Below are 230,686 nucleotides of genomic sequence, written 5' to 3'. Positions count from 1 at the left end.
GCCTCTATACGCTGGAAAGGTCTCGTTGGATGCTTATTGCAACCGCGTACGCGATATGATTGTTGCCGTGCCTTACAACATGTTTGTGTGGACCTGCATCAATGTGGAGCATGTACGCTCTTTAGGCGCAGAGCTGTCGGCTTCGGAAGAGTTCGGTCTCGGCGGTTTTCAGGTATTGAAGCTCCAAGGGACTTACAGTTTTCAGAGGGTCACTGACCGCACAGCTTCCTCTTCACCATATTATGATTACCAAATTGCTTATATTCCTCTTCACAGCGGTTCGATGAGCTTGGCGTGGGAGAATCCTTGGATCAATCTGAGTTTGCATGGTTCTGGCGTAAGCAGTCGATGGCCTAATAACTCCCATTATGCAGGGACGAAAGTGCCTGGCTATTGGATTATGGGACTGACAGCATGGCGTGGCTTCCGGCTTGTGGGCTGCAAATGGATGGTCCGCGTCGATGTGAAAAATGTTTTCGACAAACAATATAGCATTGTCAGCCATTATCCCATGCCGGGGAGAAGTTGGATGGCTACGGTGAAATGTGAAATATAAAAATGTGGCGTATTGGCAGTAGACGAGTAAAGAAATGAAAATGAAATAATAAAGATTTAAGAGAAAAAGAAAAATGACAATGAACAAGAATGTAATGAGATGGAGCTTTGTAGCTCTGGCGGTTTTGTCGATGACGGCTTGCAAGGATGAGCCTGACCATATCTTTGAGCCGACCGACCTGGTCTCTACGAGCAACGGGTTGTTTGTCGTAGGCAGTGGAAACAACTACAGTGGTATCAGTGGTGATCTTACTTATTATGATTATCAGACCGGCAAGTCGTCGCCGAAGGTCTTTCAGGCTGCCAATGGCCGTGCTTTGGGCACTAATCCCAATGCCGGAATCACCTATGGCAGTAAGGTCTATCTCACAGTGACAGAAGAGAATGTTATTGAAGTGCTTGACAAGAATACGCTGAAAGAGGTCAGGCAAATCAGGACAACAGACCAGTTAGGCGACAAGCAGGGCATTAAACCCCGCCAGCTCTTTGCCATGAACGGGCATGTCTACTACACCACCTATGGCGGTGAGAACGGCTCAGTAGCAGAGATTGATACGACGGCGTTTAAGCTGACGCGTAGTTGGAAGGTGGGTTCGTATCCCGAAGGTATCACGGGGACGCCGGTGGAAGGTGGTCATCTGTTTGTGGCCAACAGTAATTATGGTAGAGGCAAAGGCACGATCTCTTTTATTGACCTGAACAAACAGGACGTCTCACAGTCGGTCAACACGACGTCGGTGGATGGCATCAAGAACCCGATGCAGGTGTTTGTCTCCGGTGGTGAATACTATGTCGTTGACTTGGGCCATTATGACGAGAAGCCGCCTTATGCACAGTCAGGCAACGGCCTGAAAAAAATCGTGCGGGGAAATGACAAGTACAGTTCTGAGACAGTTGCACCAGCGACGATGGCTGCGCTTCACAATAATACATTCTTCACGGTCGATGCCCCTTACGGAGCCGGCGCAGTCACTTATTATAAATATGTGTCAGGTAAGGCTACACAGCTCCAGGGCATGAAGGTTGACAGCCCCTGTGCCATCAATGTAGACCCTCTTTCCGGTCACCTTTTCATAGCATCCAATTCGCTTGTAGGCGGCTATGCCAGCTACAATACGAATGGATATGTGCGTGAGTTCAGCGAGGATGGCAAGCAGGTGGCCGAGTTCTCCTGCGGTGTGGGCCCATCGTGCATCTTCTTCAACACCAGTCTGTTGTGGCGATAAGAAAGTTTTGGATCGGATTATTAGCGCTGCCGCTGCTTCTCCTCTTCGCCTGTGAGGGTCGGACTACCGCGCTGCGGCAACCTGAAGAAAAGCAATTCCGCTATGCACGGTTGGTGAGTTATCGTCTGGTCGACAGTAGTTTTGTTGTCGCAGACCCTTGGCGACAGGGTAGGGCGCTACAGACGCTGAAGATGAGGAAAGCCTTTGGGCGCGTGGTGGTCTTCACCACCGCCCACTGTCAGTTGATGGAGTATCTCGGTGTAGCAAACAAGATTATCGGTGTTTGCGACTCGAAATATATTCTCATTCCCGACATCCAGCGCAGGCTGCGTCTTGCCGAAGGCACGAAAGGTAAAATAGAGGATTGTGGCAGCTCTTTGAATCCCAATGTAGAGCGTATTGTCTCGCTCAAACCTGACGCTATTATTCTGAGTCCTTACGAGGGCATGAACCTTGGGCGGTTAGAGCGGTTAGGCATCCCCGTCATTCTTGCGGCAGACTATATGGAGACTTCCTCGTTAGGTCGTGCAGAATGGATGCGCTATTACGGACGGCTCCTCGGATGTGCCGGCACAGCGGACTCACTTTTCCATGTTATCGATTCAAGCTATCAAAGTTTGAAGGCTTTTGCTGCGCGGTTGCCGAAGGGTCGGAGTGTGCTGACCGAACGCAAGACGGGTGCAGTGTGGTACACCCCTGGTGGCAGGAGTACTGTTGCCGTGACCATTCACGATGCTAACGGTGGCTACGCTTTTGCTGACGACCGCCACAGCGGAAGCCTGGCCTTGAGCTTTGAGCAGATTCTCGCCAAAGCGGGTCAGAGTGACGTGTGGGCATTCAAGTTCAACGGTATGCGACCGCTCACCAGGCCCGACCTCTTGCGTGAGTTTCAGGGCTACGAGTCTTTAAAGGCCTTCCGGACGGGTGAAATCTATGAGTGTAACTGTTCAAAAACACCTTATTTTGAAGAGGTGAGCTGGCGCCCGGATTATCTTCTGCGTGAGATGATCATGTTGTTGCATCCCAGTGCGAGACTTGGAAAGTTGAGGTATTATCAGAAACTGAAATAAGCCGTACATCTGCGGTTCCGCTATCAGGCCATTGTGGTGTTATCGTTTTGACAATTGCCGCACGGTCGTTCCACAATTGCCGCACAATCGTTCCACAATTGCCGCACGATCGTTCCACAATTGCCGCACGATCGTTCCACAATTGTCGCACGATGGCATAAGAATGTTATCGCATGGACTTGCTTTCATTTTGCTTCGGAAAAGATGGAGACAATCGCCGATAAATGTTGCGTGTTGCTTCCGCTCTGTATTTGCAGAAGATGGAGATCTGCTCTCAAAAAGATTAAATTTTTCTGAATGATGATAAAACGTCTTGTGTTGATTTTTGTGTGTCTGCTACTTTTTCTTGCCTCGCTGTTCCATGGCAGTGTGGAGATCTCTGTTGCTGAGGTATTTCGCGCATTGGTAGGTCACGGCACCGGCACCGATAGTTATATCATCGTCTACTCCCGTCTTCCTCAAGCGCTTACGGCGCTCCTGGCGGGAAGTGCACTGGCTGTCAGCGGCTTATTGCTGCAGACGGCCTTCCGCAACCCTTTGGCAGCTCCTGATATATTTGGCGTGACGGGTGGCGCCTCGCTGGCTGTGGCGTTGCTCACACTGGCACCGGGGGCTGTGTTTGGAGGGATTTTGGGCTATTTGTCATCGGTGGTTGCGGCCTTTGTGGGGGCCCTGTCGGTCACGGCTCTGATATGGTCGTTCAGTCGGAAAGTGCGCAGCTCGGTGCTGCTTATCATTATTGGTATGATGGTAGGCTATCTGTGTTCCAGTCTCATCACGTTGCTCAACGCTTCCGCAACAGAAGAGGGCATTCGTAATTTTGTAGTTTGGGGAATGGGAAGCTTCTCAAGTGTCAGTCTGTCAGAACTGCCCCTGTTCGCGTTGCTGACGACAGGAGCCTTGTGCGCGACTTTATTGCTTGTCAAACCACTCAATGCCTTGCTTTTAGGACCACAGTACGCTGAGAGCTTAGGCATTAATGTGCGGCGAGTGCGCAATGAGCTTTTAATGCTTACAGGCCTTCTCACAGCTGTCGTGACGGCGTTCTGCGGTCCCGTGGCGTTCATAGCCCTTGCCGTGCCCCACATGGCCCGCCTCTATTCAGGTTCCGGCGATCATCGTGTGCTCTTGCCTGTGACTCTTGTAATGGGCTCGGCTGTAGCCCTGCTCTGCAATTTCGTCAGCACGTTGCCGTCAGGAGGTACGGTGCTGCCTCTCAATGCCGTCACCCCTCTCATTGGGGTGCCAGTTATTGTGTATGTGTTGGTGAGAAGAAAATAATAAAGGCAGTCGCAATGACTGCCTTTATCATTTATCCTTGACTAAACAATTGCTTTATCAATACGCGCTCTTGAACTCTTCGAGGAAGCGTGTGTCATTCTCGGAGAAGAGCCGGAGGTCGTTGACACCGTATTTAAGGTTGGCGATGCGCTCCACACCCATGCCAAAGGCATAGCCAGTATAAACCTCGGGATCGATGTTGCAGGCTGCGAGGTCGTGGGGATCGACCATCCCACAGCCAAGAATTTCGACCCATCCCGTGTTTTTACAGAAGCCACAACCCTTTCCTCCGCAGATAGTGCAGGAGATATCCATCTCCGCGCTGGGCTCAGTAAAGGGGAAGAAAGACGGGCGAAGGCGTATCTTTGTCTCGGGTCCGAACATCTCACGGGCAAAGGTGAGGAGTACTTGCTTGAGGTCGGTAAAGCTCACACCCTTGTCCACATAGAGCCCTTCCACTTGGTGGAAGAAGCAGTGCGCACGGGCGGAGATGGCCTCGTTGCGGTAGACCCGCCCTGGGCAGAGCACGCGAATGGGCGGTTCGTGCTTTTCCATGTAATGCGCCTCGTCGCCGGATGTATGCGAGCGCAGGAGCACATTTTTGGTGACATCGTTGGGATTTTGCGAGATAAAGAAGGTGTCCTGCATGTCTCGTGCAGGATGATCAGCGGCAAAGTTAAGCATGGTGAAGACATGTTGGTCGTCATCGATCTCCGGTCCATGGAAAAGCGTAAAGCCCATGCGCTGGAAAATCTCGATAATCTCGTTCTTGACGATGGACAGCGGGTGCCGTGTCCCTAAGTCAATGGGGTAGGCTGTGCGGGTGAGATCAAGGCTTTCATTACCGGTTTCTGTAGTCTCTACAGCCTGGCGAAGCTGGTTAATTTTCCCCGTTGCGGTCTTCTTGAGCTCGTTGATCTTGATGCCGAACTCCTTCTTCTTGTCTTTAGCAACGTTGCGGAACTCGTCCATGAGCTCGTTTATCTCACCTTTCTTGCTCAGATACTTTATTCTGAGCTGTTCCACGTCGTCCGCATTCTTGGCGGAGAGCTGTGACACTTCTTTGAGAAGGTCGTCTATCTTGTCTAACAACATGATTGTAATATTTTCTAACTCATTCAACGCTATTCCATCGTTGATAATGCAAAGTTACTAATTTTATCCCATAAAGGATATGGTATCTTAAAAATAATGTGTAATTTTGCGCTTGTTAAATCGTGTGTTATGAGAAAAGTATTATTTGCGATCTTATTGTCTCTCCTCATCTCGCTGCTGTTGGTCCCCACTGGCTGCACGGATAAGAAACCACGCCCAGAACAGGACATGGCCGCGGATTCAATCTTGCCCGACACCTCAAAGGTGGATTCCACAGAGGCTTTGATAGAGGATACGCCAATGCCCAAGGCAGCTGATGAGCTTTTTGACGACTTCATCTTCAACTTTGCAGGCAATCGTAAGCTCCAGAGAAAACGTATTGTATTTCCCCTAAAAGTGTACAGAAATGGAAAACTTGCGGAGGAAATCCCTATGAACCGATGGAAAATGGAGCATTTCTTCATGCGCCAGCAGTACTACACACTCATCTTCGATAATAGAAAACAGATGGATCTGGTGAAGGATACGGCGGTGAATCATGTGGTGATAGAGAAAATCTTTTTCCGTAAGAAGCTCGTCCAGCAGTTCCTGTTCAATCGCATCAATGGGCAGTTCATGATGACTTCGATGAATTACAAGCCGATGTATACCAACAAGAATGCTGATTTCCTGAGGTTCTATGACCATTTCTCGCGTGATTCTGCTTATCAGGTAGCGTCTATGGCCGATGAAGTTGAGTTCGCAGCTCCAGATCCGCAAAACGATTTCTCCAATATCAATGGTGTCATTATGCCGCAGCAATGGCCCGACTTCAAGCCTGCGCTGATTCCAAAAGACAAGATTTATAATATCATCTATGGGCAACAATACATCGAGTCGAAGCGTAAACTGTTTGTAATCAGAGGAATCTCTAACTCGCTGGAAATTGAAATGTCATTCAGAAAGATTGGCAATCACTGGAAATTGGTCAAGTTTAACACTTAATTTCTCAAGAATGCTGGTAAAACACAATTATTCCCTGTTGCATGACAATACGTTTGGCATTGATCAGGCCTGTGATGAATATATAGTCTATGCCAATGAGCAGGATGCTGTTCGGGTGGCAAAAAGTGTGAAGTCGCCCTTTCTTCTGTTGGGTGGTGGCAGCAATCTTCTGCTGACCGACGATTTTCACGGGCAGGTAGTGACGCCAGAGCGGCGCTTCGACATCTCTGTCATACTGAATCACGGGAGCAATGAGCCTTGTCTCAGATGCTGGGCGGGCACCACGTTTGATGATGTGGTCGACTATGCGGTACGTCACGGTTATCATGGCTTGGAGAATCTCAGTCTGATTCCGGGGCAGTGTGGGGCCTCTGCTGTTCAGAATATTGGCGCCTATGGCGCTGAGATACAGGATGTGCTGACTACTGTCGAGGCCGTGGAGATGGGTAGCGGTAAATTGGTGACGATCCCTGCTGCAGATTGTGGTTACAGTTATCGGCAAAGCAAGTTTAAGCATGAATGGAAAAACAGATATCTGATGCTCTATGTGACCTATCAGCTCTCTCGAACTTTCAATCCGGTGCTTGACTATGGTAATGTACGCAGGCAGCTTGAGATCAGGGGCATTGATGAGAGTCGGCTTACTGGAGAATCGTTGCGGGATACTATCATTGAGATCAGGCAGTCGAAGTTGCCAGATCCTGCCGTGATGGGCAACGCTGGGAGTTTTTTCATGAACCCCATTGTAGATGCGACAACCTTTGAGCATATACGGGCGACACATGCTGGTCTCCGCTTCTTTGAAATGCCACAGCCCGATGGGACCCTGAGATACAAGATTCCTGCCGGCTGGATGATTGAGCAATGCGGTTGGAAGGGACGTTCTTTGGGTCGTGCTGGTGTATACAATAAACAGGCATTGATCCTTGTCAATCATGGCGGGGCTACCGGCAAGGAGGTCGTGGATCTTATGCATTCCATTCAGAAAGATGTGAAAGACAAGTTTGGTCTCGACATCAAACCTGAGGTCAATATCATTTAGACGAGGGAAATGGGTTTAAGTCGACATAATATTAATAGATAGTTCTTTTCATGAAACTGACCTTTCTCGGTACGGGCACCTCTACGGGCGTACCGGTAATTGGCTGTCAGTGTGCGGTCTGTAAGAGTATGGATCCTCGCGATCATCGCTTCCGGACGGCGGCATTGCTGGAATCGGACACCACGCGAATTCTTATTGACTGTGGTCCTGACATTCGTATGCAGTTACTTCGTGAGCCGTTCAAGAAGATTGACGGTGTGTTGTTGACGCATGAACATTATGATCATACGGGAGGTCTTGATGACCTTCGGCCTTTCTGTTATGCGTTTGGAGACTTGGACATCTATGCTAACCGCCAGACAGTTGAGACGGTGAGGCATAATTTCCCCTATTGCTTCACGTCACATCCCTACCCAGGAGTGCCTATGTTCAACTTGAGGGAAATAGTGAAGCATGAACCTTTCATGGTAGGTGATGTCAAGGTCCTGCCGATTGAGATTCAGCACGACAAACTTGCCATTCTTGGCTATCGCTTTGGATCCCTGGCTTATATTACCGACATGAAAACCATTTCTGATGAGGAAATGAACTTTCTAAGGGGAGTGAAGACATTGGTTGTCAATGCCTTGCGGTGGGAGAAACCTCATCATAGCCACATGCTTGTGGGAGACGCAATAGCCTTCTCAAAGCGTGTCGGTGCAGAGAAAACTTACTTAATACATGTCACGCATCAGATAGGACTTTATGCAGAAGCAAATATGCGGCTACCCGAAGGTTTCCTGATACCTTATGATGGGATGAAAATTACCTTTTAAACTTGCGGTAGAGTTTCCACACAAGCATCAGGCCGTCAAGTACACCGGCACCTGTATTCATGATGCTTACAAAGCGTTGTGAAGGCTTAGCTGAACGGTTGAGCGCCGCAGGACTCTTGAAAAGTGAATGCCATTTTTCGTCAATACGTTTGCTGTCAGCTTGTATATCTTTGAGCAACAAGGCTTTTCTTGAGCATATCTCTTCTATCGACTTATAAGATGTCGTCGTATTGTAGCTTTCTTTCATGATTGTAAATGTGCAGTTAACTCAACAAAAGCTTGGAAAGGAAGCGCACAAGCGGTCGCTCGATCCATTGCTTTCTAAAGACGATGAATAGGAGAAAAATCAGAAAATGAAATCCTGATACAATGGAGAATGCTGCTACCTGCCCTAAAGTGGGTCCTAATGCAAAAGCTATGGCAAAGCTAAGAAAAACGAGAACGAACACTAAGAGTAAACCAAGAATGACAGTCATGGCGATGGCTGTGAGAATTCTCACCGTCTTCTCCACGGTACCAAGCTTGATATACTCTTTCTGTAGGCCAGCGTAGTGTTTAAGTACATCTACAAGCTGGCCTATAGTCTCAATGTTTTGGTCGTTGGAAAACATCAACGCACTCCTTTCGTCTGATTATGCTTTGTCGGCGTCGACAGCTTCTTTGATGTCGTCAACCAAGTTATCGGCATCACTTCTGTTGAGCTTGATGTCGTGCTTCTTGCAGAAATCATCCACGGTATCAGCAATTTTTGAGCGCGTATCAGCACCTTTCTCTGGAGCAAGCAATAAGCCTATGGCTGCTCCCGCAATGGCGCCACCAAGAAAAGTGGCAATGTAACCGAATGTCTTCATAATTCTTACCTTTCTTTTTATGGGTTTGTATGTAAAAGAGTTGTTAAAGGGATAACTGGTCAAAGTACCCCATGAATACTAATTGCAAACTTAGCCATTTCTTTTGATATTAAGGCAAATTAGAGAGTTTTTTTGCTTCTGAGAGTTATAAATAATATTAACAGCCTCCAAAAACCTTTATATCAAACGCGTTTAACAAACTTTATGTAGAGAAGGATTTATTGTTTGGCAATATTTTTGTAATTTCGCAGATAAAAAGGTTGTGACATTTGAAGAGGAAGTAACATCAATAATCTCTTAATAAGAAGTATGAAAAAATATTTGGTTTTGAGCGCTGCTCTTTGCGTGGCACTCGCTTTCACAAGTTGTAAGTCTCAAGAAAGTGCATACAAGAAAGCATACGAGAAGGCAAAAGCACAGGAAGAGCAGCAAACTGCCGTAGCCCAGACCGAGGATCAGGCATCGGTAACTCCCTTGGTGACCAAGCAGGCAGACCAGACTGCAGTTAGCAATGTTGATAATACGCCTGTACGTTCAGAAGACGTGACCCTTATTAGTGGCTCAGGTCTCAAGCAGTTCAGCGTCGTGGTAGGTAGCTTCGGCCTTAAGTCTAACGCGGAAGGTTTCCAGAGCCTTTTAAAACAGGATGGATACGATGCGCAGATTGTGTTCAACTCTGAGAGAAACATGTATCGTGTTGTATCGGGGACTTTCGATAGTAAGACCCAGGCCGTGCAGAGCAGAGATGCCATTCGTGGGAGTAAATTCAATCAGAATAGTGACGCATGGCTGTTGTATAAGAAATAAATGCCGAGAATTCTCTCCATTGACTATGGCAAGAAGCGTACGGGATTAGCAGTTAGTGATCCTCTACAGCTTATTGCCAACGGGTTGAAGACTGTAGACACAAAAGATTTGTTCAACTTCCTTTGCCAATATGTACAGGAGGAGGAAGTGGAACAGATCGTTATCGGAAAGCCATTGCAGCCGAATGGGCAACCATCGGAAAACCTTGCAAGGGTTGAAAACTTTGTCAACCGGTGGCGTAAGTTTTGCCCTTCGGTTCCGATAGACTATTACGATGAGAGATTCACGTCTGTGTTGGCTCATCGAGCGATGATTGAAGGTGGCGTGAAAAAGAAGGTACGGAAGGAAAACAAAGGTCTTGTAGATGAAGTTAGCGCGACGATTATCCTGCAAGACTATATGAACTCAAAAAGATGATATTACCGATTTATACTTATGGGCAACCTGTCTTAAGGAAAGTTGCTCAGGATATTACTGTGGATTACCCGGGCTTGAAGCAACTCTTGGTGGATATGTTTGAGACCCTTGATGCTTCTTCAGGGGTGGGTCTTGCCGCTCCACAGGTAGGCAAGAGTATTCGTGTTGTGGTGATCGACTTGGATGTTTTGAAAGAGGAATACCCTGAATATGCTGGTTTTCACCATGCTTTCATTAATGGCCATATCCTTGAGGCAGATGAAAAGGCAGGTAAAGTCTCAATGGAGGAAGGCTGCCTCTCAATACCAGGACTTAGTGAAGAAGTGAGTCGGCCTAAACGTATCCATGCCACATGGCTTGACGAGGATCTTCAACCACACGACGAGTGGGTGGATGGATATCAGGCACGAGTGATGCAGCATGAGTTTGATCATTTGGAAGGTGTGCTGTATGTGGATAAAATCTCAGCTTTTCGCAAGCAGATTGACCGTAACAAACTTAAGGCTATGGCACAGGGAAAGTTTAATGCAGCCTACCGCACAAAGCCTTTTCATAAGTAATCTTTTAGGAAACTTGGGCGCATGAGGCACAGATTCATCCTCGTCTTTGTGGTATTATTCTCCTTTATAAAGGTAAATGCCCAATATAATGTAGACCGCTTGATCACCAATGGTGAGGTGGCGCTGCATTATGATGATTATGTGCTATCTATTCAATATTTCAATAAAGTACTGGCATTGAAGCCGTATCTTTGGCTTCCATGGTATGACCGATCCGTGGCCAAGTTCTATCTTGACGATTATATTGGTTCGGAAAGTGATGCTTCAAAGGCTATCGGACTCAATCCTTATATCGAACAAATCTTCGACTTGAGGGCAATCTCGCGCATCCGGCAGGAGAAATATAAAGATGCCATTGATGATTATGACCATGCCATACGCCTTAATCCGTCGGTTTCAAGCTTTTGGGTCAATAGGGCAATATGTCGCATGAATGTGCAGGATTATGACCAGGCATTGCTTGATGCAGACACGATTATCAAGCGTTGGTCGAAGATAGCTACGGCTTATTCGCTCAAAGCGGAAATATACCTTGATAAAAGAGACACGACGCAGGCCGACCGATGGCTTTCTCAAAGTCTGGAAATAGACCCTTATAACGCTGATGCCTGGACTACAAGAGCATACATTGCCTTAAATCGTAAGCAGTGGAGAACAGCGGAGAGCTGTCTTTCAAAGGCAATTCATCTGAGACCAAAGGTAGTTAATAATTATGTCAATCGTGCCCTGACAAGACTCAATATCAATAATCTCAGTGGAGCACTTGCTGATTATGATATAGCTATCGATCTCGATCCCAAGAACTTTCTTGCACATTATAACCGTGGATTGTTGCGGGTACAATTGGGGGACGATAACCGTGCGGTGGAGGATTTTGACTTTGTCGTAATGATGGAGCCGCAAAACTTTATGGCTATCTACAATCGTGCATTGCTCAATGACAAGATAGGAAGTCTGCGGGCGGCGATCCGTGACTATTCTAAGGTAATTGCGCAGTTCCCTAATTTCTGGGCAGGTCTTGCTGCCCGGGCCAACTGTTATCGGCGGCTCGGTATGACGAATCAAGCAGAACTTGACGAGTTCCGCATCTTTAAGGCCCAGATGAACAAGCACATCGGTATCCAACAACGTTGGAGTAAGTCCAAGTTGCGCGAAGTTCGCAAGCGTTCTGAAATTGACATTTCCAAGTACAACGAGGTGGTTGTGGAAGATGAGCCGAAGGTAGAGCACACCTATTCGAGTGGCATCCGTGGCACGATCCAAGACCGTGATGTCGAAATAGCTCTCCTTCCCATGTTCCAGTTGTCATATTTCGCTTATGCCAATGCTGTCGAGGGCTATCAGGCTTACGATACGGAGGTGGATCGTTTCAATACAGAGAAAGAGCCTCTTAAGAAGTTGTTGTTGGCTTGTAATGTCAAGCGGGAACGATTGACGGATGTACAGTCGAAGCAGATATTCCAGCTTATTGATGCGCTTACTGCCGGTATCAACGAAGAGAAGGATGTCCGTCAGCGTGCTCCATTGTTACTTCAGCGTGCCGTGGCATATTCAGAGGCGCAAAACTATAGTGATGCCATTTCCGACTTAGATGATTACCTTTCGGTGGATACAGCTTCTTCCTTGGGGCGTTGGGAGCGTGCTGTCTGTCAACAGTTGCTTAACGACTATGAGGCTTCTAAAGGTACGAAAACAGGTATTAAGCTCTCTCAGGTGGAAGGTGACTTTGCGGTTTCTATTCAATTGCAGCCAAAGAATGCCTATATCTACTATAATAGAGGCAATTTGTTTGCCAGTGAGAAAAATTATGCAAGGGCGATAGATGATTATAGTCATGCTATCAGACTTGAATCACGTCTCGCACAGGCTTATTACAATCGTGCGGTGGCTTTTTATTATGTTGGAAACGTAAAGGCTGCACAAGGCGATCTTAGTCGTGCAGGAGAGCTCGGACTTTATGACGCCTATGCTTTAAGTAAGAAAATGGGCGAAACTGTAAGGAGAAAAAAATAGCTCCCAAAACAATATGGAATGTATAGGGTGCGTCTATTTCTTATAATAAGCGGAAGCAAAGGCTTATTGTTTTTCCAGAAGATCAGGGCGTAAGCGTTTAGTACGCTCAAGGGCTTGGTCCATTTCCCATTGCTTAATCTTCGCCTCATTTCCTGAAAGCAGGATCTCTGGTACCTTCCATCCCTTGTAGTCAGCGGGTCTTGTATAGATGGGAGCGGCAAGGAGGTCGTCCTGAAAACAGTCGGACAGGGCGCTCTGATCATCGCTGATCACGCCAGGTACCAGTCTCACCACAGCATCGGCAATGACTGCTGCTGCCAGTTCTCCGCCTGTGAGTACGAAGTCACCTATACTGATTTCACGAGTGATAAGATGGTCGCGTACACGCTGGTCTATGCCTTTGTAATGTCCGCACAGAATAATAAGGTTCTGTTGAAGACTCATGTCGTTGGCCATTTTTTGATCAAACTGTTCACCATCTGGTGACACATATATGATATCATCGTAGTCCCGCTCCTTCTTTAGGGCTGAGATGGCGTTGTCGATAGGTTCGCATTGCATCACCATCCCTGCGAAACCGCCATAAGGATAGTCGTCAATACGGCGCCATTTATCTTTGGTGTAGTCACGCAGGTTGTGAAGGTGAATTTCTGCGAGGCTTTTTTTTTGGGCACGGGAAAGAATGCTCTCGTTGACAAAGCCCTCTATCATCTCGGGCAATACAGTGATAATATCTATTCGCATAAAACTATTCTTCTGATGAAAATCTGTCTATAAACTCATTCTCAGAGATAATGGGGACATTGAGTTGGTGTGCTTTCTGACTTTTGCTGCTGGTGGAGTTGGCATCATTATTGATGAGGAACGATGTCGACTTGCTCACGCTTCCTGTCACTTTTCCGCCTTGGCTCTCGATATAAGTCTTCAGCTCGTTGCGATTTTTGTAGTGTTGCACATCTCCGGTAATGACAAAGGTGAGTCCCTTACATTTCGCTCCGGTAGCAGTGTTAGATGTCTGTTGAATCTTTAGTTCCAGCATGAGCTTGTCGTATGCCGTTTGGTTTTCTTCTTTGCTGAACCACTGTACAAACGACTTAGCTTTCTCTGGTCCTATGCCGGGGATAAGGGATATCTGCTCTTCAGCCTTAGGAGTGAAGAGGCTGCCTTGTATTGTTGCTTTGCCTTTTGCGAGATTTGTCAATTCCCCGAGTGGCCATGCGGATAGCAAACGGTTGCATACGTCTTGTCCACAGAGTGGGATATTGAGGGCATAGAGTAGACGACGTGCCTCCACGGTGCGTGCTTTCTCGATGGACTTTACGATATTTGAGGCTGACTTTTCTCCGAAACCATCAAGGTGCGCAATCTCTGATACATGAGTAGGTAGATGGAAAATGTCGGCGTATTCCTTGATCCACCCCAAATTGATAAAACGTTGTAATGTTTGCTCTGAGATGCCATCAATGTTGACGCCTTGCTTGGAGACGAATCTTGCGAACTTCTTTAATTGCTTAGCCGGACATGCAGGGTTGGAGCAGTGCAGTGTTTTCGTCCCGCTTGCCTCGCTTTCCGTAACCTCAGTGGGTGCTCTGCATACTGGGCAGTTGGTGGGTATGTCAAGACTCCCTACCTTTTTCCTGATATTAATGACCTTGGGTATGATCTTGTTGGCCTTGATGACTTCTATCTCTGTTCCTTTTCCGCCGATATTAAGCCGTTCACACTCACTGATGTTGCATAGTGAGGCTCGTTTGACAGTGGTACCTTCCAGTTCCACGGGCTTGAATACTGCAATGGGTGATATGGTTGAAGCTGCACAACTCCATTCTATGTGATCAAGTTCGGTCACAGCACTTTCGTCTGCCCATTTGAAGGCAAAGCCTGCACGTGTAGCATGGTGGCCGGTGATCGAACCGGTGGCGGCATAATTGGTATCATCGTAGGTGATGACAAGTCCGTCGACGGGGTAGGGGTTCTCACGTCGTGTTACCCTACGTGTCCAGCGGTCGATAGCTTTATTGATGGTGTTGATGTCGGGTTGCTGGATCAGTTCATGGTCCACACATCCAAGGCCAACAGACTTGAGCCAGTCCATGCGTTCTCCCCATGAGACGATTTCCTCGTCGGTATGGACGAGGGTGAACGGAATCCAATGGATGTGTCGTTGAGCCACTTCGTAGGGATCCTTCAGCGTCAGAGAGCCAGAGGCGAGGTTGCGGGGATTGGCATATTCTTCATCGCTCTCAAGATTAAATCTATCAAAATCCTCGTATGAGATGACAGCTTCGCCACGCACTACCACGTGTCCTTTGGCATGGATCGTCTTGGGGATTCCCTCAATGGCACGGGCGAGATGCGTGATATTAGTTCCCACATGACCGTCTCCTCGTGTCACTACCTTGGTCAGCGTACCGTCATCATAGGTTACCACGAGTGTCAGCCCATCGAGTTTCCATGATATCCAGACTGGCCTGCCCTCTGCCCATTTCACGAGGTCCTCTCGTCTCTTGGTCTTTGCCAGGGAGAGAGCAGGGTATTCGTGCGTCTCTTTCTGTCCGGCCATGGTGTCTGCCGAGACTTTATGGGTTGGTGAGTCTGGCAGCACGATACCTGTTTCCTGCTCCAGTTGGCGCAGTCGGTCAAACTTGGCGTCCCATTCGAAGTCGGTCATCAGCTCTCCCCGCCCATTGTAATAGGCGTCGGAGGCGGTGTTGAGCTCTTTGACGAGCTGCTTCATCAAGTTGGTGTTGCTCATGATATGTCGTGTTTCATTCGTCGTTTTTCCGTGCGTTGATGCGTGAGATCCATTCCTGTCGGCGGATTTTGCGACGGCGGTTATGTCGCCTAATGTCCATGATCATCTTTACGCCAAGCCATACAAGGACGACCATGAGCACTGCAAATACGGCAATGAGCATATATAGATCTTGTTTCATGTCTCAGTTTCAGTTAGAAAGGGGGATGCCTCGTCGACGGACGCATCCCCCCTCATCATTTATCTTGATAGGCTTTTGATCCTCTTTCAGCGATTACTCGTCGAGAACCTTAAGCTGATCTTTCACTTCGTCGTTTACACGCTGTGCAAACTCTTCCATCTTCATCTGGGCTTGCTCACCGCCACCCTGCTTGCGCATTGAGACGAGACCGGCGGCAGCCTCTTTTTCTCCGACCACCAGCATATAGGGCACACGCTTGAGCTCATTGTCACGAATCTTGCGGCCGATCTTCTCGTTGCGGTCATCGATATAGCCGCGCACATTCTGCGAGTCAAGATATTCCTGAACCTTTTGGGCGTAGTCGTTGAATTTCTCCGAGATTGGCAGAATAGCCACTTGATCGGGTGCAAGCCATAAGGGGAAGTGTCCGGCGGTGTGCTCAATAAGCACGGCAGTGAAGCGCTCCAGCGAGCCGAAGGGCGCACGATGAATCATCACAGGAGTCTTCTTCGAGTTGTCTTCGGCCGTATATTCCAGTTTAAAGCGCTCAGGAAGGTTGTAGTCTACTTGTATGGTGCCGAGCTGCCATTTACGACCGATGGCATCCTTAACCATAAAGTCGAGCTTTGGACCGTAGAAAGCTGCCTCGCCGGTCTCTTCGTGTGCATGGAGCCCTTTCTCCTTGCAGGCCTCACGGATAGCATTTTCACTTTCCTCCCAAATCTCATCTGATCCGATATATTTGTCGGTGTCCTTCGGGTCGCGGAGAGATATCTGGGCATCGTAGTTGTTGAAGCCGAAGATCTTGAACACCTTGAGGATGATGTCGATAATACTCTCAAACTCGGACTTCACTTGATCGGGTTGCACAAAGATGTGGGCATCGTCCTGTGTGAAATTACGCACGCGAGTCAGACCGTGCAGCTCACCACTCTTCTCGTAGCGGAACACGGTTCCGAATTCAGCCACGCGAAGGGGCAGATCCTTATAGGAACGCGGCTTGCGAGCATACACCTCGCAGTGGTGGGGACAGTTCATTGGCTTGAGCATATACTCTTCATCGGGCTCCGGGGTATGAATAGGCTGGAAAGAGTCTTTGCCGTAGTGAGCATAGTGACCGGAGGTGACATAGAGGTTCTTTGAGCCAATACCCGGCGTGATCACTTCTTGATAGTGATAGGGCTTGAGCACGTGGCGCAGCACTTCCTGCAGGCGCAGGCGCAGCTGTGTGCCTTTCGGAAGCCAGATAGGCAGACCTTTACCCACACGCTCAGAGAACATGAAGAGCTCCATCTCCTTGCCAATCTTGCGGTGGTCGCGGCGCTTGGCCTCTTCCAGCATGACGAGATACTCGTCAAGCATCTTCTTCTTAGGGAAGGTCACACCGTAGATGCGGGTCATCTGCTCGCGCTTAGCATCCCCACGCCAGAAAGCTCCGGCGACACTCGTGATCTTGATGGCCTTGATGGCACCTGTCGACAGCAAGTGCGGACCTTTACAAAGGTCGGTGAAGTTGCCCTGTGTATATGTGGTGATGGTACCGTCCTCTAAGTCCTGGCTGATGTGCTCCACTTTATATTGTTGCCCCATTGCCTCGAACTCTTTCACGGCTTCGGCTTTGGAAACTTCACGGCGGATGACCGACTCGTTTTTCTTGGCAAGCTCTTTCATCTTAGCCTCGATCTTCGGGAAGTCATTTTCAGAGATCGTTGTGCCCTTAGGAGGCATTACGTCGTAGAAGAAACCGGTTTCGATGGCAGGGCCGAAGCCGAATTGAATACCGGGGTAGAGTTCCTGCAGTGCCTCTGCAAGCAAGTGCGCAGAAGTATGCCAAAAAGTATGCTTGCCCTCGTCATCATCAAACTTATACAACTCGATGGTGGCATCATTGTTGATGGGGCGGTTGAGCTCTGTGGTCTCACCATTGATCCCGCAAGATACAACGTCACGGGCGAGAGCAGGTGAGATGCTCTCTGCGATTTGAAGTCCTGTCACTCCGTTCTCGTATTCACGCACAGAGCTGTCAGGAAATGTGATTTTAACCATGCTACAAATTAGTTTATCTAAATCGCGTGCAAAAGTACGATATATTTCTGTAATACAGGCCCTTCAGGTTGGTTTTTTATATAATATTTAATCTGATGGCTGAAACGTCATTATTTTATTAGTATAATATTTCGGGATGTTTTTCAGGATAGATAATGCGTTCTCCGTTCTATAATGATTGTCATGCGATCGTTAAGCAGCTGTCGCACGATCGTCAAGCAGCTGTCGTACAATCGTCAAGCAATTGTCGCACAATCGTCAAGCAGTTGTCGCACGACGGAAGCAGCAACGATTGCGCCGCCATTACAGTGAGATGGCCGTCCCATTACAGTGAGATCGCATCGCGATTACGGTTTAATCGCATCACCATTTCATTGTAATGGCAGTGCCCGTTCAGCATTGTGCCTTCTTCTTTTTTCCCCAGAATATTCCCATCAATCCCATTAATCCCATTAACCCCATTAATCCCATTAACCCCATTAATCCCATTAACCCCATTAACCCCATCCCCCTTTCAAAGCCATCTCTATCCTTGATATAAATCAATTATCTAACAATTTTGCAAAAAAAGTTGGAGAAATATTTGGCAGGTATTGTAAAAGTCTATACCTTTGCACTCGCTTTCCGGAAATACGCCGGTTGGCAACAAAAGATAAGAGTTCTTTGAGAAGATTTACATAGACAGAGAAGTAGTACAAGAAGCGAGTTGTACACATTATTATATATAGCTATATAGCAATATAGAAGGTGTTGTGTATGACTTGGGTAAAAGAAACGAACCGATCAATTTTGATTAGTTACTTCCGACTTCAATAAAGGATAAGCGTCCTGAGCAGACTAACGGTAGTGTGTTTTCGATCACATTACACATTATAGACAATTTTACAATGGAGAGTTTGATCCTGGCTCAGGATGAACGCTAGCTACAGGCCTAACACATGCAAGTCGAGGGGAAACGAAGCGGGAGCTTGCTTCTGCTGTCGTCGACCGGCGCACGGGTGAGTAACGCGTATCCAACCTGGCCTGAGGTAAGGGATAATCCGCAGAAATGTGGTCTAATACCTTATGTGCTCCTATGAGGTCATCTGAAGAGGAGCAAAGATTTATCGCCTTAGGATGGGGATGCGTCTGATTAGATAGTTGGCGGGGCAACGGCCCACCAAGTCATCGATCAGTAGGGGTTCTGAGAGGAAAGTCCCCCACATTGGAACTGAGACACGGTCCAGACTCCTACGGGAGGCAGCAGTGAGGAATATTGGTCAATGGGCGAGAGCCTGAACCAGCCAAGTAGCGTGCAGGATGACGGCCCTATGGGTTGTAAACTGCTTTTATGCGGGTATAAAGGAGCATACGTGTATGTTTTTGCAGTTACCGCATGAATAAGGACCGGCTAATTCCGTGCCAGCAGCCGCGGTAATACGGAAGGTTCTGGTGTTATCCGGATTTATTGGGTTTAAAGGGAGCGCAGGCTGTCAGATAAGCGTGTTGTGAAATGCGGTTGCTCAACATCCGCACTGCAGCGCGAACTGTTTGACTTGAGTACGCACGACGTTGGTGGAATTTGCCGTGTAGCGGTGAAATGCTTAGATATGGCGAAGAACTCCGATTGCGAAGGCAGCTGACGGGAGCGCTACTGACGCTCATGCTCGAAAGTGCGGGTATCGAACAGGATTAGATACCCTGGTAGTCCGCACGGTAAACGCTGGATGCCCGCTATATGCCCCTTTAGGGTATGTGGCCAAGTGAAAACGTTAAGCATCCCACCTGGGGAGTACGCCGGCAACGGTGAAACTCAAAGGAATTGACGGGGGCCCGCACAAGCGGAGGAACATGTGGTTTAATTCGATGATACGCGAGGAACCTTACCCGGGCTTGAATTGCTGAGGAAGGCTTCAGAGATGGAGCTGCCCTTCGGGGCTTCAGTGAAGGTGCTGCATGGTTGTCGTCAGCTCGTGCCGTGAGGTGTCGGCTTAAGTGCCATAACGAGCGCAACCCTTTTCTTCAGTTGCCATCAGGTAGTGCTGGGCCCTCTGGAGATACTGCCGCCGTAAGGTGTGAGGAAGGTGGGGATGACGTCAAATCAGCACGGCCCTTACGTCCGGGGCTACACACGTGTTACAATGGGTGGTACAGCGAGCAGGGTTACCGCAAGGTATCCCGAATCATTAAATCCGCCCTCAGTTCGGACTGGGGTCTGCAACCCGACCCCACGAAGCTGGATTCGCTAGTAATCGCGCATCAGCCATGGCGCGGTGAATACGTTCCCGGGCCTTGTACACACCGCCCGTCAAGCCATGAAAGCCGGGGGGTGCCTGAAGTCCGTGACCGCAAGGATCGGCCTAGGGCAAAAACTTGGGTAATTGGGGGCTAAGTCGTAACAAGGTAGCCGTACCGGAAGGTGCGGCTGGAACACCTCCTTTCTGGAGCGACGCTTTTTTTTTGAAGCAGGAATGTTTCCTTTCCCTGGAGCTTCTTGTCTACGTTATCTGTTTTAAATGATTTAGAAGAGCGGCAATGCGAATTGCATGACAGTCCTATAGCTCAGTTGGTTAGAGCGCCACACTGATAATGTGGAGGTCGGCAGTTCAAGTCTGCCTGGGACTACTCTTTATTTCATTCCCTACGGGGGATTAGCTCAGCTGGCTAGAGCACCTGCTTTGCAAGCAGGGGGTCAACGGTTCGAATCCGTTATTCTCCACGTTGAGGGAGAGTGAGAGCAGTGAGGACGTGAGTTCTTTTGTGCCTTGCTTTTACCTTGAGACAGATCTTTGACATATTGACACAAGCAAAACTGTAGTAGTTGTGTACGCAGTTACATTGTAACTGCCTGCATGAATAAAAAGTTTCACAGAGACTTAATCTGTAGACAATACAGCTGAAAGTATGAGCGGCATCTGGAAAGTCTCAGCAAATGGGACGGAAGATGACTCGGAAAGTAAGAAAGGGCGGATGGTGGATGCCTAGGCTCATTCAGGCGAAGAAGGACGTGATAAGCTGCGATAAGCCGCGGTGAGGTGCAAATGACCATTGACCCGCGGATATCCGAATGGGACAACCCAAGTTTTCGGACTTACCGGTCGTTATAGGACCGGGGCTAACGGAGGGAACTGAAACATCTTAGTACCTCCAGGAAGAGAAAATAAGTTAATGATTCCCCCAGTAGTGGCGAGCGAGCGGGGAAGAGCCCAAACCGGTGATGTGTCACCGCATCATTGGGGGTAGTAGGACCGCGCCATTGTACTCTAAGGGTGAGGAGAAGCTGCTGGAAAGCGGCGTCATAGAAGGTGATAATCCTGTATCCGAAGCTTAAGGGAGGCATAGCGGTATCCTGAGTAACGCGGAGCACGAGGAATTCTGCGTGAATCTGCCGGGACCATCCGGCAAGGCTAAATACTCGAATGAGACCGATAGTGAACCAGTACCGTGAGGGAAAGGTGAAAAGCGCTTCGATGAAGAAGGTTGAAAGAGATCCTGAACCCATCCGCCTACAAGCGGTCGGAGCTGCATTAGCAGTGACGGCGTGCCTTTTGCATAATGAACCTACGAGTTACCGTCTCCAGCGAGGATAAGTGTCATGAGACACGCATCCGTAGTGAAAGCGAGCCTGAAGAGGGCGGTTTTGGCTTATTTTTAGCCAGGGCGCACCTATCGTGCGTTAAGTTGGAGGTGGTAGACGCGAAACCAAGTGATCTACACATGTCCAGGATGAAGTCAGGGTAACACCTGATGGAGGTCCGCACCAATAAGCGTTGAAAAGCTTCTGGATGAGGTGTGTGTAGGAGTGAAAGGCCAATCAAACTTGGAGATAGCTCGTACTCCCCGAAAGGCATTTAGGTGCCGCGTGTGGAGATAAGACAAAGAGGTAGAGCGACCGATAGGACGCGAGGGCTTCACCGCCTGTCAAGTCCTTCCGAACTCCGAATGCTTTGTTTCTGCATCCATGCAGTAAGGGGGCGGGTGCTAAGGTCCGTCCCCGAGAGGAGAAGAATCCGGACCGCCGTCTAAGGCCCCGAAGTTTCCGCCGAGTCAGTCTAACGAAGTCCAGTCCCGGTGACAGCCAGGAAGTTGGCTTGGAAGCAGCCATTCCTTCAAGGAGTGCGTAACAGCTCACTGGTCGAGGGTCAGGGCATGGATAATAATCGGGTGTAAGCGGGACGCCGAAGGCGCGGGATAGCAAATAATAAAAGTATCGGTAGGGGAGCATTCCAATGTTGTCGAATGGTGTGCGTGAGCGATCCTGGAGACATTGGAAACGCAAATGTAGGTATAAGTAACGCTAAGGGGCGTGAGATTCGCCCCCGCCGCAAGTCTAAGGTTTCCCGGGCAATGCTGGTCATCCCGGGGTAAGTCGGGTCCTAAGGATAAGCCTAAGGGCGCATCCGATGGCAGAGACGGTTAATATTCCGTCACTTGTCTTACGGGCGAAGTGGAGACGGAGCAGTCGGCACGGCCGCGGGGCGACGGAAGTCCCCGTTGAAGAGTGTAGGTGATGAGAGGTCCAGGCAAATCCGGACTTTGAGCCGAACTTGATAGTATGGATTCCTCTTCGGTGGAATCCAATAGCGCCGGTAATCAGACTCCCGAGAAAATCCGCTAAGCTTAACCGTAGGACAACCCGTACCGCAAACCGACACAGGTAGACGGGTAGAGCATACTGAGGCGTTGAGAGATTCATGGTTAAGGAACTAGGCAAACTGACCCTGTAACTTCGGGATAAAGGGTCCTCATAGCGATATGAGGCGCAGAGAATAGGTCCAGGCAACTGTTTACCAAAACACAGGGCTGTGCGAACTCGTAAGATGAAGTATACAGCCTGACACCTGCCCGGTGCCGGAAGGTTAAGAGGAGAGCTCATCCTGCTTTGTCAGGTGAAGGTTTGAATTGAAGCCCCGGTAAACGGCGGCCGTAACTATAACGGTCCTAAGGTAGCGAAATTCCTCGTCGGGTAAGTTCCGACCTGCACGAATGGTGTAATGATCCGGACGCTGTCTCAACCATGATCTCAGTGAAATTGTAGTATCGGTGAAGATGCCGATTACCCGCGATGGGACGAAAAGACCCCGTGAACCTTTACTATAGCTTAGCACTGACCTTGGTCATCCGATGTGTAGGATAGGCCGGAGGCTGAGAAAGAGCCACGCGAGTGGTTTTGGAGCCATCCTTGAAATACGGCCCTTTGGCTGTCTGAGGTCTAACGCGCTTGAAGTGCGGACACTGCTTGGTGGGTAGTTTGACTGGGGTGGTCGCCTCCAAAAGCGTAACGGAGGCTTCCAAAGGTGCCCTCAGACCGATTGGTAACCGGTTTTAAGGAGTGTAATGGCATAAGGGCGCCTGACTGGGAGGCAGACGAGCCGATCAGGCAGGAAACTGGGGCATAGTGATCCGGCGGACGTGTATGGAAACTCCGTCGCTCAAAGGATAAAAGGTACTCCGGGGATAACAGGCTGATCCCCCCCAAGAGCTCATATCGACGGGGTGGTTTGGCACCTCGATGTCGGCTCGTCACATCCTGGGGCTGGGAGAAGGTCCCAAGGGTTGGGCTGTTCGCCCATTAAAGTGGCACGCGAGCTGGGTTCAGAACGTCGTGAGACAGTTCGGTCTCTATCTATCGTGGGCGCAGGAGTTTTGAGTGGTTCCGTCACTAGTACGAGAGGACCGTGACGGACGGACCTCCGGTTTTACTTGTTGTGCCGCCAAGGGGGCATGGCAGGGTATCTGCGTCCGGATGGGATAAGCGCTGAAAGCATCTAAGCGCGAAGCCCACCGCGAGATGAGAGCTCCATAGAGGGTCGTCGCAGACGACGACGTTGATAGGCGGCAGGTGTAAAGACAGCGATGTCAAAGCCGAGCCGTACTAATAGCCCGATGTCTTTCGAATCGGGCTCATGTTTTCAACTGTATGTTTGTATGTTTCCGTGGGCGCAGAGTCCCGGTATACGGAGCGGCCTTCAGGCCGCATCCCTGTGTGACGGTACAGTTTTGCTTGCCGATTATGTCACCTTACACACGTCAGCGATGGCGTAAGACACATCAGGTGGTTATTGCGGCGGTGTCCCACCTCTTCCCATTCCGAACAGAGAAGTTAAGCCCGCTTGCGCCGATGGTACTGCAATGCAATGCGGGAGAGTAGGCAGCCGCCTCCTTTCATAAGAGCCCAGAGGACAGAAATGTTCACTGGGCTCTTTTCGTACGAAACTCATTCTCTTTTTTCCTAATTATCGTAAAAGGAGTGGCAGTTTGTTCTTGTCTCTCATATTTTTTTATTACCTTTGCAAATGCGAAAATGAAGGACTGTCACATCACTGGTTTTGATTTGACGAATAATCCTTATAATCAATTTGTAATGAAGATATTTATTAGATTCTTTTTTTCTATTGTTTTCAGTTTAGTTGTTTTACCCTCCCATGCGGGAAATACTTCGGAGAATGTTTCCTTGCCAGATTCAGATGATGAATGGAAGCCTGTTATAGAGGCGCTTATTAAGGTTGAGAGTAATGGCAATTCCAATGCCACATATGGTGCTTCGGTGGGCGTATTACAGATAACTCCAGTTCTTGTTGCTGAATGCAATAATATCCTTAGACGTAGGAAGTTAAAGAGACGATATAAGCTTTCAGACAGGTTTAGTAGGCAGAAATCTATTGAGATGTTCCTTTTAATCCAATCTTGGTTTAATCCAATGCATGATATAGAGCAGGCTATTCGCTCTTGGAATGGCGGTATGCATTACAGTATGGAACGAACGCAACGTTATTTTGACAAGGTAATGTCTTTACTTAAAGGTACAAGATAATCTAGCGCTTAATGAAATTAAGTTCTTTAGGCATTTTTACCCATTTCCTATTTCTCGCGATTTTTATCGTACTTCCGTTAATTTGTTTTAGGATGTAAGTGGAATCATTTATGGCAGTGAGCGTTGCGGTTAGGTCCTCACTGCCATAATCGTTTATAATTTGTAATTCTGCGGTTTTGCCTTTTATGGTTGCATTGGTAAAAAGCCATTTCCTTCCATCTTGCTTGTCGCCGAAATAGCCTGGTAATACTCCATATATTTCTTGTTGTGGAACTGTAACATTCTTATGATATAAGTCTAAGATTATGTAGACATTATATTTTTGATTGTAAAGATAGCCTTTAAACATTGTTGAATCTTTTGCCAAGGAATTCTCTTGTGCACTGATACTCATTGAGAAAAGTGCAATAATTAAAAAGAAAAGAGTTTTTTTCATTATCATCTTATATATTTTCTGCAAAGGTAAACGTTTGCATCAAGAAAAGCGTGTTTTTCCACAAATAATGTTTGATTGAGTTTGTATTTTATCTTTTTTATAGTAACTTTGGCGGGAATATACAATAGATATGACAAGTAAAGGATTGTTTCCCGATTATATTCTTGAGTCAAGTTGGGAAGTCTGTAATAAAGTTGGAGGTATTTATGCAGTTTTATCCACTCGTGCCCGGACATTGGTAAAAATGCTTGGTGATAATCTAATCTTTATTGGTCCTGACTGTTGGCGTGACCGTGTGTGCCCCTATTTTAGGGAGGATGAGACATTGTTTTCTGATTGGCATGCAAAAGCATCATCAGAAGGTTTGTCCCTGAAGATTGGGCGTTGGAATATACCAGGATCCCCTATAGCTATCTTAGTGGACTTTGATTCCTATTATAAGATCAAAAACACAATATACGGTCAGTTGTGGGAAGATTTTGGCGTGGATAGTCTTCATGCGTATGGGGATTATGACGAAGCTTCAATGTTCTCCTATGCAGCGGCTCTCGTTGTTCAGAGTTTCTATTATTATAATATTGCTCCAGAAAAGAAAGTCGTCTACCATGGAAATGAATGGATGACCGGTTTAGGACTTCTATACATTCATAAGCATGTTCCTGAGATAGCCACGATTTTCACCACTCACGCCACGAGTATTGGAAGGAGCATAGCTGGGAACAACAAGCCTCTATACGATTATTTATCGGGCTATAACGGTACACAGATGGCAGCGGAGCTCAACATGCAAAGCAAGCATTCCATTGAGCATCAAACAGCCAAATATGTAGATTGCTTTACAACAGTCAGTGAGATCACGGCCAGGGAGTGCAAGCAGTTATTGGATAAACCTGTGGATGTGGTTTTACCTAATGGCTTTGAAAATGATTTTGTCTCTAAAGGAGTGACTTTCAAACGGAAGCGGAAGGCTGCGCGTGAGAAACTTATCTCAATCGCCAATGCATTGACAGGTGAGCGATTTGATGACAATACACTTATCGTTTCTACAAGCGGGAGGTATGAATTTCGTAATAAAGGTATCGATGTTTTTATTGATGCCATAAACATCTTACGTCATGATTCGAGGTTGAAGAAGAATGTAGTTGCTTTTATAGATGTCCCAGCATGGGTGTCTGAACCTCGAAAAGACCTTCAGCAACGTCTGAAGCAGACATTTAATGATAGTACTCCACTTGAAGATCCGGTTGTGACTCATTGGCTTCATAATATGGATACAGACAATGCACTTTGCAAGTTCCATAGCTTGGGCATGGCTAATGGTTTGGGTGAAAAAGTGAAAATCTTCTTTATTCCTTGCTATTTGACAGGCAATGATGGTATTGTCAATCTCAGCTATTATGATGTCCTCCTTGGTAACGATCTGTGTGTGTTTCCATCTTACTATGAGCCCTGGGGATATACTCCTTTGGAGTCCATCGCCTTTAAGGTACCTTGCGTGACTACTGACCTTGCCGGCTTTGGTCTTTGGGCAAACTCAGAACTTGGCCATTATGGCGAGCTTGTAGACGGCGTAAAGGTTGTTCATAGGACTGATGCCAACTATGCTGATGTGGCCAATGCCATTGAAGAGACGATCCTTGAGTTTTCCCAGATGGACGCGGCTGGCATAAAGTCAGCATGTTCCAATGCCGAGAAGCTCTCCCGTAAAGCATTGTGGCCTCATTTTATTAAATACTATAAGGAAGCTTATGACTTTGCTTTGCATAAGGTTTCAGAGCGTATATCCAAAGATTGATATTCTTTTGAAATTACATTCAATTGATTAATAGTTTAAATATTCACAATATGAAAATCAAAGCTGATTACACCAATGCCCCTCAGTGGAAAGAGCTCAATATCAAGTCGAGCCTTCCAGAGCAACTTGAGTGCCTTAACGAGCTTGCCCACAATATGTGGTGGGCGTGGAACTATGAGGCCCGTAAAGTCTTTAAGAGTCTTGACGAAGATCTCTATGAGGAAGTGGGACATAATCCCGTTCTGCTTCTTGATAGGCTGGGATATGACCGCAAGGAGGCTATTGTTAAGGACAAGACAATAATGAAGAAAGTAAAGGACATCTATGCCAAGTTCCGCAAATACATGGATGTCAAGCCAGACAGCAGCCGCCCTTCTGTGGCTTACTTCTCGATGGAATATGGCTTGGATCAAGTGCTGAAAATTTACTCTGGTGGTCTTGGTATGCTTGCCGGAGACTATATGAAAGAAGCATCAGACAGCAATGTCGATATGTGTGGTATTGGCTTTCTTTATCGTTTTGGCTACTTTACGCAGAGTCTTAATATGGACGGCCAGCAGATTGCCAAATACGACGCTCAAGATTTCAACTCTTTGCCGATAGAGCGTGTTCTTGATGAGAACGGCAATCAGGTAGTTGTCGACGTACCTTATATGAACTATCAGGTTCATGCCCTCGTCTGGCAGGTCAATGTGGGTCGTATTAAGTTGTATCTCCTTGATACCGATAACGATATGAACTCTCAGTTTGACAAGCCCATTACTCACAGCCTGTATGGTGGTGACTGGGAGAACCGTCTCAAGCAGGAGATCCTTCTTGGAATGGGCGGCGTGTTGATGCTTAAGAAGCTCGGTATCAAGAAGCGGCTCTATCACTGCAATGAAGGTCATGCTGCTCTTTGTAATCTACAGCGTCTGGTCGACTATGTGGATAGTGGCCTTACGTTCAATCAGGCTTTGGAGCTCGTTCGTGCCTCTTCACTCTACACGGTTCATACTCCGGTTCCTGCAGGTCATGACTACTTCGACGAGGGTCTGTTTGGCAAATATATGGGAGGCTATCCTGCACGTCTTGGCATTAGCTGGGACGAGTTCATCGGTATGGGCCGTGAGAATCCCGATGACCACAATGAGCGTTTCTGTATGAGTATCTTTGCGTGTAACACTTGCCAGGAGGTCAATGGCGTGTCTAAGCTTCATGGCTGGGTGAGCCAGAAAATGTTTGCCCCCATTTGGAAGGGTTATTATCCAGAGGAGAATCATGTGGGCTATGTAACCAATGGCGTGCATTTCCCGACATGGTGCGCAACTGAGTGGCGTAAGGTTTATGACAAATATTTTGATCCTTCTTTCTTGAGTGATCAAAGTAATGAGCAGATCTGGCACGCTATCTACAATGTCCCTGATGATGAGATTTGGGCAACTCGCATGACTCTAAAGGAAAAGCTCATCAAGTATATCCGCGACAAGTTCACCAAACAGTGGCTTCGTAATCAAGGTGATCCCGCACGTGTCGTATCTCTTTTAGAGCGTATTAATCCCAATGCGTTGATGATTGGTTTCTGCCGTCGTTTTGCTACCTATAAGCGTGCACACCTACTATTCACCGATCTTGATCGTCTGAGTAAGATCGTTAATGATCCAGAGCATCCCGTGCTTTTCTTCTTCTCAGGTAAGGCGCATCCGGCTGATGGAGCAGGGCAGGGGCTAATCAAGAGAATTTTCGAGATCAGTCAGCGGCCGGAGTTCCTTGGAAAGATTATTTTTCTCGAGGACTACGACATGCAGCTTGCGCGTCGTCTCGTCTCAGGCGTGGACATCTGGATGAATACTCCGACACGTCCGCTGGAAGCATCTGGTACTTCTGGTGAGAAGGCTGAGATGAATGGTGTTGTCAATCTTTCTGTTCTTGATGGCTGGTGGGTTGAGGGCTATCGACAGGGTGCCGGCTGGGCTCTTCCCCAGGAGCGCACTTATCAGAATCAAGGTTACCAGGATTCCCTTGACGCTGCTACTATTTATTCCCTTTTAGAGAATGAGATTGTGCCTCTTTACTATGCTAAAAATAAGAAGGGCTATAGTGAGAATTGGATCAAAGTCATCAAGAACTCTATTGCAACTATCGCTCCTCACTATACAATGAAGCGTCAGCTTGACGATTACTACAGCAAGTTCTACGATAAGGAAGCAGCGCGTAGCGCCAAATTGCAGGCTCACGACAACCGTCTTGCTAAAGAGATTGCCCAATGGAAAGAAAATGTGGCAGAGCGTTGGGATAGCATCCGTGTGGTGAGCAAGGATGAGGCACCGCTCTATGAGGAGAGGCAGACCGGTAAGAAGTATAAGCTGAGCTATGTCATCGACGAGCAGGGGTTGAGTAATGCTGTCGGCCTTGAGCTTGTCATTCTGAAGCCCGACACCGATCCCAGCGACCGTAGAATCTATAGGGTTGACGAGTTCAAGATGGTGGGACATGAAGGCAACAACTTCAGGTTCGAATTAGAGGTGGAGCCTGAGCATGCTGGTACCTTTAAGACTTGTGTCCGCATGTTCCCAAAGAACACGAACTTGCCTCATCGGCAGGACTTCTGCTATGTGAAGTGGCTCGACTAAGCGTGTTTTATGCTCATAAAAATAGGGTAGTTCTTGTGGCTGCCCTTATTTTTTACCTGAGAATACAGCCGCTTAGTAACTATTCAGCTGGGCGAGATCCAGTTGCATAATAATGATGATAGCTGTCCAATCTTACGCAGAGCCGCTAAGATTGTTGAGTCGCTGAGGTGGTGCTTTTGAACCGCAGAGTGTTTTGGAGAGGCCTTCGGAGAGCGCATAGGTATAGCATCTCTGCGAAAGGCCTTTAGTCTCTCATTCTCATTCTTAAGGCGCTTGTTCTCAGTCTTCAAGTCGTGTATATCCTTCGCCTGACACTCTTCGTTGCGTTTCCTGTGGCTATTCTCATCCGTCCGTAAGGTCCTGAACTCGCTTCTCTATAGATTGCAACTTGGAGAGGATTGTATTTCAATTTAACAGATAGCGAGGAAGTATAGAGAGACCACACTCCCGCCAGCTGAATAGTTACTCTTCCTCAAATGTGTTGAATTCGCCATTTCAAAGTTAAAAGCATTAAAAAACTTGCTATCATACTATTTTTTCATCAGAAAAGTTTGCGGTTTCAGATGAAATGACTAATTTTGCAACAAATATATAAAAAAAGTGTCTAAATCATGATGAATCATGTATCTGCATATTGGTGGTGGCGTAACTCAGGATTTCAGAAGTCGTGAGAGGTTGAGCCGTATGGATACTTCAGAGATATAGAAAAAACGAAGAGGCCTGCCGTGAATCACGACAGGCCTCTTTGCTTTTATTTGCACTTAACGAGCATACACATATAATAAATAGGGGATATGAATATTACAGCCATTTTCAACCAGCTTCTCAATCATGAGGAGTTGAAAAGGGAGGAAACCAAAGAATTGCTCATCGCTATTACACGTGGCGAACTCAATGATGCAGAGATAGCTGCGTTGCTGACAGCTATCCAGATGCGTGGCATCACGGTGGATGAGCTTCTCGGATTCCGTGATGGTATTCTGGAGACCGGCGTACCAGTACCACTCGATTGTGACCGCTACATTGACGTAGTGGGTACCGGAGGCGACCGTAAGAACACGTTTAATATTTCCACGACAGCATGTTTTGTCATTGCGGGTGCCGGATATAAGGTGGCTAAGCACGGCAATTATGCCGCAACGAGTGTGAGTGGAGCGTCAAATGTCATCAAGAATCATGGCGTTAACTTCACGGACGATATCGACCAGCTCAACCGCTCCATCAATGAGTGCGGCATTGTCTACCTTCATGCACAGCTCTTCGCTAAGGCCATGAAGTTTGTGGGTGCCATTCGCAAGGCGCTGCCTTTCCCCACTTTCTTCAATCTTCTCGGTCCTATTATTAACCCTTCTAAACCCCAGTGCCAGTTGCTGGGCACTGCGACGCTTGGCCAGATGAGGCTCTATCAGCAGGTGTATCAAAAGATAGGTATCGACTACGGCATCGTAAACAGTATAGATGGTTACGATGAGATCTCGCTCACGGCTGACTTTAAAGTGATTACAAACACTTATGAACGCGTCTTTAAACCGGAAGACTTGGGATTTGGTATTGCCAGGCCTGAGGAAATAGTAGGTGGTGCCACAGAAGAAGAGGCAAAGCAGATTTTTGATAATGTGCTGACTAATACTGCATTGCCCGCCCAGAAGAATATCGTTTTGGCGAATGCCGCTTTCGGAATCCAGGTGTTGGAGAAAGGAAAGAAGGGTATTGCAGAGTGCATTGACATTGCTAAGGAGAGCATTGATAGCGGCAGGGCACTTGCTACTTTCCGGAAGTTCGTCGAGCTTAACAAATAAGGTTTCTATCGATGGACATCTTAGAGGAAATAGTTGCACATAAGCGCGAGGAAATAGATGAGCGCAAGCGATATGTGCCTCTTCAGCAGTTTGCTGTCGACATACAGAGAATGATGGATGACGGGAAGCCTGTTTCTATGCGGAAGGCACTGACGGATTCACCGACGGGTATCATCGCGGAGTTTAAACGCAAAAGTCCTTCAAAGGGCTGGATTCATAAGGAAGCCCGCCCCGAAGACGTTACACTGCTCTACGAACACTATGGTGCAACGGCCTTGAGCATTCTGACCGATACCGAATATTTTGGTGGCTACGACGAGTTTATTCAGCGGACGCGCGAAGCCGGTGTCAAGCTGCCCATTCTCTATAAAAACTTCGTCATCGATGATTATCAGCTTTATCAGGCCCGCTATTGTGGTGCCTCGGCGGTGTTGCTCATTGCCGCTTGTCTCACTATGGACGAGTGCCGGCATTTGCAGCGTCTTGCTCACGAGCTAGGGCTGGAGACATTGCTGGAGATGCACGGTGAGCGTGACTTCGACTATTGTGAGCTTGAGCCTGACATGTATGGCATCAACAACCGCAACTTGGGGACCTTTATGACAGATGTAAGCAATAGTTTCCGTTTAGCAGAGCGGTTGCCTCAGGGCACTTGTTGTGTCAGTGAGAGCGGCATCAGCAGACCAGAGACGGTGCTAAAGCTAAGACAGGCAGGTTTCAAAGGTTTCCTTATGGGTGAACATTTCATGAAAGAAGACAATCCGGGCCTTGCCCTCAAACAATTCATTGACAACCTATGATCATCAAAGTATGTGGGATGCGGGATGCCCAAAACATCCGCGATGTAGCAGGACTTGACATTGATATGATGGGCTTCAACTTCTGGCCTGGGAGTAAGCGTTTTGTCAAGATGATTAGTTCTCAAGCAGGTATTCTACCCGATTACAGTCCTGAGCGTCTCGACTATGCCGTCAACGCTGATGGAACTCGCCATTATATTTTTCCGAAAAGTATTAAAAGGGTAGGCGTTTTCGTTGATGAGATGCCGCAGACTATTGTGACTTATGTCTACAATTATTCACTCGACTACATCCAGCTTCATGGCAACGAGGCTCCTGTGCTTATTGATAATCTCCGGCGTACGCTGGTCCCTGATATCGTTCGTAACATCAAGTTTATCAAAGCATTTGGTATTTCCTCAGCCGCTGATTTTGTAGAGTGTGAGGCTTTCGAGGGCGTTGCAGACCTCTTTCTCTTTGATTACAAAACTCCGGAGAAAGGTGGAAGTGGAAAGCATTTCGACTGGTCAGCGCTTGACGCCTACAAGGGGAATACTCCCTTTTTGTTGAGTGGAGGCATTGGACCGGAAGATGTCGATGATCTGTTGAGAGTTCATCACCCGATGTTTGCAGGCGTGGATGTCAACAGTCGTTTTGAGACAGAGCCAGCCTTAAAAGACGTGGTGAAACTACAAGAATTCGTAAATAAACTGAAGGAGCAATGAATAAGATCAATCAACTGTTTGCCAATCGTGGCAATAAGAAGTTGCTGAGCCTGTATTTCTGTGCAGGCTGTCCGTCACTGGACGGTACCGGCGACGTCATTAAAGCCATGGAGCGTCATGGCATCGATTTCGTAGAGGTGGGCATGCCGTTCAGTGATCCGTTAGCTGACGGGCCAGTCATTCAATCGGCGGGTGCTGTCGCTCTCAGAAACGGCATGACGACAAAGCGGCTGCTCTCGCAACTCAAGACCATTAAGGATGGAATCTCTATCCCGCTTGTCTTCATGGGCTATCTCAACCCTATTATGCATTATGGATATGAGCTGTTCTTCGCCGACCTGGCTGACAGTGGCGTGTCAGCAGTTATTATCCCCGACCTGCCTTTCGACGACTATCAGCACATCGTCAAGCCTATTGCCGACCGCTACGACATACGTGTCATTATGATGATTACGCCGGAAACGAGCGATGAGCGTATTCATTTTATCGACGACAATACAGACGGTTTCATTTACATGGTGTCTTCGGCGAGTGTCACTGGTGCCCAGAAAGAGTTTAATACCAAGAAGGTGGCTTATTTCAATCATATCAACTCTATGAGCCTCCACAACCCGCGTATGATAGGCTTTGGCATCAGTAATAAGCAGACACTGGAGAGTGCACAGCAGAATTCTGCCGGTGCCATCATCGGTAGTAAGTTCGTTACCCTCTTAAGAGAAACACAAGACCCCGACAAGGCACTCGATAAACTTATGGAGGCACTCAGTAATAGATGAGGATAATATAAATCAACAAAGACATGGAACCAGATAAAAATGGATTTTTTGGTCAGTACGGTGGGGCATATATTCCTGAGATACTATATAAGGTGGTGCATGACCTGCAGAATCAATATAAGCAAATACTTGAGTCAAAAGAGTTTCAAGATGAGTATTATTCCTTGCTGAAGGACTATGTCGGCCGGCCTTCGCCACTCTACTACGCCAGCCGTATGAGCAAGAAATACGGCTGTAAGATCTATCTTAAGCGTGAAGATCTCAACCATACCGGCGCTCATAAGATCAACAACACCATCGGCCAGATTCTGATGGCGCGTAAAATGGGTAAAACGCGCATTATCGCAGAGACGGGGGCAGGGCAGCATGGCGTAGCGACAGCGACGGTATGTGCCTTGTTCAATATGGAGTGTGAGATTTTTATGGGTAAGACCGATGTGGAGCGACAGCACACCAACGTTGAGCGTATGCGCATGTTAGGGGCGAAGGTGCATCCGGTGACCACTGGTAATATGACGTTGAGCGATGCCTGTACAGCTGCTATACGCGACTGGTGTTGTCATCCTGAGACAACATTCTATATTGTAGGCTCTACTATGGGGCCACATCCTTATCCCGATATTGTAGCGCGGCTTCAGAGTGTCATCTCCAAAGAGCTGAAATGGCAGTTGAAAGAGAAAACTGGCAAGGATTATCCTGATTATCTTGTCGCCTGTGTGGGTGGAGGTAGTAATGCTGCAGGAACAGTTTACCACTATCTTAACGACAGTCGTGTGAAGATTGTGCTGGCTGAAGCTGGTGGACACGGTGTTGATACCGATTATACTGCCGCAACCATCCATTGCGGTACGGAAGGTATCGTTCATGGCTCACGTACTTTGGTGATGCAGACCGACGATGGACAAATCAAGGAGGCGTTCACCATCTCGGCAGGTCTCGATTATCCTGGAATTGGTCCGATGCATGCATATCTTGCCAAGACGGGACGCGAGAAGGTCGTTGCTATCAATGATGATGAGGCTATACGTGCAGGCTATGAACTGACGCGAATGGAGGGTATCATACCTGCCATAGAGAGTGCACATGCTGTAGCTGCTCTCAGCAAGGTGCAGTTAAAACCCGACGATGTGGTGGTACTTACCGTATCCGGTCGTGGTGACAAGGACATAGAGACCTATCTTAAAAACAAAGAAATGGCAGGAGATTATGGTAAGTTTTAACTATCATACAACGGCGAAGAGGCTGTTGGGAGACCTCTACACACCAGTGAGCCTTTATATGCGGCTGCGTGATCTTTATCCGCAGTCTATGCTCATGGAGAGTTCTGATTATCATGGTAACGACAATGCTAAAAGTTTCATAGGGATTCACCCTATGGCAAGCATTCAAGTGGCGCATGGCATCATAACAATGCTGTTTCCAGATGGATCATCTATAAAGCGTGAAGTGTCGAGTGAGAATAGTGATGCGCCGAAGCTGGCAGTGGCAAAAGCGATAAATGGATTTCTCAACAGTTTCCATGTGGAGGGTAGAGGAAGCCAATACTATGGGATATTTGGCTTTACTTCCGCTAATGCGGTGCGATATTTTGAAAACATACCTGTTAAGGATACCACGATGGAGCGCAATGACGCCCCAGATATTCTCTACATTCTCTTCAAGGATCTCATTGTATTCGACCATTTCAATAATATGATTGACTTTGTGACCTTGGGAACTGAGAAAGATTTGGATGCCTTGTTGACTTCTGCCAACAAATCGAGTATCAAGCCGTTCGACTTCCATCCCATTGGTGAGGTGACATCTACGCTTACAGATGAGGAGCATAAGGCGAATGTGAGGCGCTGTGTGAAGCATTGTATGAGGGGGGATGTTTTTCAGATCGTCATCAGCCGGCGGTTTATCCAGCGTTATGAAGGTGACGACTTTAAGCTATACAGGGCCTTACGTTCTATCAATCCGAGTCCCTATCTCTTCTATTTTGATTTTGGAGGATACCGCATTTTTGGTTCTTCACCGGAGACTCACAATCGCATTGTTGGAAACAAAGCGTATATAGACCCTATTGCCGGCACGACGAAGCGGACGGGAAACGGTGAGCAGGACCGGCGAAACGCTGAGTTCTTGCGCAATGATCCTAAGGAGAATGCCGAGCATGTTATGCTTGTGGATTTGGCACGCAACGATCTGAGCCGAAACTGCTACAACGTTAAGGTGGATTTTTATAAGGATATGCAATATTACAGTCACGTGATTCATTTGGTGAGCCGTGTGAGTGGTGAGCTCAATGAAGGTGCAGATCATATACTTGAATTTATTGATACTTTTCCTGCTGGTACACTAAGCGGGGCACCCAAAGTGCGCGCACTACAGTTGATCAATGGGATGGAGCCTCATAATCGGGGGGCTTATGGGGGCTGTATTGGTTCTATCAGTCTTAATGGAGATCTTAACCAGGCTATCGTTATCCGTACATTCATCAGTCGTAATGGTGAGTTGTGGTTTCAGGCAGGCTCAGGAGTTACGGCAAAGAGCAATGATGAATACGAGTTGCAGGAGTGTAACAATAAGCTTGGGGCATTGGTAAAAGCAATAAAAGAAGCAGAGAAACTATGAGAATAATTATCATTGACAACTATGATTCTTTCACATATAATCTGGCTCACCTTGTTAAAGAATTAGGTGCAGAGGCTGATGTGGTTCGTAATGATCAGTTTGAATTGCCGTTGTTGGAGAAGTACGACAAAGTTATACTGTCTCCTGGACCTGGCATTCCTTCTGAGGCCGGGTTGTTGCTTGATGTCATCCGTTCTTATGCAGGCAGAAAGCCAATGCTTGGAGTCTGTCTCGGTCATCAGGCAATCGGAGAAGTGTTTGGCGCTAAATTAGAAAACCTATCGGAAGTCTACCATGGGGTTGCGACCGATTGTGAACATTTCTCCAACGATCCTATTTTTCAGGGACTTCCTACACATTTTAAGGTGGGACGTTATCACAGTTGGGTGGTCAGTAAAGATAGTCTCCCAGATTGTCTTGAAGTGACTGCAGTCAGTCCTGATGGGAATATTATGGCTCTACGCCATCGAGAATATTCTATCCATGGCATCCAGTTTCATCCTGAGAGCGTACTTACACCACTTGGACATCAAATTGTGAGAAACTGGTTGGAAGAATAATCATTTTTGGTATTATGTTTGTAAAACTAATCGATGTTTCGATTTATTTAGTGTTTGCTGAATAATTATAACTTACTAATTGTTAGATAAATATTTGCTATTTGATTCATCTTTTTCACATAAAATTAGTACCTTTGTGGTGTTAAAGGAGTACACATGAAGTATACATCGTAGAATAAGAACAAGCAATTGACCCCGGATATGTTCCAATCTTCGTTTGAAGATTTGGATAAGCATAACCGTTGGGTCGTTCTCGGCGATATGCTTCCCTGGGCAGCGTTGGAGAAGGTTTACAACTCCAAACTGCATAACGATGAGCGGGGGGCTGGCAACAAGCCGGCACGCATGGTTATAGGCGCCATGGTCATCAAACACAAGCTTAATCTGTCTGATGAGGAGACTATACAGATAATACGTGAGAATCCGTATATGCAATATATGTGTGGTCTCTCGGAATTGACCGACAAGCCTATATTCGATCCCTCTCTTTTCGTTACTGTGCGTAAGCGCATAAGTGAGGAAGAAATCAACGAAATGACTACGAAGCTTCTTAAGGATGAACAGCGCAGGAAAGCGGAAGCCGAGAAGAACAAGAAGACAGGTCAGGACCGGAACACCCCCGGCGACAAGTTATAAAGATGCCCGCCGTGTATACCTCTATTTGGTAAAATTATGATAACAATGTATGCCATGAAGACTTGCCCATACTGCGAGTATGTGGAAGCACAGATAGAGCAAAGTGAAGAACTAAAGAAGAAGTTCAAGATTGTTGACATTGGTGAGCATATCTTGAACCTGAAACGTTTTCTGAAACTGCGCGACAACAATCCTGCATTTGAGGAGTCGAGGCGAATTGGAGATGTGGGTGTGCCCTGTTATGTGTTGGAGGATGGGAGCATAACACTCAAATCCACAGATGTTGGACTTGTCCCGCTTTCGGAAGGCGAAACGGAAGGAAATGCCTGCCGGATTGACGGAACAGGGTGTTAGAACACTAAAATAGAAAAGACGCAGACTTATCTGTATTATACACAGTGAAAAGTCTGCGTTTTTTAGAATATGAATGGAATTGATCAGATCCTTTCAAGTACAAGGGTGACAAGTTCATCAATATCTCCCTTATAGTCAGTATCCATCTTCTTTGCTCGGCGGTTGGCAATAACCATACAGCAGGTCATTGCGTGATGCCCCATCAGTGTAGCCAGTCCGGCAAGAGCTGACGACTCCATCTCAAAGTTATCGACATGCAATCCATTATATTCAAAGCTCTCTATCTTTTCGTTGAGATCCGGATCCATGAGCGGCAGACGTAGTTTCCTTCCCTGAGGTCCAAAGAAACCTCCACATGCGATGGTTATACCACGAACCATGTCATCGCCTGCAATTTGGTCAATCAAGTTGTTGTCAGCACAGGCCACATAGGGGTTTCCCATCTTGAGATTCCATCCGACATGCTTTTTGAAGGCTGCTTCAAGCTGAAGGTCGGATGCCTTATCCCTGCCTGCGTAGAAATTGAGCAAGCCATCAAATCCAATGCTCCTCAGGCTGGCGATGAAAGTTCCCGTAGGAGTATTGGGCTGTAGCCCTCCGCAGGTGCCAATGCGTACAAGAGTAAGGGAGTGGTGTGCAGTTTTCTCTGTTCTTGTTTTGAAGTCAATATTTGCCAGAGCGTCAAGCTCATTCATGACGATATCAATATTATCGCAACCTATTCCTGTACTGAGGGCAGTGATCCGTTTTCCATGATAGTGTCCGGTGATAGTGTGGAACTCACGATTGTTGACCTCGCATTCTTGCTTGTCGAAGTGGGAGGCTACAAGGCTTACTCGATCAGGATCTCCCACGAGTATAACCTTGTCCGCCAGTTGTTCAGGTTTGAGATGCAAATGGAAAATGGAACCATCACCGTTGATGACTAGTTCCGATTCGGGGTAGAATGTGTTGTTTGTTAATGTGTTCATTGTTGTTCTGTCTTTCGTATTAGTCTTTCAGTTTCCCGTATTTCTTTTTGATACTGCTCTAATAGTTTTTCCGACTTGAGAATATCTATAGCAAGGTTCTTGTTTCCGTTATGATAATCCTTACGCATGGAATCAAGTTTTGAGGCTTCTGTTGTTCTCATCTGGTGCAGTTCTGTGAGTTGTTGATAAAGCTGTCGACTCTTTTCCTTCTTGAATTGTGTGATTGAAGTGATAATGGTATGGTCGTCTACGATAAATGCCATTGAGCTTGCATTTGATGAACTCTTCCTATTTCTTTTTAGAAGACTTGTCAATCTTTTCATGGCGGCATCACGATTTCCAAAACGCCAGGTCGCCTTCAAATCCAATAGTCGTGCATAAGGCATTAACTTTTCATCGTCAAGATCATCGCCATTGAAGTTCTGTCTTGTTTCAGTGGGAACAAAAGTATAGATGCAGACTTTGTCTTTAGGCTGGCGGCGGTCGGTGACAAGCCATCCAAGGGAATCAAGGTCATCAATGGCAAGCAGGTAATCATTAGCTGTGGAGTTGAACGGCAAACCAACGTTTTGAGGTTTATACCAGGAAGCCTTGTCAGAGTCAAATGTACTCATGAAAATATCTCTTCCTCCTATGCTCTCACTGCCTTCAGCGGAAAAGAAGAGTGTTATGCCATCGGAAGAAAGAAATGGGTAATTCTGTCTCCAGTATTGCTGATGATTAAAGTCTGTGAGTTGCGTGCCCTTGCTCCATTCGTTTCCTAACTTTGTCTGAGCAAACAGCTCTGAATGAGTAGAATCGCCTTTGGCACTGATCTTTTGTAATCCCAATTCGTTCTCATAAGCTCCCATCTGGTTTAGGAAGTCTGCTTGCGGGTTTGATATCGAGATTGTTCCGGCTTCTTTACCCAATGGTACATGTTTGAGAAAGTCGTTTTTATCCACGACTATACTGTCAATAAACATTACCTTGGCAGTAGCTGGCAGCATGCTTTTAAACAGCTTGATTCCAGCAGTTGGCATGTTTTCCTGTACTTTAGATTTGGCTGGCACAGTTTTCTTCTTCTGTGCAGTCAATGGTAAGGTAAGCGTTATGGACAGTAAAAGAAATAAAATCTTTCTCATGATAAAATGGTTACTTCTATTATTTTGTCAGGAGTTGTTCTGCCATATTGGCTGCTGCACGTCTGCCATCGCCCATAGCAAGAATTACAGTGGCTCCACCACGAACGATATCCCCTCCTGCATAAATGTTCTGTCGTGAGGACTGCATGTCGTCACCCACGACAATCGTATTCTTTCTGCCCAATTCCAATCCGGGGATTGATTTGGGGACAAGAGGATTGGGGGATACTCCAACTGCTACAATCACTTGGTCACAATCGACATTCAAGGTCTCTCCTGTAGGAATAGGTCTGCGTCTCCCAGAATTGTCGGGTTCACCAAGTTTCATGACATCAAGTACGGCTGCACATACACGTCCTTGCTCATCAGCGATATACTCTTTGGGGTTATGAAGTGTGAGGAAGTGAATTCTTTCCTCTTTAGCATGTTTTACTTCTTCGAGGCGTGCAGGCATCTCCACTTCTGAGCGCCGGTAGACGAGTGTAACATCAGCACCAAGTCGTTTAGCAGTACGACATGAGTCCATGGCTGTATTCCCTCCACCCACTACAATAACTTTCTTGCCAATGTTGATAGGAGTATCGGTATCAGGATTGGCAGCATCCATAAGGTTGACACGGGTAAGATACTCGTTGGAAGACATCACGTTGATAAGATTTTCTCCGGGGATGCCCATGAAGTTTGGCAATCCGGCTCCCGAGCCAACAAAGAATCCCTTGAAACCATTATTTTCAAGTTCGTCTATTGTAATGGTTTTGCCGACAATGGTATCGGTTTGGAAATGCACGCCCTCACGTCTGAGAGTATCAATCTCGGAGTCAACGATTTTGTTGGGCAGTCTAAATTCGGGAATGCCATATTTCAAAACGCCGCCAATTTCGTGTAGAGCTTCAAAGACATAGACTTCAAATCCTCTCTTTACCATATCACCTGCGAAACTCAATCCTGCGGGCCCACTACCAATTACTGCCACTTTGATTCCATTTCCAGGAGCCATGACCGGCAGTTTTCCGTTGCCATGCTCACGTTCATAGTCAGCGGCAAAGCGTTCGAGATAGCCAATAGCCACAGCGGGCTCATTCATCTTGACATGAACACACTTACTCTCACACTGCTTTTCTTGCGGACAGACACGACCGCACACAGCAGGTAGTGCTGAAGTCTGTCTGAGCACGGTGGCTGCACCAAGGAAATTGCCACGCTCAATGTTCTTGATGAAATCGGGAATCTTGATATGGACAGGGCACCCTTCTACACAAGAAGGTTTTCCGCAGTCAAGGCAGCGTTGTGCTTCTTGTTGTGCCATTTCGGCAGTCAGCCCTTTATTTACCTCTTCCAAACGTGTGGTAGCTCTATAGGACGGATCAAGCTCAGGCATCTTGACCCGTGGGATAGCCATGCGCTCCTTTGGTTTCTTTGTCTTCCGGAGACTTTCACGCCAGGCGGCAGTACGGTCGGTGAGCTCATCATTACTGTCAGCCTCGGACGAGGAGGTCTCACATTCGACTTGATAGGCCTGCACAGCGTTATCAGGAACAACACCAATTTCAGGTTCTCCACTATCATGCCAGTGCTGCATTTCTTCATGCTCGACCCCTTTGAATGTATTCATTCGGTTCAGCATCTCGTTCCAGTCCACTTCATCTCCGTTGAATTCAGGACCATCTATACAGACAAAACGTGTCTTGCCCCCAATAGTAAGACGGCATGCGCCGCACATCCCTGTACCGTCAACCATAATGGTATTGAGAGACACATCATTAGGGATATTATAGCTCTTAGCCAGCAAGGATGTGAACTTCATCATCATAGGAGGACCGATAGCTAACACTTTATCGACATGCTCGCGCTTAATGACCTTTTCGACACCAACAGTCACAACGCCTTTCTCTCCATATGAGCCGTCATCGGTCATGATGATGACTTCGTCGCTGTTCGCCCTGACATCATCTTCAAGGATGATAAGATTCTTTGTCCTACCTGCGAGAACAGAAACCACTTTGTTACCTGCATTATGCAGTGCAGTGAGAATCGGGAGGATGGCAGCTATTCCTATACCGCCTCCTGCACACACTACAGTGCCGTATTTCTCTATCCTTGAGGGTGTGCCCAGTGGTCCGACGATGTCCTGTACATAAGCCCCTTCGGGTAGTTGGCACAATTTGGTGGACGAGAGGCCGACCTCTTGTACGACAAGCGATAGTGTACCTTTAATGGGATCGCTCTTGGCAATCGTATAGGGCACACGCTCAGAGAGGTTGTCTACCCGAATAATGATAAAGTTGCCCGGTTTGCAGCTCCGCGCAATCAGCGGTGCCTCTACTTCGAGGTAATAAACCTTTTCCGAGAATTGGGCTTTTTTCAGGATCTTATTCATAATGCTTTCTTGGTTTTGTTAGTTCCTTTCATAATCGGGCAGCGAGGACGTTGGCAGGAGGTTATATTTTCGTTTCTGCAAGGATTGTGTTGTTAAGGTCTCGAATAGTGATGACGCCATTGTCCATGATGCCGAATGTAGGTACCCGCCCTCCTTTGGGGAATGTAATGGATCCTATGTTGCAGCATATGAGTTCACTGTTGTCAAGGCTATTTGTTAATTTTGATAATTCCCACAGATGGGAGTGGCCATAGATTATCGCATCAAAACGACCGTGCGGCAGCGTCTGTTTGTTGTAAACGTGACCATGGGTAAGCAGAACAACACGGCCTTCGTCAACGAGGATAGAGTATGTACTTGTAATAGGAAACTGGAGCAACATCTGATCCACTTCTGAGTCACAGTTACCACGTACCGCTACAATTCTGTCCGCCAGTACATTCAGTTCATTAGCTACCCCACGGGCATCAAGTCCCTCCGGCAGTCCATTTCGAGGGCCATAGTTGAGAATGTCACCCAGGAGTAGGAGCATGTCGCACTTCTCTTTATGGTAAATGTCGAGGGCAATTTTCAGGCGGGAAAGTGAGCCATGGATGTCAGAAAGAAGGAAATACTTCATGTTGTGTTCAGTTTTTCAAATAGTCTTTTAGCCTTGCGTTATGGGTAGCCTTCAGGATCTGCCTGACAGCATGGTCACGTATTTGTCTGACGCGTTCTCGTTTGATTCCCATCTCCTGGGCAATCTCTGCCATGGTTCTTACTTCCATACCGATGCCGTAGAAACGCCGTATGACATGCTGGTCTCTTGGTTGCAAGTTTTTCACGATAATAGTTAGCTCCTTGCCTAAGATGTTGTTTTGTAGTACCTTTTCTGGGTCATCGGCGTTCTTGTCGGGTATGACTCTGGCCAGGCTCAGCTCTGTGCTGCCACCTACGGGCGCATCTATCGACAAGGCGCGTGAGCGTTTCTTCTCTATAATGGGGTTGCTTACATCTCTCGGCACCCTGTACAGTCCAGACTGCTGTTCGATGGCTTTCCCGATAGCATTACGGATAAAGGGTGCAGCATAAGATACAAAGCTCTTACCCTGAGCAGGGTCAAAAGCGCGTGCGGCTGCCAACATCCCTATGTTCCCCTCACTGATGAGGTCGTCCATGTCGAGACCGCGGTGCTTGTAGTGTGAAGCTATGCTGACGACAAAACCTTGGTTGGAACTGATGAGCTGATCAATAGTCTTCCGGTCTTTCATAGTTAAATATAGCTAATCATTATAGCCCTGACTCAAGGAGCATATCGGCAACTTCTTCTGGTGTATTGAAGTCCATGCCATCCATGAGTTCCTGATCACTGAACTCATTGGCAAGACTTTGGGCTTCCTGCTCTGTCAGCCGATTATTGCCGTTGGAATCCTGCGCCTTGAGTAGGATTTCGAGAATTTTGTTGCGATATTGGTCTATATTCATATCATCCAAGTATCTTCTTAATGAGCTCGCCGACAGTGACCAGTTGTTGTTCTCCTGTTGACATATTCTTGAGCGTTACCTTCCCCTGTTCTATTTCGTTATCACCTGCGAGAGCCACGTAGGCGATGCCTTTCGCATTGGCATAGCTCATCTGTTTTTTCATTTTTGCCTTGTCAGGGTAGACCTCAGTACGTATTCCGGCCCTGCGTGCTTCTGTTGCCATAGGCAAGCAGTAAGCTGTCTCTTTCTCACCAAAGTTGATGAAAAGCAGTTGTGTTGCTGTCGTTGCTTCCTTCGGATAGAGATCCAAGGCATTGAGCACGTCATAGATCCGGTCGGCACCAAAGCTGATACCAACGCCGGAGAGGCCTGGCATACCAAAGATTCCTGTCAGGTTATCATAGCGTCCGCCGCCCGTAATGCTACCCATGGGCGTGTCGAGGGCTTTTACCTCGAAGATAGCACCGGTGTAATAGTTGAGTCCTCGTGCTAATGTCAGGTTCAAATCTACCTCATTCTTGAGTTTTGAGTTTTTCAAAGTGTCAAGGATAAAACGAGTTTCCTCCACGCCTTTCAGTCCAATCTCAGAGCTCTTAAGGAAGTCGGCTACCACGGTGAGTTTTTCATCGTTAGAGCCCTGCAGCTTGATGATAGGCTGCAGTTTCGCGATAGCTTCTTCTGGAAGGCCGTCATTGTGTAGTTCCTCATTCACGTTGTCAATGCCGATCTTCTCAAGCTTGTCAATGGCAACCGTGATATCTACGATCTTGTCGGCTTCACCGATAACCTCTGCTATACCGGCAAGGATCTTTCGATTGTTGATCATAATGTCTACGCGGATGCCGAACTTTGTAAAGACTGTATCGACAATCTGCATCAGCTCTACTTCGTTGAGTAGAGAGTCGCTGCCCACTACATCGGCGTCGCATTGATAGAACTCGCGGTAGCGACCTTTTTGCGGACGGTCAGCGCGCCACACGGGCTGGATCTGGTAACGTTTGAAGGGTAGTTGAAGTTCTTCACGGTGCATGACTACATAGCGGGCAAAAGGCACAGTAAGATCGTAGCGCAGGCCTTTCTCACAGAGCTGGGTCTGCAGCTTCAGTACGTCGCGCTCTCTAAGCTCCTCGTCGTTGATGCCTTTCAGGTAGTCGCCAGAGTTGAGAACCTTGAAAAGGAGCTTGTCGCCTTCATCGCCATACTTGCCCAACAGCGTGTGGAGAGTCTCCATTGCAGGGGTCTCTATCTGCTGGAAACCATAAAGCGCATAGACACTCTTGATGGTATTGAAAATATAGTTTCTCTTTGCCATCTCCTCAGGTCCGAAATCGCGGGTGCCTTTGGGAATGGACGGCTTGTTTGAACTCATTATTCTTTCGATTAAAAGTCATTATAACTGCTTTTGGTGTTGTTTGGACTTGGTGTAGGGATGACAGCTCTGGTCTTACTGCATCTCTTAATTCACCCGCAGCATAAGGTTGCCCTCCGGAGTGCAGACGGGTACAGTATCTGCCTCTCTATCAATATCCGGTATACAGAAAACACAAATTATGCATTGCTATAGTTCAATGGTTTGTTCCCGATCAGGGCCAATGGAGATGATGCCTATCTTGGTTTCCAACTCCTGCTCCAGGAATGTGATGTAGTCCTTGAACTCCTGTGGAAATTGGTCTGGCGACGAGAACCGAGTCATATCCGTCTTCCAGCCTTTGATCTCTTTGTAGACGGGCTTCACATCGTCAATCTCATACGGGAAGTCACGTGTCTCTGTGCCGTCGGGCAAGCGATAAGCCACGCACGCTTTAATGGTGTCAAAGCCATCGAGCACATCGCTCTTCATCATGATGAGTTCTGTCACGCCATTGATCATGATGCTATAACGAAGTTGTACAAGGTCGATCCATCCACACCGGCGCTCTCGTCCTGTTACGGCGCCGTATTCATGACCGAGGTCACGGATCGTTTTCCCTGTCTCGTCGAATAGCTCGGTAGGGAATGGTCCTGCTCCTACGCGGGTACAGTAAGCCTTCATGATGCCATACACGTTGCCGATTTTATTGGGACCGACACCAAGGCCCGTGCAGGCGCCTGCACAGATGGTGTTGCTGGATGTGACGAAGGGATAGCTTCCGAAATCGACGTCGAGCATTGTCCCCTGGGCCCCCTCACAGAGAATGGTCTTCCCCGCACGGAGCAGTTTGTTGATCTCTATCTCGCTGTCCACAATGTGGAATCGACGCAGATACTCTATGCCTTCCATCCATTTCTTCTCTGTTGCCTCAAAGCCCTCGAAGTCTGTCCATCCCAGAGCCTTGAGCATCTGTAAGTGACGTTGCTTGTGTGCTTTGTATTTATCATTGAAGTTTTCAAGGATGTCGCCGACACGCAATCCGTTACGGCTCACTTTGTCGGTATAGGTGGGGCCAATGCCTTTGCCTGTTGTTCCCACTTTATTCTTGCCTTTGGCAGCTTCGAGCGCACGGTCGAGAATACGGTGGGTGGGCATGATGAGATGTGCCTTCTTTGAAATGTGCAGGCGTGAATGCAGCTCATGCCCGCTCTTTTCAAGGTCTTTGGCTTCGTCCATGAAAAGATCGGGAGCCAGCACGACGCCATTGCCGATGAGATTGACCTTGCCTCCCTGGAAGATTCCGGACGGGATGCTGCGGAGCACATATTTCTGTCCCTCAAACTCCAGTGTGTGACCGGCGTTGGGACCGCCTTGGAAGCGTGCCACCACGTCATACCTCGGAGTGAGGACGTCAACGACTTTTCCTTTGCCTTCATCGCCCCACTGCAGACCCAGCAGAACATCTATTTTACCGTTGCTCATTATAATATACGATTATATGATAATAATTGACAATAATAAAGAAATTATTGTGTTAATACACTCTTGGACCGAAGATAGCGGTACCGACCCTGATCATGGTGGAATGACATTGCATGGCTATCTTGTAGTCGTGGCTCATACCCCATGAGCGCTCCTTGAACCAAGGGGCATCGCTGAAGAAATCGTGCTTCACCTCATTGAAGAAGTCCCATGCGGTGTTCATTTCCTTGCGTATCTGCGCCTCGTCGGGTACATTGCTGGCCATCATCATCAGGCCGCAGATGCGGACATGGTGCATACTGCGCCATTCGCCCTCTCTCAGCAAGTCTCGGCAAGCATCAAGTGTCAGACCGTATTTGGTTTCTTCTTCGGCAATGTGCAATTCCAGCAAGATATCGATGATACGGTTGTTCTTAACTGCCTGCTTGTCGATTTCCCGTATGAGCTTCATGGAGTCTACAGCCTCAATCATGGAGATATAGGGTGCAATATACTTCACTTTGTTGGTTTGCAGATGCCCGATGAAATGCCATTCAATATCCTTGGGCAGTTGCCCCACTTTCTCCTTGAGTTCTTGCTCATGACTTTCGCCGAAGATGCGCTGGCCGACTGCGTAAGCGGCCTCCACGTATTCCTTGGGATGGAATTTGCTGATAGCCACAAGTCTCACGCCATCGGGGAGATTTTGCAGTATGTTTTTTATGTTACCGGCAACATCAATATCCATTATTATGCCTCCTTCTGTACGTTAGCTTCCAGTTGTTTGTGTTTTTCCGGATCGGCGTCATGCTCGAAGACATCCATGATCTGTGTCTCGGCAACGCTGGAGATTTCATAGTCGATCATGGTTCCGCCCATGACCTCGGTAATATTTTTCACGGCCCCCGGTAGGGTTGCTGCCTGCACCAGATAGGTGACGGCCGTGTGCTTTTCCTTCTGTGTTTTCTCGTCGATAGTGATGAACATCAATTTGGCCTTGTACCATTTGTCGTCCTTGTCCATGTCGGAGAAGAATATCTCATGAAAGGCGGCTGGCTTGATATCGGTGATTTTATAGTCGCCGGAGATGTACACCTTCATCTCTTCAAGTATGGCGCCTTCGGCCTCAGTAAAGCTCAGTGCGTCGACCACATAGTGCTCGGTGGCATTCTTTTGGGTGCCGTCTTCTTGCGTTTTGGCGTAGCGTATTTTAGTTTCAAACCATTCCGATGTCCTTGATCTCATTTCTATTATAGAATAAAGTTATAATGATATATTTTTTATCAGAAGCCAGAAATTAAAGCACAAGGCTTAAGTCTTCTCAGCTTTTTTTCACGATGCTCACACCTCTGAACAGGTTGTCGAGTGCCGCAAACGTATAGGCTGCTCGGTCGTGCACGGTCAGATCGTGCCCCATGCGTTTTCGCAAGTCCATGAGTTTATTCACGGCGTCGGTATAGTTGTCGGGGGTAATGCGCAGGCTCATGCGGTCGGCCGTGCTTGCGTCGAAGCCAAAGTATCGGGTGAGCATGTCGGCAAACTGGCGCCGTTGCAGGTCGGAGATGTGCTCCAGGCTTGCAATAGCATTCTTCGGACGATAAATGTGGAAGATGAGGTCATCGGGCTCACCGCCTCGCTGACCGTGCTCATAGCGTTTATCGTAGTCGAAGTAGCAATCGCAAAAACCGTTCTCGGCCAGTTCTTGAAGCTCTGTCTTGGCGGGGTCGAGCACGCGGCGGCAGAAGTCGCTGAACTTGCTGTACATGTTCTCCAGACGTAGCATCTTGCGGAACTCCAGGGTCTTCACAACCCAGGTGCCTTTATCGACCCAACTCTTGATGAACATATAGACGCGCTGGGAATAACGGTTGTGGCAGGAGAAGACAATTTGTTTTCCCAGGGTTGAATAGCCAAGCCGAAGGGAGAGTAGTCTCTCTGCGACCTGTCGATCAATCTTCAGAAGCGTGTATTTCTCATAGATGGATTGCTCTTCCGGAATGTAGACATCACAGAGATTGGTTACTTTGAGATAGCTGCGCCCGTCAGAAGTCTTATAAGGTATCTCTACGGGGACGGAGGCGAGAAGCTTAAGGCTGTCCCTGAGCTGCGGATAGTGGTTGGGATCCACGCCTAAGGTCTTGAAATAGAGTTTGATTTCTAATCGCCCGTCTGGGTCCAACTCGGTAGGGAAAATGGTGGGTTCCAACGTCTTTCTGTCAAGCATCTCGCGCAGTTTCTGCTGCATTTTCTCCACGACGCACACCAGAATTCGGATCTGCATGAGTGAGTAGTCGTGCCGCATCATGGTCACGGCAATAGGTTGCAGCAGCCAAGTCTCGTTCTCAAGGGGAATGAGATCAGTGGGAATATTGCGCTTTACATCGCGTTTTTTCCCTTTGCCATATTCGCGCCGTCCGCTCTTCTTTCTTGTGGATGATGCTTTTTTGGTTGCTGTCGATACTGTCATGATGTGGTTCTTCGCCTTCTTCTATGAGTTTTCTGCAAAGTTACGAAAAAGGTTTGAAACGTGCAAGAATTTATGATCCATTACGATTGCAGTAATAGATATAAAAAGTGAAATTGCGTCAACGCCGTAAAGGCAATGCGTCAACGCCGTAAAGACAATGCGTCAACGCCGTAAAGGCAATGCGTCAACGCTGTAAAGGCAATGCGTCAACGCTGTAAAGGCAATGCGTCAGCTATGGAGGCGATTCTTATTCTTTAGCTTCGATATAGCGTCTGAGAATCTGCTATAGTTGTCTGATTCAAGAAGTTGCTTGATGGTAAAGCTCGGATTCTTTTTCATATAGCTATTAATGATCCTGACATAGTCGGTGTCGAATACGTTGGATCTGACGGCTTGGTTGGCCACCCACATCACCATTCCCATGTGAAGGTCCTTTTCCAACTGAGCTCTTGAATCGAAGTTTTTCAGTGGATAGAGGCTTAACAGATAGAAGCTGATACAATCTGGGACGATGTAGCCACGGCTCATGGACTCAAGTTGCTCATTGCTGTATCCGAAGCGCTTATAAAGCGGGTATTTGGATCCCATGTATTTATCAAGCGAGATACCAATCATGCGGTCTCCTACAACGACGCTCTGGTCGAAGGCTCCAATCTGAGTGTAGATGCGGGGCAGGGGCAACTCCGGAACCCAGTCGCGTAAGGTGGAGAAAGCTTTACGGAGATTTTGATTGATGTCGTCCATATTGGCATACTCCAACTCCACGTCACTGACGAGCGTCTGCAGCGTAGAGTCTTGATAGAAACGAAGAAAGCGGTCGCTGATGTCGTGGTCGCTGACATCGCCGATACGTAGCATTTTTTCTACAAGTGTACGGGTCTCTATGGGATATTCGGTATTCATTTGTTGCAGAGCGGAGAAGTCTCCGGTGATGACATAACGGCTTTCCAACCGGTCATAGCGCTCTACCTTTAGGGTAGAGGGGTCATCATCTTCATCGTTTGTCCTTAGTTTAAACTCACATGACGAACAGAGAATACAGAGCAATAATATGTAGAATAATTTATGTAGCAATCTTTATAGCTTTAATCTTGTCCCAATAATACCTATTATAACCCCTGCAAAAGTAAGCATTTTCACGGAAAGCACCAAGTAATAAGCTAAAAAAATGCAAAAAAATTCACATTGATTGTTTTATAATAGCATTTTGTATTAAGAATCTGTAAAAAAGCACTTGGAGCACCGTTCATCTTAGATAGGCCAGGACGAAGTATTGGTTTATCTCATAGGAGACGTATACGGTCTCGTGTTGTCGGAGATTCTCCATCACGAGGACTCCAGAAGGGCTTTGGCAATAGGGTAGGGCACGCATTTCGTTGAAACGCAGGTCTAAATCGCTGTAATATTTGTAAACGGCTTCCTTTGCGCACCAGTTGACCAGACGTTCGCCAAGCGTAGACTGTTGTTCGTCGGGACGGAGAAACCGTGAGGTGATCCGGTCGACTCGGTCGGAAATGTACTCGATGTCAATCCCTACAGAGTGGTCTTCAGACAGCATCATCGCTGCCCAACCTTTTGTGTGCGTGATGCTGACATGATAGCCATTGACAAGCGGAGCGCCATTCGGTCGGTGATTGATAACGAGCCCTTGCTGGCCGGTAAGTTTTTGAAGCAGCAAATACTCTGTAAGTATCTCTTGAAGACGATGCGGAGAGCCATACTTGCCGTAATCAATTTGTGTGGGGCGCGGCAGCGACTCCAACGACTCAGTCATCTGCCAAATGGCTATGCCTGTCTGTCTGTCAGGCTTTTGGATCCGGAACAGTGGCATTGTCAGATGTCTGATTCTTGATGATCACTTTCACGCGGCTGATGCGGCGTTCTTCCACGGCCATCACTTCAAAAGTGTACTGTTTGTAGCTGATGCGTTCGTGGAGGTCTAAGAAATCGCCTTTCAACTCAAGGAGAAGTCCGGCAAGGGAGTCCGCATCGCCGACAACGCCATTGAACTCATCATCGTCAATGCCCAGTATCCTGCAAAAATCGCTCAGCAGCGTCTTTCCTTCAAAAAGGTAGGTATTGCTATTGATCCGGCTGTATTGCTTGTCTTCGTCATCATATTCGTCGTTGATCTCGCCTACAATCTCTTCTAAGATGTCTTCAAGCGTGACAAGGCCACTGGTGCCTCCAAACTCATCGACCACAATGGCGATATGAATCTTGTTCTCCTGAAACTCGCGCAAGAGATCATCAATCTTCTTGGTCTCAGGCACGAAGTATGGTGGGCGGATCAAGCTTTGCCAACGGAAGTTGTCATGCTTGCCCAAGTAAGGAAGTAAGTCTTTGATGTATAGTATTCCGCGGATATTGTCCTCATTGTTTTGGTAGACCGGAATACGACTGTAGTTATTAGCTACAATGAAATTCAGGACTTCCGGATAAGTGGAGTGGATATCAATATCTCCCATATCTTGTCTGGGAGTCATAATTTCTTTTGCCGTTTCGTCGCCAAAGCGAATGATGCCTTTGAGCATATTTTGCTCGTCTTTGATATCTTCTTTGTCGGTCAGCTCAAGTGCTTGCTCGAGGTCGTCGACACTGAGCTGGCGATTTTCCTTGGGTATTGCTTTCTTGGCAATCACTCCGCTTTTGATGAGTACGGTCTCCAACGGCCAAAACAACTTACGGAGGAGGAGAATGCCATTGACAGCTCTTCGACAAAACTTTAATGGAGCAGATCTGCTATAGATTTTTGGCATGATCTCGCCAAAAAGAAGAAGAAGAAACGTAAGCAGGACTGTTATCACCACAAACTCCAGCCACTTCACCTTAAAGCTCACAAGAGAGCCGAAGATGTAGTTGCAGAGCATGATGATCATGACGTTGACAAGGTTGTTGGTGATAAGGATGGTGGCCAGGGTCCGCTCGGAGTCGTCGCGAAGACGTTCTATGCCTGCGTCATTTGGATTGTTTTCGGCGTCAAGATCGTTAAGATCTTGAGGGGAAAGGCTGAAGAACGCAATTTCTGAACCACTGGCGAAGCCAGAAAGCAACAGGAGAACAATCGTCAGGATGATGGCAAAGACTACTCCTGATGTCAATGGATGAAACGTCATCACATCGTTGAGGTGACTAAAAGCAAATATGTCCAATGTCGAAATCTAAATCTTAGACGGATTGATTTTGTCTTGGTGAGAGAAGCTCCATATTATCAACGTAAATTTCCGTGATGAAATGCTTCTTCCCTAATTTGTCTTCGTAGTTGTTATAGTGGAGACGTCCTTCAACGTAGAGCTTGTCACCTTTATGGACATATTGCTCCACGATTTTCGCTAACTGCCGATAGAATATGAGGTTATGCCATTCTGTCCGGTCCGGTATCTTGGTGCCGTCCTTCGTTGTATAGCCTCTCTCTGTTGTAGCCAGCGTGGCTTTAGCTATGGCTTGGTCGGAGTCATAATAATGTACATCGGGATCTTTGCCGACATTGCCAATCAGCATTACCTTGTTCATCTCTTATCCCTTTACAAATTACTCTTTAGCCTCTGCTTCTTTCCACATGCCAAGATATTTATAGTGGAATTTTTTACCCTTAGCCGAGGGGAATTGGCTTCTGCTGTCTACGCGTGTGCGTAGGTATTCAACAATCCGATTGTAGCAATCCAAGGCAGACAGTGCTTTGCAGCGCGCTACAAAGGTAGTATCACGGTATTCATGCTTTCCGGTAGAGGGTATAAGTACGACGCGCTTGAATTCTACTTCTCCTTCGTACCAGCCGTCTTTCCGTGTATTCAGGTGAGCCAGTGGGTTGTCGTTGTGCACGGTTGCAGAGCCTTGCGTGGCTTTCATAGCTTTCTTTTCCTTGAAATCACGCATGTTATCGGCCATTGTCTTGATGATAATAAAATAAACGTGTGCACGAACCTTATAGCGTTTGGGAAACATCACATTGCTTGATGCATATTCCTTTATATCCTCTTCCATATTGCGGGTAACAGTAATCTCACCCAAAGAACGCAGGAAGTCTAATGCCTCTTCTGCGCTGTGCACAAGAGTTTCATTGTCAAAATACCTAATATATAAATTCATGGAAAATAGGTTTCCTTATTAATGTAAAGAAAAAGAGCGGCAAACGGGACTCGGACCCGCGACCTCGACCTTGGCAAGGTCGCGCTCTACCAACTGAGCTATTGCCGCACATACTAAATATTAAACATGTGAAGAGGAGGAGACTCGAACTCCCACGACAAAATAGTCACTACCCCCTCAAAGTAGCGCGTCTACCAATTCCGCCACCCCTCCAAATGTTCGCATATACAAACTTTGTGCCCAGAACAGGACTCGAACCTGCACGTCGTGAAACACACGCACCTGAAACGTGCGCGTCTACCAATTCCGCCACCTGGGCTAAAGGATTTCCTCAAAAGAAGGAATTTGTTCAAAAAGTGAGCGGCAAACGGGACTCGGACCCGCGACCTCGACCTTGGCAAGGTCGCGCTCTACCAACTGAGCTATTGCCGCATCGTTCTCATTGAGAGAAGCATTCCCCTGAATGCGTGTGCAAAGGTACTGCTTTTTTCCCTATCAGCAAACTTTTCGGTCTTTTTTTTCAAAAAAAAACTTCGTTTTTCTTTTTCTACATTATTTATTAGATGAATTGTTATGATTGATGCAGATCTCTCACACCACCGTACGTGCCGTTCGGCATACGGTGGTTCCTCTTTTATGGTAACCATTTGGCATATTCATCAGACAGGCAAGTATACGGCGCATATGCAAAGTTCCGTGGAAGGGCTACCCAAAAATCTTGAATGCCCTATACATGAAAAAAGCAGTATCCTTGGTTCCGTTGCTTTGAGCTAAGAACCTTTTGATTCTTGAGTTTAATGATTCAGATAAGGCATTGGAAGATCTGTCTATAAAATAATTGAGTATATCCTCCTCCCTGGTCTTGATGAGATCTCTTGCTGACTTCATCTCCCGTGATGTACACTTTTTGACCTTGTCATACCACTCATATAATTTAATTCTTGCTGCCTCCCGATCCAGTTTTCTGTTCCTGAATATGCTGCGTATGAAGCTCAGCAGTTCGTAGTCCCTTGCAACCTCAGGGTACTTGTTCTTGATTACATTATATCTCTTCTTTTGATTCTCGTTCCATTTGTCGTCACTTTCCATAAGTTGAGCCCGACTTCTAATCATAACATCCAACAGAGTTTCACCATTGGACATCTTGGGCACCTTGAACTTTCTCGTCGGCTTCCTGCCACGCTTGTGCCCCTTATATCTCTTTGGATGGCCTTTTCTATACTTGGAACGCCGTTCGGATAATTTCTTCAATTTCTTTTTAAAGGCGGCTCTGAGCTTGTTCAGCTCCTTTATGGCTTCACGCTTGCAGCGCAGTCTTCTTTCCTCTACAGCGTCACATATCATCTTCATCACATGGAAGCAGTCAAGGGTTATCCTGGCCTGAGAGAAACACGTCTTGACGATGCCACGCATACTGTCAGAAAAATCCATTGTGACCTCTAACACATTGTCTCTCAGATCCTTGGATATTTTAAGCAGTATATCAGATACCGTTCTTATTTGTGTACTTACGCTATAAGCAATGATGGTTCCCGCATGACCATGCGCGTCCTTGTTGATGAGTATCGTATAGACATTGCACCCGATTTTTGTCTCATCTATGCCAAGGTGAATGCCCATGTTTTTAACGTTGAGAGCCCATTTTATGTACAGTTCCTTATGTTTGTCATCCGCGTAACCGCTCAGATGGTTCTTATAGATCCGCCCGAGATTGTCGCCGTTAACGTAGTACGTTCTCCCCAAGCTTCTCGCCGTGACTGGTGTCGAGTCCATGCGCTTCTTTTAAAAAAGCCGCAAACTCCGGTGAGTAGCGGGAACCGTCTTCTTTAATGCGATATGCGCTTATGATAATACTTTTGCCGTCCTTATCAAGCCATCTTCTGCGGCGTATATGGAGACGAACCTTTCTGTCGCGTATGGGAAAGTCCTCTATTGTTGTGTACTCGGTGTAGCCGTTCATCTGTAAGTCTTGTTGGGACTCGTCACGGTTGTCAAGCTCCTTCAGGTAAATGTCAAGTATGCTGGAATATTCTGCACCCTTAGCAATAGTTTCCCTTGAGGGGGAACTTTCTACCATTCTCTCTAACTCAAAATAATCAAGCATCCCTGCCGGCAAAAAGAAATCGGCAAAGAACTTGTATAGCTTTAACTCCTTATCTTCTGTATATGTCATGACGGTGCAAAGGTACTAAACTTTACCTTTTCATGTACAGGGTATTCAAGATTTTTTAGGTAGCCCTTCCACGGAACTTTGCATATGCGCCGAAAAGTTGTTCCTTCTTTATACTGATGGGTTTCTTTTGGAACTTTCAAGAAAGGGTACATATAAGCGGAAAGGCGATAGTACCCGATGCTCTCCAAATACCGTACCGCTTTGGCTTCATCGGAAATGACAAGTCCGCGACTTTCCAACAGAGCCACCAAGTCTGTCTCTGTCATATAATGTTTCGTGAAATGCGGTAATCTTTCCATTAGCGTATTTTGAGAGTGAATGTATATATACAAAAAAGTCCCACGCATTTGAGCATCGTTGAGAGGTTTGGTGGGAACTGACGCTGCAAAGATACGAATAATCATTGATAATACATTTTTTTTTAGCAAGAAAAATCACGCAAAAGTGGATTTCTTTGACATATTTATATTTAATAATGTTAAATCAGACCTTAAAATAATACTTTGCCAGCCAAACAAAGTGGTTTTCAAGGTAAAAGTGTTATCTTTGTATCGTCTATACCCATACCGGAAGCCCCGATGGGCAGAGGTCGGGCAGACATACATATGGTATAAGGCGTTTTTGTACGCTTTGGTTTTGACGTGTAGGAATCTGGCAGTTCACGACACAATTTGTCAAAAACAAAGCAATGCAGAACGCCTCATGAGGTGTATTATATACAGCTCTCATTGGCTTATCGTTTCGTCGGTTGTTGTCAAGAGAGTTTACTATATACTTACACTGGCGTGGGGCTTTCGGCGTTGCTCGTTTCGACAAATTGGGCGATGCCAGAGCCTCTACACGTGGAACGAGTGACAGAAAATAGGCTCCGCGCTTTTTCGTATGTATAACAATACTTATTAACTCGCTGTAGGAGCGCAGCCAAAAATGAAGTTTAAAATGAAAAAGAGTTTAGTAATTTCTATTTGCTTATTCTGTGCAAGTTCTCTATTTGCGCAATCTAAGCAAGATACTCTTTTCTATGACAAGAATTGGAAAGGAGTTGAGTCAAAATCATTTGCTTCTTATTATCGCATCCTTAGCGGGAATGCCGATTCTAACTTTGGCAAGCGATTTAGAGATTATTATGTTACGGGAGAACTGCAATCTGAAGGTGGTTACATTAGCATTGACAAATATGATGACTCAAAATCTGTAATGGATGGAGAATGGACAAATTATTATAAGTCTGGAATAATTGAACAGAAAGGCTATAGACATAACGGAATAGAAGAGGGAGACTATACAGCATATTATGAAAATGGACTCATAAAACTCCATTGTACAATGAAAAATGGAAAACCCAATGGCATTATTACTCAATTTGACGAAAAGGGTGACATGTGTTCACAAACCGAGATGTTAGATGGTAATCCTCGCTATGACTACTATATTCTTTCAAACAAAGATGGCTTTGGTGGAAAATTCCGTATAAGTGACAACACACCTATATGGGAATCTCCATCTCAGTATGAGAAGAAAACTGAATACAAGGATGGAGCAGCATGGCCATACTATATAAAGAATGGACTGATGGTAGCCATGACCAACACTCAAGTAAAAGATTATGGAAAATGGTATCAAATATCTATAGTTGTGTCTAACAACTCTATTGTCCCCATTGATTTTGACCCAGGCAAGATAACTTCAACGCTCAAAAAAGCAAATGGTCAGGAGGTTGCATTAGAGGTATATTCCTCAGATAAATATATGCGAAAAGTAAGAAGAACTCAGAATTGGAATATGGCATTTGCTGGTATTGCTGAAGGACTTGCGGCTGCAGGTGCTGGTTATTCAAGTTCCACAACACAAACAAACACTTCTTATAATGGCTATTCAAATTCATATGGTAACGCTTATGCTTATGGTTCTGGAGGATATGCCTATGGTAGTTACAATGGGAATAGTTCGTATCATGGTAATTCTTCTACCACCTCTCACACTGTAACATATGATGGGGCAGCAGCATATCAAGCACAAGTTATAGCAAGCAATCGTATGGCGAATTATGAAAATGCTCTTTTACAAGAAAGAGAAATAAAACAAGAAGGGTATTTAAAAAGAACAACAATTTATCCAGGACAAGCCATATCTGGATATATCAACATAAAGCGCAGTAAGGGTGATACTATGGATGTTGTGATAGACATCAATGGAGCAAAATATGTATTCCCTTGGAATATTGCAAAATAAACAGGCAACTAATCGACCAAAGCTAAGCCTGACGTGCAGAGGTCATAAACTCAATTATCAGTATGAAAATGAATAAATTTTTCAGAAAGTAGCTTGAGCCAGAGAAGTGGGCTCAAGCTGCTAAAAAATTGTGGTTAGTATCACAATTAGTGACAAGTTTACTATCCTTGAATAGAGATGCGATGCAGTACTATTAGCAACCGAATATTGCGAATGAGATAAATCTCAACTGCAATCTCTTAGGTGCATACGAAGACATAAAGGAAACATATTCGTATAACCGAAAGTAGGCACTTGATTAACCTTCTCGAAAAAGACTGACTGTAGTAGGTACATTTCTGTTCGGAGAAAAAGAGGTTCGATTCCTCTTGTCAGTCCACCCAGAAAAAACTATTTCATCGGTAGTGTAAATCGAACTGTGTCAAGGCTGTAATCTTTATATCTTTAACCTCAGATGGGAGACACGATTTATAATCGTGTTTTCCAGATGAGGAGCCTTCTTCCGAGCCAAAGTTACATAATTTCAAAACGTTCTCCAAATTTAATTGCTAATTGTTGTGAGATGAGCGCCTAAATAGAAACTAAGGGTGGTGTTGGCTACTGAGTTTATCAGAGCAGATAGCTTGGAGAGTAGGGTGTGGACAAAGATCAGGTTGGGAAGCAAAGGTTCCTGTACCCGCTTTAATTTACCATCCACTTCCTTTTTAACGAAGTGAAGCGGGAGATAGACCTCTATCCCTTGACTTGTCAGCCACTCATATGCTTTTTGTTCACGGTGGTAAGAGACACGGAGAACGTACCAATATGCTTTTTCGTTAGGGGCATTCTCTACCGACACCCCAGAAATGTTGTTACTGGAGATCGTGCAAGTATTTATTCGAGCACAGGGAGATAAATTACCGCTCCGTCGGTTGTCCACATTAGGCAACGTGTCCATATTCATTTTTAGTCCGGCTATGAAAAAAGCGTGGAACTCTTGTTACCCGTTCCACGTCTGAAGGCCTTCGCATTGCCCGATGTCGTCTGAACGAGCAACGCAGAAGCCCACGCCGATATGTACTTCCTCACCTTTGGCATACCTTACTTAGAATAAGGCATACCTCCGGCTTGGTGATTACACACCCATGAGCATCTACCGTTGCTTTGCTTTCGACGACATCTTGAAAGTTTGCGAAGTTTTCAGACGTCAAGAACAAAGCGTCAAGTAAACGCCTTAATCATAAAATGATCCCCATTTGCTAAAACGCTCTTACAGAGCATCTTTCCCCGCCCTTCAGTGGACTTCTGCATTGATTGCAGTTATCCTTTTAGGGCTTTGAGCATGGTTCTCGTTTGCAAATTTAAGAAAAAGAATTGATACTGATTAACTTTTGGATAAAAAAGTATTGAAAAATTTAATTTGCCCTTCTATTTAAGTGAAAGATAGTATGTGATTCAAACAGACTGTCGTGACAGGGTTTATTCTACTATCATTGGTATTTTGAATCAATAATAGCCATATATGGGGCTGTTTTGGCTTAAAGACGTGGGAGAGTGACTGGAATTGATTCTTTTAGCACGGAGCGTGTTCTCACTACGTTCGCGTATCTCAGCGGAATTGCCCTTGATGAGATAGAGTTTGAGAAACTCATAATGGCGTGTGCCGTTACGGTAGATGTCAAGATACAGATTTTGATCGCCGTTCTTGAAAGTCTTGGAGCAAACAGTGTAAAGGCAATGCGATTACAGTGTAAAGGCAATGCGATTACAGTGTAAAGGCAATGCGATTACAGTGTAAAGGCAATGTGATTACAGTGTAAAGGCAATGCGATTACAGTGTAGAGGCAATGCGATTACAGTGTAAAGGCAATGCCTCTACGCCGTTAACGGGATAGCAAGAGCCAAGGAGGTCTAATTCAGGCTACCTACTTCACCCTTGTGGCTTTGATAAAATAGCAGATGAGGCAGACATAGGCAAGGAGAGAGGTCATCTCTGAGAGCGGATTGCTCCACCATTGATCGGCCACGGAGAGCTCAATACCGCCGAACTTTAACAGGGCGGAGACTACGCCCATCAGTGCGCCGCCGGCGATGAAGCCACTGGCTATGAGTGTGCCTTTCTCTCCACGAGCCTTGTTGACGGCTGCGTCTTTTGATCTTGTGGTAACAAACCGATTGATGGCTCCACCTACGACCAGTGGGACGTTGAGTTCCAAGGGAATGAACATGCCCAGTGCGAAGGCCAATGCGGGGATATGGCAACGGTCGAGCACGATGGCGATAACAGCACCGATGGTGTAAAGAATCCATGGGGCCTCTACACCGTTCATGAGCGGGTCGATGACGGCGGCCATGGCGTTAGCCTGCGGAGCGGCGAGCTTGCCACTGGCGAAGCCATAGGTCTTGTTCAACACGATCATCACGCCGACGACGGTTGCTGCGCTGATGATGGTGCCGAGAAACTTCCAGGTCTCCTGCTTGGCTGGTGTCGTGCCAAGCCAGTAGCCAATCTTTAGGTCTGTAATGAAACTGCCGGCCATCGACAGGGCTGTGCAGACCACGCCACCCATGATCAGAGCGGCCAGCATGCCGGAGGGACCGCGCAAACCGACAGCCACCATTACCACGGAGGCGAGAATGAGTGTCATGAGCGTCATGCCCGACACAGGATTGCTGCCCACGATGGCAATGGCATTGGCAGCGACGGTGGTGAAAAGAAAGGCAATGACCGTGACAAGCAGGATGCCGACAACCGCAAAGACAAGGTTACCCTGCATAACTCCAAGCCAAAAGAAGATGAAAGTGATGAGCAAGGTGACCATGGATCCGATGGCGATGACTTTGAAGGGAATGTCACGCTGCGTGCGCTTCACCATTGCGGCTCCGGCACTGTTGTCCTTGAGCTCTTTCGAGGCAAGGCTTACAGCCCCACGAATGATGCCCCAGCTCTTGATGATGCCGATGATACCTGCCATGGCGATGCCGCCGATACCAATTGAACGTGCATAGGCTTTGAAGATTTCCTCAGGGGCCATTGTGCCGACAGTGGCAGTGATGGTGGGATCCCACATATTAAGTACTTGATCGTGGAAGATGAAAGACATTCCAGGTACGATGAGCCACCACACGGTCAATGAGCCTAACGTGATGTAAAGAGCATATTTCAGTCCGACAATATAACCCAGACCGAGCACTGCCGCGCCCGTATTGACTTTGAAAACGAGCTTTGCTTTGTCGGCAAGCTCCTGTCCGAGACCGATAACGCGCGACGTGAAGTTCTCATTCCACCATCCGAAAGTTGAGACAATAAAATCGTAGAGGCCGCCTACAATGCCGGCGACGAGCAAGGGCTTGGCCTGATCGCCGCCTTTCTCGCCCGACACGAGCACCTGTGTAGTGGCTGTAGCTTCAGGAAAGGGGTATTTGCCGTGCATGTCACTGACAAAGTATTTGCGAAAAGGGATAAGGAAAAGGATGCCCAACACGCCGCCTAAGGCAGAGGCGAAAAACATCTTGAGGAAAGAAGACGTCATCTCGGGGTACTTAGCCTGCAATATATAGATGGCCGGAAGCGTGAAGATGGCGCCGGCCACTACGGCTCCCGAGCAGGCCCCGATACTTTGTATGATGACGTTCTCGCCCAATGCGTTGTTGCGCTTGGCTGCAGTGCTCACGCCAACGGCGATGATGGCGATAGGGATGGCAGCCTCAAACACCTGGCCTACCTTCAATCCTAAATACGCAGCAGCGGCAGAAAAGAGCATCGCCATGACGATACCCCACGTCACTGACCACGTGTTGACCTCCGGATAGATCTTATCCGGCCGCATAATGGGTGTGTAGTCTTCTCCCGGTTTCAGTTCGCGAAACGCGTTGTCGGGCAGCTGCACGGCCTCTTTTTCTTTTTCCTTTTCTTGCATAATATTGTTTTAAATGATTGGGTTTTCTTCAGTGTACAGAGGTTGACCGTCATTTCATGGTGATGATGTCCGGCCCCCGTGTAGTGCGGTTCCTGCTTTAGAGTTATCGCTTGATGTTCTCATGGTATTTGGGAATCGGTCTTATTTCACGGTTATGTGCCAGCAACCTTGATTTACTTCGTATTTCACAAAACAGCGGTTCTGACGCCGCATATCGCGCATTACCTCGGCGAGGACCCATTTCAGCGTGTCGTTTCTCACCTCACGACGATGCTCGCCAGGAGCCTCCACCGTCTTATAACGGTTGTAGGCCACGTCGAAAGTCGTACCAAAAAGATGGCAGCTGTTAGATTTGGCGTTTGCATTTTTCTTCTGTAGTTTTGCTACGTCCGCCTTAGTTCTCAGTACACTCGTCACGATGATCTTGTGGAGGGGAATGCGTTTCACCTGCAGAGAGTCGAAGAAATTGCGGCCAATGTCCTGCAATAACACCGCGGCACGGGGTACAAGAAAGGGTGAACTGTCATGGAGATGGTCAATATAAAAATAAGGATTAGAGCCGATATAGACCAACGACGACAGTCGTTTGGACGCATCGGCACTGTCGGCGACCGGCTCTACGCCCCACTTTTGGGCAGCTAAAAGCTGCACATCGTTCTGATCGGGAAAGGAGATTTCGAAACCGGGCACACTGTAGATGCGGCTCTTCACCTCCTTGCCGTCCTTAGTCTTAAACACCGTTTTCATATCTTGACCGTATACGGGCAGTGGTGCCGCCGCTTCGTTTTCGCGACTGCTGTTGGGGAATACAGCCTCTGTAGGTGGGTCTTTTCGGGTAGTCTTGTTGGTCGACACCGAGGGAAAGAGTAGTCTCACGATGGCAAGGAATGCCGTGACAGAGAAAAAATAAATAATGAACTTCCTTCGCGTAATCTTCATCTTCGCATGAAATTGTACTGCAAAAGTAATGATTTCTCTTTGCAAACAGTAGTCAAATGCCTGAAAACATCGATAAAATTAGACATATTGCAACAAGATATCCCACACTGCGATAATATGACAGACACTCCCAAGCAAGACGAAGAAATGAAACACGGTGTGCATGTACTTACGTTTGTGCCGCGTGTAAAACAGCGCGCCTGTGATATAAGCCACGCCTTCAGCAATAATCCAGCTGACAGCTCCTGCAGACACACTGTCAATCAAAGGCTTGAACGCTACAAGCACACAAAGACCCATTCCTATATATGCCGCCGTCTCAATGTTACTGTGTCCCTTCAGTCGATGGAAAGAAAGAACCGTACCAACGATGGCACACAGCCAAACAAAACTGAACAATGTCCATCCCCACAGCCCTTGATGGCGGAGAGCAATGAGCGTGATGGGTGAGTAGGAGCCTGCGATGTGCCAGTAAATGGCAGCATGGTCCCACTTGCGCAACCGCTCCTTCCAGACCGAACGTGCAGAGAGTGCATGGTAAACGGTTGATGCCACATAGCTTGACAGCATTCCAAAGAGATAGAGAATGACACCAGCTGTCGCCCAACCATTGTGATAACGGAAGCACCACTCGAGAAAGATCACGCCGAAGACTACCCCAAGGGCTATCCCTCCAGCGTGGCTCCATGAGTTCCACAGTTCTTCCTTATGGGAGAAGAAGATTTTCCTGTTCATGCAAAAGACATTGCAGTAGGGTGGTTAATCACCAAGAATCTGTTGCGAATGCTCCTTTACTTTAATCTGCCCGGGCTGAAAAATATCTGTGATGACACCATCTTCGTCGGTAATAAACGTAGTGCGGAATGTGCCCATCGTCGTTCGGCCATACATCTTCTTCTCCCCATAGACTCCCAGTTCCGTAACCAGTTTCTTGTCCACATCAGCAATGAGCGGGAAGGGAAGACTGTATTTGGCAATAAACTTCTTGTGGCTCTCCGCACTCTGGATGCTTACACCCACTACGGCGTAGCCTTGGGTGAGAAAGCGTTCATAGTTGTCGCGGAAGTTGCATGCCTCATTGGTACATCCCGGCGTCATGTCGCGTGGATAAATGTAGAGCACCAACTTTTTACCTTTATAGTCACTCAGTTTTATTTCCTTTCCGTCTTGATCCAAGCCAAGAATCTCCGGTAGTTTCTGTCCTATTTCCATGATTCTATATGATTATTTCAACAGACAATCATCAATAGACCGTCCTTAGGCTACAAAGGTAGCTCTATTCATTTAAACCACAAAGGAAAGCACCGACTTTCTTCTGCGAAAAGAAATGGAATTACTATCGGTTCTTAGTTCTTGCCTTTAAATGATGACTTCAAAAGCTATTCGCACGGATAGCTTCCGGGCTTCATGCAGGGTATATAAAAGGGGCCGCATTAGAAACATCTTTATGATATTCTAATGCGGCCCCATTGTTAGTATGCTCGGCATGAGTATTGTCTAACGGGTGCAAGTCCCGAGTAAGCCTTAATAGCGGGAATTACATAGCCAAAGGCAAGGGCGTCCATCGTGAGGTGGAATCTGAAAGAAGCCGGCGGCAAACATCTGACCTAACGAACAGAAACTTCATACAAGGCATATGACCGTGGGTAAGGTTGCTAAACAAATCAAAGCCCTATAGCTATTCGGAACGGTTGGTGTAAATGAAGTGGGTATAAGATGGAAAGACAATGCCCTTATCCGAGGAGGTCTCACGGACACTTCAAATAGTTTTTTTTACGAAAGAAGTGGAGTAAAGCTTGCCGTGAGAAGTCAGCAGACGCCATAGTAGTGCAATACTCGATAACGTTGCATGAAGGGCTGAACCTAACAATCAAGCGATAGTAATTGAAACATACCTCATGAAGGAAAGAATGCAGAAAACATTAATCCCAAGTTAATAGGCTGCCCCCAAAGAGATAGGTCGGAAACCGAATGGTATGGGGGAGTGCAGACCTACATGTGGATGTGTGAAGACAACATCGTGGAAGTACCATTCGACAAGGAACACCTTTTCGAGCAAATCCTTAGCCCTTCAAATCTCAACCGAGCCTACAAGGCAGTTATGAGAAACAAAGGCTGTGGTGGTATCGACAAGATGTCGTGTGAGCAGTTGCTCCCATGGCTATTGACCAATAAGGACTTGCTCATCCGTTCCTTGATAGACGGCTCTTACCGTCCAAACCCAGTGAAAAGGGTAGAAATACCCAAAGACAATGGCAAGATGCGCCTGTTGGGAATACCTACAGTAGTAGACCGTTTGGTGCAACAAGCCATAAACCAAGTATTGACCCCCATCTATGAGAACCAATTTTCCAAGACGAGCTACGGCTTCCGTCCGAGAAGAGGATGCCATGACGCAATACGAGGAGCGCAAAGTATAATTAATGAAGGCTACATATATGTAGTAGACCTTGACCTTGAACGCTTCTTCGATACCGTGAGCCATAGCAAACTCATAGAAATTCTCAGCCGTACGATAAAAAGACGGCAGAGTGGTCAGTCTTATACACAAATATCTCCGAAGTGGTGTAATGAACAAAGGCTTGTTTGAAGCGAGCGAAGAGGGAACTCCCCAAGGAGGACCGCTAAGTCCGTTGTTGAGTAACATCATACTCAACGAATTGGACAAAGAACTTGAACGCAGAGGGCTTCCCTTTGTACGCTATGCCGATGACTCGATGATATTCTGTAAGTCCAAAAGGGCTGCAATGCGAGTGAAGGAGTCTATAACCCGATTTATAGAAAATGTTCTATATCTCAGAGTCAACAAGGAAAAGACCGTAGTGTCGTATGTACGTGGAGTGAAATATCTGGGCTACTCCTTTTATGTGATGAAAGGCAAATGCCAACTCACTGTGCACCCAAAATCCAAAGCCAAGATGAAGTCAAGGTTGAAAGAACTGACAAGTCGCAGCAATGGATGGGGATATGCCAAGAGAAAGCAAAAGCTGAAAGAATACATAAGAGGGTGGGTTGGCTATTATCACCTTGCCAATATGAAGCGTCTCTTGCTTGAAACAGACGAATGGTTAAGACGTAGAATACGCATGTGTATATGGAAAGCTTGGAAGAAAGTCAAGACAAAAGTGGCAAACCTCATTAGATGTGGTATTAATAAATACCAAGCATACGAATGGGGTAATACTCGTAAGGGTTATTGGCATATAGCTAATAGTCCTATTTTAGCAACTGCAATAAGTAACAACAATCTACGTGCAGCAGGGTATGCTACTTTAATGGGGACGTATCTCGAATGGCACCCCAAAATAGGAACCGCCGTATGCGGGACCGCATGTACGGTGGTGTGAGAGGTCGGAAAACGAAAGTAGGAAGAAAACTACTTCGTTTTCCTCCTACTCGATTATACAATCAGTTCTTGAATACCAGCCCCTTGTCGTTGGCATCCACAATGATGGGCTTGTCTCGCATCACCTGTTCAGAGAGTATCTTGCGCGAGAGATCGTTGAGCACGTAGTCCTGTATAGCCCGTTTCACTGGACGCGCACCGAACTCAGGATCATAGCCCACGCCGGCAAGCCAGTCAATGGCACTGGTTGTCCACTTCAGCGTGAAGCCCTGTGGTTCCAACATCTTGGCAACACGGTTCATCTGCAGCGTCACGACTTTGCCAATCTGATCCTTTGTCAGTGGCAGGAACATGATGATGTCGTCTATACGGTTGAGGAACTCAGGGCGAATGGTCTTCTTGAGCATATCCATTACATGGCTGCGCGTATCATTGATGACCGACTCACGATTGTAGTCATTGAGATCGGCAAAGCGCGACTGGATGTACTGTGATCCCAGGTTGGAGGTCATGATAATGATGGTATTCTTGAAGTTCACCGTACGGCCCTTATTGTCCGTAAGCCTTCCGTCGTCGAGCACTTGCAACAGGATATTGAACACGTCAGGGTGTGCTTTCTCTATCTCATCGAAAAGCACGACGCTGTATGGCTTACGGCGTACTGCCTCAGTGAGCTGTCCACCCTCGTCGTAACCAACGTACCCCGGAGGCGCGCCAATGAGTCGTGTCACCGAGAACTTCTCTTGGTACTCGCTCATGTCTATACGTGTCATCATGTTCTCATCGTTGAAGAGGTAGTCGGCCAATGCCTTAGCCAATTCTGTCTTACCTGTACCGGTAGTGCCAAGGAAGATGAACGAGGCAATAGGGCGTTTGGGATCCTGCAATCCTGCGCGTGAGCGGCGCACGGCATCAGCCACGGCATTGATGGCTTCATCCTGACCGACGACCCGCTTGTGCAGTTCATCTTCAAGATGAAGGAGCTTCTCGCGCTCACTCTGCATCATTCGGGTCACCGGAATGCCTGTCCAACGGCTCACGACTTCGGCGATGTCATCCGATGTCACTTCCTCACGCACCATTGCATCGCCGCCCTGTGTGGCATGCAGCTGGAGCTGAATGGCGTTGATGTCGTCCTGCAAACCTTTCAGTTTGCCATAGCGGATCTCCGCCACTTTGGCATAGTTGCCCTCGCGCTCAGCCTTCTCTGCTTCAAATCTCAGGTTCTCTATGGTTTGCTTGTCCTGCTGAATCTTGTTCACCAGTCCTTTTTCAGCTTCCCATTTTGCCCTGTAGGAGTGTTCTTTTTCTTTCAGCTCGGCAATGTCCTTGTCAAGTTGTTTGATTTTGTCTTCATCACCCTCACGCTTAATGGCCTCACGCTCAATCTCAAGCTGCTTGAGCTTACGCGTGATCTCATCAAGCTCCTCGGGCTCTGAATCGCGCTCCATACGCAGTTTGGCAGCAGCCTCATCCATCAGGTCAATGGCCTTGTCAGGAAGGAAGCGGTCAGAGATGTATCGCTCTGAGAGCTTCACGGCAGCGATGCATGCATCGTCAGTGATCCGCACCTTATGGTGGTTCTCATATTTCTCTTTCAGTCCACGGAGGATGCTGATAGCGTCGGCCTCATCGGGCTCATCCACCATAACCGTCTGAAAACGGCGTTCGAGAGCCTTATCTTTCTCAAAATACTTCTGGTATTCGTTGAGTGTGGTGGCACCGATAGCCCTGAGCTCACCACGGGCCAAAGCTGGTTTGAGAATGTTGGCCGCATCCATGGCTCCCTCACCGCCACCGGCACCGACGAGTGTATGAATCTCATCGATAAAGAGAATGATGTTGCCTTCGGCATGAGTCACTTCCTTGATGACGCTCTTCAGACGCTCCTCAAACTCACCTTTGTACTTGGCTCCGGCCACGAGTGCACCCATGTCGAGTGAAAAGAGTTGCTTGTTCTTCAGGTTCTCCGGTACGTCGCCACGGACAATGCGCTCTGCCAATCCCTCCACAATAGCGGTTTTACCCGTGCCTGGCTCACCAATTAGGATAGGGTTGTTCTTCGTCCGACGCGAGAGAATCTGCAGTACGCGGCGTATCTCCTCATCGCGGCCGATAACAGGATCAAGCTTGCCTTTGCGGGCTTCGTCCACGAGATTGCGGGCGTATTTGGACAGAGCCTGATAGTTGTCGTCGGCACTCTGACTTTGGACACTCTGTCCCTGACGGAGCTCCTGAATGGCCTTCACCATCTCCTGCTCAGTGCAACCTGCGTCTTTCAAGATGCGGCTCACGGTGCTATCCACCTGTAACAGTGCCAGCAACATGGGCTCTATTGAGACGAACTCGTCATCCATCTCTTGGGAGTCAGCCACAGCTTTCTCTAAAACCTTGTTGGAGTCGTTGGAGAAGTAGGGTTGTCCACCCTCCACACGAGGCAGATGCTTAAGCTCCTGCTGCACAAGGCTTTCTATCTGCATGGCATTGACACCGAGCTTCTGAAACACGAAGTTGGTCACATCGCGTCCTTTCTGCAAGATACCTTGTAAAAGGTGAACCGGCTCAATAGCCTGCTGGTGAGCCATCTGGGCTGTATTGACAGCCTCCTGGATAGCTTCCTGTGCTTTGATTGTAAATTTGTCGAATGTCATATCTTGTCTCCTTCTTTTATTCTTTTAATGGTTATACCCTCTCTTTATCAAAGGGTGTACCTAATCAAGATAAAGTGACAATGTGGCGATGATTGTTGCCAGAATGACATTTTAATATCATATAGACTTTCGTCTCTTACTTATTACTCAGAATAAGCGTTCTTTTTCCTTCATTGTTCACGACGATGTTGCCTGCTGTGTCCATGACATAGTTGCCATGCAAGCCATTGAAAACGAGATTGCCCGCTCCGTCAACGACAATGCTCTCACCATTTGTATACTGCCTGAAGAGGGCGTCTTGTCCATCGCTGGATACCGTCTTGGTAGTCTCTTTCTGCGCTTTCAGGTTGTCCCACTCCCGGCGAACGTCATTTGAGAGCTCCGTGTATCCTCTGTCTTTCAGTGCTTGAATGAGCCGATCCATGGTCTCATCCATTTTTTTAGAATTGAACGGTTTTATGTCCATCCATCTAAAGGTGTTTGGTATAGACTGCCAAGCTTTTGGTAAATCGCGCATCAAGCTTTTCGTTCTGGGTCTGTCACCATACACTTTAGTCATCCGTCCGGTAATGATTCTCCCTTTTGCCGTTGAGCTCCATTCCAGGGCATAGGCATACCTCTTTAAAGAATCGTCGGGGTCTGCGAAGCATTGCAGGACATAGTTTGGATAGTCCTTCCCGATGATTAAAGAGCCAAGGCGGTAGGTACTTCCTGTGGTATTACCTCTGTAGACATTGTATGCCTTGTTCTCGTCCTTGCCAAAGGCTCCCAATAATGACTGCAGCAGTGTGGAGCTGCGCTTCACGGTGAACTGGTAAGTCTCTATTGACGATTTGGGTTGAAGCGTCTTGGGGTCTTTTTCGGTTTGTACTGTCGATACTACATTCTCCATTCGGCTGACGATTGCTTTTTGCTGTTCAATATGTTCCTGTGCCTGAGTAATTTGTGACAGCGGGATAAGCAGTCCCAGCACAATGATTTTTAATGTCTTCATACTTCAATGGTATTAGTGGGTGAAACTTGTTCTTGACTTTCCTGCTCTTCTATCAGCATTTTTGCCATAACCAGACTCGATCGTGACTGCAAGATGAGTGCTTGGACTTGAGCGACATTTGCATTCGTGATCAACGCTATGGCTTGAAGTTGGAGGGATAATGATTCTTGTATAAGTTGTTGATTCTCAATATTTTTAGTTGTATTTACTGCTTCATGTTCCTGCTTTGTACGGGGCTCCTGATCGGTAGGATTGTCCGTTTTTTGTATGATGCGGGAAGTGCTTTTCGCAGTGGCATTGGGTGATCTCTCTGAATCCTTTTCCCTTAACGCCGTAATGGCATTGCCTTTACGGTGTAATGGCACTGCCTTTACGGCGTAATGGCACTGCGATTGCGGTGTAGACGCAGTCGGTGTCTGCGCTATTTCCGAATGGTGGCCTGTCTCCTGTTGAGGAATAGGCCATAGTTTCCATAAAAGACCTCCGGCGATGCAAGCTGCAGCCATCCATGGAAAGAGACGGCGCATCAGTCTGGGTGCCGGTCGGTTTTGCCGTTGGCGCTGTGGGGCAATGGCGCAGTTTGAATCTTGTGTCGTAAGATACCTTTCATCCATTCCCTGCTCAAGCCATGCAAACATCTCATGGTAGTCGGCCCATTCTTCCGGCAGGTCTGCATCACGGAAATACTCAGAGAGTATCTGCTCTTCTTCCAGCGTCGTCTCTCCTGCCATGTATTTGTCGAGCAGACATTGAATATGCCTCTTTGAACAAGGCTCTTTTTTCATGTTTCGCTTCATCTTCTCATCCTCTTTTGAATTTCTCTCAACAGCCGATGCCGCGCCCGCGAAAGCAGTGAGCTCACGGATGACTCTTCCAGCCCCAACAGCGAAGCAATCTCGCTTAAGGACAACTCTTCGTATTGTCGAAGGTGCAAGATCGTGTATTCAGTCGTCGGGAGTCCTTTCAGCTTGCGTTGCAGCCATTCGGCATCATCCTGCTCCTCCAATATGCGCTCTGGACAGAGACTGCTGTCTGGACTTTCCATGACAGTCTCTTCCAAAGCCGAGATACGCCTTTGCCGGCGCACCCCGTCGATAGTTATATTGCGGGCTATCACCGTAGCCAGCGCTTCGGCTTTCTTTTGGTTGTCGATAGATGAACAGAGTTGCCATAGTCTGACCATCGTGTCCTGCGCAATATCCTCAGCCTCCTCAGCCAGAGCACCGTAGCGTAGGCTTGCAGCTTGTGCTTTTTGACGGAGTTGTTGTGCGCAAGATATGAATTGAGATTTGTCCATCTATTCTTATTTACATCTTCAATAACGTATAAGGAGGTTTAATCTTGATGATGAATAACATCTATTAACGCAGATGTATCATGGTAACCTTAAGTGTGTCAACTCAAAGAGGCTGAATCCCTGACTTGCGGAATTCAGTCTCTTAAGGGGCTGCATGATGATTCTTCCTCTCCGTATATCGCCGTATAATTGGTATAGCGGAAGACTGGCAACCCAATTTTGTTTGATGTGTTTTGGATTTCTTTGATCCAATTTGATATGGTTGGAACAAATTAGAAAAGGGCGCGCCATTAGAAAGCAATGACGCACCCTTTTGATAAGTATTAAGCTGCCTCGTCTTAATGATGAGGCAGACGAGAAGTCAAATTTAGAGCTGGGGACCAGCAGCGACGAGAGCCTTACCAGCTTCGTTGCCTTCGTACTTCTTGAAGTTCTTGATGAAGCGGGCTGCAAGATCCTTAGCCTTAGCATCCCATTCAGAAGCGTTCTTGTAGGTGTCGCGCGGATCCAGAATGTCCTTGTTCACACCCTCAAGCGCTGTAGGCACAACGAAGTTGAAGTAAGGAATGGTCTTCGTAGGAGCCTTGTCGATCTCGTGATCGAGGATACGGTCGATGATACCACGTGTGTCGCGAATAGAGATACGCTTGCCGGTACCGTTCCAACCTGTGTTGACGAGGTAAGCCTTAGCACCGCTCTTCTGCATGTGGCGGACGAGCTCCTCAGCATACTTTGTAGGATGCAGCTCGAGGAATGCCTGGCCGAAGCAAGCAGAGAATGTCGGAGTAGGCTCTGTGATGCCGCGCTCTGTGCCAGCCAGCTTGGCTGTGAAGCCAGAGAGGAAGTAATACTTAGTCTGCTCAGCGTTCAGGACAGAAACAGGAGGCAGCACACCGAAGGCATCAGCGCTCAGGAAAATAACCTGCTTTGCAGCGGGTCCCTGGCTCTCAGGCCGCTGGATGTTCTTGATGTGATAGATAGGATAAGACACACGGGTATTCTCTGTAACGCTCTTATCAGCGAAGTCTACATTGCCATTCTTGTCAACGGTAACGTTCTCAAGCAGAGCGTCACGTGTGATAGCGCCATAGATGTCAGGCTCAGCGTCCTTGTCGAGGTTGATGACCTTGGCGTAGCAGCCACCCTCGAGGTTGAACACGCCCTTGTCATCCCATCCGTGCTCGTCATCACCGATGAGCTTACGCTTAGGATCAGTAGACAGCGTGGTCTTGCCTGTACCGGACAGACCGAAGAAGATAGCAGTATTCTCACCGTTCATGTCCGTGTTGGCAGAGCAGTGCATAGAAGCGATGCCACGAAGCGGGAGGAAGTAGTTCTGCATAGAGAACATACCCTTCTTCATCTCACCGCCGTACCACGTGTTGATGATAACCTGCTCCTTAGAAGTAACGTTGAAGACGACGGCTGTCTCAGAGTGCAGGCCGAGCTCTTTCCAGTTCTCCACCTTTGCCTTGGATGCGTTGTAAACGATGAAGTCAGGCTCCTGCTCGAAGTCAGCCTCGGTCTTCGGACGGATGAACATGTTCGTCACGAAGTGGGCCTGCCAGGCAACTTCCATGATGAAGCGGACCTTCATACGTGTGTCACGGTGTGTGCCGCAATAACCATCAACAACATACAGCTTCTTGTTGGACAGCTCACTTTGAGCGATCTTCTTCACGGCCTTCCAGGCCTCCTTGGTGGCGCGGTGGTTATCGTTGTGGTACTCCTCGGAGTCCCACCATACGGTATCGTGAGAAGTCTCATCGTCAACGATAAACTTATCCTTAGGAGAACGGCCAGTGTAGATGCCGGTCATGCAGTTCACTGCACCCAGCTTTGTCTCTACACACTTGTCGTAGCCTGTAAGACTCTCTTTGGTTTCCTCGTTGAACAGCACCTCATAAGAGGGATTGTACAGAACCTCAGCAGTACCTGTCTGGATTCCGTAACTTGCCAATACTGATTTGTCAAACTTTGCCATTGGTATAAAATGTATTAGTTAGAATATAAGTGTACTTCTTGTTTACGAGGGCAAAGGTAGCAAAAGTTAGATGCACAGCAAAAGGAGTTGTGCTTTTTTTATTGCGTCCTAAAACTTTTTTAGGTTAAAGAAATAAAAATGCCTTTTCATCTTCACTTTTTGCTAAATCAAGTTGGCAATGCCGCAGAGAAACTTTGTAGTTTTTCTTAGACCATCAGTTTTTTTGGGTAACTTTGCATGATGAAACAATAATATCATGATAGAAGTAATAAACATTTCAAAAGAAAACAGCATCATCGGGGAGTATATAGCCGAGATGCGCGACAAGGACTATCAGAAGAACCGTTTGCTTTTTCGCAACAACATTCGCCGTGTGGGTTGGTATGAAGCCTTTGAGGTCTCGAAACGGTTGAATTATGAGACTCGCGACGTGGTTACTCCATTGGGCATCGCGCGGGTCAATGTACCGTCAGACAAGGTGGTGCTTGCCACGATTTTCCGTGCGGGTCTGCCTTTTCATGAGGGTTTTCTTGACGTGTTCGATCAGGCCGGGAATGCGTTTGTGTCAGCTTACCGTGAATATAAAGATGAGGAGCATCACAAAGTAGGCATCCATGTGGAGTATTTGGCTACGCCCTCCATTGATGAGAAGACGCTCATCATCGCAGACCCCATGCTGGCTACAGGCGGCAGTATGGAGTTAGGTTATAAGGCATTTCTGACGAAAGGCACCCCAAGGCGTATTCACGTTTGCTGCGTTATCGCTACCGTAGAGGGTATTGACCATATCAAGAAAGCTTTTCCCGAGGATAGGACGACCATATGGTGCGCGGCTATAGACCCGGGAATGAATGAGCACAAATACATCATCCCAGGCTTCGGTGATGCTGGAGACTTATGTTATGGCGATAAACTGTAGGAAATATTGCCATTGTCTTTACGCCGTAGTGGCAAAGTCCTTACGGTGTAGAGACAATGCCTTTACGCGGTGTAGACGGATTGTAATTTTTTAAAAGGCTATTCAGACAGCATTATGACTGGATAGTCTCCTCCTTGGTAACATACCGCTTCCAGTAGGCGATGATCAGAGTTGTCAGCGGTAAGGCGATGATCAAACCAATGAAACCAAGCAGTGCTCCCCAGACAGAGAGTGAGAGAAGAAGAATGGCGGGATTGAGCCCCATTGCCTTGCCCATGATTTTTGGAGTGACAATCATATCCGTGATTATCTGAACCACGATGAATAATCCTACGGCCATACCAAAGATAATCCAGAAATTCTGACCGGTATCGGCTGCTTTTAGCATGGCGAGAAAAGCCGTGGGAATGAGTGCGAAAGTATGCATATAGGGTATCAGGTCGAGCAGCCCGATAAGAATGCCCAAGCTGATGGCCATGGGAAAGTCCATGATAGTGAAGCCGATACAAAACATCACGCCCATGCAGAATGCCACGGATCCTTGCCCGCGAATATAGTTGTTTAGTTCCCGTTCAACGTCTTTTGCCAGTACATGCCAAAAGGGTCGGTTTTTCTTGGGGAAGATACGAATCCAGTTGTTTGAAAGAAGCTCATAGTCTTGCAGGATAAAAAAGGTGTAGAGCAAGGTAATGAGTGAAGCCACGATGCTGATCACGACATTAGCAGTTTGCCCGAGTACATTGAATAGCTTAGGCATAGCGGTCTTAAGTGCGTCGGCAAAGTCGCGGCTTTTGAAAAAATGTTCTATCTGATGCTGGTTCTCTATAATCTTTTCAGACAGCCAAGCTGACACATTGTTGGCGTGTGTGCTCTCGCGTAGCCAATTGACAAGAATGTCGTAAAGTTTCTGAAACTGCTCGATCATTGGTGGGATAATAAGCCATACCAACCCACCAATGATGGCAGTGACAAAAATGAATGTCAAGATAATTGAGAGGGCCCGCACGCGGATGTGGAGCTTGTTCTCAATGAATTTAACGATAGGATAGAGTAAATAGGCAAAGACCCATGCCACGAAGAAGGGTATGAGGACTTCACTGAGGTATTTGACAAGTAGAATCACGACCAACACCAAGAGGATGATGCCGGTCCAGCGGATGAATTTATCAAAGGTGATCTCTTTCTGCTCCATCATATCATCAGTTTATTGCTGTGGTACTTCAAATTTGTCGCCAGTCTCACGCACGAGTTGCTCTTTGTAAGCCTCTGAATACCCTGGACGTTTCACGGTAGCGCCTAAACCTTCTGGCGTGCGGGTAAACTTGCCGTTTGCCTCAGGTTTCACTGTCATATCGTTGAATTTCACGATCAGATAGTATGCGAGTTGTTGCCAGCGTGCCAGCATTTGCTGTGCCTTCTCGTTGCTGTAATCATTGAGGTATCGGATGGCAGCTGCTTTGTCGGTGCTGTAAAGGGCTGCAGCCTTGCTTTCTACACCTTTTTGATTGGCAAAATAGCTGTTTTCCAAACTGTCTCGAACCGCCTTCAGGCTGGGGAACATCATTGAGTAGCGGGGATAAACCATATTGCTCACCCAGTTACATACCCAATAGGCATTTTTCATGGAGAAGGTTACGGCGTCGGCTCCGGGGGTGTTGTAGCACTCTGGCTGCGTTGTGTTGCCACAGTAGACGGGAGTATAGGCGACCATATTGCCGTCGTCGTTGCCGAACCACAACACACCGCCAATCTCGCGGGGTAGCCATGAGCGCATCTGCGATACATAGGAGAGACCGGTTTGCTGAGTTGAGGTAGGGCGCTCATTGAAGTATTTCTTACCGTTTACCGTATAGAAAAGTGGGGTGGGGCGATAGGGCATTTGCCAAATACCGCCGCCGGTGTCCTTACCGTCGGCAACTGACATCACCGTACCTTCAAAATGGTCGCGCATGTCAGATTCAAGATCCTGCACACTGAGTTTCTTGTCTGGGATGATCCATAGAGGCATATCTTCGGCATTCTTGTCCTTGCCGAGAGCCCAGGGTAACCAGCGGCTCATATTCTTATGGTGGTTGAAGAAGCTCCAAACACGGGCATCGCAGATGCGCCGACCTGAGAAATCGGGGAAGGCATAAGTATTCTTCCAAGAGAAGTCTTTGTCGGCTCCCTTATACCAACCTTTCTGACGGGCAAAGCTAATGACATTTTTACTGTGCAGCACCTCCGTATGATATTGCGTGAAGACACCGATACGACTCTGGTTGGCATGCCCGCTGATAGCATTGTCGGGGATGCGCACGGCAACCCAAACCACTTTTTGCCTCTTATCGCCTCCACAGCCCATCAATTCCATTATCCATGCCTCGTTGGGATCACAGATGGTAAAGGTCTCGCCCTCTGAGTTGTAGCCGTACTTCTCAGCCAGAGAAGTCATCACTTTGACGGCTTCCCTTGCCGTCTTCGACCGCTGCAGGGCAATATAGATGAGTGATCCGTAATCGATAATGCCTGTTGTATCAACCATCTCCTCTCGGCCACCATAGGTGGTTTCACCGATGGTGACCTGAAACTCATTGATATTTCCGATGACGTTGTAGGTAGTGGGAGCTTCAGGTATCTGGCCATGGTATTTTTTTGTATCCCAATCGAAGATCTTCCGCATCTCACCTTTTGGATGGGTGCCGGCGGCATAGTGGGCAAGTCCAATAAACATGCCATAGTCGTCGGCGTTATAGGTACACATGACGGAGCCATCGTTAGAAGCTTCTTTACCGACGATAAAGTTGGTGCATGCCGTTGCAGCAGCGGCAATTACCAAAAAGCAAGCTGTGAGCAATTGTTTTCTCATAGTGTATATCTTGTTGGTCTAATGTGAAATAGCTATAGTTAGCGCATCACTTGTGGTTTCATTCTCTCCGAATCGGGCACATTGGCATTAACCGGAATTCTGCCGTCAACAGGGGCGAGTGGGGCTCGTCCACTGGCAGCTGTGGAAGGATGCACCCTGATGAGCCGAATGTTGTGGATGCTCATCAGTTGTAGTGTCGTGGTAGATGCATTGGCATCACTGCTCTTGGACAACATGAAGAGACCTCGAATCTTCTTGATTCCAAGACTGTCATTGTCAGAGATCTGCAGGGAGGACGGCATGGAAGAGGAAATGTGCGCTACTGTTGACGCCACACTGTCATTACCCAATTCCACAGCAAGCACGACGATGCCATCACGCATGCCATCCTGAAAAATGAAATCGGATTGGAAGTTCAGCATCAAGCGGTCTCCTTTATGGAAAGTGGAGTCAGTGGACAGGCTGAACGAATAAAGGTTGTACGGTTCGTTGGGCATGAGAATCAGCGACCGCTCTCCATTCCATACATCGGCAGAGTCGCCGGTGGCGGTGACTCCGCCTACAGAGCTGGCTCCCAGGCGACTGGCCTCGTTCTGCATGCGGTCAGCGATATGCTGATAGATTGTGTGCAGCTCGTCAGTACGACGCATATAGTAAACCATCGACGAGTCGAAGTCGTCTTGCGAGACACCGTATTTCTTCAATACAGCTGCCCTGTATTCATACGCATTTTTCTCATAGCCACCCTCTGCCTGCTGCGCCATGGCATCGGCGAGATGGTAGTCATAGAGTATGTCTTCCATCTTACCGGCTGGGATAACGTGGCTGTCTTGATTGCAGCTCATCATGAGTGTACTGGCGATTACTGCGGCTATGAAGAAGAGCAATGTCTTTCGCATGGTTATACAGTCTTTGTGGGCTTGTCGGCCTTTTCGTCTTTTCTTGTGTACTTTCCACGCGCCTTGTCAATGGTGGCTCCAATTAAGGCGAGGTCTTTTGAGCAAAACAACAGCAGGCAGATGACCCCCGTTGTAATGGAGGCATCTGCAAAATTGAATACGGGTGAGAAGAAGGTGAAGCTCTCTCCACCCACCAGCGGCATCCACGATGGCCATGTGGAGTGGATGATGGGGAAATAAAACATATCCACCACTTTTCCCATCAGTACACCTGCATAACCGCTGCCAAACGGCACGGCGTAGGAAACGCTGTAGGGAGTGGAGGCCGTGAAGCAGAGTCCGTAAAACAATGAGTCGAGAATGTTTCCCGCCGCGCCTGCCAATACCATGGAAAGAAAGACGATGTACATTGTGCGACCTTTCTGACGGACCACCTGCCAGATGAACCAGCCGATAGCGCTTACGGCTACAAGGCGAAGCAAACTGAGGAATAGCTTATTGACAAACGTCATGCCCCAGGCCATCCCATTATTCTCAATAAACGTGATATAAAACCAATCAGTAATTCTGATTGATTCACCGATGGTCATTGTCGTCTTGACATGTATCTTTATCAATTGATCAATGATGAGGATTGCGATGATAATGATCCACGCCAGAAGTCCTTTTCTTTTCACTTCTTTCTTGCATTTTTGGTCGCTACACTGAGCGTAGCGTGTGGCACCAGACGTAACCGCTCCTTGGGAATCAGCTCTCCCGTGACTCGGTCAATACCGTAAGTTTTGTTTTTAATCCTGATGAGCGCGGCCTCCAGCGACTGGATGAACTTGTATTCGCGCTGTGCTTTCTGTATCAGGTTCTCGCGTTCAATCACCTCGGTTCCCTCCTCAAGGATATGATAGGTTGGTGCGGTGTCGGCGTCGGTGTTGTTGCCTTTGTTTCTCAAAGCTTCCATAGCATCGCTATAGCTCTGCCTGGCCACTTTGAGCTTCTGATTGATAATTTCTCTGAACTCTTCAAGCTCTTCGTCTGAATAACGTTTTACCTGCATGATTTCTGATTAATTATCTTTTTCGACTTTGATGTTCAGCTTAAATCCGTCCATGTCCACCTCGGTGCCATCGTTGTCGGCAATGATAATGGCATTGGCAAGCACCTGCCCTTTGATGAGGTCTCCACAAGCCGCTATGGCCGCATTAGTCTCTGCATGCGGAGCCACGGTCAGACGGATGCGGTCGGTAATCTCCAGGCCGCTGTCTTTACGAATATTCTGGATTCGGTTGATGAGCTCACGAGCCATGCCTTCATTTTTCAGCTCAGGGGTGAGGTTCACCTCAAGAGCCACCGTGAGATTGCCTTCGTTGCTGACAAGCCATCCGGGAATATCCTCAGAGATGATGTCTACATCCGCAGCGTCAATGGTAAGGGGTTGTCCTTCCACCTCAAAGACGAGAGAGCCCTTCGACTCCAATGCCGCTATCTCCTGTTGTGTAAGGCTGTTCATCTTGGCGGCGACGCCTTTCATAAGCTTGCCAAACTTCTTGCCCATGACTCGGAAATTGCACTTGACCCTCTTCACCAGAAAGCTGTCGTCCTCTACGAAATCGAGCTCTTTGACGTTTACCTCGCTTTTGATCAAGTCGGTCACAGCAGCAATGTGCTTTTTCTGCTCATTGCCGGCGGCCGGAATCATAATCTTTGCCAGCGGCTGACGCACTTTGATATTGACCTTTCGACGAAGAGCCAGCACCATTGAGGTAATTTGCTGGGCAATGGTCATGCGGGCTTCAAGGTCGGAATCGATCATGGTCTCGTCTGCTTTGGGGAAGAAATCGAGATGGACACTCTTCAATTGTCCGCCAAGATCATGGTAGAGCTCGTCGGCGAAGAAAGGAGCAAAGGGAGCTAACGTCTTGCTGACGGTCATCAGACAAGTATAGAGCGTTTGGTAAGCGCTGAGTTTGTCCTCGCTCATTTCCTTGCCCCAGAAACGTTTGCGGTTCAAGCGTACATACCAGTTGCTCAAGTCGTCATTGACAAAAGTGTCGATGAGGCGGCCTGCACGTGTGGGGTCGAAACCGTCAAGCTCTTTCTGCACACCCTTGACAAGCGTATTCAGGCACGAAAGAATCCAGCGGTCGATCTCGGTGCGCTTTTCAAGTGCCACCTGCGGTGTGGTGGGATCGAAGTGGTCAACGTTGGCGTAGAGCGCGAAGAAGCTGTATATATTATATAATGTGCCGAAGAACTTGCGGCGGCACTCATCCACACCGCTGGGGTCAAATTTCAGGTTGTCCCAGGGTTCAGAGTTGGTGAGCATATAGAAGCGTACGGGATCGGCGCCGAACTTGTCTATCATTTCAAATGGATTGGTGACATTGCCCACGTGCTTTGACATTTTGTTGCCCTTGGCGTCGAGGACGAGCCCTGAGGAGATCACATTCTTGAATGCCACGGAATCGAATACCATCGTAGCGATGGCGTGTAAGGTAAAGAACCAGCCGCGAGTTTGGTCAACACCTTCATTGATGAAGTCGGCAGGGAAAAATGCCGGTGGCACTGGTGTTCCCGTATAGGTACTGTCAACCAACTGCTTACGATACTCGACCTCATTCATCTCTTTTGCCTTAAGACCCTCCTTGGAAATTTCTCCTTCGAATGGATAATGAAGCTGCGCATAGGGCATGGAACCAGAGTCGAACCAAACGTCGATAAGATCACTTTCGCGCTTCATGGGCTTGCCTTCGTTGCTGACGAGGACGATGCGGTCGATATAAGGACGGTGAAGGTCAATTTTGTCGTAGTTCTCCTGGCTGTAGTCGCCGACAACGAATCCTGCGTCCTTGAGTGGGTTGCTCTTCATGATACCGGCTTTGACGGACTTTTCAATTTCATTGTAGAGCTCTTCAATGGAGCCGATGCACTTCTCATGCCGGTTCTCATCACGCCAAATAGGCAGAGGAGTGCCCCAGAAGCGCGAACGGGAAAGATTCCAGTCGTTGAGATTCTCCAGCCAGTTGCCAAAGCGGCCTGTACCTGTCGATTCGGGTTGCCAGTGGATGGTCTTGTTCAGGGCCACCATCTCTTCTTTCTTGGCAGTATCGCGGATGAACCAGCTGTCGAGAGGATAATAGAGGATAGGCTTGTCGGTACGCCACGAGTGAGGATAGTTGTGCACCATCTTCTGTATCTTAAAGGCTGTACCTTCCTGTTTCATCTCCATGCAGATAACAATGTTGAGGTCCTCGGCCTTCTCTGAAGCTTTGCGATCCCATACGCCGTCGGGATTGAATCTCGGATCATAGGCGTTCTTCACATAGTCGCCCTCATGGTGCCTGTAGGCCTCTACGTTGACGCAGTGCTTAACAAAATTCTCGTCGAGCTCGCTGAGGAGATAATATTTTCCTTGGAGGTCAACCATCGGGCGCGTCTCGCCCTGCTTGTTGATTAGGTAAAGTGCTGGAATCTTTGCATCGATACAGACCTTGGCATCATCAGCGCCAAAGGTGGATGCTGTGTGGACGATGCCGGTACCGTCTTCGGTCGTGACATAATCACCGGGGATAACGCGGAAAGCCTCACTCTCCATCTCCACGAACTTGTCGCGGCCGTCGGCGCTGGCAAAGACTTTATCGGGATATTGCTTAGCATACTCGTTGACAAACCTGTGGCTGTACTGGCTCACCTTCTCGCAAGGCTTCACCCACGGCATGAGTTGCTTGTAGTGGAATCCGACGAGGTCGGAGCCGGTCATGCTGTCAATGACGCGCCAGGGGCATGCTTTCCTGTCTTTATCATAAGCTGGGAGGGCGCCTTCTTTTATCTCTAAGGCAGGATCGAGGTAAGCCTCCACACGGCTCTTAGCGATGATGGCGGTAATAGGCTCGCCGTCGTAAGGGTTGTAAGTCTCCACGGCCACGTAGTCAATCTTTGGGCCGACACAGAGCGCCACGTTGGAAGGCAGAGTCCAGGGTGTTGTAGTCCAGGCAAGGAAGACTGGCTTGCCCCACTGGGTCCACGTCTTACGTGGGTCGGTGATAAGGAACTGCGCGGTGACCGTAGTGTCCTTCACGTCACGGTAACAGCCGGGTTGATTAAGCTCGTGAGAGCTCAGTCCTGTGCCGTCAGCGGGCGAATACGGCTGAATGGTGTAGCCTTTGTACAGCAATCCCTTATTGTAAAGTTGCTTCAAGAGCCACCACAGCGTCTCAATGTATTTGTTGTGGTATGTGACGTAAGGATGCTCAAGATCGACGAAATAGCCCATTTTCTTCGTCAGATCGTCCCATTCCTTCGTGAATTTGAGCACATCCTCATGGCAACGACGATTATATTCCTCCACGGAAATCTTCGTACCGATGTCCTTTTTGGTAATGTGCAGTTCCTTTTCTACGTTGATTTCCACCGGCAGCCCATGAGTATCCCAGCCGGCCTTACGCTTCACCTGGAAGCCCTGCATGGTCTTGTAGCGGTTGAAAGTATCCTTTATGGAGCGTGCCAGTACATGATGAATGCCGGGGTGGCCATTGGCAGAAGGAGGCCCCTCAAAGAAAATGAACTCGGGGCAGCCCTCGCGTTCATTAATGCTTTTATGGAAAATATCGTTTTTCTCCCATTCTGCTAACACCTCTTCGTTGGTCTTGGTGAGGTCAAGACAGTCGTGCTCGGCAAATCTCTTAGCCATCATTTATTCCTTTTTACTTTATCTTGTTTTCTGATACTTGGGCGCAAAGTTAGCAAAAAAAAAGCAGACCGTGCTTTTCCTCAACACTTTTTATGCTACTTTTGCCGCCTCCCGTAAGCTCCCGTAAGTAATTCCAATTCCACATGTGCGTCCCGTTAGACTGTTCTGACTCATCGGATAAAACCTGTGAGCGACGTAGATAAATGTTATCCCTGGTCCATCTGTCGGACTTCATTTTCTGTGGGCATGTAGTTGTCAATCAGACACTTAGTCGATGACTACGGTCGTCCATCCATGCTTGTCCTCGACAGTACCGTATTGGATGCCGCGCAGGGTTTCGTAGAGCTTTGTAGACCAAGGCCCTGGTTTGTCGCCAAAGACATATTTCTTACCGGTGTCGAGATCGTCGAGCTCTGAGATTGGCGAGATGACAGCAGCAGTACCACAAGCTCCAGCCTCCTCGAAGGTAGGCAGCTCTTCCTCGGGTACGGGGCGGCGCTCCACCTTCAGCCCCAGATCTTCAGCAATCTGCATCAGGCTCTTGTTGGTGATGGACGGCAGAATGGAAGTGCTCTTTGGTGTGACGTAGGTATTGTTCTTGATGCCGAAGAAGTTAGCTGCGCCGCACTCGTCTACGTATTTCTTCTCTCTGGCGTCGAGATAGAACTCTGAGCCATAGCCCTTTCCGGCCGCATACATATGCGCGCGCAACGATGCGGCATAGTTACCACCCACCTTGTAGCAGCCTGTACCTAAAGGTGCTGCACGGTCGAAGTCGCGTACAATGGCATATTTATTGCAGGCGAAGCCACCTTTGAAATAGGGGCCTACAGGTGTGACGAAGATGAGGAAGAGGTAATCCTTTGCCGGATGTACGCCAACCTGCGGGCTGATGCCGATGAGCAACGGGCGGATATACAGTGTTGCGCCACTCTCATAGGTAGGGATATAATCCTGATTGAGTCGTACGACTTTCTTGACCATCTCCTCAAACATTTCCGTGGACACCTTCGGCATGACGATGCCGTCGCAAGTTGATTGCAGTCGCTCGGCGTTGTCTTTTACGCGGAAGATGCGTACCTTGCCGTCAGGGCAACGGTATGCCTTCAGTCCTTCGAAGGCTTCCTGCCCATAGTGCAGGCAGGTTGCAGCCATGTGCATGTTAATGTATTCATCAGAGCAGACCTCTATCTCGCCCCATTTGCCGTCACGGTAGTAGCATCGTACATTGTAGTCTGTCTTACGATAGCCAAAAGTCAAATTTCCCCAATCTAAATCTTTCATAAGATACGTGTTTAAAATTACTTGCTAATAATTTAGTGCAAAATTAGCAATAATAATAACAAATCGATAATTTTGGTACGATTATTTATTCGTTATCCAGTATTTTTTTGATTTCTACGTCAGTTTTTGTCAGTTTATCCTTGCAGAGTTTGATCAGTTGTTGCGCTTTTTTCAGCTCTGTGGACAACTCGTCAATGCCGAGCTCATTGTCTTCCAGCTTTTCGACGATGGTCTCTAACTGGTGTACGGCATCTTCGTATTTGAGTTCTTGTTTAGCCATATTGATTGTTATTTATTTATGATGTGAACTATTACCAAGATGTATGATAGAAGTAAGCATTCCTTTTTCTACTTTTGTCTCTATTACATCCCCCTCTCTCACAGCGGATGGGTCGTGAAGCGCCTTCCCGTGAAGAAGAGTAATACTATAGCCCCGCTTGAGCAAGCGCTCCGGATCAAGGGCTTTGGCACGGAGTGTCAACTGTTCCAGGCGGTTGTGCTCGGTGGTCAGTCTTTTCTCGGTGAGCGGTCTGATGGTATTGGTCAGCATTGTGACCTTGTGCTGCTCCCGTGTCAATTGTTCTTTGATGGAGTTGGCAATGTCTGTCATGACGCGTTGCAGCTTCGCGCCTTGTCGCTCCTTCACTAATGAGAAAAGAATGGGAATGCGCTCTGAGACTCTGTCCAGTCTTGCCCACTCTGCCTCCATGCGCTGTTGCACATGGCCGGTGATGCGCTCGAGCAACGATTCAATATGGCTCCAAACGCCTGCAAGGTGATCAACGAGAAGAGCAGCGGCTGCCGTCGGAGTCTTTACACGTGTGTGGGAGACCATGTCAAGGATGCTCTCATCGCGGTCATGACCGATACCGGTAACGATGGGAAGAGGGAAGTTGGCCACATTCTCAGCTAAGGCCAGAGTGTCGAAACCGCTTAAGTCTGCCGTGGCACCTCCACCGCGAATGATGACGACGACATCGTAGTCGTCTACATTATTATAAATATCATTTAGCGCACTAATGACGGTTGGCTCCACTTGATCGCCCTGCATGATGGCAGGGAAGAGCTGAGTTTGGAATACGAAACCGTAGTCATTTTCGTGCAGCTGATGGCAGAAGTCGCCGTAACCGGCCGCGTTCTCGCTTGAAATGACCGCCACGCGCTGCGTGAACATGGGCATGGCAAGTTCTTTCTGCAGATCGAAGACCCCTTCCTCTTTCAGTTGCCGGATAATCTCCATGCGCTTGCGAGCCATGTCGCCTAAGGTGTATGTGGGGTCAATGTCCTGAACAATCCACGAAAAGCCATAGGCCGCATGGAAGTTGGCAGTGACGAGGAGCATTACTTTCATACCGGCATGGAGTTGCTGACCAGTGGTGTGTTCAAACTTAGGCTTGAGTCGCGTCCATGTTGTCTTCCAGCATTTGGCTGACGCACGGGCAACAGGCGTGGCTGAAAAGATGTCTTTCTGGATGAGCTCCATATAGCAATGCCCTCTTACTTCACGCGCTTCCGACAGCTCCGCTTCAACCCAATAGGCATGATCGAATGCTGTGTCAATGACATCACTCACAAGTGAGTTGAGTTCAAAAAGGGTAAGAGCATGCCGATTCATAAAAAAATATTTTTTGCAAAAGTAGCTTGAAAAACGCTAAAGCCCAAATTTATTTGTTACTTTTGCATCATGCATACAGATAATGACAATAAAAAGGCCACGTTGGCATTAGGTACCCAGCCCGTTGGCAAGCTATTGCTTCAATATGCTACGCCTGCTGTCATCGCTATGGTGGCCTCCTCGTTGTATAACATCATCGACCGTGCTTTTATTGGCCAGGTAGTGGGGCCGCTTGCTATTTCTGGTCTTGCCATCACTTTTCCTTTCATGAACCTCTCCAGCGCGTTCGGTGCCGCTGTTGGTGTTGGCGCTTCTACTGCTATATCCGTGAAGCTGGGGCAGAAAGACTACTTGACTGCAGAAGAGCTGCTTGGCAATACGGTAACGCTCAATCTTATTATTGGGTTTAGCTTTGCAGTGTTATGCTTGATTTTTCTTGATCCTATTTTGTATTTCTTCGGTGCGAGCAAGGCTACGATCCCTTACGCGCGGAGCTTCATGCAGATTATCCTTTGCGGAAATATGGTGACGCATATGTATCTCGGCATGAATGCTGTGCTACGCGCTGCCAGCAAGCCGCGCCAGGCTATGATGGCTACCATCTTCACCGTGGTAATGAATATACTGCTTGATGTGGTGTTCATTCCCATTCTCAAGTGGGGCATCCGTGGAGCGGCCTTTGCAACCATCATCTCGCAGTCGCTTGCCTTGGTCTATCAGTTGAGGCTTTTCACGAACAGAAACGAGCTGTTGCATTTGGAAAAAGGCATTTACAGGCTGAAGTCGCACTTGGTGAAAAACATCATCGCCATAGGAATATCGCCGTTTCTGATGAATGTCTGTGCTTGCATCATTGTCATTTTCATCAACAACCAGCTTGTTCACTTTGGCGGAGACCTGATGGTGGGCGCATACGGTATTGCCTCAGCTATCTCCACCGTCTTCGTGATGATTATCATTGGCTTGAACCAAGGCATGCAGCCCATTGCCGGATACAACTACGGCGCACAGAAGATAGACCGTCTGATGAAGGTGTTGCGGCTTGCCATCATCGCTGCCACGGTGATTATGACGACAGGTTGGGCCATCGCCATGTTGCTTCCCGATTACCTTGCGAGAATATTCACTTCCGATCCCACGCTCATAAAGATAGCCAAGCCGGCCATAAGGATCAACATGCTTGCCTTCCTGATAGTGGGCTTCCAGATGGTCGTCACCAACTTCTTCCAGTGTATAGGGAAGGTCAAAATCAGCATTTTCCTTTCCTTGTCGAGGCAGTTGTTGTTTCTTCTGCCGTTGCTTTACGTCTTGCCTTTGTTTTTCGGTGTGAATGGAGTGTGGTACTCGTTGCCGGCCTCCGATTTCACCGCAGCAGTCGTGGCAGCCATCATTATGGCTTTATATATGCGAAAATTCAAGAAGCAAATAATTAGTAAACATCATGAATAGTGATAAGAAAATCATCATCAATGTTGGTAGGCAGATAGGCTCTGGTGGCAGAGTTATCGCCAAGATGCTTGCGGATGAGTTCGGCTGCAAATTCTACGACAAGGAGCTGCTCAACCTTGCAGCGAAGGAGAGTGGCTTCAGCGAGAAGTTCTTTGAACAGAACGATGAGCAGAAGGGCTTTCTCAAGTCGCTTTTTCACGTGCATGTGCCTTTGATGGGCGAGAACAACTTCTATAAAAACAACTTCTCGCAGGATTCACTCTACAAGTTTCAAAGCGATGCCATCAAGAAAGCGGCTGAGGAGGGCAACTGTGTCTTCGTAGGCCGTACGGCCGACTATGTGCTGCGTGATTTCAAAAACACCATGAACATATTCATTACAGCCAACATCGACCAGCGCTTGCAGCGTGTATGCAAGCGTCATGATTTTGACCGTGCGCAGGCGCGAAAGTACATCCGGTCAATGGAAGACGACCGCGCTTCGTATTATAACTATTACACTGGTAAGACCTGGGGACATGCGGAGAGCTATGATCTCTGTATCAACTCAAGTATTTTGGGTCTCCAGGAAACCGAACATTTTATTGCCGAGTTCATCAAAAAACGCTTTTCATTATGAAAACTTATCTTGTCACCGGAGCTGCCGGATTCATTGGCTCCAACTTCATCAAGTATTTGCTTCACAAGAAATATGCCAATGATGACACTAAGGTTATTGTCCTTGATGCACTGACCTATGCTGGCAATTTAGGCACCATCAAGGACGATATCGACAATCAGCGCTGCTTCTTTATCAAGGGCGATATCCGTGACCGCAAGCTCGTGGACCGGTTGTTTGCCGAGAACGACATCGACTTTGTTGTCAACTTTGCAGCCGAGAGCCATGTCGACCGTTCCATTGAGGATCCGCAGCTCTTCTTGAGCGTGAACATTTTAGGTACTCAGAACCTTATGGACGCTGCCCGCCGTGCATGGGTAACGGGCAAGGACGCGCAGGGCTATCCCACCTGGAAGACAGGAAAGCGATACCACCAGGTATCTACCGACGAGGTCTACGGAGCTTTGGGCAACACGGGGTTCTTCACCGAGACAACACCGTTGTGCCCGCACAGCCCTTATTCTGCCAGCAAGGCGAGTGCCGACTTCTTTGTGCAGGCCTACCGCGACACTTACCACATGCCGGTGTCCATCACGCGTTGTTCCAATAACTATGGGCCATACCACTTCCCGGAGAAGCTCATTCCTCTGATTATCAACAATATTCTTGAGGGCAAGAAGCTCCCTGTCTACGGCGCTGGACTCAATGTGCGCGACTGGCTTTATGTGGAAGACCACTGCAAGGCCATTGACCTTGTGGTGCGTGAAGGGCGTGAAGGAGAGATCTACAATGTTGGCGGACACAACGAGATGAAGAATATCGATATCGTGAAGCTCACCATCAAGACCATTCACGACATGATGGAGGCCGACAAAGGACTGCGCCATGTGCTGAAAAAGCAGGTCCGCGATACGAAGGGCGACATCGACATCTCTTGGATTAACGATTCGCTCATTGAGCATGTGGCCGATCGTCTCGGCCACGACGCTCGCTATGCCATTGATCCCACAAAGATTAAGACGGAGTTGGGATGGTATCCTGAGACAAAGTTCGCTGACGGCATCGTGAAGACCATCAAGTGGAATCTCGACAACCAGCAGTGGATCAACGAGGTGACCAGCGGTGACTATCAGAAGTATTACGACATCATGTATGGAAAGGAGCGTCATGGACAACTTGCCTGAGGAGCTTAGACTTGACAGGTTTTCTATCCAGCTGCACCGCTATCTTCAGCTTGCGCAAGGCTCTGCTCTGCTTGTGAGCAATGCCGATAAGGCCAATCTCAACATCCTTTTAACGATGCTCGGGGCCGTTGACAAGGATATCATCGACGCCTACTACGGGCTTTTCGGCGGAAGCCGGAAGCCCGTGGAGCAGCTTGCGCTGAAATACCGTGTGCCCCAGTCGGCTATGCGCGAGATTATAGCAAAAGACCTTCATCGTATAGCCATCTCTCCTGAGTGGCAGATGATGATGAGGCGCATGAAACCCATCGTGCAAAGAAAAATAGGTTTTGTTTAAGCCATTCTAAATCAATGAAAAAGTTTTTGCTTTTAGGCTCAGGTGAACTGGGCAGGGAATTTACGATTGCCGCCAAACGTGCCGGACAATATGTCATCGCCTGCGACAAGTATGACAACGCACCTGCTATGCAGGTAGCCGATGAGTGTGAGGTCTTCTCCATGCTTGACGGCGACGCCCTCTCGGCTGTTGTGGCGCGGCACCGGCCCGACTTGATAGTGCCCGAGATAGAAGCAATCCGTACCGAGCGCCTTTTTGATTTCGAGGAAGAAGGTATCAGGGTGGTGCCCTCGGCGCGTGCCGTCAACTACACCATGAATCGCCGTGCCATTCGTGACCTGGCATCACGGGAACTGGGGCTGCGTACGGCGAGGTATTTCTATGCCAAGACCTTTGACGAGTTCAAGCGTGCTGCCGACGAGATAGGCTTTCCGTGCGTTGTCAAGCCGTTGATGTCTTCTTCCGGCCACGGCCAAAGCTATGTCCACGACGATGACGAACTTCAGGAGGCTTTCCGTGATGCCATGGAGGAAGGACGTGGTGATGTACGGGAGGTCATCATTGAGGAGTTTATCGACTTTGACTCTGAGTTCACGCTGCTCACCGTCACTCAGCAGCATGGCCCCACGCTCTTCTGCCCGCCCATCGGGCATGTGCAGAAAGGCGGTGACTACAGAGAGAGTTGGATGCCCTATGCCATCAGCGAGGATGCACTCAAGGTGGCCCAGCACATGGCCGACGAGGTGACCAGGGCTTTGACAGGCTATGGCATCTGGGGCGTGGAGTTTTTCCTGACCAGGCAGGGCGAGGTCATCTTCTCAGAGCTCTCGCCACGGCCTCACGACACGGGTATGGTGACACTGAGCCACTGCACCAACCTCAGTGAGTTTGAGCTTCACTTCCGTGCCGTCATGGGCCTCAACATCCCCGCCATTCACTTGGAGCACAGCGGCGCCTCTGCTGTAGTCTTATCGCCCGTGGAGAGCAATCAGCCGCTTGACTACAATCTTGCCGACGTTTGCCGTGAGGATCATGCGCGCGTGCGCATCTTTGGAAAGCCCGAAGCGCATGTGGGGCGTCGTATGGGCGTCGTCACTTGCTACGACAAGGTAGGTTGCGATATGACGGCCTTGCGCGATAAGACAAAGCGCCTGGCGAAGACCGTGTTGGGAACTGACCCTTACATGAAGAAATGAGAAAGTAACAGGCATTGCGATTACGGCGTAAAGGCGATGCGATTACGGTGTAGAGGCGATGCGATTACAGTGTAGAGGCGATGCGATTACAGTGTGGAGGCGTTGCGATTACAGTGTAAAGGCGATGCGATTACGGTGTAGACGCAAAATGGTCAGTATTGAGTTATGATGAAACAACGATTGGGCAGATTGATAACGCTGCAGAAAATTGCCGATCCACGCGGCAATCTTACTGTGGCCCAGCAACTTAAGGATGTGCCGTTTGCCATTAGCAGGGTTTACTGGACTTACGACATCCCTGGCGGCGCATGCCGTGGCGGTCATGCGCACAAGCATTGCAGGGAACTCATCGTTGCTGTGTCTGGGTCTTTCACCGTGACACTTGACAACGGCAAGGAACGTGAAAGCTACATGCTCAACCTTCCCAACAAGGGACTTTTTGTCGATACGGGCATCTGGCGGGTATTGGAGGACTTCTCTTCCGGAGCCGTTTGCCTGGTCCTTGCGGAAGATCCATATGACGAAAACGATTATATTTATAACTACGGAGAATTCCTTAAATACAGGTCTTCGGGATGTTCGAGATAAGACGCTATACCGGCAAGGACAGCAATGCGTGGAATGCATTCGTGAGGCAGTCGAAGCAAGGCACTTTCCTCTTCGACCGTCATTACATGGACTATCATCATGACCGCTTCACAGACTGCTCGTTCATGTTTTACCTGAAGGGCAATCCTTATGCACTGTTGCCTGCCAATGTCGACGGCGATACGCTATGGTCTCATCAGGGACTGACCTACGGAGGGCTGATTACCGGTGCGCATGCCACCGCTGCCGAGGTCTGCACGCTGTTTGAAGAGCTTATGGCCGAGCTCAGAAGGTTGGGAATCAAGCGGATGATTTATAAGCCGGTACCCTGGATTTATCAGCAGCTACCCTCGGAAGAAGATCTTTATGCCATCTTCAACCGTTGCCATGCACGGCTCTTAGTGCGTAATGTCTCGTCAGTGATTGACATGGGAAACGCGCTGAAATGGCGGCGTATCAGGCAGTTTGGTGCAGACAAGGCGCGGATGAACGGCCTTGGGGTAACGAGAGATGACAACGCGTATGGCTCCTTTTGGCATGTGTTAGAGGAGAATCTTGCCTCAGCACACCATACCAAGCCTGTTCATACCGTCAACGAGATGCTCCGGCTTCACACTTCTTTCCCTGACAACATCGCCCTCTATGTAGCGCGCTGGGAGGGTAAGGTGGTAGGTGGCGTATTGCTTTACGTATCCGCCAAAGTGGTACATGTACAGTATATCTCCGCCTCTCCGGAAGGCAAGCGCTTGCACGCCATTGATTCCATATTCCATAAAATCATCAAGGAGGACCGTGTGGACTGTCAATATTTTGATTTCGGTACGTCCAACGAAGACAGAGGCCGTTTTCTCAATGAGGGTCTCATCTATCAGAAGGAGGGATTTGGCGGAAGAGCGGTCTGCTACGACTGGTATGAGATAGAAACTAACTGCTAATGATGATTCCTTATCTCTCTTTGAAAAAGATGACAGGGCTGCATCAGGCTGAGATAGAAGCCGCGGTCATGCGTGTTGTTGAGGACGGATGGTATCTTCAGGGTGAGCAGACTCGTCGCTTTGAAGCTGACTATGCCCGCTTTATCGGCACTCGCTGTTGCGTAGGCTGTGGCAACGGGCTTGACGCGCTGACACTTATTTTCCGTGCCTACAGGGAGATGGGGCGTCTGAGCGAGGGTGATGAGGTCATTGTTCCCGCTAACACATATATCGCCTCCATTCTTTCCATTACGGAGAACCGGTTGAAACCCATCCTGATTGAACCCGACATCAATTCCCTCGAAATAGACGATGCCCTGATTGAGAAGGCAATCACGCCAAAGACCAAGGCCATTCTCTTGGTCCATCTTTACGGCCGTTGTGCCATGACGGCAGGCATCTCTGCTCTTTGCCAGCGTTACCACCTCCTGCTGATAGAGGATAATGCGCAGGCGCATGGGTGCAAGTACAATGGCAGGCGGACCGGCTCATTAGGTGACGCAGCCGCACACAGCTTTTATCCAGGCAAGAATCTTGGGGCATTAGGCGATGCGGGAGCCATCACTACCGATGATAAGGCGTTGGCTGACCTTTGCAGGGCTTTAGGCAACTATGGCTCCTCGCAGAAATATGTGTTCCCCTATAAAGGGCTTAACAGCCGCATTGACGAGTTGCAGGCAGCAGTGCTCAGTGTCAAGCTGCGCTATCTGGACGCGGAAAACCGCCGGAGAAAAGAGATTGCCCGACAGTATGCGCTGTATGTAGACAATCCCAAGCTGCGAATACCAGGCATGGAGTCTTGGATCAATGGAGACGTAGACCACGTGTTTCACATCTTTCCCATACTTTGTAGGACGCGGGATGCGCTGCAGCGTTACTTGGCGGAAAACGACGTCGGCACCATGATACACTATCCCATACCGCCTCACCGGCAAGTTTGCTATGCCGAATGGAACCGGTTGTCATTGCCGGTTACGGAGAAGATTCACCGTGAAGAGCTCAGCATACCTTGCAACCCAACGTTGACTGACGGGGAGATATGCCGGATTGTACATGCTCTCAATGCATATCAAGATTGAGAGGAATGGAAGTATTTTGCTTTCAGTTTGTCCCACAGGCGCGTACGCTTGTGCAGCTCTTTCAATGATAAATACAAACTGAGACAGAACAGCCCTGTTCCCGCGAGCCAATAAGTCCAGCTCTCTCCTGTCTTTGTCAAAACATAGGCCACAAGGCCAATAGGCAGCTGTTGGAGCATCAGTTTGACGGCCGAGCGAGAAAGCATGTAGCCATAGCGGAAGCGCATATAAACATTGAGCATGATGAAATCGAAGCAGGCTACTGACACGACGGCTGCGCCCAAACCAAAGAGTCCAAAGGCGTGGAAGCATCCGATGGAAATGAGAATATACACGACTGCATAGATACCCTCCATGAGAAGATACGACCTTGAGTCGCCTCTTGCTAACGGCAGGTAGGCAATGGGGAGCTTGACGGCACGCAGGTATAACGCCAGAGCCATGATTTGCGCCATAGCCGTGGCCGGCGAAAAAGTCCTTGAATAGAGTAGGGGAAGGATAAGAGGCAAGCCAATGATGAGGGCGACAAGCATGGGCGAGATGATGAGCAGCGACACTTCTATCTGCTTGTTCACGGTGGCGTTGAGTGTGGCTCCTGTCTGCTCAATGGCGGAGAGACGGGGGAAATAATCGGTTTCCATCGCTGAAAACACCATCCCGCCGTAGGTCATCGTGATCATGTAACCCGCATTGAAGAGCCCGAGAGTGTCGGGGGAACCGGCATTGTTGACAAACGACCGGATGAGAAAGTCGGAACCACTGCCAAATATCCCTGCAAAGAGAAAGGCAATGCCCAGCTTGATCATGCTCACGCCTCTCTGTAGCGTGGCTTTGTCGAGCCGGAACTGCATAGGGCAACAGTGGAGAGAGAAGGTCAAAGTCACCGCCAACTGTGTTAATGCCACAAGATTAATGGATGGCACGATAGCGCTGATGCCCAGAAAAAAGAAAAGAGGAACGGTCAGAATGAGCGCTAACACGATATTGATCAAGGAGATGTGTGCCAGTGCTCCCAGTTTGCGGACACCTTTGAGAATGGCGGTCTCACCCAGCGTCAAGGTGGTCATGGCGACAGCCGGCGACAACAATAGGAAATGAAGTGTATGCTTTCCCCATCCAAAAGTATAACGGCTCAGGAGTGGACTGAGCAACGCACAGACCAACATGCCGCCCAAGGCCGTTACCGTGGCCCAGGCACGAATGGTCTGAACAGACTGTTGTAGCTTCTGCTTATCGTTCTGTTCGTAGGCTTCGGAAAGATGTTTCACAGCGCTCACACCCACTCCGAGATTGGTGGAATCGCTGATAAACCGGATGGTGGTATTGAAAAGAGACATCAATCCCATGCCCATGGGGCCCAGCAGAATCGCCACAAGCTTGTTGCGCACTAAGGCAACGAGGATGCTCAAGGCCTGTACGCCACCAAAGAGACCTGTATATTTCAGGATATGGGTGTAGACGTTGTTCTGGCGTTTATCTTCCATCTTATGATTGACGTTCACACCTCATACCACACACATTATTTATATTATAATGTCTATATTATAATTGACACAGTAGAGGCATCAGCCGATAATAATCACTGTCACCCCGCGTGCTGCTTGTGCGCCCATGACGAGTGCCTGCTCAATGTCCGCAGTCTTTGAGGGGCCGCTAATAAAGGTGCCAAACTGATATTTCGGGTCAAAGCTGATACGACTGTAAGCTTCGTGCATGTTGTTTACTATGTTTTTCTTGTCAAGAATGATAACAAGATATTCGGAAATAAAGCAAATCGCCTTTTCCTTCATCGTTTGGGGAACCCAGATACAGCCATTTTCAGCTACACCTATCTTGCCTTCGACAATGCCCACGTCAGTACCGTCAAGATCTATCGCTTCAGTCACTGTGTCGGGGTTTTTCTGTGCTATCGTGATGGATGAAAGGTTGCTGGCAAATGTTTTGGCTTTGGGGTATTGTGCTTTGATGATAGCATTGAGATCATCATCCGGACCTGCTTCCACTACTTTCCCACCGACATGTTCGGTCATCTTTACAAACTGGGCGTAAGTGTCGGCATACTGGATGCCGTCAATATGCATGTCCGGCATGTCATATTGCTCATGTGTATTGGCGCGGAGCTTCTTGAATAAGTCTTCTTTATTCATCGATTGTGATTGTTTTCTTTCTTTCTACCACACGTTGCCGGTAATCTTGAAGATATGCCTCATGTTTTTCGGCTGCCACTCTTGCGTATGCGTTGTCCGGATCATTCTCCAAATCGATACGCATAGTGTGAGCATTGTTGACAAGATCCTTGACGACCTCTCCGCCGCAAATCAGTCCGGCCGCAGCAGGTACCCATGCATTGGAGCTTGGGATGGTGTGCCGTTCGGTGCACGCCCGCATATCCTTTGCCGGACAAATGCAGTGGTAGCGGCAACTGATGTCGGGCTGGTCAATGCTCTCAATAGGCAACTCGGGCGAATATACTACTTTTAAGTGCTTGATATCCGTTTTGCGAAGCTTCTTCCGGATGACTTTAGCCAATGGGTCGTTGATGGTCTTCCAGATGTCAGTGACCTGCAACTGTGTGGCATCAAGCTTATAGGCGGCTCCCATACAGGAGATGATAGGAATGTGCAGGTCGTGACAGCGCCGGATCAGGTCCAGTTTGGCTGTGACGGTGTCTATGCAATCAACGACATAATCGTAATGTGAGAAATCAAACTCGTCAGCATTGGATGGCAGATAAAATGTCTGGTACTTTCTTACGTGGCAACGAGGATTGATGTCATGGATGCGGTCCTCAGCCACATCAACCTTGTGACGCCCTACACTGGAGAGTGTCGCAAGGATCTGCCGGTTTACATTGGTCAGGCAAACACGGTCGTCGTCGATGATGTCCACTGCTCCCACGCCACTACGGGCAAGTACTTCTACGACATATCCCCCGACTCCGCCTACGCCGAAGACAGCCACGCGTGAGCCGTTGAGTGTATCAATAGCTGGCTTGCCAAGTAATAACTGTGTGCGTGAAAACTGATTTTGCATGATCTTTTTCTCTTTCTGTTGGCAAAGTTACTCATTTTTTCCTTATCTTTGCCACAGAAATGAAAAGAAAATCATGGCTGAAAACATTTACCCACATGAGTTTGAGACCTATTGGAAGGCCCATGAGGCATCCTTGATTCAGGCTGCGCCAAAGGTGCTGAGAGAAGAGCGCGAAAACAATGGAAAGATGAATACTGCGGGCGACTGGCTGTTGTTTGCCATTCCTATTATGGCGATGATCGGCTTCATGAATACTGATTTCATTGAGAAAGAGTTGCCAAAGTTTCTGGTAGCCCTTGCCATCGGTGTTGTCTGCTATGGTGTTTCCGTATACATTAAACCTTATGTCACGGGAAAACGCAATATTGTGGATATAGACGCCGACATCAAAGCTTACTTCTTTACTGTTTATGAGAAGGAGGGCATAAAGGGCCTTGATGCTGCCAGGGCGTAGGTCATCATACGTCCATCAGATCGCTCATGATGCGGTTGCTGATATTGATTCCCTCTCGTGTGAGATGGAGGTGATGGTCATTCACAGCCATGAGTCCGCGTTGAATATAGTCTTTCGCATTATCCATCAAGAATCTTTGGTGCTTGCCATCCAGTTTGGTTAGGTCGATACCCTCACGTGTTCGCAAGGCTGTGGTGACGATGTCATCGTAGTGTGTATCGCTGTCTATGACCTCTTCCTCATAAGGTAGTTGCCCGCTTTCTATGGAGTTCATGTACCTAAGGATATCATCTGGATTCCAATGTCTGGTGTGCTGATAGTAGGAGTGTGCGCCTGCGCCAATGCCTATGTAGGGGACATCGTGCCAGTAGCATGAATTGTGTTTGCTGCGCCAGGGACTTGTCGTATGGCCATCGAGCCATGCGAAGTTGCTGATTTCATAGTGCTCATAGCCGGCTGCGGCAAGCAGGTCTGTCAGAGCGTCGTACATGCGCAGGCTTAAGTCTTCGTCGGTCTCTTCTGTCAATCCTTGTTCGAGCATTCTGTAGAGCGGGGTGCCTTCCTCATACATCAGTCCATACGCTGAAATATGCTTTGGATGTAGGGCGATGGCATGCTTGACATCGCTTATCCAATCCTCCATGGTCTCTCCGGGAAAGTCGAACATCAAATCAATGCTGATGTTGTCGATGCCATTATGAAGTAGTGTATCAAAAGCCTGATCTACCTCTGACGCTGTATGGCGACGGTGCAGGAATCGAAGTCTCTCGTCGGAAAATGTTTGTGCTCCCATGCTGACGCGGTTCACAGGGAGGTCTTGAAACATTCCGTCTCGTATGTCGTCGGGATTGCACTCCATCGTTATCTCAGCTTGAGGACTGACATCATACTTATTATATATATGTGTGAATAGCCGGTGAAGGTCGCGATGTGCCAACTGGCTTGGTGTGCCTCCGCCAAGATAAATGGTCTTTATCGTTGGATGATATGGCAGTAAACGCATCTCCTCACAGAGAGCATCGACATAGCGCCTTCTAAGAGAAAGGGAGGTGGTGGAATAGAAACCGCAGTAGATGCATCGTGAAGCACAGAAAGGGATATGCAGGTAAAGTGCAGCTTGTGTCGACATATATTTGATTCTCCGAACAATTATCTTTATTTGAACACGAAATTACTAATTTCTTTTAAAATACTGCATATTTCTTGATATTTTCTTTGCCCTTTTCGCATTTCTTCTTAACTTTAGCACTGGTTTGCAATACAGACCCGTTGAAGAAATAAGGACTAACTTTAAAATATTTTTGATATGAGAGTTTATCAAACCAACGAGATTAAAAACATCGCGCTTATTGGCGCCAAAGGTAGCGGCAAGACCACGCTTGCCGAAAGCATGCTGTTCGAGGCAGGAGTCATCAAACGTCGTGGAACTGTGGAGGCTAAGAATACGGTCTCTGACTTTATGCCCGTAGAACTCAACCTTGGTTACTCAGTGTTTCCCACTGTCTTTCATGTAGAGTGGAATAATAAGAAGCTCAATATCATCGACTGTCCGGGATCAGACGACTTTGTCGGAGGCGCCATCACTGCCCTTAATGTCACTGACCAGGCAGTGATTCTCATCAACGGACAATACGGTCCGGAAGTGGGTACGCAGAACAACTTTCGCTATACTGAAAAGTTGAAGAAGCCTGTTATCTTCCTTATCAACCAGCTTGATTCGGAGAAATGTGACTTCGACAACCTCATTTCACAGATGCAAGACATCTATGGCAACAAATGTGTACAAATTCAGTATCCCCTTGAGACGGGTCCTGACTTCCATAGCCTCATTGATGTGCTCATCATGAAGAAACTCTCTTGGGGACCCGATGGCGGTGAGCCAAAGCGTGAAGAGATTCCTGCAGAGGAGAAAGAAAAAGCAGAGGAGTTGCATCGTACCTTGGTGGAAGCCGCCGCTGAGAACGATGATACACTGATGGAGAAGTTCTTTGAGGACGAGAACTCTCTGACCGAAGACGAGTTGCGTCTTGGTATCCGCAAAGGACTGATCAATCGTGACATGTTTCCGATTTTCTGCGTTGACGCTCACAAAGACATGGGAGTGCAGCGCCTGATGGAATTCCTCGGCAATGTTGTACCATTTGTCAGTGATATGCCTGCCTATCGCAACACCCGTGGAGAGGAAGTTGCTGCCGACAGCAACGGTCCGGAGAGCCTTTACTTCTTCAAGACTGGGCTGGAGCCGCATATCGGAGAGGTCAGTTATTTCAAGGTCATGAGCGGAAGAGTAAAGGCAGGAGACGACCTTACTAACGCTGACCGTGGCTCTAAGGAGCGTATTGGGCAAATCTATGCTTGCGCGGGAAGCAACCGTATCCCTGTGGACGAGCTGGAAGCCGGTGACATTGGGTGCACTGTTAAGTTGAAAGACGTGAAGACGGGGAATACACTGGATGGAAAAGACGACGACGGAATGAAGTTTGATTTTGTGAAATATCCGCGTCCTAAATACTCACGTGCCATCAAGGTAAAGAATCCACAGGACTTGGAGAAAGTGATGGCCGCTCTCTTGAAGATGAGGCAGGAAGATCCTACATGGGTCGTTGAGCAGAGCAAAGAGCTTCGTCAGACCATCATTCACGGACAAGGTGAATTTCACTTGCGCGTTTTGAAATGGCGTCTTGAGAACAACGAGAAGCTGCAAGTGGAATACGATGAGCCGCGTGTGCCCTATCGTGAGACCATCACAAAGAAGGCTCAGGCTACCTATCGCCATAAGAAGCAAAGCGGAGGTGCAGGGCAGTTTGGTGAAGTTTCTCTGATAGTGGAGCCCTATGCTGAAGGCATGCCGGACCCCGTTAGCTATAAATTCGGTGGACAGGAATTCAAGATGAATATCAAGTCTAAGGAGGAGAAAGACTTGCCATGGGGCGGTAAATTACAGTTCATCAACAGTGTGGTGGGTGGTGCCATTGACCTTAGGTTCATGCCTGCCATTCTCAAGGGAGTCATGGACTGCATGGAGCGTGGCCCGCTGACAGGCAGCTATGCACGTGATGTTCGTGTGGTGGTCTACGATGGAAAGATGCATCCCGTAGACTCTAATGAGCTCTCGTTCACACTGGCCGCACGTCATGCGTTCTCGGATGCGTTCAGAAATGCAGGGCCGAAGATTCTTGAGCCCATCTATGACCTTGAGGTTTATGTGCCGTCTGACTATATGGGCGACGTGATGAGTGATTTGCAGGGACGTCGTGCCATCATTATGGGCATGGATGCAGAGGCTGGTTACCAGAAGCTTACAGCAAAGATTCCTTTGAAGGAATTGTCCAACTATAGCGTTGCGCTCAGTTCGCTCACAGGTGGAAGGGCTTCATTTAATGCCAAATTCGCAAGTTACGAGCTCGTGCCCAATGATATTCAGACGAAACTCATTGCAAAGCATGAGGAAGAAGTGAAGGAAGAGGAGTAATCTTCACGCCCTTTTATTGTCATCCCAAGTAGTTTGATTTGAGCTACTTGGGATATTGTGTTTATATTGAATACTATATAGTGATTATTTGTTAATTCAAATTAATTAGGTTGATTTTCTTAACATCCAAGTGTTAACCGATTAAGTTAATTGCTATCTTTGCGGCATGAAGAAGAAGACGATATGGACGATAGCCGTCATTATGGGGATTTCCTTCGTAATCCTACTCTTCTTGCAGCTCACATATATCCGTGAGATGGCAAATATGAAAAAGGAGCAGTTTGACGAAAGTGTGAATCGTGCCCTCTATCAGGCTGCCCGTAATTTGGAGCTGAATGAGACGTTGCGGTATCTTGAAAGGGACGTCAGAGAGGCTGAACTGAAGTCGGGACATAAGGACGATAATCCTTTTAGCACTTCGGCAGAAGGCTTTGACAGCAGTTCACATCAGACCACTTCCGCGTTCCGTGGCTCCAGTTACCTTACCTTTCGTATGAAGACAAAAGCAGCCAATCCTGTTAAAATGCCGAAGGCTATGATTTTGATCAACGACCAGAATTCAAATAATGAGGCCAGTCGTTCGCTGCAGGAGATAGTGAAAAACAGGTATGTCTACCAGAAGGCCTTGCTTGATGAGGTAGTAATGAATATGCTTTACTCTGCCTCGGACAAGCCTTTGAAAGAGCGCGTCAACTTTAAGATACTTGACCAGGATATCAAGGCAGAACTCATCAACAATGGCGTGAACATCCCCTACCATTTTACAGTGACTACTCAAGATGGGCGTGAGGTGTACCGTTGTCCAGATTACACGGACGAGGGCTCAGAGTTTACTTACACCCAAGTGCTCTTTCGCAATGACCCCTCGTCGAAGATGGGCGTGGTGAGGGTTCATTTCCCTGACATCAACAGTTATATCTTCTCCAGCATCAAGTTTATGATACCCAGTGTATTCTTTACGCTGATATTGTTGGTGACATTCATTATCACGCTTGCCATTGTTTTTCGACAGAAGCGTTATAATGAGATCAAGAACGATTTTGTCAATAATATGACACATGAGCTCAAGACTCCTATCGCCAGCATATCGCTTGCCACACAGATGCTCAACGATGACACGGTGGCAAAGTCTGAGAAGATGACCAAGCATTTGGTGGGTGTTATCACCGATGAGACAAAGCGGCTCCGCTTCCTTGTAGAGAAGGTACTGCAAATGTCCATGTTCGACCGCAAGAAGTCTTCGTTCAAGAAGAAACATCTTGACCTTAACGAGATGGTTGAGTCCATTGCCAATAGCTTCTCTCTGCGCGTGGAGCATACAGGCGGACAAATCAACGTGGACATTGGCGCCGTTGATTCTACCATTTATGTGGATGAAGTCAACTTCCAGAATGTCATTTTCAATTTGATGGACAACGCTGTGAAATACCGTAAGCCGGATCAACCTGTCAGCATTTTCCTTAAGACGTGGAATGATGACAAGTGGCTTTGCCTCTCGGTGCATGATACCGGCAAAGGCATTAAGAAAGATGATTTGAAGAAGATCTTTGAGAAATTCTATCGTGTAGGGACGGGAAATGTTCATGATGTGAAGGGATTTGGACTCGGTCTGGCTTATGTGAAGAAGGTGGTGGACCTTCATGACGGTGAAATCAAGGTAGAAAGTGAATACGGCAAAGGCTCTACGTTCACCATTAAATTGCCGGTGATCCACGATGAATAGACCGGATTGTTAAAGTTGAACAGATGGATAACAGACAATAAATTATTTAAACTGAATATATTATGGAAGAAAAGACAAAAATTTTGCTTTGTGAAGACGACGAGAACCTCGGAACATTGTTGTGCGAATACCTCATTGCCAAGGGCTTTGACGCTGTGCTTTGCCCTGACGGCGAAGTTGGTTTCCGTGAGTTTCAGAAGGATAAGTACGACATCTGCATCCTTGATGTCATGATGCCAAAGAAGGATGGTTTCACGCTGGCCGGCGAGATTCGTCAGATCAATTCGCAGGTACCTATCATCTTCCTTACAGCCCGTGTGCAGAAGGAGGATGTTTTGGAAGGTTTTGACAAAGGTGCCGATGACTATATCACTAAGCCTTTCTCGATGGAAGAACTTGTGAAGCGTGTCGAGGCAATCCTTCGCCGCGTGAAAGGAAAGAAGAATCGCGAGAGTACGAAATACAAAATTGGTAAGTATACGTTTGATACGCAGAAGCAGCTGCTTACCATCGGCGAGAAACAAACCAAGCTCACTACGAAAGAGAATGAGCTGCTCTCACTGCTCTGCTCACATGCAAACGAGATTCTCAAGCGCAATGACGCCTTGCGCACCATCTGGATCGATGACAACTATTTCAACGCCCGCTCGATGGATGTCTACATCACGAAGCTGCGCAAGCATCTTAAGGACGATGATCAGGTGGAGATCATCAATATCCATGGTCAGGGCTACAAGCTCATTATTCCTGACGAGGAGTAACCTCACCGTTTAGAATCCTACGAAAGGGCTGTATCGGAGGCATGAGTATGCTCCGGTACAGCATTGCCTCTACGCCGTAATCGCATTGCGATTACGGCGTAAAGGCATTGCGATTACGGCGTAAAGGCGATGCGATTACAGTGTAAAGGCATTGCGATTACGGCGTAAAGGCATTGCGATTACGGCGTAAAGGCGACGCGATTACGGCGTAGTCACAGAGTGATGATGATGGAAGAGCACTGAAAGCTTTACCGGTTCATCATGCTTTTCTTTCCGGCGAGCTGTGCGGAAGCGTCAACGGCAAAGGTGCCGTTGGTCACGATGGTTTCGCCTTCGGTCAGTCCGCCGGTGATGACATAGGCGTCGGGAAGACTTGGGCCCAGCGTTACTTCGCGCAGAGAGAAGGTGGGTTGCGACATGCCTTCGTCCTTGACATAGACCACACTGCGCTTGCCCGTCCACAGTACAGCTGACTTCGGTACCACAATGTCGTTTTCATAGCCCTTCATGCGGGCCGCGGCATAGCCGGAGATAATCATTTGTGGCTTGAAGATGCCGTTGGGATTGGCCATCACCACACGTACGCCGGCCGTGCGGCTCTTGTCGTCGATGATTGGGTCGATAAAGCTCACCTTGCCGGTGAATGATCGGCCTGGCATGCTCTCTGTAGTGAATCGCACGGTGGAGCCGACTTTGACGAAGGGCAGATCGCCCTCATAGGCCTGGAAAACAGCCCATACGGTGTTGAGGTTGGCGATTTTCAGGAGAGGCTGTCCTTGCTTGACGTAGTCGCCTTGCTCCACCTGCTTGTCGACAACGGTACCGCTGGTGTTGGCCTTGAGGGTGATATAGGGTGAGGCTTTCTTCGTCCTGATGACGCGGTTGATCTGTGCACGGTCAATCTGTAGCAGTTCAAGCTTCTCCACGGCAGCCTCCACGAGTGCCTTCCGCTGGTCAGCCATCGGGAAGGCCAGGGCTTGTACGAGTTCCTGCTCAGCGGCATAGAGTGCCGGCGAGTAGATGACAGCCAACGTCTGTCCACGGCTCACGCGGTCGCCTATGGCGTTGATGAAAATCCGCTCCACACGACCGTCGACGTAAGCGCTCTGCACCTGCTCCAGCCGCTCATCGGGCTCGATCTTGCCGAAGAGGCGCAACTCCTTGGCCGTGGTGCCGGTGCCCACGGTCTCGGTCTGTACGTTGGCCAGAGCCATTGCCTCATCACTGAGCGTGATGGCGTCGGGATTCATGTTCATGTCTGCCGACTTAGCATGGCTGTCTTTGTTCAGCGGAATCAGATCCATTCCACAGATGGGGCATTTGCCTGGATGGTCCTGCCTGACCTGCGGGTCCATGGAGCAGGTCCAGATGGTCTTTTCCTCCGATGCCTCCGTATGGCTGTGGTTGCCTCCATGGAAGGCCACGTAGCCGATGCCGACTCCTATGGCAACGGCGAGCGCCACCAGCCAGAGCTGGTGATGCCTGATAATGCTTTTTATGTCTTTCATAAACAGATCTTCTCTTTATTGTTTGGTATTCGCGCGGACGGCGTAGTCGTAGCGGCTTGCCATCTTCTCATATTCAGCTACGATGGTGTTGAAGGTGGCATAGGCCTCCGCTTTTTTCAGCGCATAGTCGATATATTGCCGGTTAGTCTCGAGGATATCGGTGAGCGTTGTCGTACCCGTAGCATATTCTGTATTCATCAATTGAAGCGTGTGGTTGAGTATTTCCACCTCCTTGTCATACAGTTCCACCTTGCGCCTGGCGTCAGCAGCACGTTGCTCGATGCTGAGGTATTCGCTCTTGAGGGCGTCCTGGCGGCTGCGGTAAGTCTCATCGGTGCTGAGCTTGTTGAGTTTTGCCGCTTCTTTGCTCATATTGGTCTTCCGGCGATAGATGGGCAACGAGACGGTTACCATCGGCATGATCATGTCCATGCCGTTCATATTCTCCATCACGGGGCGTTTTACCTTTCCGTTGAGCATGTATTGCAGTCCGACGCTGAAGGTAGGTTTCCCCATCTTGTCGGCGAGTCGTTCCTGCGCGTCAAAGGCTTTGCCGTCGGCTATCGACTTCTGCAGCACGGGGTCTGCAGTCTCGATGTCAGTCCATGCGTAGGTGGGCATCTCGCGCAGGATGATGGTGTCGGGGATGACAAGAGGCGCGTCGGCTTCGCGGTGCATCACGATGTTGAACTGCTGGCGCTGTAGGCGCAGCCCGTCGTCAAGGCTTGCTGCCTGCTCTCTGAGGCTTTGCTCCTCCGCATCGAGGCGCAGCTGGTCGCTCATTTTGGCATTGCGTGCCCTCATCTCCGTTTTGTAAGTGAGGAGTGCCAGCTTCTTGATGTCTTCCAGCAAGCCTAACTTGCCTTTCACAGCCTTGATTTTCTCCTGCGTGGCAAGCATGTCGTACCATCGGCGCTGCACTTCATAGGCGAGCGCTATGCCGTCGGCGCGGAACTTCTGGTAAGTGCTCTCAGCCTTGTACTCCATGTTTTCGCGTCCGGTCTTGAGTGTACCAAACCACGGAAACATTTGCATGATGGTGAATATCGCTATCTGCTTGCCGTTGACATGCTGCATGCTCTTTGGGAAAACGCCCACCTGGAGCGTCGGGTCGCCGAGAACGCCGGTTCCACAGGCGCTCATCACCTGTGCCTTGTAGGCTTGATAGCTGCCGATCACTGCCGGATTGTTGCGGATGGCGGCAGCGATGTAGGTCGATAGACTGTCTTGAGCCATCACCTTGGATGCGCCTATTAGGCTTAAGAGGCCTATTAGGACTATTGTGCACAATATTTTATTCTTCATGATTTTTTATCTTTTTACTTTTCCTTAGTGCGCCTTCTCTCCACCAGCATTGCAGTACGGGCACTACAAACATAGTCATGGTCTGGATTAACATGCCGCCGAAGGTAGGGATACTCATTGGCACCATGATGTCGGAGCCCTTTCCGGTGGAGGAGAGTACGGGCAGCAGGGCAATGAGCGTGGTCGCTGCCGTCATGCAGGCCGCGCGCACGCGCTTCTTGCCTGCTTCGACCACGGCTTCGCGGATAGCCTCTTTGCTCTGTGGCTTGCGATGCAGGAAGGTCTGGTGGATATATGTACCCATCAGCACACCGTCGTCGGTAGCCACACCGAAGAGGGCGATAAAGCCAACCCATACGGCCACAGAGAGGTTGATTTGTCCCATGCCGAACATGTCGCGAAGGTTGATACCCGCCACGGAGATGTTGAGAAACCACGGTTGTCCATAGAGCCACATCAGAATGAAACCGCCGGCAAAGGCTACGAACACGCCGGAGAAGTGGATGAGTGAGGCTGTGACGCTCTTGAACTGGAAGTAAAGGATGAGCAGAATGAGCAGCAATGCCACAGGGATGACGACGCTCAGACGCTTGGCTGCGTGCACCTGCTGCTCATAACTGCCCGCAAATCGGTAGCTCACGCCTTTGGGCAGGCTGATCTTGTGTGCAGCCACGAGGGCGTCAATGTGCTTCTTGGCGGCGTTGACCACGTCGACCTCTGCCTCGCTGGCGTTGCTTTTGTCGAAGGTGACGTAGCCTACAAGGAAGGTGTTCTCGGAGGAGATCATCGACGCGCCCGGCACAAACTGGATGCTTGCCACCTGTCCAAGGGGGATCTGCGCACCATTGGCGGCTGGTACGAGAATCGAGGAGAGGGCGTCTGGATGGTCTCTCAGCTCGCGGGCATAGCGCACACGGATGGGGAAACGTTCGCGCCCGTTGACTGTCGTGCCCTCATTCATGCCGCCAATAGCAGTCTCGATGACGCTCTGCACGTCGCCGAGTTGGATGCCGTAGCGCCCTAACTTCTCACGGTCAGGCGTGATTTCGATATAGGGCGCACCCTCAGCGCGGTCGTAATAGACCGAGGAGCGGTTGATCTGCGGCAGGTCTTTCAGGGCCTTCTCCATCTGCAAGCCTACCTTCTCAATGCTCTCAAGGTCGGGACCATAGACTTTCAGACCCATGGCTGCTTTCATACCTGTGGACAACATCACTTGTCGGGTGGCGATGGGCTGCAGTTTCGGCGAGCCCGTCAGGCCGGGGAGGTTGCTCACTTTCTCTATTTCCGCCCAGATATCATCCTCGCTGTGGATGTTGTCGCGCCACTGACGGAGATACTCTCCATGAGAGGAGGGTATGAGTGAATCGCGTGGAATGATGCGGAATCCCTTTGCAGGGTCATAGGTGGAGCCCCCTTTCAGGAGAAAACGCCCATGGATGTCCGTCTTGAAGCGGGCGCGCTGCCCGTCGTCGTCAAGCATGTATTCGGGCCGATAGTTCACGGTCACCTCATACATCTGTATGGGTGCGGGGTCGAGTGCCGACTCTGCGCGGCCCCATTTGCCCACGGCACTCTCCACCTCAGGGATGGCACTGACGCGCATGTCAAGCTGTCGGCAGAGCTGAAGGTTCTGTTCTACGCCGCTGTGGGGCATGCTGGTGGGCATGAGCATGAAGGTACCCTCGTCGAGTGTCGGCATGAATTCGGAGCCGGTGTGCTTCCAGATCAGGGTGCCGGCGGCGAGTGTGAGCAATGGTACCATTATGAACTTCCATCGGTTAGCAAGGCACCACCGCAGAATGCGCTCATAATAGATGACGATCGTCCATAGCAGTCCGAGCACCACACCGATGATCGCGAGCACGAAGCCCACGTTGAGCAGCATGCCATTCTTTGGTCCGAGGGGCATCCAGTGCTCCGTCAGGATGTAGGTGGAAAAGAGCACGATAACAGCCACAACCAGGCTGTTGACCTGAATGTTCCATTTACCGATCTTCACAGTCTTGGGTGCAGGCCGCCCATGGAAGAGGTGCAGGGCCCACCGCTGTGGCATGCGCAGGGAGAAAATCCAATAGGCGAGCGTCGGCAGGATGACGAGACCGAGGATGAGTGCAGAGAGGAGGGCAAAGGTTTTGGTAAAAGCCAAGGGATGAAACATCTTGCCTTCCTGTGCCTGCATGGCAAAAACGGGGAGAAAAGAGATGACGGTGGTTGCCATTCCCGTCATCACAGCCGAGCTGACCTCGCTGATGGCAGAGAGGATGGTGTCTTCCAAGGCCTTGCCACGCGGCCATACCACCTCACCGGTCACAGGGTTGCGGTCGTCGCTTTGCACGTGCCGCACCACGTTTTCCATAAAGACCACACCCACGTCCACCATCACGCCGATGGCGATGGCAATGCCCGACAGGGCTACGACATTGGCTTCCACGCCGCAGAGCTTCATCACAATGAACGTGCAGAGCACCGCCAAGGGCAGCATTGTAGCGATGACAACGGAGGCGCGGAGGTTGAGTACGAGGATGAGCACGACGATGATGCAGATGAGCACCTCGTGGGTGAGCGAGCTCTCCAAGGTGCCTATGGTCTCCTTGATCAGCTGTGTGCGGTCGTAGAAAGGCACGACAGTGACGCGTGAGTGGGTGCCGTCGGGCAGCACTTTCTCCGGCATGCCGCTCTGCATCTCCTTGATTTTATCCTTTACATTATTAATAACCTGCATGGGATTGCTGCCGTTGCGCGCTACGACTACGCCGCCCACGGCTTCCTGCCCTTCTTTATCGAGGCCGCCGCGGCGGTCAGCCGGCCCCCAGCTCACCTTTGCCACATCCTTGATTCGTACGGGCACGCCGTCCGTGGAAGTGATGGGGGCGTTCTCCAGGTCAGCTAATCTCTTCACATAGCCCAGTCCGCGGATGAGGTATTCGGCCTGATTGACCTCCATGGTGCCCGCTCCGACATCGATGTTGGAGTTTTTTACGGCCTTCATCACCTGAATGAGATTCAGGCCGTAAGAGCGCATGGCGTCGGGATCGAGGTCGACTTGGTACTCCTTGACAAAGCCGCCCACCGAGGCTACTTCAGAAACGCCCTCGGCTGAAGAGAGTCCGTAGCGCACGTAATAGTCCTGAATGGTGCGTAACTCCTGCGGATCCCAGCCTCCTGTCGGCTTCCCCGTTTTCGGGTCGCGGCCTTCAAGAGTGTACCAGAATATCTGTCCGAGCGCCGTGGCATCGGGACCAAGGGTGGGCCTGACACCTTCAGGCAGCAGGCCGGCGGGCAGGGAATTGAGCTTCTCAAGGATGCGCGAGCGGCTCCAATAGAACTCTACGTTGTCGGAGAAAATAATATAGATGAACGACATGCCGAACATCGACGATGACCGGATGGTTTTCACGCCCGGGATTCCAAGCAGGGATGTGGTGAGCGGATAGGTGATCTGCTCCTGGATGTCCATGGGCGAGTGCCCCATCCATTCAGTGGAGACAATCTGCTGGTTGTCTCCAATATTGGGTATGGCATCTACGGCAACCGGATCTCGCGGAATGATGCTGTCAGTGCCCCAGTCAAAAGGCATGGTGGTCAGGCCGCCAAGAATGACAGCCAACAGCACGAACAGCGAAATGACGCGGTTGCGCAGAAAATAGCCTATAATCTTATTTACCATGGGATTATAGTTGAAAAACAAAAAAGATGAGTGGGGTGCGGGGTGGGGAAAGTGGCTCACGCCACGGGTGGTGCCCTCATGCCGTGAGGCCCTGTCAACAATCCGGGCGGTGCGGGGGGCACGTAATGATAAGACGCGCGTGAGGAGGTCATTTGAGCATGCCACAGACAGGACGGCCACAAGGTGGCCAAACCGCTGTACAGGCATCCACTGTCAGACAGGCAGGGGTGGAAACTCACCACCTGACCGACGGAGAACGGAGCCCGTATTTTCAGATAGTGGGAATGGTTGTGGCAGCCGGGGCAACGGGTCTTGCCGCCATGACAGCAGTCTCCGCTTTCATGGGAATAATGATGGACAGGCACACCATTGACCGCAACAAACATCTGCTCATTACCACAGTAATGAACGCTGACCTGCAACCCCGAAACCGAGATAAGAAAGAGCAGGATGGTGATGAAAGCGCTGGTGCGGCGACGCATGTAAATAATCCCTCCTATTGCCGCTGACAGGCAGCGGCTAGACTTAATTGTTTGCAAAATTAGCAAAAATCATTGGAATAATTATGGCAGGTTGTCTTTTTTTTATATTTTTGCCGGCGATTTAATGGATAATACAAGATCCAGGTATTTAACGAAAGGAAAATAACGATGAAGAAAATTGCATTGATGTTTGTTGCCGCCATGGCACTATGCGTTTCAGCTCAGGCCAAAACCGTGAAGAAGACTTTCAAGGCTGATGGCAAATGCGAGATGTGCCAGGCGCGCATCCAGAAAGCCGTCAAGACTGTGCCCGGTGTGCTGTCTGCAGTCTGGAATAAGGGTAAGAAGGAGTGCACGGTTGTCTTTGACGACAGCAAGGCCAGTCTCATTAAGATCGAGAAGGCTGTGGCCGCCGCAGGTCACGACACTGACAAGTGCAAGGCCTCCGCCAAGGACTACAACAAGCTTCCGTCCTGCTGCAAATACAAGAAGTAAGTAACCGGTTTCCCTCTACGCCGTAATGGCGTTGCGATTACGGCGTAGACGCGTTGCGATTACGCTGTAGAGGGAGTGCGATTACGGCGTAAAGGCAATGCCTTTGCGCCGTAATGGTTTTTGGACAGAGCGTTTCCAGAAGATTTCTGCGCGAAGCTAACGTCTTGTCAGATTAAATGCTTAATTTTGCCGTATGAAATCATTGAGAGAGATATACCGCATCGGGAAAGGACCCTCGTCGAGTCACACCATGGGTCCGCAAAAGGCTGCGCAGATTTATCTGAAAGCCCATCCGGAGATCACCGACTTTCATGTCACGCTATACGGGAGCCTTGCTGCCACTGGCAAAGGGCACATGACGGACGTGGCTATCGAGGAGGTGCTCCAGCCTGCCGGACATGTAGAAATCGAATGGAGGCCGGAGGAGTTTCTGCCTTTTCATCCCAATGGACTGCAAATCAACGACTGGATTGTTTATTCCGTCGGTGGAGGGGCGCTCTCTGAAGGTGACCACCCCATGGGGTTGCTTCCTGAAAGTCCGGATGTGTACGATCTGCACTATCTCGCCGACATTCGTGACTGGTGTGATGACAACGGTTGCGGTTATTGGGAATATGTGAAACGCTGCGAGAAACCTGATTTCTGGGACGAGCTGCTCACTGTGTGGCATGCCATGGAAGCGAGTGTGGAGCGTGGTATCAACCATGAAGGCCGGCTCCCCGGTCCTCTGAACCTACAGCGCAAGGCCCCAATCTATTATGTGAAGGCCAAGGGCTATAAGCCCACGCTACAGACTCGTGGGCTGGTCTATGCCTATGCACTGGCGGTGAGTGAGGAGAATGCTTCGGGTGGCACGATCGTTACGGCGCCGACTTGCGGCAGTTGTGGCGTCTTGCCGGCAGTGCTCTATCATCTGTCAAAAGGCCACAATTTCTCTGAAGAAAAGATTCTGCATGCCCTTGCCACGGCGGGGCTCATCGGCGACATCGTGAAGGAGAACGCGTCGATTTCAGGTGCCGACGTCGGTTGTCAGGGTGAGGTCGGCGTGGCTTGTGCCATGGCGTCGGCCGCGGCCTGCCAGCTTTTCGGCGGATCGCCCTCGCAGATAGAGTATGCCGCGGAGATGGGCTTGGAGCACCATCTAGGCATGACCTGCGACCCAGTGTGTGGACTGGTGCAGATCCCGTGTATTGAGCGCAATGCCTTTGCCGCGACGCGCGCCCTCGACTGCAATCTCTATGCCTCCTTCTCCGACGGCAAGCACCGCGTGAGTTTCGACCGCGTGGTGGAGGTGATGAAACAGACAGGGCACGACCTTCCCTCGCTCTATAAGGAAACCGGTGAAGGTGGTCTGGCAAAGGTAGCAAGCCCTGTGTTAGATGAAAAAACGGCATTATGATGAGGAAGCTGTTACTTTCATCCTTGTTTCTGTCCATGATGATGGGCGCTGGAGTCTCGTTGTTATCTTCTTGCAGGATGGCACCGAAGCAGGATCCTGGCGATACGGTGGCCGCCTCTGTCTTCGCTCCCGTTGACACGGCCGCGCTCAATCGCAAGGTGCGTGCCAGACACGCATTGTTGATGAATGCCAAGGATAGTACGGATATTTTCTATATAGGGCAGGGCAGTACGGACAAGAGGGTTCAGCTCATCAGCTATCCCTCTCAGCGCGACACCCTTGTCTATGGCAAGACCCGCCATCTGAAGCGTAGCGGGAGTACGGATGTGGGGCACATCGTGCGCGTGAAGTTTCTGGTCTCAGAAGGTGACACCCTGGTGCAAGGATTGGAAGAGGCCCGCCACTAACAATCTATTTCTGATACAATCATTGGGTATCCATCCTGTATCTCTACATTTCCGTTTCAGCTGTTAGCCTTTCTCTTACACATCGATTTAGCCGCATTGCTTGTTTCTGAGGAAGAAAATGCTCTTTACTTTGGATAGATCATTTCAGACATCATCATACTGTATGCAATATTTGAACGATAATATTCTCATTGACCAAATTCGAGAAGGTAACTTGAAGTCTTTCAAGTGGCTTTACAATCATTATTACGAGTTACTGTGTCGTTTTGCATATCAAATTGTTGGCGATCATGGTAAGGTGGAAGAGATAGTAGACGATGTTATGTTTGATTTATGGAATCGCCGCGAAATTGTTGAGATTCATGAGTTGCGTGCATTTTTAATTGGTGCCGTACGTAACCAGTGTCTCAAGTACCTCAAGTCGCTCGCATGGCGTATGCAGAGTCGCAATATAAATATTTCAGCCCAGGAGGACGTCGATTTTCTTGTCTATCTAACAGATGATGAAAGTCACCCGTTGGGGTTACTACTTGAGAAAGAATTCACGGAAAAACTGCACGAAGCTGTTGAGCGTCTGCCAGAAGAGTGCCGTAATGTATTTATGTTAAGTCGTGTTGAAAATAAAAAGTATTCAGAAATAGCTTCGGAACTTGGCATATCCATAGATACAGTTAAATACCACATGAAGAAGGCCTTGCGTCAGTTATCTTCAGATATGGCAAAGTATCTGCTTTTTTGGGTTATGGTTATTGAAGAAATTCTGAATTAATTTTTTTCTTATTTTGGCTACCCTCTCATTCAGAAATTTGTACTTATAACTGAATGGGAACAGGTCTTGACATATACCGGTTGGTAGAAGAATATGTTGAGGGCATCATTAATCATGAAGATTTTGAAACCCTTAGAAACTACGCTAAAGCCTCTTCAGCCCAGCGTGATGAGGTTAGGCGTATAATGGACATTTCACTTTCTACAAATGTTATCAATGATGCAACTTCATACAATGAGAATGCAGCATATTCACGCTTTAAGCAATACGTAGGTGTTGTGAACCCCAAACGGACTCGGCTTTGGTGGTTAGTCGCAGCTGTTGCAATTTTGCTCATTGCAACTCTTCCCACTTTGTTAATGAGACATCGCCAGTCCGCCCAGATGGAACAAGTAATTGTACTCTCAGTACCCGATGGCTCAATGCTTGACTTTACTCTACCTGATGGCACGCAAATAACTTTAAACTCGGCATCTAAATTGTCTTATACCCGTGGTTATGGTGTTACTGACCGTATGATATCTATGATTGGTGAGGGATATATCCGGGTAAAGCACAATGCCAACCTGCCATTTATCATCAACACGAAGCATATGCAGATCACGGATTTGGGTACAAAGTTTACGGTCCGCGATTATCCTGAAGAAAGCTCAATGAATGTTAGGCTCGATGAAGGAGAACTGTCGCTACATAACTATGTCAGAAGTGAGGACGATGTCTTTATGAAGGCAGGTGATGTGGCCTTTATTGATAAGGCAACGGGCAAGGTGATTGTCGACAAGAGTCAGATTTGTACGGGAGGTAAGGCAAGTCTCAATAAAATTATCTTTAATGACATGCCGCTCTCACAGATAGCCTTACAGTTGCAGCGCTATTATGGCGTAAGGATTACCGTAACAGCTAATGCTGCAGAAAGACGTTACTATGGTACTTTTGACCGAAGCGTTAATAGTATTACCGATGTATTGAATAGTCTTGCCACCACAAAATCATTAAAGTATAAACGTACGAAAAAAGGGCTCTTAATTTATTAATATCAACTTACTTATAACTTAAAACAAGACCATTATGAAAAAACTAATTATTTTTAGAGTCGGCCAGTCGTAACTATTCGTAGTCAGGCTGGTGCAGAATGCCTTCATTGGCAAAGAAAGACTTAGATTATCTATAACTTAAAAACAAACTATGAATTTATTCTTAAGCAAAGCGGTCTTTGTGTCTTCATTCCTGTTGAGCATAGCTGTTTCGGTCAGAGCACAGCGTATTACGCTGTCGTTGCGTAATGTATCTGTTACTACAGCCATGAGCCAGCTGCAAAAGAATTCTGGCTATTCTTTTGTGTACAACAGCAAAGATATTAAAGGTAGCAGACTTGTCAGTGTAACTGCTAATAACAAACCTATCAGTGAGGTGGTAGCCCAGATATTGGAGGGACAGGGAGTAGACTACGTTATCCGCAGCAAGTCAATCATTATCAGCCCTAAATCTGCAAAGGAGCAACAGCAGGGGCAAAAAAAAGACAAGGCTACTCGCCGGACACTGAAGGGGAATGTCACAGACGATAATGGTGAACCGATTGTTGGTGCCACGGTTATGGTAAAAGGTTCTGAATCTGGTACTATTACTGACATCAATGGCAACTACATTCTTGATGATGTACCGTCAAATGGTGTCGTTCGCGTGACATATGTCGGATTTCGAACACGTGAGGTCGCCATTCATGGAAATGATAGGTTGGATATCACCTTGACAGATGAAGTGAACGAACTCAATGAGGTGGTAGCTGTCGGCTACGGCACACAACGGAAAGTAACGTTAACAGGCTCTACAACAAGCACCAGTGGTAAAGCATTGGAGGCTAACTCATCTGTCAACCTCTCTCAAGGGCTTGCTGGACGTCTATCTGGTGTCATCATTAATAATCGTTCAGGCGAGCCGGGAAGAGATGATGCCGTCATGTATATTCGTGGTCGTAGTACTCTTGGTGACAATAGTCCGCTGATTATTATTGATGGTATAGCCGGTCGCGGCGATGAGTTCAGTCGGCTCTCAGGTGATGAAATTGAGAGTGTTACGGTATTGAAGGATGCAAGTGCAGCTATTTACGGTTCTCGGTCTGCCAATGGTGTCATACTCGTTACAACTAAGCGCGGCATGAAAAGTGCAAAGCCTACAATTCAGTTCTCATACGATATGGGTATGCAGCAGCCCACCCGTCTGCCGAAAATGGCTGACGCAGTTACTTTTGCTAAGGCGGTCAATGCCGATCAGGCTATTGAGGGAGATCCACAATCATATACTGATGAGATGATACAGAAATATGCTGATGGGTCTGATCCAATTATGTATCCGAATACAGATTGGTATGACGAAGTCATCAAGCCAGTTTCACTACAACATAAGTATGGAGTCACAGCGCGTGGTGGCACAGATCATTTCAAGTACTTTACATCAATAGAAGGACAGTATCAGGACGGAATCTATAGAAAGAGTGCCACAAATTACATCCAATATAATCTGCGCTCCAATATTGATTTTAATGTTACGGACTGGTTACAGATTGGTTTTGATATTTCGGCTCGTGAGCAGAACAAAAACTACTCAGCATTTCCCAGTGATGATTATGGAATCTTCTATGTGACGTATAGGGCAAAGCCAACAGGTGCAGCTTACTTCCCAGACGGACGTTTGCGTGGCGGTCTCAATCCTGTCGTCATGGTTCAGGATCTTACAGGATACGATAGAACAAAGATTCATTCTCTCAATACTACATTAAATGGTAAGATAGATCTCGATAAATGGATTAGCGGTCTCTCATTAGAAGGGCACATGGCTTATGATAAGAATAATTCATTCGAGAAGAGCTGGAAGACACCATGGCAGTACTGGTCATATGATGAGGTGTCTCAGTCGTTTACGGAAATGACTAATTCTTATTGGTCTTCACCTGCTCTTGACGAATACTATCGTGGCTGGCACAGATTGACACTCAATGCTCAGGCCAATTATGATCATATCTTCTCAAAGGCCCATCATATTGCGGTTATGCTCGGTGCGGAGCAGAGCAAGTACCGTATTGACCGCTTTTCTGCCGGACGATCACGTTTCGGATCAGATGCTTTGGATGAGATATTTGCAGGATCCGCTAACCACGAATACTGGAAAAACACCGGAAGTGCTACAGAAACTGCACGCCGTAGCTTTTTTGGTAGGTTCAATTATGATTTCCTTAGCCGTTACATGGTATCGTTTATTTGTCGCTGGGATGGTTCGGAGAACTTTGCAAAAGGTCATAGATGGGGTTTCTTCCCAGGAGTGTCTGCAGGATGGCGACTGTCCGAAGAACCATTTATTAAGAACGCATGTGGCAATTGGCTAACAAACCTCAAGTTGCGTGCCTCTTATGGGGAGCAAGGTAATGATAATATCGCTGCCTTCCAGTATCTGACTACTTATAGCTATACATCTTCAGACTCTTATAAATCACAATTTGGCGGTGCTGATGCTAATATTATTATTCCTGGCATAGTGGGTAACCCTAACGTAACCTGGGAAGTCGCCAAGACTTGGAACATTGGTATTGATGGTGACCTATGGAATAGCAAGCTCTCATGGGAACTTGAATTTTTCCACACTTCTCGCTCCAATATTCTGGTTACACGTAATGCCTCTGTGCCTACCTATACAGGTTTGACAAATCTTCCGGATGAGAATATCGGTAAGGTCAATAATGGAGGATTAGAGCTACAACTCTCTCATCGCAATCGCGTCAACGGTGATTTCTTGTATAGCATTACAGGCAACTTCCTGTATGCAAAGAACAAGATTAAGTTCATGGATGAGACGCCATACGATGAGAAGCATCAATATCTGCAGCAGACAGGTCATCCGATGGGCTCAGGACTCTACTATCATGTCATTGGCATTTATCGTACGGAAGACGATCTTCAGAAATACCCGTCATACAGCGGTGCGACACTCGGACAATTTATTTATGAGGATATCGATGGAAATGGCAAGATAGATACTTACGACCGTACACGTTGTGATCTTACTACAGTACCTCAGATAGTTTTCGGTCTAACGTTTAATGCCCAGTGGAAGAATTTAGATTTTATGATGTTACTTCAAGGGCAGGCTCGTGCTAAGTTTTACTACGCACCCCTTATTGACTACAACTTCAGTAATGTTGATGAGGATGCAGCCAAGAAAGCTTGGACGTTAGATAATCCTGATGCCCAGTGGCCCCGTTTAGGTACTCGTTACGGTGATGCTGACTTTTGGCATAAGAATGCTTCGTTTTTGCGACTAAAAAATATAGAAATTGGTTATACATTGCCAAAGAACTGGCTTGGATCGGTAGGTATCACCAACTGTAGAATCTATGTGGGTGGTTATAATCTTTTTACTATTGATAAATTGAAATATGTAGACCCTGAGACAAATGATACGGATGTGCAGACATATCCTCAAATGAGAATTTTCAACGCTGGCGTTAAAGTAACCTTTTAATAGATGACTATTATGAGAAGATATAATTTTTTGTTCGCCATTGTGATGGCACTGCTGCTTGGTGCTTGTTCCGATGATTTCCTGGATAAGAAGCCTCTTACTACTTTTTCCGAGAATGATGTCTTTGGTAACGCTTCTCTGCTGGAGTCTTATGTTAATAGCTTCTATACAGTTGTTCCGGATCCATTCACTGAAGGCAATATAGCTTGCATTACTGATGAGGCTTACTTTCGTTATGGTGGCAACTCTACTAACTATATAGAGCGTGGACAAATTGACCCTTATAAGTTCATGTATTCGAGCGAAGGTGGCAGTGCGCATAATATACGTACTACATTCTTGAATATTTGGAGTAGTGCCTATACTACCATTAGAAATATAAATGAAGTTATTGAACGTATTGACGAGGTACCCAATTTAAAGAAAGAGCAGCATGACCAGTTGTTAGGTGAAACTTACTTCATCCGTGCGTGGGCGTATGGTAATCTCGTAGAGCGTTTCGGTGGTGTGCCTTTAATTTCAAAACATTATGAGCTGAATGACACTACGAAGGTGCCACGCAGCAAGTTTGACGACTGCATTAATTTCGTTCTAAAGGACTTGCATCAGGCAGAATTACTACTTCCTGATAAAGCAGCGGTACAGGGACGTATAGGCAAGGATGTCTGTCTGGCTTTCGAGTCACGCATTACCCTTATGGCAGCGCGCAAACTGTTTAATGATCCAAGTGATCCTCAAGGATCGATTTTCAAGGGCCAGTATCGCAAAGACAAGTGGACGCGTGCCCTCAATGCCAGCAAAGCTATAGTAGATCGTGCTGACAAGGACGGAGCTTACCAACTGGATGATACCTATGATGGCTATTGGACCGACAAGAATAGCCCTGAGGTAATATGGGCAAAATACTTCTCAACGACAGCGGGCCATAAGGCGCAACTCTTCTATTCACCTACATTCTTTAATGGCTGGGTATCGTGTGCTCCTAGTGAGGCCTTGATGCTCGATTATGAGATGAAGGCTACAGGCTTGAAGCCGTATGAAGAAGGCTCCGGATGGGATCCTGAACACCCTTGGAAAGGACGTGATCCGCGTTTTTATAAGACGATATTATATGGAGACTCATCTTGTGTATTTCGTGATTCTGTATACAATAATCACCTTTATTATGACAGGCCAGGTGCAGATGGGAAATATCAGAAGAGTGGTCTGATGAACTGGAGCCAGTCTCAGGATACGGGCTATGGTCTGCGCAAGTGGCATATAGAGGCCAATCCTATTAGTGAGACTGAAAACGGCACAGTCATGTACCCATGGTTCCGTCTGGCTGAGATGTACCTGAATTACGCCGAGTGCGCTTATGAGTGTGGTGACGAGGCTACCTGTCGCGAGTATATCAATAAGGTTCGTTCACGTGCTGATGTTCAAATGCCGCCAGTCACTGATACTGGCACCAATCTGTTTGACCGTCTTGTCAATGAACGTCGCATTGAACTTGCCTTTGAACCGTTTCGCTACTTTGACCTCCGGCAGTGGGAGCTGGCAGACTTCTATGAGAACATACCCATCATGGGATGTGCTACGATAGAGTTTGCTGACGGCACTCCTATACAGCACCGCACTGCTGTCATCAAGGGAACGAATGCAAAACAGGATGTCGGCAAGAACTGGACACATAGTGACAAGAGAATTTATACTTATACATATCGGGGGAAGAACTATGATATCGACTATGGATATTGTCAGTCGATGCAGGGAACGCAGAAGCGTTTCTCTAACAAGATGTATCTCTGCCCCATCCCACAGAATGAGATAGACAAAAATATTGGCGTCCTCGTACAGAATCCGGATTATTAATCTTACACAAGCCAACAGGAATCGGGGACAGCAATATTGCTTCCCCCGATTTCAAGAATATGAGACTTTCTTTATCATGAGACAAATATCATTATCTATTATTGCAATAGTCCTTCTATGTGCTGTTGCAATGCCTGTCAGTGCTGCCAGGAAGTTCACATGTAATATAGGCATCACTGATATTACACCCAAAGGCCACGTCGTACTTGCAGGATTTGCCGCTCGCAAGGGACTGTCCACGACAGTGCAGACTCCGCTGAGGTCTCACAGTCTGGTCATATGTAGTCCAAAGGGAGAAAAAGTGTGTATCATCACAAATGATATGATGGAGCTTGATATCGAGGAGACGACAGAGATGCGTGACTCCATATCAGCCAGGACAGGTCTGCCGATCGACCATATCTATATACACAACATCCATACTCATTCGGCACCACGCACTGGTGGTAGTAGTACTGTTCCGGGTGGCAGCAACTATGAATATTCATTGACTTATCAAAAGATAATTGTAGACAATGCAGTCAGAACGATACTATCTGACAATGACTTTAAGCCCTTCACCATGCAGTTTGGTGAGACCACATGTGCCATTAACATGAACCGGGGCGAAAAGGACGGCCCTTGTACGCATAAGGTCTATGTCCTGCGTCTCATGGGAAAGGATCACAAGCCCATCGTGTCGCTGGTTAACTATTGCTGTCATCCCGTTTCGCTGGGGCCGGGCAGCCACGTCGTGTCGGCAGACTTTCCTGGATTTGAGACCATGCTTCTCCAAAGAGCTTGGGGTGGGGAGGTATTCCATTTTACATCTGCAGCTGGAAATGTAGACCCGATAGGAGGTCCAAAACGTGATACGCTGAACTCCTATAATAAAGGTAAGCAGATGGCGGATTCCATTCTCATGAAGATAAGATTCCGCGACATAAAGATGAATACAGACTTTGCTGTCTGTTCTGCAGAAGCACACTTGCCTTTCCGTGTGGAACATATCGACAAAGACACCATACTCAATTTCGCACAGTCCATCCTCAACAATCCGGTAGAAGTGTCACCAACTTGGAAGCAGGATGTTCGCGGCTGGTGTAGGCAGATGTTACGGGAATACGACGAAGGTCTGGTCAAGGATTACCTTCCTGTGCGAATCGCTGGGGTTAATATTGGTGGATTTCCTATTCTCTTCACACAGGGTGAGCCTTTCAATGAGTATGACGTACAGTTGCGGAAAAAGGTTGGCAAGCCCATGCTGTTTATAGCATACACTAATGGTCAGAACTCTTATCTACCAAGCGCACATGCGTATGATACGCCGTACTATGCCTATGAGAAAGATCAGATGTTCGTGTATGTAAAATCGCCGTATCCGCTCTCATCCAAGTTCCCCATTGTTTATTCTAAGGCCCTATATGATGTAGTGAAAAGAGCACTTGCCCCTACCTCAAATAGTCTGCGCTACAGCATCATCCCGCAGCCTAAAGAACTGACAGAGACTAAGGGAGATTTCCTACTGAATGGGAAAACCTTAATAATCATCACCGCCGATGACAATGCCTTCCAAGAAGTAGCGGACAACTTTGCGCGTCAATTATGCTTGGTTTCCGGCTTGAAGATAAAGGTAATTCCCGGTATGGTCTTGCAGTCTAATTATATCTGCTTCCAGAAAGTCGATGGAATGAGCAACGAAGCATATGAGCTTTCTGTAGAGCCGAGACGAATCGTTATAAAAGCTACATCTGCTCATGGTGCTTATTATGGGGTACAGACCATCTTCCAACTTCTGCCACCTGAAGTCTATGGTGACAGGCGCACCCAAGGCATCAAGTGGTCACTGCCATGTTGCGAGATAAAGGATGAGCCCCGTTTCCGCTATCGTGGTATGATGCTCGACTGTGCCCGTCATTTCCTGCCTAAAGAATTTGTCAAGAAGTTCATAGATCTTCTTGCCATGCACAAGCAAAACATGTTCCATTGGCATTTAACCGATGACCAGGGCTGGCGCATCGAGATAAAGAAGTATCCACGTCTGACAGAGGTTGGGAGCAGGCGTCTGGAGACAACAGACTATGACGGAAAGAACTCGGACTATACACCTCATGGAGGTTATTACACACAGGAGGATGTGAAGGATATCGTGAATTATGCACGACAACGTTTCGTTACTGTCATTCCCGAGATTGAGATGCCTGGTCACGCTTCTGCTGCCATTGCCGCCTATCCTGAGATTGCCGTTTTCCCTGACAGAACCTATCACGTTGCCACAGGATGGGGTGTGAAGAAAGATGTTATGGCACCCACAGTGAGGACATTCCAATTTCTGGATGATGTATTCTCGGAGTTGTTGCCTCTGTTACCTTCAGTTTATTATAGTTTCGGAGGCGACGAGTGTCCACGTGACCAGTGGAGAGAAAGCTCGTATTGTCGGGACTTGATGAAGATTCTTGGTACCGATGATGCCGGTGACCTTCAGGCGATTTTTGCAACCCATATGGAGCGTTTCCTTAGCAAGAATGGCAAACGTGCCATTGGCTGGGATGAGATATTGGACAATGGTGCCATGAAGTCAACTATTGTTTTGTCTTATCGTGGTCATGCGCCGGCGTATAAGGCAGTATGGAGAAATATGGACGTTGTGATGTGTCCTAACCGTTGGTGTTACTTAGACTACTATCAGGAGGACCCTGACAAGGAGCAGAAGTCTCAGGACCTGTTCCTGCCGCTGAGAAAAGTCTACGACTATTTCCCTATAGGCGATACGCTTTCAGCCAGCCGCCACAAGTATATCATGGGCGTGCAGGGTTGCATTTGGGGTGAATACTGTCAGGACGCGAAACGTGCCGAATACTTGGGGTTCCCTCGTACGGTGGCTCTTTCTGAAGTGGGATGGTGCGACAGGGGTAATAAGAACTTCCAGAACTTCTGCGCCCGTATGCTGAAAGATTTCCGGCGTCTTGATGCCAAGCATGTCGCCTACAGTAAGGCTTTCTTTAATGTCATCTTTAATTTCGACCGCAAGAAGAGAGACTATCCTCAAAAGTTGAAGCTCACCATCGATTATCCTAATGCCGTCATCAGATACACTACTGATGGCAAGGCCGTCACCCCTCATTCTCAGATATATGATGGAATACTGACAGTTGTCAAAGGTACGATAGTGAAGGCCCGTGCCTATTTGGGAGATAGAAGACCGGTAGGAATCGAGGTTAGTAAGACTTTTTGAATCTCTGATTATTTAGAAAAGCATTATGAAGAAACATATTGAGATTTTAATCTTTCTGTTTGCCTTATCTATCACGGCTTGTGCTACAGAGATTGATATTATACCGCAACCTCAGAAGTTGAAAGTCCAAAATGGTATGTTTATCATTGACGAGATGACATGGATTTCCGCACCATCCGACAGGGACTATCAGCGCGTGGCGTCGTTTCTCAAGGACCGTCTAAGCAAGGGGGCGGGTATAAGCGTTCGTATGGTCAATGACAGAGCTAAAGGGAGTGGCATTACTTTCAGCAGGGTTAATGGTTTAGGTAAAGAAGCTTACAGGTTGAAGGTTACGGCAAGCGGAATTGTAATAGAGAGCAGTCAGGCCAACGGTGCTTTCTATGGGTTGCAGACCCTCTATCAGCTTATGTCCCCAGAGATATATGGCAACAAGAGGGCGGCGAAGCCCTGTATGGTGAAGTGTTGTGGGATCGAGGACAGTCCGCGATTCTCATGGCGTGGACTACAACTCGATGTATGCAGTCATTTCTTTGGGCCTGACGGCATCAAGCGATATCTTGACCTCATCGCCATGCATAAGGGGAATGTCTTTCACTGGCATCTCACGGAGGATCAGGGATGGCGCATACAAATTAAGCGCTATCCCCTGCTAACAGAAAAAGGATCAATACGAAAAGAGACAGTCGTCGGTACTTATAAGTCGAAAATTTATGACGGAAAGCCTTACGGAGGTTTTTATACACAGGACGAGATACGTAGCATCGTGAAATATGCGGCCGATCGGTTCATCACCATCATTCCTGAGATAGAAATGCCTGGGCACTCGCTGGCAGCAGTGTCGTGCTATCCGGAATTATCTTGTCAATTGGAAGATAAGTATGAGGTGGGAACGCGGTGGGGCATCTATCGTCAGGTCTATTGCCCCAAAGAGAACACTTTTAAGTTTCTGGAAAATGTATTGGGTGAGATTTTTGCATTGTTTCCGTCCAAGATTATTCACATCGGAGGTGATGAATGTCCTAAATCCAGTTGGAAGAAATGTCCCCATTGCCAGGCTCTGATAAAAAAGCTTGGACTGAAGGATGAATTTGGGTTACAGAGCTATTTCATACAGCGCATTGAAAAATATGCCAACTCCAAGGGACGCACTATCATCGGATGGGATGAGTTACTTCAAGGAGGTTTGGCACCCAACGCCATGGTTATGTCGTGGCTGGGCGAGGAAAGTGGTATCAAGGCTGCTAAAATGCATCATAAGGTCGTCATGACGCCTTACACCAAATATTATCTTGACTACTATCAGGCCAACCCGGCTACAGAGCAATTATGTCAGGACCGTGAGACCAACCTGCGTACGATGTACGACTATAATCCTTTGCCAGATACACTTAGCGAAGAGGAGAGGCAATACATTGTCGGCGTGCAAGGTTGTGTGTGGACGGAGTATATTCCCGATATGAGACGTGTGGAATACATGGCTTTTCCACGTGCCTGTGCCATACTGGAAACAGCATGGACCAAGAGTAGTAAGGACTGGCAGGCTTTTACGCGGCGGTTGGAGTATCACATGAATCGGCTGAACGTCCTGAATGTTAATTACTGCAGAGCGTTCTACGATGTGGAGATTACAGCGCACGATGATGACCGGTGGGATAAAGTCATTACAATGACAGTCGATTGTCCGGATGTCGTCATCCGCTTTACTACCGATGGTTCTGAGCCTTCTATGCAATCTCCTGCCTATGCTATCCCATTCACAATCAATCAGGCACAGGTTGTCAAGGCAAGGGCCTTCCGTAACGGGCAACCACTGGGAAAGACGGTGTCAAAGGGATTTTAGAAAATAACAGTCGAAACAGAAAGTACCATATAAAACTTTTAATAAAATTATTACTATGGCTTTGAGATTAACAGAACAATCCTCCAAATACGATAACTTGGAGAAAAAATCAGTAATGGAGATCATCACTCTTATCAACCAAGAAGATCAAACTGTACCATTGTCTATCAAGAAAGTGCTACCTGATCTGGAACGACTTATCACGGCCATTGAGAAGCAGTTACGTGCTGGTGGACGTATGTTCTATTGTGGATGTGGTACTGGTGGTCGCTTGTCAGTCCTTGACGCCATAGAGTTGCCGAATACATACGGTATTGATCCAAACATGATACAATGTGTGCTGGCCGGGGGAGTTGAAAATCTCGTTCTCGCCCTGGAGGATAGGGAGGATGACATTGAGGAAGGGTGGCGTATGCTGAAAGAAGAACGTCATGTCACACCAAAGGATATTGTCGTGGGTATCTCCGCGAGTGGTACTACTCCATTTGTGTTGGCTACACTGAAGAAATGCCGGGAGAAAGGCATTCCTACTGGCTCATTTGTCAATAATTCCAATTCGCCGATATCCAAGTATAGTGACTATCCTGTTGAAGTTGTTACAGGTCCTGAGTTTGTCACAGGTAGTACCCGTATGAAAGCTGGCACATCCCAGAAACTTATCTGCGATATGATTTCCACAACTGTCCTCATTCGTCTTGGGCGTGTTGAAGGAAACCGTATGGTCAACGTTCGTCTTATCAACGATAAGGTCGTTGATCGCTCTGTTAGAATGTTTATGGAGCGCAATCCTCAGTTCACTGACTATGATTATATCGAAAAAATCATTAAGGAGACTGGAAGCGTGAAGAAAGCCGAGAATTACTTGAAAGAGAAAGATGAATTATGATAATGATTGCTGACAGCGGTTCCACGAAGACTGATTGGGCTTTCTTACATGATGATGGAAGAATTGTCCACTTTACCAGCGCAGGGTACAACCCCAATTATGTCACAGGGGAATACATTTATGCTGACATAAAGCAGAACGTGCCGACAGGCATCAACTTGGACAACATTAATGCCGTCTATTTCTATGGCGCCGGCGTTACCGAATTGCAGTATGGCTTTATCGAGAAGACTATGCGTTGCGTCTTTCCGCAATGTGCTACGGTTGAAGTAGCCATGGATACGTTAGGTGCTGCGCGTGCGTTGCTTGGTGACGATCAGGGGTTGGTTGTCATACTCGGTACAGGGATGAACAGCGCCCTCTACGACGGCAGGTGCATCACTATGAATATAGACTCGCTGGGGTTCATCCTCGGTGATGAAGGCAGTGGTGGCTATATGGGGAAACGTCTGATGATAGATTATTGCAGACACAATATCACGGGGCGAGTCTATGAAATGGTAAAGAATGAGGTGGGGCTCAATAGCGATGAAGTCATTGATCAGATCTACACAAAGCCATTCCCCAATCGCTGGTGCGCAAAGTTCGCAAAATTTATCGGTAAGCATATTGATGATGATCCATACTTTGCTGAACTCGTCAGCTCATCCTTCCGTAACTGTTTTGATAAGATTCTTACGCATTATCCTTCTTATCAAGATTATCCAATCAACTGTGTAGGTTCTGTGGCCTACTACTTCCGTCCCATGTTGGAAGCGGTCTGCCACGAGTATGGTATGACCATTGGGCGCATCATGCAGTATCCCATTGATGGCCTTGTGGAATACCACAAAAACCACTCATAACTGAAATATCAACATGACCGCAGAGAAGGATCGTTTCATTGTACCTTTGATCTATATCGGGGCAATGTATTTCACAGTAGGTTTTACCCTTGGCATCAATTCCTACCTTGTGCCATTGCTGCAGTCGGCAATGCGGATGCCTGCTGGAGCTTCCTATCTCATATTGGCAGCTAACTTTATGGCATTTCTTGTATTGTCCTATCCAGCCTCACTTATCATAAGGCGAATCGGCTATAAGCGCACGATGTCATTCTCTTTTCTGTGTTATGCTGTTGGATTCTTATGTTTTATTTCTTCGGCCTATGCCCGTTCCTTCGAAATGTTCATCTTGGCTTCATTCATCTGTGGTACTGCTAATGCTATCCTGCAATCAGCCATCAATCCCTATGTTACGATCCTCGGGCCGATAAACAGCGCGGCACGCCGTATGAGCATCATGGGCATATGCAATGCTACGGCATGGGCAGTGGCTCCAAATATTCTCTCAATTATCATAGGCAAGTCTATCGATCAGGCAGTCTTGACGGACATCACTTTACCATTCTCCATTATTATCATTGTCTCACTGGTTCTTGCCCTGGTCATGTACAAAGCCCCTTTGGAAGAGATTAAGGCTGTTGGAGAAGGAGAGGACAATGCTATCGACTGTCCGTATGCACAGGGGAAGACGTCAATATGGCAGTTCCCACATCTCATCCTTGGTGCCATCACCCTTTTCTTATATGTCGGAGTCGAGACAGTGGCAGATGCAACGACCGTTGACTATGCTCAGAGTATTGGCTTGGCTGATGCTGCTCATTATGCTGTGTTCCCAAGCCTTGGCATGATTGCAGGTTACATCATGGGCATTATTGCCATACCGAAGTATATTTCACAGTGCAATGCCTTGAGAGTATGCTCTATAGTCGCCATTATCGGCACGTTGATGGTTATCATTGCCCCGCCACGTCTTTCCGTATGTTTTGTGGGATTTATCTCTCTTGGATGCTCGCTTATGTATCCGTCAATATGGCCGCTGGCAATGGTCGATCTTGGGAGGTTTACCAAAACTGGGTCGGCATTGCTGGTGACAAGTATCGTCGGAGGCGCCTTCATACCAACGGCTTTTGGCTACCTCAAAGATGCTTTCGGAAACCAAAATGCTTATTGGATTTGTCTTCCCTGCTTTTTCGCTGTCTTGTTTTATGCTTTATCGGGGTATAGAATTAGGGTTAACTCAAAAATGACATGACATCTGATAATCTTCCCATTGCATACTTGCTAAACATCACTGAGATATCACTGCTGTGTCAACGATATCCCAATAATTTTTCATTGATCGCTGAAATTTTATTGATATTTGTTGGGATTCGGTTGGATTCCAACTATTCTTTTGCCAAACGTGTATTGTTGACGAATGGCAAGACCCGCCATCTGAAGCGTAGCGGGAGTACGGATGTGGGGCACATCGTGCGTGTGAAGTTTCTGGTCTCAGAAGGTGACACCCTGGTGCAAGGATTGGAAGAGACCCGCCACTAACAATCTATTTCTATCAGCCCCATCACAGAGAGCGAAAAGGCAGACGGCAACACCCCTTACTACAACTTGAATGGTATGCGCGTGAGCAAGTCCACGAAGGGAGTGTACCTCCACAATAGCAAAAAGATAATCATCAAGTAAATGGAAAAATGAGGAAAGCAGCATATATAAAACCTTTCACAGAGGTAATCGAAGCGAACAGCAACGCCTTGATGGAGACATAGAGCATCGGCGTTGACAACGATCCCAGCCATGCCATTGGTCCTGGCGATGAGGACGACATCATAAAGATGCAAGAGACCATTCATGATGTCGATGCGTCAACGGTGTAAAGGCAATGCGATTACAGTGTAAAGGCAATGCGATTACAGTGTAAAGGCAATGCGATTACAGTGTAAAGGCAATGCGTCAACGGTGTAAAGGCAATGCGAGACGATTCCGGTTCGTCATCGGATGGTGGGACTTTTGTTTGCCTGTGCTTCTTTATGTGGATATTATACCATGGAGTATAAACAGGAATCTCCCAATCTTCCCGTAATACTGCTGCCGGGAGATATTGTGAGCAGTGGCGAAAAGAAGAGCCCAGTATCTGTATCTATAAGGAAATCACACTCTACATAAAAGGTCTTGCTGCCTCTGAATGATTTTTTCAGAGCCATGAACATTATATTAATTAATGTATTGTCTACAACTCTCTCTGCTTCATGAATATTGCCTGAACCGCCATAATACTGTCTGAAAAGTGTCCCGGATGAAAAAACGAAAAACACTCAGAAGTCGATATTACTGGACTTCTGAGCGTCTGTAGTTGCGGAGGCAGGACTCGAACGTGCGACCTCCAGGTTATGAGCCTGGCGAGCTACCAACTGCTCCACTCCGCGATGTACCAAATATTGTTTTTATCTCATTTCTGATTGTGGATGCAAAAGTACGAAGAAAAACAATACCCGCAAAATATTTACGGGATTATTATGTATATTTAGCAATTTATTGATGTAAATCAATTTGTATAATAAGTGGCTGCCCTATGAGGCAGCCACCTCAAAGCAATTCATTCAATATGAGTTCAGTAAATAGAAGGTGAGCTCATTTCTTCACAGCCGAGAGTACACCTTTACCTACACCTTTCGTTAGGTCGAGTGTGAGTACCCATGTGTCACCCGGAGTGAGTGTTACGTCATTCGGCACATAGATGTTGCCATCATCGTGGCCATCCGACCCCGTACCAATCTTGAACACATTACTTGTGGAGGTAATGCAATGGTCACTTCCTGAACCTTTGAACTCCGTACCCCAGCCTGCCTGACCGAAGAACTTGAAGTTGATAGTTGACGGATCATGATGCAGTTGCTTATCTACGGTCATGGTCACCTTGTAGACTTTATTCTTCACTGGGGCCATACAGACATCATACTTAACGCCAGTCCACCAGCTGATATTGTTCTGATAGAACGGAAGGAAGGCTGGTTTATTAAAGGTGCAAGCACCGATGATCCAGACAGCGCCGGTTCCGTCGTCATTGAGAGAAGCAGGATTAGCGCCATTCATAGCCCAGATACGGAAACATTTGTAGTCGTAGTTGGCCGCAATCGTGTACATGCCCGTGACAGCGTTAAACGTGAACGAGCCGTCGGAATTCTTTGTGAAGAAGTCAGGATCATAATACCAGTCATCACCATCTGCGGCACTGTCTGTGAATTTATACTTTAACCCTTGAATAAGGCCACCGACATAGTAGAGGTTGTTCTTGTCGATGGTGATCTCCACAGGCTTGGCATTTGGATCGAGTATGGGTTTGTACTCATATGTAAGCGTATTGAACGTTACCTTGATGTTGCCGATTGCCGTACTGACGAATGAGAGTGGGGTCGTTACGCCTTGTATGCATCCGTCACTTCCCTCACCAAAGGTGATGATGTTGCCGTTTGAACCCTGAGCAGGAGCTGAGATGTAGCCGGAAAGCAGATTGGTAGCCGACTGTACCGTTGTGGAGAAGAGATAAGGATTGGAGGCGTCAGGCGTCATTTTGTATGTCCGGTCGCCCGTCACAAGATTGATATAGTCGTACTTAGGTCTTGATACAGCGATATCGATGTCTTGCTCCGTAGTTGTGAAGTGGGTATTTTGCAGCACGAGTTTCAGTTTCGCTGTTCCATCAGGAATGTCTTTGAGGAAGGGCACATAGACCTTACCTTTGTAGTTGCCTTCCGTCTTTGTGCGCAACGTGGTTTGCCCGACGGCCTCATCATCGAAATAAAGGTAGGCTTTCAGAGTGGAAAGAGCCACGCCTCCCTCATCCTTACAGTTAGCGGAGAAAGAGAGGCTGTCACCAAAGAGTGCCGACGTGGGTACATCTTGAGAAGTGATCACCGGCTTGCCGTCGCCGCGCGGCAGCGGGTCATCGTCGTTGTTGTTGCAGGCGGAGAGGCAGAGGGCAGCCAGAGACGCCATGCAGAATATCTTGAATGTTTTCATAGCTAATCAATAATTGTCAGTTGAGAATTAAAGTCTGTCCCATTTACATGACACCACCCCTGAAGCCGGTACAGTCACCTTGAAATACTGGTTACCGTCGCTGACAGTCATCGTCTGATTCTCTGAGCTTTCATTCAGCAACAGGAGAGCATAGGAGCCATCGGGGTTAAGGAACTCCGCGTGGCTGATGCCTGGGAGCTTCGGGTCACGGCTTGTGCCGATGCGCTGTGCACCCGTTTCTACTGCAGCTGCCGATTGGGTAATGACATAATAATGAGAGTTGCGCGAGATATGCGTGTAGTTGTTGCTGATGTCCACGGCCCCATAGCACGTTTGGCATCCGCCGTCAAGATTGGGTCCGAGCCTGTCGTCGAGCATGAGATTCCACACGAGCACAGCCTTGCAATGGCGGTTTACAGTGCCGAGCACAATACTCTTCATGTCAGCCACAAGCCGTTTTGAGAGATTACGTCCATCGTTCCATGTACCGATAGAGCTTTCCGAGAAGATGAGATCCTTTGTAGGTGCCTGTTGGTGGATGTCATCCAGCTCTGTGTTGCTGCCTCCGTAGTCGTGATAAGCGGCGCCTACAACGAGCTCAGATCCGTCAAAACTACTTCCGAGCGTATTGTAGACCTTGACAGGATAATCCTGTTGGTCACTGATGCCATCGTAGTTGTAGTTGTGATCGAAAACATAAATCTTCGTCTTGAGATGATTCTTCTCGAAGTCAGCCGCCAGAGCTTTCACGAAAGGCGCCTCTTCTTGCCACGGCATATAGAGCGAAGCGCAATTGCCTTTGTTCAACGGCTCGTTTTGAGGGGTTATGGCATAGATGCTGATGCCCTCAGCTTGCATAGCCTGGATGAAGCGCACGAAATAGTCGGCATAAGTCTCGTAATAGTCGGGATTCAGATGTCCGTCAGTCCAAGCATTGTGTGCCTTTTTCGTAGAGATATCCTTCACCTTCATCCATTTCGGACATGTCCATGGTGATGCGATGATCTTCAAGTTTGGATTAATAGCAAGAATTTCCTTGATGACAGGAATGACATAGTTTTTCTCATCATTCTGCAAGACGAAGTGCTGCAGCAGATCTGTATCAGGACCTTTCGTATCACAGAGCGTGTACTCGGTGCTTGAAAAGTCATTGCAACCGATGGAGATGCGCGCATAGCTCACGCCGTATCCCTCCGTCGTACTGTAAGTCTTCTTAAGGAAAGTCCTGCGGTCGGCTGCGCTCATCTTCAGGAGGTTATAGCACGACGAATAGGTGAGCGCGAATCCAAAGCCATCTATCTTCTGATAAGTTTTCGAAGCATCGAGCCGGAGCACCGTAGCGGCCATCGTGGAGCCCTTCGTGATGTCGGCAGTGGCATTCTTGAGGTCGTAAGCACCATTGGCTGTCGTCATGAGCAGCGAGGCTACTTTCTTGCCTGTGGAAGGCGTGTCGGGGTTGGTGCCGGGTGTCTCCCCGCCATTCTCCGATGAACTGCCACAGGCCATGAGCAGAGCAGTTAGCACAGAAGTTAATATTTCAACTATCATATACTTCTTTTCCATTGTATTTGGCATAAAATCTTTAGTTTAATAACCTGGATTTTGCGTGAGATTCTGATTCTCGTCAAGTGCAGTCTGTGGGATAGGCAGGAGGTAAGAGTTGGCATTGTAACTCTTGGCTAACTTCAGTCTTCCTGAGTCACGGCTATTGAGATTGTTCATCACACTTTCCACCTTTCCGTTACGCACGAGGTCGAACCAACGCTGACCCTCAAGCGCCAACTCAAGGCGGCGCTCATGGAGCACGGCCTCGACCATAGCATCCTTTGAGTTCATTTTAGAACTGTCAAGATCTTTAAGTTTCACACGCTCACGAATGATGTTGACGAGCTTTGCACTGTTCGAGAGATCGCCTTTGTAAGCATAAGCCTCGGCCTCAAGAAGCATGATATCGGCTAAACGAAGGATATATTCATTATTGTACCCGGAACGCAGTTTATACATGAACGGATAATGGTCTGACGGATAATAATTGGACCAACCGCACTGATAGTAGACGATGGTCTGGTTGCGTCGCACCGTATCTCCCTCATTGTTGAAATCGTTGATGAGGTCGCGTGAAGGTGTGGCCCATTTAGCCCACGAGAATGACTGATCATAGTTCTCCAAACAGCGGCCGAACATCCACGACTCCCAGTTGCCTGCACCCGAATACCAGTGCACTTCAAGGATTCCCTCTGAGGTGTTACGTTTCATGCAATCTTTCTTCGAGGAATCCCAGCCCCACAGTGTAGCAAAATCGGGTTCGAGTGTCAGCCCGGGGGTAGCGCGCACTTTCTCTGCATAGCTGATGACCTTGTCATAATCCTGCACGGCTTTCTCCGCATAGACCTTGCAGAGCAGTGCCTGTGCCACAGTCTTTGAGAGCAGAGTGCGGTCAGCATTATCAAAGTCGGGAGCATACTGTTCCGCATCGGTCAAGTCACTGATGATCTGCTTGTAACACTCCTCTGTAGTGGCTCTTGGTGGGAAGTAAGCCGGATAGACGGAGTCGATGTTCTTCGACGTAATGGTTTTTGGAATGGTAGTCACCATAGGCAGCGATCCCCAGATACGCGTCATACGGAACATATTGAGTGCACGGGAAATCTCACCTTCAGCTTTCCACTGATGTCCTTCTGTCTCTGTCACCTTGCCTTCACTCATGAGCTGGTCTACACCATTGATAAGCACATTGGCCGTGGCGATATCCTCGAGGTAACGGCTCCAGTCGCGTGCCATGTCAGGGTTGCTGGCATCAATCGTGTTGGTCTCATAGGGCACGACCTCAGCCCCCACTGTACCTACATAGGCATTGTCAGAGTGGCAATCGCCGAGCAGAACATAGTCAAGGTGCATGTGTTCCTGGCGGTTACGCAGCAGCTCATAGACAGCCTTGCGCTGCGAGACAGCAGCATCCCGGTCAGCGAGCACCGCTTTCGTGGTGTCGGTGAGTTTACCCTCCGTTATCTCCGTTGGGATGGAGACGGGATCATAGTCGAGCGAGCAACCGGCCAGCATTGTCAGGAGAGCAGCAAATATGATATATTTAGTTTTCATGATGATACGATTTTAAGAATTAAAACTCCACTTTCACACCCAGTACGAAAGAGCGGCTGGAAGGATAAGTACCCCAGTCGAGGCCCTGTACGGCACCACTGTCGCCATACTGGTTGACTTCCGGATCGCGGCCTTTGTACTTCGTAAACGTAAGGAGATTGGTGGCCGAAACGTAAGGCTGCAGTTTCGTTAACCCAAATCGGCTGATGATGTTGAGCGGAACGTTGTAAGAAAGTGAGACATCCTTTACGCGCAGGTAACTGCCGTCCTCAATGAAATAAGAGGAGTTCTTGATGTTCCAGTTCACACGCGGCACATCCGTGGCTTGACCAGGAATCTGCCAGCGACGCAGCACGCGAGTCGACTGGTTGCGGCCATCGTACATACCTTCGGTCTCCATACGGGAGACGTTGTAGACATCGTTGCCATAGGTACCCTGGAGAAGGATGCTCAGGTCGAAGCCTTTGTAGGAAAATGTGTTGGTCATGCCATAGGTGAAGTCGGGATTCGGGTCACCGATATAGGTGCGGTCTGAAGCTGAGACGATGCCATCGTCATTCACATCCTTATAAATCATGTCACCGGTCTCGTGATCTACGCCCTCAGCCACGTATCCGTAGAAGCTGCCAAGCGGACGTCCGGGAACATTGCGCACCACATATTCTGCTACGACCTCTGATGTGCCTGCTGCCCACTGGATAGGCACGAACTTCAGACTTTTCAGTTTGTTGCGGTTGAAGGAGATGTTGAAATCAGTGTTCCACTTGAACGCTCCTGTAAAGTTCTTTGAACTGACAGTGAACTCAAATCCTTTGTTCTCCATCTCGCCTCCATTGTAAGTAAGGCTGCGTGCGGCTGCAGAGCCAGCAGGAAGGGTGATACTCATAAGCATGTCCTTTGTACGCTTGTAATAGTAATCGGCATAAAGCGTGAGACGGTTGCCGAGCATTGTTAGATCGAAACCAAAGTCAAACTGATGGGTTGATTCCCAGGTCAGTTCGGGATTGCTTAGCGTCGACTGTGTGCGTGTAGGTACGGCGTTAATGTCGTATCCCTCACCGAACCACTGCACGCGGTTGATGCTGTACTGTGCGAGATAGCCATAGTCGCCCAAGCCACTCTGATTACCGGTCTCACCCCATCCCCCACGGAGTTTGAGGTCGTTGATCCACGAGATATCCTTCATAAACGGTTCGTTAGATATACGCCATGCTGCGGAGAACGATGGGAACCAGCCCCAGCGATGACCAGGGGCAAGCTTGGAACTGCCATCAGCACGCATGTTGGCTGTGACCATGTAGGTGTCGTTCCAGTTGTATTGCAAACGTGCGAAGTAAGACATGATCGCCCACTGCGACTCCCCGGAGCCTGTACCAGTCCATGAGATGCGGTTGGCGGCGTTGAGGGTCTTAATCTTGTCGTCAGCATAGTCGTAACCGTCGATGTAGCTGTGCTTCCAGTCGCTCTTGGTCCAGGAAGATCCGGCCATGGCGTCGAGGCCATGCCTGCCGAAATGGTGTTTCCAGTTGACCACATTATCCCAGATAAGCAACTGATTGGTGTAACGGTTGTCCGATCCCTCACCTTTTGTGTCACGGCCGTCGTGGGTCGAAACCGGATCAAGGAAATTGGTGGTAGTGGTCTGCGTGCGGTCGAGGGTAAAGGTGGATGTCCAGTTGAGTTCTCTGGTGAATTTTACCGTAGCCTTACCTGTAGCAATGAAGCGTGCGTTTTCACTCTTGTTGTCCTTCGTACGGGCAAGGCTTTCTAAGGGCGAATCGATGTTAGCGCCGTAGAACGTAGTGTAGTACTGATTGGGATTGTCGGGGTCCCAGATAGGTGCATAGGTCGGTGTGGCAATGATGGCCGGCACTACACCACCGCGGTTGGCGCCCGTACCACTGATGATGCCCGTACCTTTATAGGTATAATCGGAATAGTTGATATTAGTGCTTAGGTTGAGCCACGGTTTGATGTCGTTGTCGAGCGCCACACGCCCGTTGTATCGCTTGAAGCTTGAGGTGATGATGACTCCTGTCTCACCGGTGTAGCCACCGGAGATGATATAGCGCAGGCGGTCATTGCCGTTGGTCACCTGAAGCTGATAGTCCTGTACGCCACCGGTGCGGTAGACCTCGTCTTTCCAATCGGTCTGGTCAGTGAGTCCGTCGGGCAGTTTGATGAGTCCGATCTCGTCCATCAGTTTCTTATATTGAGCAGTGTTGAGTGATTTCTGGTTGTCGCGTACGGTATTGAAAGCATAGTGTGCGTTGAGTTCTACCTTCGTAACACCTTGCTTACCCTTCTTGGTGTTGATGATGATGACGCCATTTGCGGCACGCGATCCGTAAATAGCTGCGGAGGATGCATCCTTGAGCACCTGCATGTTGTCGATGTCATTGGCTTCAAGGAAGGAGATGTCTGTCATCGGCACACCGTCGACGACGAAGAGTGGGGCGTTGCTTCCGTTAAGAGATGTGGTACCACGCACGCGAATGGTCGGTGTAGCACCCGGCGTACCGCTGGCCTGCGACACTTGCAGCCCGGCTGCCTTACCCTCCATGCCCTGTACGGCAGAGACGATGGGACGCGTGCTGAGGTCTTCAGCTGAGACTGTGGAGACGGCTGTCGTCACATCCTTACGCTTCACGGAGCCGTAACCGATGGCGACAACCTCGTTGAGCGTGTTGCTCTCCTCCTGCAGGATGACATGAACACCCGAACCGCCTTTCACGGTAGCGGCCTTGAATCCCACATAAGTAATCTTTAGAGATGTTCCCGGCTTTACGTTCAAGGAGAAGTGGCCATTGAGGTCGGTAATGGTGCCTGTGTGACCGTCGGTAGCAACGACAGAGGCACCAATGATGGGTTGATTGTCTGCATCGACCACTGTACCCGACACCTTGCCCATTTGGGCAAAGGATGGTGTGGTGAGCAAGACCATGAAGAGCATGGCCAGTAACCGACTGACTGCTGAGGTTTTTCTTTGTTTTTCCATCATGATCTTTAGTTTTATGATATTTATTTTAGATTCATCTGCACTCCCACAAGGGATCGATGCTCTTATCGTTCAACTGATAGTATTATTTTTTGCAAAGGTAAGAAGAAATATGGTACGCTGTTAGCCTTGGGGTGTAAAAAGTGGTAGAAGTGGAAGGAAATAATCATTCAGTGAACTTATAACCAGTGAGTTATATCTTATTCGATTAAATGAATTGGTGGTAACATTTGTATTAAAATTCCATTGTGTTACGCCATAACTTACCATCATATTGCTTTTTTTTCGTAACTTTGCAATCAACAATAAATCTATTAACAGTGAAAATGAGAAACAACTTATTCCGCTTTCTCTGCGTCCTGGCCTTCCTGTTGATGTCAGCCTCTCCCGCTCTGGCTTACCAGCAGTATCACGTACTCGACGAGGCATTGGAGCAGAGCCCTAAATATATCGCGGCTCACGAGCAACAGTTGAACCGCCTAAAGGCTCAGTTGTCCGCAACCCATAGCTTGCCCCAACGTTTCAAGCTCAGCTATCGGCTCTACAAAGGTTACATGTCTTTTCAGACCGATTCAGCCCTGGTGTACCTTGACCGTTGCATCTCGCTGGCTCAGGCATTGGGCCATACGGCTTTTGCAGCGTCGTGCCGTGCGCAGAAAGCCACACAATTCTCTATCGCGGGGTATTATCCTGAGGCGCTGACGACTCTCAGCAAGCTTAACCGCAAGGAGCTTGACAGGACAGGCTGGCAGAACTACTACTACGCGCTGAATCACGTTTATGGGGAGATGGCCTCTTATACGGGCGACAAACTTCTCCGCACGCAGTTCTTTCACAAGGCCGACAGTTACCGCGACTCCATGTATGCTGTCTATCCTGCTTCGAGTGAGGCGGTGCTGATGAAGCGTGAGATAACATGCTCCAGCCGCAAGGATTTCGCCCGTGCGCTACTATACAACGACCTTCGTCTGCGCCTTGCGTCAAAAGGCAGTCACGCTTACGCCATCGTCGCCTATTTCCGCTATGTGGAATTAGAGGGCATGGGGTGTGAGAACGAAGCCCTCTACTGGCTCACGGAGTCGGCGTTGGCTGACGTACGCAATGCCGTGACTAACCAGGCCTCATTGTGGATCCTTGCCGACAAGCTTGACAAGAGTGGTGACATCGACCGCTCCCACCGCTACATCGACTACGCCTGGCAGTTTGCCAACCTCTTCGGGGCACGCGTGCGCAACTGGCAGATATCACCGATATTGCGCAACATCGACAGCAACTTTCAGGAGAAAGAGGCACAGACAAACCGGCAACTCGCCCTCCTCGTTGTACTCGTCAGTATGTTGTCGGTCGTGCTCATCGTCTCCCTGGCTTACATGATGCGGCAACGACAACAACTCGCTAATGCGAACCGTCAGCTTGACGAGAGCAGCCGCGTGAAAGAAGCCTACATCGGACGATTCCTCACCACGTGTTCACTCTACATCGACAAACTCGACAAGCTGAGGCTGTCAGTCAACAGGATGGTGAAAAACCATCAGTACGACAAAGTGTTGGAGCTGACGCGTACGGCTGGTATGAAAAGCAAGGATATGGAGGCTCTCTACCAACATTTCGACGACGCGTTTCTCAATCTGTTCCCTTCCTTTGTTGACCAAATCAACGCACTGTTGCGCCCTGATGCCCAGTTTGTGCTTCCTGATCCCTCACGCCTCAACACCCCACTCCGTGTCTTCGCCCTTATCCGCCTGGGCATGGACGACAGTACGAAAATTGCGGAATGCCTCCACTACTCGGTCAACACAATCTACAACTACCGCGCAAAGGTACGCAACGGTGCCCTCGGCAAACGTGACGAGTTCGAGGAGAAAGTGAAGATGATAGGGACGGCGTGACCGTCTCTGCTCATTTTTGATCTCCCTTGATTCGCTTGAGATAGACGCCGGGTATGTCACCAAATTCCTTGAAATATTCTCTTACGCCTTTATTAATAATTTCGGGAGGAGACTATGGATGTCACCTCCCGAAAATTAATAATATGATTAGTCCTCCCAAGGATTATAATTCTTTAAACTATCTTCCGGTTCCTCGATAAACCAGCCTTTTTTAGCACCGATGTCGCCCTCGTCGCCGGGACCAATGGTATGGTCGTTGTTGACACCGATACTCCATGTTTCCATCAAAGCGTAATTATTCACTGCAATTACCTCTGTGAATGGCTTCGCATATACTGTTTTTTTCATTCTTCGTTCCTCCATTTACTTAATAATTACTTTCTTGCCATTGTGAATGTAAATACCTCTTGTCGGCTTGTTGACTCTCATGCCATCCAGATTGTAATAAGGAGTATCCTCCCCCTCAGTTGCATCTGTCGGGCCATCGATGCCGGTAACAGTCGAACCGTCATTAAAGACAATCATGAATCCCATGGCATGAGAAGGTGTTTGGCCGGCCATGCGGAGGTAAGCCTTGAAATAGGGGAAATTGACACCGGCCTCGAGCTTGACAAACTTGCCCTGGCTCTTGCTGAAGGCATAATACTGGTAGCCGTTCACATTCTGAATAAGGGTATCTTCCACGGCTCCCATCATGCAGTTGTTGCCTGTCTCGTTGTAGCCGAGGTTGGTCAGGGCCGATTTGTCGTGTGCCTGCGTCTCGTCCATCCGGCAGTAGGAGTTTACCGAAGCAGTCTCCTTGCTGCGGATGAGTGCGCCGACAAAGGCCGGAACGTAATAGTTGTCAATGCTGTAAGCCTTTACGAACGGATTGCCTGTGTCGTAGGCATGAGTGTACTCCATCGGAACGTATGGCTTGATGTCATTGTCGCCCAAGTTCTGCGGATAAACCACATCGAAGGGGAAGCACACTGAGCCACCGTTCCTGCTGGTAGTCTGCGGTATCCTGTAGGTAATATTCAGCGTATGGCCCTGTCCCCATACTTTTTTATAGTCATCTACCTTACTCTTCTTGACATAGATACTTTGGTTGTCGTTGAAGGGATAGTCATCAGGCATTTCATAGCCTATGGAATTGAGAGTCGCCGGCGTGTTGCCAACGAAATACAGTCCTTTAAGCTGTGTGCCGGCCCTAAAGGCATCCAGTCCGATGGAACCGATGTCAGCAAGCATGACAATAGCCTTTACCTTGGTATCGTTCTGATAGGCGAAGTCGAGAACTGAGCTGACCGTGTAGGTCTTTTCAGGCCAAGCCTTGCCGTAAACATCAGTGTTTGCACTCTCCTTGGCCTTCTTGTCAATGATGACGGAGGTGCGTGGTGTGTAGAAGCTGATGACGCCTACATTGTCGGTTGATGTCGGGAAGAACTCTGTACCACGGTCGTAGCCGGCTGCGGAGACGAATGACGGATGAACCTCCTTGAACATGTTGTTGTAGTTATCCACGACAGATCTGTTGCTCTCGTACCACTTCTTGCGAACGAAGATCGTGACGTCCTTTGGATTTGTTGACTGGTACAAGATGTCGGCATCCAGCGTGGGAACATTGTCGGTGCCCATGAAGCTAAGCGACTTCAGATTCTTACAGAGCGCAAGGGCACGGGTCTTGATTCCGGTCACACTCTTTGGGAAGGTGATGTTCGTCACCTTGTCGCTGGAATAAAAGGCGTACTGCCCTACAGTCGTAAAGTAAGGAATCAGGGTGTACTTGGTATCTGCCTTACCTGCCGGGAAAGTAACAAGTGTCTTCTTATCCTTGGAACAAAGCATTCCGTCGAGGGAAGAGTAGCTTGAATTGTCTTTATCGACATTGATTGCAGTAAGAGACTCACAGAAGTTGAAAGCACCCGTTTCAATGTTTGATACATTCTTGGGGATGTTGATGGTCTTCAGTTTCTGGCAGTTGTCAAAGGCCTGCTGCTCTATCTTTGTAACGCTCTCGGGCAGTGTGATGTTCGTGATGCCGCTGTAAGCGAAGGCACCTTGTCCGATGGTTGAGATGGATGCCGGAGCCTTGAAAGTAACGGTGGTCAGTGACGGTGTATCGAGGAAAGCACCTTGCTCGATGGAGGTCACGGAAGCGGGCATCTCAAATGATCTCAGTTTTGGATCATGGGCAAACGCTTCCAGCTGAATGGTTTTCAAGCTGCTGTTGCCGGCAAAGACAACATTCTCCAAGTTTTTATTGTTGCTGAAAGAATTTTTAGTAATCTCCTCTAACCGTGAGCCGCCCTCAAATGTTACCGTCTTCAAAGCGTCCATGGAGGTGAACGCTTTGGGCTGTATCGTTGTTACAGATGCAGGAATCGTTATTTTGGTCAGGGAGTTCGCCTGGGAAAAAGCCTCACTCTTGATGGTCTTCAACTTTGAGCCACTCTCAATGTTGATGGCTTTGATAGCACTGCCGGTAAAAGCATTAATCCCAATTTCCTCCACATCTTTCGAAACGGTAATGGTTGTCAAGTCTGTTGTACCGAGGAAAGCATGGTCGTCAATATACTTGACGCCAGCAGGAACCGTGTAGTCGCCGGACTTCTTTGTGGCACACAGCATCAAGTGGTCACCAGCCTTATTGAACAGCACGTCACCAACGGCCTTGTAAGAGGGATTGTTGGTGTCTACATTAATGTGTGTTAGCTTGGCACAGCCTGAGAAAGCTGACTCACCGATGTCCTTCACGTTGGGTCCGATGTTTATGGTTGTCAGTGCATAGGAGTACTGGAAGGCCGTCGGACTGACGGTTTCCACTTTATTCAGGTGCAGCTCACTTACATTGCTTACATAGAAAGCCATTCGCCCAATGGTCTTGATTCTTGAGGGGATGGTATAGGGGTGCGGACTGGCATTGCCTCTATGATGGTGCGGATAACTGATGATGGCGTCCCGGTTCTTGTTGCAGAGCACGCCACCGTCGATGGTGCTGAGTCGGGGATTGGCCTCGCTCACCTCATATTCTCGCCCCGAACACACGAAAGAAGGTCCATAGAATTCTGTTAAGGTAGAAGGAATGTAAATCTTCCCTAACTTGGTGCATTGACCAATTCCCCAAACTTCTACCTTGGTTACGCCCTCTGGAATAAACAGGTCTCCTTCCTTTCCGGGAGGACACATGTGTAGGGTCTTGCCGTCGGCACTGTAGAGTACGCCGTTCTCTGCCTTGTAGTTCGGGTTACCGGGCTTCACTACAAACTCCTTAAAACTGGGATTCACGATGAACACCTCGGGTCCAATGCTGGTGCATGAGGCAGGAATGGTAACCTTGGTAAAGGTCGGGTTGTCACACTGCTTGAAAGAACCGCGCGGGATAGATGTCAAAGTTTCAGGAAACACGATTTCTGTAACTCCGGTCTTGATTTGATTGGGAATCCATGGAATTACCGAGGTAACTTTATAGCTCTCGTGATCCTGCTCGTTGGTAACCGACCCCGGAACATTCACAATGCCGCTGCCTCCAATTTCATAGATGGACACCGTGTTATTGGCAGGATTATTTAAATCCTTGGCGGAAATCTGATAGGTTATATCACCAACCTTGAATCTTGTTCCCACTGTCTGAGCATGTGCTCCTGTCGCCGACATTATCAACGACAACAACAGAAATAAAAGTTTCTTTTTTCTCATTTTCTTGATAAAATAAATATTCTGGTTTATTATTATTTAAACATCATTTATGGTAGAATACCCCCTAATGACCAAGCTTATATCAAATGACAAGCCTTCGCAAAGGGATACAAGAATTCAGGCGAAGGAACCACATATATGTCCTTTGTCTAAAGGGGATGCGCCGTGTCTCACGCGCGCGTATAAGAAGATGTTGTGGAGAAAAGTTACACCAGTAGCGCCTGTGTGTGTGTGTGTGTGTGTGTGTGTGTGTGTGTTAGCAAAATATCTGAGCTAACCAAACATAACGAGTTAAAAAGAGTTAGGATATTTATATTTCCCTGCCCTTTTGCAACTACCATCTTACTATCGTTATAATTACACACTTGCATCAAAAATGGAAATGTATGCAAAGTTAATCATTCTCTCTATAATAGACAACTTTTTCTTATATTTTTTTTCAGATTTTATAGGAAATAGTGTGAATAATAGAGAACTAATTCTCCGTTCCCATACGGCCCGGTTGTCTTAGCATTTCAGTTCGCCGCAAGGTTACTTGAAAAAGGGCTCTCATGGGGGGTGCATATCAGTCGAAGAAGGGACACAAATCGTTCTAACCTTAAAAAATGTCATATATATCGTTATTTTCTGCCCGCATGCTTGCCGGTCTCATCAAAAAATGATAATTTTGCACACAGTATATCAATGTGCAGTACTCGTGCAGTTATATAAAGATAATTCAATGTCGATATCCAAGACACGGCAAAAACTGGTTGACGTGGCGCGCCAGCTTTTTGCCAAGAAGGGTCTTAATGGCACCACGATGAATGATATTGCTGTGGCGTCAGGTAAAGGTCGCCGTACGCTTTACACCTATTTTAGCCGTAAGGAGGATATTTACTACGCGGTCATCGAGTCAGAGTTGGAGCGGTTGAGCGACAAGCTCGACGAAGTGGCTTCCAAGCGGATTCCCCCGCAGGATAAGGTTATAGAGCTGATCTATACCCATCTGACATCTATTAAGGAAACCGTGGTTCGCAATGGAAACCTTCGTGCGGAGTTCTTCAGAAATATCTGGACGGTGGAGAAAGTACGCAAGAACTTCGATGAAGACGAGATGGAACTGTTCCGAAAGGTGTATGCGGAGGGAAAAGCTGACGGCGAGTTTGATATTGAAAATATCGATATGGTGGCCGACATCACACATTATTGTATTAAGGGTCTCGAAGTCCCGTTTATCTACGGACGCCTCGGCCACGGTCTCACGGAAGAGACATCCCGCCCGCTCATCGCCAAGATTGTCTATGGCGCTTTAGGCAAGAAGTCAAGATAGCGTTAAAGTCTCTGTAGATCGGGGATATCTATCTTGGATCTGGAAAGTCTGACGAGCCCTTCTTCTTGCATTTGATTGAGAATGCGCGAGATGTTTTGGCGTCTCTGACCGAGGATATTGCCCAAAGTAGTCATTTTAATGTGGACCACTTTATGTCCTATAGGTGACAGGCACCGCTGTTGTAGGAAGGTCTTGATACGGTGCAGTAGCGTGCTGTTGCCTTTTTCAGCTTGTGTTTGTCCGTGTGGAACGAAAAGCTGTTCCCATAAATCCTGCTCTCTTTTCTGTAGTCGGGTCGAGAGAAAGCCGGCGAGGTTAAGGCGAAAGATAAGTGAGTCGGCCAGCATTTTCTGTATTTCTTCCTTTTCAATGATGATGGCGTTGACAGCCGTCACAGCCTTTATCGTATGCGTATAACGCTGGAATCTGCCGAAAATGCCGTCAGCTTGCAGAATGATGGGTGCCGCAAGCGTCTCCTCAATGCTATAGGCTCCATCGTCGGATCGTGCCTGACACAGGATCGTCCCTTGTGTGACAATGAGCAACCGCCCGCATTTGTCACCTCTCTTGACAAAGACTTCCCCCGTCTTTACTTTCTGGAAGTCGATGCGTGTATGTGTCAAGATGTTTTCCAGCTCGGTTTGGCTCATGCCTATAAAAAGCGGCAATGAGGCTAATAAATCCCACTTCATTGGGCAATGGCTTTTTTCATGGAAGGAGAGAACCACACTGTGTTCTTTCCGTTTTTGTCGCTGTAAATGAAGTAGGCCATCAATTCGGGATGGCGTTGAAGAATGGCTTTGGCCTTATTGAGCCCTAACACCATGAAGGCTGTGGCGTAAGCGTCTGCCGTAGCGCAGTTGTCGGCAATCACCGTGGACGAAAGGATATTGTGCTGCACGGGGTATCCGGTCTTGGGATCGATGGTATGGGCATATTTTCGGCCACCTTTGTAATAGAAATTGCGGTAGTTCCCACTCGTGGCCATGGCTTTATCAGTGACGTTAAGTACCGTCTGCAACTCCCCATTTTGTTGTGTCGGGTTGTCGACGGGTTTGGTCACGCCGATCTTCCATGGCACGCGGTCGGGGTTGACACCTGCTGTGACAATCTCACCACCTATCTCAACCATGAAGTTTTCAATGCCGTGGCGGCGCAGAAGATTGGCTACGCAGTCGGATCCATAACCCTTGGCGATGCCCGAACAGTCCAGATTGATGCGTGGGTCTTTCTTGACGACCTTACCATTGATGAGCGCAACCTTCTGGTAGCCTACGATTTGGCGCAGTGAGTCGATGACGTGTTTAGTCGGGTTCACGCCCTTTCTGAATCCAAATCCCCATTCATTGACCAATGGCGCCACCGTAATGTCGAAAGCGCCATCGGTCTCATGGGATATGTTCTCGGCAAGATTGAACACTTGCATGAACTTTTGGTTGAGTTTTACCTGGTGATTATTGTTGACGGCTGTGATGATACTGCGTTTATTGAAGGGCGACAACGCCGCGTCCACCTCGTTCATCTCTGCTTCTATCTCAGCCTGCAAGTCTTTGTTGTTCTGATAGGTGATGCTGTAAGTCGTGCCGAAGATGAATCCTGTGTTGTGCTGATAAGGTGTGGTTTGCTGGTTCCATATGATGATGACCGAAGCCACGGTGAGCACTGTGAGAAAGAGAATCTTGAATATGTTTTTCTTTTTCATGTGTTGTTGTTTAATAATGATGGGGTTGCCCCCCGAGGCACTGTACTCGAACGTTTGTCACGGCTATCAGGTGGCAGCCTACAGTTCTACCAGGATTTCAAAGGTTCCCCAGACGTGCGAAGAGCCTTGCTTTCCAAATCCGGGCACATACCATGTGTTGCCGATATCACCATCGTCGTGGACCAGACGTCTCAGATAGCGGATGGTCCAGCCAAGGCGTACAGGCCCCACAACCTTGGCATCCGTGCCAAATACGGCTTCCAGCCAGTGGTAATAGGCTTTCACGCCATGCATTGAGAATGGCACCTTGTCGCCCCACACAGGATCGATGACGTCGGGATGGTCGATATCAAACTTGAAATTGGTGTAAGCATAGCGCATACCGGCATAGAGCCGGTAGATATCATGCTTGTTTTTCATGACATTGAAGTCCATTCCTATCTTACCATACGGTGCTGACGTCTTGTAGTGGATGCCGGTAACGGCATTGCTTTCGTCAGCCTCTCCCCATCCAAGTTCTACAACGGGAAAATACTTGTCCTTGAGATTGAGCCTTACGCCAGCTTCGTATTGTCCCGTTGACGATACGCCTCGCTGGATGGGCCCTATGAGATCGGCTTTCACCTCGACGCCTCGCCACCAGGGTATAGAGTCGTCAATGGCTTTCATGCGCAGGCGGAGCTGCTCGTCTTTTGTGAGCCGTTGCTGTCCTGTCTGTGGCCGCTGGGCTTCTGCAGTGAAGGCACACAACAGCAACAGACTACTGGCGATACTCCTTAAAATAAATATAGAAATGTTTTTGAGAAACATCATAGTTGACGCTGTTATGATGGATCACCACCGAGTCGATGGCGTGTCGGGTGAATTTCACACCGGTGATGGTGTGGAAATAGTTGACTCCGCAGTCCACTGATTCGAAATGGGGTATGTTGGTTTTCTCTATACTGATGGTGTCGAGGAGGTGATTGGTTTGGAAGACCAGCACATCCTCGTTTCGGGTATAGCTGACGGGCAAGGAAAAAGAGTCGGTGTTGACTTGCTTGTTGATGAGCACAGAGTCAGCGCCGTTGCCCGTACGCGTGGAAATGGTAAGCGTGTCGGGCAGCGTCCTCACCGGTCCACGGAGGACATAGTAGGTGTAGACGGTGTTGTTGAGCGGGCAGTCCACGGTAGAGCAGGCACCTAAGAGGGCCGCGATGATGAGTAAATACAGGAGCTTCCTCATGTTCAGATGGTCTCTTCTATCTGGTAGTCGTTACGCTGTGGGTTTTGCCGGCTTATCAGGTCGCCAAGGAATCCGGCGACGAAGAATTGGAAGCCGAGAATGAGGGCTGTCAGCGCGATATAGAATGAGGCATGGTCGGCAAGCAGGTCGCCGTAGATGCCGTGGTGAAGAGCGATGGCTTTCTCCACGATGAGCCAAACGAGTGAGATGAAGCCGATGACAAAGATCACAGAGCCGATGAAGCCGAAGACATGCATTGGCTTCTTGCCGAAGTTGGTGAGAAACCATAGCGTCAGCAAGTCGAGATAGCCATTGAAGAAACGGTTGATGCCAAACTTCGAGTGTCCGTATTTACGTGCCTGATGATGCACCACCTTTTCTCCGATGCGGTCGAACCCCGCGTTCTTAGCCAAATAGGGGATGTATCGGTGCATCTCCCCGTACACCTCAATATTCTTCACCACATCCCGGCGATAAGCCTTGAGGCCGCAGTTGAAGTCATGCAGGTTGTGCACTCCGCTGATCCAGCGTGCAGTGGCATTGAAGAGCTTGGTAGGGATGGTCTTCGACAAAGGATCGTAACGTTTCTTTTTATATCCGGAAACGAGGTCGTAATCTTCTTTAGTGATCATTTGATAAAGTGTTGGGATCTCGTCGGGAGAGTCCTGCAAGTCGGCGTCCATGGTGATGACCACATTGCCCTCAGCTTTCTTGAAGCCGCAGTAGAGCGCCGGGCTCTTGCCGTAGTTACGGCGAAACTTGATGGCGTGTATGTTCGGGTCTCTCTCTGCTAAGTGCCTGATAACCTGCCAGGAGTTGTCGGTAGAGCCGTCGTTGACGAAGATGATTTCATACGAGAAGCCGTTGGCCGCCATCACACGCTGGATCCAGGCGTGCAGCTCTGGCAGTGACTCTGCTTCGTTGAAAAGGGGAATAACTACTGATATGTCCATTTCTCTGATTGTTTCTTATGGGTTGATATCCTTTCCCATCTTACCCATTTTTTCCATCGGCTTTTTTCTGCCTATCCATGCAATGGGGAAGCTGAGCAGGAAGCCCAGAAAGACGTTTTGCATCATGAAGACGAAAGCGATCTCTATGGGTGACAGCTGTCCGATCATGGTGAGCGACTGCTCCAACTCTCTCACGGGGACGCCTTGGGCACGGTAGACGGGTTCCAGCGTCTTGACGTTGGTTATGAGCATATTGAGAAAGGTGCCTTTGTCGAGAAAACGGAAGTAGACATACTGTGCCACAGCGAAAAGCATGGACGCGTAGAAGAACGTATAGAGCGAGAAAGCAAGGCCGCGTCGAAATGAAATGGCACCGTCGAGAGCATTATTGCGGAAACGTATGAGCAACCAGCCGACGAGAAAGGGCGTGGCCATGGCAAGCAGTCCGCCCCACGATGAGGCGGGGTTCGTGACAATGACTGCAAACGATGCAATCCACAAAAGGAAAAGCAGGACCCCATCCTGCCGGGCAAAGGCCTTCAGCTGTATAAGAGATGTGACGTTAATCATATTATGCCTGCAAAGGTACGCATTTTAGGAGGTAGATGAGTGAGGGTAGCCGGAAAATTATGTTAAATCTTCTTTTTTTGTCGTGATAATTTTTCTTTATTTCTCAATTTGTCTTACCTTTGCACCTGCATTTGAGGGCAAGGCCTCTCAATGAATACGGGCAAGTCTCTTACGGCCAGCTCCCTCGGAATCCCCCAGGACGGGAACGTAGCAAGGGTACGTGGTTGTAGCGGCGCGATAAGAATCGCTTGCCCACCTGCCTCTTTAGCTCAGTTGGCCAGAGCACGTGATTTGTAATCTCGGGGTCGTTGGTTCGAATCCGACAAGAGGCTCAGCAGACAAGACAACCGTTGTTTTCCGGAAGGAAGACAACGGTTGTCTTGTTAATCCCCGTTTTATCAGTCATAGCAATAGCATGACGAAGAATGCGTCTACACCGTAAAGGCAATGCGTCTACGGTGTAAAGGCAATGCGATTACAGTGTAAAGGCAATGCGATTACAGTGTAACTAATCAATGAAAAAGAAGAAATATCGAAGCTGATGTAAACTAACTGATAATGAGGAGGAAATACATAAATCAGCATAATACTGCTCTATTTGTAAAGGGCAGAAACATGCAGATTTAGGCAGAAGTTCAGTTACCAGAGTGTTACCTTGTTTTGATATAGGTAACGATGGTGCAGTATTCGGTAACTGAATTATTTTCGCTCGTGTGGCTGTTGCTTCGGTCGGCAGTTTTCTGCGTAAGTGAGGAGCGCTTTAATTCGGGTAATTTTACCCACAAATATTAAAGCGTATGAAAACAGAGAAGATGAAGGTGTTGCTCTACCTTAAAAAGAGCGGTATAGGCAAATCAGGTAAAGCCCCGATTATGGGGCGGATAACACTTGGAAGGAGTATTGCACAGTTCAGTTGTAAACTTTCCTGCAACCCCGACTTGTGGAATTCCCGTGAGAGCAGGATGGACGGCAAGAGCCGTGAGGCGGTGGAGATTAACGGAAGGTTGGAGAACTTGTTGCTTTCCATTCAATCTACCTATCAGTCGCTAATTGCCAAAGGACAGCCATTTGATGCAACTGATGTAAAGGAACAGTTTCAAGGCTGTGTGCAGGCACGATGTATGCTCATCGAGAGACTGGAAATGCTCATCAAGGAGAAAGAGAGTCATATCGGTATAGACATCAAGAGGGACTCTATGTCTGCCTATCACTCCACTCGAAAACGATTGCAGGAGTTTATACAGAAGAAGTATCATGTTTCGGATTTGGCATTCTCGCAGTTGACAGAAAACTTCATCTACGAATTGCAAGCATTCTGTCTTAGTGAACTCGGGCATCAGCAAAGCACATTTTTCAGAGCTGCAGCAGATTTGAAGACCGTCTGTAGGCTGGCTTATCGTGAGGGACTGGCTGATACGCTTCTGTTTGACAAAGTCCATATAGAACGGGGAGACAAGAAAGTACCCAAGGCACTTGACCAAGAAGCATTGGACAAGTTGAAGGCACTCCGCTTTGATGAATTGGAAAAAGAAATGGAAACTGCTCGTGATGTGTTTCTCTTCGCCTGTTATACTGGTGCAGCCTATTGTGATTTGATGGAACTAAGCAAGAAGCACCTTGTTCGTGATGATGCAGGCAGTTTGTGGTTGAAGTTCAACAGACAAAAGACGGGCGTGCTTTGTCGTATCAAGTTATTGCCGGAAGCTGTTCGGTTAATAGAGAAAATGCACAGCGATGAAAGGGAAACACTGCTCCCCCATATCAAATATCCCACTTATCAGTCTTGTCTCAAAGCCTTGCGATTACGGGCAGGTATATCTTTTCCCTTTACCTCGCACACGGCAAGACATACCTTTGCCACACTTATCACCTTGGAACAGGGCGTTCCTATTGAAACGGTCAGCAAGATGCTGGGACATACGAATGTAAGTATGACTGAACGTTATGCGAAGGTTACCCCACAGAAACTCTTTGAGGAGTTTAACCGTTTCCTCTCTTTCACTGAGGATTTACGTTTAACCATTTAACCAAGATTTTTTATGAGAAGTACATTCAAGATATTGTTTTACATCAACAGACAGAAAACAAAGGCAGACGGCAAGACTGCTATTCACTGCCGTATCACCATAGATGGTAAGAGCACTGCTATCACCACAGGTGAGCAGTGCAAGTCCTCCGAGTGGAACAGCAGGAAAGGACTGACAACCGACAAGAAAACCAATCAAAGAATCGGCGAGTTCAAAGAACTTGTAGAAAAGACCTATCAGGAGATATTGATAAAGGACGGAGTGGTAAGCGTGGAACTGCTCAAGAACCGTTTGCAGGGGATAGCCACCATGCCGACAACACTCCTTGCCATGAGCAAGGCAGAATTGCTGTCCGTTAAAGTGTGCGTGGGCAAATCAAGAGCTGAGGGAACCTATCAGAATCTTCTCTATTCAGATAAGTTACTTACGGAGTTTGTAAAGGATAAGGGAATGACGGATATAGTCATAGCCACTATACCGGAAGACTTGTTTGAAGAATACCGTTTCTATCTGAAAAAGCGAGGTTTGGCAACAGCAACCATGAATCGCTATCTTTGTTGGCTGAGTAGGCTGATGTATCGTGCGGTCAGTCAAAGGCTCATTCGCTGTAATCCCTTTGAAAATGCCAAGTATGAGAAAGCGGAACAGAAGATACGCTTTCTGCAAAAGAGCGATGTTGCCAAACTCATGGCATTGAGAGTAATAGATAAGGAAGCAGAACAAGCAAGACGGATGTTTATCTTCTCATGCTTTACGGGCTTGGCTATTGCTGATATGGAACATTTGCAATTTGGACACATTCAAACGGCAGCCGACGGACAGAAATATATCCGTAAAGAAAGGCAGAAGACAAAGGTGGAGTTTATTGTGCCACTACACCCCATAGCGGAGGCCATCATCAATCAATGTAAGGAAGAACAACCCAGCATGAAAGAAATGCAGATGGTGAAAGAAAAAGGTGACGACTTTATCTTTCACTGTGCTTGTAGCCGTAGCGTGATGAGTGCAAAGCTGAGCATCGTGGGTAAGGCGTGTGGCATCAGAGAACGGTTGTCCTACCACATGGCAAGGCACACTTTCGGTACAATGAGTTTAAGTGCAGGAATACCCATCGAAAGCATTGCCAAGATGATGGGGCATGCCTCTATATCTAGTACTCAAATCTACGCACAGGTGACAGACAATAAGATTTCGGAGGATATGGACAGGTTGATAAGGAAACATCAGACAAAAGAAACGAAGGAGGAAACCGTATGAATGTCAATCACCATCAAATAAAAAGAGACCGCAGTTATTTCGAGTGGGGCGATAATATGCAAATCACTTGCAAAGGCAAAGGCGAAATAGCCATGACAGAGAGTGAACTAGTGGATTTCTTTAGTGTAACATGGAGGAAGCTCAATTATCGTCTGCAACTTCTACTAAAAGTCTCTCCCCTGCAACCCGACGAAAGGGATACAGGGGAGCAGGAAGTCTACGTGAACGGACGACTGCGAGGATATGCTCCGCTTTATCCACTCACAATCATCATCGCTTTGTCTTATCAATTGGACAGTACGGAAGCACACTTCTTCAGGAAACATGTATGTCAGAGATTGCAGAAACCTACATCCATAATAACACCGATATTCTTAATAGGAAAGACGGATACCTGATGATTATATTTTCTTTTTCTTTCATTGATTATATCTTACTACATAACTACAATAAGGTATAATACGTTGAAAGAAAAAGGATTAAAGATTTTTATTGATATACGAATATTCTTTCAATTATTTACGACGCTACTACAAAAGAAAGATTTTTATTAAAACTGAATTGACAGTGTATAAAAACTAAAAGCACAACCATGAGAATTTATAGTTTATAACACATAAACTAAAAAAGCTGTATCAAACCCTATAATGAGTAACGACACAGCTCTTTTTCTTGTTTTGAGGGAGATTAAAGTTTCTAATCAAGAAGTTCGCATCCTTTCAGATGTTGAGTTTGTATCCAATATATTTTATGGCAACTATTTAAGCTCATGCAACATGTAGGGTGCTCCAGAAACCTTTACCTTCAATTTTTCATAGCTTCCATCATCCATGTGATAGACAGAGTAGCCCATGCCTTGGTCTGTTGACATGCCGAAGATGATATTATTGCCAGACTTGCAGATGGATGTGGCCCAGCCTACAGTTCCAGAAAAATTCATCTTCTTGCAAGTCTTATTGTATAGATTAATTTCAAAGGCTTGAAATGATTTGTCATGAACGTAGTCAGGTGGATTGCTTGCCGCTCCGGGAATGTTAAGGTATCCATAAACCTTTCCGTTTCCACCATACACTTTATTATAAGCATACGATGTTCTGTTCCCCTTTACTCCTTCTAAGTTTACGTCTGCAAGGGTGAAGCAGTATGAGTTGTCAAAGTCTTGCTCCCCTTTCTTAATGCGCAAGAATCCTTCCTTGACCCCAGGCTGGTATCCAAACATAGCTACGCAATAGAAATAGATGTCACCCTTTTCGTCCACGAATGGATCCCCAGCGGGGGTCATAGAGGAGGCCATTGTAGCACGAGGGTCACTAATCATTTTGATGGGCTTATCGGTCTTGGTATCTATTAAGGCTATATGTGCTCCCTTCTCGCATGAGTAGGCAGATTTTAACTGGCAGAGCGTCACGTATAAGATGCCGTCTCTGATGATGGAAGCACATGGTTCAGGATTATTGTCGCCAGCCAACTTCCCCAAGGAATAGCCAGATAAATCTATTTCTCCTGTTTTTGTCATGGAGGACGGATCTATAATCCACACCTTTCCTAATCCAAGACAAGAAACGTAGGCTTTCTTCTCGGATAAGAATGTAATATATGTGGCCTTTGCGCCACTTGGAAATAGCATGGTGTTTCCTTCTTGAACAAGGATTCCACCCTTAGGGATGTACTTGTAGAGGTGTTCTGTATCTGTCACATATATCTTATTTTTATACACGAATGTGAATGCCCCCTTCGGAAGCACTAATGCGTTGTCTGTATTGAGTGAACCAACACTCAAATCCTTGAACAGGCTAATATATGTGTTTTCTCCGATGTTTACGCTGTGTACAAATCCTACTTCAGATTTTGTAGAGGGAGGAAAGTCCGGAGAGTCCTTTCCGCATGAGGTGAGACCTACAAGAGATGGCAACACAAGGGCTGCGATTAAAAAATAATGTTTCATTTTATTTGTTTTTAAATTGGTAATATATTACAAACTCATTGCTCCGCCCGATGTTTTGTCGCGGAACAGATTAAAACGCAATTTTGTTTTAAAAGTGCGTCCTTGCAGTGGCATCTTGAATTCCATATAGTTCTCCTTGTCAAAGATGTTCTCAACTTCGAAACTCAATGAAATGTTGTTGTGCCAAAAGGATTGTTGAAGGCCTATGGTAAACACATCGTTGGAGGGGATAATCCATTTTTTACGCTGGTCGGACAGTGTGCTCATTTGCCATCCCCAATCGAATTCTCCGACATGGGACACATCCATATAAATTCTAGACAGTTCATTTCGCCCCAGTAAATTTTCTGCATGATACTCCAAACCATAGTTGAAATAGAAAGACGGTATGTTGGGTACATGTTTATTATATGTGGGATTATCCGTTCCTTTTGCATCGTTTAACCATTTCTGTCGGTCTCGAATGTCCTGTAGTGTAAGATTGAAATATGTATAGATGTTTGGTGTCACGTCTACTTTCAAATCGGTATCAAATCCCATCGTGCTCGTCTTTCCCAAGTTTGTGTAGATGGAACGGATATCAGCGGGGAAAAGCCTTATCATATTTTGGATATACATGTAATAGAAGTTTGTTTCCCACTGCACGCGGGTAAGTCCCATCACATTTCTTGTATCTATGATGGTTCCAACGTTCAGGTTATCTCCAATTTCAGGCAGTAAGTTCACTGATGGCTTGATGCTCATTCCGTTACCGAAAAGTTCTCCTGTGTCAGGGAGTCTCACATTGTGTGAAAACGAGAACTTTCCCCTCACGCCTTCCCAAAACTCATAGCTCACTCCCTCACTAAATCCGTAGTACGTTTTGTTCACACTTGTCTGTTTGGGAGCTGATGCATCTTTCATTTGGGCTTTCGACAAGGCATCGCTTGTTCTAAAGATTTTTGACTTCAGATAGTAAATGCTTATCGTCAAGGAATTCTGAAAACGATGATTGGAAGAGGCATACAAATGACAGAGTCCGATATTGTTTGAAATCATTTTGCTGGGAAACGAGCTAGGATCGAACCCGAGATAGTCATTCATGCGTTCATCTTTAGGACGGTAGTCCGAAAGAGCAAGTTGATCATTTATGTTGAATGTATGTTGTCCAAATGTATATTTTAAATTAAATTTGTTTCGTAATTCAAATTGCCGGTTATGGGATTCATTAAGAAGATTATCTTCTGTTTCCCCCATTGCCTGAGTGATGGTTCCATCCCATTGTCTTCTTGTTGTTGTCGTGTCTATCAGGCTCGTTTGTATAATAGGAATAACAAGGGATGATTTCATTTCCAAACCTTTAAAGACGAAGTCGTCTTTTTCTATATGCAAAGTGGGCATTATATTAAAGCCTTTCATATAGGCATGCTGCGAATCAAAGTTAAGAGACTGTATACCTTTTTTATTTCTGTAGAAGGCGCATTCCAAATCCAGTTTATCGAAGTATAACTTTCTAAAACCAATGCCGACATGATAGAAGTCTGCGTCATAATAGTCATTATTTCGTCTTACCTTTCTGTATTCTGAGACTGGCAGGTTTGTTTCGAATACTGGCCATGACATCGTGTAGTTGTTCTTGGATTTATTCTTAAAGAAAGCAACATTAAATAATATGCCTGACTTTGCAAAAAGCTTTTGAGCACTTGTAAGTGTCTTGGATGTTCCGAATGATGCCAATTCCTGCGTGAATCCTACTAGGTCGCATTCATCCTCACGTGTCACAATATTGATGGCTCCTCCTAATCCGTCGCCTCCATATTCTGCAGGCACAATACCCTTGTACACCTCTATATATTTGATCACATCTATTGGAATATCGTTGATGTCGAAAGAACCGTCAGGACTGTTGAGTGGAAACCCATTAATATATACGGCGACACGCTTACCTTCTAAACCATGTACAGATATGCGCGACGCACTTCCCAATCCGCCTGTCTTTCTTACTTTGATGCCAGACGTGCGTGTAAGAATTTCTTCTATACCGCTTGAACGTCCCCGCAGCTTGGATCCGTCCACTACGGTTACAGCCATAGGACTTTGCCGAATGCGGTTTATTTCCGCCTGCTGGGAAGATCCCCTCACTACAACTTCGTTAAGGACGTTCGCTGATGATTCTAAGAAAAAGTCTTTTGTGATATTGCCGTTTAATACAATGACTTGCCTTACTCGTTTATATCCAACAAATGAAACCTCAACAATACATGTTCCATTTGAGGGTATGTCAATTTGATAATTGCCTGTCTTGTCAGAAACTGTTTTCTGTTTTGTATTTTTGATTGATATGCATGCCCCAAATATGGGAAGTCCTGTTTCTTTATCTATGATTTTCCCACGTAATATATTTTGGGCAGACAAAACTGTTGTACACAAACACAGTATCGTTACGATGAATAATCTGTTCATAATTTTATGGATTAATGAGTTCTCGCCATCCTGCTGTATTATAGCGTATATATTCAGACAAAACCTGTTTTGCCTCTTCTTTACGGATTTCTGGATTTGAGACAATCTCTCCGACGATTGTTACCCATGTAGAAGAGGAAATCCGAAAGAATAGTGACGAAACTTTTGTTTGTATTTGTGGATAGACTTTTTGCATTTGATCAATATATTCTTTACTTATTGCAACTTGTTCTTCGATAAAATTTTCACGGAAAAATTCTACAGAAGTACCTTTTGATTCAAAGAGCAATAACTTTAATTCTTCTTTATACAAGAAAATTATTTTAAGCGTTTCTCTTAGCAAATCTTTTTGACTTTGTATAGAGAAACGAAGTTTGTCTATTTTGTTGGATTCTATGCGATAGGAGGACAGCCTTCCATCCAAGACAGCAAGTAAAGGCCTAAGGACAGCATAAAAAATATCATCTTTTGTCTTAAAATAATTGTATATATTACCTAAGACAACTCCTGATTTTGCAGAAATTGTTCGCATCGAAGTTTTTCTAAAACCATTTTTAATAAATTCATTGCGGGCAGCTGTGACAATTCTGTTTCTTATATCTTCTTTTAATATTTTCATTACTATTTTATTAACGGACATCGTTCAGTTTTGTTCATAAAAAAAGCGTACTGTTAAAAAACAGTACGCTCCTTTTAGTATGCTCGGCATGAGTATTGTCTAACGGGTGCAAGTCCCGAGTAAGCCTTAATAGCGGGAATTACATAGCCAAAGGCAAGGGCGTCCATCGTGAGGTGGAATCTGAAAGAAGCCGGCGGCAAACATCTGACCTAACGAACAGAAACTTCATACAAGGCATATGACCGTGGGTAAGGTTGCTAAACAAATCAAAGCCCTATAGCTATTCGGAACGGTTGGTGTAAATGAAGTGGGTATAAGATGGAAAGACAATGCCCTTATCCGAGGAGGTCTCACGGACACTTCAAATAGTTTTTTTTACGAAAGAAGTGGAGTAAAGCTTGCCGTGAGAAGTCAGCAGACGCCATAGTAGTGCAATACTCGATAACGTTGCATGAAGGGCTGAACCTAACAATCAAGCGATAGTAATTGAAACATACCTCATGAAGGAAAGAATGCAGAAAACATTATCCCAAGTTAATGGCTGCCCCCAAAGAGATAGGTCGGAAACCGAATGGTATGGGGGAGTGCAGACCTACATGTGGATGTGTGAAGACAACATCGTGGAAGTACCATTCGACAAGGAACACCTTTTCGAGCAAATCCTTAGCCCTTCAAATCTCAACCGAGCCTACAAGGCAGTTATGAGAAACAAAGGCTGTGGTGGTATCGACAAGATGTCGTGTGAGCAGTTGCTCCCATGGCTATTGACCAATAAGGACTTGCTCATCCGTTCCTTGATGGACGGCTCTTACCGTCCAAACCCAGTGAAAAGGGTAGAAATACCCAAAGACAATGGCAAGATGCGCCTGTTGGGAATACCTACAGTAGTAGACCGTTTGGTGCAACAAGCCATAAACCAAGTATTGACCCCCATCTATGAGAACCAATTTTCCAAGACGAGCTACGGCTTCCGTCCGAGAAGAGGATGCCATGACGCAATACGAGGAGCGCAAAGTATAATTAATGAAGGCTACATATATGTAGTAGACCTTGACCTTGAACGCTTCTTCGATACCGTGAGCCATAGCAAACTCATAGAAATTCTCAGCCGTACGATAAAAGACGGCAGAGTGGTCAGTCTTATACACAAATATCTCCGAAGTGGTGTAATGAACAAAGGCTTGTTTGAAGCGAGCGAAGAGGGAACTCCCCAAGGAGGACCGCTAAGTCCGTTGTTGAGTAACATCATACTCAACGAATTGGACAAAGAACTTGAACGCAGAGGGCTTCCCTTTGTACGCTATGCCGATGACTCGATGATATTCTGTAAGTCCAAAAGGGCTGCAATGCGAGTGAAGGAGTCTATAACCCGATTTATAGAAAATGTTCTATATCTCAGAGTCAACAAGGAAAAGACCGTAGTGTCGTATGTACGTGGAGTGAAATATCTGGGCTACTCCTTTTATGTGATGAAAGGCAAATGCCAACTCACTGTGCACCCAAAATCCAAAGCCAAGATGAAGTCAAGGTTGAAAGAACTGACAAGTCGCAGCAATGGATGGGGATATGCCAAGAGAAAGCAAAAGCTGAAAGAATACATAAGAGGGTGGGTTGGCTATTATCACCTTGCCAATATGAAGCGTCTCTTGCTTGAAACAGACGAATGGTTAAGACGTAGAATACGCATGTGTATATGGAAAGCTTGGAAGAAAGTCAAGACAAAAGTGGCAAACCTCATTAGATGTGGTATTAATAAATACCAAGCATACGAATGGGGTAATACTCGTAAGGGTTATTGGCATATAGCTAATAGTCCTATTTTAGCAACTGCAATAAGTAACAACAATCTACGTGCAGCAGGGTATGCTACTTTAATGGGGACGTATCTCGAATGGCACCCCAAAATAGGAACCGCCGTATGCGGGACCGCATGTACGGTGGTGTGAGAGGTCGGAAAACGAAAGTAGGAAGAAAACTACTTCGTTTTCCTCCTACTCGATTTGTTGCCTTTATGCGGCTGTGTGATATTTTCATCATTAATTCAATTTTGGATACAAAGGTATGGGAAGAATTCTATACTGGCAATACTTATTAATAGGTATTTTAATCGAATTATAATACTAAATTCAAATGGACTTAAAATAGTAATTCTCCTCCAACATCCTTTCCAAGTCCGAAGCCTTGTAGAGTATCTTCCCTGCAAACTTCGTGTAGGGTATAATCTTCCTGTCTCGGTAGTCCTGCAAGGTACGGGGACTGATATACAGCCGCTCGCACACTTCCTTTCCTGTGAGGAAAAGTTCGCCTGCAAAGAGTGGCTTGTGTGTCTGTGCCACTTCCACAATCCGTTTTCCTACACCTCTCAACGCTGAGACAACCAGCTGCATCTCGTCCGTCTCCATGTTCAAGTCTCTTGCTGTTTCCATCATATCTGTCTGTTTTTAGGTTTGTTCAATTTCGTAAGAAGCAATGCTTCCACATCCTCGCGCTTGTAATAGCACTTGTGTCCGATTTGCGTAAACGGCAGCACGCCCGTATCACGATAATGCTGCAAGGTGCGTTTGCTGATGTTGAGTAACCTGCACACATCTCCGTTGTGCAGCCAGTCGGTGTGTTTGCTCTTTTCTCCGAATGCTTTGTGGCAGCATTCTGCAAGGCTCAAGATTTCATCTCGCAGCTTTGCCCAATTGGTTTCTGTAATGACGTAATAGTTCATAATCTTATCTTGTTTTATTGTTTGTTGTTTCAGGTCTTTCCTGTTTCCATCGGCAAAGGTAATGACGTGCGTGTGCCTCTCAAAGCCGTGGGGAACAGCAGGGAAGTATCGGGAACTATCGGGAAAAGAGCAATCCGTTTCATCGGTTCACATTTGCGTTTTCCTGCCCCGTCTTTTTTCTTTCATTGCAAAGACAATCCAAGCGAGTGCAGAGGAGAGTTCACTTATCCTTTGCTGAGCGCAGCTTGTCTTATGCAAAATTAATATTGGATATTTCTTATTCCATCACTTTCCATTCAAGTGGCAGCTTGTGGCGTCATAGTGGAATAGGTTGGCACAGTAATCCGATATAAAATATGCTCCAATCAATAGTTTGTAGATAGTTGGAGCAAAAGACTGCATCTGAAAGCAAACAACGACATCCGTATTTCTGCTAACCTATCTTTCCTGTCATCCATTTTTTGCTTAATGAGGCTATAAATACCCTTCTTGACAGCCTGTTCTCCTAAGAATTTTGCAGCGGACGAGCGCAACATTATGCAAGAAGGCTCTGAATGCTTGGAAGTTACGCATTCTCACCCTAACTTCACTCTTGGAAACTAATTCAAGGGAATAATGAAAAAGAACGCAGATGCAGGCAATACAGGCAGCAGGAGAAATCCTCATCGAATGAGGAGTTCCTCCAAGAACGCAGAGATAGAAAACTACCTCTCCACACACTACGAGTTCAGATACAATACCGTGCTGGGCAGAACTGAATATCGTAGTAAAGGTAATAGCGATTTTGTAAAAGTCGGTCGCTATGAAATCAATACGCTTCGCAGGGAACTTGATTGCGATAAAAACATAGCGACTTCTGCCGAGAACCTTTATTCCATCATTGAAAGCAGCTTTTCTCCCCGTATCAATCCTGTGCAGGAGTATTTAAAAGGGTTGCCATTGATAGATATAGGTGATGGTTGTAGCAATGGTGGTAGTTACAGTGGTAGTAGTGTTCTTACTTTCTTTTCACCAAAAGCAATTTCCGATTTGGCAAGTTGCGTTGTTGTCCGTAACAATGAAAAGTGGTTGCCGTATCTTACCAAATGGCTCATGGCGGTGGTCGCCAATGCAATGGACGACCGTGAGTGCCGCAACCACACCTGCCTTGTGCTGACAGGTGAGCAGGGCAAGTTCAAGACAACGTTCCTTGACCTGCTCTGTCCCCCAGCACTGCACGGTTACAGTTACACAGGAAAAATATATCCGCAGGAGAAAGACACACTCACTTATATCGGTCAGAACCTTATCGTAAATATAGACGACCAGCTCAAAGCCCTTAATAAGCGGGACGAGAACGAGCTGAAAAACCTCATCACCTGTCCGATGGTCAAGTACCGTATGCCGTATGACAAGTATGTTGAGGAGCATCCCCACTTGGCAAGCTTTGTGGCATCAGTGAACGGCAACGACTTTCTTACAGACCCGACAGGCAGCAGACGGTTTCTTCCTTTTGAAGTTCTTTCCATAGACATAGAGAAAGCCAAGCGTATTTCAATGGATAATGTCTATGCTGAAGCCAAAGCCCTGTTAAAGTCAGGTTTCCGCTATTGGTTTGACGATGATGAGATAGCCGAACTATACAGAGAGAGTGAGGACTTTCAGGTACAAACCGCTGAGATGGAACTTTTGCTGCGTTGCTTTGAAAAGCCAACGGAGGATGAAAACTATTCGTTAATGACTACTACGGAGATACTCACCTATCTGGGTATTTATACTCACCAACCACTTGTTGCCAAGCGTATGGGCGAAGCCTTGAAGAAAGCAGGATACATAAAGGTGAGCAAGCGAAGAAACGGAGGTAGCCCCATCTATGTCTACAAGATTAGGAAAATCTTGCCATGTCCGCTCCTTCAAACTTGTAGTAGCCAAATGTAGTAGAATGTATAGTATTGTCTTATACTACAAAGTAATACTGATTATCAATCACTTATCACAGAATAGTATGTAGTAAGAAGAAAGATGAAAAAGTTTGGAGGGGAAAAACTTTGGAAACGGTAAAACCATAAAACAGACAAGCATAAATAATTATCATTCAACCTATTAAAGTATCAAAACAATGAAAGAAGAAGATTTATCACTTATCAAGCGATATTCCATCATGGAGTATCTCGAAAGGAAGGGTATCAGACCTGTCCGCAGGACACCTGCCTATGCAATGTACCGTTCACCGCTCAGGGAGGAAACGCGTCCGAGTTTCAAGGTGGACACGGAAAAGAACCTTTGGATAGACTATGCCGAAGGCAGGGGTGGAAGCATCATAGACCTTTGTATGCGCTTGGAGGACTACACGCTCTCGGAAGCCATCTGCCGTTTGGGGCAGAACGCTTCCGATAATACAGCGCACAGCTATTCAAAGACTGAACCCCGTATTGGTCTCAACCAGACAACTACAAGACAAGCAAGCGAAACAAGGAGACTGATAAGCATATCAGACACCTTGCCGCCGCACCTGCAGGAGTATCTCAAAAAGGAACGTTGCATCAATTTGAAAAAGGCAACACCCTTTCTCAAATGTATCAGCTACGAGGTAAGGGGAAAGAGATATGAAGCCATCGGCTTTGCCAATTCTTCGGGTGGTTATGAACTACGGGACAATCATTTGTTTAAGGGAACGATTGCCCCGAAAGACATCACCCCTATATTTGAGGACAAGGCACAACCTGTCTGTCTGTTCGAGGGCTTTATGGATTTTCTTTCTTTCCTTTCAATGAAAGAGGAAGTAACCAACCAATGCCTTGTGATGAATTCTGTGAGCAATGTAGCAAGAAGTATCCACTACCTGAATGAAAGAAATATAACCTCCGTTCGTACTTTTCTTGACAATGACTATGCAGGGCAGAGAGCAGTACAGGAATTTGTAAACGCAGGTTTTAAGGTAGAAGATATGGCAGTGTATTATAGAGACTTCAAAGACCTCAACGATTTTCACGCCAGCCGTGTCCGTGAGCAACAGAAAAAGTTGGAGAAAACTCCAAATACAAGCAACAAAATAAAACAAAGTCAAACTTAAAATAAGATAGAGTGATGAAAAAGGAAAGAAGAAACATGGAAGAAATAGATCGTTTCATAGGAAAAACTTTTGGTATGAGCCAAGCTGAAAATTCAAGTGAACAATCTGTCTCTGAATTCCGGGAAAAGGGAATGAAAACTATTCAAGAGCAAAAACAACAAGAAACAGGACATGCCATAGAGCATGCCACGCCATCCGAGCCTGTACTGCATACAGAGCATGCAACTATTCAACGACGCATCAGTGCCAAGATGAGAAAAGAGACACTTGACGCATACAGGCAGGCGTTCCTTGTTCCAACAAAGCTAAGTGAGAGAAAGGCGGTCTATCTGAGCAGGGAAACACAGGAACGTGCGGACTTCATTGTCCGTAGATTGGGAGATAAAGGAGCCAATGTCTCGAGCTTCATCGAAAACCTTGTGCGTATCCATTTGGAGGAATACGGTGAGGATATAGAAAAATGGAGGAAGCTGTAAACAACAGAAAAACGGTCAAGGACTATCGAGTAAAAGGATGTCCCTTTCACTCAAAATCCTCGACCGTTTTAGGGTAGTACCAACAATAGATTTTTACTGAACACATTGAACGATGGGAATGCCACGAACACAGTTAATCTTCTGAATGCATAGCATTCATTTTTGGACGACAAAACGCTTTATGCGTAAACGTTTCGTTAGCTGACATTGCAAGACGTCAGTTTGTACCCACAAACTGCGCTTGCTCCCCTCGTTCGGTTATCGGGGAGATTAGACCGTAATCACTCCGTTCTCATCGGTCAGCGTTCGGAAATTAAGCAAGATTGAAAACAAAGAAAAGAGGACTTTTATATGAACAGATATGATAGCAGAACTGCCAAATGGCAGCAACGAGGTAAAGAAGAAGCGAGGATGAACAAGACGGAGTTCATCAAGGTAAGATGCACCTTAGAGGAAAAGCAGCGCATCAAGTCAAAGGCGGAAAGCACAAGACGGAAGTTCTCAGACTACTGCCGTGAAATACTCCTTAATGGAGAAGTGGTTGCCATTCCTAAGATGACGGACAATGAGGGAGAAGCCATTGCCATTCTCCAGCATACGGGCAGGTTCTATGGGCAGATTTCCAACCTTATTAAAGTCAAGGATGAGAGATGGGTACATATCACACAGAACCTTTCGCTATGTGCCAAAGAAGCATTTAAGCGATTTTACGACCCGCATTTTCGTGTGGACGATGAGGTATATAAGGTCTTAAATCTAACAAGAAATGATAGGAAAATGTAAGGCAATAGCGCACGGCAGCAATGCGCTGGAGTATATTTTTCGGGAGGGCAAGCTTGGTAGTCGGCTTGCCTTTCACAATCTTTGCAGCAGAGAACCGAAAGCAATCTATGAGGAAATGAAAGTGGTCAGCGATTATAACAGTCGTTGCAGAAACAAGTTCCTCCGCATTGAAATCGGTATAGCACCTCAGGATGAGAAGAAACTACCCGTATCTGAACTCATGCGGATAGCCCATCTGTTTGCCAAACAAATGGGACTTGACAACCACCAATGGGTAGCAGTAACGCACAAGGACACCGATAACAGGCATATCCATATCATTGCCAACCGCATCAGCCTGTATGGGGAGGTCTATGACACCACTTTTGTAAGCAACAGGGCTGCAAGAGTGGCGGAGGAAATAAGTCGCTCTAAAGGCTTGACCATTGCAAAGGAAGTAAAGGCTGAAAGGATGTATCAGAAAGCAAAATCCAATCCTACGAGAGAGCAAACGAAGCAGCAGGTACAAAAGATTTGCTACACCTTGCTTGAAAAGTATAAAGGAAAAGGCATCACAGGGCATTCAATGTTTCTTTACGACCTAAATAAGAACGACATCGCCATAGAGCGCATGAAGAACAAGCAGGGCAAAGTATATGGTTTGAAGTTCTCCTTCAATGGACAAAGCTTCAAGGCTTCCGAAATCGGTAGGGAGTTCGGCTACCGTTCTTTGCAGAAGAACTTTGAGATAGCCAATAAAGCCGAAACAAAGGAGACGATAATAAAAGCTCACACAATAGCAGATAAGACTACAAAGAATAAAGTTCAATCAGACACAGGCTATCAACTTGTTCCTCCCAGTCGTTCATACATACCACCTACAAAAGCAAACGAAAGTTCATCTATTGCACAAGCCGTAGGCAATGTAGCAGGCGCCGCCTTGAATGCCGCCGAAGAAATAATTTTGGGAGCAGGTGGACTTATCAATCCACAGACACATGGTGATGATTATGCCGAGATGGCATGGCAACATAAACTTAGGAACCAAATCAAGAAAAAGAAGAAGCGAGGAAGAAGTATATAACAGCTCCTATCTATTTCCAATCGCTCAAAAACTCAAGGATGAAGTAAAAGAGCGAAAATCTTATCAAAAACGCTTGTTATTCAAAGCAAATGATTATCTTTGCAAACAGAATAACAAGCGTTCTTTGTTGATGTAGAAACATGCGACAGAAAGCACTTCGCTCGTTTCCAAATCGTTACCTGTTTAGTTTGTATCACAAGGTAACTTCTTCTTTCTCAATTAGATATGTTTTAGAAATCATCTTACGATGTAAAGGCAATGCGATTACGGTGTAAAGGCAATGCGATAACAGCGTAGACGTTTGACGGGTATTCACCTGCGGTCGGTGAGTGCTGCCTTGCCGGCCGTAACAGCTGTGGGCGTAGCCTTTCCGAAAGTAAGCGCTGCCTTTGCTGCCCGTGTGGAGACGAGCTTCTTGGCGTCGTTGTTCTGCACACGGTAGAGATCGAACTGGATCATGTCCTTGGTATTGGTGCCGATCATGAAGCCGCTGAACCTGCCGGTTCTCTCATGGAGCGAGAAGCCTCGCTTGGAGGCAGAGGCATCCATGACAAAAGCCGTCTGGTTCTGCGTGAGATACTTTACGTGGATGTTGCCATTATTGCTGATGTACCAGTTGAACTTTAGCGTCTGCCGATCGGTCACTTTACCGTTGTTGTCGGTATGGTAGTCAACTTCTGTCCCCGTGCCCTTAAGCGCGTCGGAGCTGTTGCGAACGAATGTCATATTGGCATTGAAATAATTCACCTCACCGTTGTCGCTGTTGGTGTATGCCATTTTGCCGTCCCATTCGCCTTGCAGCACATCGGCCTCATCATCGAGCGTATTGCCGTTATTCTCGTCATACCAGCTGCTGCTGCCGTCGTAGTAGTCATCGTTCCACCCCCAGTTGTCGTAATAATTGTCGTAAAAGGGATCATCGTCACAGCTTGTGAGCAATGTGGGAGCCGCTATAACCAAGGCAGCTGCCATCAAGGATAACATCTTTTTCATAATATTCTTTTTTTATGTTTTCTACTGCAAAGATAGGCGAAATAAATCATGATTGAAAGATGATTTTCCTATTACTCTTGGGAAAATCCCTAAAAATTATCAAGTCATAATGAAGTTGTGGCATTTTTTTTGTAAGTTTGCAGCCAAGATTATTATCATCAATTATCATTCAAAGTACAAGAATAAGAAAATGAGAACTGTTTATGAATTCTCTGTGAAAGACCGCAAAGGTAAGGATGTATCCCTTCAGGAGTATGCCAATGAGGTGCTGCTCATCGTCAACACGGCCACCAAATGTGGATTCACTCCACAATATGAGGAGCTGGAGAGTCTCTATAAGAAGTATCATGCCCAAGGTTTCGAGATACTTGACTTCCCTTGTAATCAGTTCGGGCAGCAGGCTCCGGGTACTGATGAGAGCATCCACGATTTTTGTAAGCTTACCTATGGCACGGAGTTTCCGCAGTTCAAAAAGCTGAAGGTCAACGGCGAGGAGGCCGATCCGCTCTACAAATTTCTCAAGGAGCAGAAAGGATTCGCCGGCTGGGACGAGACGCATCCCATCTATCCCATACTTGATAAGATGCTCTCGGAAGCCGATCCCGACTACAAGGAAAAGGCTGACATCAAGTGGAATTTCACTAAATTTCTCGTCAACAAGAAGGGACAGGTGGTGAAACGCTATGAGCCCACGGAGAAAATAGAGCACATCGCTGCTGATATTGAGGAATTGCTCAAGTAATTCAATTACATCTATCTCTTATGGAAAAGACAAAATGCCTGATCATTGGCAGTGGCCCTGCGGGCTATACTGCTGCTCTCTATGCTGGGCGGGCCAACCTCAGCCCCATAGAATACACTGGCCTGCAAGTGGGTGGACAGCTCACGCAGACCACTATTGTGGAAAACTTCCCCGGCTATCCCAAGGGTGTGGATGCCAACCAGATGATGATGGATCTGCGCCAGCAGGCCGAGCGATTCGGCGCTGACGTGCGCGATGGCATCGTTACTGATGTGGATCTGTCGAAGAAGCCCTATGTGGTGACTATCGATAGCGGTGGCAAGATTGAGGCCGATACGGTCATTATTGCTACCGGTGCCTCAGCCAAATACCTCGGACTGCCCGATGAACAGAAGTATAACGGACAGGGAGTGTCAGCCTGCGCCACATGCGACGGCTTCTTCTACCGCAAGAAAGTGGTGGCCGTCGTGGGCGGCGGCGACACGGCCTGCGAGGAGGCAACTTATCTTGCCGGACTGGCAAGTAAAGTCTACATGATTGTGCGTAAGCCCTATCTCCGTGCCACTGAGATCATGAAGAAGCGCGTGGAAGACAATCCGAAGATTGAGATTCTCTACGAGACCAATACCCTCGGACTCTATGGAGAGAATGGCGTGGAGGGCGCCCACCTGGTATGGCGCAAGGGTGAGGCCGACGAGAAGAAGTATGACTTGCCCATTGACGGCTTTTTCCTGGCCATCGGGCATAAACCTAACACTGATATCTTCCGTGGGAAACTCGACATGGACAGCGTTGGCTACATCAAGGTAGAGGGCGACACGCCGCGCACGAGCGTGGAGGGCGTCTTTGCTGCCGGCGACTGTGCCGACTCGACCTACCGCCAGGCCATCGTGGCAGCGGGAAGTGGCTGTAAGGCCGCTATCGAGGCAGAGAGGTACCTCTCAAAATAGAACAGGCCACTCAACAGAAGAGAGCCGCACGCCCAATGGTGTGCGGCTCTCTTTTCTTACAGGTTCATCAGGCTTCTCAAAAAAAATGGGATCTTATCCTTGTAGCTCTGAATAAAAATGCTTATTTTTGCCAAATAAACCATAAACGTCATTTCTATGAAAACCCGACGGTTGTCCTTATACATTATTATATGTTGTGCATACACAGCGCATGCACAGAAAGGCAATACTTTCAGCCCCGACAGTCTTAACATCAAAGGCATCGGTATTGAGAACGGATCCGTGGATGTCATCAGCCAGAAGCGCATGAACAAGGGACTCGTCACTAATCCGCTTTCCGCCATCAGCGGACAGATAGCGGGTGTGAATATTTCCAATGGTGAGGATCGGATGGCGCAGCTTTCTTCGGTGCGTGTGCGCGGCACGACTTCACTCACGGGTGGCAACGATCCGCTCATCATTATTGACGGAGTCTATTCCGATCTCTCTACGCTTTCCACTATATATCCTTCCGATATTGAGAGTTTTGCCATCTTGCGAAATGCGGCTGAGACCGCGCAGTATGGTTCACGAGGCGCTTCTGGAGTCATCGAGGTGACAACCAGGAAGGGCACGGGAGCCGCTTTCCATATCTCCTACGATGGTTCATGGGGAATGGAGACTGTCTATAAGAACATTGAGATGCTCTCTGCTGCTGAATATGTAGCGACGGCAAAGAGCCTCGGATTGGCTTACCGCGACGACGGCTACGACACTAACTTCCGAAATTCCATCTTGCGGACGGGTTTTGTGCAGAACCATCATGTTGCTTTCAGTGGTGGGGGCACTGCTTCCAGTTACCGTGCTTCGCTGGCCTTCTCGCAGAATAACACTGTCATTGACGACCGTGGCATGAACAATCTTGTGGCTAAACTTGACATTACACAGAAGGCTTTCAATGATTTTCTGGCCATTAACTTTGGCGTTTTCGGCTCTTCGCAGAAGACTCAAGGCATCTTTGACGAGCAGATGCTGTTCTATTCGGCCGCTGTGCAGAATCCCACGATCGCGCGGGATGCCAGGACAAAGAACGGGCAGGCATCGGAAATCAACCCTCCACGCACCATCCTCTTGCAGAAAAACGACACCAAATACATGACTTTCGACACCCATCTTGACATGACGGCACGGTTTGGCGGTGGTCTGAGCCTGACTTTGCGGGGCTCTTATGGCTACAGTTCTACCGAAGACGCAAAGTTCTGTCCTACCTGGTTATGGGCTCAAGGGCAGGCCTGGAGGGGTGATCACAAGGGCGAGAGCTGGCTTGCAAACGCCACGCTCGACTGGAATCGCAGTTGGGGCATACACATGTTGTCGGCTTCTCTCCTTGGCGAATATCAGAAAGAACGGCGTACCGGCTTTTGGACGTCAGTGAAAGGATTCACTTCTAATGATTTCGGTTATGACAATCTTGCTGCTGGATCGTTGCTGCCTTATGGTGGCACGGGCTCCGATTACACTGATCCTTCACTTGCTTCCGGTATGATGACGGCTACTTACACACTCCTAAAACGCTATGCAGTTTCTGCCACATTGCGCGCGGATGGTTCCTCAATGGTTGCCAAGGACAACCGTTGGGGGCTTTTCCCGTCGGTGTCGGTCAACTGGAATGCCAGCGACGAACCCTTCATGCGCCCATTCAAGCCTGTTGTCTCCATGCTGAAAGTGAGGTCGGGCTACGGTATCACGGGCAATCTTGGAGCCATCACGTCCTATACTACACTTAACACTGTGGGGCCCAAAGGGGTGGTACCTATCAACGGTTCGCCAACAATGACACTTGGCTCCTTGCGTAATGCCAATCCCGACTTGAAATGGGAGAAGAAGTCAACGTGGAATATTGGTGCGGACATGGGATTTCTTAACAACCGCATCATGCTCACAGCCGAATACTATTACGGCAAGACCACCAATATGCTCTATGAATATGACGTGCCCGTCCCGCCCTTCGCCTACGGCAAACTGCTCGCCAATATCGGATCCATGTGTAATAGTGGCGTCGAGATAGGGTTGGGTGTGACGCCCCTGCAGCGCAGAGAAATGGAGCTGAACATCAATGTCAACATGTCATTTCAGCGAAACAAGCTGCTCTCCCTCTCGGGTAACTACGACGGTTACCACCTTACCGCCCCTGATATCACAGCCATTGGAGCGCTCAATGGTGCGGGACAGCATGGCGGCAACGCCAATGTGCTTTACCAGATCGTAGGACAGCCGCTGGGTGTGTTCTATCTACCTCATTGCAAAGGCATTGTAGACCGGGGCAATGGCTCCAAAATGTATGATCTTGAAGACCTTAACCATGATAGGAAGATTGACCTCAGCGACAACGGTGACCGGTATGTGGCAGGGCAGGCAACGCCGAAAATGACACTCGGCTCCAATATCAGTTTCCGATATAAAGCGTTTGATGTGTCGCTGCAGATGAACGGAGCCTTCGGACATAAGATATTCAATGGCACATCCTTGTCATATACCAATATGTCGAGTTTCCCTGATTACAACGTGCTTAAAGGCGCGCCACAGCGCAACATAGTGGACCAGAATGTGTCTGACTATTGGTTGGAGAGCGGCGATTACCTCAACTTTGACTATCTCACTGTGGGTTGGAACGTGCCGGTCAAGAGCCGCTACGTCTCCTCCATGCGCCTCTCCGTGTCGGTCAATAACCTTGCCACCATCACGGGTTATAGCGGGCTCACACCAATGATCAATAATTATATTGTTTCCAGTACCCTTGGCATTGACGACAAACGGTCTTATCCCGTCTTCCGTACCTGGTCGATGGGCGTAAGCATACAGTTCTAATCTGCTTCTATTCTCTAAGGTCTTTAAACATCATCTTTCTGTCATGAAAAACACATTTAATATTATAGCTATATCCATGCTGGCGCTTTTGGGTCTTGCGTCGTGCCTTTCAGAGGATCCCCGCGACCAGATAGACCGTGAAAAGGCTTTCAGTTCGGCCTCGTCGCTCTTCAACAATACCGTGGGATTACTCTACAACTATGTTGGCGGCACGCAGAACTCCCAGGGGCTGCAAGGCACTTACCGTGGTGTGTATGATTATAATTCGCTCACAACCGACGAGTGCATTATCCCCATCCGTGGTGGCGACTGGTACGATGGGGGCTTCTGGCAGGATCTCTACCTGCACACCTGGACTTCTTCCGACCAGGCATTGAATGATACCTGGAACTATCTTTACCATGTCATCGTGCGCTGCAATCAGGCACTGGTTGACCTCAAGGACCACCGCTCGCTCCTTAGTGACCAAGAGTTTACAGCCTATTCGGCTGAAGTGCGGGCTTTCAGGGCAATGTTTTATTGGTACACAATGGATATGTGGGGCAATATTCCCCTGGTCATCTCAGTGAAACAGTCTCTGACCAACGTGGCGCAGAGCAAGCGTTCAGACACTTATCGCTTCATCATGAAAGAGCTGCAGGACGTGGAGCCACTTCTGCCGGACGCAAAGAGTAACCTTCCCAGTGATTGTTATGGTAGAGTGACGCGTCCTGTTGTTGATTTTCTGCTTGCTAAACTTGCCCTTAACTATGCGGTTTATGCTGATGACGACTGGACTGACGACGTGCACCCCTCTGGAAACGATGCAGTGATCGATGTTGAAGGCAAGAAAATGAATGCGTGGGAGGCGTGTATCCACTACTGTGACAAGCTGACGGCAGACGGATACAGGCTTATGGCTGACCGGACAGCCAATTTCAGCGTACATAATGAAACATCGACGGAAAATATTTTCGTCATACCCATGGATAAAACACTATATGCCTGGCAGTTCCAAAACCTTTTCCGCTCGCGCCATTACGCCCACGGAGACGCTGTAGGTACGGCTTCGGAAAATGGCACGTGCGCCACCCTGGCCACCGTACACGAGTATGGTTATCATACCGACAGTCTGGACAGCCGTTGGGATCAGGACTTCTATTATGATACAGTACGTGTAGATGGCAAGACCATTCCGCTTGACGGCGGTGGCGTGCTGGTTTACTATCCACTTGAAGTCACTTCCACAAACCTCACTTACTCACCTTATATCCGTACCGCTGGGGCGCGGATGAAGAAATATGAGATTGACCGGCACGCCTTCAACGACGGTAAGAACTGTGATAACGACATTGTGCTCTTCCGTTACGCTGATGTGTTGCTTATGCGCGCTGAGGCTCTCGTGCGTGATGGGAAGAGCGGACAGGCCGACCTTGACGCTATTCGCCACCGTGTGGGGATGCCGTCGCGTCCCGCTACCCTTGTCAATATCCTTCGGGAGCGACGCATGGAGCTGATGTGGGAAGGCTGGAGGCGTAACGACCTCATACGGTATGGGCTCTTTAACAAAGCTTACGACATTCGTCCACAGCTTGAGAATGAGGCCTCAGGCTACACGACGGTGTTCCCGATTCCTGCAAAAGTGCTCGATCTCAATAGCAGCATGCTACAGAATAAAGGGTATAAATAAAGGCGGACACAGGGTATCATTAACTATTTTTTTATGCGAATCCATTGCGTTTCCATCATTTATACGGTAACTTTGCAGTACAATATCTTTGTATCCCAATGCTGATCATTACAAGAAACTCACGAGATTATGGTCCCTATGATGAGGCAACGGTAGCCGCATTCGTGGAGGATGGCCGCCTATTGCTCAACGACAGGGCCCGTGATGCGGCTACAGGCGAGTCGGGCACAGTTAAGGAAATGCTGCTTCGCAAGGGAATCCGTCCCAGTGTAAAGAACAACGGCTCACTCATGAGGCAGCTGTCTCATGTGGGGCGTGATTTTATCTTCCCGCATGAGGACATGGAGCACCACTCACTCTTTGAGGACAAGCGCCTGTTGGTGCTTGCCATTGTTGGGCTGTCGCTGTCGGTCATCATGCTTCTGCCCATCGGCGGACTGCTTGTTTTCTATGTTGTCTCACTTTATTTTGCCACAATCTGGGGATTGTTCTTCGCTTGGCTTTTTCCCACGAGACAGGTGAACACCAAGACCACTGTGTGGACTTTCTTCCTCACACAGGCTGGCGTCTTCCTTATTTTCGGTGTCCTTCATAACCTCAACTTCTTTAATCTTTTTACCGAGGCTTCCTTTCCGGTGAGTATCATCGGCTATATACTTGGAGTTGGTCTGACGGAGGAGTTCACCAAGATGGTGCCGCTCATCATCCTTCAGCATCGTAGTCGGGAGCCGATGTTGCCGCAGACGATGGTCTATTACGGTCTTATCGCTGGCATCGCTTTCGGAGTTTTCGAGGGCGTACAGTATCAGACGACCATCAATATCCATGCTGACTATACGACAGCGTTCCTTTTAAACATCGCACGTCTTACCTCTCTGCCGTTCATTCACGCCATTTGGTGTGGCATCGCAGGCTATTTCCTTGGCATGGCAGGGCTTTACCCGCGCTATCGTCATGCCTTGTGGTTCCTGGCTCTCATTGTTCCCGCTACGCTGCACGGCTTTTACGACTCCTTTGCGGGCGTGGCCTACATTGTCTCGCTGTTTATAGCACTTTCAAGTGTGTTACTGTTGATGGCTTACATGCGGCGCAGTGGGCAGTTGAGGGAGAGACTTCGGACCAACGAATAACAATGGAAGTAATGAAAAAGATATTATATGTATTCCTAACGGTAATGTTGGTTTCCGCCTTTTCTTCTTGTGATTTGGAGACGGTTGACAATGGCAAACTTGATGGTTTCTGGCACTTGGAACGGGTCGATACTCTCCTTACGGGTGGGCATCGCGACTTGTCCAATGCGAAACTCTTTTGGTCTTTCGAGGTCAGACTGATGGCTTTACAAGGTGGATCGGCACCTTTCCTCTATCGTTTCCATCAAACTGGCGACAGTCTTATCATCTATTCACCCTATACCAATGATGGTCATGAGGAAGGGAATGGTGTGGGAGGAAACAAGCCTGTTAAGGACTCCTCGCTATTAAAGGACTATGGAATCGAGGATTTAGAAGTCCGCTATGAGAAAGAAACCTTAAGTGGCTCGCGGATGGTTCTCCGCTCGCACCGCCTAAGACTTTACTTCCGGAAGTTCTGAAGAAGTGTGGAAAACGTAACTGACATTTAATGTAAAATGATTGTAAGATAACAGAATAGTTCATGGCAGAACTCCCCGCTTTCGTAAAAGACTTGGCACTCATCCTCATTGTGGCCGGCATCGTGACGCTCATTTTCAAGCGGCTCCGGCAGCCTTTAGTGCTTGGATATATCGTCGCAGGCTTCATTGTCTCGCCGCATTTGCCCCTGACCATGTTGGTCGTCGACAAAGATGACATCCAAACATGGGCCGATATAGGCGTGATGTTCCTGCTGTTTTCCCTCGGCCTCGACTTCTCGTTCAAGAAGATACTGAAGATGGGGCTTGCACCGGTCATTGCCGCCGTGAGCACTATCTTCTTTATGTCGATGATCGGAATACTGGTGGGGCACTTATTCGGCTGGTCACACATGGACTGCATTTTCTTAGGCGGAATGCTCGCCATGTCGTCGACGACGATTATCTATAAGGCCTACGACGACTTGGGACTCTCGCAGCAGTCGTTTGCCAAACTGGTGATGAGCGTGCTCATTCTTGAGGATATTCTCGCCATTGTGATGATGGTCATGCTGTCGACCATCGCCTCGGGCAACAGTCCCGACGGTGCTCAGATGCTTGGCTCGCTGCTGAAGATAGGTTTTTTCCTCATTCTCTGGTTTCTTGTGGGGCTCTATGTCATCCCTTCGTTTCTTCGGGTCACGCGCCGTCTGATGACCGACGAGACACTTGTCATCGTTGCCCTCGGCCTCTGTTGTGCCATGGCGTGGATCAGCACGGCGGTGGGCTTCTCCTCGGCTTTCGGCGCGTTTGTCATGGGCAGTATACTTGCCGAGACCATTGAGGTGGAGCGGATAGAGAAGGTGGTAGCTCCGGTGAAGAATCTCTTTGGTGCTATCTTCTTCATTTCCGTGGGTATGCTGGTTGATCCGAAAGTGCTGGTTAGCTATGCATTGCCTATCGTCGTGCTTGTGCTTGCCATCATGGTGGGGCAGGCTGTCTTCGGCACATTCAGTTATATGTTGTCAGGTCAGCCGCTCAAGACGTCCATGCGCTGCGGTTTCTCCATGGCGCAGGTTGGTGAGTTCGCGTTTATCATCGCTTCCCTGGGCTTGTCGCTCAATGTCATCAGCAGTTTCATCTATCCGGTCATTGTGACAGTGAGTGTTGTCACCACATTCATCACTCCTTATATGATCCGTTCGGCGGTGCCGGCCTACAACGGTCTGATACGGTTGCTGCCGCGTCGCTGGGCCCGCCGCCTCGACCACATGGGTGCGGTTCATCAAGCTACAACCCGCGAGCAGACCACCTGGCACCGTCTGTTGCGCAAGATGGGCATCAATACGCTTATCTATACGGTGCTCTGCATTGCCGTAACGGCTATCATGCTCACCTTCGTGCTCCAGTTTTTCCGCCATATTCTGCCCCATTGGTGGGCCAATGGGGCTACGGGCCTGGCCACGCTGATTTTCATTTCGCCGTTTATGCGTGCTTTGGTGATGAAGAACAACCGCAGCGAGGAGTTTAAGGAGCTGTGGACGGAGAGCCGCCTCAACCGTCTGCCGCTCATTTTCACCGTGCTTGTCAGGGGCGCCATTGCCGCTGCCATCCTCTTTTATGTCTGTAACTATCTGGCGCGTTTTGCCAACGCTGTCGTCATCACCCTTGCCGTAGTGCTCATTGTACTCATGGTGCTCTCGCGCCGATTGAAGAAGCAGTCCATCGGCATGGAGCGCCGTTTCATCAACAATCTCAATTCCCGCGACATCATGGCGCGTGTCGAGGGCCACCGCCAGCCACTCTTTGCAAACACACTCATTGACCGCGACATACATATTTCCGACGTCGATATCCCCGAAGACTCCGCATGGGCAGGCAAGTCACTGGGTGAGTTGCAGCTGAGCACGCACTATGGCGTTTATGTCAGCAGTATCCTGCGCGGTCATCAACGGCTTAATATTCCGGGGGGCGACTGTATCCTTTTCCCTGACGACCGCTTACAGGTCATCGGCAATGATGAGCAGTTGCAGGCGTTTGCCCGGGCTGCCAGAATCAATATCGTGCCGGAAGATCCGAATATTGAGGAACGGGAAATGAAGCTTCAGAAGGTACGGCTCGGCAAGGACAGCCCGTTAATAGGCCTGACGCTACGTGAGAGTGGCATTCGTGAGCGGTACAATTGCATGGTAGTCGGCGTGGAAGAAGGGCAGGACAGCCTGACCCGAATAAATCCTAACCGCCGCTTTGCCGCTGGCGACATCATATGGGTAGTGGGAGAGAAAGAGTCGATCAAGCGCCTCCCGGACGCTTGATGAGCAGAAGGGGTAACTCCCTTATTTCAGGTACGTATTTCCTTTACAATTAAAGATAATTCTTAAAATGTATCTAATTGATAAAGAAGAAGTTACCTTGTGATACAAACTAAACAGGTAACGATTTGGAAACGAGCGAAGTGCTATTAATCGCATGTTTCTACATCAACAAAGAACGCTTGTTATTCTGTTTGCAAAGATAATCATTTGCTTTGAATAACAAGCGTTTTTGATAAGAATTTCGCTCTTTTACTTCATCATTGAGTTTTTGAGCGATTGGAAATAGATAGGAGCTGTTATATACTTCTCCCTCGCTTCTTCTTTTTCTTGATTTGGTTCCTAAGTTTATGTTGCCATGCCATCTCGGCATAATCATCACCGTGTGTCTGTGGATTGATAAGTCCACCTGCCCCCGAAATCATTTCTTCGGCTGCATTCAAGGCGGTGCTTGCTACATTTCCTACGGCTTGTGCAATAGATGAACTTTCGTTTGCTTTTGTAGGCGGTATGTATGAACGACTGGGAGGAACAAGTTGATAGCCTGTGTCTGATTGAACTTTATTCTTTGTAGTCTTATCTGCTATTGTGTGAGCTTTTGTTATCGTCTCCTTTGTTTCGGCTTTATTGGCTATCTCAAAGTTCTTCTGCAAGGAACGGTATCCGAACTCTCTGCCGATTTCAGAAGCTTTGAATGTCTGGCCACAGTGGGAGAACTTCAAACCATATACTTTGCCCTGCTTGTTCTTCAAGCGTTCGATGGTTACACCACTCTTGTTAAGGTCGTAGAGGAACATGGAGTGTCCCGTGATGCCTGTGCCTTTGTATTTTTCAAGTAGGGCATAGCAAATCTTCTGTATTTGTTGCTTGGTCTGTTCTCTCGTAGGATTGGCTTTTGCTTTCTGATGCTTCCTTTCCGCCCTGACCTCCTTTGCGATAGTCAAGCCTTTCGAGCGGCTGATTTCCTCCGCCACTCTTGCTGCCCTGTTGCTCACGAAGGTTGTATCGTAGACCTCTCCGTACAGACTGATGCGGTTGGCAATGATATGAATATGCCTGTTGTCGGTATCTTTATGCGTTACTGCTACCCATTGGTGGTTGTTAAGTCCCATTTGGTTGGCAAACAGATGGGCTATCCGCATGAGTCCAGAAACGGACAGCTTTTCCTCATCCTGTGGTGCTATACCGATTTCGATGCGGAGGAACTTGTTTCTGCATCGTGTGTTGTAATCGCTGACCACTTTCATTTCCTCGTAGATAGCCTTCGGTTCCCTGCTGCAAAGATTGTGAAAGGCAAGCCGATTGCCAAGCTTGCCCTCCCGGAAAATATACTCCAGCGCATTGCTGCCGTGCGCTATTGCCTTACACTTTCCTATCATCTCTTGTCATATTTAAGACCTTATATATCTCATCGTCCACACGAAAATGAGGGTCGTAGAATCGCTTAAATGCCTCTTTTGCAAATAAGGAAAGGTTCTGTGTAATATGTACCCACCTCTCGTCTTTTACTTTGATAAGGTTGGAAATCTGCCCATAGAACCTGCCCGTATGCTGGAGTATGGCAATAGCTTCCCTTTCATTGTCGGTCATCTTAGGAACAGTAGCCACTTCTCCATTTAGGAGTATCTCACGGCAGTAGTCTGAGAATTTCCGCCTCGTACTTTCTGCCTTTGACTTGATACGTTGCTTTTCCTCTAAGGTACATCTTACCTTGATGAACTCCGTCTTGTTCATCTTTTGCTCTTCCTTATTCTGTTGCTGCCATTTGGCAGTCTTTTTATTATATCTGTTCATATAAAAGTCCTCTTTTCATTGTTTCTTAAATTCTGAACACTGACCGATGAGAACGGAGTAATTACGGTCTAACCTCCCCGACAGTCTGACAAGGGGAGCAAGAGCAGTTTGTGGGTACAAACTGACGTCTTGCAATGTCAGTGATAAGACCATTTACGCACGAGGCGTTTTGCAGTCGAAAAGTGAATGCCGTGCATTCTGTGTTTAACTGTGTTCGTGGTGTTCTCATTATTCAGATGTCTGCTTGCTAAAAATATGATGTCATATTTGCCCAAATATGACGTCTCATTTACGAGAATATGACATCATATTTTAATGCGATAGTAGGATTAGAGCGGGAAATAAATCTTTTGAAATTCATCCCTCGCCCCCTTCCTGCGGTTTATAACCTTCTCCATTTCTCTATGTCTTCTCCATATTCATCCAGATGCTGACGAACGATGTTCTCAACAAAGCTTGAAAGGTTGCTGCCTCTGTCGCCTAATCTACGCACGATGAAGTCGGCACGTTCCTGCGTTTCCCTACTCAGATAGACCGCCTTCCGGTTGTTCAACTTAGTCGGCACAAGATAGGCTTGCTTGTAGGCTTCGAGTGTTTTCTTTCTCATCTTGGCACTGATGCGTTTCTGAACGGTTACGTTCTCAGCATTCCTTGCAGGCTCGGAGTGCATGGTATTCTCTGTGTCCTGCTTGTTTGTTGGTCTTTCTCTTTCAGGAACCGCAGTCGCTTCTTGTGAAGTAGATTCGTTCTCTGTTTCATCTTCCACACCCAAGAACCATGAAAGGTCTTTGTCGCTCATCATAGTTTCCTTTTCCATTTCTATTTCATTTTAAGTTTAATCTGTTTTGATTTCTTGTTTTGTCCTGTAATTGATATGTGTGTCTGTTCCTGCGCTTTCCGTTTCTGCTGCTCACGGACACGGCTGACATGAAAATCGTTGAGATCCTTGAAGTCTTGGAAATGTATGTTCATGTCCTCAACATGGAAGCCTGCCTTTATGAAATCTTGAACAGCCCTCCGTCCTGCTTCATCATTGTCAAGGAAGGCACACGGATATGGGTGAGGTGTCGGTCATTCAAATAGCGGATAGTCCTTGCCACGTTGCTCACGGAGTTCATCACAAGGCAGCGGTTGACAACTTTTTCTTTCATTGAAAGGAAAGATAAAAAGTCCATAAACCCTTCGAATACACAGATTGGTTGCATTCTGTCCGTTATCTTATCCGTGAATATCGGAGTAATGTCCTTCGGGGCTATCGTTCCCTTGAACGTCTTGTCGTCCCGAAGCTCATAGCCGCCAGAGAGATTGGCAAAGCCAATGGCTTGATAGCGCCTGCCCCTTACCTCATAGCTGATACATTTGAGGAAAGGCATAGCCTTTTCCAAGTTGATGCAACGCACCTTTGTAAGGTACTCCTGAAAATGTGGTGGCAGAGTGTCTGATATTTCTATCAGTCTCCTTGCTCCATTTACAACCATCACAGGCTGGGAATTATTTGACACGAAGTCATTAAGAGAGCTATATGTGCCATCATCGGGAGCGTTCTGCCCCAAACGGCGGATGGCTTCAGATAGCGTGCAGCCCTCCATACGAATACAGAGGTCGATGATACTTCCACCCCTACCTTCGCCATAATCTATCCAAAGGTTCTTCTCTGTGTCCACCTTGAAACTCGGATGCGTTTCCTCTCTGAGTGGTGAGCGGTACAGCGCATAGGAAGGTGTCCTACGTACAGGTTTGAAACCTTTCCTTTCAAGATACTCTACGATAGAGTATCGCTTGATGAGTGATAAATCTTCTTCTTTCATTGTGATATGTTTTAATTGAATTGATTAAATAATTTTTGTTTGAATGACAATAGTGTGTTTGAATGATATTTGAATGGTAGTTGAAAGAAAAACTCTTTTCTGAAGTTTTTCCCCTCCAAACTTTTTCATCTTTCTTCTTACTACATATTGTTTTAAGTTAAGTAATTGATTTACAATATATTTTTGTAGTACCAAGTCATACTACGAACTTACGACATACGGCTACTACATTTGGTTGCTGCAATAACTTGGCAAGGGACAAGGGAGTATCTTCCTTATCTTATACACATAAATAGGACTGCCACCCTCACGCCGCTTGCTCACTTTCTCAAAGCCAGCCCTTTTAAGGGCTTCTCCCATACGTTTGGAAGTCAGGGGCTGCCGTGTATAGATACCCAGATAGGTAAGGATTTCCGTAGTGGTCATATAGGAGCAACGGGGATTATCATCAGTTGGCTTCTCGAAGCAGCGCAATAGCAGTTCCGTTTCTGCGGTCTGCACTTGAAACTCCTCGCTCTCCTGGTATAGTTCTGCTATCTCATCATCGTCAAACCAATAGCGGAAACCTGCGCTGAGCAGGGCTTTGGCTTCAGCATAGACACTGTCCATAGATATACTCTTGGCCCCCTCAATGTCAATGGACAGCACTTCAAAGGGCAGAAACCGTCTGCTGCCTGTCGGGTCTGTCAGAAAGTCGTTGCCGTTCACTGATGCCACGAAACTTGCCAAGTGGGGATGTTCCTCGACATACTTGTCGTAGGGCATGCGGTACTTGACCATCGGGCAAGTGATGAGGTTCTTCAGTTCATTCTCGTCACGCTTGTTGAGTGCTTTGAGTTGGTCGTCGATGTTTACGATAAGATTCTGCCCGATATAGGTGAGCGTGTCCTTCTCCTGCGGATATATCTTGCCCGTATAGCTGTAACTGTGCAGGATAGGAGGGCATAATAAATCCAAGAATGTTGTCTTGAACTTTCCCTGCTCACCTGTCAGCACGAGGCAGGTGTGGTTACGGCACTCACGATCGTCCATAGCATTGGCAACTACTGCCACGAGCCATTTGGTGAGATATGGTAGCCATTTTTCATGATTGCGCACCACAACGCAACTTGCCAGTTCGGGAATGGCTTTCAGTGAAAGAGAGGAGATACTACTATTACCTTCATCACAGCCTATATCCACCAATGGCAATGCCTTGAAATACTCCTGTATGGGATTGATGCGTGGAGAGAAACTGCTCTCGATGATGGAGTACAGGTTATCCGATGAGGTTATTATCCCGATGTCATTGTCTATCTCCCTGCGGAGTGTATTGATTTCATAGCGACCCACCTTTGAGAAGTGAGCATCATTCTTGCTACGATATTCGGTTCTTCCCAATACCGTATTGTATCTGAACTCGTAGTGAGTGGAGAGATAGGCTTCTATCTCCGAGTTCTTGGAAAACTTCCTTCTTGTATGAAATTCGCTGTTTCCGCCCTCAGATTTGCCTTTATCTGCATTCTTCTTCATTATATGATTGGTTTGGTTTCTGAGAGTGAAGTTATGAAGAGAACAGGAAAGTGCCAAGCATTCGGAGAGTGCTTGCATAATGTTGCGCACATTGGCAATGAATTTCTCACAGATTTCAGGTAGGAAACTGTCGGAAAGCATGGATTTAAGCCCCAAACAAGAGGACAAGTATAGAAATGATGCAAGAAAGGAATGTGTTTATTTGCTCCAATCCGAATAGCATTGCGTCAGATAAAACGGATATGATAAAATGGAGTATGGAGGCAAAGAAAGAGAGCGACAATCCTTTTGTCTTTTCCTTGTTTTTCCCTGTATTTCCTTGCTGCTCTCTCGTGCTTTGAAGTATGGCAAACACATCATACTTTTGCAGACAGAAACGTGCATTAAGGCGCAATACAAAAAGGAATTACAAACAAAACAACAATAAAATTATGGGATATTTTATCATTACGGATTCAAACTGGGCAAAGCTGAGGAACGAGATACTCAGCCTTGCCGAGACATGCCACAAGGCATTCGGGGAACAAAGCAGGCATACCGATTGGCTGCACAACGGGGATGTGTGCAGGCTGCTCAACATCAGCAAGCGTACCTTACAGCACTATCGTGATACGGGTGTCTTGCCCTTTGCCCAAATCGGGCATAAGTGCTACTACAAGCGTGAGGATGTAGAATGGCTGTTACAGACAAAATCGGAGAAATCAAAAACAGACAAATAAAAGAACGAGAAATAAGACAAGAGAACGATGGAACAGGTAAGGGACTTAAACATGGAGGCTGACGACATGCAGGTGGTGCTGTCCGCTATCAGCAGTGTAAGTAGAAGGATAAAGGAAGTAGCACAAACCCATAAACCGCTGTTTGGTGGAGAACATTTCCTAACGGGCAAGGAGGTGTGCGAGCTGCTGTATATCAGCCCCCGCACCTTGCAGGACTATCGGGACAGGAGGATTATCCCCTACACGCAGTTTGCTGGGAAGATACTCTATAAGGTGTCAGATTTAGAGAGAATGCTAAAAAATAGCTACAGGGAAAAAGATAAGATGAGGTTGAAATATTGACAATGCCACATAGCACTTGAGTTGATATATACCAGCCCAAGTGCCATGTATTGAATAGATACTTATATCTACATCTTTAATTTTCAGGTAAACCTACTTCTGGATTGAATGTTACAAAGACTTTTTTATTCTGGGCAATATTTACCTGTCCATTATATGCAATATTAGATTCTTCATATTTCATGTTTGGTCTGGCATAGTACACTTTCAGGTTATAATTACCAGATGTCAATTTGCTAATCTTAAAATTAACGTCGTATTTGCAAATACAATCAGCCAGTGCATCAAGGACATTATGGTACACGATAAGGGTTATCTGATTATCTTGATTAGCAATATTCACATAAATCTTTCTTACGGAACAGTTGGCTTTCAAATCTTCCAGTAGACACTGGGCTATACCGTCTTTGTCCAACTCTATACTTAATTTTGCTGGAATAGCATTGTTTTCTGCATAGAAGTCAGGACGTGTATCTGTCGGAGAGATGCTTAACTTACAATTAGAATTTGCGACATCATAAATTCTTAATGGCTCAAGAGATACCTTCTCAGAGGAACATGCAGATAATCCACAGAAAAGGATTAGGCTGTAAAATACTTTTTTCATAATTACAAGGATTTTATATGTTGATATTTATATAAACGTAATTACAAGTTATTTCTTGCTTATATTATTACGTATTTCTGTTATTAATGAATAAACGTATCTGACACTTTCCAAGCCTAAATCATGATTTGTGTCATGTTGTAGGATGGATACCCCTTTTTACTTTATACATAAATGATAAATTTTATATGCCAAAGCTCCATTGCCTTGACATTTGAGAGTAGAAAGGCCTCCTAAAAACACGAAGCATGATAAATCACCTGCAAGAAATTGATCATTCATGTTTTATAATTTAGACAAATTAAAATTATCACTGAACTGAAAAATGTCAATGACTCGTTTCTTGCTTGCAAAAATATAATCAAAAAATCTGTATTTCGAGAATCCTCAAAGCGCAACCGACCAACCAACCAATTATTTAACTTTATCAGACGGTTTGTAGGAGGATATGAGGAGAAATGAAGTGGAAATGGCTATAAAATATCATACCTGAAGGTGCACAAAGTCCAAGTGATATTCCCTTTTATTCGTGATACAATATAATGGTATAAAGGGCAATGAATAAACAAATACTGTGGTTAGAGAATATCATGCCCCCTTAAAAAAATAGCCCTCTTTGATACGATAATCAAAAAGGGCTGAAATCCGCAATAAAGACATACATTTTATGGATAGTGTTTACTATTCAATCAACTTCCCGTGTTTTTTGAGTATTGAGAGAAACTCTCCCCATTCTGCCGCTCTTTTTTCTTTTGCTTTTTGAATGGCCTTGTTCTCTTTAACATATTGACTATTGTCCTCAATATTGCGTGGGTAACAGTCACTCAGATAAAACTTGCCAGATTCTGAAACTAATGATAAGTCTGTGAAGATTTGACTATTGAAAGATGACACAAACGTTGAGATATGGAGTAGAACCTTACCATACGAATGTATTTCTATGTTACGATAAATGGGAAAGAGCAGACTTGTCGGCTCAAAATCTTGAAAAATAATCTCACGGGTCTGCGCGTTGAAAGACTTGATGTTGTCAAGTGTAAAGAGATAGGGGCTTGAAGCGGCTCTTGTCATTCGGGCTGTCCCTATAGCAAACAATTCCGTTTTCGATGCTTGCACTGTGGGAGTTGAAGCAGACTCATCTTCATTGCTGCAACCAATAAACAGCAACGAGAAGATGAACGCTTGTAATACACAAAAGTACCTTTTCATAATTTGTTGGATTTAATTAGTTATTATAATATGTGATCGTCAATTATGTTCATATACTTCTTTATTTCTGCCATTAAGGAATAAACATGCTTAACACTTTCCAAGCCAAAGACATGATTATCCTTGCATCTGTTTTCAACCATATCGGCAAACGCTTGAATTTCCGAGAAGAACCCTTGTGACACAATTTGGTTATTCCCAACCGTTGGTACAAAACCATTCCTTCCGTATAGGCTGACAACAGTTGCATTATTTTGGAATACTTTTTCCAATGGGATTCCCCATATAGCAGAGTGTCTTGGGGAAAAATCGAGTCTTTCCATTCTGTCCAATACATATTGTCCTTTGTCCGTACTGATACTTAATTGTTCCTGTGCATCCTGCCAAGAGTAATCCGTTGATAGTTCCAGCATCCCTGTTATACCTTGATGCTCCAACACAATGAATAAGGTCTGGGCACCATCCTTGCTGCACATTTCCTCTGCTGCCTTTACCCTTGCTTTACCAAAGAGAAACGTAACATAGTCAAGAGGATGGATGAACAGGTCGAGCATGGCATCACCCTCCGGGTATAACCCCGTAAGATAGCGATAATGATAGTGCCGTTCCCCTCCAATTCTCAATTGTTTTTGCAGGATTTGAGTGGCTGGGGCAAAACGTCTTTGCAGTCCGACAACGATATGTTGTGACCCGTATAATTTGACGGTATCGGTCAAAGACTTTAGTTCCCTCTCGTTCTCACACGGTGGTTTCTCTATGAATAAGGACTTCCCTGCTTTAATGACTTCGTTTGCTATATGAAAGTGCGAATGTGGATTAGCAGCCACAAAGACTCCCGAAACCGTATCATCATTCAAGATGTCTTGTAAAGAAGTCGTACCTTTTACTCCCTTGTACTTTTGAGAAATCAGCCCGGCTTTCTTCTCCGAGGTGCAGCAGATGTATTTCAATGGCAACTGAAGATATTGTATCACGGGCAACAGATTGCTGACACAATGATTGCCAAGACCTACAAGAGCATACTGTTGGGTGTAGATATGGTTCAGTTCCCTTATGCTTCGCATATTCTTGTATCTGCCGATGATTTTGTCTATATATCCCATAGTTTACGCTGTTATTTGCTTGAAATGTTCCTTATAGGTGATTTGCGTGTTGCTGGTCCATTGATATTTTCCGTAAAACAATTCTATCAGCCGTTTGGGAAACATTATCTCCAGATTTCTCAACAGGATAATATCATACTTCCGGTGATAGTTTATCCAGCATTGATTACACGCTTTGGAGTGTTGACACTGAATCTTACAGGTTTCCTTTGAATTGAATATCTCGTCAAGCGTGTTCTCATGGATGTTGCCCAAGACCACGTCCAAATTCTGGCACAACGGGACATCACCATTGGAATGGATGACTAACTCACTGAAAATGCTATGGCACCTCAGTTTCAGCCTGTTATTCTTCCATTCGTCATACAGGGCCACAAAATCAAAATTTTCATCCGTTTGATGTATGGATGAAGGTATCTGACGAATGAAATTATCATCATTGGCTTCCATCAAGTCCTTGGTCGTGTCAAAGAATGACATTGTACTATAAATGCCAATACGCACGTCTATGCTATATTTCTTGGCACAATCTATGACATGCTTCATATCCTCAAACGAGTTCCACGGAGAAAGGCAAAACATCAAGGAAATGGAGACAATATCCCTACACGCCTCTATAACTTCAATAACCTTATCATATCCATCCCTGCCACGCATATAGAGATAGGTTTCTCTGGTGCCGTCAAGTGAAATATACAGATGCTTGGGGTGATGATTTTTTACGGCAGATATTACCTTGTTTACCGCAAGACAATTAGACAGCAAAGTATAGTTGGGGTGATGTTCGTCAAACCATCCCAATATCTTGTCTGCTTCGGGATGAAGGATAAACTCACCTCCCTCCAAGCCGACCGTCGTGCGTTTCGTTATACATTTGCTGTTCATTATCTTGATGATGTCGTCTAATCTTAAATTTTCCGTAGGTTTCTTCCAAATGGAACAGTGCTTGCAACGTGACTGGCAGTTGGTAGTGGAATATATCATCAAGGAAGTAAGTTCCTTATGCCGTCTGCGTATTACATTGTTGGCAAATACTATTCCGTTGTGGATGTAGTCATAAATACTGTACATTCTTTCTTTTGAGTTTTGTCTTTTATTGTTAAGAGCAGAAAACCACGAAAAGACTGCACAATATTTATGACTTTTTTATCTATTTATTTCATTTACCAAGTAAGCCGCAATCCAAATGGTACTGTTATGATGAACGGATGCTCTGTGCGGTAGGTTTCAAGGCCACTGCCATTCCCGAAGTAATAGAACATGTTAGGTTCTAAATACAGACTGAAAGGTTTGAATAGCCTATACTGAACACCGATACCTAAGTTCACAGACCACTGATAACGTGGCTTGATGTCACTCTTTAACGTGTAGGACGAGTCAGACGTTATGATATACTTCTTATCAAGTGAACTGTGAACTGGCATCTCGAATGTCACTCCACCGGTCGTATAGGCATTGAATCGTCCCTTGCTCCATATACGATAGGTCAATCGCAATGGTATGCCCACATAATCAATCTTCTGGGTCTTCAACAAGGTCGCACCATGAAACTCACTCTCAAAATCAGACTTCATTCTTGTGTAAGTCAATCCTGTTCCAAAAGTCCAATGGGAACTTAGTTGCTTGTTGAGCGACAAACTAAAGGTCTGGGGGCGGTAGTGATGCGCCTTCTCACCTAAGGAAGCGTTGCCCTCTGTTGCATTATTCAGTGCTATCCATGACATTTTTGCCCTCTCGACGGAATCCATCAGTGCATTGTTCCGAACTAAATAATTTACATAATCATCCCATGTATATAATTTGGCCGCAGCCCCACCATTAGCGTAATCTACTACTGATAGGTAGTTCAAATTGGACATGGCTCCATTTGCTCCGGCATTAGATGAATAGCCGAAGTTAAATGTCCATGGGTATTTCTTCTTATTGCTGACACTAGGCGACATACTTTCATTCAATGCTATCATCTTATCTTGTGGTGTCTGTGGAATGCAGTATAAAGAATCGTTTGTTCCGATACCTATAGCCAAATGTTTTTGCAGGGAGTCTACGTTGAATAGTAATGCTCGTTGTTCTATTTCAGTACTGTCAGTTAACACTTGCGAAATTATATTTTCTTTAGAAATAATTGTACCTGCAGAACTTCTTCTATTATTACCGTTAATATTTGGCGAGGTAGAATATCTTGACTCTTCTTTCTTCAGAGTTCCTAATCCTTTTTGAACATATTTTGATTGACTCTTATGAGTGTTTGTAGCAGTAGGTCCGTTATCGGAAGTCTCAACAGTTTTATCTCTCGTTACGAAATAGATATTAAACCGGTATCAGAATTGGAAGCAGGAAGAGCATCCAATAATTAATCAGCATTGCACGCAATGTTTTCTTTGCCCTGAATAACTGGGAAGAAGAACTGTGCGGATTGATGCCGAGCTGTTCTCCTATCTCCTTGTGGGAAAGACCTTCTAAGACTGAGAGCTTGAAAACTTCACGATTCCCTTCTGGTAAGGACTCTATCGCTGACAACAATAGTCCGAACTCTATCTTTTTCTGTTCCTCACATGCTGCTTCCTGAATTTCTATATTCAAGCAAGATAAGGGTATGGCTTCTTTTTCTGTGTTTTGGAGATATTTTAAGGATAGATTTCTTACGATTGTTATCATCCAACCTTCCAATTTTGATTCATCTTTCAAATCTTGGATAGACATGAAGATTATAATAAATGCATCATGCAAAATATCGTGAGCTGAATTATCATCTTTTACATAATGCCGACATACGCCTAAAAGTCTCTTGGCATATGTCGTATATAGTTCTCCAAGGGCTTCTTTATCCCCTTTTTTACAAGCGTCAATCTGTATCATGTTATTTTAAGCAAGGGAATATCCCTTTTTGTCTAAAGGAGTCTATTAGCCCAAAAGACTGCACAAACTTTTGTTAAATTTCTTTGTTTTAACTTTTTATAACACAAGAGAGACTTTGCAAAAGCATTATGTTATTTCGGTATGTCACTTTGCAAAAGTACGAATTTAATGGCAAATAGCATATTATTAATTGGAAGTTTATAATTAGGAGTAGTATGTAGTGTTTAAGTAGTAGTTACATATTTATCTTACTAACTACACAATACTTCTTTTTCTTTCACCGAATTATCCCTTATTGTAGTTATGTAGTAAGATATAATTCGGTGAAAGAAAAAGAAGTATTGTCATCAGTTATCCGTGTTGCCTATCAGGAATATCGGTGTTATGGTAGCCATCGGTCGTTGTACCGTATGGCAGATATAACTTCTGAACAAATGCGCTTCCGTGCTGTCCAGCTGAAAGGATAGGGCAATGATGATTGGAAGCGGATAGAGCGGAGCATAACCTTTTAGTTGTTTGTTTGCATAAATATTTTCCTCGCCTGCACTCCTTTCATCAGGGTGCAGATTGGAAGACTTCACCAATATTTGCAGTCTGTAATTGAGTTTTCTCCATGTTACACCGAAGAAATTCACGAGTTCGTTCTCCGTCATGGCTATTTCACCATATCCCTTGCGAACGACCTGCATTCCATCAGACCAACCAAAATAACTGCGTTGATTGGCAGCGTTTGTTCTTATTTTTAAATTGTTGTTTGTCCTCATGCCGTTTCCTCCATTTTATAGGTTATAATATCCGAAAGTTCACAAATCTCTCTCCGCAATACCTCTCTTAATTGCCGATTGTTTGGCTATAAGCCTGTCCATATCCTTTGAAATCTTGTTGTCCGTTACCTGCGCATAAATCTGCGTGCTTGATATGGAGGCATGCCCCATCATCTTGGCTATGCTCTCAATAGGTATTCCTGCGCTTAGACACATCGTGCCAAACGTATGTCTTGCCATGTGGTACGAAAGTCTTTGACGGATACCGCAAGCCTTACCCACGATGCTCAGGTTCTTGCCAATCACACTACGGCTGCAATGAGGTTGAAAGACAAGGCTGTCGCCTTTTTCTTTCACCGTCTGCTGTTCTTCGTTTCTTGCCTGCTCTTTCCTATAATAGTTGATGATAGCTTCCGCTATGGGATGCAACGGCACGACAAACTCAACCTTTGTCTTCTGACGCTCTTTGCGTATATACATCTGTCCATCCGCTGCCGTTTGGATATGCTTGTATTTCAAATTCTCCATATCTGAGATAGCCAAGCCTGTGAAGCAGGAAAAGATGAACATCAGTCTTGCCAACTCTGCTTCCTTGTCATTCATACTCATTGCCATAAGTTTCATTACATCGCCCTTTTGCAAGAAGCGTATCTTCTTTTCATCCTTCTCATACTTGGCGTTATCAAGCGGATTGCAGCGGATAATCCTCCTGCTCACCGCACGAAACATCAGTCGGCTCAGCCAACAGAGATTGGTATTGACAGTCGATGCTTTCAGCCCACGCTTCTTAAGAAAGAAGCGGTATTCCTCAAACAAACTCTCCGTAATGGTGGCGATAGATATGTCTTGTACTCCTTTGTTATCGATAAATTCTCGGAGATTTCTATCAGAATAGTAAAGGTTCAGATAAGTCCCCTCTGCCCTTGACTTTCCAACGCTTTCCTTGACGGCTTGCAGTTCCGCCTTGCTCATGGCAAGGAGCGTGGTGGGGTTAGTGGCAATGCCTTGCAAACTGTTCTTGATAAGTTCCACACTTACCACTCCGTCCCTCGTCAATATGTCCCGATAGGTTTTTTCTATCAATTCCCTGAACTCATTGATTCTTTGGTTGGTCTTCCTATTGGTTGTCAAACCCTGTTTGGAGTTCCACTCGGAGACTTTACACTCTTCTCCTGTGGTAATGGCTGTGTTCTTTCCGTCTATGGTGATACGGCAGAGAATGGCGGTATTGCCGTCTGCCTTAGTTTTCTGTCTGTTGATATAGAACAGTATCTTGAATGTACTTCTCATTATGATTTTAGTTTTAATATGTCTATTGCTAAATACTCATCTGCATATCCTCCGTGAAAGAACGGAAACGATTAAACTCCTCAAAGAGTTTTTGGGGTGTAACCTTTGCATAACGCTCGGTCATGCTTACATTGCTATGTCCGAGCATCTTGCTCACCGTTTCAATAGGAACTCCTTGCTCAAGCGTAATGAGCGTGGCAAAGGTGTGTCTTGCCGTATGCGTGGTAAAGGGAAAGGCTATACCCTCTCTAAGGCGCAATGCTTTAAGATACGACTGATAGGTGGCATACTTCATCTGTGGCAGCAGTCTTTCCCTTTCTTCGCTTCGATACTTCTCTATTATCCTAATCGCTTCGGGCAACAACTTAATACGGCAAAGTACACCTGTCTTCTTCCTATTGAACTTCATCCAAAGATTTTCCTCATCATCACGGACAAGATGTGTCTTACTTAATCCCATTAAATCACAATAGGCTGCACCTGTATGACAGGCAAAAACAAACAAATCCCTTGCTGTTTCCATTTCTTCCTCCAACTCTCCGAAGTGGGTATTCATTAGTTTGTCAAGTGAACGTCTGTCAAGTGCCTTTGGGAGTTTCTTATCACCTCTTGCTATCTTTACATTAGCAAATAATAAGGTGTCAGCCAATCCTTCACGGTATGCCAACCTGCATACGGTCTTTATTTGGGATGCAACTGCATAGAAACTACTTTCCTGAAACCCTAATTTGTTCAAGTAATAGTCCCTGAAATCATAAATGAAATTTTCTGTAAGTTGCGAGAAAGACAAATCTTCCACCTTGTACTTGTCTTCGATAAATGTCCGAAGATTATTACGGGTAGTATAGTAATTGGAAATTGTTTCTCTCTTAATGTCAATTCCAATATGTTCTTTCTTCTCCCTGATGAGGATGTCCAATCGTTCGATAAGCATACATCGTGTCTGTACGCTGCCTTGAAACAGTTCCTTTACATCGGTTGCGTCAAATGGGCAACCTTTGGAAAGTAAGGCTTGATAAGCCGACTGAACAGACAACAGCAAACTCTCCAACCTGCCGTTTATCTCTACTGCCTCACGACTCTTGCCGTCCACTCTACTCTCACGGGGATTCCACAACTCTGGATTGCAGGAGAGTTTACAACTGAACTGGGCAACATTCCTTCCAAGTGTGATACGTCCCATAATCGGAGCCTTGCCCGACTTGTCAAGACCGCTCTTTTTGAGGTAGAGCAACACCTTCATTTTCTCTTGTTTCATACGCTTTAATTTTTATGGGCAAAGTTACCCGAATTAAAGCGTTCCTCACTTATGCAGAAAACTGCCGACCATAGCAAAAGCCACACGAGCGAAAATAATTCAGTTACCGAACATTACTCCATCGTTACCTATCTCAAAATCAGGTAATGCTTTGGTAACTGAACTTTTGCCTAAATCTGCATATTCCTGCCCTTTTTGAAAAGAGCACTTCTATGCAAATCGTTCTGTTTCTTCCTCATTATCAATTAGTTTACGCCAACTTCGACTTTTCTTCATTTTCGTTGATTAGTTACACTGTAATCGCACTGCCTTTACACTGTAATCGCATTGCCTTTACAGTGTAGACGCATTGCCTTTACAGTGTAGACGCATTGCCTTTACAGTGTAATCGCATTGCCTTTACAGTGTAATCGCATTGCCTTTACAGTGTAATCGCACTGCCTTTACAGTGTAATCGCACTGCCTTTGTGCTACTCATGTGTAGCAAAGCGTTTTTCGGCCAGTTCAGCGTACTTCGTACCCGGCCGTCCATAGTTGGCATAAGGATAGATGCTGATGCCGCCGCGGGGCGTGAAGAGCCCTGTCACCTCAATGTATTTCGGGTCCATGAGACGGATGAGGTCTTTCATGATGATGTTGACACAGTCCTCATGGAAGTCGCCGTGATTGCGGAAGGAGAAAAGGTAGAGCTTGAGGCTTTTGCTTTCCACCATGCGCACGTCGGGGATATAGCTGATGCGTATCTCGGCGAAGTCGGGCTGACCGGTGATAGGGCAGAGCGAGGTGAACTCTGGACAGTTGAACCGCACCCAGTAATCGTTGTCGGGATGCTTGTTGGTGAATGTTTCCAGCACTTCCGGAGCATAGTCCATCTTGTATCGTGTCTTGGTGCCAAGGGCTTTGAGGCCTTCTTCTTTTCTTTCTATCATCTGGTTATATATTGAAAATTTTCAGTACGTTATAGTCTACGCCCTCATCGTAGACGTCTTCTCCCTCATGTTCTTTCAAATGGTTCACTACACGGATGGTCAGAGGCAGTGCGACGACCTCGTAAAAGGTCTTGAGAAACACTTGCCACAGCATGAGGCCGGGCAGGACATCCCATGGCACCACTCCACCCAGCGCAAGTGGGAAGAAAATGACGGAGTCGCAGCTTTCGCCGGCCACCGTGCTCAGAATGGCGCGTGCGGAGAAGTGTCGGCCTTGGTCGTGTATCTTCATGCGGCTCATGACGTATGCGTTTATGAAACTGCCAACCAGAAAAGCCACAAACGAAGCTGCGGCGATGCGTGGAGCAAGGCCAAAGATGGCGTGGAAGCCTTCACGGTTGTGCCAATAGGGTGCCCCAGGAATCCAGTCGCACAGCGCGCCCATGGCCACGAAGAAGAAGTTCATGGCGAAACCGGTCCAAATGAGCAGCCGCGCTTTGCGGTAACCCCACACCTCGCAAACGCAGTCGTTGATGATGTAAGAAACGGGAAAGACAATCAAGCCGCCCGTCAAGTTAACGGGGCCAATGGCAATCTGCTTGGTTTCGAGGATGTTTGCTAAAATGAGGCAAACACAGAAAAGAATGCTGAAGAGCATGAAAAGCATACTCACTTCAGCGCGTGGTCGTTTTGTCATTTCTTGTTTTGTTAAAGGGGGTTGAGCAAGTACCCCTGTCGTGATGATATGTTTTGCGGATGCAAAGGTACAAATAACCAGGAAATTATTGCCTATTTCTCTTGAAAACATGAGGAAAGAATTGATATTTAAAGATGTTTTCCTCTAAAGAAAAAAGCACTTTCTTTATCCAACTGGCTTATAAATCACAGTTTTTATGTAAATTTGCAGCAAAAGATCTAAGGTGAATGAAGATTTCGGTAATTACGGCTTCCTTTAACAGTGCGGCAACCATCAAGGACACAATGGATTCGCTGCTTCGGCAGACGTTCACGGATTGGGAATACATTGTCGTGGATGGCGGCTCTACGGATGGTACCGTAGAGTTGCTCAAACAGTATGAGTCAAGGATGGGTGCTCGTATGAGTTGGACTTCAGAGCCCGACAGCGGCATCTATGATGCAATGAACAAAGGCATTGTCAAGGCTTCTGGGGATGTGGTCGGCATTCTCAATTCTGATGATTATTTCACTTCAGACGATGTGCTCTCCCATGTAGCCGATGCTTTCTCAGATGCTGCGTTGGACGCGGTGTATGGGGATATTCATTTCATTCATGATGGCGAGCCAAATAAGATAGTGCGCTATTATTCTTCTCGTCTTTTCCGTCCATTTTGGCTGCGCTTCGGTTTTATGCCTGCACATCCTTCTTTCTACGTTCGCCGGCACATCTATGAGGAAGCCGGTCTCTACGATACTAGTTATAAAATCGGCAGTGACTTCGAGATGATGGTCAGGCTGTTTCGGAACTATCGAATCACTTCCCGGTATATTCCTATGGATTTTGTTACGATGCGCACAGGAGGTGTGAGCACAAAAAATCTGCAGAGTCGCTTCATCTTGTTAAAAGAAGATGTGCGCGCCTGCAGAAAGAATGGTATCTACACCAATCAGCTGATGATTGCGGTGAAATACCTGTATAAAATATTGGAATGTAAAGTTTGAAAGATGATGATTATCTAATCATAAGTGTGTGCGTGCAGAATATTTTCATACAGTTTATAATATTCATTGAATCGTTGTTGGCGGTTAAAACACCGGACAGCTCTTTTTCTGCATTGTTGTGAGAACAGGGTCTTCCCTGTATTACAAATGTGAATAATCTTTTCTTTGGCGGATAGAAGATCACCTTTCTTTATTACGTATCCGGTTTCTTCGTCTATGGCTTCGTTGCTTCCACCGGTATCGTATGTGATAACAGGTGTGCCGCAAGCGAGAGCTTCTATATTTGTTGTCGGAAAATTGTCTTCCCATGTCGGGTTGAAATATACGTCGGCTGTGGAATACAGTCTAACCAAATCATCCACGTTCTCTGTACGCCGAATGCCGATGATTCCGTGGGGGAGGCGTTTCCGCTCTTCTTTATTGACTCCGACAACGACGATGCAATAAGTATCGTCTAAGATAAATCTTAATCTCACGAAGTCTTCCAACCCCTTGCGATACCAGTTGGAAGCAATGCCTAAGATTACTTTCCGGCTCTTGGGTATACTGTATTTCTCCCTGATACTTTGGCTTTCTCGGATGGTAAAGGTTTGGATGTCTATGCCATTATAGATGCATTTCCTTCTGATATTCTTGAGAAACGACTGACCGACTTCTCTGTCAAGCCATTGGCTTACAGTGACCAAGGTCAAGTTTGGAAGTGAATTGAATATATATTTTTTCTTTTCAAAGTTGGAGTAGGAATGGTCGAGCCACAGCGATTTGGGATAGTTGTGCTTCAACGGACAATGCCCACAATGGTTCTTCCATTTTTCGCAATTGGCGTACATGTAATGAGCACAGTGCCCCGTGAACGGCCAACAGTCGTGTAATGTCCATACAACGGGTGCACCATAATCTTTGAGAAAATGGAAGAGTATTGGATAATTCAGGTAATAGCCATGAATATTGTGCAGGTGTATAATATCGGGTTTTATCTTCTTGATATAGTGTATCAACCTCAGAGTCGCTATGTGGGACATGAGTCCTTGGTTGTCAAGTAATCGGGATGTAACTCCATGCGCCATCTCATCGAAGTTGCATCCGATGTGATAAAGATGAGATTGGCTTGGATTCATCCATCGGCCATAGGCAATGTAGCTATTCCAGCCATGGCTCATGGCCACAAGTCCGATGCCTTCGGCTATCTTTCCATGGGATCCCCAGTTAGCTGTAATGTTTATTTGTAACAATTTTGGCATAATCAGTATTTCTTATTGCAACCAAGGAAATAATTCAGATGCTTAACGGGCCAAAAAGGCTCGAAATGACGCCGGTTGATGACATTCCCATTAAAAGAAAAATAGTTCTTGTAGTCTGACTGGGAGAATACGTACTTGTACGTATTGCATGCAATATCTATTGCCTCCTGATTTGCTTCAGATAACTTCCCATATGGGAAAGCAAAGTAATCGCATTGCTTTCCTATCTTGTCTTCAATAATTTTTTTGCATGTGACAATTTGATAGTTAAGCGTTTCTGTACTTCCGCTGTTGATCATATAATGATCCATGGTATGTGCGCCAATCAGATGTCCTCTGCTAGAGAGTTCTTGAAGTTGTTGCCATCGCATGGGTAATCGATTGTGAGTTAACACAATATCTTCATCGAAGTGTTGGATATAAGCGTCGTCGCCATTTACATAGTTAGGATTGACGAAGAACATGGCGTTAGTCCTGAACTCTTCAAGCACGGGAGCAAAAACATCATAGCCTTCCATGAAACCATCATCAAAGGAGAAAGCAACCAATGGTTTAGACGGATTCTCATGGTTGGCTATCATGCTGACGGCTTTTTCAAAACGGATAAACTCAACCTCTTTAGACAAAGCATTCAGCAGATTTTGGAAAGTCTCAGGCTCTGCTTCTTTCTGTATCCGATGTCCGTTGAGAATATGTATACCTGGCTGTGGAGTTTTGAACGCACCAAGAATATTCAGTACTTGATACCGCAGTGCAGAGCGGCATTTAAAGTAAAATGAGTCTGTATTAGTTGGCATTGAGTACTTGTTTTATCACGTCTATTTGATGATGGATGTTCCATTTCCTGTCTACTTCAGAGAAACATTGTTGCCTGACAACTTCTCTCTCCTGTTTGTCTTTTCCGATCCATTTGCCGATGGTAAAGGCTAAGTTGGTAGTATTGTCTTGTTCAAAGAAGTCACCTGTCAGTTCTGTTTTTATTGCTTCGAACTCTGGCATCTGCTCTAGAAAATTGTTATGTGTGATACAGGGACAGCCAAACGACATGGCATGAATGGCAGTCAAACCTATATTTCCAGGCGATACGCATACAGCGGCATTGTAAAACAATTCCCCGAGTTTTCCATCGTCATAGCAGGGTCCATATATCCACAACTGACGGCTGATACCTTTTGATGATGCCAGATCAGCCAAATTTACGCCGTCCACATCCTTGCCAATAACCATAAAATTGACAACTTGACCCTTATTTTTCAGGATCTGTATGGCATCAAGTACTTGTTCCAATTTCTTACGGTGCTGCACCCGTCCACAATAGATAATCGTAGGATAATCATTGTGAAAATAATCTTTATAGACGTTGGTTTTATGCAAGGTTTTTCTAATGTTCAGGTCCTCATCTGAGTCCATGGAGTTGGCAATACAGAACATTTTCTTACGGTCAAATCCTTCTTTTTCCATCAAGTTAATGGCGTATTCATTGTAAAGCATAAGTTTGCTAAACAAAGAGTAGAACACTTTTTTAATGATTCTCTTCAATCCTCTTTCTCTGCCATACCATCCATGACTCCACGACACAGTGACTTTCCCTCTCAATCTGGCCAGTAGCAGAATTGCCCAAGATGAGAGACAATAAGGCTCGCCGTCAAGGATATAATACTCATAGTCTTGCTTGATAAGTCCCACAGAATGGCTTTGCCAATAGAAATGATGGAAGAATATATTATGCAACGAAGCTTTATATCCTTTCAGTTTCTTATAGACAAACGTCTTGATAGGACTCTCAACCTTGTCACCAAGATAGAAATCACAATTAAGTTCCTCGCTCATCAGCTGGAAGATGGGAAACCGATAGTGTGCTCCGATATTGGTAATAACGCACGTCTTCTTCATTGGATTCACACTTTTATATCGATCGTTTTGTCTACTGCTAATGCATTGTCGGTGCAGCACAGAAGCAGGATGGTCAGTATCATGCCGTTTGTCAATAGTGTTGTGAAAATAGAGGTATTGAGCAAGTAGGACAGGCAGGGCAAGAGAACTATCATCAGATCACTGACCTTGTATCGGTAACCAATGGCATTGATGACGGACAGGAATAGCAGGAAGAATAGGCCGATTGCCACTATTCCTATGAAGCCCCAGGCCGCATAGCCGTCGGTAAGAAAGAATGTGGCATTTGCATTCTGTGTGTTGTACGCTATAGCTTTGCCCAAAGGAACATCGTACGGGTATGCCTGCGTGAAAAAGTTGACGATACCGATGTGACTATAATAAGTAAAAGGATGGAATTGGAAGAAGTGAACATACATTTGAGTCAGCCACCCTGAAACACAGACTGTGCGGAGAATGACAAATGACACAATGATGAAGAGTGTCTTATGGTCTTGCAATCCTAAGAGTATGGGACTTACAATGCAGATAGTCATGGTAATCCATGCGTGCAGGTATTGGGTGATACTCTTGATGTTGGCTTTTATCAGAAAATACATGCCGACAAGAAAGAAAGGCATGAAGAACGTGATTTTCTGCATGTCGGCCATGAATAGCAAGAAGTAGCCGCCAAGAATTGAAATGGCTTTCAGCCAATTTCGCTCTTTGAGAAAGTTTACTAACAAGAAAGGATAGAATGCGCCGAAAAGCCAACCGGAGATATAATTGATGGGGCCACTGCTGCCCTCAGCGTTCTTTTCTCTGAAATCATACAGTAGGTCCTGCTGAGAAATAGGATTGACAAAATGCATATTCTTCAGTTGAACTGCTACGAATAAAACGGTGAGCGCGATGGTTAGTATCTCGATCCAACGGAAAGAAATAGCTGGGACGATGCGAAAGTCCTTGATAATATTGCCCTGACTGTCCAGAAAGAAATAAAGGCAGAAGAAAATACAGAGAATTATATTGACAGATTGTTTCTCAATTGCCGATATATCCCAGATGACGGATATGGCGTGGACGATGGGTATATAAGCAAAAAGGTACAGGAATAAGGTGAGAAAAGAGGATACTTTATGGATTCCCCGATAAAAGCAGAACGGTAGGGTGGAGCACACAAGCCATAGAATACGGTGTATAGTATCCATAGGGATATAGTCAATGTCTCCCAAGTAAGCAAAGGTTTTGAAAACAAAGTTCTCAAATAGAAAGTCGTAGATAAGGAGATAGGTAACTATGCATGCCAGCTTTCCCCATAGGCTCTCTGCACTGAAAAGAAAATGAAGGACCTTTCTCATAAATACAGAAGCCTGATGAAGAGGATGATGACAGCCACGATCCATATTGGCAGATATTTCAGAAAGACAGCCATATTGGTGTTGCTGAGTCGGACAATCTTTATCAATAGTCCTGCTTTGGCGATACAACAGCCTATAGAAAACACGATGAGCACAGTATACAACGGAAGGTGAAGGAAGCACCCGACTGTGAGCCCACCAATGCCGAGTAGGAAATAAAAAATATCAAAACACAACAGTGTATCTTGTTGGTTCTTGTAGCGGAAGAGCGGAAGGAGCGGTTGAGTGAGTATTGTAGGGAACGACCATAAGGCCAAACATAAAGAGATGTCGCCGGCTGTCTGCCATCTGTTACCTAAGAATAAGACAATAAGGCGGTCACCACCACAGGCCAGCACCAGTAAAGGAAGGATGGAAATGATGGCGGTGACGCTGATTATTTTTTGTGAGATGGCCGTTACTTCCAACGTATCGCCCTTACCTTGACACAGTTGCTGATAGTATACTTTGCCAATGGCGGAACCGATGAGTGACATGGGAAGCAGCAGTAACTGGAGAATGATGGAGAAGCACCCTATGCTCGCCTTGCTGAAATAGAATGCCAAAATGATAGTAGGAAGGTTGAATGCCGCGAAAGACAGCAGGCTGGAGGGAGCGTCAAAAAGCGGAAATTTTTTGTTCTCCACAAGCAACTTCTTGATGTTATGCGTATTAAACTGCTCGTGATGGCTTGGGAAGTCTTTGTGCTTTAAGCTGATTACTAAAAAGAATGCGGAAACGTACAGCGCAATGGTTGTGCCTAAGATAAGTCCGTTAAAGGCAGTGAGGCCTAATAGTGCGGCAAGTATTCTGAGCCCTGCCTGGCAACTACCCTGAAGGATGTTGTTGAGAGACAGGGCCGTATATCTGCTGAACCGGTTGCACAGATTATATCCCAAGGTATATGGAATATAGGCAATGAGATAAGCTGCAAGCAGTTGAATGTCAGGAAAAGAACAGAAAAAAGATATATCCATACTACGTCCATAGAGAAAGACAAGCATGAGGACAGCAATGGCGATGACAGCACATATGATACAAATCTTCAACAGATTGGATAGCTTGTCAGCTTCTATCTTGACAATTGCGTTCTCCAGACCGGCAAACAATACCAACGTTGCCATGGCAATAAACGAGGAGAATATGCCCCAGTCGCCGAATGCTTCCGGTTGATAAAGACGTGAGAGAATTGGAGTCACCACGAGAGGAAGCAGATACATCACGATGTTGCTTGATGACATCTTGAGCGTATTTACGAAGAGTGGACTCTCTAAAGCCTGGTGTATCTTATTTCTCAAAACTGTAACCTTTCGTTGACGGAATATAATACATCGTGATTCCTTTTCTGCCCAATTCTATCATTTTTCTCAGGCAAGGCTGTGTCTTGTAAACTTGAATCAACAAGTTGGACAATTTCCTGCTCTGGTGTTCTTCCTGGGTGAAGTGGCTGATGAGGCGTTGCTCTCTCGTTCGTCTTTCCAAGTTGCCTTCTATGCAATGGTAAGACCTTATCTCACCTTCCGGCTCCTTATAACGGTAGGTCCACTCCTCTGTAAAAAACTGTCTCCAATAGGGAAACTCTTTGTAAAGCATGGCTTCTACACAATGATCGAATGTCCCGATATAATGTGAGGGTAGTCCCAGACAGAAATTCAGCGCGTTCAATTCGGTCATGCGATACCATGGTGACTTTTCATCCCAGCAGTTGTTGCAGTTCTGGTGATCCTGTGTCAGCCATTCTGCGTGTTTGCCCCATGCTGTTACTGAATGTTGTACATTGATGCTTCTGACGGTTCCGGGATATTTGCGGAAAGTCTCTGCCAGCAGTCCTGCGCGCGTCGGCTCTGTGGAAGGGTCGAACACGTAGTCCTTGTCGTGCGTGTGGCTCTGGTCGGGAAAGGCCGGCATCATTAGGGTGCCTTCTGGCGTGAGGACCCCAAGGATCTTGGTTATCAGCTCTTCCGCGGTCCCTTGATAATTGTAGAATTCCCGCATGGCAGCGTGGATGCATACCGTTGAGCCTTTGTGCATGCCAAGTTCTCTCATCACTGCGACAATGTCATCAGCGTTGTATTTCTCATGATAAATGATCTGACCGATTCTTTTGTGAATTTTCTTCTGTAAGAGGGACAGATTCTCTATGCCGGTGACAGCTTTAATGATATGTCCGGCTTGCGTAAGGAAGGACATTTAAAATGTAAAAAGATTGCGGATATCTTTGCGGAGGATGACGGCACATTCTATGCAGAAGATGAGAAACGTCATACATAAAGCAAACAGCGCCCTCTTCGGGCCGGCAGGCTTGACGGGTACTTCAGCTCCTTTGATCAGCGTGAAGACGGGCGTGCGCTCCTGCACTTTGGCGGCCGCGGCCTGCAACTGGTTGTTGTAGTTCGTATAAGCATTGTATTTAAGCTGCATGTCGTTCTCCAGATCTTCTATTTTCGACTGTACGCTCTGCAGTACGACATCCTGATTGGCATCCGAATAGCTTCCATATGCCTGGCGGGCCTTGACATAAACAGCTTTGGCTTCAGTGGTCAGTTTCTTGTAATAGTTATAGTCCTTGATGGCTTTACTGGTCCTGTACTTTGTGATGAATCCTTTCAGTTGGTTGATGACCGAATCCGTCACCGTCCTGCAGACCAGTGGATCCTGATCGGTCGTCATGATGGTAATGACGCCGTCTTTGCTGTTTACCTTAATCTGAATGTTGTGTTGGACAGTCTTCAGGATATCGTTTTGCTGTTTGGTCAGCCGATAAGGGGACACCTTTTTGTTCTCAACCGTACTGTCTTTGGGAAAGCCTTTCGACCACCATGGATGTTTCTGGTATTTGAGCAGGTAGGAGTAATAGTCACATTGAGTCTTACCATCCGAAGTGGTTACCGGCGTGCTGAACAGCCTCACGATGAAATGGTTGTCGGTGAGAAGGTCCGGATAGAGCGTAGGAGTGATGGCATCCACCGACTGAATGTTGGACATGTCTATGCCCAATGTTGAGGCAATGGAGCTCAGGCCGCCTCCGCTTTTCGGCAAGTCGACCTCTGGAGCCAGCATCGAGCTTGTCTGATAGTATCTTGGGAAAGATGCAATGACTGCATAGAAAATCAGCAGGGCGGCAGGCAATGTCGCCAATATCCAGTACTTCTTGCGGCAGAGTTTATGGATGACTGATTTCATGTTGATTGTAATCGGGTGATTGCGGCTTACTTCCATTTAAAGCTATATATTCAATTTCGTTGTATATCAACACTTCCTCGCTAAAAGCATAATCAGCTTGTATATAGCGAGTTATAGTAATACTGATAATCTCCTTGTATGGTTGGAGAATCAGTCGAGGCAATGAGCAGCGGTCATTTCGTCATGTTGGCGATAGTGGCGATCATTGCTGCGATAGACGAGATGCTGGAGCCGATGCTGAGCAGTTCAGTGGGCGAGGTACGGCGATTGATCTTTCCGGGTACGACAATCTCACACCCAGGCTCAATCTTTCCGCCAGATACTTTGGCCACCATGCCGTTCATGTAGATGATGTACGCACTGCTTCTTCTGGCGTTTCTGGCATAGCCGCCCGCAGAGTTGATGTAGTAGCGTACGCCCTTCCCCTTGATGAAGCTCACGGTATTGGGATACATCACCGCGCCGTTGACCTTGACGGTGGCTGTGTAAGTAGGCAGCACGAGCCGGTCACCCTCGCGCAGCACGATGTTGGCATCGCTGGACGGGTCGGCAAGGGCTTTGTCGAGCTCTATGCCCACGGGGTAGGTATTGGGCACCTGAAACTTCTTCAATTGCTCCTCCTTGCTTTGCTGGCCCACTTGTTGCAGGGATGCGCCGGCATTCTGGCTTGCGGCGAGCGACATGAGCTCCTGTTGCAGTTGCTCTTGCTGCATTTGCAGGGCAGCTTCCATGCGTTTGCGCTCTGTCTCGTTGGTCTTTCGTTCGAGCCTTGCCCCGCGGATGTAAGCGAGAGGTGTGGCTCCGCCCGCGGCAGCCACGAGGTCGGTGAGCCGCATTTGCCGTCTTGACAGGGCGTAAGTGCCGGGGAAGGTCACCTCGCCGTCGACGCTCACCTTCTGTTGCTCTGTGTAGGTGGGGTCTTTGCGCACGAAGACTTCGTCGAAAGGCTGGAGCACAAAGCCCGGCTTGCCATCAACCACGAAGCCGTCTTTCAGGGCAAAGGTATAGGTTTGGGCGATGACGCTGTCGGTTGACACGGCTTTTGGATTGCCCACACGCCGTGCCACGTCCACCTTCACGGTTGAGGCTCCGTTGGTGAGGCCGCCGGCTTGCAGCACAAAGTCCTCTAAGGTCTCGTTGTCAGCATATTTATAGATGCCGGGATACATCACTTCGCCCTGGATGGTGATGGTCCGCTCGTTCATGGCTGTCTGTTTAGAGGGTATGAAGAGTACGTCGTTTTGCTTAAGGGGTATGTCAGCGATGCTCTGGTCCATAATCCCTTTGATGTCTACGGGGATGACCCGCAGGGTCCGGTCGGCATTCATGCGGTGCATGACGGCGCGGGCCGTAAAGGCATCCTCCGTGAGGCCTTCAGCATGCTGCACGAGGGTGCGCACGCTGTTGATGCCATCGCCGAGCTGATACATGCCCGGGCGAAAGACGGCGCCTTTTATCTCCACGGTGTTTTCATAGCGTGGCAGGATGGAGTCGACGCTCACCGAGTCGCCGTCGGCGATGCGGAAAGAGCTCATGTCAAACTCGTCGACATTGAATACCGCATACTCGCGTCCAGTCTTGCGGTTCACGCGTACGGCCTTCTTGTAGGCGTCGCCGGTGAAGCCACCGGCATAGCGCAGCAAGGTCTGCAGACTCTCGTTGCGTTTCATCTCGTAGTACATCGGGCGCTTCACCTTTCCGGTGATGTTGACGAGGCAGTCGTAGGGGCCCACAATGATGACGTCGCCGTCGTGCAGGCGTACGTTGCCTGTCATTTTGCCGTTGAGAATGTAATCGTAGATATCGCAGACGGAGACGAGGCGGTTCTGGCGGTAGATTTTGATGTTGCGTAGTGTGCCGATGTCGTTGGTGCCTCCGGCCATGTAGAGGGCGTTGAAGACAGAGGCGAAAGCCGAGAGCGTGTAGGTTCCAGGCTTTGCCACTTCGCCCATGACATTGATGGAGACGGTGCGTGTCTGCCCCAGTGAAAGATTGATGCGGCTCGACTGGTAGCGCGATCCGAGTGTGGCGCGGAGCTTTGCCTTGGCGGCTGCCACCGAGAGACCGCCCACATGCACGGGACCATAGCCCTCAATGACAATGTCGCCATCGGGCGAGACCGTGCAGTCTGCCGTTTTCTGCGAGGCTCCGTAGATGTCTATCGACACCTCATCCCCCGCACCGAGCACATAGTCTTGCGGCGTGGCGATATTCATGATAGGCTCAAACGACAGGTCTTTGTTGGAGAAGATGTCGCGTCCGAACACCTTTTTCTGCTGTTGCCGCTGGTATTGTTCGAGGAGGAGATGTAGCGAGTCGGGTGGGGTCATGGCTTCTATATTCTCCTGAAAAGCCTTGAAGTCGGCGTCATCCTCATTGTATTGTTTCTGCCATGTACTGTTGCCAGCCACTCGCTGTGAGGATGTACTGTTGCGGTATTTGTCCTCACTTTGCGTGGCCTGCCGGTCGGCTTGCCGCTCGCTGTCGGTGCGCTTGCTGATGTCGTTGCCCTTTCTCAGCCGGCTCTTGGCTTGCGAGTCGGTCACGCTCCCTAAGGCTCCGTTGCCCTGCGCACGCTCGTAAGCCTTGCGCACGCGGCGGATTTGCGAGATGTCCACGCCACTCTGCATCAGGTGAGTGACGATCTGGGCTTGCGAGGTGCCCCGCTTGGCCTCTTGCTGCACGTAGGCAGCGATTTGGGCGTCGGTCATGCCCGATTGCGCAAGCAGCGGAAGGGGGAGGGCAAGGAGCAGCCATATGATGAGTCTTTTCATGTTCCCGTTTTTCTGTATGTTGATAACAGATTTTCAGATCTGTTATTGTGTGAGGGGCTAAGTATATATACTGCAAAGTTACATTATTTTTCTATGATACACAAATGTTTTTTTTATGATACACAAATTTCATACGCTTCGCATCTGTTGACCTTTTTATTTTTCTGTGTGATAAATGTTTACAAAAGCCGTTCTGACAATCGCGTAAATCCCACAACATAGTCATTCGGTCAAAAAAAACTGTTTTTTTCTGATGGCTGTATTCCTTTGAAAATGAGGCATTTCATTTTTTTGGTCTTTTCTTTTTTGTCTTTTTACCTTGCGATTACGGTGTAAGGGCGATACGTCAACGCTGTAAAGGCCATCCGTTTACGCCGTTCAGGCCATCCGTTTACGCCGTTAACGGCTCTTGTCCGCGTTGAAAAAGGCCGTGAACAGCGGTCGGACGTTGGTGCGAGTCTTATTTAGGGCTCCGGAATGCACTTGCTGTGAGGCTGTCTTTTCTGCTATATATTTTTACAAATTGAGGTGCGGGCAGAGCGTCTTCCTTAAGTGTTTGTTTTTCGTCGCGTTCTTTATTTTTTATAAATTGGCGTGGCATCATCCGTAAAATTTATTTTTTTATTACCTTTGCACAATACTTTTTGGGTAATAATTACTGGATATGAGAATGTTGGGCACTGCCGATTTGGCACAGCTGTTGGACAAAGATATATTTCACAAGATTTCGGAGGCGGCCGACAGCCTCCATTTAGAGGCTTATGTTGTAGGGGGTTATGTGCGCGACCTTTTTCTTGAACGTCCGAGCAACGACATCGACGTGGTGGTTGTGGGCAGTGGCATTGAAGTGGCCAAAGCGTTCAAGAGGCTTCTTAAGGGGCGTGCGAGCCTGTCGGTGTTTAAGAATTTCGGTACGGCCCAGGTGAAGTGGCGCGGCCATGAAGTGGAGTTTGTCGGTGCACGACGCGAGAGCTACAGCCACGACTCACGCAAGCCGCATGTGGAGAACGGCACCTTGGAGGATGACCAGAACCGCCGCGACTTCACTATCAACGCCTTGGCGGTGTGCCTTAATAAGGACCGTTTCGGCGAGCTTATTGACCCTTTTGACGGTGTCTGTGACCTTCAGGACGGCATTATCCGCACGCCTCTTGACCCCAACATAACTTTTTCCGACGATCCACTGCGCATGATGCGCTGCGTAAGGTTTGCCACGCAGCTCAAGTTTTATATTGAAGATGAGACCTTCGAGGCATTGGAGCGCAATGCCGACCGTATCAAGATCATCAGTGGCGAGCGCATCTCGGAGGAGCTCAACAAGATCATGATGACTCCTCAACCCAGCCGCGGCTTCGTGGATCTTCACCGTTGCGGATTGCTGAAACTCATTTTGCCGGAGCTCACTGCCCTTGATCTTGTGGAGACGCGCAATGGGCGAAGCCATAAAAACAACTTCTATCACTCACTCGAAGTGCTGGACAATGTATGCCGCCCCTCCATGATGGGCGGGGAAGAGAACGTTGCCTCCCTCTGGTTGCGCTGGGCCACGCTGCTCCACGACATCGGCAAGGCGCGCACCAAACGGTGGGACCCCGTGCAGGGATGGACGTTTTACAACCATCCGTATGTAGGTGGACGAATGGTACCGTCGATCTTCAGACGGCTCAAACTGCCCATGGACATGAAGATGAAATATGTGCAGAAACTTGTGGAGCTGCACATGCGCCCTATCGCTATTGCCGACGATGAGGTAACCGACTCAGCAGTGAGGCGTCTGATCAACGACGCTGGCGATGATATTGACGACCTCATGAGGTTGTGCGATGCGGACATCACAAGCAAGAATGAGGTGAGGAAGGCGCGCTTTCGCGAGAATTTCCGCATTGTGCGGGAGAAGATAGCCGATCTCAAGGAGCGTGACTTCAAGCGCCTGCTGCAGCCGGTCATTGATGGCAACGAGATCATGCAGATGTTCAACCTCAAGCCTTCGCGTGAGGTGGGAACTCTCAAGCAGACCTTGAAGGCTGCCGTACTCGACGATAAAGTGCCCAACGAGCGTGAACCACTCATGGCATTGCTCAAACAGAAAGCGGCTGAGATGGGCCTGTCATCCAGTGCAGGGTAGTCCCCTGTGGACTACCAGAAAAGATTCCGACCGATATTCAGCGGTTGGGGCATTGTTTGAGGCAGGGCACGGGGCCCTGCCCTGTACACGGGATATTGCGGCTGTGGAAAGCAGATATAAGAAACGACAAACGGTGGTAATTCTTGTTAAAAACTTAAATGACAAAATTAGTTTTCTAAAAGAAGTTACTAACTTTGCCGTGTTTTTAAGGGATATTGGCCTCTTCCGGGTGTTGCCAATGCACTTTAACTGAATAGTTTTTTTTCAAGGATTAATTCTTAAACGATAGTATTATTATAATTAAATAGGTATGAAAATCAAGAGTTGTTTGTTTGTGGCCTTGGTGGCTGCATTAACCCTTGTCTCTTGTGGGAAGAAGAGCGGCGGTGGTCTTGCCAGCCTTCAGGACAATGAGTTCGCCGTGCGTACGGCAGGGGTTTCGAGTGCAGATATGCAGACCACATACCCGGCTACCATTAAGGGTATTCAGGATGTAGATGTTCATCCGAAGATTTCGGGCTTCATCACCAACGTTTATGTTCACGAAGGTCAGACGGTGAGTGCAGGTCAGCCGATGTTCACCATCGACAGTGAGACCTATCGTGCTCAGGTGAGCCAGGCCCGCGCAGCCTTGAACACCGCCCGCGCACAAGCCAATACGGCGCGTCTCACCTATCTTAATAATAAGAAACTCTTCGATCAGCACATCATTGGTCAGTATGAGTTGGAGACGGCTCAAAACAGCTATTCCACCGCGCAGGCACAGGTGGCGCAGGCACAGGCTGCTCTTGCTTCGGCTTCTGAGACGTTGTCGTGGTGCGTCGTGCGTGCCCCCTCGGCCGGCGTGGTGGGCAGTCTGCCTTTTAAGAAAGGCGCACTCGTAAGCGCGCAGAATACTTTGACCACTGTGTCTGACATCAGCACAGTGGAAGTATTCTTCTCTATGAGTGAGCCCGACATTCTCAGCATGTCGAAGACGGCAGGCAGTGTAGCCGGCGTGCTGAAAGAGATGCCGATGGTAAAGCTGCAGCTTGCCGACGGTACCATTTACAATCAGCCTGGCAGAGTGGTGAAGATGAGCGGCGTAATCGATGCCTCCACCGGTGCTTATACACTGATTGCTCACTTCTCCAATCCTCAACGTCTGTTGAAGAGCGGTGGTGCCGGTCAGATTGTCGTGCCGCATGTGAGCAATAGTGCTATCATTATCCCGCAAGAGGCCACGGTGCAGGTGCAGGATAAGATATTTGTCTATCTTGTGGGAAGTAATAATAAGGTGAAATATACGGAGATCAAGGTCAATCCTCAGGACGATGGAATCAACTACATTGTTACGGCAGGTCTTCATGTCGGCGACCGCTACGTGAGCAAAGGCATCACTAAGCTTACCGATGGAGAGCAGATAAAACCCCTCACGGAGGAGCAGTACCAGCAGAAGATTGACAAGGCTGAAAAGCTCGGAGCACAGCAGTCATCGGCCAAAGGCTTCGTCAACGCAATGAAGAGCAAGTAGTGCGTAGCGGCCCCGCCGCCGCCCGCAGTTGGCAGGGTGAACAGTCACCCGCAACCGCAACGCAAAACAATAATTCTTAATTAGGATTTCATAATGACTTTTACAAGATTTATTCAACGACCGGTACTGTCGACCGTGATCTCCATCGTGCTTGTGCTGTTGGGCTTCATCGGTTTGGCTTCGCTGCCTATCGAGCGGTATCCGGATATAGCACCGCCTACCATTATGGTCTCAACCTCCTATCAGGGAGCCGATGCCCAGACGGTGATGAAGTCAGTTGTAGTGCCTTTGGAAGAGAGCATCAACGGTGTGGAGAATATGACCTACATGACCTCTCAGGCCACCAATGATGGTATGGCGATGATTACCGTCTACTTCAAGCAAGGCGCCAATGCTGATATGGCCGCCGTGAACGTGCAGAACCGTGTGCAACAGGCACAGGCTCTGCTGCCGGCTGAGGTGACAAAGGTAGGTGTGACTGTAACTAAGCGCCAGACCTCAAGTGTCATCATGTATGCCATCACGTCTGATGACGGCCGCTATGACGACCAATTCGTCACCAACTACAACAACATCAACATCGTGCCGCTTATTAAGCGTATCAACGGCGTGGGTGATGTGCAGAGCCCGTCAACAGCCAGCTACTCGATGCGTATTTGGCTTCAGCCGGACAAGATGAAGCAGTACGGCCTCATCCCTTCCGATATTATCGGAGTGCTGGCCGAGCAGAACATCGAGGCCGCGCCGGGTAAATTCGGCGAAAATTCCAACATGGCCTACGAATATACGTTGCGCTATAAGGGTCGCTTATCTAAGCCGGTGGAGTATGAGAACATCGTCATACAAAGCAAAACCACGGGTCAGACTCTGCATTTGAAAGATGTGGCGAAGATAGAGCTTGGCTCGTTGATGTATAATGTCCATCTGCGCAACGACGGTCAGCCGGCATGTATAGGTATGGTGCAGCAGATTGCAGGCTCCAACGCCACGCAGATTGCTACCGACGTGAAGGCTGCGCTGAACGAGGCCCAGAAGAGTATGCCGCCGGGGCTGAAAGTCGTCATGATGTACAATGTGACCGACTTCCTCTTTGCTTCTATCTCTGAGGTGATTACGACGCTGTTCATTACGCTGATCCTCGTGTTTATAGTGGTATACATCTTCCTGCAGGATTTCCGCTCGACGCTTATTCCTATGATTGCCGTGCCTGTTGCGTTGATTGGTACATTCTTCTTCCTCTTGATCTTTGGTTTCTCCATCAACTTGCTGACATTGTCGGCGTTGCTGCTTGCTATTGCTATTGTGGTGGACGATGCTATTGTCGTAGTTGAGGCTGTCCACGCCAAGCTTGATGCAGGCTACGATAACGCAATGACCGCCGCTATTGATGCTATGAATGAGATTTCGAGTGCCATCATCTCCATTACGCTGGTTATGGCCGCCGTGTTCATTCCTGTGAGCTTCATCGGCGGCACTTCAGGGACCTTCTATCGCGAGTTTGGTGTGACGATGGCTGTGAGCATTATTATCTCGGCTCTGAACGCCTTGACGCTCTCACCGGCATTGTGTGCCATGTTCCTTAAGCCGCACAAGGCTGAGGAGCACGAAGCCAACAAGTCGTTTATCGCCCGTTTTCACGCCGGATTCAACCGTGTATTCGACAAAACGGTGAACAAATATAAGAAAGGTGTGGAGCGCATTATCGACCATCGCATCATTACTGCTGCACTTGTTGTGGCTGGTATCGCCTTGCTGGTGGTGGGAATGAAGTTCACCAAGACAGGTCTGGTGCCCGATGAGGATACAGGTACAATCTTCGTAACTGTGTCGGCAAAGCCGGGTACGTCACAGGTACGCACACAGAAAATTGTTGATGAGGTCGATAAAATGCTTGCCAGTAACCCTGCTATCCTGCACCGTAATGCCATTATTGGCTATAACTTCATCGCAGGACAAGGCTCTGATCAGGCTACGTTCATTATCAAACTGAAGCCGTTCGAAGAGCGTTCAGGTGGTTTCTTTACACGTATTGAGCGTGCCATTAAGGAGAAAGACCCAATGGCTTTGCTCGTTAACCCTTATGAGCAAAACTCTGTTCTCGGCATGATCTACAAGCAGACGGCAAGTATTAAGGACGCTCAGATCCTTGCTTTCGGCCCGCCTATGATCCCTGGCTTCTCTGTCCAGAACGGTGTCACACTGACTATGCAGGATAAGACAGGTGGTGACCTGAACAAGTTCTACAATATCACGCGGCAATTCCTTGGCGAACTGAATAAACGACCGGAGGTTCAGCAGGCCATGACGTCGTACAACCCAAGTTACCCACAGTACATGGTGGACGTTGATGTTGCCAAGACCAAGCAGGCAGGCATTTCGCCGGCTGCCGTTCTTGCCGTGATGCAAGGTTATTACGGTGGTCTTTATGCCTCCAACTTCAATGCTTATGGAAAACTCTTCCGTGTGATGATCCAGGGCGATGTGGAAAGCCGCATGCGTCCCGACGGGCTGAGCCGCATCTATGTGCGTACATCATCGGGTGAGATGTCTCCGGTGAGTGAGTTCGTGAAGCTGCACAAAGTGTTTGGCCCCTCTAACATCGGACGTTTCAATCTGTTCACTTCTATCAATGTGAGTGTCACGCCGAATCAGGGCTATTCTAATGGTCAGGTGATGCAGGCTATCAAAGAGGTGTCTACCGACGTGCTGCCACAGGGATATGGTTACGAATACTCGGGTCTGAGTCGTTCCGAGGCTGAGTCGAGCAACTCGACAACGCTGATCTTTGTGCTCTGTTTCATCTTCGTCTACCTCATTCTGAGTGCGCAGTATGAGAGTTACATACTGCCTCTGGCCGTGTTGCTCTCCGTACCCTTCGGCCTTGCAGGCGCTTATCTTTTTACCAATATCTTTGGCCACGCCAACGATATCTACATGCAGATCTCTCTGATCATGTTGATCGGTCTGTTGTCTAAGAATGCGATCCTGATAGTGCAGTTCGCCCTTGAACGCCGTGAGACAGGCATGGCCATCCGCTATTCCGCCATCCTCGGTGCCGCAGCCCGTCTGCGTCCTATCCTCATGACATCGCTTGCCATGGTGATCGGTTTGCTTCCATTGATGTTTGCTTCGGGCGTGGGTAAGAATGGTAACCAGACACTCGGCGCCGCTGCTGTGGGAGGTATGTTCATCGGTACACTCGTTCAGGTGTTTGTTGTGCCAGCCCTCTTCTGTATCTTCCAGTGGCTGCAGGAGAAAGTGAAGCCGATGAAGTTTGAGGACGAGAGCAACAAGGAAGTCGAGGCCGAGCTCCGCCAGTATGCTCATGTGGGCGCTGAAGTGGGAGCGGAGATGAAGCCAGACAGTCAGAACGCGCTCACCTCAACATGGCATGACCAGTATTTAGACAAAAAGGATTGAGAACCATGAAAAGATACAAATTCCTTATCATAGGCCTTGCAGCCGTGACGCTCACGGGCTGCAAGAGCCTCTACGGCAAATATGAGCGACCACAGGTGAAGACCTCTGGTCTCGTGCGCGACGCTGTCAACGACAACGACACGCTTGCGGTCACCGACACCACTTCGTTTGCCAATCTGCCTTGGCGCTCGGTCTTTACCGACCCGCAGCTTCAACAGCTCATAGAGAAGACACTGGCCAACAATCCAGACCTGCTCAATGCTGCTCTGAATGTGGAGATGGCGGAGGCACAGTTGAAGGCAGCCAAGCTGTCGTTCCTGCCTGGTTTTACTTTCTCTCCACAAGGCACCATAGCCTCATGGGATGGGATGAAGGCTACGAAGACTTATTCCTTGCCGATCAATGCCAGCTGGGATGCCAATCTTTTTGGTAATCTGACGGCTGCCAAGCGTGCTTCTCAGGTAAGCATGTTGCAGGCTAAAGACTATCAGGTGGCTGTGCAGACGAAGCTTATCGCCAATGTCGCGAATATGTACTACACCCTGCTCATGCTTGACAAGCAACTCCAGATTGTCAACGACATGGAGAAGTTGACAAAGGATACTTGGGAAATCATGAAAGTCCAGCAACAAGCTGTGAGAGGAGTACGGTCGACAGCCGTGCAGAGTGCAGAGAGCAACTACCTCTCTGTGCAGACGCAGAAGGAAGATTTGAAGCGGCAAATTCGCGAGACAGAGAACAGTTTGTCGCTCTTGGCGGGTCAGCAGGTCCAAAGCATTCCCCGCTCATCGCTTGACGTTCAGAGCCTTCCGGCGAGCTTTTCAACGGGTGTCGGCATTCAATTGCTGGCCAATCGCGCTGATGTCCATGCTAATGAGATGGCGCTGGCCAACTGCTTCTACAATGTAGAGGCAGCCCGTGTGCGCTTCTATCCCTCACTGACTATCAGTGCCTCAGGTGCATTTACCAACAGCGGCGGCATGGGTATCGTCAATCCTGGAAAGTTTTTGCTTTCAGCTGTCGGTGCGTTGACACAGCCCATCTTTATGAAGGGACAGCTCACGGCGGGCCTGCGGGTGGCGGAAGCCCGGTACAAGCAGGCTTACAACACTTGGCAGAACAGTGTGCTCTCAGCAGGTTCAGAGGTCAGCAATGCGCTTGTGCTTTACAATGCTTCTGATGCAAAGAGCAAGCTGGAGGCCCAGCGTATCAAGGTGCTGACACAGAATGTGGAAGACACACGCAGCCTGATGGCCAGCGCCGGATCTACTTATCTGGAGGTCATTACGGCAGAGAGCAATCTGCTCAACTCCCAGCTCAGCCAGGTACAGGATGACTTTTCAAAGATGCAAGCTGTGGTCAATCTGTATTATGCATTAGGTGGAGGAGCAAAATAACAGTTGTCGGGTGATGCATGAAGGATGTTGATGAATGGCGTGGCCGTCCATCGCGCGACATAAACACTTTACGGTCATCACCTTACACCCAAAAGAAACGACTATGAATCAAATTAGCGACAAGGCCGTGGTATCGCCTAAGGCGAAGATCGGCGACAACGTAAGGATATTTCCTTTCGTGTTCATTGAGGACTATGTGGAGATTGGCGACAACTGCGTTATCTTTCCCTTTGTCAGTATTCTCAATGGTACGACGATGGGTAAGGGCAATAAGGTGCACCAGGGCACGGTGATTGGTGCAATACCTCAGGACTTCGACTTCCGGGGTGAGTGCAGTGAGGTCGTCATTGGCGACAACAATACGATCCGTGAGAACGTGGTTATCAACAGAGGCACACATGAAGGCGGAAAGACCATCATCGGCAATGACAACTTTCTTATGGAGAGTTCGCACATCTCGCATGACACGGTGATCGGCGACAACAACGTATTTGGCTATGGCACTAAGATAGCCGGAGATTGCGAGATCGGCAGTGGCGTGATTTTCAGCTCTTCAGTGATTGAGAATTCCGGCACGCGTGTGGGCGACCTTGCCATGCTTCAGGCCGGCACGCGCTTCTCGAACGACGTGCCTCCCTACGCCATCGCCGGCGGCAATCCCATTGAATATACGGGACCCAACAACACGATGATGTCGACCTGGCACATCGATGAGAAGGTGCAGAAGCATGTGGCCAACGCCTATCGGCTGTTGTTCCATGGAAAGAACAGCACCTTTGACGCCACATTGCAGATCCAGCAGCAGGTGCCTGATGGGAAGGAAATCCAGAAGATTATCCGCTTCCTGCAGACCACCAAGTGCGGAATCATTACTAAATAGTACATTTTTATTGATTATATTCAGGAGGAAGAACTTATCTTCCACAATAACGACGAAAGGGGATGCGTCGAGAGACGCGTCCCCTTTGCGGTTGAATGGCATTGCCATTACGGCGTAGACGCATTGCCTTTACAGTGTAAAGGCAATGCGATTACAGTGTAAAGGCAATGCGATTACAGTGTAAAGGCAATGCGATTACAGTGTAAAGGCAACGCGATAACATTTTAATGCGTTTACGACATCTTTACAGACAGATTTTGCTGATATTTGAATCATCGCATTACGATATTTGAAAATTCCTTATTTAACAAAATATAAAATCATGTCTTTCATCATGGAGTTTATTCAATAATAAGTATCTTTGCAGAATAAACACATCAGTCTCCTCTTGGAAACTGGCAAGAGTATTCTATGAGAAAACTTTCGAAAGTCATGCATTGGGCATGGCGCAAGATGAAAGCCTTTTGGCCATGGTACAGGAGTCTGTACGTGGGCAAGGCATGGTACACCAAGACGTTGGTAGCGTTTGTGTCATTTATAGTCTTCTTTTTTCTTTATCTTGGTGCTGTTGACATCAATTTCCTCTGGCTGTTTGGCAAGAGCCCGGGCTATTTTTCTGGTATTCTTGATCCGCCATCCAATCAGGCTTCAGAGATTTACAGTGCTGACGGAAAACTGATTGGTAAGTTCTTTAACGAAAACCGGACACCTGTTAAGTACAGCGAAATCAATCCTTCTTTCTTCAAGGCTTTGATTGACACGGAGGACGAGCGCTTCTATCAGCGCCCGCGTGGCATGGCTGTTGACGTGTTAGGACTCTTTGCTGCCGGCAAGGATGCGCTTCTGCGTCATGATGGCCGTGGTGCATCCACTATCACACAGCAGTTGGCCAAGAATATGTTTCGTGTGCGCTCGCAGTATTCTACAGGCCTTTTAGGCAAGATTCCTGGCTTGAAGATTCTCATTGTAAAGAGCAAGGAGTGGATCATCGCTACTAAGTTGGAGACGGTCTTTAACAAGCGAGACATCATCACCATGTACGCCAACACCGTAGATTTTGGTAACAATGCCTATGGCATCAAGACGGCGGCACGTACTTATTTCGGCACGACACCCGACAGTCTGTCTACTCAAGACTGCGCCGTCTTAGTGGGTATGTTGAAGGCCACCTCTATGTATAATCCTAAGACCAATCCCGATAGGAGTCTCAAGCGGCGTAATCAGGTGCTTTCCAATATGCAGCAGCATGGTGATCTCAGCAGGGAGGCCTGTGATTCCTTGAAGAATCTTCCGATTGTGCTGCATTTCAAGGTGGAAGAGAACTACGATGGCCAGGCACTTTATTTTAGGGAATATATTGCCGATTACTTCAAGAAAAACTTCAAGGATGATGATGGCAACCCAAAGTATGACCTCTACAGTGACGGCTTGAAGATTTATACGACACTTGATTCGCGTATGCAGAAATACGCTGAGCAAGCTGCTCATCGGCAGATGAAGCAGGTGCAGCAAAACTTCAACAACCATTGGGGCATCTATCGCAACATGTCGAAGAACTGGCTGCGGCAGGCACCATGGCGTGATGAGAATGGGCAGGAAATACCTGGATTCATTGACCAGATAGCTCAAAAGCAGCCTTTCTATAAGGCTCTGCTTAACAGGTTCCCCAACAATCCTGACTCGGTCAATTATTATTATCGTGATTGGGTTCATCCGGTGAAGGTGTTCGATTACGATAAAGGAACTGTAGTCAAGGACATGACGTCTGAAGATTCCATCAAGTACATGGTCACTTTCATGCACTGCGCCATGCTGGCCATGGAACCTCAGACTGGAGCCGTGAAGGCATGGGTGGGCGACATCGACTTTAAGTCATGGAAATACGACAAGGTGACTGCTGAGCGGCAGCCTGGTTCCACGTTCAAGCTCTTCGTCTATACGGAAGCGATGAATCAGGGACTTACTCCATGTGACAAGCGCCGTGATGAGTACATCTCTATGGATGTCTATGATAAGATTCAAAAAAAAGTGGTGACCTGGACGCCTACGAATGCCAACGGCTCATTTTCCGGTGATTCTATTCCCCTGAAGAGTGCTTTCGCCAAGAGTATCAACTCTGTAGCCGTGCGGCTTGGACAGGAGATGGGCATCAATCGTATTATTGCTACAGCCGAGAAGATGGGCATCAAGAGTCCGCTTGACGACACACCGTCACTGGCGTTGGGCTCCAGCGATGTTCAGCTGCTGGAGCTGACCGATGCTTATTGCACTGTAGCCAACAACGGTAAGCACCACGATCCGATGATCATCACGAAGATTGTGGACAAGGGTGGCAAGACTGTTTACGAGGACAACGCTGAGGCAGAACAGGTCATACCTTACAAGAGCGCCTTCCTGATGCAGCAGTTGCTGTTGGCTGGCACCCATGAACCTGGCGGAACAAGCCAGAGTCTGCTCTCGGCTACTTATGCGGGTGGGCACAATGACACTGATTTCGGTGGAAAGACAGGTACTTCAAACAACCACTCTGACGCGTGGTTTGAGGGTGTGAGCCCTAATCTGGTTGTCGGAGCATGGGTCGGGGGCGAATACCGGAGCATTCATTTCAGGACGGGTGCGCTTGGTCAGGGAGCCCGAACGGCATTGCCTATTGTGGGCCAGTTCTATCATTATATTATGAATGATCCGGCCTTTGCGAAGTATCATGGCCGGTTCCGCAAGCCCTCCGTTGATGATGGCATAACGTCAGATATGTATGTCTGCCAAAGCTATATGCCAGTTGTAAGGCGAGACACTACAAGGGTGGACAGTTCGCGCGTGATGAGCAATCAGGAGGTCATTCTTGACGAAAATGGTGAGCCTATTGGTGAACAGTCTGATGAAGACGGCCAGTCAACGACGGCTGGAAAGTCTTCAGAGACAAAGAAAAAGGCTGCTGATACCCAGAAGTCAAAGAAGGAGAAGACTGAGAAAGAGGTGAATCTCAATAATCTATAAAGTAAGAGAGGATGGCTCTAAAAGCTATCCTCTCTGATTTTCATAACTTCTTCAGTTGGCTGATTATATCTTCCGGATGTGGTGCTTTAAACACGTAGCTGCCGCTGACAAGAGCGTTTACGCCTGCTGCTATCAGCCGTGGCGCCGTTTCTCTGTTGACGCCTCCGTCCACCTCAATGAGGGCTTTTGAATGACTTTCCGCAATCATTTTGGCAAGGCGGTGGGTTTTGCCGATAGTATTCTCTATGAATTTCTGCCCGCCAAATCCAGGGTTGACGCTCATGAGTAATACTAAGTCAAGCTCTGAGATGATATCTTCGAGTGTGCTTACAGGTGTTGCGGGGTTCAAAGCAACCCCTGCTTTCATACCTGCTTCGTGGATCTGATAGACAATTCGATTGAGATGGACGACGGCTTCCTGATGAACAGTCATGATAGAGACGCCGGCTTTTTCTGCTCTGTCGATGTATCTTTCAGGCTTTACAATCATGAAGTGCGTGTCCAATGGCTTGTGGCAGATGCCTTTCAGAGCCTCAATGACAGGAAAACCAAATGAAATGTTAGGCACGAACACACCGTCCATTACATCACAGTGAAGCCAGTCGGCATCGCTGTGGTTGATCATTTCAACATCTGATTTCAGATTGGTAAAGTCAGCTGCAAGCAGTGACGGAGACACGATAGTTCCCAGTTTTTTCATCTTTCTATGTCTTTTCACGCTGTGTAGCAAGCGAGGTTGCGTTGGGTGTCCCTGCTTGCTGTCATGTTCGGATGTTTATATTGCCGTGCTATCTCACGGATGATATACATTGACAACGCTGAAGGTTGTTTTTCTGTGGGTAGAATTTGCATCATGGGCTAACATCTTTTTGTTGTTGTTCATGTAGATAACGTCGTATGAATGCAAATATTTTCCCGACAATAAAGAATTATTGCCGGGAGTTGGAAAATGGACATTTATCCCTTCTGGGAATCGTCTTTACTTATGCTTTCTTGGTCTGTGCTTTAGCCTTTGCCTTGGTAGCCTTCTTCGTTTCGTATTCTTTACGGATCTTGGCCTCGGAAGCTTCTGCTTTCTCAAGCCTTGCTTGCAGGTGGGCTATCTCCTTGTTTTTCATTTCAATCTCTTCGTCTTCGTTCTTGATAGTGGTCAGCAATGAGTTGAGTTCATCGTTGTCAATGTCAGAAGCATAGAGCGAATTGACTCGATTAATGAAGTCGCCGAGGATGTTCATATAGTTGGTAAATGCGTCAAAGGGACTGCTGTAGATGCCTCTGTCGAGACCCACATGCGAGGGCTTGGTCGACATGAACCGGAAGTTGTTGCTTGCTTGCAGATAGTTGTAGTCTTGATTGATTTGTGGGTCGTTGGCAATTCTCACGCGGTCCGCGATGCCGTAGAGCTTGTTGAATGCCTCTCTCTGCATTGCGTTGCCAAGCCAGCTACTCACGTCGCGCTCTTCGTCTACCCACGAGAGTGTATCGGGAACATTCAGATCGCCCACGCTGTCGAACTGGTCACAAACTTCAGTTGGCGTGGCGAAATTGATATTCTGTTGTTTGGCGAATCTTGGAAGCGCATGCAGGAATTCAAGGATATTTGACGATAATGGTTGTGCGATTCCCAATGCCGAAAGCTCCATAAAGATATTGATAACACGCTCTTGTTCGGGAAACTGTGCAATGCGTGAGATGTACTGGTCGGCAAAGAGCGGGTATCCTTCCCAATCTCTATTGTTGAATCGCAGGCAGATATCATCACTGAGGTTAATATCGCGAAGCAGAAGTTTCAGCTTTGGTGCTAAAGCGCAGTTATAAACATAGTGGGGCGATTTCCAGCCGAGTACGTGCTTGGCTCCTTCGGTGAGCATTCCCTTAAACCCCATGTCTGCTGCCTGCATTCCTATGTCGTCGCTGTAGATGAGTGATGAATTGCGGAGAACAGTGGGACGCTTACCGAAATATTCCACCATTTTGTCGCATTGGTGTTTAACATTGGAGGCAAAGACAGCCTTATCCTGCAAGGCGGAGAGGCCGTGCGCGTAGGGTTCAGCAAGAAACTCTACACATCCGGTCTTGCTGAGTGCCACGAGTTTGTCAAGCACTTCTGGCGCATACAATTCCAGTTGCTCCATTCCCACACCCGATAATGAAAAGGCGACACGGAAATACTTTCCGTTTTCCTTAATCATTTCTTCGATGGTATTGAGCGCAGGGATGTATGAGCGCTCTGTGATGTCGCGGATGGTGCGCTCATTCTCGTAATCGTCGTAATAGTAATGGTCGGTACCAATGTCAAAGAAGCGATACCGTTTCAAGTGTACGATCTGATGTATCTCGAAATATAAACAAATGGTTTTCATAGTTGTTGATTGTTATGTCCTTAACTTATTTTTCTGTTCTCTATCAGGCGTTAGTCCCAGTGCAGTGTCCTAAGGTAGAGCTCACGTATCCATCGTCCGACCTTTTCCCATGTGATTTGTGCCACTTCTTCCTGCCCTTTCTGCTGCAGATAATCGAACAGACTTTCGTTGTGGCAGATACTGTAAATGGCATCGGCCATCGCGTTGATATCCCAATAATCTATCTTAAAACAGTTTGTAAGTATCTCACCACATCCACTCGATTTGGAAATGATGGTTGGGGTACCGCATTGCATCGCTTCCAGAGGAGAAATGCCGAATGGCTCGCTCACTGAAGGCATGACGTAGACGTCTGAGTCCTTTAGGCACTCATATACCTGCTTCCCTTTCATGAATCCAGGGAAGTGGAAACGGTCGGCAATGTCGCGCTCTGCAGCAAGATAGATCATAGAATCCATCATATCGCCTGATCCAGCCATACAGAAACGGATGTTGTTTGTACGGTGGAGCACCATGTTGGCGGCCTCAACGAAGTATTCTGGTCCTTTCTGCATGGTGATACGGCCTAAGAAAGTCACCACTTTTTCTTTTCCCTTGTGGTTGGGTCGTGGTATGGCCTGGTTCTCTGGGCTTAAAGGATAAACGGCATTGTGTACGGTAAAGACTTTTCTTGGGTCTTGGTGATAATGGTTGATGACGGTCTGTCGGGTCAGTTCTGAGACGCACATGATGCAGTCAGCGTGATCCATGCCGTCTTTCTCTATGCCGTAGACAGTAGGATTGACGTGTCCCCGCGAGCGGTCCCAGTCGGTGGCATGTACATGGATGCACAGTGGTTTCCCGCTCACCTGCTTGGCAAAGATGCCTGCGGGGTAAGTGAGCCAGTCGTGTGCGTGTATAATATCAAACTCCTCTGACCGCGCGACAACACCCGCGATGATGCTGTAGTTATTGATCTCATCGGTGAGGTTGCTTGGATACCCACCTGCAAACTCCATGCATCCCAAGTCATTGACATGCATATAGCGGAAGTCGGCGTAGATATGGTCACGGAAATGGTAATAGGTTTCGGGACTCATGAGGTTGCCGATGCGTTGCTTCACATAGTCGTAGTCCACGTCTCTATAGACAATGGGCACACAGTTCATGGCCACGATATTAGCATAGGTGTGATCCTCGTCGCCGAATGGTTTCGGCAGACATAGTGTTATTTGCACATCGCCTTGAGCGTGGAGGCCTTCAGAGATGCCGAAGTTGGCGGTGGCCAGTCCGCCAAACACATGCGGAGGATATTCCCAACCGAACATTAATACTTTTATCATGATTGTTCCTCCTATTGATTATTGTCGATTTTCTCTAATAATTCTGTAGTACGCAGGATGCCCGCCACATTAGCAGCAAAGGAGATGGCGCCTCTTCCACGGAAGGGTGGGTTGCCATCGAAGAGCTCTGGCAGTGTGCCGACACAATGATTGAACATCTCATTTTCAAGCCCCACCATTTGCCTGCGTATGAAACTGAGCCGTGAACGCTTGAAGAGCTTAAGGCAAGCGCACAGGTAGAAGCCCTCCAGCCACGGCCAGGCAGTGCCTTGATGATAGGCGTAGTCGCGCTGTGTCTGAGGCCCTACATACATAGGGTTGTAGCCCGGGCTCTTTGGCGATAGAGAGCGAAGGCCTTTTGGCGTGAGCAATTCACGTGTACAGAAGTCGAACACGCCTTTCTGCTGTTGCAGAGTCAGTGGCGAATTATCAAGCGCTACGGCGAAAATCATGTTTGGACGCACGCTCCAGTCAGGCTTGTCACCATCGACAAAGTCGTATAAATAACCGTATTCGTTGACGAAAGTGGATACAAACGAGGTCTTGCACTGTTCAGCGATCTTTTTCAGCTCTTCCACTGAGGCATTGTCTCCTAACTCTTTGGCTATGTCGGCCGCGAATACCAGGGCATTGTACCACAGTGCGTTGAACTCTACGATGTAGCCTGTGCGTGGCACCACGGGAAGGCCATTGGCGGTAGAGTTCATCCATGTCATTGCTTTTTTCTTCCCGTCTGTCCTGAGCAGACCGTTGGCATCAAGCGTGAGGTACGGGTGCTTGTTGCTTTTGACAAAGCGCACAGTGTCTTTGATAAACTGCCCGAATTTCTGTGCACACAGTGGCAATCCTACTTTGTTGGCGTACAGCTGAAGAGCTCTGATGGCCCATAACGGTACGTCGGGCTGCTCTATTTCCGTGATGAGGCCGGTCTGTTTCTCTCCTCTCATGAATTGATAAAGCTGCCTCGCGGCGGTCTCCATAGCATCCTCGAAATAGTCAATCTCATCGATAGACAGTGTCAATCCCGGCAGAGAGATGAACGTATCGCGGGCACGGCATTTAAACCACGGGTATCCGGCAAGGATGTATCGCTTGCCGTTTTTATCGTGTACGTGGAATTGATGTGCGGCATTGATCAGGCAATGGATGAAGTTGTCGCGTGGCGTGCGCTCTTCGGCTTCTTTCTCGAAGAGAGTCTTCAGAGAGTGCGGTTTCGATGCTGAGGTGGAGGCTGCGAAGACGATGCTCTCGCCCTTCTTGATGGGAATGGAGAAGTAGCCCGGCACATACAGGTCTTCTGTGGACGAGTAGCCACGCTCCTGCTCTTTTGGATACTCCAGTCCTCGGTACCAGTCTGGGTTGAAGACAAACTCGGGTTTCTTTGAGAACTGCATGTAAAGGAAAGGATAGCCTTCGTACATGCGCGTGCGTATGCCATTCTCGACCTCTTCATAATCGCGGCTTGCCCTTGCGTTCTCGTGAGTAAACTGCCTCACGCTGCGGAAAGCCAGGAAGGGCTGAAACTGTAATGTCGTGGCGGAGTGGGCGTCAACGAGCGTGTAGCGAATCAGCATGCGATCCTCATAATGCTGGAAGACGACTTCTCTTTTCAGTACGACACCACCCACTCGGTAGAGTGTGGTGGGGATCTTGTCGCAGTCGAGGTCGATGATGTATTTATGGCCATTAGGACTGAACGTGCCGCCCTGGTATTTGTGTAGCCCGAGATGAAAGGCTGCGCCATGCTGTATGACCGTACAGTCAAGCGAGGACAGAAGCACGTGGTTATCGTTATCAAGTTCTGGCACGGGTACTACCAACAACCCGTGATACTTTCTCGTGTTGCAGTCTACGACTGTAGAACAGGCGTAAGCACCTGAACGATTGGTTCTCAGGAGCTCTCTTTGTAGTGACTCCTGAAGGTTTATCATCTGTGCCCTTTCAAATTTTAGATAGCTCATAGCATTAAAGGCATTTATAGGTTTTACTTTTCTTGTCTTGGAAAAGTGCACGATGGGCTTCTCTTCCTTATAGATTTCAAATTTAGTAAAAAAGTATTTATGTGCAAAAGATTATGGCAAATGAATTTCTTATTTTATGCTTTTTTAATAGTGCACTCCTTTGAACTGTCCTCAATTCTTGCACAGTGGATTGTCTGCAGGCATCGTTCGGCCTTGTGATTCAGCGTTGGGGCGATCTTCAATGATTGAGCAATCCGATGACTGCCTCAACCTTTTGCTTCATAGGAAGTGTGGCATCAATCCAGTGGATGGTGGCCCCGCGACGCTCCATACCGCGGAACCACGTCATTTGCCGTTTGGCAAACTGGTGGATGGCAATTTCCAGCTGCTTGAACATAGCTTCGTAGCTGAGCTGTCCGATCACATACTCGGTCACATATTTATATTCCAACCCATAATAGATAAGGTCTTCCGCCTTCACGCCTTGGTTGAGAATGCCGCGTATTTCGTCCACCATGCCATTGTCAAGACGCTTTTTCAGTCGGTCTGTGATCTTTGTCCGACGGCTGTCACGGCCGATGCTCACGCCGACGATGACGCTGTCAATGGCGGGAAAAACTCTCTCTTCCGTGGGATGGGCTAAGTTGTAAGTTTCTATTTCTATGGCGCGTATGGCTCGCTGAGGAGTATCGACGTCGGTGGTGTTGTGCATGGTGGTCCCTGCTTTTCGCTTGAGGTCTTTAAGCGTCTCCGTCAGTTCTGCCAGGCTCTTTCCGGCGAGCTGGGTTCGCAGTTCAGGATTTTGGGGCACGGGTGAGAGGTGGTAGCCTTTGAGCACGCTCTCGATATAGAGTCCCGTCCCGCCGCAGAGAATCGGCCAGACGTTGCGGGATTCGAGGTCTTGATAGGCCTTGAGGAAATCTTCCTGATATTGAAAGAGATTGTATTTGGTGCCTGGGTCGCAGATATCGATGAGATGATAGGGGATGTGTTTCCCGTTGACGATGTAGTCTTCCAGGTCTTTTCCGGTGCCAATGTCCATGCCGCGGTAGACCTGTCGCGAGTCTCCAGAGAGTATTTCGCCACCTACTTCATAGGCCACATGGGCTGCAAGCTGTGTCTTGCCCGATGCGGTGGGGCCCAATATTGTCAATAATTGTTTCATCTTCAGTGTGTCTTCTGCGAGTCAGGCTGTTTGTCGGTGAGTCTTCAACGCTTCATTGTCGTCGTGTGACAATTGTCGCACGATTGTTTGGCAGTTGTCGGACGATCGTGCGACAGTTGCTTGACGATTGTTCGACAATTGTCGCACGATGTCCTACCTGATGTCTCCAATGTTGTAAGGTGTCTCCTGGTAGACGTAATAGTTGATCCAATTGCTGTAGAAGAGGTTGGCAGCCGATCGCCAGCTCACCTTGAATCCGCGTTTGGGATCGTCGTCGCGGTAATAGTGTTGTGGCAGGGCCACGTCGTCGCATTTGCCAAGATCGCGGCGGTATTCATTGTCGAGCGTGTCGGGTGCGTACTCTAAGTGGCCGAGAATGTAGAAGTCGCGGCCATGTCGTGAACTGACAATGCTTACGCCTGCCTCAGGCGAGGACGCGATGATATTCAGGTCATCCACTTTGTCAATATCTGTTTCCCTTACTTCGGTGTGGCGTGAGTGGGGCATGTAGAACATGTCGTCGAAGCCCCGGAAGATGGGTAGCCGCTCATCGATGGGGTAGGTTTTGAAAATGCCGAACTTCTTCATGGGAAGCTGGTGTTTGGGGATGCCGTAGAAGTGGTACAGCGCAGCCATGGCTCCCCAGCACAGGTACAGGGTGGACTGCACGCTGTGTCGGGCCCAATCCACAATCTGGTTAAACTCTTTCCAGTAGTCTACATTCTCATAAGGGATGGTTTCCACGGGTGCGCCGGTGACGATCATGCCGTCGAATTTCTGTTTCATCAGTTCCTCGGAATCTCGGTAAAACATCATCATGTGCTCAATAGGCGTATTCTTAGAAGTGTGGCTTTTAAGTTTCATGAAGTAGATTTCCATCTGCAGTGGCGTATTGGACAGCAGGCGGATGAGGTCAGTTTCCGTGGTCACTTTCATGGGCATGAGATTGAGAATCACAATGCGCAACGGGCGAATCTGCTGCGAGTGCGCGCGCGTCTCATCCATCACGAAGATGTTCTCCTGCTTGAGAAGGTCAATAGCAGGAAGTTTGTCAGGTAGTCTTAAAGGCATGTTGTTCCTTTCTGTTGCTTGAATTGTGAAAGCAAAGTTACGAAGAAAATCATAGAGTAGGGTGATATTATCTGAGAATTCCTTTCTTTGTGATCGTGATTTGTACTCCGTGGTTGTTCCCCAACAGGCTTCCGCTGTCCAGTCCGAAGGCTCCACGCACCGCCCAGCCATCGTTGAACTGGTAGCCTGCCTCGGCCAGGACGCTGCGGTTATGCCGCGGGTGTGAGTATGGCTCATTGTATGTGCCAAGGCCTTGCTGCCAGGTAGCCATGAGACGATAGTCAAGTCTTGGCACCGGACGGCCCTCAAGGCCTATGTGCCAGGCCACGAACCGGTTGTCCTGAATGTGGATGCGGTGGTCGTCGTTGTAGATAGGGGAGCGGAAGAGCGGATTGCCCATCACCTGTCCCCAGTGTTGCACGCTCATGTAGTTGCTGTGATTGTTGTAGTCGTCGGCACCACCGATGTGGTCTGGAATAGCCGAGGTGCGGTCATGATAGACGGGGCCGCTCTGGTCTTTGGTGTAAATATATTCCATCACGATGTTTTTTACCCAATTACAGTGCTTGAGCTGTAGCTCTCCTCCCAACAAAATGTCTTTGAGCGGATAGAGCAGATATCGGTTTTTTACGTGCTTCTGGAAGTCTTTTCCCTCTCCGTAACCGTCGAAATCGAGAAAGAACTGCTGTGAGTGGTCTTCGAAGAAGTGGTCGGCATAGAGTGAGGCGCGCCATGCGGGCGTGTCGTAGCTGATGCGTGCAAGCCATGCGCCTGTCTGGTTGCCTTCAATATTGCCATATCCTTTGCCATCGGAAGGATCGGATCCGCCGGGGATAAAGGCTCTCCAGAAATCACGGATGCCGGCACCTCCTAACTTCTTCCTGACCAGCTGTCCGTCGTCCTGGTACTTTATATAACCGCCGAACTGTGCCTGCATCTCCAGTCCTAACTCTACAGTGAGTGGCAGTTGGTCCGGTCTCCCGATCCTGATGTATCCGGCCTTACTGTGGTAAAGCACGCGTTCGTTGTAGGGCGACTGCCCGTGAAACGTAAAGTCGCGCTGCCATCCCTGGTCAGTAAACATGCCGTATGCCATGTGGGCTTTTATGGCGAACCATCGTCCGAGCACTGGGATTGTCCAGTATTCGGGCAGGGCTATACGCACTTCCGGCACGGGACGTGCATTGATGCCGAGAGCCTGTGAGCCGGTAGAGAGCCGTGAATTCTTCAACTCCATGGGCCATTCTTTCGCTCCGACAGTGAGAACACCGTGGAGCCAGCGGGCTTCCACGTAAGCCTGCTGCAGGATAAACTTGCTGGTGAAATGAGAGGTTACGGCCATGTCGACACCATATCCCAGCCCCCAGCGCCGGGCCGAATCGGTTTCAAGAGGGCGCTGAAGAGCTCCGCGCAGATAACCGTTGATGGAGGAGAGAGAGCTCATGCCGTGTTTGTTGGCATTGAGCCACAGCGGAGTATTGCCCGAGGAGAAAGAGCTTTGGGCCTCGGCCTCGTAGTGAATGTTGGATAGATATTGTGCATTGGCCGTGAGGCAAGAAGGCATCAGGGCCGCCATCAAATAAGCGAATCTCTTCATAACTGTGATTACTGGCCGCAAAGTTAATAAAAATCGGTCAACGGCATGGTTGCCTTGGCGAAAAATATAAGAAAACAATAGGGTTTTTCCCTTATCGCATAGGGAAACACCATTTATTTTATGAAAACAATATCATAACTTTGCAACGTGAGAAAGAAACATTACGTAGTTAACAATTAAAATCAATATAGCTATGAAACGGTTATTTACGGCACTTGCCCTTTTGCTCACTATCGCGTTGGGCACATCAGCCATGAGTTATGAGCAGGCTCGCGACCAGGCTCTTTTCCTGACCGATAAGATGGCTTATGAGCTCAATCTCACCGACCAACAGTACGAGGCGGCATATGAGATCAATCTGGATTATCTCATGCGTGTCGACGACTACGACGACCTTTACGGCGTCTACTGGCGTCAACGCAACCTCGATCTAAGTTACATCTTGCTCGACTGGCAATACCGTGCTTATGCTGACGCGTCTTATTTCTACCGTCCATTGTACTGGAATGATGGCTACTGGCACTTCGGCATCTACGCGCGTTACCCGCATCGCGACTACTTTTTCTTCGGATGTCCTAATTTTGTAGTGACCTACAGGGGTGGACACTCGTGGCGTTACAATGGCGGACGCTCGTGGTATTATGGCCGCAACTGGAATGGACCACGGGACAGAGGCCCGTATTTAGGCATGCGCCGGCGCTGGGATGATGGTGGTTATGGTCGTGGATATGTGTATGAGCGCGGTCGCAGATCGTGGTCACAGGCTCCACAGAACCGTTATCAGAACGATAACTACAGGTCCAATGGGTATGGAAACCGTTCTTTCGGCAACATGTCGCCGGGGGCGTTCAATGACAGCCCATTGCGTAACGGCAACCGTTCGTATGGTGTTCAGTCACCGGCACGCAGCCGTGGCTTCGGCTCTTATTCCGATAGCAACCGCTCTTTTGGTTTTCCTCGCGAGAGCAGCACGCGCTCAACAGTGAACCGATTCGCAGACCGTTCTTTCGGTGGAGGTTCTTTCGGTAACCATTCAGCCACTCCTCGCAGCACGTTCACACCTCAGCAAAGCAGTCCCACCCGTTCATTCTCTGCTCCTATGCGCTCATCCGGAGGCTCATTCGGCGGTCATAGCTCTGGCTCTTTTGGCAACGGAGGTACTTCCGGAGGAGGCTCATTCGGTGGCGGTCGTAGTTCAGGAGGCTCGTTTGGCAGGCGTTAAGACTTAGGCGTAAGCGTGCGCATCATCTGATCTTTATTCGTATCACTCGCCCCATTTGATGATTGTCAACCACTTGGTTGGGCTCATCGAATGGGGCGGGCCCTTTTTATCATTCCACGGTGACACTCTTGGCCAGGTTGCGAGGCTGGTCAACGTTGAGGCCTTTCTCCACGGCGATGTGGTAGGCGAGGAGCTGTAAGGGAATGACGGAAAGCAGTGGTGCCAGTGGTGCCAGGGTCTGCGGTACACTGATAGTCTCGTCGGCAATCTTGGCCATCTCGGTGTCTCCCTCGGTGATGACAGCAATAATGCGGCCGCCACGCGCTTTTACTTCCTGCATATTGGAGATGATTTTCTCATATCCGTTGTGGTGAGTGGCGATGAATAGCACTGGCATCATGTTGTCTACTAAGGCAATGGGACCGTGCTTCATCTCCGCTGCAGGATAGCCTTCAGCGTGGATATAACTGATTTCCTTGAGCTTAAGAGCGCCTTCGAGTGCTACGGGGTAATTCCACCCGCGTCCGAGATAGAGGAAATTAGAAGCGTAAGTATAGACGCGTGCAAGACTCTTGATCTCATCATTCTTTTTCAGTATCTGTTCAATCTTGCAGGGAATATCCTTGAGTTCTTTCGTCATGGCCGTGAATTCGTCATGGCTTAGCGTACCCTTGGCGTTGGCGAGTGCGAGGGTGAGCAGTGTTAGGCAGGTGAGTTGTCCTGTGAAGGCCTTGGTGGAAGCTACGCCTATTTCGGGGCCTACATGGATATAAATGCCCGTGTCGGTCTCACGGGCGATGGATGATCCCACCGCATTGACGATGCCGAAGATACAGGCGCCGCACTCTTTGGCCAATTTGATGGCAGCGAGAGTGTCAGCGGTCTCGCCGCTTTGCGAGATGGCGATGACGACATCGGTCGGGTAGATGACAGGGTCGCGATAACGGAACTCTGAAGCATAGTCTACCTCTACGGGAATCTTGCAATAATGTTCGAGCAATTGCTTTCCAATAAGTCCTGCATGCCATGACGTGCCGCATGCCACAATGATGAACCGTGTGGCGGAGAGCAGCCGTGCACAATTGCCCCTGACTGCAGACAGGATGACGTCCTCGTCAAAGAGGCGTCCGCTCATGCAGTCGCGCAGACAGCGCGGCTGATCGAAGATCTCTTTGAGCATGAAGTGCGGAAAACCGCCGCGGTCGAGCATGTCAAGATCCATGTCTATCTGCTTGATGTTGACATCCACAGTCTTGTTATGCAGGTCGATGATTCTGAGTTTCTCACCGGGATGACATACGGCAATCTGCTCGTCGTCGATATATACCACCTCATTGGTGTATTCGGCAATGGGTGTGGCATCGGATGCAATGAAGAACTCGCTGTTGTCTTTGGTTACACCGATAACGAGTGGTGAACCTTTCCGTGCTGCTACGATGGTGTTTGGGTCGCGCTTATCAATCACGGCGATAGCATAGGCACCGATGCACTTGCGTAAGGCATGACGAACAGCCTCTTCAAGGTTGCAATGGTGCTGTTGCTGTACATATTCAATGAGTTGCACGAGAACCTCGGTATCTGTGTCGCTCTTGAAATGAAAGCCACGGCGCTTGAGTTGTTCGCGCAATATGATGAAATTTTCGATGATTCCATTGTGGACGAGAGCGATATTGCCTGACTCAGAGACCTGTGGATGCGCATTTCTTACTGACGGCTCACCGTGCGTGGCCCAGCGTGTGTGTGCAATGCCGACAGTTCCACTGCAATCCTTGCCACTGGCGGCAGTTTCTAAGTCTGCTACTTTACCCTTGGCTTTGTAGACATGAAGTTCGTCCTGGGCGTTGACGAGAGCCACGCCGGCAGAGTCATATCCACGGTATTCAAGGCGATGGAGGCCCTTAATCAGCAGGCCGTAAGCCTGACGTGAGCCAATGTATCCTACAATTCCACACATATATTATTATTCTTTATTTGTTCAATTGACCTTTCTATTTAATTCTTTTCCTTCCTTATAATAGCAGGAATGCCCGTTTGTCAGGCCCTTAAGAGGGCGGCAGATAAGCCACTTAGCTTAGCAAAGACCTGCTGATGTGCAAAATTAGTGAGTTTATGTTTACTATAAGCAGGATTCAGTTACTTTTTCATTGATATTGGAAAAAAAATGTATTATCTTTGCACTGTTATGGGAAAAGGAAAGCTACAGAAGTTTGCGGAGATGGAAACATTTAAGAATGTCTTCCAATATCCATTCTCCGTCATCAGTGATGTGCCTTTCAAGATGAAAGGACACTGGTGTGAGCAGTATTTCAGAAACAACAACCCCATCGTGCTGGAGCTGGGTTGTGGTCGAGGAGAGTACACAGTGGGATTGGCACGTCTCTATCCTGCCGTCAATTTCATTGGTGTCGACATCAAGGGTGCACGCATGTACACGGGCGCAAAACAGGCTCTTGACGAGAACCTTGAAAATGTGGCTTTCCTCAGGACCAGCATTGAGATCATTGACCGATTCTTCGACAAGGATGAGGTGCAAGAGATTTGGTTGACATTCTCTGACCCACAAATGAAGAACCCACATAAGCGGCTGACTTCGACTTTTTTTATGGAGCGCTATCGTCATTTCCTTGCAGACGGGGGGAAAGTAAACCTTAAGACCGACTCCAATTTTCTTTTTACCTATACACGTTTGATGGTTGAGGCCAATCGTTTGCCATTAGATGAATGTACGGAAGACCTTTATCATTCCACCCCAAAAGGCCTGCAAGACTCACCGCTCTTGTCTATTCATACATATTATGAAAGCATGTGGATGGAGCGTGGCCTCAATATTCGTTTTCTTTCCTTTCGTTTGCCACATTCGGTTAAACTTGCAGAGCCGGACGTGGAGATTCCTCTCGACGAGTATCGCAGTTACCATCGCGACAAGCGGAGCACGAAAGACATGGCGAAATAGGGCTGCGTAGCCTTTTGCATACAGCTATTAATCGTTGATGGCTCCACAATAAGGGCAGCGCCCTTTATGTTTTAGAGGCTTGCCGCAGTTGCCGCATAGATAGACCGTCCGGTTGCGCCAGTGGCGGTATAAGGCAAAGACGATGTAAGCCACCAATAATGGATAGCCGACATAATAGAGCGTCGTGATGCTGAACACGATGTAGTCTATTGCGCATACAGCCGCCAAGCCGCTGAGATAGAGCAATGCCTGAGGCCCCTGTAGCTTATGAAACACGTCATCAATACAGGCGGCTCCCACAATGAGCATGGCCCAGACAGAGAGCAGGAAAACCATGAGCACGGGTGGTACAGAGAAGGGATTGAGCGTGGGATGGAAATAAAAGTGCTGCCAGAGTTGCGGCGCAAAAAGCTGAATGGTCGCGTAAAAGGTAGCCGCGCTTGCCACAATGATACACAGAAGTGTGGGATAAACCGAGTTGATGTCGTGGAAATGTACGATGTAAGTCTTCTTCTTGAAGGCTTTCCACAGCAGGTAACTCGCACCGAAGACGACGACAAGGATAAGGAAGACGATGAGATGTGAGTTGGAAAAAGCTGAGATGAATTGCGATATAGGATCGTCGGGCATGACCCGCGGCAGCATGTCCTTCTCATGTGTCCATCCGAAAGCTGAAGTGTCATTGGCTAATTGCACCCACACTGAGTCGATAGAGTCAGCCGGCACCATGCGGATGTCAGCCACAGCCAGGTGGTCTCCCTTATAGACGCAGAAAGAATCAGTATTCATTCCTGCCACTTCCTCCTCCGGTAATTGCCGTAACAGAACCAGTGAGTCGGCGCGCACCACAAAGTTGTAGTTATTGGTGTAATGGTGAGTCTGAAAGAAAGAGAGTGAGTCAATGGTGCGCTCGGTCAGCGTATGTGGACGAAAGACACTTCGTCCTGCACGGTGCTGGTAGCACGATGCGCACAGCAGAAGCACAGTGACGATGAGGGGAAGGAGAAATCGCGGTTTCATCAGCTCAATCCGACGATTTTCCCGTCTACAATATCAATACGGTTGGCCTGTGGATCAGCGGGCAATCCCGGCATGCGGAGGATGTTTCCGGCGATAGCTACAATCATTCCCGATCCGGAATTAATGACTATGTCGGCCACGTCAAGGTGATAGCCATCTGTCGGTCCATAGGCTTTCGGATCTACCGAGAAGCTGTATTGGGTCTTGGCGATGCACACAGGCAAATGCCAGAGCCCTAAGTCATAGATGTGCTTGATTTGTGCTGTCGCCTTATGAGAGAAGCTGATAGTGCCTGCGCCGTAGATGTTCTTGGCAACGGTGGTAATCTTGTCTTTCACGCTGTCATCATCTTTGTAAAGATAGCGTAACTTAAGCTGTGGCGTTGCCTCAATGGTGTTGACAACGGTCTTTGCAAGCTCTTCGGCACCCTTTCCGCCTTCGGCAAAGGCATTGTTAACGGCAAAGGCCACACCGAGTTCTTGCTCACAATGTTGTCTCACAGCCTCTATCTCCTCATCGGTATCCTCATTGTAGCGGTTGAAGGCTACCACGATTTTCTGACCGAAGCGGCGGATGTTTTCCACGTGCTTGTCGAGATTCCAGAAACCTTTGCGTGTACCCTCTACATCTGGTTGCCTGATATCCTGGTATGGCACACCGCCGTGCATCTTGAGTGCCTGCAGCGTCACGACGAGTACAGTGAGTGAAGGCTGAAGCCCGGCTACACGGCATTTGATGTCATAGAACTTCTCAGCTCCGAGGTCCGCGCCGAAACCGGCTTCGGTGACAGCGTAATCGCCGAGCGATAGCGCCAGTTTCGTGGCCACAACAGAGTTGCAACCGTGCGCGATATTGGCGAAAGGCCCGCAATGCACAATGGCTGGGGTGCCCTCTGTAGTCTGCACAAGGTTGGGCTTCAGGGCATCTTTGAGCAGTACGGCGATAGCGCCTTCAACGCCCATGTCACGTACATAGAAGGGCTTGTCCTGGTAATCGAAGCCCAAAAGAATATTTCCAATGCGCTGTCTGAGATCGTCAAGGCTGGTGGCAAAGCACATAATGCCCATGATTTCCGAGGCGGGTGTGATATCGAATCCCGTTTGTGTGGGGAAACCGTTGGTGAGCGGCCCCAGTCCGGTAATGATTTGTCGGAGCGACCGGTCGTTCACGTCCATCACCCGTTTCCACAGTACAGTCTTCAGCCTGAAGCCGTCTTTGGCGTGCCGATAGAGATAGTTGTCGAGCAGGGCGGCAATCATATTGTTGGCTGAAGTGATAGCGTGGAAGTCGCCTGTGAAGTGAAGGTTGATTTTGTCCATGGGCAGGACTTGTGCATATCCGCCACCGCAAGCGCCGCCTTTCTGTCCGAAGCACGGACCAAGTGAGGGCTCACGCAGTGCGACGATGGCTTTCTTGCCGATGCTGTTCAGTCCGAGGGCAAGGCCGACAGACACTGTTGTCTTGCCTATTCCGGCTTTTGTGGGCGAGATGGCGGTGACCAGAATGAGGTGATGACGCTTCATGCGCTCCTCATCGATGGCCTTCAGCGACACTTTGGCGATGTAGCGGCCGTAGGGTTCCATTTGACATTCGTCAATGCCTAAGTCTTTGGCAATGTCGGTGATGGGGCGAAGTTTTGTCTCCTGTGCTATTTCAATGTCTGTTTTCATAGTTTCAGATGATTGTCTCGTACTTGGATGGGTTAGTCTCTGTAGAAGAGATCACGGGTATATACTTTTTGTTTGACGT

The 230,686-nt window shown here is 47.6% G+C and carries 183 protein-coding genes, 8 tRNA genes, 3 rRNA genes and 7 pseudogenes (2 of these 201 running past the window's edge); 86 read left to right on the top strand and 115 right to left on the bottom strand.

All coding sequences use genetic code 11. The features are described from left to right. The 4 genes from PREMU_RS09350 to PREMU_RS09335 form a co-directional block, all read left to right on the top strand. Positions 1-556: the final stretch of a TonB-dependent receptor plug domain-containing protein gene (locus tag PREMU_RS09350; RefSeq protein ID WP_007574801.1), read on the top strand. The gene continues 1,421 nt to the left of window position 1, outside the view; 556 of the gene's 1,977 nt are visible here — the last part of the coding sequence; its start codon lies off the left edge, out of view; its stop codon occupies positions 554-556. Positions 557-635: 79 nt separating this feature from the next. After that, positions 636-1,781 (top strand): YncE family protein, encoded by a 1,146-nt coding sequence (locus tag PREMU_RS09345; protein WP_007574799.1) that lies wholly within the window; start codon positions 636-638, stop codon positions 1,779-1,781. After that, positions 1,772-2,851, top strand: a complete 1,080-nt coding sequence (locus PREMU_RS09340) for an ABC transporter substrate-binding protein (protein WP_007574796.1) — start codon at positions 1,772-1,774, stop codon at positions 2,849-2,851. The genes PREMU_RS09345 and PREMU_RS09340 overlap by 10 nt, the downstream gene beginning before the upstream one ends. A gap of 300 nt (positions 2,852-3,151) precedes the next feature. Further along, a complete protein-coding gene (locus PREMU_RS09335) occupies positions 3,152-4,132 on the top strand; it encodes an iron ABC transporter permease (RefSeq protein ID WP_007574794.1) in 981 nt (326 codons plus the stop codon). A gap of 57 nt (positions 4,133-4,189) precedes the next feature. Here the strand turns inward: PREMU_RS09335 and pheS are convergent, their stop codons facing one another. Then, positions 4,190-5,227 (bottom strand): phenylalanine--tRNA ligase subunit alpha, encoded by a 1,038-nt coding sequence (pheS, locus tag PREMU_RS09330; RefSeq protein WP_007574792.1) that lies wholly within the window; start codon positions 5,225-5,227, stop codon positions 4,190-4,192. Between the two features lie 129 nt (positions 5,228-5,356). Here pheS and PREMU_RS09325 point away from each other — a divergent pair, with 129 nt between their 5' ends. From PREMU_RS09325 to PREMU_RS09315, 3 genes are read left to right on the top strand one after another with little or no spacing between them, the layout of a single operon-like run. Next, positions 5,357-6,211 carry a DUF4348 domain-containing protein gene (locus PREMU_RS09325; protein WP_040558220.1) on the top strand — a complete coding sequence of 285 codons (855 nt, stop codon included), beginning with the start codon at positions 5,357-5,359 and terminating at the stop codon, positions 6,209-6,211. A gap of 10 nt (positions 6,212-6,221) precedes the next feature. Beyond that, the gene (murB, locus tag PREMU_RS09320) at positions 6,222-7,253 is read left to right on the top strand and encodes a UDP-N-acetylmuramate dehydrogenase (RefSeq protein ID WP_007574788.1); all 1,032 of its coding nucleotides are present in this window, start codon (positions 6,222-6,224) and stop codon (positions 7,251-7,253) included. Between the two features lie 50 nt (positions 7,254-7,303). Continuing rightward, a complete protein-coding gene (locus PREMU_RS09315; protein WP_007574786.1) occupies positions 7,304-8,068 on the top strand; it encodes an MBL fold metallo-hydrolase in 765 nt (254 codons plus the stop codon). Here the strand turns inward: PREMU_RS09315 and PREMU_RS09310 are convergent. From PREMU_RS09310 to PREMU_RS09300, 3 genes are read right to left on the bottom strand one after another with little or no spacing between them, the layout of a single operon-like run. Continuing rightward, a complete protein-coding gene (locus tag PREMU_RS09310) occupies positions 8,058-8,315 on the bottom strand; it encodes a hypothetical protein (RefSeq protein ID WP_007574784.1) in 258 nt (85 codons plus the stop codon). The genes PREMU_RS09315 and PREMU_RS09310 overlap by 11 nt on opposite strands. Positions 8,316-8,331: 16 nt before the next feature. Then, entirely contained in the window at positions 8,332-8,679 is a 348-nt protein-coding gene (locus PREMU_RS09305; RefSeq protein WP_007574782.1) for a phage holin family protein, read from the bottom strand. Between the two features lie 21 nt (positions 8,680-8,700). Further along, positions 8,701-8,919: a YtxH domain-containing protein gene (locus PREMU_RS09300; RefSeq protein ID WP_007574781.1), complete on the bottom strand. Its 219-nt coding sequence runs from the start codon at positions 8,917-8,919 to the stop codon at positions 8,701-8,703. A gap of 309 nt (positions 8,920-9,228) precedes the next feature. Between PREMU_RS09300 and PREMU_RS09295 the strand changes: the two genes are divergently transcribed. From PREMU_RS09295 to PREMU_RS09280, 4 genes are read left to right on the top strand one after another with little or no spacing between them, the layout of a single operon-like run. Further along, positions 9,229-9,726 (top strand): SPOR domain-containing protein, encoded by a 498-nt coding sequence (locus tag PREMU_RS09295; protein ID WP_007574779.1) that lies wholly within the window; start codon positions 9,229-9,231, stop codon positions 9,724-9,726. Then, positions 9,727-10,143 (top strand): Holliday junction resolvase RuvX, encoded by a 417-nt coding sequence (ruvX, locus tag PREMU_RS09290; RefSeq protein WP_007574777.1) that lies wholly within the window; start codon positions 9,727-9,729, stop codon positions 10,141-10,143. Further along, positions 10,140-10,703 (top strand): peptide deformylase, encoded by a 564-nt coding sequence (def, locus tag PREMU_RS09285; protein WP_007574775.1) that lies wholly within the window; start codon positions 10,140-10,142, stop codon positions 10,701-10,703. The genes ruvX and def overlap by 4 nt, the downstream gene beginning before the upstream one ends. Before the next feature lie 21 nt (positions 10,704-10,724). Beyond that, positions 10,725-12,716 (top strand): tetratricopeptide repeat protein, encoded by a 1,992-nt coding sequence (locus PREMU_RS09280; protein WP_007574773.1) that lies wholly within the window; start codon positions 10,725-10,727, stop codon positions 12,714-12,716. 63 nt (positions 12,717-12,779) lie between these two features. Here PREMU_RS09280 and trmD read toward each other — a convergent pair whose 3' ends face one another. From trmD to PREMU_RS15280, 5 genes are all read right to left on the bottom strand, one after another. Further along, a complete protein-coding gene (gene trmD / locus PREMU_RS09275) occupies positions 12,780-13,460 on the bottom strand; it encodes a tRNA (guanosine(37)-N1)-methyltransferase TrmD (RefSeq protein WP_007574772.1) in 681 nt (226 codons plus the stop codon). A 4-nt stretch (positions 13,461-13,464) separates the two neighbouring features. After that, positions 13,465-15,471, bottom strand: coding sequence for an NAD-dependent DNA ligase LigA (gene ligA / locus PREMU_RS09270; protein ID WP_007574771.1), 2,007 nt, complete (start codon positions 15,469-15,471; stop codon positions 13,465-13,467). A 13-nt stretch (positions 15,472-15,484) separates the two neighbouring features. Continuing rightward, positions 15,485-15,652, bottom strand: a complete 168-nt coding sequence (locus tag PREMU_RS15055) for a hypothetical protein (protein WP_156803991.1) — start codon at positions 15,650-15,652, stop codon at positions 15,485-15,487. Between the two features lie 93 nt (positions 15,653-15,745). Continuing rightward, positions 15,746-17,698, bottom strand: a complete 1,953-nt coding sequence (gene thrS / locus PREMU_RS09265) for a threonine--tRNA ligase (RefSeq protein WP_007574769.1) — start codon at positions 17,696-17,698, stop codon at positions 15,746-15,748. Positions 17,699-18,091: 393 nt separating this feature from the next. Continuing rightward, the gene (locus PREMU_RS15280) at positions 18,092-18,244 is read right to left on the bottom strand and encodes a hypothetical protein (RefSeq protein ID WP_169311308.1); all 153 of its coding nucleotides are present in this window, start codon (positions 18,242-18,244) and stop codon (positions 18,092-18,094) included. Positions 18,245-18,582: 338 nt separating this feature from the next. Here PREMU_RS15280 and PREMU_RS09260 point away from each other — a divergent pair. The 6 genes from PREMU_RS09260 (at position 18,583) to PREMU_RS09235 (ending at position 24,491) form a co-directional block, all read left to right on the top strand. Further along, positions 18,583-20,118 (top strand): 16S ribosomal RNA (locus tag PREMU_RS09260). A gap of 110 nt (positions 20,119-20,228) precedes the next feature. Next, a tRNA-Ile gene (locus PREMU_RS09255) sits at positions 20,229-20,302 on the top strand. Between the two features lie 20 nt (positions 20,303-20,322). Then, positions 20,323-20,396 (top strand) — tRNA-Ala (locus PREMU_RS09250). Between the two features lie 230 nt (positions 20,397-20,626). Further along, positions 20,627-23,576: ribosomal RNA gene (locus tag PREMU_RS09245) — 23S ribosomal RNA — on the top strand. 152 nt (positions 23,577-23,728) lie between these two features. Further along, positions 23,729-23,841 (top strand): 5S ribosomal RNA (gene rrf / locus PREMU_RS09240). Together the 16S, 23S and 5S rRNA genes with 2 tRNA genes alongside form the textbook arrangement of a ribosomal RNA operon. A gap of 200 nt (positions 23,842-24,041) precedes the next feature. Next, positions 24,042-24,491, top strand: a complete 450-nt coding sequence (locus PREMU_RS09235; protein ID WP_040558861.1) for a lysozyme family protein — start codon at positions 24,042-24,044, stop codon at positions 24,489-24,491. 1 nt (position 24,492) lies between these two features. On the opposite strand, the gene PREMU_RS09230 is transcribed toward PREMU_RS09235, so the two are convergent. Continuing rightward, the gene (locus PREMU_RS09230; protein ID WP_007574767.1) at positions 24,493-24,927 is read right to left on the bottom strand and encodes a hypothetical protein; all 435 of its coding nucleotides are present in this window, start codon (positions 24,925-24,927) and stop codon (positions 24,493-24,495) included. A gap of 130 nt (positions 24,928-25,057) precedes the next feature. On the opposite strand from PREMU_RS09230, the gene PREMU_RS09225 reads away from it, so the two are divergent. The 11 genes from PREMU_RS09225 to PREMU_RS09175 all read left to right on the top strand — a co-directional run bounded on the left by PREMU_RS09225 (position 25,058) and on the right by PREMU_RS09175 (position 37,579). Continuing rightward, the gene (locus tag PREMU_RS09225) at positions 25,058-26,722 is read left to right on the top strand and encodes a glycosyltransferase (protein WP_007574766.1); all 1,665 of its coding nucleotides are present in this window, start codon (positions 25,058-25,060) and stop codon (positions 26,720-26,722) included. Positions 26,723-26,772: 50 nt separating this feature from the next. After that, complete coding sequence (gene glgP, locus PREMU_RS09220) at positions 26,773-29,334, top strand: alpha-glucan family phosphorylase (RefSeq protein WP_007574765.1); 2,562 nt, start codon at positions 26,773-26,775, stop codon at positions 29,332-29,334. A 794-nt stretch (positions 29,335-30,128) separates the two neighbouring features. Beyond that, positions 30,129-31,133: an anthranilate phosphoribosyltransferase gene (gene trpD / locus PREMU_RS09215; RefSeq protein ID WP_007574764.1), complete on the top strand. Its 1,005-nt coding sequence runs from the start codon at positions 30,129-30,131 to the stop codon at positions 31,131-31,133. 11 nt (positions 31,134-31,144) lie between these two features. Next, positions 31,145-31,933, top strand: a complete 789-nt coding sequence (gene trpC, locus PREMU_RS09210) for an indole-3-glycerol phosphate synthase TrpC (protein ID WP_007574762.1) — start codon at positions 31,145-31,147, stop codon at positions 31,931-31,933. Then, the gene (locus PREMU_RS09205; protein WP_007574760.1) at positions 31,930-32,637 is read left to right on the top strand and encodes a phosphoribosylanthranilate isomerase; all 708 of its coding nucleotides are present in this window, start codon (positions 31,930-31,932) and stop codon (positions 32,635-32,637) included. The genes trpC and PREMU_RS09205 overlap by 4 nt, the downstream gene beginning before the upstream one ends. Then, entirely contained in the window at positions 32,634-33,413 is a 780-nt protein-coding gene (trpA, locus tag PREMU_RS09200) for a tryptophan synthase subunit alpha (RefSeq protein ID WP_007574758.1), read from the top strand. Before PREMU_RS09205 ends, trpA begins: the two co-directional genes overlap by 4 nt. Positions 33,414-33,436: 23 nt before the next feature. Beyond that, a complete protein-coding gene (gene trpB / locus PREMU_RS09195; RefSeq protein ID WP_007574756.1) occupies positions 33,437-34,633 on the top strand; it encodes a tryptophan synthase subunit beta in 1,197 nt (398 codons plus the stop codon). Continuing rightward, positions 34,620-36,029: an anthranilate synthase component I family protein gene (locus tag PREMU_RS09190; RefSeq protein ID WP_007574754.1), complete on the top strand. Its 1,410-nt coding sequence runs from the start codon at positions 34,620-34,622 to the stop codon at positions 36,027-36,029. The genes trpB and PREMU_RS09190 overlap by 14 nt, the downstream gene beginning before the upstream one ends. After that, complete coding sequence (locus tag PREMU_RS09185) at positions 36,026-36,589, top strand: anthranilate synthase component II (RefSeq protein WP_007574753.1); 564 nt, start codon at positions 36,026-36,028, stop codon at positions 36,587-36,589. Before PREMU_RS09190 ends, PREMU_RS09185 begins: the two co-directional genes overlap by 4 nt. A gap of 225 nt (positions 36,590-36,814) precedes the next feature. Next, positions 36,815-37,225, top strand: a complete 411-nt coding sequence (locus PREMU_RS09180) for a transposase (RefSeq protein WP_223918648.1) — start codon at positions 36,815-36,817, stop codon at positions 37,223-37,225. Between the two features lie 36 nt (positions 37,226-37,261). Further along, entirely contained in the window at positions 37,262-37,579 is a 318-nt protein-coding gene (locus PREMU_RS09175) for a glutaredoxin (RefSeq protein WP_040558213.1), read from the top strand. An 83-nt stretch (positions 37,580-37,662) separates the two neighbouring features. On the opposite strand, the gene PREMU_RS09170 is transcribed toward PREMU_RS09175, so the two are convergent. The 23 genes from PREMU_RS09170 to PREMU_RS15885 form a co-directional block, all read right to left on the bottom strand. Beyond that, a complete protein-coding gene (locus PREMU_RS09170; RefSeq protein WP_007574747.1) occupies positions 37,663-38,550 on the bottom strand; it encodes a nucleoside phosphorylase in 888 nt (295 codons plus the stop codon). Next, positions 38,547-39,674 carry a hypothetical protein gene (locus tag PREMU_RS09165; RefSeq protein ID WP_007574745.1) on the bottom strand — a complete coding sequence of 376 codons (1,128 nt, stop codon included), beginning with the start codon at positions 39,672-39,674 and terminating at the stop codon, positions 38,547-38,549. The genes PREMU_RS09170 and PREMU_RS09165 overlap by 4 nt, the downstream gene beginning before the upstream one ends. Positions 39,675-39,693: 19 nt before the next feature. Continuing rightward, complete coding sequence (locus PREMU_RS09160; RefSeq protein ID WP_007574743.1) at positions 39,694-42,051, bottom strand: bifunctional dihydroorotate dehydrogenase B NAD binding subunit/NADPH-dependent glutamate synthase; 2,358 nt, start codon at positions 42,049-42,051, stop codon at positions 39,694-39,696. Between the two features lie 61 nt (positions 42,052-42,112). Continuing rightward, on the bottom strand, positions 42,113-42,670 hold the full coding sequence (gene yfcE, locus PREMU_RS09155) for a phosphodiesterase (RefSeq protein WP_007574740.1): 558 nt from the start codon (positions 42,668-42,670) through the stop codon (positions 42,113-42,115). A gap of 7 nt (positions 42,671-42,677) precedes the next feature. Beyond that, positions 42,678-43,301: a sigma-70 family RNA polymerase sigma factor gene (locus tag PREMU_RS09150; protein ID WP_007574738.1), complete on the bottom strand. Its 624-nt coding sequence runs from the start codon at positions 43,299-43,301 to the stop codon at positions 42,678-42,680. Between the two features lie 19 nt (positions 43,302-43,320). Next, positions 43,321-43,515 carry a hypothetical protein gene (locus PREMU_RS09145; protein ID WP_007574737.1) on the bottom strand — a complete coding sequence of 65 codons (195 nt, stop codon included), beginning with the start codon at positions 43,513-43,515 and terminating at the stop codon, positions 43,321-43,323. 1 nt (position 43,516) lies between these two features. After that, the gene (gene hisS / locus PREMU_RS09140; RefSeq protein ID WP_007574735.1) at positions 43,517-44,884 is read right to left on the bottom strand and encodes a histidine--tRNA ligase; all 1,368 of its coding nucleotides are present in this window, start codon (positions 44,882-44,884) and stop codon (positions 43,517-43,519) included. 189 nt (positions 44,885-45,073) lie between these two features. Then, positions 45,074-46,348, bottom strand: coding sequence for an adenylosuccinate synthase (locus PREMU_RS09135; protein ID WP_007574733.1), 1,275 nt, complete (start codon positions 46,346-46,348; stop codon positions 45,074-45,076). Between the two features lie 52 nt (positions 46,349-46,400). Next, positions 46,401-47,075, bottom strand: coding sequence for a YggS family pyridoxal phosphate-dependent enzyme (locus PREMU_RS09130; RefSeq protein WP_007574731.1), 675 nt, complete (start codon positions 47,073-47,075; stop codon positions 46,401-46,403). A gap of 2 nt (positions 47,076-47,077) precedes the next feature. After that, a complete protein-coding gene (locus PREMU_RS09125) occupies positions 47,078-47,572 on the bottom strand; it encodes a DUF4494 domain-containing protein (protein ID WP_007574729.1) in 495 nt (164 codons plus the stop codon). A gap of 76 nt (positions 47,573-47,648) precedes the next feature. Then, entirely contained in the window at positions 47,649-48,794 is a 1,146-nt protein-coding gene (locus PREMU_RS09120) for a replication initiation protein (protein WP_007574727.1), read from the bottom strand. 228 nt (positions 48,795-49,022) lie between these two features. Next, the gene (locus PREMU_RS09115) at positions 49,023-49,868 is read right to left on the bottom strand and encodes a gliding motility protein GldB-related protein (protein ID WP_156803990.1); all 846 of its coding nucleotides are present in this window, start codon (positions 49,866-49,868) and stop codon (positions 49,023-49,025) included. A gap of 172 nt (positions 49,869-50,040) precedes the next feature. After that, positions 50,041-50,625, bottom strand: coding sequence for a 4'-phosphopantetheinyl transferase family protein (locus PREMU_RS09110; protein ID WP_007574723.1), 585 nt, complete (start codon positions 50,623-50,625; stop codon positions 50,041-50,043). Further along, entirely contained in the window at positions 50,597-51,910 is a 1,314-nt protein-coding gene (gene gldE, locus PREMU_RS09105; RefSeq protein WP_007574722.1) for a gliding motility-associated protein GldE, read from the bottom strand. Before gldE ends, PREMU_RS09110 begins: the two co-directional genes overlap by 29 nt. A 52-nt stretch (positions 51,911-51,962) precedes the next feature. Next, a complete protein-coding gene (locus PREMU_RS09100) occupies positions 51,963-52,307 on the bottom strand; it encodes a single-stranded DNA-binding protein (RefSeq protein ID WP_007574719.1) in 345 nt (114 codons plus the stop codon). 18 nt (positions 52,308-52,325) lie between these two features. Further along, positions 52,326-52,883 carry a hypothetical protein gene (locus tag PREMU_RS09095; RefSeq protein WP_007574717.1) on the bottom strand — a complete coding sequence of 186 codons (558 nt, stop codon included), beginning with the start codon at positions 52,881-52,883 and terminating at the stop codon, positions 52,326-52,328. A gap of 35 nt (positions 52,884-52,918) precedes the next feature. After that, positions 52,919-52,991 (bottom strand) — tRNA-Gly (locus PREMU_RS09090). A gap of 21 nt (positions 52,992-53,012) precedes the next feature. Continuing rightward, a tRNA-Leu gene (locus PREMU_RS09085) sits at positions 53,013-53,096 on the bottom strand. A 24-nt stretch (positions 53,097-53,120) separates the two neighbouring features. After that, positions 53,121-53,202 (bottom strand) — tRNA-Leu (locus PREMU_RS09080). A 40-nt stretch (positions 53,203-53,242) separates the two neighbouring features. Beyond that, positions 53,243-53,315 (bottom strand) — tRNA-Gly (locus PREMU_RS09075). A gap of 273 nt (positions 53,316-53,588) precedes the next feature. After that, positions 53,589-54,503, bottom strand: a complete 915-nt coding sequence (locus PREMU_RS09070; RefSeq protein ID WP_244863899.1) for a transposase — start codon at positions 54,501-54,503, stop codon at positions 53,589-53,591. 100 nt (positions 54,504-54,603) lie between these two features. Further along, positions 54,604-55,056, bottom strand: coding sequence for an ISAon1 family transposase N-terminal region protein (locus PREMU_RS09065; protein WP_007574714.1), 453 nt, complete (start codon positions 55,054-55,056; stop codon positions 54,604-54,606). Continuing rightward, positions 55,053-55,460: an Abi family protein gene (locus tag PREMU_RS15885; RefSeq protein WP_007574712.1), complete on the bottom strand. Its 408-nt coding sequence runs from the start codon at positions 55,458-55,460 to the stop codon at positions 55,053-55,055. The genes PREMU_RS09065 and PREMU_RS15885 overlap by 4 nt, the downstream gene beginning before the upstream one ends. A 535-nt stretch (positions 55,461-55,995) precedes the next feature. On the opposite strand from PREMU_RS15885, the gene PREMU_RS14170 reads away from it, so the two are divergent. Further along, positions 55,996-57,288: a toxin-antitoxin system YwqK family antitoxin gene (locus PREMU_RS14170; protein ID WP_007574710.1), complete on the top strand. Its 1,293-nt coding sequence runs from the start codon at positions 55,996-55,998 to the stop codon at positions 57,286-57,288. A gap of 541 nt (positions 57,289-57,829) precedes the next feature. Here the strand turns inward: PREMU_RS14170 and PREMU_RS15990 are convergent. The 6 genes and pseudogenes from PREMU_RS15990 to PREMU_RS09025 form a co-directional block, all read right to left on the bottom strand. Then, on the bottom strand, positions 57,830-58,225 hold the full coding sequence (locus tag PREMU_RS15990) for a UpxY family transcription antiterminator (RefSeq protein ID WP_007574707.1): 396 nt from the start codon (positions 58,223-58,225) through the stop codon (positions 57,830-57,832). 548 nt (positions 58,226-58,773) lie between these two features. Continuing rightward, a pseudogene (locus PREMU_RS14605) lies at positions 58,774-58,971 on the bottom strand (site-specific integrase); the annotation flags it as partial. A 221-nt stretch (positions 58,972-59,192) separates the two neighbouring features. Further along, entirely contained in the window at positions 59,193-61,187 is a 1,995-nt protein-coding gene (locus PREMU_RS09040) for an OPT family oligopeptide transporter (protein ID WP_007574704.1), read from the bottom strand. A gap of 141 nt (positions 61,188-61,328) precedes the next feature. After that, positions 61,329-62,126, bottom strand: a complete 798-nt coding sequence (locus PREMU_RS09035; RefSeq protein WP_007574702.1) for a DUF5715 family protein — start codon at positions 62,124-62,126, stop codon at positions 61,329-61,331. Positions 62,127-62,204: 78 nt separating this feature from the next. Next, positions 62,205-62,861, bottom strand: coding sequence for a PAQR family membrane homeostasis protein TrhA (trhA, locus tag PREMU_RS09030; protein ID WP_007574700.1), 657 nt, complete (start codon positions 62,859-62,861; stop codon positions 62,205-62,207). A 24-nt stretch (positions 62,862-62,885) separates the two neighbouring features. After that, positions 62,886-63,338: a peroxiredoxin gene (locus PREMU_RS09025; protein WP_007574698.1), complete on the bottom strand. Its 453-nt coding sequence runs from the start codon at positions 63,336-63,338 to the stop codon at positions 62,886-62,888. Between the two features lie 686 nt (positions 63,339-64,024). Here PREMU_RS09025 and ltrA (PREMU_RS09020) point away from each other — a divergent pair. Next, positions 64,025-65,473: pseudogene (ltrA, locus tag PREMU_RS09020) on the top strand (group II intron reverse transcriptase/maturase). A gap of 61 nt (positions 65,474-65,534) precedes the next feature. Here the strand turns inward: ltrA (PREMU_RS09020) and clpB are convergent. The 5 genes from clpB to pckA form a co-directional block, all read right to left on the bottom strand. Beyond that, positions 65,535-68,123 (bottom strand): ATP-dependent chaperone ClpB, encoded by a 2,589-nt coding sequence (clpB, locus tag PREMU_RS09015; RefSeq protein ID WP_007574694.1) that lies wholly within the window; start codon positions 68,121-68,123, stop codon positions 65,535-65,537. Between the two features lie 136 nt (positions 68,124-68,259). Then, the gene (locus PREMU_RS09010) at positions 68,260-69,117 is read right to left on the bottom strand and encodes a DUF5024 domain-containing protein (RefSeq protein WP_007574693.1); all 858 of its coding nucleotides are present in this window, start codon (positions 69,115-69,117) and stop codon (positions 68,260-68,262) included. Continuing rightward, on the bottom strand, positions 69,114-69,914 hold the full coding sequence (locus PREMU_RS09005) for a hypothetical protein (RefSeq protein ID WP_007574690.1): 801 nt from the start codon (positions 69,912-69,914) through the stop codon (positions 69,114-69,116). The genes PREMU_RS09010 and PREMU_RS09005 overlap by 4 nt, the downstream gene beginning before the upstream one ends. Continuing rightward, positions 69,911-70,414 carry an RNA polymerase sigma factor gene (locus tag PREMU_RS09000; RefSeq protein ID WP_007574688.1) on the bottom strand — a complete coding sequence of 168 codons (504 nt, stop codon included), beginning with the start codon at positions 70,412-70,414 and terminating at the stop codon, positions 69,911-69,913. Before PREMU_RS09000 ends, PREMU_RS09005 begins: the two co-directional genes overlap by 4 nt. 367 nt (positions 70,415-70,781) lie before the next feature. Continuing rightward, the gene (pckA, locus tag PREMU_RS08995; RefSeq protein ID WP_007574686.1) at positions 70,782-72,398 is read right to left on the bottom strand and encodes a phosphoenolpyruvate carboxykinase (ATP); all 1,617 of its coding nucleotides are present in this window, start codon (positions 72,396-72,398) and stop codon (positions 70,782-70,784) included. 256 nt (positions 72,399-72,654) lie between these two features. Here pckA and upp point away from each other — a divergent pair, with 256 nt between their 5' ends. Further along, on the top strand, positions 72,655-73,317 hold the full coding sequence (upp, locus tag PREMU_RS08990) for a uracil phosphoribosyltransferase (RefSeq protein WP_007574684.1): 663 nt from the start codon (positions 72,655-72,657) through the stop codon (positions 73,315-73,317). 112 nt (positions 73,318-73,429) lie between these two features. Here the strand turns inward: upp and PREMU_RS08985 are convergent, their stop codons facing one another. The 9 genes from PREMU_RS08985 to xseA all read right to left on the bottom strand — a co-directional run bounded on the left by PREMU_RS08985 (position 73,430) and on the right by xseA (position 84,647). After that, entirely contained in the window at positions 73,430-74,509 is a 1,080-nt protein-coding gene (locus PREMU_RS08985) for an AI-2E family transporter (RefSeq protein WP_007574682.1), read from the bottom strand. Positions 74,510-74,521: 12 nt separating this feature from the next. Further along, positions 74,522-76,165: a dipeptidase gene (locus PREMU_RS08980; protein WP_007574680.1), complete on the bottom strand. Its 1,644-nt coding sequence runs from the start codon at positions 76,163-76,165 to the stop codon at positions 74,522-74,524. 38 nt (positions 76,166-76,203) lie between these two features. Beyond that, positions 76,204-77,064, bottom strand: coding sequence for a DUF4296 domain-containing protein (locus PREMU_RS08975; RefSeq protein WP_007574678.1), 861 nt, complete (start codon positions 77,062-77,064; stop codon positions 76,204-76,206). Positions 77,065-77,066: 2 nt separating this feature from the next. Continuing rightward, positions 77,067-77,741 carry a lipoprotein signal peptidase gene (locus tag PREMU_RS08970; RefSeq protein ID WP_007574676.1) on the bottom strand — a complete coding sequence of 225 codons (675 nt, stop codon included), beginning with the start codon at positions 77,739-77,741 and terminating at the stop codon, positions 77,067-77,069. Beyond that, on the bottom strand, positions 77,738-78,115 hold the full coding sequence (locus tag PREMU_RS08965) for a TraR/DksA family transcriptional regulator (RefSeq protein ID WP_007574675.1): 378 nt from the start codon (positions 78,113-78,115) through the stop codon (positions 77,738-77,740). The genes PREMU_RS08970 and PREMU_RS08965 overlap by 4 nt, the downstream gene beginning before the upstream one ends. 9 nt (positions 78,116-78,124) lie before the next feature. Continuing rightward, on the bottom strand, positions 78,125-81,748 hold the full coding sequence (gene ileS / locus PREMU_RS08960; RefSeq protein WP_007574673.1) for an isoleucine--tRNA ligase: 3,624 nt from the start codon (positions 81,746-81,748) through the stop codon (positions 78,125-78,127). A gap of 267 nt (positions 81,749-82,015) precedes the next feature. After that, on the bottom strand, positions 82,016-83,032 hold the full coding sequence (locus PREMU_RS08955) for a branched-chain amino acid aminotransferase (RefSeq protein ID WP_007574671.1): 1,017 nt from the start codon (positions 83,030-83,032) through the stop codon (positions 82,016-82,018). Between the two features lie 85 nt (positions 83,033-83,117). Further along, a complete protein-coding gene (gene xseB / locus PREMU_RS08950) occupies positions 83,118-83,312 on the bottom strand; it encodes an exodeoxyribonuclease VII small subunit (protein ID WP_007574669.1) in 195 nt (64 codons plus the stop codon). A 12-nt stretch (positions 83,313-83,324) separates the two neighbouring features. Further along, on the bottom strand, positions 83,325-84,647 hold the full coding sequence (gene xseA, locus PREMU_RS08945; RefSeq protein WP_007574668.1) for an exodeoxyribonuclease VII large subunit: 1,323 nt from the start codon (positions 84,645-84,647) through the stop codon (positions 83,325-83,327). Positions 84,648-84,716: 69 nt separating this feature from the next. Here xseA and PREMU_RS08940 point away from each other — a divergent pair, with 69 nt between their 5' ends. The 8 genes and pseudogenes from PREMU_RS08940 to PREMU_RS08905 all read left to right on the top strand — a co-directional run bounded on the left by PREMU_RS08940 (position 84,717) and on the right by PREMU_RS08905 (position 92,052). Next, the gene (locus tag PREMU_RS08940; RefSeq protein ID WP_007574667.1) at positions 84,717-86,096 is read left to right on the top strand and encodes an MATE family efflux transporter; all 1,380 of its coding nucleotides are present in this window, start codon (positions 84,717-84,719) and stop codon (positions 86,094-86,096) included. Next, positions 86,089-86,715 carry a cytidylate kinase-like family protein gene (locus PREMU_RS08935; RefSeq protein ID WP_007574666.1) on the top strand — a complete coding sequence of 209 codons (627 nt, stop codon included), beginning with the start codon at positions 86,089-86,091 and terminating at the stop codon, positions 86,713-86,715. Before PREMU_RS08940 ends, PREMU_RS08935 begins: the two co-directional genes overlap by 8 nt. Beyond that, entirely contained in the window at positions 86,712-87,878 is a 1,167-nt protein-coding gene (gene rfbB / locus PREMU_RS08930; protein ID WP_007574665.1) for a dTDP-glucose 4,6-dehydratase, read from the top strand. Before PREMU_RS08935 ends, rfbB begins: the two co-directional genes overlap by 4 nt. Then, positions 87,847-88,215, top strand: coding sequence for an RNA polymerase subunit sigma (locus tag PREMU_RS08925; protein WP_223918649.1), 369 nt, complete (start codon positions 87,847-87,849; stop codon positions 88,213-88,215). Before rfbB ends, PREMU_RS08925 begins: the two co-directional genes overlap by 32 nt. Positions 88,216-88,220: 5 nt before the next feature. Continuing rightward, positions 88,221-89,411: pseudogene (gene purT, locus PREMU_RS08920) on the top strand (formate-dependent phosphoribosylglycinamide formyltransferase); the annotation flags it as partial. 165 nt (positions 89,412-89,576) lie between these two features. Then, on the top strand, positions 89,577-89,999 hold the full coding sequence (locus tag PREMU_RS08915; protein ID WP_007574662.1) for a sugar 3,4-ketoisomerase: 423 nt from the start codon (positions 89,577-89,579) through the stop codon (positions 89,997-89,999). Beyond that, positions 89,987-90,934: a GNAT family N-acetyltransferase gene (locus PREMU_RS08910; RefSeq protein ID WP_007574661.1), complete on the top strand. Its 948-nt coding sequence runs from the start codon at positions 89,987-89,989 to the stop codon at positions 90,932-90,934. The genes PREMU_RS08915 and PREMU_RS08910 overlap by 13 nt, the downstream gene beginning before the upstream one ends. 2 nt (positions 90,935-90,936) lie before the next feature. Beyond that, complete coding sequence (locus PREMU_RS08905; RefSeq protein WP_040558838.1) at positions 90,937-92,052, top strand: DegT/DnrJ/EryC1/StrS family aminotransferase; 1,116 nt, start codon at positions 90,937-90,939, stop codon at positions 92,050-92,052. Here PREMU_RS08905 and PREMU_RS08900 read toward each other — a convergent pair. From PREMU_RS08900 to PREMU_RS08890, 3 genes are all read right to left on the bottom strand, one after another. Continuing rightward, entirely contained in the window at positions 92,043-93,536 is a 1,494-nt protein-coding gene (locus tag PREMU_RS08900; RefSeq protein WP_007574657.1) for an oligosaccharide flippase family protein, read from the bottom strand. The two genes, PREMU_RS08905 and PREMU_RS08900, sit on opposite strands and share 10 nt — an antisense overlap. An 81-nt stretch (positions 93,537-93,617) precedes the next feature. Continuing rightward, the gene (locus tag PREMU_RS08895) at positions 93,618-94,199 is read right to left on the bottom strand and encodes a LutC/YkgG family protein (RefSeq protein ID WP_007574655.1); all 582 of its coding nucleotides are present in this window, start codon (positions 94,197-94,199) and stop codon (positions 93,618-93,620) included. After that, the gene (locus tag PREMU_RS08890) at positions 94,192-95,085 is read right to left on the bottom strand and encodes a tRNA threonylcarbamoyladenosine dehydratase (protein ID WP_007574653.1); all 894 of its coding nucleotides are present in this window, start codon (positions 95,083-95,085) and stop codon (positions 94,192-94,194) included. The genes PREMU_RS08895 and PREMU_RS08890 overlap by 8 nt, the downstream gene beginning before the upstream one ends. Positions 95,086-95,158: 73 nt before the next feature. Here PREMU_RS08890 and PREMU_RS08885 point away from each other — a divergent pair, with 73 nt between their 5' ends. Continuing rightward, positions 95,159-95,539, top strand: coding sequence for a hypothetical protein (locus PREMU_RS08885; protein ID WP_007574652.1), 381 nt, complete (start codon positions 95,159-95,161; stop codon positions 95,537-95,539). 4 nt (positions 95,540-95,543) lie between these two features. On the opposite strand, the gene hemW is transcribed toward PREMU_RS08885, so the two are convergent. Continuing rightward, positions 95,544-96,668 carry a radical SAM family heme chaperone HemW gene (gene hemW, locus PREMU_RS08880; RefSeq protein ID WP_007574650.1) on the bottom strand — a complete coding sequence of 375 codons (1,125 nt, stop codon included), beginning with the start codon at positions 96,666-96,668 and terminating at the stop codon, positions 95,544-95,546. Between the two features lie 177 nt (positions 96,669-96,845). On the opposite strand from hemW, the gene PREMU_RS08875 reads away from it, so the two are divergent. The 3 genes from PREMU_RS08875 to rprY all read left to right on the top strand — a co-directional run bounded on the left by PREMU_RS08875 (position 96,846) and on the right by rprY (position 101,495). Then, positions 96,846-99,011 (top strand): elongation factor G, encoded by a 2,166-nt coding sequence (locus tag PREMU_RS08875; RefSeq protein ID WP_007574648.1) that lies wholly within the window; start codon positions 96,846-96,848, stop codon positions 99,009-99,011. A 166-nt stretch (positions 99,012-99,177) separates the two neighbouring features. Next, on the top strand, positions 99,178-100,734 hold the full coding sequence (locus PREMU_RS08870; protein ID WP_007574646.1) for a sensor histidine kinase: 1,557 nt from the start codon (positions 99,178-99,180) through the stop codon (positions 100,732-100,734). Between the two features lie 62 nt (positions 100,735-100,796). After that, positions 100,797-101,495, top strand: coding sequence for a response regulator transcription factor RprY (gene rprY / locus PREMU_RS08865; protein WP_007574644.1), 699 nt, complete (start codon positions 100,797-100,799; stop codon positions 101,493-101,495). Between the two features lie 248 nt (positions 101,496-101,743). On the opposite strand, the gene PREMU_RS08860 is transcribed toward rprY, so the two are convergent. From PREMU_RS08860 to PREMU_RS15985, 4 genes are read right to left on the bottom strand one after another with little or no spacing between them, the layout of a single operon-like run. Then, complete coding sequence (locus PREMU_RS08860) at positions 101,744-103,003, bottom strand: efflux RND transporter periplasmic adaptor subunit (protein ID WP_007574642.1); 1,260 nt, start codon at positions 103,001-103,003, stop codon at positions 101,744-101,746. Between the two features lie 15 nt (positions 103,004-103,018). Beyond that, on the bottom strand, positions 103,019-104,308 hold the full coding sequence (locus PREMU_RS08855) for a TolC family protein (RefSeq protein WP_007574640.1): 1,290 nt from the start codon (positions 104,306-104,308) through the stop codon (positions 103,019-103,021). Further along, a complete protein-coding gene (locus PREMU_RS08850) occupies positions 104,298-107,978 on the bottom strand; it encodes an efflux RND transporter permease subunit (protein ID WP_007574638.1) in 3,681 nt (1,226 codons plus the stop codon). Before PREMU_RS08850 ends, PREMU_RS08855 begins: the two co-directional genes overlap by 11 nt. A gap of 56 nt (positions 107,979-108,034) precedes the next feature. Beyond that, positions 108,035-108,460, bottom strand: a complete 426-nt coding sequence (locus PREMU_RS15985) for an HYC_CC_PP family protein (RefSeq protein WP_419185121.1) — start codon at positions 108,458-108,460, stop codon at positions 108,035-108,037. 168 nt (positions 108,461-108,628) lie between these two features. Between PREMU_RS15985 and PREMU_RS08840 the strand changes: the two genes are divergently transcribed. From PREMU_RS08840 to PREMU_RS15275, 13 genes are all read left to right on the top strand, one after another. Further along, complete coding sequence (locus PREMU_RS08840) at positions 108,629-108,955, top strand: heavy-metal-associated domain-containing protein (protein WP_007574634.1); 327 nt, start codon at positions 108,629-108,631, stop codon at positions 108,953-108,955. 193 nt (positions 108,956-109,148) lie between these two features. Further along, on the top strand, positions 109,149-110,354 hold the full coding sequence (locus PREMU_RS08835; protein WP_007574632.1) for an L-serine ammonia-lyase, iron-sulfur-dependent, subunit alpha: 1,206 nt from the start codon (positions 109,149-109,151) through the stop codon (positions 110,352-110,354). Then, positions 110,351-110,761: a hypothetical protein gene (locus tag PREMU_RS08830; protein ID WP_007574630.1), complete on the top strand. Its 411-nt coding sequence runs from the start codon at positions 110,351-110,353 to the stop codon at positions 110,759-110,761. The genes PREMU_RS08835 and PREMU_RS08830 overlap by 4 nt, the downstream gene beginning before the upstream one ends. Before the next feature lie 163 nt (positions 110,762-110,924). Beyond that, positions 110,925-111,530, top strand: a complete 606-nt coding sequence (locus tag PREMU_RS08825) for an RNA polymerase sigma-70 factor (RefSeq protein WP_007574628.1) — start codon at positions 110,925-110,927, stop codon at positions 111,528-111,530. Between the two features lie 53 nt (positions 111,531-111,583). After that, complete coding sequence (locus tag PREMU_RS08820; RefSeq protein ID WP_007574626.1) at positions 111,584-112,564, top strand: FecR family protein; 981 nt, start codon at positions 111,584-111,586, stop codon at positions 112,562-112,564. A gap of 151 nt (positions 112,565-112,715) precedes the next feature. Next, the gene (locus tag PREMU_RS08815; protein WP_007574625.1) at positions 112,716-116,042 is read left to right on the top strand and encodes a TonB-dependent receptor; all 3,327 of its coding nucleotides are present in this window, start codon (positions 112,716-112,718) and stop codon (positions 116,040-116,042) included. 12 nt (positions 116,043-116,054) lie between these two features. Next, entirely contained in the window at positions 116,055-117,896 is a 1,842-nt protein-coding gene (locus PREMU_RS08810; protein ID WP_007574622.1) for a RagB/SusD family nutrient uptake outer membrane protein, read from the top strand. A 76-nt stretch (positions 117,897-117,972) separates the two neighbouring features. After that, on the top strand, positions 117,973-121,110 hold the full coding sequence (locus PREMU_RS14160) for a family 20 glycosylhydrolase (protein ID WP_083819235.1): 3,138 nt from the start codon (positions 117,973-117,975) through the stop codon (positions 121,108-121,110). Between the two features lie 25 nt (positions 121,111-121,135). Beyond that, complete coding sequence (locus tag PREMU_RS08800) at positions 121,136-122,953, top strand: beta-N-acetylhexosaminidase (RefSeq protein ID WP_007574619.1); 1,818 nt, start codon at positions 121,136-121,138, stop codon at positions 122,951-122,953. A 55-nt stretch (positions 122,954-123,008) separates the two neighbouring features. Beyond that, complete coding sequence (locus tag PREMU_RS08795; RefSeq protein WP_007574616.1) at positions 123,009-123,839, top strand: N-acetylmuramic acid 6-phosphate etherase; 831 nt, start codon at positions 123,009-123,011, stop codon at positions 123,837-123,839. Then, positions 123,836-124,684, top strand: coding sequence for a hypothetical protein (locus PREMU_RS08790; RefSeq protein WP_007574614.1), 849 nt, complete (start codon positions 123,836-123,838; stop codon positions 124,682-124,684). The genes PREMU_RS08795 and PREMU_RS08790 overlap by 4 nt, the downstream gene beginning before the upstream one ends. A 13-nt stretch (positions 124,685-124,697) precedes the next feature. Continuing rightward, a complete protein-coding gene (locus PREMU_RS08785; protein ID WP_007574612.1) occupies positions 124,698-125,915 on the top strand; it encodes an MFS transporter in 1,218 nt (405 codons plus the stop codon). Then, positions 125,912-126,202: a hypothetical protein gene (locus tag PREMU_RS15275; RefSeq protein WP_007574610.1), complete on the top strand. Its 291-nt coding sequence runs from the start codon at positions 125,912-125,914 to the stop codon at positions 126,200-126,202. Before PREMU_RS08785 ends, PREMU_RS15275 begins: the two co-directional genes overlap by 4 nt. Before the next feature lie 808 nt (positions 126,203-127,010). Here the strand turns inward: PREMU_RS15275 and PREMU_RS08775 are convergent. The 5 genes from PREMU_RS08775 to PREMU_RS08755 all read right to left on the bottom strand — a co-directional run bounded on the left by PREMU_RS08775 (position 127,011) and on the right by PREMU_RS08755 (position 134,777). After that, positions 127,011-127,083 (bottom strand) — tRNA-Met (locus PREMU_RS08775). 205 nt (positions 127,084-127,288) lie between these two features. Further along, entirely contained in the window at positions 127,289-128,677 is a 1,389-nt protein-coding gene (locus tag PREMU_RS08770) for a DUF5016 domain-containing protein (RefSeq protein ID WP_007574608.1), read from the bottom strand. Between the two features lie 27 nt (positions 128,678-128,704). After that, positions 128,705-130,240 (bottom strand): glycoside hydrolase family 30 protein, encoded by a 1,536-nt coding sequence (locus tag PREMU_RS08765; protein WP_156803988.1) that lies wholly within the window; start codon positions 130,238-130,240, stop codon positions 128,705-128,707. Between the two features lie 24 nt (positions 130,241-130,264). Then, positions 130,265-131,776: a RagB/SusD family nutrient uptake outer membrane protein gene (locus PREMU_RS08760; RefSeq protein ID WP_007574606.1), complete on the bottom strand. Its 1,512-nt coding sequence runs from the start codon at positions 131,774-131,776 to the stop codon at positions 130,265-130,267. A gap of 19 nt (positions 131,777-131,795) precedes the next feature. Further along, positions 131,796-134,777 carry a SusC/RagA family TonB-linked outer membrane protein gene (locus tag PREMU_RS08755; protein ID WP_040558200.1) on the bottom strand — a complete coding sequence of 994 codons (2,982 nt, stop codon included), beginning with the start codon at positions 134,775-134,777 and terminating at the stop codon, positions 131,796-131,798. 323 nt (positions 134,778-135,100) lie between these two features. Here PREMU_RS08755 and PREMU_RS08750 point away from each other — a divergent pair, with 323 nt between their 5' ends. Then, on the top strand, positions 135,101-136,663 hold the full coding sequence (locus tag PREMU_RS08750) for a DUF6377 domain-containing protein (RefSeq protein WP_007574603.1): 1,563 nt from the start codon (positions 135,101-135,103) through the stop codon (positions 136,661-136,663). A gap of 147 nt (positions 136,664-136,810) precedes the next feature. Here the strand turns inward: PREMU_RS08750 and PREMU_RS08745 are convergent, their stop codons facing one another. After that, positions 136,811-137,011, bottom strand: a complete 201-nt coding sequence (locus tag PREMU_RS08745; RefSeq protein ID WP_156803987.1) for a hypothetical protein — start codon at positions 137,009-137,011, stop codon at positions 136,811-136,813. Positions 137,012-137,026: 15 nt separating this feature from the next. Next, complete coding sequence (locus PREMU_RS08740; RefSeq protein ID WP_007574601.1) at positions 137,027-140,344, bottom strand: leucine-rich repeat domain-containing protein; 3,318 nt, start codon at positions 140,342-140,344, stop codon at positions 137,027-137,029. Between the two features lie 721 nt (positions 140,345-141,065). Between PREMU_RS08740 and PREMU_RS08735 the strand changes: the two genes are divergently transcribed. Further along, on the top strand, positions 141,066-141,656 hold the full coding sequence (locus PREMU_RS08735; RefSeq protein WP_007574597.1) for a TetR/AcrR family transcriptional regulator: 591 nt from the start codon (positions 141,066-141,068) through the stop codon (positions 141,654-141,656). 2 nt (positions 141,657-141,658) lie between these two features. Here the strand turns inward: PREMU_RS08735 and PREMU_RS08730 are convergent, their stop codons facing one another. The 6 genes from PREMU_RS08730 to PREMU_RS08705 all read right to left on the bottom strand — a co-directional run bounded on the left by PREMU_RS08730 (position 141,659) and on the right by PREMU_RS08705 (position 146,106). Continuing rightward, entirely contained in the window at positions 141,659-142,348 is a 690-nt protein-coding gene (locus PREMU_RS08730) for a Crp/Fnr family transcriptional regulator (protein ID WP_007574595.1), read from the bottom strand. After that, on the bottom strand, positions 142,345-143,358 hold the full coding sequence (locus PREMU_RS08725) for an FAD:protein FMN transferase (protein ID WP_007574594.1): 1,014 nt from the start codon (positions 143,356-143,358) through the stop codon (positions 142,345-142,347). The genes PREMU_RS08730 and PREMU_RS08725 overlap by 4 nt, the downstream gene beginning before the upstream one ends. A 78-nt stretch (positions 143,359-143,436) precedes the next feature. Further along, complete coding sequence (locus PREMU_RS08720; protein WP_007574593.1) at positions 143,437-144,171, bottom strand: DUF6048 family protein; 735 nt, start codon at positions 144,169-144,171, stop codon at positions 143,437-143,439. Next, positions 144,119-144,583, bottom strand: coding sequence for a DUF6452 family protein (locus PREMU_RS08715; protein ID WP_007574592.1), 465 nt, complete (start codon positions 144,581-144,583; stop codon positions 144,119-144,121). The genes PREMU_RS08720 and PREMU_RS08715 overlap by 53 nt, the downstream gene beginning before the upstream one ends. Positions 144,584-144,585: 2 nt before the next feature. Next, complete coding sequence (locus PREMU_RS08710) at positions 144,586-145,536, bottom strand: glycosyltransferase family 2 protein (RefSeq protein WP_007574591.1); 951 nt, start codon at positions 145,534-145,536, stop codon at positions 144,586-144,588. 15 nt (positions 145,537-145,551) lie between these two features. Next, positions 145,552-146,106 carry a DUF4199 domain-containing protein gene (locus tag PREMU_RS08705; protein WP_007574590.1) on the bottom strand — a complete coding sequence of 185 codons (555 nt, stop codon included), beginning with the start codon at positions 146,104-146,106 and terminating at the stop codon, positions 145,552-145,554. Between the two features lie 258 nt (positions 146,107-146,364). On the opposite strand from PREMU_RS08705, the gene PREMU_RS08700 reads away from it, so the two are divergent. The 4 genes from PREMU_RS08700 to PREMU_RS08685 all read left to right on the top strand — a co-directional run bounded on the left by PREMU_RS08700 (position 146,365) and on the right by PREMU_RS08685 (position 149,788). Beyond that, positions 146,365-146,438: transfer RNA gene (locus PREMU_RS08700), tRNA-Thr, on the top strand. Positions 146,439-146,903: 465 nt separating this feature from the next. Then, complete coding sequence (locus PREMU_RS08695; protein WP_007574589.1) at positions 146,904-148,133, top strand: site-specific integrase; 1,230 nt, start codon at positions 146,904-146,906, stop codon at positions 148,131-148,133. Positions 148,134-148,145: 12 nt separating this feature from the next. Further along, on the top strand, positions 148,146-149,390 hold the full coding sequence (locus PREMU_RS08690; RefSeq protein WP_007574588.1) for a site-specific integrase: 1,245 nt from the start codon (positions 148,146-148,148) through the stop codon (positions 149,388-149,390). Beyond that, entirely contained in the window at positions 149,387-149,788 is a 402-nt protein-coding gene (locus tag PREMU_RS08685; protein WP_006949187.1) for a hypothetical protein, read from the top strand. The genes PREMU_RS08690 and PREMU_RS08685 overlap by 4 nt, the downstream gene beginning before the upstream one ends. Before the next feature lie 359 nt (positions 149,789-150,147). Here the strand turns inward: PREMU_RS08685 and PREMU_RS08680 are convergent, their stop codons facing one another. Genes PREMU_RS08680 through PREMU_RS08670 form a run of 3 tightly spaced genes read right to left on the bottom strand, consistent with a single transcriptional unit; the run spans position 150,148 to position 154,417 of the window. After that, the gene (locus PREMU_RS08680) at positions 150,148-151,335 is read right to left on the bottom strand and encodes a YncE family protein (RefSeq protein WP_007574586.1); all 1,188 of its coding nucleotides are present in this window, start codon (positions 151,333-151,335) and stop codon (positions 150,148-150,150) included. Positions 151,336-151,362: 27 nt separating this feature from the next. Continuing rightward, on the bottom strand, positions 151,363-153,777 hold the full coding sequence (locus PREMU_RS08675) for a TonB-dependent receptor (RefSeq protein ID WP_007574585.1): 2,415 nt from the start codon (positions 153,775-153,777) through the stop codon (positions 151,363-151,365). Between the two features lie 4 nt (positions 153,778-153,781). After that, complete coding sequence (locus PREMU_RS08670; protein WP_023984414.1) at positions 153,782-154,417, bottom strand: TetR/AcrR family transcriptional regulator; 636 nt, start codon at positions 154,415-154,417, stop codon at positions 153,782-153,784. Positions 154,418-154,896: 479 nt separating this feature from the next. Here PREMU_RS08670 and ltrA (PREMU_RS08665) point away from each other — a divergent pair, with 479 nt between their 5' ends. Beyond that, a complete protein-coding gene (gene ltrA / locus PREMU_RS08665; protein ID WP_007572400.1) occupies positions 154,897-156,342 on the top strand; it encodes a group II intron reverse transcriptase/maturase in 1,446 nt (481 codons plus the stop codon). Between the two features lie 180 nt (positions 156,343-156,522). On the opposite strand, the gene PREMU_RS08660 is transcribed toward ltrA (PREMU_RS08665), so the two are convergent. Together PREMU_RS08660 and PREMU_RS08655 are read right to left on the bottom strand one after the other, a co-directional pair. After that, complete coding sequence (locus PREMU_RS08660; protein WP_040558195.1) at positions 156,523-156,825, bottom strand: helix-turn-helix domain-containing protein; 303 nt, start codon at positions 156,823-156,825, stop codon at positions 156,523-156,525. Next, positions 156,822-157,112 (bottom strand): helix-turn-helix domain-containing protein, encoded by a 291-nt coding sequence (locus PREMU_RS08655; RefSeq protein WP_007574579.1) that lies wholly within the window; start codon positions 157,110-157,112, stop codon positions 156,822-156,824. The genes PREMU_RS08660 and PREMU_RS08655 overlap by 4 nt, the downstream gene beginning before the upstream one ends. 480 nt (positions 157,113-157,592) lie before the next feature. Here PREMU_RS08655 and PREMU_RS08650 point away from each other — a divergent pair. The 5 genes and pseudogenes from PREMU_RS08650 to PREMU_RS08630 all read left to right on the top strand — a co-directional run bounded on the left by PREMU_RS08650 (position 157,593) and on the right by PREMU_RS08630 (position 162,486). Further along, positions 157,593-159,029: pseudogene (locus PREMU_RS08650) on the top strand (virulence-associated E family protein). A gap of 181 nt (positions 159,030-159,210) precedes the next feature. Continuing rightward, a pseudogene (locus tag PREMU_RS08645) lies at positions 159,211-160,174 on the top strand (toprim domain-containing protein). Between the two features lie 4 nt (positions 160,175-160,178). Continuing rightward, positions 160,179-160,640: a DUF3408 domain-containing protein gene (locus tag PREMU_RS08640; protein WP_005845328.1), complete on the top strand. Its 462-nt coding sequence runs from the start codon at positions 160,179-160,181 to the stop codon at positions 160,638-160,640. A 351-nt stretch (positions 160,641-160,991) separates the two neighbouring features. Further along, positions 160,992-161,423, top strand: a complete 432-nt coding sequence (locus tag PREMU_RS08635) for a plasmid mobilization protein (RefSeq protein WP_007574572.1) — start codon at positions 160,992-160,994, stop codon at positions 161,421-161,423. Next, positions 161,407-162,486 carry a relaxase/mobilization nuclease domain-containing protein gene (locus PREMU_RS08630; RefSeq protein WP_007574571.1) on the top strand — a complete coding sequence of 360 codons (1,080 nt, stop codon included), beginning with the start codon at positions 161,407-161,409 and terminating at the stop codon, positions 162,484-162,486. The genes PREMU_RS08635 and PREMU_RS08630 overlap by 17 nt, the downstream gene beginning before the upstream one ends. A 312-nt stretch (positions 162,487-162,798) precedes the next feature. On the opposite strand, the gene PREMU_RS08625 is transcribed toward PREMU_RS08630, so the two are convergent. Continuing rightward, a complete protein-coding gene (locus PREMU_RS08625; protein ID WP_007574570.1) occupies positions 162,799-163,479 on the bottom strand; it encodes a lipocalin family protein in 681 nt (226 codons plus the stop codon). Between the two features lie 190 nt (positions 163,480-163,669). On the opposite strand from PREMU_RS08625, the gene PREMU_RS08620 reads away from it, so the two are divergent. The 7 genes from PREMU_RS08620 to PREMU_RS08590 all read left to right on the top strand — a co-directional run bounded on the left by PREMU_RS08620 (position 163,670) and on the right by PREMU_RS08590 (position 173,590). After that, positions 163,670-164,221 carry a glutathione peroxidase gene (locus PREMU_RS08620; RefSeq protein ID WP_040558822.1) on the top strand — a complete coding sequence of 184 codons (552 nt, stop codon included), beginning with the start codon at positions 163,670-163,672 and terminating at the stop codon, positions 164,219-164,221. A 20-nt stretch (positions 164,222-164,241) separates the two neighbouring features. After that, positions 164,242-165,171 (top strand): thioredoxin-disulfide reductase, encoded by a 930-nt coding sequence (gene trxB, locus PREMU_RS08615; protein WP_007574567.1) that lies wholly within the window; start codon positions 164,242-164,244, stop codon positions 165,169-165,171. 156 nt (positions 165,172-165,327) lie between these two features. After that, positions 165,328-168,018, top strand: a complete 2,691-nt coding sequence (locus PREMU_RS08610) for a SusC/RagA family TonB-linked outer membrane protein (RefSeq protein ID WP_007574565.1) — start codon at positions 165,328-165,330, stop codon at positions 168,016-168,018. A gap of 43 nt (positions 168,019-168,061) precedes the next feature. Next, the gene (locus tag PREMU_RS08605; protein ID WP_007574564.1) at positions 168,062-169,687 is read left to right on the top strand and encodes a RagB/SusD family nutrient uptake outer membrane protein; all 1,626 of its coding nucleotides are present in this window, start codon (positions 168,062-168,064) and stop codon (positions 169,685-169,687) included. A gap of 98 nt (positions 169,688-169,785) precedes the next feature. Continuing rightward, a complete protein-coding gene (locus PREMU_RS08600; protein WP_007574563.1) occupies positions 169,786-170,817 on the top strand; it encodes a PrsW family intramembrane metalloprotease in 1,032 nt (343 codons plus the stop codon). A gap of 11 nt (positions 170,818-170,828) precedes the next feature. Then, entirely contained in the window at positions 170,829-171,278 is a 450-nt protein-coding gene (locus PREMU_RS08595; protein ID WP_007574562.1) for a lipocalin-like domain-containing protein, read from the top strand. A gap of 62 nt (positions 171,279-171,340) precedes the next feature. Beyond that, positions 171,341-173,590, top strand: a complete 2,250-nt coding sequence (locus PREMU_RS08590; protein ID WP_007574561.1) for a monovalent cation:proton antiporter family protein — start codon at positions 171,341-171,343, stop codon at positions 173,588-173,590. A 296-nt stretch (positions 173,591-173,886) separates the two neighbouring features. Here PREMU_RS08590 and PREMU_RS08585 read toward each other — a convergent pair whose 3' ends face one another. The 5 genes and pseudogenes from PREMU_RS08585 to PREMU_RS08565 all read right to left on the bottom strand — a co-directional run bounded on the left by PREMU_RS08585 (position 173,887) and on the right by PREMU_RS08565 (position 178,779). Continuing rightward, the gene (locus PREMU_RS08585; protein ID WP_007574560.1) at positions 173,887-174,966 is read right to left on the bottom strand and encodes a relaxase/mobilization nuclease domain-containing protein; all 1,080 of its coding nucleotides are present in this window, start codon (positions 174,964-174,966) and stop codon (positions 173,887-173,889) included. Beyond that, entirely contained in the window at positions 174,950-175,381 is a 432-nt protein-coding gene (locus tag PREMU_RS08580; protein WP_007574559.1) for a plasmid mobilization protein, read from the bottom strand. The genes PREMU_RS08585 and PREMU_RS08580 overlap by 17 nt, the downstream gene beginning before the upstream one ends. Positions 175,382-175,763: 382 nt before the next feature. After that, the gene (locus PREMU_RS08575; RefSeq protein WP_007574558.1) at positions 175,764-176,198 is read right to left on the bottom strand and encodes a DUF3408 domain-containing protein; all 435 of its coding nucleotides are present in this window, start codon (positions 176,196-176,198) and stop codon (positions 175,764-175,766) included. A 2-nt stretch (positions 176,199-176,200) separates the two neighbouring features. Then, a pseudogene (locus tag PREMU_RS08570) lies at positions 176,201-177,189 on the bottom strand (toprim domain-containing protein). A gap of 225 nt (positions 177,190-177,414) precedes the next feature. Continuing rightward, on the bottom strand, positions 177,415-178,779 hold the full coding sequence (locus PREMU_RS08565; protein WP_040558817.1) for a virulence-associated E family protein: 1,365 nt from the start codon (positions 178,777-178,779) through the stop codon (positions 177,415-177,417). A gap of 353 nt (positions 178,780-179,132) precedes the next feature. Here PREMU_RS08565 and PREMU_RS08555 point away from each other — a divergent pair, with 353 nt between their 5' ends. Together PREMU_RS08555 and PREMU_RS08550 are read left to right on the top strand one after the other, a co-directional pair. Then, the gene (locus PREMU_RS08555; protein ID WP_007574553.1) at positions 179,133-179,420 is read left to right on the top strand and encodes a helix-turn-helix domain-containing protein; all 288 of its coding nucleotides are present in this window, start codon (positions 179,133-179,135) and stop codon (positions 179,418-179,420) included. Positions 179,421-179,447: 27 nt separating this feature from the next. Continuing rightward, on the top strand, positions 179,448-179,762 hold the full coding sequence (locus PREMU_RS08550; protein ID WP_007574551.1) for a helix-turn-helix domain-containing protein: 315 nt from the start codon (positions 179,448-179,450) through the stop codon (positions 179,760-179,762). A gap of 76 nt (positions 179,763-179,838) precedes the next feature. Here PREMU_RS08550 and PREMU_RS08545 read toward each other — a convergent pair whose 3' ends face one another. The 10 genes and pseudogenes from PREMU_RS08545 to PREMU_RS08500 form a co-directional block, all read right to left on the bottom strand. Continuing rightward, positions 179,839-180,369, bottom strand: coding sequence for a hypothetical protein (locus PREMU_RS08545; RefSeq protein WP_007574550.1), 531 nt, complete (start codon positions 180,367-180,369; stop codon positions 179,839-179,841). 681 nt (positions 180,370-181,050) lie between these two features. Next, complete coding sequence (locus PREMU_RS08540) at positions 181,051-181,578, bottom strand: hypothetical protein (protein ID WP_007367232.1); 528 nt, start codon at positions 181,576-181,578, stop codon at positions 181,051-181,053. 23 nt (positions 181,579-181,601) lie between these two features. After that, positions 181,602-182,681 carry a Gfo/Idh/MocA family protein gene (locus PREMU_RS08535; RefSeq protein WP_007412263.1) on the bottom strand — a complete coding sequence of 360 codons (1,080 nt, stop codon included), beginning with the start codon at positions 182,679-182,681 and terminating at the stop codon, positions 181,602-181,604. Between the two features lie 3 nt (positions 182,682-182,684). Further along, the gene (locus PREMU_RS08530; protein WP_007574549.1) at positions 182,685-183,752 is read right to left on the bottom strand and encodes a radical SAM/SPASM domain-containing protein; all 1,068 of its coding nucleotides are present in this window, start codon (positions 183,750-183,752) and stop codon (positions 182,685-182,687) included. 92 nt (positions 183,753-183,844) lie between these two features. After that, positions 183,845-185,540: pseudogene (locus PREMU_RS08525) on the bottom strand (sigma-70 family RNA polymerase sigma factor). Between the two features lie 347 nt (positions 185,541-185,887). After that, positions 185,888-186,304, bottom strand: a complete 417-nt coding sequence (locus PREMU_RS08520; protein WP_007574547.1) for a hypothetical protein — start codon at positions 186,302-186,304, stop codon at positions 185,888-185,890. 39 nt (positions 186,305-186,343) lie between these two features. Continuing rightward, a complete protein-coding gene (locus PREMU_RS08515; protein ID WP_007574546.1) occupies positions 186,344-187,594 on the bottom strand; it encodes a site-specific integrase in 1,251 nt (416 codons plus the stop codon). 28 nt (positions 187,595-187,622) lie between these two features. Continuing rightward, a complete protein-coding gene (locus tag PREMU_RS08510) occupies positions 187,623-188,852 on the bottom strand; it encodes a site-specific integrase (protein WP_007574545.1) in 1,230 nt (409 codons plus the stop codon). A 470-nt stretch (positions 188,853-189,322) separates the two neighbouring features. After that, positions 189,323-189,778, bottom strand: a complete 456-nt coding sequence (gene queF / locus PREMU_RS08505) for a preQ(1) synthase (RefSeq protein WP_040558815.1) — start codon at positions 189,776-189,778, stop codon at positions 189,323-189,325. 7 nt (positions 189,779-189,785) lie between these two features. Next, positions 189,786-190,478 (bottom strand): queuosine precursor transporter, encoded by a 693-nt coding sequence (locus PREMU_RS08500; RefSeq protein WP_007574542.1) that lies wholly within the window; start codon positions 190,476-190,478, stop codon positions 189,786-189,788. Between the two features lie 227 nt (positions 190,479-190,705). Between PREMU_RS08500 and PREMU_RS08495 the strand changes: the two genes are divergently transcribed. Beyond that, positions 190,706-191,461 (top strand): glycosyltransferase family 2 protein, encoded by a 756-nt coding sequence (locus PREMU_RS08495; RefSeq protein ID WP_007574541.1) that lies wholly within the window; start codon positions 190,706-190,708, stop codon positions 191,459-191,461. A 14-nt stretch (positions 191,462-191,475) separates the two neighbouring features. Here the strand turns inward: PREMU_RS08495 and PREMU_RS08490 are convergent, their stop codons facing one another. The 8 genes from PREMU_RS08490 to PREMU_RS08455 all read right to left on the bottom strand — a co-directional run bounded on the left by PREMU_RS08490 (position 191,476) and on the right by PREMU_RS08455 (position 201,931). Then, positions 191,476-192,702, bottom strand: a complete 1,227-nt coding sequence (locus tag PREMU_RS08490; RefSeq protein ID WP_007574540.1) for a glycosyltransferase — start codon at positions 192,700-192,702, stop codon at positions 191,476-191,478. Positions 192,703-192,704: 2 nt separating this feature from the next. Then, positions 192,705-193,499, bottom strand: coding sequence for a polysaccharide deacetylase family protein (locus PREMU_RS08485; protein ID WP_007574539.1), 795 nt, complete (start codon positions 193,497-193,499; stop codon positions 192,705-192,707). Next, positions 193,489-194,595, bottom strand: a complete 1,107-nt coding sequence (locus tag PREMU_RS08480; protein ID WP_007574538.1) for a glycosyltransferase — start codon at positions 194,593-194,595, stop codon at positions 193,489-193,491. Before PREMU_RS08480 ends, PREMU_RS08485 begins: the two co-directional genes overlap by 11 nt. A 5-nt stretch (positions 194,596-194,600) precedes the next feature. After that, on the bottom strand, positions 194,601-195,935 hold the full coding sequence (locus PREMU_RS08475; protein WP_007574537.1) for a hypothetical protein: 1,335 nt from the start codon (positions 195,933-195,935) through the stop codon (positions 194,601-194,603). After that, on the bottom strand, positions 195,932-197,272 hold the full coding sequence (locus PREMU_RS08470) for an oligosaccharide flippase family protein (protein WP_040558184.1): 1,341 nt from the start codon (positions 197,270-197,272) through the stop codon (positions 195,932-195,934). The genes PREMU_RS08475 and PREMU_RS08470 overlap by 4 nt, the downstream gene beginning before the upstream one ends. Continuing rightward, a complete protein-coding gene (locus tag PREMU_RS08465; RefSeq protein WP_007574534.1) occupies positions 197,262-198,164 on the bottom strand; it encodes an AAC(3) family N-acetyltransferase in 903 nt (300 codons plus the stop codon). Before PREMU_RS08465 ends, PREMU_RS08470 begins: the two co-directional genes overlap by 11 nt. After that, on the bottom strand, positions 198,165-199,157 hold the full coding sequence (locus tag PREMU_RS08460; protein WP_223918650.1) for a chain-length determining protein: 993 nt from the start codon (positions 199,155-199,157) through the stop codon (positions 198,165-198,167). 173 nt (positions 199,158-199,330) lie between these two features. Continuing rightward, positions 199,331-201,931 (bottom strand): SLBB domain-containing protein, encoded by a 2,601-nt coding sequence (locus PREMU_RS08455; RefSeq protein ID WP_007574532.1) that lies wholly within the window; start codon positions 201,929-201,931, stop codon positions 199,331-199,333. Positions 201,932-202,595: 664 nt separating this feature from the next. On the opposite strand from PREMU_RS08455, the gene PREMU_RS08450 reads away from it, so the two are divergent. The 6 genes from PREMU_RS08450 to PREMU_RS08425 all read left to right on the top strand — a co-directional run bounded on the left by PREMU_RS08450 (position 202,596) and on the right by PREMU_RS08425 (position 214,263). Continuing rightward, positions 202,596-204,056: a CCA tRNA nucleotidyltransferase gene (locus PREMU_RS08450; protein WP_007574530.1), complete on the top strand. Its 1,461-nt coding sequence runs from the start codon at positions 202,596-202,598 to the stop codon at positions 204,054-204,056. Positions 204,057-204,366: 310 nt separating this feature from the next. Continuing rightward, a complete protein-coding gene (locus PREMU_RS08445) occupies positions 204,367-205,569 on the top strand; it encodes an efflux RND transporter periplasmic adaptor subunit (RefSeq protein WP_007574529.1) in 1,203 nt (400 codons plus the stop codon). 93 nt (positions 205,570-205,662) lie between these two features. Further along, positions 205,663-208,989 (top strand): efflux RND transporter permease subunit, encoded by a 3,327-nt coding sequence (locus tag PREMU_RS08440; protein WP_007574528.1) that lies wholly within the window; start codon positions 205,663-205,665, stop codon positions 208,987-208,989. A gap of 5 nt (positions 208,990-208,994) precedes the next feature. Beyond that, positions 208,995-210,386 (top strand): efflux transporter outer membrane subunit, encoded by a 1,392-nt coding sequence (locus PREMU_RS08435; RefSeq protein WP_007574527.1) that lies wholly within the window; start codon positions 208,995-208,997, stop codon positions 210,384-210,386. Positions 210,387-210,489: 103 nt separating this feature from the next. Then, a complete protein-coding gene (gene lpxA, locus PREMU_RS08430; protein ID WP_007574526.1) occupies positions 210,490-211,266 on the top strand; it encodes an acyl-ACP--UDP-N-acetylglucosamine O-acyltransferase in 777 nt (258 codons plus the stop codon). A gap of 411 nt (positions 211,267-211,677) precedes the next feature. After that, a complete protein-coding gene (locus PREMU_RS08425; RefSeq protein ID WP_040558181.1) occupies positions 211,678-214,263 on the top strand; it encodes a transglycosylase domain-containing protein in 2,586 nt (861 codons plus the stop codon). A gap of 40 nt (positions 214,264-214,303) precedes the next feature. On the opposite strand, the gene rpe is transcribed toward PREMU_RS08425, so the two are convergent. The 8 genes from rpe to PREMU_RS08390 all read right to left on the bottom strand — a co-directional run bounded on the left by rpe (position 214,304) and on the right by PREMU_RS08390 (position 223,742). After that, complete coding sequence (rpe, locus tag PREMU_RS08420) at positions 214,304-214,963, bottom strand: ribulose-phosphate 3-epimerase (RefSeq protein WP_007574524.1); 660 nt, start codon at positions 214,961-214,963, stop codon at positions 214,304-214,306. A 14-nt stretch (positions 214,964-214,977) separates the two neighbouring features. Beyond that, entirely contained in the window at positions 214,978-215,118 is a 141-nt protein-coding gene (locus tag PREMU_RS15390) for a hypothetical protein (protein ID WP_007574523.1), read from the bottom strand. 128 nt (positions 215,119-215,246) lie between these two features. Then, entirely contained in the window at positions 215,247-216,626 is a 1,380-nt protein-coding gene (locus PREMU_RS08415; RefSeq protein WP_007574522.1) for a glycoside hydrolase family 57 protein, read from the bottom strand. A 50-nt stretch (positions 216,627-216,676) separates the two neighbouring features. After that, on the bottom strand, positions 216,677-217,945 hold the full coding sequence (locus tag PREMU_RS08410; RefSeq protein ID WP_040558805.1) for a glycosyltransferase family 4 protein: 1,269 nt from the start codon (positions 217,943-217,945) through the stop codon (positions 216,677-216,679). Positions 217,946-217,959: 14 nt separating this feature from the next. Then, positions 217,960-219,909, bottom strand: a complete 1,950-nt coding sequence (locus PREMU_RS08405) for a glycogen debranching enzyme N-terminal domain-containing protein (protein WP_007574520.1) — start codon at positions 219,907-219,909, stop codon at positions 217,960-217,962. Positions 219,910-220,147: 238 nt separating this feature from the next. After that, positions 220,148-221,074 carry a tRNA (adenosine(37)-N6)-dimethylallyltransferase MiaA gene (gene miaA, locus PREMU_RS08400; RefSeq protein WP_040558179.1) on the bottom strand — a complete coding sequence of 309 codons (927 nt, stop codon included), beginning with the start codon at positions 221,072-221,074 and terminating at the stop codon, positions 220,148-220,150. Positions 221,075-221,227: 153 nt separating this feature from the next. Further along, positions 221,228-222,145, bottom strand: a complete 918-nt coding sequence (locus PREMU_RS08395) for a homoserine O-succinyltransferase (RefSeq protein ID WP_007574516.1) — start codon at positions 222,143-222,145, stop codon at positions 221,228-221,230. Between the two features lie 67 nt (positions 222,146-222,212). Then, a complete protein-coding gene (locus tag PREMU_RS08390) occupies positions 222,213-223,742 on the bottom strand; it encodes a capsule assembly Wzi family protein (protein WP_007574515.1) in 1,530 nt (509 codons plus the stop codon). A gap of 193 nt (positions 223,743-223,935) precedes the next feature. Here PREMU_RS08390 and PREMU_RS08385 point away from each other — a divergent pair, with 193 nt between their 5' ends. After that, a complete protein-coding gene (locus PREMU_RS08385) occupies positions 223,936-224,964 on the top strand; it encodes a hypothetical protein (protein ID WP_007574514.1) in 1,029 nt (342 codons plus the stop codon). 109 nt (positions 224,965-225,073) lie between these two features. On the opposite strand, the gene glmS is transcribed toward PREMU_RS08385, so the two are convergent. Then, the gene (gene glmS, locus PREMU_RS08380; RefSeq protein ID WP_007574513.1) at positions 225,074-226,918 is read right to left on the bottom strand and encodes a glutamine--fructose-6-phosphate transaminase (isomerizing); all 1,845 of its coding nucleotides are present in this window, start codon (positions 226,916-226,918) and stop codon (positions 225,074-225,076) included. A gap of 228 nt (positions 226,919-227,146) precedes the next feature. On the opposite strand from glmS, the gene trmB reads away from it, so the two are divergent. Then, complete coding sequence (gene trmB, locus PREMU_RS08375) at positions 227,147-227,917, top strand: tRNA (guanosine(46)-N7)-methyltransferase TrmB (RefSeq protein WP_007574512.1); 771 nt, start codon at positions 227,147-227,149, stop codon at positions 227,915-227,917. Positions 227,918-227,944: 27 nt separating this feature from the next. On the opposite strand, the gene PREMU_RS08370 is transcribed toward trmB, so the two are convergent. The 3 genes in view from PREMU_RS08370 to PREMU_RS08360 are tightly spaced (at most 32 nt apart) and all read right to left on the bottom strand, a layout consistent with a single transcriptional unit that may run on beyond the window. Continuing rightward, the gene (locus PREMU_RS08370) at positions 227,945-228,937 is read right to left on the bottom strand and encodes a zinc ribbon domain-containing protein (protein WP_007574511.1); all 993 of its coding nucleotides are present in this window, start codon (positions 228,935-228,937) and stop codon (positions 227,945-227,947) included. Then, the gene (locus PREMU_RS08365; protein ID WP_007574510.1) at positions 228,937-230,607 is read right to left on the bottom strand and encodes a formate--tetrahydrofolate ligase; all 1,671 of its coding nucleotides are present in this window, start codon (positions 230,605-230,607) and stop codon (positions 228,937-228,939) included. Before PREMU_RS08365 ends, PREMU_RS08370 begins: the two co-directional genes overlap by 1 nt. Before the next feature lie 32 nt (positions 230,608-230,639). Then, positions 230,640-230,686: the 3' end of a nucleotide sugar dehydrogenase gene (locus PREMU_RS08360; protein ID WP_007574509.1), read on the bottom strand. The gene runs 1,204 nt beyond the window's last position; 47 of the gene's 1,251 nt are visible here — the last part of the coding sequence; its start codon lies off the right edge, out of view — the gene reads right to left on this strand; its stop codon occupies positions 230,640-230,642.

The organism is Hallella multisaccharivorax DSM 17128, assembly GCF_000218235.1.
GTDB lineage: Bacteria > Bacteroidota > Bacteroidia > Bacteroidales > Bacteroidaceae > Prevotella > Prevotella multisaccharivorax.
This window is presented reverse-complemented; position numbering and strand designations above follow the sequence as displayed.

What these genes read in the sequence shown, in the direction of transcription:
- PREMU_RS09295 (WP_007574779.1), top strand. Translation starts at nt 9,229, where the DNA reads ATGAAAAAATATTTGGTTTTGAGCGCTGCTCTTTGCGTGGCACTCGCT.
- trpD (WP_007574764.1), top strand. Translation starts at nt 30,129, where the DNA reads ATGAATATTACAGCCATTTTCAACCAGCTTCTCAATCATGAGGAGTTG.
- PREMU_RS09110 (WP_007574723.1), bottom strand. Translation starts at nt 50,625, where the DNA reads ATGCCACTGTTCCGGATCCAAAAGCCTGACAGACAGACAGGCATAGCC.
- trmB (WP_007574512.1), top strand. Translation starts at nt 227,147, where the DNA reads ATGGGAAAAGGAAAGCTACAGAAGTTTGCGGAGATGGAAACATTTAAG.
- PREMU_RS08690 (WP_007574588.1), top strand. Translation starts at nt 148,146, where the DNA reads ATGAGAAGTACATTCAAGATATTGTTTTACATCAACAGACAGAAAACA.
- PREMU_RS08745 (WP_156803987.1), bottom strand. Translation starts at nt 137,011, where the DNA reads ATGAAAAAAACAGTATATGCGAAGCCATTCACAGAGGTAATTGCAGTG.
- PREMU_RS08750 (WP_007574603.1), top strand. Translation starts at nt 135,101, where the DNA reads ATGAGAAACAACTTATTCCGCTTTCTCTGCGTCCTGGCCTTCCTGTTG.
- PREMU_RS08795 (WP_007574616.1), top strand. Translation starts at nt 123,009, where the DNA reads ATGGCTTTGAGATTAACAGAACAATCCTCCAAATACGATAACTTGGAG.
- pckA (WP_007574686.1), bottom strand. Translation starts at nt 72,398, where the DNA reads ATGGCAAAGTTTGACAAATCAGTATTGGCAAGTTACGGAATCCAGACA.
- PREMU_RS08980 (WP_007574680.1), bottom strand. Translation starts at nt 76,165, where the DNA reads ATGAGAAAACAATTGCTCACAGCTTGCTTTTTGGTAATTGCCGCTGCT.
- PREMU_RS08915 (WP_007574662.1), top strand. Translation starts at nt 89,577, where the DNA reads ATGATGAAACAACGATTGGGCAGATTGATAACGCTGCAGAAAATTGCC.
- PREMU_RS08720 (WP_007574593.1), bottom strand. Translation starts at nt 144,171, where the DNA reads ATGATGTTTCTCAAAAACATTTCTATATTTATTTTAAGGAGTATCGCC.
- PREMU_RS08695 (WP_007574589.1), top strand. Translation starts at nt 146,904, where the DNA reads ATGAAAACAGAGAAGATGAAGGTGTTGCTCTACCTTAAAAAGAGCGGT.
- hisS (WP_007574735.1), bottom strand. Translation starts at nt 44,884, where the DNA reads ATGAGTTCAAACAAGCCGTCCATTCCCAAAGGCACCCGCGATTTCGGA.
- xseA (WP_007574668.1), bottom strand. Translation starts at nt 84,647, where the DNA reads ATGAATCGGCATGCTCTTACCCTTTTTGAACTCAACTCACTTGTGAGT.
- PREMU_RS09100 (WP_007574719.1), bottom strand. Translation starts at nt 52,307, where the DNA reads ATGAACAAGGTAATGCTGATTGGCAATGTCGGCAAAGATCCCGATGTA.
- PREMU_RS08955 (WP_007574671.1), bottom strand. Translation starts at nt 83,032, where the DNA reads ATGAAAGATTTAGATTGGGGAAATTTGACTTTTGGCTATCGTAAGACA.
- PREMU_RS08895 (WP_007574655.1), bottom strand. Translation starts at nt 94,199, where the DNA reads ATGAATAAAGAAGACTTATTCAAGAAGCTCCGCGCCAATACACATGAG.
- gldE (WP_007574722.1), bottom strand. Translation starts at nt 51,910, where the DNA reads ATGACGTTTCATCCATTGACATCAGGAGTAGTCTTTGCCATCATCCTG.
- ruvX (WP_007574777.1), top strand. Translation starts at nt 9,727, where the DNA reads ATGCCGAGAATTCTCTCCATTGACTATGGCAAGAAGCGTACGGGATTA.
- PREMU_RS09280 (WP_007574773.1), top strand. Translation starts at nt 10,725, where the DNA reads ATGAGGCACAGATTCATCCTCGTCTTTGTGGTATTATTCTCCTTTATA.
- PREMU_RS08365 (WP_007574510.1), bottom strand. Translation starts at nt 230,607, where the DNA reads ATGAAAACAGACATTGAAATAGCACAGGAGACAAAACTTCGCCCCATC.
- trpB (WP_007574756.1), top strand. Translation starts at nt 33,437, where the DNA reads ATGGAACCAGATAAAAATGGATTTTTTGGTCAGTACGGTGGGGCATAT.
- murB (WP_007574788.1), top strand. Translation starts at nt 6,222, where the DNA reads ATGCTGGTAAAACACAATTATTCCCTGTTGCATGACAATACGTTTGGC.
- PREMU_RS08500 (WP_007574542.1), bottom strand. Translation starts at nt 190,478, where the DNA reads ATGACAAAACGACCACGCGCTGAAGTGAGTATGCTTTTCATGCTCTTC.
- rpe (WP_007574524.1), bottom strand. Translation starts at nt 214,963, where the DNA reads ATGAAAAAACTGGGAACTATCGTGTCTCCGTCACTGCTTGCAGCTGAC.
- PREMU_RS09145 (WP_007574737.1), bottom strand. Translation starts at nt 43,515, where the DNA reads ATGAATATAGACCAATATCGCAACAAAATTCTCGAAATCCTACTCAAG.
- PREMU_RS08675 (WP_007574585.1), bottom strand. Translation starts at nt 153,777, where the DNA reads ATGAACAGATTATTCATCGTAACGATACTGTGTTTGTGTACAACAGTT.
- PREMU_RS08985 (WP_007574682.1), bottom strand. Translation starts at nt 74,509, where the DNA reads ATGGAGCAGAAAGAGATCACCTTTGATAAATTCATCCGCTGGACCGGC.
- PREMU_RS08855 (WP_007574640.1), bottom strand. Translation starts at nt 104,308, where the DNA reads ATGAAGAATAAAATATTGTGCACAATAGTCCTAATAGGCCTCTTAAGC.
- PREMU_RS08905 (WP_040558838.1), top strand. Translation starts at nt 90,937, where the DNA reads ATGATTCCTTATCTCTCTTTGAAAAAGATGACAGGGCTGCATCAGGCT.
- PREMU_RS08825 (WP_007574628.1), top strand. Translation starts at nt 110,925, where the DNA reads ATGCAATATTTGAACGATAATATTCTCATTGACCAAATTCGAGAAGGT.
- PREMU_RS09065 (WP_007574714.1), bottom strand. Translation starts at nt 55,056, where the DNA reads ATGACATATACAGAAGATAAGGAGTTAAAGCTATACAAGTTCTTTGCC.
- PREMU_RS08625 (WP_007574570.1), bottom strand. Translation starts at nt 163,479, where the DNA reads ATGAAAAAGATGTTATCCTTGATGGCAGCTGCCTTGGTTATAGCGGCT.
- thrS (WP_007574769.1), bottom strand. Translation starts at nt 17,698, where the DNA reads ATGGTTAAAATCACATTTCCTGACAGCTCTGTGCGTGAATACGAGAAC.
- PREMU_RS08620 (WP_040558822.1), top strand. Translation starts at nt 163,670, where the DNA reads ATGAGAACTGTTTATGAATTCTCTGTGAAAGACCGCAAAGGTAAGGAT.
- PREMU_RS09235 (WP_040558861.1), top strand. Translation starts at nt 24,042, where the DNA reads ATGAAGATATTTATTAGATTCTTTTTTTCTATTGTTTTCAGTTTAGTT.
- glmS (WP_007574513.1), bottom strand. Translation starts at nt 226,918, where the DNA reads ATGTGTGGAATTGTAGGATACATTGGCTCACGTCAGGCTTACGGCCTG.
- PREMU_RS09310 (WP_007574784.1), bottom strand. Translation starts at nt 8,315, where the DNA reads ATGAAAGAAAGCTACAATACGACGACATCTTATAAGTCGATAGAAGAG.
- PREMU_RS08860 (WP_007574642.1), bottom strand. Translation starts at nt 103,003, where the DNA reads ATGAAAGACATAAAAAGCATTATCAGGCATCACCAGCTCTGGCTGGTG.
- trpC (WP_007574762.1), top strand. Translation starts at nt 31,145, where the DNA reads ATGGACATCTTAGAGGAAATAGTTGCACATAAGCGCGAGGAAATAGAT.
- PREMU_RS08495 (WP_007574541.1), top strand. Translation starts at nt 190,706, where the DNA reads ATGAAGATTTCGGTAATTACGGCTTCCTTTAACAGTGCGGCAACCATC.
- PREMU_RS08635 (WP_007574572.1), top strand. Translation starts at nt 160,992, where the DNA reads ATGAACAGATATGATAGCAGAACTGCCAAATGGCAGCAACGAGGTAAA.
- PREMU_RS08715 (WP_007574592.1), bottom strand. Translation starts at nt 144,583, where the DNA reads ATGAGGAAGCTCCTGTATTTACTCATCATCGCGGCCCTCTTAGGTGCC.
- PREMU_RS08465 (WP_007574534.1), bottom strand. Translation starts at nt 198,164, where the DNA reads ATGTCCTTCCTTACGCAAGCCGGACATATCATTAAAGCTGTCACCGGC.
- PREMU_RS09300 (WP_007574781.1), bottom strand. Translation starts at nt 8,919, where the DNA reads ATGAAGACATTCGGTTACATTGCCACTTTTCTTGGTGGCGCCATTGCG.
- PREMU_RS08440 (WP_007574528.1), top strand. Translation starts at nt 205,663, where the DNA reads ATGACTTTTACAAGATTTATTCAACGACCGGTACTGTCGACCGTGATC.
- PREMU_RS09305 (WP_007574782.1), bottom strand. Translation starts at nt 8,679, where the DNA reads ATGTTTTCCAACGACCAAAACATTGAGACTATAGGCCAGCTTGTAGAT.
- PREMU_RS09000 (WP_007574688.1), bottom strand. Translation starts at nt 70,414, where the DNA reads ATGGACAAATCTCAATTCATATCTTGCGCACAACAACTCCGTCAAAAA.
- xseB (WP_007574669.1), bottom strand. Translation starts at nt 83,312, where the DNA reads ATGGCTAAACAAGAACTCAAATACGAAGATGCCGTACACCAGTTAGAG.
- PREMU_RS08935 (WP_007574666.1), top strand. Translation starts at nt 86,089, where the DNA reads ATGAATAGTGATAAGAAAATCATCATCAATGTTGGTAGGCAGATAGGC.
- PREMU_RS14170 (WP_007574710.1), top strand. Translation starts at nt 55,996, where the DNA reads ATGAAAAAGAGTTTAGTAATTTCTATTTGCTTATTCTGTGCAAGTTCT.
- PREMU_RS08490 (WP_007574540.1), bottom strand. Translation starts at nt 192,702, where the DNA reads ATGCCAAAATTGTTACAAATAAACATTACAGCTAACTGGGGATCCCAT.
- PREMU_RS08785 (WP_007574612.1), top strand. Translation starts at nt 124,698, where the DNA reads ATGACCGCAGAGAAGGATCGTTTCATTGTACCTTTGATCTATATCGGG.
- PREMU_RS08765 (WP_156803988.1), bottom strand. Translation starts at nt 130,240, where the DNA reads ATGGAAAAGAAGTATATGATAGTTGAAATATTAACTTCTGTGCTAACT.
- PREMU_RS09315 (WP_007574786.1), top strand. Translation starts at nt 7,304, where the DNA reads ATGAAACTGACCTTTCTCGGTACGGGCACCTCTACGGGCGTACCGGTA.
- PREMU_RS08425 (WP_040558181.1), top strand. Translation starts at nt 211,678, where the DNA reads ATGAGAAAACTTTCGAAAGTCATGCATTGGGCATGGCGCAAGATGAAA.
- PREMU_RS08395 (WP_007574516.1), bottom strand. Translation starts at nt 222,145, where the DNA reads ATGCCTTTAAGACTACCTGACAAACTTCCTGCTATTGACCTTCTCAAG.
- PREMU_RS08600 (WP_007574563.1), top strand. Translation starts at nt 169,786, where the DNA reads ATGCTGATCATTACAAGAAACTCACGAGATTATGGTCCCTATGATGAG.
- PREMU_RS09040 (WP_007574704.1), bottom strand. Translation starts at nt 61,187, where the DNA reads ATGCAAGAAAAGGAAAAAGAAAAAGAGGCCGTGCAGCTGCCCGACAAC.
- trmD (WP_007574772.1), bottom strand. Translation starts at nt 13,460, where the DNA reads ATGCGAATAGATATTATCACTGTATTGCCCGAGATGATAGAGGGCTTT.
- PREMU_RS09035 (WP_007574702.1), bottom strand. Translation starts at nt 62,126, where the DNA reads ATGAAGATTACGCGAAGGAAGTTCATTATTTATTTTTTCTCTGTCACG.
- PREMU_RS09025 (WP_007574698.1), bottom strand. Translation starts at nt 63,338, where the DNA reads ATGGAAATAGGACAGAAACTACCGGAGATTCTTGGCTTGGATCAAGAC.
- ligA (WP_007574771.1), bottom strand. Translation starts at nt 15,471, where the DNA reads ATGAGCAACACCAACTTGATGAAGCAGCTCGTCAAAGAGCTCAACACC.
- PREMU_RS08850 (WP_007574638.1), bottom strand. Translation starts at nt 107,978, where the DNA reads ATGGTAAATAAGATTATAGGCTATTTTCTGCGCAACCGCGTCATTTCG.
- PREMU_RS08520 (WP_007574547.1), bottom strand. Translation starts at nt 186,304, where the DNA reads ATGAGGACAAACAACAATTTAAAAATAAGAACAAACGCTGCCAATCAA.
- PREMU_RS08885 (WP_007574652.1), top strand. Translation starts at nt 95,159, where the DNA reads ATGGCTGAAAACATTTACCCACATGAGTTTGAGACCTATTGGAAGGCC.
- PREMU_RS08545 (WP_007574550.1), bottom strand. Translation starts at nt 180,369, where the DNA reads ATGAAAAAAGTATTTTACAGCCTAATCCTTTTCTGTGGATTATCTGCA.
- PREMU_RS15885 (WP_007574712.1), bottom strand. Translation starts at nt 55,460, where the DNA reads ATGATTATTCGTATCTTTGCAGCGTCAGTTCCCACCAAACCTCTCAAC.
- PREMU_RS08535 (WP_007412263.1), bottom strand. Translation starts at nt 182,681, where the DNA reads ATGGGATATATAGACAAAATCATCGGCAGATACAAGAATATGCGAAGC.
- PREMU_RS09095 (WP_007574717.1), bottom strand. Translation starts at nt 52,883, where the DNA reads ATGAATTTATATATTAGGTATTTTGACAATGAAACTCTTGTGCACAGC.
- miaA (WP_040558179.1), bottom strand. Translation starts at nt 221,074, where the DNA reads ATGAAACAATTATTGACAATATTGGGCCCCACCGCATCGGGCAAGACA.
- PREMU_RS08670 (WP_023984414.1), bottom strand. Translation starts at nt 154,417, where the DNA reads ATGTCCGTTAATAAAATAGTAATGAAAATATTAAAAGAAGATATAAGA.
- PREMU_RS08810 (WP_007574622.1), top strand. Translation starts at nt 116,055, where the DNA reads ATGAGAAGATATAATTTTTTGTTCGCCATTGTGATGGCACTGCTGCTT.
- rfbB (WP_007574665.1), top strand. Translation starts at nt 86,712, where the DNA reads ATGAAAACTTATCTTGTCACCGGAGCTGCCGGATTCATTGGCTCCAAC.
- PREMU_RS15055 (WP_156803991.1), bottom strand. Translation starts at nt 15,652, where the DNA reads ATGAAACAAGATCTATATATGCTCATTGCCGTATTTGCAGTGCTCATG.
- PREMU_RS08510 (WP_007574545.1), bottom strand. Translation starts at nt 188,852, where the DNA reads ATGAAACAAGAGAAAATGAAGGTGTTGCTCTACCTCAAAAAGAGCGGT.
- PREMU_RS08575 (WP_007574558.1), bottom strand. Translation starts at nt 176,198, where the DNA reads ATGGAAAAGGAAACTATGATGAGCGACAAAGACCTTTCATGGTTCTTG.
- PREMU_RS08370 (WP_007574511.1), bottom strand. Translation starts at nt 228,937, where the DNA reads ATGAAACCGCGATTTCTCCTTCCCCTCATCGTCACTGTGCTTCTGCTG.
- PREMU_RS08630 (WP_007574571.1), top strand. Translation starts at nt 161,407, where the DNA reads ATGATAGGAAAATGTAAGGCAATAGCGCACGGCAGCAATGCGCTGGAG.
- PREMU_RS15985 (WP_419185121.1), bottom strand. Translation starts at nt 108,460, where the DNA reads ATGCGTCGCCGCACCAGCGCTTTCATCACCATCCTGCTCTTTCTTATC.
- glgP (WP_007574765.1), top strand. Translation starts at nt 26,773, where the DNA reads ATGAAAATCAAAGCTGATTACACCAATGCCCCTCAGTGGAAAGAGCTC.
- PREMU_RS08940 (WP_007574667.1), top strand. Translation starts at nt 84,717, where the DNA reads ATGCATACAGATAATGACAATAAAAAGGCCACGTTGGCATTAGGTACC.
- PREMU_RS08475 (WP_007574537.1), bottom strand. Translation starts at nt 195,935, where the DNA reads ATGAGAAAGGTCCTTCATTTTCTTTTCAGTGCAGAGAGCCTATGGGGA.
- PREMU_RS08530 (WP_007574549.1), bottom strand. Translation starts at nt 183,752, where the DNA reads ATGTACAGTATTTATGACTACATCCACAACGGAATAGTATTTGCCAAC.
- PREMU_RS08840 (WP_007574634.1), top strand. Translation starts at nt 108,629, where the DNA reads ATGAAGAAAATTGCATTGATGTTTGTTGCCGCCATGGCACTATGCGTT.
- yfcE (WP_007574740.1), bottom strand. Translation starts at nt 42,670, where the DNA reads ATGAAGTATTTCCTTCTTTCTGACATCCATGGCTCACTTTCCCGCCTG.
- PREMU_RS08590 (WP_007574561.1), top strand. Translation starts at nt 171,341, where the DNA reads ATGGCAGAACTCCCCGCTTTCGTAAAAGACTTGGCACTCATCCTCATT.
- trxB (WP_007574567.1), top strand. Translation starts at nt 164,242, where the DNA reads ATGGAAAAGACAAAATGCCTGATCATTGGCAGTGGCCCTGCGGGCTAT.
- ltrA (WP_007572400.1), top strand. Translation starts at nt 154,897, where the DNA reads ATGAAGGAAAGAATGCAGAAAACATTATCCCAAGTTAATGGCTGCCCC.
- PREMU_RS09135 (WP_007574733.1), bottom strand. Translation starts at nt 46,348, where the DNA reads ATGAGCAACGGTAAAATAGATGTTCTGCTGGGTCTGCAGTGGGGCGAT.
- PREMU_RS08445 (WP_007574529.1), top strand. Translation starts at nt 204,367, where the DNA reads ATGAAAATCAAGAGTTGTTTGTTTGTGGCCTTGGTGGCTGCATTAACC.
- PREMU_RS08585 (WP_007574560.1), bottom strand. Translation starts at nt 174,966, where the DNA reads ATGATAGGAAAGTGTAAGGCAATAGCGCACGGCAGCAATGCGCTGGAG.
- PREMU_RS08455 (WP_007574532.1), bottom strand. Translation starts at nt 201,931, where the DNA reads ATGAAAAGACTCATCATATGGCTGCTCCTTGCCCTCCCCCTTCCGCTG.
- PREMU_RS08405 (WP_007574520.1), bottom strand. Translation starts at nt 219,909, where the DNA reads ATGAGCTATCTAAAATTTGAAAGGGCACAGATGATAAACCTTCAGGAG.
- PREMU_RS08820 (WP_007574626.1), top strand. Translation starts at nt 111,584, where the DNA reads ATGGGAACAGGTCTTGACATATACCGGTTGGTAGAAGAATATGTTGAG.
- PREMU_RS08760 (WP_007574606.1), bottom strand. Translation starts at nt 131,776, where the DNA reads ATGAAAACTAAATATATCATATTTGCTGCTCTCCTGACAATGCTGGCC.
- PREMU_RS09005 (WP_007574690.1), bottom strand. Translation starts at nt 69,914, where the DNA reads ATGAAGCGAAACATGAAAAAAGAGCCTTGTTCAAAGAGGCATATTCAA.
- PREMU_RS08460 (WP_223918650.1), bottom strand. Translation starts at nt 199,157, where the DNA reads ATGAAATCAGTCATCCATAAACTCTGCCGCAAGAAGTACTGGATATTG.
- PREMU_RS08925 (WP_223918649.1), top strand. Translation starts at nt 87,847, where the DNA reads ATGGAAAGGAGCGTCATGGACAACTTGCCTGAGGAGCTTAGACTTGAC.
- PREMU_RS08830 (WP_007574630.1), top strand. Translation starts at nt 110,351, where the DNA reads ATGATGAGGAAGCTGTTACTTTCATCCTTGTTTCTGTCCATGATGATG.
- PREMU_RS08390 (WP_007574515.1), bottom strand. Translation starts at nt 223,742, where the DNA reads ATGAAGAGATTCGCTTATTTGATGGCGGCCCTGATGCCTTCTTGCCTC.
- PREMU_RS08890 (WP_007574653.1), bottom strand. Translation starts at nt 95,085, where the DNA reads ATGCAAAATCAGTTTTCACGCACACAGTTATTACTTGGCAAGCCAGCT.
- PREMU_RS08740 (WP_007574601.1), bottom strand. Translation starts at nt 140,344, where the DNA reads ATGAGAAAAAAGAAACTTTTATTTCTGTTGTTGTCGTTGATAATGTCG.
- PREMU_RS08540 (WP_007367232.1), bottom strand. Translation starts at nt 181,578, where the DNA reads ATGAAAAGGTACTTTTGTGTATTACAAGCGTTCATCTTCTCGTTGCTG.
- PREMU_RS09325 (WP_040558220.1), top strand. Translation starts at nt 5,357, where the DNA reads ATGAGAAAAGTATTATTTGCGATCTTATTGTCTCTCCTCATCTCGCTG.
- PREMU_RS09070 (WP_244863899.1), bottom strand. Translation starts at nt 54,503, where the DNA reads ATGGGCATTCACCTTGGCATAGATGAGACAAAAATCGGGTGCAATGTC.
- PREMU_RS09230 (WP_007574767.1), bottom strand. Translation starts at nt 24,927, where the DNA reads ATGAAAAAAACTCTTTTCTTTTTAATTATTGCACTTTTCTCAATGAGT.
- trpA (WP_007574758.1), top strand. Translation starts at nt 32,634, where the DNA reads ATGAATAAGATCAATCAACTGTTTGCCAATCGTGGCAATAAGAAGTTG.
- PREMU_RS08790 (WP_007574614.1), top strand. Translation starts at nt 123,836, where the DNA reads ATGATAATGATTGCTGACAGCGGTTCCACGAAGACTGATTGGGCTTTC.
- PREMU_RS08965 (WP_007574675.1), bottom strand. Translation starts at nt 78,115, where the DNA reads ATGCAGGTAAAACGTTATTCAGACGAAGAGCTTGAAGAGTTCAGAGAA.
- PREMU_RS08550 (WP_007574551.1), top strand. Translation starts at nt 179,448, where the DNA reads ATGGAACAGGTAAGGGACTTAAACATGGAGGCTGACGACATGCAGGTG.
- PREMU_RS08415 (WP_007574522.1), bottom strand. Translation starts at nt 216,626, where the DNA reads ATGAAAACCATTTGTTTATATTTCGAGATACATCAGATCGTACACTTG.
- PREMU_RS08910 (WP_007574661.1), top strand. Translation starts at nt 89,987, where the DNA reads ATGTTCGAGATAAGACGCTATACCGGCAAGGACAGCAATGCGTGGAAT.
- PREMU_RS08660 (WP_040558195.1), bottom strand. Translation starts at nt 156,825, where the DNA reads ATGATGGAAACAGCAAGAGACTTGAACATGGAGACGGACGAGATGCAG.
- PREMU_RS08755 (WP_040558200.1), bottom strand. Translation starts at nt 134,777, where the DNA reads ATGATGGAAAAACAAAGAAAAACCTCAGCAGTCAGTCGGTTACTGGCC.
- PREMU_RS08815 (WP_007574625.1), top strand. Translation starts at nt 112,716, where the DNA reads ATGAATTTATTCTTAAGCAAAGCGGTCTTTGTGTCTTCATTCCTGTTG.
- clpB (WP_007574694.1), bottom strand. Translation starts at nt 68,123, where the DNA reads ATGACATTCGACAAATTTACAATCAAAGCACAGGAAGCTATCCAGGAG.
- trhA (WP_007574700.1), bottom strand. Translation starts at nt 62,861, where the DNA reads ATGAACAGGAAAATCTTCTTCTCCCATAAGGAAGAACTGTGGAACTCA.
- PREMU_RS08770 (WP_007574608.1), bottom strand. Translation starts at nt 128,677, where the DNA reads ATGAAAACATTCAAGATATTCTGCATGGCGTCTCTGGCTGCCCTCTGC.
- PREMU_RS09205 (WP_007574760.1), top strand. Translation starts at nt 31,930, where the DNA reads ATGATCATCAAAGTATGTGGGATGCGGGATGCCCAAAACATCCGCGAT.
- PREMU_RS08725 (WP_007574594.1), bottom strand. Translation starts at nt 143,358, where the DNA reads ATGAAAAAGAAAAACATATTCAAGATTCTCTTTCTCACAGTGCTCACC.
- pheS (WP_007574792.1), bottom strand. Translation starts at nt 5,227, where the DNA reads ATGTTGTTAGACAAGATAGACGACCTTCTCAAAGAAGTGTCACAGCTC.
- PREMU_RS08735 (WP_007574597.1), top strand. Translation starts at nt 141,066, where the DNA reads ATGTCGATATCCAAGACACGGCAAAAACTGGTTGACGTGGCGCGCCAG.
- PREMU_RS09160 (WP_007574743.1), bottom strand. Translation starts at nt 42,051, where the DNA reads ATGAATAAGATCCTGAAAAAAGCCCAATTCTCGGAAAAGGTTTATTAC.
- PREMU_RS09150 (WP_007574738.1), bottom strand. Translation starts at nt 43,301, where the DNA reads ATGAAAGACCGGAAGACTATTGATCAGCTCATCAGTTCCAACCAAGGT.
- PREMU_RS08480 (WP_007574538.1), bottom strand. Translation starts at nt 194,595, where the DNA reads ATGAAGAAGACGTGCGTTATTACCAATATCGGAGCACACTATCGGTTT.
- PREMU_RS08975 (WP_007574678.1), bottom strand. Translation starts at nt 77,064, where the DNA reads ATGCGAAAGACATTGCTCTTCTTCATAGCCGCAGTAATCGCCAGTACA.
- PREMU_RS08640 (WP_005845328.1), top strand. Translation starts at nt 160,179, where the DNA reads ATGAAAAAGGAAAGAAGAAACATGGAAGAAATAGATCGTTTCATAGGA.
- rprY (WP_007574644.1), top strand. Translation starts at nt 100,797, where the DNA reads ATGGAAGAAAAGACAAAAATTTTGCTTTGTGAAGACGACGAGAACCTC.
- lpxA (WP_007574526.1), top strand. Translation starts at nt 210,490, where the DNA reads ATGAATCAAATTAGCGACAAGGCCGTGGTATCGCCTAAGGCGAAGATC.
- PREMU_RS08565 (WP_040558817.1), bottom strand. Translation starts at nt 178,779, where the DNA reads ATGCAAGCACTCTCCGAATGCTTGGCACTTTCCTGTTCTCTTCATAAC.
- PREMU_RS08835 (WP_007574632.1), top strand. Translation starts at nt 109,149, where the DNA reads ATGAAATCATTGAGAGAGATATACCGCATCGGGAAAGGACCCTCGTCG.
- def (WP_007574775.1), top strand. Translation starts at nt 10,140, where the DNA reads ATGATATTACCGATTTATACTTATGGGCAACCTGTCTTAAGGAAAGTT.
- PREMU_RS09175 (WP_040558213.1), top strand. Translation starts at nt 37,262, where the DNA reads ATGATAACAATGTATGCCATGAAGACTTGCCCATACTGCGAGTATGTG.
- PREMU_RS08800 (WP_007574619.1), top strand. Translation starts at nt 121,136, where the DNA reads ATGAAGAAACATATTGAGATTTTAATCTTTCTGTTTGCCTTATCTATC.
- PREMU_RS08385 (WP_007574514.1), top strand. Translation starts at nt 223,936, where the DNA reads ATGAAACGGTTATTTACGGCACTTGCCCTTTTGCTCACTATCGCGTTG.
- PREMU_RS08680 (WP_007574586.1), bottom strand. Translation starts at nt 151,335, where the DNA reads ATGAAACATTATTTTTTAATCGCAGCCCTTGTGTTGCCATCTCTTGTA.
- PREMU_RS08730 (WP_007574595.1), bottom strand. Translation starts at nt 142,348, where the DNA reads ATGAAGTGGGATTTATTAGCCTCATTGCCGCTTTTTATAGGCATGAGC.
- PREMU_RS08710 (WP_007574591.1), bottom strand. Translation starts at nt 145,536, where the DNA reads ATGGACATATCAGTAGTTATTCCCCTTTTCAACGAAGCAGAGTCACTG.
- PREMU_RS08610 (WP_007574565.1), top strand. Translation starts at nt 165,328, where the DNA reads ATGAAAACCCGACGGTTGTCCTTATACATTATTATATGTTGTGCATAC.
- PREMU_RS09335 (WP_007574794.1), top strand. Translation starts at nt 3,152, where the DNA reads ATGATAAAACGTCTTGTGTTGATTTTTGTGTGTCTGCTACTTTTTCTT.
- PREMU_RS15390 (WP_007574523.1), bottom strand. Translation starts at nt 215,118, where the DNA reads ATGATGCAAATTCTACCCACAGAAAAACAACCTTCAGCGTTGTCAATG.
- PREMU_RS08555 (WP_007574553.1), top strand. Translation starts at nt 179,133, where the DNA reads ATGGGATATTTTATCATTACGGATTCAAACTGGGCAAAGCTGAGGAAC.
- PREMU_RS15990 (WP_007574707.1), bottom strand. Translation starts at nt 58,225, where the DNA reads ATGGACACGTTGCCTAATGTGGACAACCGACGGAGCGGTAATTTATCT.
- PREMU_RS15275 (WP_007574610.1), top strand. Translation starts at nt 125,912, where the DNA reads ATGACATCTGATAATCTTCCCATTGCATACTTGCTAAACATCACTGAG.
- PREMU_RS09125 (WP_007574729.1), bottom strand. Translation starts at nt 47,572, where the DNA reads ATGAGATCAAGGACATCGGAATGGTTTGAAACTAAAATACGCTACGCC.
- PREMU_RS08580 (WP_007574559.1), bottom strand. Translation starts at nt 175,381, where the DNA reads ATGAACAGATATAATAAAAAGACTGCCAAATGGCAGCAACAGAATAAG.
- PREMU_RS09185 (WP_007574753.1), top strand. Translation starts at nt 36,026, where the DNA reads ATGAGAATAATTATCATTGACAACTATGATTCTTTCACATATAATCTG.
- PREMU_RS08870 (WP_007574646.1), top strand. Translation starts at nt 99,178, where the DNA reads ATGAAGAAGAAGACGATATGGACGATAGCCGTCATTATGGGGATTTCC.
- PREMU_RS09165 (WP_007574745.1), bottom strand. Translation starts at nt 39,674, where the DNA reads ATGAGAAAGATTTTATTTCTTTTACTGTCCATAACGCTTACCTTACCA.
- PREMU_RS09130 (WP_007574731.1), bottom strand. Translation starts at nt 47,075, where the DNA reads ATGGATATTGATGTTGCCGGTAACATAAAAAACATACTGCAAAATCTC.
- PREMU_RS09170 (WP_007574747.1), bottom strand. Translation starts at nt 38,550, where the DNA reads ATGAACACATTAACAAACAACACATTCTACCCCGAATCGGAACTAGTC.
- PREMU_RS08655 (WP_007574579.1), bottom strand. Translation starts at nt 157,112, where the DNA reads ATGAACTATTACGTCATTACAGAAACCAATTGGGCAAAGCTGCGAGAT.
- ileS (WP_007574673.1), bottom strand. Translation starts at nt 81,748, where the DNA reads ATGGCTAAGAGATTTGCCGAGCACGACTGTCTTGACCTCACCAAGACC.
- PREMU_RS09120 (WP_007574727.1), bottom strand. Translation starts at nt 48,794, where the DNA reads ATGACAGTATCGACAGCAACCAAAAAAGCATCATCCACAAGAAAGAAG.
- PREMU_RS08705 (WP_007574590.1), bottom strand. Translation starts at nt 146,106, where the DNA reads ATGATTAACGTCACATCTCTTATACAGCTGAAGGCCTTTGCCCGGCAG.
- PREMU_RS08435 (WP_007574527.1), top strand. Translation starts at nt 208,995, where the DNA reads ATGAAAAGATACAAATTCCTTATCATAGGCCTTGCAGCCGTGACGCTC.
- hemW (WP_007574650.1), bottom strand. Translation starts at nt 96,668, where the DNA reads ATGTCGACACAAGCTGCACTTTACCTGCATATCCCTTTCTGTGCTTCA.
- PREMU_RS09010 (WP_007574693.1), bottom strand. Translation starts at nt 69,117, where the DNA reads ATGAAGACATTAAAAATCATTGTGCTGGGACTGCTTATCCCGCTGTCA.
- PREMU_RS08605 (WP_007574564.1), top strand. Translation starts at nt 168,062, where the DNA reads ATGAAAAACACATTTAATATTATAGCTATATCCATGCTGGCGCTTTTG.
- PREMU_RS08450 (WP_007574530.1), top strand. Translation starts at nt 202,596, where the DNA reads ATGAGAATGTTGGGCACTGCCGATTTGGCACAGCTGTTGGACAAAGAT.
- PREMU_RS08900 (WP_007574657.1), bottom strand. Translation starts at nt 93,536, where the DNA reads ATGGAAGATAAACGCCAGAACAACGTCTACACCCATATCCTGAAATAT.
- PREMU_RS09190 (WP_007574754.1), top strand. Translation starts at nt 34,620, where the DNA reads ATGGTAAGTTTTAACTATCATACAACGGCGAAGAGGCTGTTGGGAGAC.
- PREMU_RS08595 (WP_007574562.1), top strand. Translation starts at nt 170,829, where the DNA reads ATGAAAAAGATATTATATGTATTCCTAACGGTAATGTTGGTTTCCGCC.
- upp (WP_007574684.1), top strand. Translation starts at nt 72,655, where the DNA reads ATGATAGAAGTAATAAACATTTCAAAAGAAAACAGCATCATCGGGGAG.
- PREMU_RS08685 (WP_006949187.1), top strand. Translation starts at nt 149,387, where the DNA reads ATGAATGTCAATCACCATCAAATAAAAAGAGACCGCAGTTATTTCGAG.
- PREMU_RS14160 (WP_083819235.1), top strand. Translation starts at nt 117,973, where the DNA reads ATGAGACAAATATCATTATCTATTATTGCAATAGTCCTTCTATGTGCT.
- PREMU_RS08515 (WP_007574546.1), bottom strand. Translation starts at nt 187,594, where the DNA reads ATGAGAAGTACATTCAAGATACTGTTCTATATCAACAGACAGAAAACT.
- PREMU_RS08485 (WP_007574539.1), bottom strand. Translation starts at nt 193,499, where the DNA reads ATGCCAACTAATACAGACTCATTTTACTTTAAATGCCGCTCTGCACTG.
- PREMU_RS08875 (WP_007574648.1), top strand. Translation starts at nt 96,846, where the DNA reads ATGAGAGTTTATCAAACCAACGAGATTAAAAACATCGCGCTTATTGGC.
- PREMU_RS09345 (WP_007574799.1), top strand. Translation starts at nt 636, where the DNA reads ATGAACAAGAATGTAATGAGATGGAGCTTTGTAGCTCTGGCGGTTTTG.
- PREMU_RS09225 (WP_007574766.1), top strand. Translation starts at nt 25,058, where the DNA reads ATGACAAGTAAAGGATTGTTTCCCGATTATATTCTTGAGTCAAGTTGG.